Annotated in this window: 173 protein-coding genes, 4 pseudogenes and 1 riboswitch; of the genes and pseudogenes, 84 read left to right on the top strand and 93 right to left on the bottom strand. The window is 73.0% G+C overall.

Annotated features, from left to right (window positions below; genetic code table 11):
• Positions 1-796: 796 nt before the first annotated feature.
• Together ACIRQ9_RS22990 and ACIRQ9_RS22985 are read right to left on the bottom strand one after the other, a co-directional pair.
• The gene (locus tag ACIRQ9_RS22990) at positions 797-1,903 is read right to left on the bottom strand and encodes a hypothetical protein (protein ID WP_404176387.1); all 1,107 of its coding nucleotides are present in this window, start codon (positions 1,901-1,903) and stop codon (positions 797-799) included.
• Between the two features lie 533 nt (positions 1,904-2,436).
• The gene (locus tag ACIRQ9_RS22985) at positions 2,437-2,787 is read right to left on the bottom strand and encodes a putative quinol monooxygenase (RefSeq protein ID WP_404176384.1); all 351 of its coding nucleotides are present in this window, start codon (positions 2,785-2,787) and stop codon (positions 2,437-2,439) included.
• Between the two features lie 165 nt (positions 2,788-2,952).
• On the opposite strand from ACIRQ9_RS22985, the gene ACIRQ9_RS22980 reads away from it, so the two are divergent.
• Entirely contained in the window at positions 2,953-3,327 is a 375-nt protein-coding gene (locus ACIRQ9_RS22980) for a MerR family transcriptional regulator (protein WP_404176381.1), read from the top strand.
• Between the two features lie 180 nt (positions 3,328-3,507).
• Complete coding sequence (locus tag ACIRQ9_RS22975; protein ID WP_404176378.1) at positions 3,508-4,290, top strand: TSUP family transporter; 783 nt, start codon at positions 3,508-3,510, stop codon at positions 4,288-4,290.
• A gap of 83 nt (positions 4,291-4,373) precedes the next feature.
• Here ACIRQ9_RS22975 and ACIRQ9_RS22970 read toward each other — a convergent pair whose 3' ends face one another.
• The 3 genes from ACIRQ9_RS22970 to ACIRQ9_RS22960 all read right to left on the bottom strand — a co-directional run bounded on the left by ACIRQ9_RS22970 (position 4,374) and on the right by ACIRQ9_RS22960 (position 8,327).
• Positions 4,374-4,559, bottom strand: coding sequence for a hypothetical protein (locus ACIRQ9_RS22970; protein WP_404176375.1), 186 nt, complete (start codon positions 4,557-4,559; stop codon positions 4,374-4,376).
• A 113-nt stretch (positions 4,560-4,672) separates the two neighbouring features.
• Positions 4,673-6,844, bottom strand: a complete 2,172-nt coding sequence (locus ACIRQ9_RS22965; RefSeq protein WP_404176372.1) for an FUSC family protein — start codon at positions 6,842-6,844, stop codon at positions 4,673-4,675.
• 361 nt (positions 6,845-7,205) lie between these two features.
• A complete protein-coding gene (locus ACIRQ9_RS22960) occupies positions 7,206-8,327 on the bottom strand; it encodes a hypothetical protein (RefSeq protein WP_404176369.1) in 1,122 nt (373 codons plus the stop codon).
• A 212-nt stretch (positions 8,328-8,539) separates the two neighbouring features.
• Here ACIRQ9_RS22960 and uvrA point away from each other — a divergent pair, with 212 nt between their 5' ends.
• On the top strand, positions 8,540-11,008 hold the full coding sequence (uvrA, locus tag ACIRQ9_RS22955; protein WP_404176366.1) for an excinuclease ABC subunit UvrA: 2,469 nt from the start codon (positions 8,540-8,542) through the stop codon (positions 11,006-11,008).
• A gap of 45 nt (positions 11,009-11,053) precedes the next feature.
• Here uvrA and ACIRQ9_RS22950 read toward each other — a convergent pair whose 3' ends face one another.
• The 4 genes from ACIRQ9_RS22950 to ACIRQ9_RS22935 form a co-directional block, all read right to left on the bottom strand.
• Positions 11,054-11,620, bottom strand: coding sequence for a type 1 glutamine amidotransferase domain-containing protein (locus ACIRQ9_RS22950; protein ID WP_404176362.1), 567 nt, complete (start codon positions 11,618-11,620; stop codon positions 11,054-11,056).
• A 119-nt stretch (positions 11,621-11,739) separates the two neighbouring features.
• A complete protein-coding gene (locus ACIRQ9_RS22945) occupies positions 11,740-12,189 on the bottom strand; it encodes a DUF1931 family protein (protein ID WP_404176359.1) in 450 nt (149 codons plus the stop codon).
• A gap of 202 nt (positions 12,190-12,391) precedes the next feature.
• A complete protein-coding gene (locus ACIRQ9_RS22940; protein ID WP_404176356.1) occupies positions 12,392-13,237 on the bottom strand; it encodes an aldo/keto reductase in 846 nt (281 codons plus the stop codon).
• Positions 13,238-13,337: 100 nt separating this feature from the next.
• Positions 13,338-14,531, bottom strand: coding sequence for an MFS transporter (locus tag ACIRQ9_RS22935; protein WP_404176353.1), 1,194 nt, complete (start codon positions 14,529-14,531; stop codon positions 13,338-13,340).
• Positions 14,532-14,791: 260 nt separating this feature from the next.
• On the opposite strand from ACIRQ9_RS22935, the gene ACIRQ9_RS22930 reads away from it, so the two are divergent.
• Positions 14,792-15,682 carry a LysR family transcriptional regulator gene (locus ACIRQ9_RS22930; RefSeq protein ID WP_404176349.1) on the top strand — a complete coding sequence of 297 codons (891 nt, stop codon included), beginning with the start codon at positions 14,792-14,794 and terminating at the stop codon, positions 15,680-15,682.
• Positions 15,683-15,728: 46 nt separating this feature from the next.
• On the opposite strand, the gene ACIRQ9_RS22925 is transcribed toward ACIRQ9_RS22930, so the two are convergent.
• A complete protein-coding gene (locus tag ACIRQ9_RS22925) occupies positions 15,729-17,504 on the bottom strand; it encodes a PucR family transcriptional regulator (protein ID WP_404176346.1) in 1,776 nt (591 codons plus the stop codon).
• Between the two features lie 296 nt (positions 17,505-17,800).
• Here ACIRQ9_RS22925 and dnaK point away from each other — a divergent pair, with 296 nt between their 5' ends.
• From dnaK to ACIRQ9_RS22880, 9 genes are all read left to right on the top strand, one after another.
• Positions 17,801-19,696: a molecular chaperone DnaK gene (gene dnaK / locus ACIRQ9_RS22920; protein WP_404176343.1), complete on the top strand. Its 1,896-nt coding sequence runs from the start codon at positions 17,801-17,803 to the stop codon at positions 19,694-19,696.
• A gap of 5 nt (positions 19,697-19,701) precedes the next feature.
• Positions 19,702-20,310 (top strand): nucleotide exchange factor GrpE, encoded by a 609-nt coding sequence (locus ACIRQ9_RS22915; protein WP_404176340.1) that lies wholly within the window; start codon positions 19,702-19,704, stop codon positions 20,308-20,310.
• Positions 20,311-20,316: 6 nt separating this feature from the next.
• A complete protein-coding gene (locus tag ACIRQ9_RS22910; RefSeq protein WP_404176337.1) occupies positions 20,317-21,270 on the top strand; it encodes a DnaJ C-terminal domain-containing protein in 954 nt (317 codons plus the stop codon).
• Entirely contained in the window at positions 21,267-21,674 is a 408-nt protein-coding gene (locus ACIRQ9_RS22905; RefSeq protein ID WP_404176334.1) for a chaperone modulator CbpM, read from the top strand. Before ACIRQ9_RS22910 ends, ACIRQ9_RS22905 begins: the two co-directional genes overlap by 4 nt.
• Positions 21,665-24,295 (top strand): ATP-dependent chaperone ClpB, encoded by a 2,631-nt coding sequence (clpB, locus tag ACIRQ9_RS22900; protein ID WP_404176331.1) that lies wholly within the window; start codon positions 21,665-21,667, stop codon positions 24,293-24,295. The genes ACIRQ9_RS22905 and clpB overlap by 10 nt, the downstream gene beginning before the upstream one ends.
• A 5-nt stretch (positions 24,296-24,300) precedes the next feature.
• Positions 24,301-24,747 carry a thioredoxin gene (gene trxA / locus ACIRQ9_RS22895; protein ID WP_404176328.1) on the top strand — a complete coding sequence of 149 codons (447 nt, stop codon included), beginning with the start codon at positions 24,301-24,303 and terminating at the stop codon, positions 24,745-24,747.
• Between the two features lie 5 nt (positions 24,748-24,752).
• Positions 24,753-25,016, top strand: coding sequence for a UBP-type zinc finger domain-containing protein (locus tag ACIRQ9_RS22890; protein WP_404176325.1), 264 nt, complete (start codon positions 24,753-24,755; stop codon positions 25,014-25,016).
• On the top strand, positions 25,016-26,830 hold the full coding sequence (locus ACIRQ9_RS22885; RefSeq protein ID WP_404176322.1) for an FAD-dependent oxidoreductase: 1,815 nt from the start codon (positions 25,016-25,018) through the stop codon (positions 26,828-26,830). The genes ACIRQ9_RS22890 and ACIRQ9_RS22885 overlap by 1 nt, the downstream gene beginning before the upstream one ends.
• 361 nt (positions 26,831-27,191) lie before the next feature.
• A complete protein-coding gene (locus tag ACIRQ9_RS22880; protein ID WP_404176318.1) occupies positions 27,192-28,385 on the top strand; it encodes an alcohol dehydrogenase catalytic domain-containing protein in 1,194 nt (397 codons plus the stop codon).
• Positions 28,386-28,483: 98 nt separating this feature from the next.
• On the opposite strand, the gene ACIRQ9_RS22875 is transcribed toward ACIRQ9_RS22880, so the two are convergent.
• Positions 28,484-29,446 carry a zinc-binding dehydrogenase gene (locus tag ACIRQ9_RS22875; RefSeq protein ID WP_404176315.1) on the bottom strand — a complete coding sequence of 321 codons (963 nt, stop codon included), beginning with the start codon at positions 29,444-29,446 and terminating at the stop codon, positions 28,484-28,486.
• Between the two features lie 161 nt (positions 29,447-29,607).
• Between ACIRQ9_RS22875 and ACIRQ9_RS22870 the strand changes: the two genes are divergently transcribed.
• Both ACIRQ9_RS22870 and ACIRQ9_RS22865 read left to right on the top strand, forming a co-directional pair.
• Positions 29,608-30,252 carry a TetR/AcrR family transcriptional regulator gene (locus ACIRQ9_RS22870; RefSeq protein ID WP_404176312.1) on the top strand — a complete coding sequence of 215 codons (645 nt, stop codon included), beginning with the start codon at positions 29,608-29,610 and terminating at the stop codon, positions 30,250-30,252.
• Positions 30,253-30,544: 292 nt separating this feature from the next.
• The gene (locus ACIRQ9_RS22865) at positions 30,545-31,255 is read left to right on the top strand and encodes a phosphatase PAP2 family protein (RefSeq protein WP_404176308.1); all 711 of its coding nucleotides are present in this window, start codon (positions 30,545-30,547) and stop codon (positions 31,253-31,255) included.
• Between the two features lie 7 nt (positions 31,256-31,262).
• Here ACIRQ9_RS22865 and ACIRQ9_RS22860 read toward each other — a convergent pair whose 3' ends face one another.
• The 26 genes from ACIRQ9_RS22860 to ACIRQ9_RS22735 form a co-directional block, all read right to left on the bottom strand.
• Entirely contained in the window at positions 31,263-32,528 is a 1,266-nt protein-coding gene (locus ACIRQ9_RS22860) for a glutamate-1-semialdehyde 2,1-aminomutase (RefSeq protein ID WP_404176411.1), read from the bottom strand.
• A gap of 85 nt (positions 32,529-32,613) precedes the next feature.
• Complete coding sequence (rfbC, locus tag ACIRQ9_RS22855; protein WP_404176305.1) at positions 32,614-33,156, bottom strand: dTDP-4-dehydrorhamnose 3,5-epimerase; 543 nt, start codon at positions 33,154-33,156, stop codon at positions 32,614-32,616.
• Positions 33,153-34,385 carry a polysaccharide pyruvyl transferase family protein gene (locus tag ACIRQ9_RS22850; protein ID WP_404176303.1) on the bottom strand — a complete coding sequence of 411 codons (1,233 nt, stop codon included), beginning with the start codon at positions 34,383-34,385 and terminating at the stop codon, positions 33,153-33,155. Before ACIRQ9_RS22850 ends, rfbC begins: the two co-directional genes overlap by 4 nt.
• A complete protein-coding gene (locus tag ACIRQ9_RS22845) occupies positions 34,382-35,332 on the bottom strand; it encodes a glycosyltransferase family 2 protein (RefSeq protein ID WP_404176300.1) in 951 nt (316 codons plus the stop codon). Before ACIRQ9_RS22845 ends, ACIRQ9_RS22850 begins: the two co-directional genes overlap by 4 nt.
• Positions 35,329-36,621, bottom strand: coding sequence for a hypothetical protein (locus ACIRQ9_RS22840; RefSeq protein ID WP_404176298.1), 1,293 nt, complete (start codon positions 36,619-36,621; stop codon positions 35,329-35,331). Before ACIRQ9_RS22840 ends, ACIRQ9_RS22845 begins: the two co-directional genes overlap by 4 nt.
• A gap of 5 nt (positions 36,622-36,626) precedes the next feature.
• A complete protein-coding gene (locus ACIRQ9_RS22835; RefSeq protein ID WP_404176408.1) occupies positions 36,627-37,880 on the bottom strand; it encodes a DUF4910 domain-containing protein in 1,254 nt (417 codons plus the stop codon).
• Positions 37,881-37,897: 17 nt separating this feature from the next.
• Entirely contained in the window at positions 37,898-38,923 is a 1,026-nt protein-coding gene (locus ACIRQ9_RS22830; protein ID WP_404176295.1) for an NAD-dependent epimerase/dehydratase family protein, read from the bottom strand.
• A 3-nt stretch (positions 38,924-38,926) separates the two neighbouring features.
• Positions 38,927-39,574 (bottom strand): PIG-L deacetylase family protein, encoded by a 648-nt coding sequence (locus tag ACIRQ9_RS22825; protein WP_404176292.1) that lies wholly within the window; start codon positions 39,572-39,574, stop codon positions 38,927-38,929.
• A complete protein-coding gene (locus ACIRQ9_RS22820; protein ID WP_404176289.1) occupies positions 39,571-40,365 on the bottom strand; it encodes a sugar phosphate nucleotidyltransferase in 795 nt (264 codons plus the stop codon). The genes ACIRQ9_RS22825 and ACIRQ9_RS22820 overlap by 4 nt, the downstream gene beginning before the upstream one ends.
• Complete coding sequence (locus ACIRQ9_RS22815) at positions 40,362-41,597, bottom strand: class I SAM-dependent methyltransferase (protein ID WP_404176286.1); 1,236 nt, start codon at positions 41,595-41,597, stop codon at positions 40,362-40,364. Before ACIRQ9_RS22815 ends, ACIRQ9_RS22820 begins: the two co-directional genes overlap by 4 nt.
• The gene (locus ACIRQ9_RS22810; protein WP_404176283.1) at positions 41,594-42,835 is read right to left on the bottom strand and encodes a glycosyltransferase; all 1,242 of its coding nucleotides are present in this window, start codon (positions 42,833-42,835) and stop codon (positions 41,594-41,596) included. The genes ACIRQ9_RS22815 and ACIRQ9_RS22810 overlap by 4 nt, the downstream gene beginning before the upstream one ends.
• Before the next feature lie 2 nt (positions 42,836-42,837).
• Complete coding sequence (locus ACIRQ9_RS22805) at positions 42,838-44,097, bottom strand: O-antigen ligase domain-containing protein (RefSeq protein ID WP_404176280.1); 1,260 nt, start codon at positions 44,095-44,097, stop codon at positions 42,838-42,840.
• 1 nt (position 44,098) lies between these two features.
• Positions 44,099-45,643: a right-handed parallel beta-helix repeat-containing protein gene (locus ACIRQ9_RS22800; RefSeq protein ID WP_404176277.1), complete on the bottom strand. Its 1,545-nt coding sequence runs from the start codon at positions 45,641-45,643 to the stop codon at positions 44,099-44,101.
• A gap of 9 nt (positions 45,644-45,652) precedes the next feature.
• The gene (locus ACIRQ9_RS22795; RefSeq protein ID WP_404176274.1) at positions 45,653-47,608 is read right to left on the bottom strand and encodes an alginate lyase family protein; all 1,956 of its coding nucleotides are present in this window, start codon (positions 47,606-47,608) and stop codon (positions 45,653-45,655) included.
• Positions 47,605-49,794: a Gfo/Idh/MocA family oxidoreductase gene (locus ACIRQ9_RS22790; protein WP_404176271.1), complete on the bottom strand. Its 2,190-nt coding sequence runs from the start codon at positions 49,792-49,794 to the stop codon at positions 47,605-47,607. Before ACIRQ9_RS22790 ends, ACIRQ9_RS22795 begins: the two co-directional genes overlap by 4 nt.
• An 18-nt stretch (positions 49,795-49,812) precedes the next feature.
• Complete coding sequence (gene asnB, locus ACIRQ9_RS22785; protein ID WP_404176269.1) at positions 49,813-51,747, bottom strand: asparagine synthase (glutamine-hydrolyzing); 1,935 nt, start codon at positions 51,745-51,747, stop codon at positions 49,813-49,815.
• Positions 51,748-51,750: 3 nt separating this feature from the next.
• Positions 51,751-53,271 carry a Wzz/FepE/Etk N-terminal domain-containing protein gene (locus ACIRQ9_RS22780; protein WP_404176266.1) on the bottom strand — a complete coding sequence of 507 codons (1,521 nt, stop codon included), beginning with the start codon at positions 53,269-53,271 and terminating at the stop codon, positions 51,751-51,753.
• A complete protein-coding gene (locus tag ACIRQ9_RS22775; RefSeq protein WP_404176263.1) occupies positions 53,268-54,641 on the bottom strand; it encodes a Wzz/FepE/Etk N-terminal domain-containing protein in 1,374 nt (457 codons plus the stop codon). Before ACIRQ9_RS22775 ends, ACIRQ9_RS22780 begins: the two co-directional genes overlap by 4 nt.
• A complete protein-coding gene (locus ACIRQ9_RS22770; protein ID WP_404176260.1) occupies positions 54,638-55,903 on the bottom strand; it encodes a glycosyltransferase family 4 protein in 1,266 nt (421 codons plus the stop codon). Before ACIRQ9_RS22770 ends, ACIRQ9_RS22775 begins: the two co-directional genes overlap by 4 nt.
• Positions 55,893-57,209, bottom strand: coding sequence for a nucleotide sugar dehydrogenase (locus tag ACIRQ9_RS22765; protein ID WP_404176257.1), 1,317 nt, complete (start codon positions 57,207-57,209; stop codon positions 55,893-55,895). Before ACIRQ9_RS22765 ends, ACIRQ9_RS22770 begins: the two co-directional genes overlap by 11 nt.
• Before the next feature lie 73 nt (positions 57,210-57,282).
• Positions 57,283-58,761, bottom strand: coding sequence for a sugar transferase (locus ACIRQ9_RS22760; protein WP_404176254.1), 1,479 nt, complete (start codon positions 58,759-58,761; stop codon positions 57,283-57,285).
• A 683-nt stretch (positions 58,762-59,444) separates the two neighbouring features.
• Positions 59,445-60,317 carry a TauD/TfdA dioxygenase family protein gene (locus ACIRQ9_RS22755; protein ID WP_404176252.1) on the bottom strand — a complete coding sequence of 291 codons (873 nt, stop codon included), beginning with the start codon at positions 60,315-60,317 and terminating at the stop codon, positions 59,445-59,447.
• A gap of 55 nt (positions 60,318-60,372) precedes the next feature.
• The gene (locus tag ACIRQ9_RS22750) at positions 60,373-69,711 is read right to left on the bottom strand and encodes an amino acid adenylation domain-containing protein (protein WP_404176249.1); all 9,339 of its coding nucleotides are present in this window, start codon (positions 69,709-69,711) and stop codon (positions 60,373-60,375) included.
• Positions 69,708-73,706, bottom strand: coding sequence for an amino acid adenylation domain-containing protein (locus ACIRQ9_RS22745; protein WP_404176246.1), 3,999 nt, complete (start codon positions 73,704-73,706; stop codon positions 69,708-69,710). Before ACIRQ9_RS22745 ends, ACIRQ9_RS22750 begins: the two co-directional genes overlap by 4 nt.
• Before the next feature lie 438 nt (positions 73,707-74,144).
• Positions 74,145-74,507, bottom strand: coding sequence for a signal peptidase I (locus ACIRQ9_RS22740; protein ID WP_404176243.1), 363 nt, complete (start codon positions 74,505-74,507; stop codon positions 74,145-74,147).
• A gap of 120 nt (positions 74,508-74,627) precedes the next feature.
• Complete coding sequence (locus ACIRQ9_RS22735) at positions 74,628-75,839, bottom strand: glycosyltransferase (RefSeq protein ID WP_404176240.1); 1,212 nt, start codon at positions 75,837-75,839, stop codon at positions 74,628-74,630.
• A gap of 245 nt (positions 75,840-76,084) precedes the next feature.
• Here ACIRQ9_RS22735 and ACIRQ9_RS22730 point away from each other — a divergent pair, with 245 nt between their 5' ends.
• Positions 76,085-76,774 (top strand): NTP transferase domain-containing protein, encoded by a 690-nt coding sequence (locus tag ACIRQ9_RS22730; RefSeq protein WP_404176237.1) that lies wholly within the window; start codon positions 76,085-76,087, stop codon positions 76,772-76,774.
• On the opposite strand, the pseudogene ACIRQ9_RS22725 reads toward ACIRQ9_RS22730, so the two are convergent.
• Together ACIRQ9_RS22725 and ACIRQ9_RS22720 are read right to left on the bottom strand one after the other, a co-directional pair.
• A pseudogene (locus ACIRQ9_RS22725) lies at positions 76,749-76,964 on the bottom strand (NAD(P)-dependent oxidoreductase); the annotation flags it as partial. The gene ACIRQ9_RS22730 and the pseudogene ACIRQ9_RS22725 overlap by 26 nt on opposite strands.
• A gap of 116 nt (positions 76,965-77,080) precedes the next feature.
• A complete protein-coding gene (locus tag ACIRQ9_RS22720; protein ID WP_404176234.1) occupies positions 77,081-79,294 on the bottom strand; it encodes an MMPL family transporter in 2,214 nt (737 codons plus the stop codon).
• Between the two features lie 96 nt (positions 79,295-79,390).
• Here ACIRQ9_RS22720 and ACIRQ9_RS22715 point away from each other — a divergent pair, with 96 nt between their 5' ends.
• The 4 genes from ACIRQ9_RS22715 to ACIRQ9_RS22700 all read left to right on the top strand — a co-directional run bounded on the left by ACIRQ9_RS22715 (position 79,391) and on the right by ACIRQ9_RS22700 (position 83,671).
• Positions 79,391-80,014, top strand: coding sequence for a TetR/AcrR family transcriptional regulator (locus tag ACIRQ9_RS22715; RefSeq protein WP_404176231.1), 624 nt, complete (start codon positions 79,391-79,393; stop codon positions 80,012-80,014).
• 243 nt (positions 80,015-80,257) lie between these two features.
• Entirely contained in the window at positions 80,258-81,697 is a 1,440-nt protein-coding gene (locus ACIRQ9_RS22710) for a glutamate decarboxylase (RefSeq protein WP_404176228.1), read from the top strand.
• Between the two features lie 153 nt (positions 81,698-81,850).
• On the top strand, positions 81,851-82,957 hold the full coding sequence (locus ACIRQ9_RS22705; RefSeq protein WP_404176225.1) for an NAD(P)/FAD-dependent oxidoreductase: 1,107 nt from the start codon (positions 81,851-81,853) through the stop codon (positions 82,955-82,957).
• 90 nt (positions 82,958-83,047) lie between these two features.
• A complete protein-coding gene (locus ACIRQ9_RS22700; RefSeq protein WP_404176222.1) occupies positions 83,048-83,671 on the top strand; it encodes a DedA family protein in 624 nt (207 codons plus the stop codon).
• Positions 83,672-83,715: 44 nt separating this feature from the next.
• Here the strand turns inward: ACIRQ9_RS22700 and ACIRQ9_RS22695 are convergent, their stop codons facing one another.
• Together ACIRQ9_RS22695 and ACIRQ9_RS22690 are read right to left on the bottom strand one after the other, a co-directional pair.
• A complete protein-coding gene (locus ACIRQ9_RS22695) occupies positions 83,716-84,168 on the bottom strand; it encodes a MarR family winged helix-turn-helix transcriptional regulator (protein WP_404176219.1) in 453 nt (150 codons plus the stop codon).
• A gap of 127 nt (positions 84,169-84,295) precedes the next feature.
• On the bottom strand, positions 84,296-85,282 hold the full coding sequence (locus ACIRQ9_RS22690) for an Lrp/AsnC family transcriptional regulator (RefSeq protein WP_404176216.1): 987 nt from the start codon (positions 85,280-85,282) through the stop codon (positions 84,296-84,298).
• 188 nt (positions 85,283-85,470) lie between these two features.
• On the opposite strand from ACIRQ9_RS22690, the gene ACIRQ9_RS22685 reads away from it, so the two are divergent.
• On the top strand, positions 85,471-87,066 hold the full coding sequence (locus tag ACIRQ9_RS22685) for an MFS transporter (RefSeq protein ID WP_404176213.1): 1,596 nt from the start codon (positions 85,471-85,473) through the stop codon (positions 87,064-87,066).
• A 5-nt stretch (positions 87,067-87,071) separates the two neighbouring features.
• Here ACIRQ9_RS22685 and ACIRQ9_RS22680 read toward each other — a convergent pair whose 3' ends face one another.
• Positions 87,072-88,403, bottom strand: coding sequence for an enolase C-terminal domain-like protein (locus ACIRQ9_RS22680; protein ID WP_404176210.1), 1,332 nt, complete (start codon positions 88,401-88,403; stop codon positions 87,072-87,074).
• Between the two features lie 257 nt (positions 88,404-88,660).
• Between ACIRQ9_RS22680 and ACIRQ9_RS22675 the strand changes: the two genes are divergently transcribed.
• The gene (locus ACIRQ9_RS22675; protein ID WP_404176207.1) at positions 88,661-89,026 is read left to right on the top strand and encodes a DUF779 domain-containing protein; all 366 of its coding nucleotides are present in this window, start codon (positions 88,661-88,663) and stop codon (positions 89,024-89,026) included.
• 74 nt (positions 89,027-89,100) lie between these two features.
• Positions 89,101-90,342 carry a phosphodiester glycosidase family protein gene (locus ACIRQ9_RS22670; protein WP_404176204.1) on the top strand — a complete coding sequence of 414 codons (1,242 nt, stop codon included), beginning with the start codon at positions 89,101-89,103 and terminating at the stop codon, positions 90,340-90,342.
• 21 nt (positions 90,343-90,363) lie between these two features.
• On the opposite strand, the gene ACIRQ9_RS22665 is transcribed toward ACIRQ9_RS22670, so the two are convergent.
• The 5 genes from ACIRQ9_RS22665 to ACIRQ9_RS22645 form a co-directional block, all read right to left on the bottom strand.
• A complete protein-coding gene (locus ACIRQ9_RS22665; RefSeq protein ID WP_351326497.1) occupies positions 90,364-90,558 on the bottom strand; it encodes a hypothetical protein in 195 nt (64 codons plus the stop codon).
• 386 nt (positions 90,559-90,944) lie between these two features.
• Positions 90,945-92,018, bottom strand: a complete 1,074-nt coding sequence (locus ACIRQ9_RS22660; RefSeq protein WP_404176201.1) for an acyl-CoA dehydrogenase family protein — start codon at positions 92,016-92,018, stop codon at positions 90,945-90,947.
• Positions 92,015-93,196 carry an acyl-CoA dehydrogenase family protein gene (locus ACIRQ9_RS22655; RefSeq protein WP_404176197.1) on the bottom strand — a complete coding sequence of 394 codons (1,182 nt, stop codon included), beginning with the start codon at positions 93,194-93,196 and terminating at the stop codon, positions 92,015-92,017. Before ACIRQ9_RS22655 ends, ACIRQ9_RS22660 begins: the two co-directional genes overlap by 4 nt.
• Complete coding sequence (locus ACIRQ9_RS22650; RefSeq protein ID WP_404176194.1) at positions 93,193-94,161, bottom strand: NADPH:quinone oxidoreductase family protein; 969 nt, start codon at positions 94,159-94,161, stop codon at positions 93,193-93,195. Before ACIRQ9_RS22650 ends, ACIRQ9_RS22655 begins: the two co-directional genes overlap by 4 nt.
• A 91-nt stretch (positions 94,162-94,252) precedes the next feature.
• The gene (locus tag ACIRQ9_RS22645; protein ID WP_404176191.1) at positions 94,253-94,828 is read right to left on the bottom strand and encodes a helix-turn-helix domain-containing protein; all 576 of its coding nucleotides are present in this window, start codon (positions 94,826-94,828) and stop codon (positions 94,253-94,255) included.
• Between the two features lie 54 nt (positions 94,829-94,882).
• Between ACIRQ9_RS22645 and ACIRQ9_RS22640 the strand changes: the two are divergent.
• The 8 genes and pseudogenes from ACIRQ9_RS22640 to ACIRQ9_RS22605 form a co-directional block, all read left to right on the top strand.
• Positions 94,883-95,056 (top strand): annotated as a pseudogene (locus tag ACIRQ9_RS22640) (thioredoxin reductase); the annotation flags it as partial.
• Between the two features lie 29 nt (positions 95,057-95,085).
• Positions 95,086-96,624 carry an ATP-dependent DNA ligase gene (locus tag ACIRQ9_RS22635; protein WP_404176187.1) on the top strand — a complete coding sequence of 513 codons (1,539 nt, stop codon included), beginning with the start codon at positions 95,086-95,088 and terminating at the stop codon, positions 96,622-96,624.
• Positions 96,621-97,088 carry an NUDIX domain-containing protein gene (locus ACIRQ9_RS22630; protein ID WP_404176184.1) on the top strand — a complete coding sequence of 156 codons (468 nt, stop codon included), beginning with the start codon at positions 96,621-96,623 and terminating at the stop codon, positions 97,086-97,088. Before ACIRQ9_RS22635 ends, ACIRQ9_RS22630 begins: the two co-directional genes overlap by 4 nt.
• A 75-nt stretch (positions 97,089-97,163) precedes the next feature.
• Complete coding sequence (locus ACIRQ9_RS22625) at positions 97,164-98,549, top strand: NADP-dependent succinic semialdehyde dehydrogenase (protein ID WP_404176181.1); 1,386 nt, start codon at positions 97,164-97,166, stop codon at positions 98,547-98,549.
• Positions 98,550-98,573: 24 nt separating this feature from the next.
• Complete coding sequence (locus ACIRQ9_RS22620; protein WP_404176179.1) at positions 98,574-98,810, top strand: DUF6213 family protein; 237 nt, start codon at positions 98,574-98,576, stop codon at positions 98,808-98,810.
• 542 nt (positions 98,811-99,352) lie between these two features.
• Positions 99,353-100,414 (top strand): type III polyketide synthase, encoded by a 1,062-nt coding sequence (locus ACIRQ9_RS22615; protein ID WP_404176176.1) that lies wholly within the window; start codon positions 99,353-99,355, stop codon positions 100,412-100,414.
• A 5-nt stretch (positions 100,415-100,419) separates the two neighbouring features.
• A complete protein-coding gene (locus ACIRQ9_RS22610) occupies positions 100,420-101,670 on the top strand; it encodes a cytochrome P450 (protein ID WP_404176173.1) in 1,251 nt (416 codons plus the stop codon).
• A 7-nt stretch (positions 101,671-101,677) separates the two neighbouring features.
• Positions 101,678-102,199 carry a cupin domain-containing protein gene (locus tag ACIRQ9_RS22605; protein WP_404176170.1) on the top strand — a complete coding sequence of 174 codons (522 nt, stop codon included), beginning with the start codon at positions 101,678-101,680 and terminating at the stop codon, positions 102,197-102,199.
• A gap of 88 nt (positions 102,200-102,287) precedes the next feature.
• Here ACIRQ9_RS22605 and ACIRQ9_RS22600 read toward each other — a convergent pair whose 3' ends face one another.
• Positions 102,288-103,514 (bottom strand): acyl-CoA dehydrogenase family protein, encoded by a 1,227-nt coding sequence (locus ACIRQ9_RS22600; RefSeq protein ID WP_404176167.1) that lies wholly within the window; start codon positions 103,512-103,514, stop codon positions 102,288-102,290.
• 172 nt (positions 103,515-103,686) lie between these two features.
• Between ACIRQ9_RS22600 and ACIRQ9_RS22595 the strand changes: the two genes are divergently transcribed.
• Positions 103,687-104,331, top strand: coding sequence for a TetR family transcriptional regulator (locus ACIRQ9_RS22595; protein WP_404176164.1), 645 nt, complete (start codon positions 103,687-103,689; stop codon positions 104,329-104,331).
• A gap of 62 nt (positions 104,332-104,393) precedes the next feature.
• On the opposite strand, the gene def is transcribed toward ACIRQ9_RS22595, so the two are convergent.
• The gene (def, locus tag ACIRQ9_RS22590) at positions 104,394-104,933 is read right to left on the bottom strand and encodes a peptide deformylase (protein WP_404176161.1); all 540 of its coding nucleotides are present in this window, start codon (positions 104,931-104,933) and stop codon (positions 104,394-104,396) included.
• A 150-nt stretch (positions 104,934-105,083) separates the two neighbouring features.
• On the opposite strand from def, the gene ACIRQ9_RS22585 reads away from it, so the two are divergent.
• The 5 genes from ACIRQ9_RS22585 (at position 105,084) to ACIRQ9_RS22565 (ending at position 109,683) form a co-directional block, all read left to right on the top strand.
• Entirely contained in the window at positions 105,084-106,322 is a 1,239-nt protein-coding gene (locus ACIRQ9_RS22585) for a MurT ligase domain-containing protein (protein WP_404176158.1), read from the top strand.
• A gap of 23 nt (positions 106,323-106,345) precedes the next feature.
• A complete protein-coding gene (locus ACIRQ9_RS22580) occupies positions 106,346-107,074 on the top strand; it encodes a type 1 glutamine amidotransferase (RefSeq protein WP_404176155.1) in 729 nt (242 codons plus the stop codon).
• A gap of 180 nt (positions 107,075-107,254) precedes the next feature.
• Positions 107,255-108,280 (top strand): 6-phosphofructokinase, encoded by a 1,026-nt coding sequence (locus ACIRQ9_RS22575; protein WP_404176153.1) that lies wholly within the window; start codon positions 107,255-107,257, stop codon positions 108,278-108,280.
• Positions 108,281-108,460: 180 nt separating this feature from the next.
• Positions 108,461-109,411 carry a cytochrome c oxidase assembly protein gene (locus ACIRQ9_RS22570; protein WP_404176150.1) on the top strand — a complete coding sequence of 317 codons (951 nt, stop codon included), beginning with the start codon at positions 108,461-108,463 and terminating at the stop codon, positions 109,409-109,411.
• A gap of 92 nt (positions 109,412-109,503) precedes the next feature.
• Positions 109,504-109,683 carry a hypothetical protein gene (locus ACIRQ9_RS22565; protein WP_351326529.1) on the top strand — a complete coding sequence of 60 codons (180 nt, stop codon included), beginning with the start codon at positions 109,504-109,506 and terminating at the stop codon, positions 109,681-109,683.
• A gap of 12 nt (positions 109,684-109,695) precedes the next feature.
• Here ACIRQ9_RS22565 and ACIRQ9_RS22560 read toward each other — a convergent pair whose 3' ends face one another.
• The 4 genes from ACIRQ9_RS22560 to ACIRQ9_RS22545 are packed head-to-tail and all read right to left on the bottom strand — an operon-like array spanning position 109,696 to position 113,744.
• Entirely contained in the window at positions 109,696-110,901 is a 1,206-nt protein-coding gene (locus tag ACIRQ9_RS22560; RefSeq protein ID WP_404176147.1) for a sensor histidine kinase, read from the bottom strand.
• The gene (locus tag ACIRQ9_RS22555) at positions 110,898-112,610 is read right to left on the bottom strand and encodes a cation acetate symporter (RefSeq protein WP_404176144.1); all 1,713 of its coding nucleotides are present in this window, start codon (positions 112,608-112,610) and stop codon (positions 110,898-110,900) included. The genes ACIRQ9_RS22560 and ACIRQ9_RS22555 overlap by 4 nt, the downstream gene beginning before the upstream one ends.
• 22 nt (positions 112,611-112,632) lie before the next feature.
• Positions 112,633-112,992, bottom strand: coding sequence for a hypothetical protein (locus ACIRQ9_RS22550; protein WP_404176141.1), 360 nt, complete (start codon positions 112,990-112,992; stop codon positions 112,633-112,635).
• A 2-nt stretch (positions 112,993-112,994) separates the two neighbouring features.
• On the bottom strand, positions 112,995-113,744 hold the full coding sequence (locus tag ACIRQ9_RS22545; RefSeq protein WP_404176138.1) for a LytR/AlgR family response regulator transcription factor: 750 nt from the start codon (positions 113,742-113,744) through the stop codon (positions 112,995-112,997).
• A gap of 120 nt (positions 113,745-113,864) precedes the next feature.
• Between ACIRQ9_RS22545 and ACIRQ9_RS22540 the strand changes: the two genes are divergently transcribed.
• From ACIRQ9_RS22540 to rocD, 3 genes are all read left to right on the top strand, one after another.
• Positions 113,865-114,371, top strand: a complete 507-nt coding sequence (locus tag ACIRQ9_RS22540; RefSeq protein ID WP_351933319.1) for an Lrp/AsnC family transcriptional regulator — start codon at positions 113,865-113,867, stop codon at positions 114,369-114,371.
• 96 nt (positions 114,372-114,467) lie between these two features.
• On the top strand, positions 114,468-115,325 hold the full coding sequence (gene ddaH, locus ACIRQ9_RS22535; protein WP_404176135.1) for a dimethylargininase: 858 nt from the start codon (positions 114,468-114,470) through the stop codon (positions 115,323-115,325).
• Positions 115,326-115,344: 19 nt separating this feature from the next.
• Positions 115,345-116,565 (top strand): ornithine--oxo-acid transaminase, encoded by a 1,221-nt coding sequence (gene rocD / locus ACIRQ9_RS22530; protein WP_404176132.1) that lies wholly within the window; start codon positions 115,345-115,347, stop codon positions 116,563-116,565.
• 43 nt (positions 116,566-116,608) lie between these two features.
• Here rocD and ACIRQ9_RS22525 read toward each other — a convergent pair whose 3' ends face one another.
• Both ACIRQ9_RS22525 and ACIRQ9_RS22520 read right to left on the bottom strand, forming a co-directional pair.
• Positions 116,609-117,202, bottom strand: a complete 594-nt coding sequence (locus ACIRQ9_RS22525; RefSeq protein ID WP_404176129.1) for a DUF305 domain-containing protein — start codon at positions 117,200-117,202, stop codon at positions 116,609-116,611.
• 82 nt (positions 117,203-117,284) lie between these two features.
• Entirely contained in the window at positions 117,285-117,695 is a 411-nt protein-coding gene (locus ACIRQ9_RS22520; protein WP_404176126.1) for a DUF6153 family protein, read from the bottom strand.
• Positions 117,696-117,845: 150 nt separating this feature from the next.
• On the opposite strand from ACIRQ9_RS22520, the gene ACIRQ9_RS22515 reads away from it, so the two are divergent.
• On the top strand, positions 117,846-118,568 hold the full coding sequence (locus tag ACIRQ9_RS22515) for a lysophospholipid acyltransferase family protein (protein WP_404176123.1): 723 nt from the start codon (positions 117,846-117,848) through the stop codon (positions 118,566-118,568).
• Positions 118,569-118,629: 61 nt separating this feature from the next.
• On the opposite strand, the gene ACIRQ9_RS22510 is transcribed toward ACIRQ9_RS22515, so the two are convergent.
• The 8 genes from ACIRQ9_RS22510 to ACIRQ9_RS22475 all read right to left on the bottom strand — a co-directional run bounded on the left by ACIRQ9_RS22510 (position 118,630) and on the right by ACIRQ9_RS22475 (position 125,570).
• Positions 118,630-120,231 (bottom strand): alpha/beta hydrolase, encoded by a 1,602-nt coding sequence (locus ACIRQ9_RS22510; RefSeq protein ID WP_404176120.1) that lies wholly within the window; start codon positions 120,229-120,231, stop codon positions 118,630-118,632.
• Positions 120,232-120,361: 130 nt separating this feature from the next.
• Positions 120,362-121,123: an urease accessory protein UreD gene (locus tag ACIRQ9_RS22505; RefSeq protein WP_404176117.1), complete on the bottom strand. Its 762-nt coding sequence runs from the start codon at positions 121,121-121,123 to the stop codon at positions 120,362-120,364.
• Positions 121,120-121,800 carry an urease accessory protein UreG gene (ureG, locus tag ACIRQ9_RS22500; RefSeq protein WP_404176114.1) on the bottom strand — a complete coding sequence of 227 codons (681 nt, stop codon included), beginning with the start codon at positions 121,798-121,800 and terminating at the stop codon, positions 121,120-121,122. The genes ACIRQ9_RS22505 and ureG overlap by 4 nt, the downstream gene beginning before the upstream one ends.
• Positions 121,801-121,915: 115 nt before the next feature.
• A complete protein-coding gene (locus ACIRQ9_RS22495; protein WP_404176111.1) occupies positions 121,916-122,593 on the bottom strand; it encodes an urease accessory protein UreF in 678 nt (225 codons plus the stop codon).
• Between the two features lie 15 nt (positions 122,594-122,608).
• Positions 122,609-124,330, bottom strand: a complete 1,722-nt coding sequence (locus ACIRQ9_RS22490; protein ID WP_404176108.1) for an urease subunit alpha — start codon at positions 124,328-124,330, stop codon at positions 122,609-122,611.
• Positions 124,323-124,634: an urease subunit beta gene (locus tag ACIRQ9_RS22485; protein WP_404176105.1), complete on the bottom strand. Its 312-nt coding sequence runs from the start codon at positions 124,632-124,634 to the stop codon at positions 124,323-124,325. The genes ACIRQ9_RS22490 and ACIRQ9_RS22485 overlap by 8 nt, the downstream gene beginning before the upstream one ends.
• Before the next feature lie 11 nt (positions 124,635-124,645).
• Positions 124,646-124,948: an urease subunit gamma gene (locus tag ACIRQ9_RS22480; protein ID WP_365285265.1), complete on the bottom strand. Its 303-nt coding sequence runs from the start codon at positions 124,946-124,948 to the stop codon at positions 124,646-124,648.
• 343 nt (positions 124,949-125,291) lie between these two features.
• Positions 125,292-125,570 (bottom strand): type II toxin-antitoxin system Phd/YefM family antitoxin, encoded by a 279-nt coding sequence (locus ACIRQ9_RS22475; RefSeq protein ID WP_404176101.1) that lies wholly within the window; start codon positions 125,568-125,570, stop codon positions 125,292-125,294.
• Positions 125,571-125,721: 151 nt separating this feature from the next.
• Here ACIRQ9_RS22475 and ACIRQ9_RS22470 point away from each other — a divergent pair, with 151 nt between their 5' ends.
• The 3 genes from ACIRQ9_RS22470 (at position 125,722) to ACIRQ9_RS22460 (ending at position 127,693) form a co-directional block, all read left to right on the top strand.
• A complete protein-coding gene (locus tag ACIRQ9_RS22470; protein ID WP_404176098.1) occupies positions 125,722-126,354 on the top strand; it encodes an ATP-dependent Clp protease proteolytic subunit in 633 nt (210 codons plus the stop codon).
• A 7-nt stretch (positions 126,355-126,361) separates the two neighbouring features.
• On the top strand, positions 126,362-126,670 hold the full coding sequence (locus tag ACIRQ9_RS22465; RefSeq protein ID WP_404176095.1) for a hypothetical protein: 309 nt from the start codon (positions 126,362-126,364) through the stop codon (positions 126,668-126,670).
• A gap of 331 nt (positions 126,671-127,001) precedes the next feature.
• Positions 127,002-127,216: riboswitch (cyclic di-AMP (ydaO/yuaA leader) on the top strand.
• Positions 127,217-127,219: 3 nt separating this feature from the next.
• Positions 127,220-127,693, top strand: a complete 474-nt coding sequence (locus tag ACIRQ9_RS22460) for a C40 family peptidase (protein ID WP_404176092.1) — start codon at positions 127,220-127,222, stop codon at positions 127,691-127,693.
• A gap of 33 nt (positions 127,694-127,726) precedes the next feature.
• Here the strand turns inward: ACIRQ9_RS22460 and ACIRQ9_RS22455 are convergent, their stop codons facing one another.
• Complete coding sequence (locus ACIRQ9_RS22455) at positions 127,727-128,185, bottom strand: ATP-binding protein (protein WP_404176088.1); 459 nt, start codon at positions 128,183-128,185, stop codon at positions 127,727-127,729.
• Between the two features lie 212 nt (positions 128,186-128,397).
• Between ACIRQ9_RS22455 and ACIRQ9_RS22450 the strand changes: the two genes are divergently transcribed.
• Both ACIRQ9_RS22450 and ACIRQ9_RS22445 read left to right on the top strand, forming a co-directional pair.
• Positions 128,398-129,258, top strand: a complete 861-nt coding sequence (locus ACIRQ9_RS22450) for a helix-turn-helix domain-containing protein (RefSeq protein WP_404176083.1) — start codon at positions 128,398-128,400, stop codon at positions 129,256-129,258.
• A gap of 9 nt (positions 129,259-129,267) precedes the next feature.
• On the top strand, positions 129,268-129,495 hold the full coding sequence (locus ACIRQ9_RS22445) for a DUF397 domain-containing protein (protein ID WP_404176080.1): 228 nt from the start codon (positions 129,268-129,270) through the stop codon (positions 129,493-129,495).
• Between the two features lie 59 nt (positions 129,496-129,554).
• Here the strand turns inward: ACIRQ9_RS22445 and ACIRQ9_RS22440 are convergent, their stop codons facing one another.
• On the bottom strand, positions 129,555-130,682 hold the full coding sequence (locus ACIRQ9_RS22440; RefSeq protein WP_404176077.1) for an 8-amino-7-oxononanoate synthase: 1,128 nt from the start codon (positions 130,680-130,682) through the stop codon (positions 129,555-129,557).
• 237 nt (positions 130,683-130,919) lie between these two features.
• On the opposite strand from ACIRQ9_RS22440, the gene ACIRQ9_RS22435 reads away from it, so the two are divergent.
• The 5 genes from ACIRQ9_RS22435 to bioD all read left to right on the top strand — a co-directional run bounded on the left by ACIRQ9_RS22435 (position 130,920) and on the right by bioD (position 134,837).
• Positions 130,920-131,075, top strand: a complete 156-nt coding sequence (locus ACIRQ9_RS22435; RefSeq protein ID WP_404176074.1) for a hypothetical protein — start codon at positions 130,920-130,922, stop codon at positions 131,073-131,075.
• Between the two features lie 21 nt (positions 131,076-131,096).
• Complete coding sequence (locus ACIRQ9_RS22430) at positions 131,097-131,435, top strand: hypothetical protein (protein WP_404176071.1); 339 nt, start codon at positions 131,097-131,099, stop codon at positions 131,433-131,435.
• 201 nt (positions 131,436-131,636) lie between these two features.
• Positions 131,637-132,845, top strand: a complete 1,209-nt coding sequence (gene bioB / locus ACIRQ9_RS22425) for a biotin synthase BioB (protein WP_404176068.1) — start codon at positions 131,637-131,639, stop codon at positions 132,843-132,845.
• A complete protein-coding gene (locus ACIRQ9_RS22420; protein ID WP_404176065.1) occupies positions 132,838-134,118 on the top strand; it encodes an adenosylmethionine--8-amino-7-oxononanoate transaminase in 1,281 nt (426 codons plus the stop codon). Before bioB ends, ACIRQ9_RS22420 begins: the two co-directional genes overlap by 8 nt.
• Before the next feature lie 2 nt (positions 134,119-134,120).
• Positions 134,121-134,837 (top strand): dethiobiotin synthase, encoded by a 717-nt coding sequence (bioD, locus tag ACIRQ9_RS22415; RefSeq protein ID WP_404176405.1) that lies wholly within the window; start codon positions 134,121-134,123, stop codon positions 134,835-134,837.
• 190 nt (positions 134,838-135,027) lie between these two features.
• Here the strand turns inward: bioD and ACIRQ9_RS22410 are convergent, their stop codons facing one another.
• Positions 135,028-135,402: a fic family toxin-antitoxin system, toxin component gene (locus ACIRQ9_RS22410; RefSeq protein ID WP_404176062.1), complete on the bottom strand. Its 375-nt coding sequence runs from the start codon at positions 135,400-135,402 to the stop codon at positions 135,028-135,030.
• 4 nt (positions 135,403-135,406) lie between these two features.
• Entirely contained in the window at positions 135,407-135,658 is a 252-nt protein-coding gene (locus ACIRQ9_RS22405) for a toxin-antitoxin system HicB family antitoxin (protein WP_404176058.1), read from the bottom strand.
• A gap of 129 nt (positions 135,659-135,787) precedes the next feature.
• Here ACIRQ9_RS22405 and ACIRQ9_RS22400 point away from each other — a divergent pair, with 129 nt between their 5' ends.
• The 11 genes from ACIRQ9_RS22400 (at position 135,788) to ACIRQ9_RS22350 (ending at position 148,682) form a co-directional block, all read left to right on the top strand.
• Positions 135,788-136,603 carry an ABC transporter ATP-binding protein gene (locus tag ACIRQ9_RS22400; protein WP_404176055.1) on the top strand — a complete coding sequence of 272 codons (816 nt, stop codon included), beginning with the start codon at positions 135,788-135,790 and terminating at the stop codon, positions 136,601-136,603.
• A gap of 4 nt (positions 136,604-136,607) precedes the next feature.
• Positions 136,608-139,175, top strand: coding sequence for an ABC transporter permease (locus ACIRQ9_RS22395; RefSeq protein ID WP_404176052.1), 2,568 nt, complete (start codon positions 136,608-136,610; stop codon positions 139,173-139,175).
• Positions 139,176-139,623: 448 nt separating this feature from the next.
• Entirely contained in the window at positions 139,624-140,934 is a 1,311-nt protein-coding gene (dacB, locus tag ACIRQ9_RS22390; protein WP_404176049.1) for a D-alanyl-D-alanine carboxypeptidase/D-alanyl-D-alanine-endopeptidase, read from the top strand.
• 106 nt (positions 140,935-141,040) lie between these two features.
• Complete coding sequence (locus ACIRQ9_RS22385) at positions 141,041-141,460, top strand: GNAT family N-acetyltransferase (RefSeq protein WP_404176046.1); 420 nt, start codon at positions 141,041-141,043, stop codon at positions 141,458-141,460.
• Between the two features lie 170 nt (positions 141,461-141,630).
• Positions 141,631-142,965 carry a hemolysin family protein gene (locus tag ACIRQ9_RS22380; RefSeq protein WP_404176043.1) on the top strand — a complete coding sequence of 445 codons (1,335 nt, stop codon included), beginning with the start codon at positions 141,631-141,633 and terminating at the stop codon, positions 142,963-142,965.
• Positions 142,962-143,975 carry a hemolysin family protein gene (locus ACIRQ9_RS22375; protein WP_404176040.1) on the top strand — a complete coding sequence of 338 codons (1,014 nt, stop codon included), beginning with the start codon at positions 142,962-142,964 and terminating at the stop codon, positions 143,973-143,975. Before ACIRQ9_RS22380 ends, ACIRQ9_RS22375 begins: the two co-directional genes overlap by 4 nt.
• A gap of 86 nt (positions 143,976-144,061) precedes the next feature.
• Complete coding sequence (locus tag ACIRQ9_RS22370) at positions 144,062-144,844, top strand: SGNH/GDSL hydrolase family protein (RefSeq protein ID WP_404176037.1); 783 nt, start codon at positions 144,062-144,064, stop codon at positions 144,842-144,844.
• Positions 144,845-144,854: 10 nt separating this feature from the next.
• On the top strand, positions 144,855-145,199 hold the full coding sequence (locus tag ACIRQ9_RS22365) for a DUF4326 domain-containing protein (protein ID WP_404176034.1): 345 nt from the start codon (positions 144,855-144,857) through the stop codon (positions 145,197-145,199).
• Positions 145,200-145,272: 73 nt separating this feature from the next.
• Positions 145,273-146,718, top strand: a complete 1,446-nt coding sequence (gene purB / locus ACIRQ9_RS22360; protein WP_404176032.1) for an adenylosuccinate lyase — start codon at positions 145,273-145,275, stop codon at positions 146,716-146,718.
• Positions 146,715-147,272: a G/U mismatch-specific DNA glycosylase gene (mug, locus tag ACIRQ9_RS22355; RefSeq protein ID WP_404176402.1), complete on the top strand. Its 558-nt coding sequence runs from the start codon at positions 146,715-146,717 to the stop codon at positions 147,270-147,272. Before purB ends, mug begins: the two co-directional genes overlap by 4 nt.
• 252 nt (positions 147,273-147,524) lie before the next feature.
• Positions 147,525-148,682, top strand: a complete 1,158-nt coding sequence (locus ACIRQ9_RS22350) for an ROK family transcriptional regulator (protein ID WP_404176029.1) — start codon at positions 147,525-147,527, stop codon at positions 148,680-148,682.
• 66 nt (positions 148,683-148,748) lie between these two features.
• On the opposite strand, the gene ACIRQ9_RS22345 is transcribed toward ACIRQ9_RS22350, so the two are convergent.
• Positions 148,749-149,510 carry a GntR family transcriptional regulator gene (locus ACIRQ9_RS22345; RefSeq protein ID WP_404176026.1) on the bottom strand — a complete coding sequence of 254 codons (762 nt, stop codon included), beginning with the start codon at positions 149,508-149,510 and terminating at the stop codon, positions 148,749-148,751.
• 647 nt (positions 149,511-150,157) lie between these two features.
• Here ACIRQ9_RS22345 and ACIRQ9_RS22340 point away from each other — a divergent pair.
• Positions 150,158-150,988 carry an alpha/beta fold hydrolase gene (locus tag ACIRQ9_RS22340; protein WP_404176023.1) on the top strand — a complete coding sequence of 277 codons (831 nt, stop codon included), beginning with the start codon at positions 150,158-150,160 and terminating at the stop codon, positions 150,986-150,988.
• Positions 150,989-151,195: 207 nt separating this feature from the next.
• On the opposite strand, the pseudogene ACIRQ9_RS22335 reads toward ACIRQ9_RS22340, so the two are convergent.
• Positions 151,196-151,984: pseudogene (locus ACIRQ9_RS22335) on the bottom strand (EamA family transporter); the annotation flags it as partial.
• Between the two features lie 47 nt (positions 151,985-152,031).
• Between ACIRQ9_RS22335 and ACIRQ9_RS22330 the strand changes: the two are divergent.
• The 3 genes and pseudogenes from ACIRQ9_RS22330 to ACIRQ9_RS22320 all read left to right on the top strand — a co-directional run bounded on the left by ACIRQ9_RS22330 (position 152,032) and on the right by ACIRQ9_RS22320 (position 156,516).
• Complete coding sequence (locus ACIRQ9_RS22330; protein WP_404176020.1) at positions 152,032-153,471, top strand: PLP-dependent aminotransferase family protein; 1,440 nt, start codon at positions 152,032-152,034, stop codon at positions 153,469-153,471.
• Between the two features lie 403 nt (positions 153,472-153,874).
• Positions 153,875-154,652: pseudogene (locus ACIRQ9_RS22325) on the top strand (SWIM zinc finger family protein); the annotation flags it as partial.
• Between the two features lie 424 nt (positions 154,653-155,076).
• A complete protein-coding gene (locus ACIRQ9_RS22320; protein WP_404176017.1) occupies positions 155,077-156,516 on the top strand; it encodes a GNAT family N-acetyltransferase in 1,440 nt (479 codons plus the stop codon).
• An 84-nt stretch (positions 156,517-156,600) separates the two neighbouring features.
• Here the strand turns inward: ACIRQ9_RS22320 and ACIRQ9_RS22315 are convergent, their stop codons facing one another.
• On the bottom strand, positions 156,601-157,836 hold the full coding sequence (locus tag ACIRQ9_RS22315) for a trans-sulfuration enzyme family protein (protein ID WP_404176014.1): 1,236 nt from the start codon (positions 157,834-157,836) through the stop codon (positions 156,601-156,603).
• Between the two features lie 59 nt (positions 157,837-157,895).
• Between ACIRQ9_RS22315 and ACIRQ9_RS22310 the strand changes: the two genes are divergently transcribed.
• The 6 genes from ACIRQ9_RS22310 (at position 157,896) to ACIRQ9_RS22285 (ending at position 163,944) form a co-directional block, all read left to right on the top strand.
• The gene (locus ACIRQ9_RS22310; RefSeq protein ID WP_404176011.1) at positions 157,896-158,387 is read left to right on the top strand and encodes an Lrp/AsnC family transcriptional regulator; all 492 of its coding nucleotides are present in this window, start codon (positions 157,896-157,898) and stop codon (positions 158,385-158,387) included.
• A gap of 33 nt (positions 158,388-158,420) precedes the next feature.
• Positions 158,421-160,109, top strand: coding sequence for a DUF885 domain-containing protein (locus tag ACIRQ9_RS22305; RefSeq protein ID WP_404176009.1), 1,689 nt, complete (start codon positions 158,421-158,423; stop codon positions 160,107-160,109).
• A gap of 135 nt (positions 160,110-160,244) precedes the next feature.
• The gene (locus ACIRQ9_RS22300; RefSeq protein WP_404176006.1) at positions 160,245-160,925 is read left to right on the top strand and encodes a hypothetical protein; all 681 of its coding nucleotides are present in this window, start codon (positions 160,245-160,247) and stop codon (positions 160,923-160,925) included.
• Between the two features lie 143 nt (positions 160,926-161,068).
• Positions 161,069-161,296, top strand: a complete 228-nt coding sequence (locus tag ACIRQ9_RS22295; protein ID WP_404176399.1) for a ferredoxin — start codon at positions 161,069-161,071, stop codon at positions 161,294-161,296.
• The gene (locus ACIRQ9_RS22290; protein ID WP_404176004.1) at positions 161,283-162,677 is read left to right on the top strand and encodes an NAD(P)/FAD-dependent oxidoreductase; all 1,395 of its coding nucleotides are present in this window, start codon (positions 161,283-161,285) and stop codon (positions 162,675-162,677) included. Before ACIRQ9_RS22295 ends, ACIRQ9_RS22290 begins: the two co-directional genes overlap by 14 nt.
• Before the next feature lie 34 nt (positions 162,678-162,711).
• Positions 162,712-163,944 (top strand): cytochrome P450, encoded by a 1,233-nt coding sequence (locus ACIRQ9_RS22285; RefSeq protein WP_404176001.1) that lies wholly within the window; start codon positions 162,712-162,714, stop codon positions 163,942-163,944.
• Positions 163,945-163,951: 7 nt separating this feature from the next.
• Here the strand turns inward: ACIRQ9_RS22285 and ACIRQ9_RS22280 are convergent, their stop codons facing one another.
• Positions 163,952-164,467: an immunity 21 family protein gene (locus ACIRQ9_RS22280; protein ID WP_404175998.1), complete on the bottom strand. Its 516-nt coding sequence runs from the start codon at positions 164,465-164,467 to the stop codon at positions 163,952-163,954.
• Between the two features lie 47 nt (positions 164,468-164,514).
• Positions 164,515-164,988, bottom strand: coding sequence for a rhodanese-like domain-containing protein (locus ACIRQ9_RS22275; RefSeq protein WP_404175995.1), 474 nt, complete (start codon positions 164,986-164,988; stop codon positions 164,515-164,517).
• Between the two features lie 135 nt (positions 164,989-165,123).
• On the opposite strand from ACIRQ9_RS22275, the gene ACIRQ9_RS22270 reads away from it, so the two are divergent.
• Positions 165,124-165,570, top strand: a complete 447-nt coding sequence (locus ACIRQ9_RS22270; RefSeq protein ID WP_404175992.1) for an Lrp/AsnC family transcriptional regulator — start codon at positions 165,124-165,126, stop codon at positions 165,568-165,570.
• Here the strand turns inward: ACIRQ9_RS22270 and ACIRQ9_RS22265 are convergent.
• From ACIRQ9_RS22265 to ACIRQ9_RS22245, 5 genes are all read right to left on the bottom strand, one after another.
• Positions 165,567-168,557: an AAA family ATPase gene (locus tag ACIRQ9_RS22265; RefSeq protein WP_404175989.1), complete on the bottom strand. Its 2,991-nt coding sequence runs from the start codon at positions 168,555-168,557 to the stop codon at positions 165,567-165,569. The two genes, ACIRQ9_RS22270 and ACIRQ9_RS22265, sit on opposite strands and share 4 nt — an antisense overlap.
• Before the next feature lie 34 nt (positions 168,558-168,591).
• The gene (locus tag ACIRQ9_RS22260; RefSeq protein WP_404175986.1) at positions 168,592-169,755 is read right to left on the bottom strand and encodes an exonuclease SbcCD subunit D; all 1,164 of its coding nucleotides are present in this window, start codon (positions 169,753-169,755) and stop codon (positions 168,592-168,594) included.
• Positions 169,756-169,862: 107 nt separating this feature from the next.
• Positions 169,863-170,489, bottom strand: coding sequence for a YigZ family protein (locus ACIRQ9_RS22255; protein ID WP_404175983.1), 627 nt, complete (start codon positions 170,487-170,489; stop codon positions 169,863-169,865).
• Positions 170,490-170,537: 48 nt separating this feature from the next.
• The gene (locus tag ACIRQ9_RS22250) at positions 170,538-171,074 is read right to left on the bottom strand and encodes a SixA phosphatase family protein (protein WP_404175980.1); all 537 of its coding nucleotides are present in this window, start codon (positions 171,072-171,074) and stop codon (positions 170,538-170,540) included.
• Positions 171,071-171,802 carry a hypothetical protein gene (locus ACIRQ9_RS22245; RefSeq protein ID WP_404175977.1) on the bottom strand — a complete coding sequence of 244 codons (732 nt, stop codon included), beginning with the start codon at positions 171,800-171,802 and terminating at the stop codon, positions 171,071-171,073. Before ACIRQ9_RS22245 ends, ACIRQ9_RS22250 begins: the two co-directional genes overlap by 4 nt.
• A gap of 177 nt (positions 171,803-171,979) precedes the next feature.
• Here ACIRQ9_RS22245 and ACIRQ9_RS22240 point away from each other — a divergent pair, with 177 nt between their 5' ends.
• The 3 genes from ACIRQ9_RS22240 (at position 171,980) to ACIRQ9_RS22230 (ending at position 175,583) form a co-directional block, all read left to right on the top strand.
• Complete coding sequence (locus ACIRQ9_RS22240; RefSeq protein WP_404175974.1) at positions 171,980-172,393, top strand: CoA-binding protein; 414 nt, start codon at positions 171,980-171,982, stop codon at positions 172,391-172,393.
• A gap of 266 nt (positions 172,394-172,659) precedes the next feature.
• Positions 172,660-174,297: an APC family permease gene (locus tag ACIRQ9_RS22235; RefSeq protein ID WP_404175971.1), complete on the top strand. Its 1,638-nt coding sequence runs from the start codon at positions 172,660-172,662 to the stop codon at positions 174,295-174,297.
• Positions 174,298-174,374: 77 nt separating this feature from the next.
• On the top strand, positions 174,375-175,583 hold the full coding sequence (locus ACIRQ9_RS22230) for a 4-hydroxybenzoate 3-monooxygenase (protein WP_404175968.1): 1,209 nt from the start codon (positions 174,375-174,377) through the stop codon (positions 175,581-175,583).
• Between the two features lie 162 nt (positions 175,584-175,745).
• Here the strand turns inward: ACIRQ9_RS22230 and ACIRQ9_RS22225 are convergent, their stop codons facing one another.
• On the bottom strand, positions 175,746-176,099 hold the full coding sequence (locus ACIRQ9_RS22225) for a metalloregulator ArsR/SmtB family transcription factor (protein WP_365571140.1): 354 nt from the start codon (positions 176,097-176,099) through the stop codon (positions 175,746-175,748).
• A gap of 74 nt (positions 176,100-176,173) precedes the next feature.
• Here ACIRQ9_RS22225 and ACIRQ9_RS22220 point away from each other — a divergent pair, with 74 nt between their 5' ends.
• Positions 176,174-177,352: a cation diffusion facilitator family transporter gene (locus ACIRQ9_RS22220; protein WP_404175965.1), complete on the top strand. Its 1,179-nt coding sequence runs from the start codon at positions 176,174-176,176 to the stop codon at positions 177,350-177,352.
• Here the strand turns inward: ACIRQ9_RS22220 and ACIRQ9_RS22215 are convergent.
• The gene (locus ACIRQ9_RS22215) at positions 177,247-177,801 is read right to left on the bottom strand and encodes a YbaK/EbsC family protein (protein ID WP_404175962.1); all 555 of its coding nucleotides are present in this window, start codon (positions 177,799-177,801) and stop codon (positions 177,247-177,249) included. The genes ACIRQ9_RS22220 and ACIRQ9_RS22215 overlap by 106 nt on opposite strands.
• A 31-nt stretch (positions 177,802-177,832) precedes the next feature.
• Entirely contained in the window at positions 177,833-178,405 is a 573-nt protein-coding gene (locus tag ACIRQ9_RS22210; RefSeq protein ID WP_404175959.1) for an XRE family transcriptional regulator, read from the bottom strand.
• A gap of 115 nt (positions 178,406-178,520) precedes the next feature.
• Between ACIRQ9_RS22210 and ACIRQ9_RS22205 the strand changes: the two genes are divergently transcribed.
• Positions 178,521-179,378, top strand: coding sequence for an EamA family transporter (locus ACIRQ9_RS22205; protein ID WP_404175956.1), 858 nt, complete (start codon positions 178,521-178,523; stop codon positions 179,376-179,378).
• A gap of 1 nt (position 179,379) precedes the next feature.
• On the opposite strand, the gene ACIRQ9_RS22200 is transcribed toward ACIRQ9_RS22205, so the two are convergent.
• A complete protein-coding gene (locus tag ACIRQ9_RS22200) occupies positions 179,380-180,144 on the bottom strand; it encodes an acyltransferase (protein ID WP_404175953.1) in 765 nt (254 codons plus the stop codon).
• A gap of 111 nt (positions 180,145-180,255) precedes the next feature.
• Here ACIRQ9_RS22200 and ACIRQ9_RS22195 point away from each other — a divergent pair, with 111 nt between their 5' ends.
• On the top strand, positions 180,256-180,783 hold the full coding sequence (locus ACIRQ9_RS22195; RefSeq protein ID WP_404175950.1) for a gamma carbonic anhydrase family protein: 528 nt from the start codon (positions 180,256-180,258) through the stop codon (positions 180,781-180,783).
• Between the two features lie 79 nt (positions 180,784-180,862).
• Here the strand turns inward: ACIRQ9_RS22195 and ACIRQ9_RS22190 are convergent, their stop codons facing one another.
• Positions 180,863-181,507 carry a DedA family protein gene (locus tag ACIRQ9_RS22190; RefSeq protein WP_404175947.1) on the bottom strand — a complete coding sequence of 215 codons (645 nt, stop codon included), beginning with the start codon at positions 181,505-181,507 and terminating at the stop codon, positions 180,863-180,865.
• Positions 181,508-181,726: 219 nt separating this feature from the next.
• Here ACIRQ9_RS22190 and ACIRQ9_RS22185 point away from each other — a divergent pair, with 219 nt between their 5' ends.
• Complete coding sequence (locus ACIRQ9_RS22185) at positions 181,727-182,725, top strand: YbhN family protein (protein WP_404175944.1); 999 nt, start codon at positions 181,727-181,729, stop codon at positions 182,723-182,725.
• A gap of 4 nt (positions 182,726-182,729) precedes the next feature.
• Here ACIRQ9_RS22185 and ACIRQ9_RS22180 read toward each other — a convergent pair whose 3' ends face one another.
• The 7 genes from ACIRQ9_RS22180 to ACIRQ9_RS22150 form a co-directional block, all read right to left on the bottom strand.
• Complete coding sequence (locus ACIRQ9_RS22180; RefSeq protein WP_404175941.1) at positions 182,730-183,785, bottom strand: class I SAM-dependent methyltransferase; 1,056 nt, start codon at positions 183,783-183,785, stop codon at positions 182,730-182,732.
• Positions 183,769-184,959, bottom strand: a complete 1,191-nt coding sequence (locus ACIRQ9_RS22175; RefSeq protein WP_404175938.1) for a glycosyltransferase — start codon at positions 184,957-184,959, stop codon at positions 183,769-183,771. Before ACIRQ9_RS22175 ends, ACIRQ9_RS22180 begins: the two co-directional genes overlap by 17 nt.
• A complete protein-coding gene (locus ACIRQ9_RS22170; RefSeq protein ID WP_404175935.1) occupies positions 184,956-185,771 on the bottom strand; it encodes an alpha/beta fold hydrolase in 816 nt (271 codons plus the stop codon). Before ACIRQ9_RS22170 ends, ACIRQ9_RS22175 begins: the two co-directional genes overlap by 4 nt.
• A gap of 3 nt (positions 185,772-185,774) precedes the next feature.
• The gene (locus ACIRQ9_RS22165; protein WP_404175932.1) at positions 185,775-186,092 is read right to left on the bottom strand and encodes an acyl carrier protein; all 318 of its coding nucleotides are present in this window, start codon (positions 186,090-186,092) and stop codon (positions 185,775-185,777) included.
• Entirely contained in the window at positions 186,089-190,693 is a 4,605-nt protein-coding gene (locus ACIRQ9_RS22160) for a beta-ketoacyl synthase N-terminal-like domain-containing protein (protein WP_404175929.1), read from the bottom strand. Before ACIRQ9_RS22160 ends, ACIRQ9_RS22165 begins: the two co-directional genes overlap by 4 nt.
• Before the next feature lies 1 nt (position 190,694).
• Positions 190,695-197,582, bottom strand: a complete 6,888-nt coding sequence (locus ACIRQ9_RS22155) for an SDR family oxidoreductase (protein WP_404175925.1) — start codon at positions 197,580-197,582, stop codon at positions 190,695-190,697.
• A 635-nt stretch (positions 197,583-198,217) separates the two neighbouring features.
• Complete coding sequence (locus ACIRQ9_RS22150; protein WP_404175922.1) at positions 198,218-200,023, bottom strand: ricin-type beta-trefoil lectin domain protein; 1,806 nt, start codon at positions 200,021-200,023, stop codon at positions 198,218-198,220.
• 558 nt (positions 200,024-200,581) lie between these two features.
• Here ACIRQ9_RS22150 and ACIRQ9_RS22145 point away from each other — a divergent pair.
• The gene (locus ACIRQ9_RS22145; protein WP_404175919.1) at positions 200,582-201,493 is read left to right on the top strand and encodes an alpha/beta hydrolase; all 912 of its coding nucleotides are present in this window, start codon (positions 200,582-200,584) and stop codon (positions 201,491-201,493) included.
• Here the strand turns inward: ACIRQ9_RS22145 and ACIRQ9_RS22140 are convergent.
• Positions 201,447-201,884 carry a DUF4442 domain-containing protein gene (locus tag ACIRQ9_RS22140; RefSeq protein WP_404176396.1) on the bottom strand — a complete coding sequence of 146 codons (438 nt, stop codon included), beginning with the start codon at positions 201,882-201,884 and terminating at the stop codon, positions 201,447-201,449. The two genes, ACIRQ9_RS22145 and ACIRQ9_RS22140, sit on opposite strands and share 47 nt — an antisense overlap.
• Positions 201,885-202,041: 157 nt before the next feature.
• Here ACIRQ9_RS22140 and ACIRQ9_RS22135 point away from each other — a divergent pair, with 157 nt between their 5' ends.
• Together ACIRQ9_RS22135 and ACIRQ9_RS22130 are read left to right on the top strand one after the other, a co-directional pair.
• A complete protein-coding gene (locus ACIRQ9_RS22135) occupies positions 202,042-203,040 on the top strand; it encodes a hypothetical protein (protein WP_404175915.1) in 999 nt (332 codons plus the stop codon).
• Between the two features lie 69 nt (positions 203,041-203,109).
• Entirely contained in the window at positions 203,110-204,429 is a 1,320-nt protein-coding gene (locus tag ACIRQ9_RS22130; protein ID WP_404175912.1) for an MFS transporter, read from the top strand.
• On the opposite strand, the gene ACIRQ9_RS22125 is transcribed toward ACIRQ9_RS22130, so the two are convergent.
• Both ACIRQ9_RS22125 and tuf read right to left on the bottom strand, forming a co-directional pair.
• Positions 204,391-205,236: a spermidine synthase gene (locus tag ACIRQ9_RS22125; RefSeq protein WP_404175909.1), complete on the bottom strand. Its 846-nt coding sequence runs from the start codon at positions 205,234-205,236 to the stop codon at positions 204,391-204,393. The genes ACIRQ9_RS22130 and ACIRQ9_RS22125 overlap by 39 nt on opposite strands.
• An 87-nt stretch (positions 205,237-205,323) precedes the next feature.
• Complete coding sequence (tuf, locus tag ACIRQ9_RS22120) at positions 205,324-206,493, bottom strand: elongation factor Tu (protein WP_404175906.1); 1,170 nt, start codon at positions 206,491-206,493, stop codon at positions 205,324-205,326.
• 330 nt (positions 206,494-206,823) lie between these two features.
• Between tuf and ACIRQ9_RS22115 the strand changes: the two genes are divergently transcribed.
• Positions 206,824-207,585 carry a TVP38/TMEM64 family protein gene (locus ACIRQ9_RS22115; RefSeq protein ID WP_404175903.1) on the top strand — a complete coding sequence of 254 codons (762 nt, stop codon included), beginning with the start codon at positions 206,824-206,826 and terminating at the stop codon, positions 207,583-207,585.
• 223 nt (positions 207,586-207,808) lie between these two features.
• On the opposite strand, the gene ACIRQ9_RS22110 is transcribed toward ACIRQ9_RS22115, so the two are convergent.
• The gene (locus tag ACIRQ9_RS22110) at positions 207,809-208,981 is read right to left on the bottom strand and encodes a thiolase family protein (protein WP_404175900.1); all 1,173 of its coding nucleotides are present in this window, start codon (positions 208,979-208,981) and stop codon (positions 207,809-207,811) included.
• Positions 208,982-209,163: the final 182 nt, after the last annotated feature.

Genomic DNA, 209,163 nt, shown 5'->3' with positions numbered 1-209,163 from the left:
TCCGGGGCCTTGCGAAACCCGGGCGGACAGCTTCCGCGCCCGGGCGATCCTGATGGCGATCCGCTCCTTACCTTTCGATTACACAGATACCGCAGGTCCTGCTCACGACCCCTCCGGGGCCGTGTCCTTCTCGTCCAACGGCAGAGCAGTTCATACCTGCTCCGCCCCTCTGACTTCTGGCTACGAAGACGACACTAAGCCTACGACCACCCAATGTCTACTACAGCCACGACAGCTTTCCTCCACGCAAGGTCCCTCCCGTTCTGCCCCAGATACTCCAGGAAGAGTGCCGACTCCAACGGGCGCCCCCGCTTCCCGTACAGCAGTCCTCTTGACTGGCCAGCCGGGCTTGCGCGGCAGGGCGGCAGTCTTCTGCTGCTCGGGACCCTAGGCACCGACACGGCCACCAGCACAACCCGAACAGGGCAATCCTTGGCCCGTTCCGCGCTCGGGGCGGGTGGTGTGCCGGGAAGTCTGGTCGGCGACGTCTCCGTCGCGTCCGGAAGGCTTCCCGTGCCGCTCAGCCCCTCTCACCACCGTGATGACCGGATCGTCGTCCGGTTGCGGGGCGAGGTGTCCGCGCGAAGGGTGCCCCGAGTCCACAGGAGACTTTCGAGAACGTTCGCCCGGGCCCCCGGTGTCATGGAGGTCGACCTCCGCGAGGTCACTTATCTCGCCCCTGGCTTTGTTCATGAGAACGGACAGCAGATGTTCACCACTTCGGGAGACACCGCTGTCCGGCGCTGTTCGATTGCGGAGCAAGTCGGAGACCGGCTACGGCACCTTGGGCAGTCCGCTAGAAGAGGCCAGCGTGCATGTGCTGCGTGAGGTTTTCGTGGATCTCACGCAACCACGAACTGCGGACGGCTGGCAGCCGGACCAGGGTGTGCTGAAACGCGCCAGGATCGGCCCGGAACAAGTACCGGGGACGCGGTGCGGGCGGGTCGTCGCGGAGGACGCCATCGGGCATGCCACCCGACGCGGGAACTGGCAGGTGCGCCTTCGGGAAGGCCAGCCACAGCCACACCCCGAACGGCACAGGCACCGGGTACGCCGTAGTGGCAGGGCCGGCCGGCCTCCAAGTCTCTCCGGTCTGCGGATGGGCCGGCACGAGGACCATGTCAGCGTCCGCGTTGGGAGTGGACTGTCCTGGTCCGGCCAGGACAGCGCGCCGTGCCGGCGGACCCGCGGGCAACAGGGCGTCGAGGGCGCGCTGGAACACTTCCTTGCTCAGACCGTCCGGGACGGTCACCGGCTGGCCCTCCGAGGCCGCTAGCAGGTGAGCAAGTGCCCGGCCGACCGCGGCCTCCCACTGCGGGCTCCACGACCAGAAGTGGTTCGGCCCGAGCCGCGACCCCCATGTGGCGACCGGCTCGAACGGAGGCGTGCACTTCCCTTCCTCCAACAGCTCTGCCCAGGAGAGCGGTGCGGAGTCGGCGCCGTCGACGTGGAGGCGGCGCACGGCGTTGGGGGCAAGCCATACCGCCTGCCAGAGTGAGCAGTCGTCGATTCGGCTCGCCACGGGCAGGCCGCACTCTTCACATGCCATGTTGGGACCGTCTGCTCCGTCGAGGCCGCAACAGTAGCCGCCGGCCCGCTCCGGGATCAGCAGGGTGCCGCGGGCGTCGCCAGGTGCGATGACGATCGAACCAGGGGCGCCGTCGGAGAGCGCGTGGACCGGCACGTAGATGCCGCGGGCCACCGCCTCGTCCGGATGGATCTCCTCCCATCTCCGCCATGGCGGCCCCCAAGGATCCGGGTCCACGGCGAACGTGCCCGATTCCATCAGCACCGGGAGCTGAATCCCGTTCCCGTACTTCTGATGAGCGTGGGCCGGCAGGGCGACCCGGGACAGCGGGTTGGTCAGCTCAGCGCCGCACCCCACACACACGAAAACGAACAAATGCCCTCCGCTAGAAGCAGATGGCATCGTCGCAGCTTCGTGGCAGACAGGCCAACGTGTTTTGGATCCACTGCGGGGGCCGAAGCACAGCCAGGACGTTGAACATCACCGTTCGAACCTCGGCGTACTCTGATGCCTTCCGAGGTGGTGAACATCTGTTGTCCATTCTCGTGGACAAAGCCACGCCCCCGAGGTGCGCGGACTGCTGCTGTCAGCCGCAGATCTCGCCCGCCGTCGCGGAATGCGATTCGTCATCAGCGGTGCCTCTTCCCTCAGCCAACGTGGTCTGGACGAGTTGGGGATGAGACGCTTGGCGGACGTGCTCCCCCCCCCGACTGTTGGGACCACCGGGGTATCGGATCGGGTGCTGTCTGGATGTCGCTGCGGTCGTTGACCGGCGCCCCGCCGCGGCATGCACCGCGGCGGTCGAGCGGTACGCCCACCCCGGCGCCGACGCTGTACCGGCGCCCCATCGCCAAAGGCCTGGCCCCGACTCCGGGTCCGGCCCGGCAGGCGCAGGCCGTACGGCCTGATCACGAGACGGGGTTCAGCCAGTGGGCCTCCAGCTCTGTGTCGACCAGGTCCGCGATGGCTGCGAAGTACTTCTGCATGAACGGCTGCGATACGTGCGCCAGCAGGTGAGCGCCGGAGGACCAGCGCTCGTAGAAGGCGAAGGCGCCCGGTTCGTCGGGTGCGGTGTGCACGACGTACTGCTCGCATCCGGCCTCCTCGCGAGTGGGTCCGATGACCGCCTGGATCTCGCCCAGCAGGCGGCTCTCCTCACCCGCCCTGGCCCGCGCGTATCCGTAGACCGCGACGGGTGTGGCCGAGGCGAGGATGTCGGCGGGGATGAGGCCGTCGGTCACGGTGTTCTCAGTGTTCATGGGTTCCTGCTTCGTCATGGTGGGTTCTACCGGCGTTGATGGCCCGGCTGCCCGGAGTGTAGAAGTTGACGTTGACGTCAAAGGCAAGTCCGTGGTCGACGAGCCGCAGGATTTCCTCAGGAAGGTTCGGGACCCGGCGACGGCCTGGACGGAAGGAGAGACAGGATGCGCATCGGCGAGGTGGCGGCTGCAGCGGGGGTGAGCACACGTGCGCTGCGCTATTACGAGCAGCAGCGACTCATCACGTCGAGCCGCAGCGCAGGCGGGCAGCGCCTCTACGGCCCGGATGCCGTGCAGCGGGTGCGGTGGATCCAGGCTCTCTACGCCGCGGGGCTCAGTAGCCAGACGATCGCGGAGTTCCTGCCGTGCGCACGCACGGGGGTGGTCACCCCGGAGATGGTCGCCCGGCTCCGCTCGGAGCGGGCGCGCATCGACCATCACATGCGGGAGCTCGCCGCCACCCGAGCCCAGCTGGATGCCGTTCTCGTGGCCGCCTGCGAGCCCGGCGCGGCACGGCCGGCCGACGAGGACGGGACCTGAACCCCCATCACCCGCGGGCCCTCGCCCCGCGACCTTGATCTCCTGCGCCTTCGGACAGCAGTTGTCCACCCCCTTCGGCGGACGGTTGGATCGGGGCGGGGTCGATGGTCATCAGAACAGCAGGCACCGGAGCCGGAACTTCAACCCGCTCCGGGGGCCGATCGCCGGAGGGGGACTGTTGTGGACTGGTCCATGGGGCTGCTCGGTTGCGCCACGGGGCTGTTGATATCCCTGGCCACGGCCCCCGTTGGCGTCTCCGGAGCGGTCTTCCTGCTGCCGGTGCAGGTCAGCGTGCTGGGCGTGCCGAGCCCGGCGGTGACACCGACGAACCTGCTCTACAACGTGGTGGCCGGCCCCGGTGCTCTCTTCCGCTACTGGCGGGCCGGGCGCCTCGACGGGCCCCTGCCCCGTCTGCTGATCGCCGGGACGCTGCCCGGCGTCGTCCTGGGCGCCCTGATCCGGGTCTTCGCCGTACCCGGGGCGCGCGTCTTCCGCCTGCTCGTCGCGGCGCTCCTGGTGCCCCTCGGTCTGTGGCTCGGGCAGCGGACCGTACGCCCGGGACGATCGCGTGATCCACGGCCGCTCTCGCCACGCGCCACCCGAACGCTGGCGCTCCTCGTCGGTGTCGTCGGGGGCATCTACGGGATCGGGGGTGGCTCCCTGCTGGGCCCTGTCCTCGTCGGCCGCGGCACCCCGGTCGCCACCGTCGCACCCGCCGCGCTCGCCGCCACTTTCGTGACCTCCGTGGTCGGCGCGTCCAGCTACGCGCTGCTCTCCCTGACCACCGCGGGCGACATCGCCCCCGACTGGCTCCTCGGCCTGTCCTGCGGGGCCGGCGGGCTCCTCGGCGGATACCTCGGCGTTCACCTCCAGCCCCGCCTGCCGGAGGCCGCCCTGCGCCTGCTGCTGGCCGCCCTGGCGACCGGCGTCGGTGCGCTCTACGCAGTGCAGGTACTGGGCTGAGCACAAGGTGATCAAGGCGTCCGCGGCGCACGCGGGTCCCGTCGGAACGCGTTGCGGGGCGACGGCCTCGTCCGGCGATCGGATCAGATGCTGTCGAGGATCCTCTCGTGGTCCCGCTCCCCTTCGCGTGTCTGGATGCCGGCGGCGAGGAGCTTGTGTGCCAGTTCGACCACCGCCGCGTCGGCCGTGGCCATCAGAGCGGCGTTCTCGACCGCGTACGCCGCGCGGGTAGACGGCGGCTCCACGGCGTTGACGGTCTCCGTGATCACGGCGATCACATTCGGCCGCAGGCCGGCGATGCGCCGGGCAGTGCGTCGGGATCGGTGAGGTAGCGCAGGTCGCCGTGGAGCTGTGGGACAGGCGGCGCGGCCGGCCGGCTTCGTCACCCGCCCCGGTTGGCCGGTCCTGATCCGTCGTCCGCCGCGGCGGCGGCCCGCACCCGCCGCTCCTCGCGAGCAGAACCGACGTCCCTTTCCAGGGGGGTGCGGCTCACGGCCGTCGCGAGGTCCTCCAAGGACCGTTTCTGAAGTTCCGCCTCGCGCCGCACCACCGGGCTCTCCCTTCCGGCGGTGTCCTCCCACGCACGGAGCGCCTCCTCCACGCGTCCCCACTCCGGATTCCTGTGTTCGCGGACGTCGGCTGCCGCCCGCGCGGTGTCCGCCTCCAGAGCTTCGGCGAACCGCTCCGCCTCGGAGACGTCATGACCGCCGTCCCGCGGGACGTGGCTCTCCATGAGCATCGCCGCCCTGCCGAACCCCTTGAGCGCCTCCTGCGCCTCGTGCGCCTCACGCGACGTCAGCCCCCTGGGGCGGACCGGTTCCCGCCTCGCCCGGTCGTACGCCTCCTGCCAGGCGGCACGTGCCTCCCTGCTCGCCAGCAGTGCCCTGCGCATGTCGGCCTGACGCTCCCGGGTCGGTTCGGCGTAATGGCGCAGCACCGAGGCCGCGTAGCGGCCGTTGGCCGCGAGCCAGTCCGCGAGCCGGCCCGGCAGCCGGGGTGTCTCCCACGCGGGGAACACCACGTACGCCAGCATGGCCAGCGCCCCGCCGAGCAGGGTGAGCACCATCCTGTCCGGGACCGTCTGCTCCCATGCCTGGCCCCCCATGCCGAGGAGAAAGACGACGTACGCGGCGGTGAAGCACTGGGAGTAGGCGTAGCCGGTACGGTTGAGCATGTACGACAGGCCCGCCGAGACCACCGCCAGCGCGCCGGACAGATGAGCGTCCGGGCCCAGTACCCGCACCATCCCGGTGGCGAGCGCGACCCCCGCCAGGGTCCCGGCGAGACGGGCCACCGCACGTGCGTACGTCTGGTGGAAATCCGGCCGCATCACCATCACCGAGGTGAGGGGCGCCCAATAGCCGTGGCCCAGTGGAAGCCGGGCGGCGATCACGTAGCCGAGCGTCGCCACCGCCGCCAGGCGGACGGCGTGCCGGAACACCGGCGAGTCCCGGTGGAGTTCACGGCGGACCGCCTGGACTACGACCGGCACCAGCCGCAGCATGGTAGGGCGCACCAGGAACTGGCCGCCGGCGAGACCGGAGGGCGTGGACGCCCTTTCGCGTGCGCAGCCACTCCCGGCGATCTCCAGGGCCTCGCCGAGCAGGTCCACCAGCCGCTCGGCGGTTTGCCGCGCGGAGCCCTCCAGTACCTCGTGCTCACCGCCGACGCACAGGACGTCCGTTTTGTCGGGCGGCACTTCGGCGGGCGTGCCGCGGCGGACCGAACGGGCGGCCGTGTCCAGGACATCGGCGGCCGCGTCGAGCAGCTCCCTCGCCCGGTCCCGCCCAGGTCCCTCCGCCGGGGCGCCCACGTCCGGGTCGGCGAGCGCGGCGACGACCGGCCGAATGCGCTCGGCGAGTCCACGAGGGCCGTGCAGGATGGGGGGACGGGTGCGGGCCTGTGACGGCGTTACGGCGGCCGCGTTCCGGGCCGTCATCAACGGCTCCGGGTCGAACGAGGCGGTCGGGTCATGGCGCAACCGGCGAGCGTAGTCCGCCACGGCGGCCAGGGCGTCGGCGAGCGCGTCACGATGCGCTCCCCAACGCCGGATCGGGAACAGCAGGATCAGCACGGCCTGCACCACGCCCCCGAGCGCGATGACCCCGGCGTGCTCCAGGGCGCGCCCGACGCTCGTGGGCAGGGTGATGGTCACCAGCATGCTGCCCACGGTCGTCGCTGCGACGATCCCGGCGGTCGATCCGACGGCCCACGCCATACCCGCGGCAAAGGCCCATACGGCCAGCAGCGGCAGGAACGTCACGAGTCGCCCCGCCGCCAGGTAGCCCACGAAGGTGCCGAGCGCCAGTCCCGCGCCCGCGCCGAGCGCGATCACCTTGCGTGGACGCCAGGTGCGCTGGAAGGTGGCGCCGCCCGCGGAGTAGGCTCCCAGGGCGGCGGACGCCGCGTACGCGGGCGAGACCAGCCACAGCGTCGGCGCGACGACGATCGCCACCCCGGCGGCCGCGCGCAGCGCGACCAGGGGCTCCAGCCGCGTCTCCTCGATGGTGAGCCCGGATCGCGCGACCTCCCCGAGGGCCCGCAGCCATGTCACGGATGCGAGCCTAGCCGGAACACCCGTCCGGATCGCGTCGGCCGCGCCGCCGCTTGCATCCCGACGGAAGTTCTCGCCGACCGGGGAGGACGGCAACCGTGTCCGTGACTTCAGGAGCGGGTTCGGAGCCGGGCCCGTCGAGTGGTGCCGGGCGGGCCGCCCGGGGGACGCGTCCGCCATCCGTCCAGGCGGGCCGGGACGCGGGCGGTCGCCTCTGGTTCGGGTCCGGCCGCAGAGCAGGCGAAACGCCGTCAGGCAGCCGCGGTGGAAGGCTGAACAGAGCGCCGACCGGACCGGTCCGCGGCAACCGGGCGGACGGCGGTCCTCAGGGCTGCTCGGGATGCAGGACCACCCTCTACATCTAGTCCCCCTGGTTCTGCCGCAACGTGCTGAGACGCTCCTGTTCGCGCTTGGAGTAGGCGGCAGCCCTGATCGCCTCGTCGCTCTCCAGGCCCGATCCCAGCGCGCCGCCCACCGTGGCGACCGAAGCGACAAACCACGACAACGTCCAGTAGCCCGAGGCGTGCAGCTGCATTCGCGTGATGGAGGCGAACACCCGTTCGTTCAGGATGAAGAGCGCCCAGACCATGTTGATGACCACCAGACCCCCGTAGCAGACGATCACCCCGATGCCCACGGTCACGATCGTCGAGGCGTTGTAGAGAGCCGCCCTGTTGTGCGCCTCGGGCGAATCCTCGTCCGTTCGATGCCACAGGCCCGCGTCCACGATCAGCCAGCCGATCATGAGGGCGATGGACCCGACCGTGGCGATCACCAGGCGTGGCGTGCCGAGGGCGAAGGCGAGAGTCCAGATGGTGGAGTTCACCGTGGCGACCGCTCCGGTGGCGAGTGCGGCCGCAAGGGCTTTCGACAGGCCCGGCACCAGGCGCCACGGCCGGTTGGCGCGCACCATGCCGCCGAGGACCCTCAGGTAACCGCGTGGCCCGCTGACGACGTACCGCAGGTCGACGATCTCGTCCTCACCGATCTCACCGGGACGGACCGGCGTGAGGCAGCCGGCGAAGGGCCCTCGCCGCGGCGGACCTCCCTGACGTCCCTGTGCTCCGGCGGTCCGCGGGGCCGCCAGGCTGAGCACGGCGTCTTCCACGGCCTGCCGGGCCCTCGTCTGCAGCCGGAGGCCCCCCAGCGCGGGAAGGGACAGCAGAGCAAGGCCGTGTTCGTGACTCAGATCCATCACGAGCTTGCGCCTGTGCGAGTGCAGCGGAAGGTCGGTGAGGGCCACGACGACGTCCCAGTTCCCCTCACGTCCCCGGCCGATGATCCGGCGCTTCACCGTGCGCAGGTCCTCGGTCCCTGCGGTGAAGGGCTCACTGATCACTTCGACGTCGAATCGTCGTCCCAGGCCTGACCTGCGAGCGAGCCGATCGGGAAGCATCGTGGCCATGCGCTGGGCGATCTCCGTCGGCGCATCCGGATCCGCCAGCAGGGCCACGACCGTAACCTCCTGAGACGGCACCCGCATGGCTCCCTGTCGCCGGCTCTTCCGTGACCCCCCGTGGCCACAGGATGCCCCCGAGGTAACGCCGCCGCGACCGTGACACGCTGGCCCCTGACCACAGGTGCGCAGTCCGGCCCTGTGAGCTCCCCTTGCCGGGATTTCGCCGGGCGCTCGTGAAGAGGGCCCGGGTGGGCGCCTGTCGCGCGGTTTGTGGCGCGATCGGGTAACCAGGAACGGTGACCAATGACGCGACCGACCCCTTCGTGCGTGTCCGGGGTGCCGCCGAGAACAACCTGCGGAACGTCGATGTCGACGTTCCGCGGGACACGATGGTCGCCTTCACCGGCGTCTCCGGTTCGGGCAAGTCCTCGCTCGCGTTCGGCACTCTCTACGCGGAGGCCCAGCGCCGCTACTTCGAGTCCGTGGCACCGTACGCCCGAAGGCTGTTGCAGCAGGTCGGCGCGCCGCACGTGCAGGAAATCACCGGCCTGCCTCCCGCCGTGGCCCTGCAGCAGCGGCGCGGGGCGCCCAGTTCCCGCTCGACGGTCGGCACCCTCACCACGCTGTCGAATCTGCTGCGCATGCTGTACTCCCGGGCCGGCACCTATCCACCCCGGACGGCACGGCTGGAAGCCGAGTCCTTCTCCCCCAACACTCCGGCCGGCGCCTGCCCCGAGTGCCATGGGCTGGGCGTCGTGCACGACGTCGCCGAGGACCTGCTCGTCCCGGACCCCTCGCTGACCATCCGCGAGGGTGCGATCGCCGCCTGGCCGGGGGCCTGGCAGGGCGCCAACCTGCGCAGTGTCGTGAACGGCCTGGGCATCGACATCGACCGGCCATGGCGCAGGCTCAGGAAGAAGGACCGCGACTGGCTGCTGTACACGGACGAGCAGCCCTCCGTGTACATCGAGCCGGAGGAGGACCGGATCGACTACGGGTATCAGGGGAAGTTCTGGAGCGCCCGCAAACACGTCATGCACGTCCTCGCCGACTCCAAGAGCGAGAAGATGCGCGAACGGGCGCTGCGCTTCGTCAGGAGCGTGCCCTGCCCCGCCTGCCACGGAAGCGGACTGCGGCCCGAGGCGCTCGCCGTGACCTTCGCCGGACGTTCCATCGCCGAGATCAACGCGATGCCGCTCACCGAGGTCGTGGCGCTGCTGCGGCCCGTCGCCGGACGGTCCGATGCCGAGGCCACGACACCGACCGCCCGGTCCGGCGAGAGCACCGAGGTCGCGGTCCGGATCTGCGGCGACCTGGTCGCGCGGATCGACGTACTGCTCGACCTGGGCCTCGGATACCTCAGCCTCGGGCGGCGCTCGACGACCCTGTCGCCGGGCGAGGCGCAGCGCCTGCGGATCGCCACCCAGCTGCGCTCAGGGCTGTTCGGCGTCGTCTACGTCCTCGACGAGCCCTCCGCGGGTCTGCACCCGGCCGACGCGGAACCGCTGATGGACGTGCTGGACCGTCTCAAGGCAGCGGGCAACTCGCTGTTCGTCGTGGAACACGACATGGACGTCGTACGGCGGGCGGACTGGGTGGTCGACATCGGCCCCGGTGCGGGCGAGGGCGGCGGACGCGTGCTGTACAGCGGCCCGGTCGCCGGTCTTGAGGCGGTCGAGGAGTCGGCCACGAGCCGGTACCTGTTCGGGCGCGCCGAGCCGGTCGAGCACCGCCCGCGCACCCCGCACGGCTGGCTGCGCCTGCGCGGCGTCTCCCGCAACAACCTGCACGACGTCTCCGTCGACGTACCGCTGTGCGTACTGACGGCGGTGACGGGCGTGTCCGGTTCCGGCAAATCGACGCTGGTGACACAGGTGCTCGCCGAGGTCGTCCGCGGCCACCTCGGACTCGCGCCCGAGGAACCCGACGAGGCGCACCTGGACGTCGACGTCCAGGACGCCTCCGGGGTCGAGTCCTTCGACCGGCTGGTCCGCGTCGACCAACGGCCCATCGGCCGGACACCTCGGTCCAACCTGGCCACATACACCGGGATGTTCGACGCGGTCCGCAAGCTGTACGCGGCGACGGACGAAGCAAGGGCACGCGGCTACTCCGCCGGACGCTTCTCCTTCAACGTGCCCGAAGGACGGTGCGAAACCTGCCAGGGCGAAGGATTCGTCGCCGTGGAACTGCTGTTCCTGCCCGGCACCTACGCGCCGTGCCCGACCTGCGACGGCGCCCGGTACAACGCCGAGACGCTGGAGGTGACCTACCGCGGCAAGAACATCGCGGACGTACTGGCGCTGTCCGTCGACGCCGCCGCCGAGTTCCTGTCCGCCGTCCCGGCCGCCTCCCGCAGCCTGGAGACGTTGCGCGAGGTGGGACTGGGATACCTGCGGCTGGGCCAACCCGCGACGGAACTCAGCGGAGGTGAGGCGCAACGCATCAAACTCGCCACCGAACTGCAGCGAGCGCGCCGCGGGCACGCGCTCTACCTGCTCGACGAGCCGACGGCCGGCCTGCACCCCGCGGACATCGCGCTCCTGCTGCGGCAGCTGCACCGGCTCGTCGACGCCGGCAACACCGTCGTCCTCGTCGAACACGACCTGGACACGATCGCCACCGCCGACTGGGTCATCGACCTCGGACCCGGCGGCGGCGACGCGGGCGGCAAGGTCGTCGCGGCGGGTCCGCCGGCCAAGGTGGCACGGGCCGGCCGAAGCGCCACCGCGCCCTACCTCGCGGCCCGGCTCGCGCACTCCTGACGGACACCGCTCGCAGGGCGCCCCGTCCGGGCCCACCCCGCCGGGTCAGCCGGGGACGGCGTGGTGATGCGCGCCGGCGAACAGCTCCACGAGAGCGGCGCAGAAGGCGGGCAGGTCGGCCGGGCTGCGGCTGGTGACCAGCTGCCGGTCGACCACTACCTCTTGGTCGACGACCTCCGCGCCGGCATTGCGCAGGTCGGTGCGGATGCTGGGCCAGGACGTCAGACGGCGGCCGCGCACGGCGTCGGCTTCCGCAAGGGTCCAGGGGCCGTGACAGATGGCTGCGACCGGTTTGCCACTGGCCAGGAAGTCCTTGACGAACCGCACCGCGTCGCGGTCCATGCGCAGTTGGTCGGGGTTCACGGTGCCGCCCGGCAGGAGCAACGCGTCGTAGTCGTCGACCGAGGCGTCGGCGACCAGGCGGTCCACCGGGAAGGTCCCGGCCGCGTCGAGGTCGAACTGGCGGGCCTGGATCTCGCCGGGGTGGAGCGAGACGATCTCGGTCGTCGCCCCTCCTCCCAGCAGCGCGCCGCGCGGCTGATCGAGTTCCACGCGCTCGACGCCGTCGGTTGCCAGAATCCCCACCCGCATCCCCTGGAGTTGCTGTGTCATGGTGCGGTTCCCTTCCCGAGTAACTGGTTGCGGAACGCGGGCCGTAACGTCCGGCGTCTTCGGCGCGCCGCGAGCCTCGTAAGGACATGTCGGTCCCGCGCCACGCCAGGGCGCGACCGCTACAGCAGCCGGTCGAACACCGCCGTGACGCCCTCCCAGTGACTGGTCTGCGGGTTCTTCACGTCCGGATACATGATCTTGAACGTCTCGGCGAGGGCGACGCTGAGACCGCCGATGATCTCGGGGTAGCGCTCCTCGGTCTCCTGGGTAGGGGTCCGGTCGAGGGGTGGGTGTGTGGCCAGTTGCTCCAGAATCGGCTTCAGGTCGACCTCTTCGTCGAGCCGCCGGAACCGGTGGATGCTCTCCTGCAGGCCCTTGGTGATCGGCAGATCCCAGGGTTCGACGGTATCCCTCCCGTTGGCCTTGGCCGACGCCTGGCTGACGACCAGCAGGTCGTAGAGCTTGGCGTCGACGAAACCGCCGTACCGCTTCAGGTCGTTGCGGTCCACGTCGAGGCCCGCGGCGGCACGAAAGAACCTCTCGAACTTCGACACACCCATCACGGTCATGCCTCTCGCCTCCTCACCGGGAACGGACGACGTCGTTCCCTCCCACCCGGCGCCATCGGCTGCTACCCGTTCGAGATTCGCAGAGCCCCCTGCCGGGCGCCTCCGTATCCCAGGCCGAAACAGGCGACTCTCTCTTCCCCTGGCAGAGCAGCGTGCGTGGCGCGGGCGTCCCCGGGGTCGGCAGGCCGTCGAGCCGACGCTTTCAGAGCATCTCCAGGGGCGTGGGCCCACTGGGCGGCGGAAACCCCTTGTCGAGCGCGACGAGCGCCTCCGCGGGAAGGCGGAGGTCCACCGCGCCGCGGTTCTCCCGAACGTGGTCGGGTGATCCGGACCGCGGGATCGCGGCCACCCCCTGTTCCAGAACCCAGGCGAGTGCCACCTGGGCCGGCGTGGCCCCGAGGGCACGGGCCACGGCATCCAGGGTCTCGACCTGCAGGATCCGCCCCTGCTCGACAGGGGAGTAGGCCATGACCGCCACCCCGGCCCGGCGGCACCAGGGGAGCAGATCCCACTCGACGCCGCGCCGGGAGAGGTTGTACAGCACCTGGTCGACGGCTACGGCGTCGCCGCCCGGGAGGGTGGTCAGCTCGGCCAGGTCGGCGACGTCCAGGTTGCTCACGCCCCAGTAACGGATCTTCTCCGCCTCCATCAGATCGGTGAATCCCGCCAGGGTCTCTTCGAGCGGCCACCGTCCGCGCCAGTGCAGCAGGTAGAGGTCCAGGCGTTCGGTACGGAGCCGCCGCAGGCTGCCCTCGCAGGCGGCGACGGTGCCTTTCCGGCCGGCGTGGCCGGGCAGCACCTTGCTGACGAGGAAGACCTCTTCCCGGCGTCCTCGCAGGGCCTCCCCCACGAGTTCCTCGGCTGCGCCGTCGCCGTACATCTCCGCGGTGTCCACGACGGTCATGCCCAGGTCCACGCCCAGGCGCAGCGCGGCGATCTCCTGTTCACGCCGCGCCGGATTCTCGCCCAGGTACCAGGTGCCCTGCCCGAGCGCGGGGATCTCCTCACCCGAGCGGAGGGTGATCGTTCTGGCTGATTGCACAGACATCCGTAGCCTCCTGTTCGCCGCAACTACGTGTCACGGGTGCCATCCCCGAGTACCCAGGTTGCGCCTCCCGGACGACGGGCGTCGCGTGCGCCGCCGGGTGTCAGGAGGGGCGGTCGGACCGCGCCGAGACCTTGCCGGGACGGGGTGCGCGGTCACGCAACGCGACGACGACCGACACGACGGCGCCGCAGGAGAGGACAGCCGCGAAACCGATCATCGCGGTCTGCACGGTGACATGCCGCAGGGCGATGCTGAACAGGACGGACGGCAGACCCATTCCCAGGTACGCGACGACGAAGAACACCGCGAGGACTCCGGCGCGGGAAGCGGGTGCGGCCACGGAGACGGCACGTTCGACGCCTCCCTTGAACAGCAGGCCGGAGCCGGCTCCCGACAGGGACACGGCAACGAGGTAGAGCCAGAGCACCGGGTGGTACAGAGCGACGGCGCACAGGACCAGGCCGGCCGGGAAAACCCCCGCCCCCACGGCCAGGACCCTGGGCAGTGGGAGGCGGCCCAGCACCAGTTGGGCCGCAGCCGCGGAACCGAACATGAGGAAGGCCGCCAGGCCGGCCACGAGGTGCGAGTCGGTGTGCAGGGTGCCGTGGAGCACGCTCGCCCCCAGCGAGGAGATCAGGCCGAGGATCGCGAAGGCGAAGGCGCCGAGGGAGCCGGCCGCGCCGAACGTCCGACGGCCGCCGGGGCGCAGGGCGAACCTGAGGGGCGGTTCGGCGGCGGGCAGTTCCAGGTCCACCGTCTCCGGGGTGGACAGGACCAGCGCCAGGCACACCACCATGGCGAGCGTGAAGATCGCCTGGGCGGTGATCAGGGGCGCGGGAAGCCACTCGGCGGCTGCGCCGGCGATGAGGGGCCCTGCGGCGAGGCCGCCGAGGTTGGCCGCGGTGGCCACGATGCCGGGCAGCGCCGAACCCGTCCGATCCGGACGGGCCTCGTGATGGAGGTCGTGCAGGTACGTCGTCGCGGTCGAGGCCATCAGCCCCAGTGCGGCACCGTTCAGAATCCTGCCCACGATCAGCCCTGGCAGGTCCCGCCACAGCATCAGGACGACCGCCGCGGCGATGCCGACCAGCAGCGCCGGGACGATGACGCGGCGCCGGCCGAGCCGGTCCGACAGGTGCCCCAGCCCGAGGAAGGCGGCCGCCGCGCCCACGACCATCGAGGCGTAGGCCACCGTGACCGTGGTCGCGCCGAAGTGGTCCCGGGCTTCGTACAGCGGCCACAGCGGGGTCGGCGCGGTGCCGAAGGCCATCAGCACGGTGAAGGCCACCGCCACGAACCAGAAGCCGGTCGCGTGCGAGGCACGACGTCCGGCTGGGGCGCGGGGCGACAGCCCGGTGGAAGCGGGTGCTTGGACGGGGTGGCTCGGGTCGCCGGGAGCGTCGGCTGTGACACGACTCAGCGGCGTCGGTGCGGCTGGCAGGGGTACCCCTCCTCGGGCAGAGAGCGATGGTGTCTTCCATCCTCTTCACCAGGCACGATCAATGCCAACGAATGTTTGTGCTGAGGTTGAGCAAAGTGAGAGATACTTCTCCTGTGGAGCTACGTCAGCTGGAGCAGTTCATCGCGGTCGCCGAGGAGCTGAGTTTCACGCGTGCCGCCCGTCGGCTGCACGTGGTGCAATCGGGGGTGTCCGCCGCCATCCGCTCCCTGGAGCGCGAACTCGGCTCCGCGCTGTTCGAGCGCACGTCGCAGCAGGTCCGGCTCACCGGAGCGGGCGCCGCGCTGCTGCCGGAGGCTCGGGCCACCCTGCACGCCGCCCAAGCGGCAAGGGACGCCGTGCGCGAGGCGCAGGACACGCTGCGCGGCACGGTGAACGTGGGTGCCATGGCCTCGGTCGAGGTGGTGGATCTGCCTGCGCTCCTCGGGCAGCTGCACACGCGGCATCCGGCGATCGACGTCCGGCTGCGGCCGGCGACGACCGGCTCGGCGGGACTGGCGCACGCACTGCTCAGCGGGGACCTGGACGTGGCCTTCCTGTCGCTGCCCGAGCACAGGCCTGCCGGGATCGACGCACGAGAGCTGGCCACCGTGCCGCTCGTCCCGGTGGTGAGCGCCGCCCATCCGCTCGCACAGCGGGAAAGAGTCGCACTGGCGGACCTCGCGGGGGAGCCATTCGTGGACTTCCCGCCGGGCTACGGAAACCGCGAGGTGGTCGACCGGGCGTTCGCGGCGGCGGGCGTCGCGCGCCGGGTGGCACTGGAAGTGCCCGACATCGCCATGGGGGCGGACATGGTCCGACACGGTCTGGGCGTCGCCTTCTTGCCCCCGTTCGCCGTCGCCCGCACCTCCGGCCTGCACGCCCTGGACGTCCACGGCACCGTGCTCCGCTGGAGGATGCACCTCGGCACCTCGTCGACCCGGCGGCCCAGCTCGGCCCTGGGGGCGCTGCTCGACCTGGTCGACCTTCACGTCATCGCCCTGTGACGCCGGAGCCACGGCCCTGCCGTCCGCGGTGGGAGTCGCGAGGGCCTCAGCAGGGTCCGCCCAGCACGATCTTCCACACTCGAGTCGCCACCTGGAGGTTCAGCCGGTCCTCGACGTCCGTCAGGTCCTTGCCGCTGATGTCGCGGATACGCTGGAGCCGGTAGCGCAGCGTACTGCGGTGGATCGCGAGGGAGTCGGCCGTCTCGTCGTAGTTGCCGCCGCAGTCGAAGTACCGGTTCAGGGTCTCCACCATGGCCGCGTGGTGCCGGGCGTCGTAGTCGATGAGCTGCCCGAGCCAGTCATGGACGAATGTCTCGAGCTCCTGGAAATCGCTGCCGGGCCCCAGGACACGGTAGAGGCCGAGTTCGTCGAAGAACGTCGCGCCGTAGCACTCCCGGGAGTGGCGGCGAACCTCCAGGGCGCGCTGCGCCTCCTGGTAGCGGTGGGGGATGTCGTTCACGGCCTCGCACGGGGCGCTGACCCCGATCGTTCCGGACCGTGTTCCGGTCTCCCTGGCGAGCGCCTCGTACAACGCGCGGGCATGCGGCCGGTCGCCGGTGATCAGGACGACGTGGTCGGAGCGGCGGGTCAGCAGGGAGCGCATGCCCACCGCGACGGCAGCCCGGCTCACCGTCTGTGCGAAGCAGTCATCGGCGACCTGGTTGGACCACTGGACCACGACGACGTAGTGGCTGCCGTGCAGGTCGTGTCCGACTGCCTCGGACCGGGCGTAGGCACTCGGCTCGTCCGTGCCTGCCAGGAGGTCGTCGGCCAGCTCGCGGTGCAGCCTCAGCTCGACGTCGGCCAGATCGCGCAGGTGCGTCAGTTCCAGGGCGAGGGATGCGGCGGCGCGTTCCAGAGCGAGCACGGCGTGCTCGTCGGCCTCGTCCGTTGGGTCGACCAGGGCCAGCACGCCGAGGATGTCGCCGTGCCGGCGGACCACGGTGGTCAGCCGGTCCTTTATCCGCACCGGGCCGGCCTGACAGGCGACGGCTCGCAGCATGTCGTCCTGACGCACGGGGTCGGGATCGGGATAGGGGTCGGGGCGGCTGGGGCCGGTCCAGGATCTCAGCCGACCGAAACGGTCCTCGACCAGCGCGGGAAGTCCGGTAAGCCCGTACAGGGCGCGGGTGACGGCTTCCTCGCCGTCGCTCGACGCACCCACGTCGGCCATGAGCGCGTAGACGGCCCGCTGATAGCGGAACTCGGCCATGACGGCGATCAACTGTCCCTGGAGCGCTGTGCGCTCTCCCCTCAGCCGGCACAGCTCCAGCGCGTCCTCGCGTTGGCGGCGGCGCGCGAAGGCCACGGACAGTGCGGCCGCGGTGTGCCCCACGAGCACGGCGAGCAAGGAGCGCTCGGCCTCGGACGGCCGGAAACGGGACGTCACCACGAGGTAGCCGCGGAGTCCCTCGAGTCCGCGGAGCGCCAGAGCCCGGCCCCAGGGGCTGCCAGGCACACTCACGGGGCCGTCCCGCCCCGCCAGCTCCCGCACCCTCCGGCCCACGGCCGAGGCGTGCGTCTTCCGGCTCCTCGGGCTGGGCACGAGGCCGCCGCCGACCTCGAGGTATCCGGCCTCGGCGCGATACGGCCCCGCGGCGGCTATGTGGTCCATGGCCAGTCGCAGGATCTCGTCCTCGTCCAGGGTGTCGAACAGGGCGCGGGAGAGCACCAACAGATCGCGGGAGTGGTGATCAGCCGACGGGTGAGCCGGTGGGCGGAGCTGGGTGCGCGCGGACGCGCGGTGCCGTCGGGCACCGCCTCGACTGCCCTCCAGGAACGGACCGCGATGGTAAGGGCTGCGCGTCCAGCTGCCGGCCATGGGATCACTCCGTTCTCCCCGATTCTCTAGGGAGGCGATTCGTACGCCGAGTACCCGGCCCAGGGCGAAATAAACGATATGTCGTACATATTCTTCTCGTACTCCTGGGGCGACGAGGTCCGGGCATTCCTGACTCGCCAGGCGCAGGACCGGAGCCAACCGATTCGTCACGCTGGGAGGTGCCGGAGACCCCGCGTTCGTACCCGTGGGAGACCGGCGAGTCCCACCTCTGCTTGTCTGCTTGACAAACGCAATCCGGAGAGTCGACGCAGGCCCTGCACCGGGAGGAGTTCCTCATGGCCAAGGCAGTGGGCATCGACCTGGGTACCACAAACTCGGTGATCGCCGTGTGGGAGGGCGGAGAGCCGTCCGTCGTACCCAACAGCGAGGGCAACCGCACGACACCGTCCGTGGTGGCCTTCACCGACACCGGGGAACGTCTGGTGGGCCAGCTCGCCCGACGCCAGGCGATCCTCAACCCCAAGGGCACCATCTACTCGGCCAAGCGGTTCATCGGCCGGCACTTCGACGAGATCTCCGAGGAAGCCAGGGCGGTGGCGTACGACGTCGTCGAGGGCGACGGCGGAGCGGCCCGCTTCAAGGTGCGCGACAAGCTGTACGCGCCCGAGGAGATCAGCGCACAGGTGCTGCGCAAACTCGCCGACGACGCGTCCAAGCAACTGGGCGAGCGAGTCACGGAGGCGGTCATCACGGTGCCCGCCTACTTCAACGACGCTCAGCGCACCGCCACCAAGGACGCCGGACGGATCGCCGGGCTGGAGGTGCTGCGCATCATCAACGAGCCGACGGCGGCCGCACTCGCGTACGGCATGGACAAAAAGGAGCACGAGACCGTCCTCGTCTTCGACCTGGGCGGCGGCACCTTCGACGTGAGCATCCTCGACGTCGGCGACGGCGTGGTGGAGGTGCGCTCCACCGCCGGTGACAGCCACCTGGGCGGCGACGACTTCGACCGGCGTCTGGTGGACCACCTCGCCGACGGCTTCCAGAAGGCGAACGGCATCGACCTGCGCAAGGACCCGCAGGCGCTGCAACGACTCTTCGAGGCGGCGGAGAAGGCCAAGACCGAGCTCAGTTCCGTCACGCAGACGCAGGTGAGCCTGCCCTTCATCACCGCCGACGCCTCGGGCCCCAAGCACCTCACCGAGTCCATCATGCGGTCCACTTTCGAGCAGATCACCAGCGACCTGGTGGAGCGCTGCCTGGGACCGGTGCAGCAGGCGATGGCCGACGCGAAGGTAGGCGAGAGCGACATCGACGAGGTCATCCTCGTCGGCGGTTCCACCCGTATCCCCGCCGTCCAGGCTCTGGTACGCCGGCTTACCGGCGGCAAGGAACCCAACATGAGCGTCAACCCCGACGAGGTCGTGGCCCTGGGCGCCGCGATCCAGGCGGGCGTGCTCAAGGGCGAGGTCAAGGACGTCCTGCTGCTCGACGTCACCCCGCTGTCGCTGGGAGTGGAGACGCGCGGCGGAGTGATGACGAAGATCATCGAGCGGAACACCACCATCCCCGCGCGCCGCAGCGAGACCTTCTCCACCGCCGAGGACAACCAGCCGGCCGTCGACATCGTCGTCCTCCAGGGCGAGCGCGAACTGGCCGCCGACAACCGTGTGCTGGGCCGGTTCCAGCTCACCGACATCCGGCCGGCCCCTCGGGGCGAACCGCAGATCGAGGTCACCTTCGACGTCGACGCCAACGGCATCCTCGACGTCAAGGCCCGCGACCAGGACACCGGCAAGGAACAGGGCATCACCATCAGCGAGAGCTCCAACCTGGACCGCGGTGAGGTCGAACGCATGGTCCAGGAGGCCGAGCACAACCGGGGCCAGGACCAGGCACTGCGCGAGGCAGTCGACGCACGCAACGAACTCGACGCCGTCGCGTACCAGGTCGAGAAGCGCCTGGCCGAACTGGGCGACGCGGCGCCGGCGCACGAGAAGGCACGCGCCGAGATGCTCGTGTCCGACGCCCGGGCGGCGGTCAAGGAGGAGGCGGGCGTGGAGCGCACGCGGCCTCTGGCCTCCGAACTGCAGCAGGTGCTCGCCGGTCTGGCGGCCCACCAGGGCGCCGCCGCGACGGGCGACGCTCCCGACCAGGTCACCGCCACCGGCGGCCCCGCCAGCGGCGGTGCCGATGATGTCATCGACGCCGAGTTCGACAAGGGCTGAGCGCCATGCCCATCCACCCCCAGGAACCCGAGCGGGCCGCGTCGGATCCGGGCGGAGGGATCCCCGAGGGCGCCGGACCTGCTCCTCGCAGGGATCTGCCCCAACCGGACCCGCCCCCGTCCGAAGCGGCGAACGGCGAACCGGGACCCGATGCCGCCGGCCGCGCGTCCGCCGAGGACGAGTACACGACCGCGCTCCAGGAACTGGAGGACCGCTGGCGGCGCGCACTCGCCGACCTCGACAACCTTCGCAAGCGTCACGCCAGGGAACTGGAGCGCGAACGGGCGGCCGAGCGGTCCCGCACGGCGGCCGCCTTCCTGCCCGTCGTCGACAACCTCGAACTCGCCCTGACCCACGCCGGCGCCGACCCGGGCGCGATCGTGGAGGGCGTCCGAGCCGTACGCGACCAGGCGGTGAACGTCCTCGAACTGCTCGGCTACCCGCGGCACGCGGAGACCGGCGTCCCCTTCGACCCGGCCCGGCACGAGGTGGTCGGCGTCGTCCAGGACCCCGACGCCCCGCCGGGAACGGTCGTCGAGGTGCTGCGCCCGGGCTACGGGGACGGCGAGCGCCAGCTCAGGCCCGCCGCCGTGACCGTGGCGAAGCGGGAGTGACCGGACATGGCACGGGACTTCTACGAGGTGCTGGGCGTCTCGCGGACCGCGAGCCAGGACGAGATCCAGCAGGCGTATCGCAAACTCGCCCGCAGGTACCACCCGGACGTCAACAAGGACCCCGGGGCGGAGGAGCGTTTCAAGGACCTCAACGAGGCGTACAGCGTCCTGTCCGATCCCAAGACCCGAGCCCGCTACGACCGCTTCGGCGAGGACTTCCGCAAGGTCCCGGAGGACTTCGACGAACGGGTCGGGGCGGGAGCGGGCGGCGGCTTCCGCGGTCGGAGGACCGCGGGCGGTGGAGGTCCGCGCGTCCGGTACGCCACCGGCTTCGGCGACGACTTCGGCGCGGAGGGCATCGACTTCGAGGACCTGTTCGGCTCGATGTTCGGAGCAGGCGCCGCCCGAGGCGGCGTCCCCGGAGCGGACCAGGAGGCCGAACTGCCGCTCACCGTCGAGGAGGCGTTCCGAGGCGGACGTCGTACCGTCACACTCGCCGGCCCCACCGGGCAGCCACGGCGGTACGAGGTCGACGTGCCGCCGGGCGTCACCGACGGGCAGCGCATCCGGCTGGCGGGCGAGGGCGGCCAGGGCAGTGGTGACGCGACCGCGGGCGACCTCTACCTGCGGGTGCGCATCCAGCCCCACCCCCGGTTCCGGCTGGACGGCCGTGACGTGCACGTCCAGGTCCCGGTAGCCCCGTGGGAGGCGGCCCTTGGTGCGACCGTGCCGGTGCCCACACCCGGCGGCGGCACGGCGAAGGTCACGGTGCCCCCGGGTTCCTCCAGCGGCCGGCGGCTGCGGCTGCGCGGCGAGGGCATGCCGAACCGGCGGGGCGCAGACGGTGACCTGTACGCCGAAATCCGCATCATGGTGCCTCCCACCGTCAGCGACCGGGAGCGCGAACTGTTCGAGGAGCTCGCCGCCGCTTCCTCGTTCGATCCCAGGAGGACGCGATGAACGACCGACGCGCGGGAGCCAGAGGCATCGGTCAGGCCGGCGTGGCCGCCCGTCCGGTACGAACGGGCGCCGACATCACCGCCTCGACGGCCGTCCGGTACGCACTCGTCCCCGTCCCCAGGCTCTCCCTGCCCGTCGTGGCCCTTCGCTCGGGACTCCACCCCGATCTGATCCGCCGGTTCGTCGCCCTCGGCCTGGTCGACGCCGAACGCGACTCCGCGGGGCGACTGGTGTTCGACCCCACGGCCCCGGCGCTGCTCGCCCGTGTCCAGCGGCTGCGCACCGGACTCTGCCTCAACTACGCATCCATCGGCCTGGTGCTCGACCTGCTCGACCGCATCAGTCTGCTCGAAGCCGCCCTGCGCGGCCGCGGCACGAGGAGTGAAACACCCCCATGGACATGAACCGTCTCACCCAGAAGTCCCAGCAAGCCCTCCAGGAGGCCCAGAGCACGGCCGTCGGCATGGGGCAGACCGAGGTCGACGGGGAACACCTGCTGCTCGCGCTTCTCGATCAGGAGGACGGTCTGATCCCACGGTTGCTGCTCCAGGCCGGCGCCCGGCCGCAGGAACTGCGCGAGGCCGTGCGGGAGGACCTCTCCCGCCGCCCGAAGGTCACCGGCCCCGGCGCGGCACCCGGCCAGGTCTTCGTCACCCAGCGCCTGTCCCGGCTGCTCGACGCCGCCGAGCGCGAGGCCAAACGCCTCAAGGACGAGTACGTGTCCGTGGAGCACCTGCTGCTCGCCCTGGCCGAGGAGGGCTCCGCGACCACCGCCGGACGCCTGCTCAAGGAGCACGGCGTGACCCGGGATTCGTTCCTGAGCGCGCTCACCCAGGTCCGCGGCAACCAGCGGGTCACCTCCGCCAACCCCGAAGTGGCCTACGAGGCTCTGGAGAAGTACGGCCGCGACCTGGTCCTGGAGGCCCGGTCCGGTCGGTTGGACCCGGTCATCGGCCGTGACGCGGAGATCCGCCGCGTGACCCAGATCCTCAGCCGCAAGACCAAGAACAACCCCGTCCTCATCGGCGATCCCGGCGTCGGCAAGACGGCCATCGTCGAGGGCCTGGCCCAGCGCATCGTTCGCGGCGACGTCCCCGAGGGCCTGCGCGACAAGACGGTGTTCGCTCTCGACATGGGCTCCCTGGTCGCCGGCGCCAAGTACCGCGGCGAGTTCGAGGAACGCCTCAAGGCCGTGCTGTCCGAGGTGAAGGCCGCCCAGGGGCACATCCTGCTCTTCGTCGACGAACTCCACACCGTCGTCGGTGCCGGCGCCGCCGAAGGGGCCATGGACGCGGGCAACATGCTCAAGCCGATGCTCGCCCGCGGCGAACTCCACATGATCGGCGCCACGACCCTCGACGAGTACCGCAAGCACATCGAGAAGGACGCCGCCCTCGAACGCCGTTTCCAGCAGGTGCTGGTCGACGAGCCGAGCGTGGAGGACACCATCTCCATCCTGCGCGGACTGCGCGAACGCCTGGAGGTCTTCCACGGCGTGAAGATCCAGGACACCGCGCTGGTCTCCGCGGCCACCCTCAGCCACCGCTACATCACCGACCGGTTCCTGCCGGACAAGGCCATCGACCTCGTCGACGAGGCGTGCGCCCGGCTGCGCACCGAGATCGACTCGATGCCCGCCGAACTGGACGAACTCACCCGCCGCGTCACCCGCCTGGAGATCGAGGAGGCGGCCCTGTCCAAGGAGACCGACTCCGCCAGCAAGACCCGCCTGGAGGAACTGCGCAGGGAACTGGCCGACCTGCGCAGCGAGGCCGACGCAAAACGCGCCCAGTGGGAGGCCGAACGGCAGGCCATCCGCCGCGTGCAGGAGCTGCGCCAGGAACTGGAGCAGGTCCGCCACGAGGCGGAGGAGGCCGAACGCGCCTACGACCTCAACCGGGCCGCCGAATTGCGCTACGGCCGCCTTCAGGACCTGGAGCGCCGGCTCGCCGCGGAGGAGGAGCAACTGGCCGCCAAGCAAGGGGAGAACCGGCTGCTGCGGGAGGTCGTCACCGAGGAGGAGATCGCCGAGATCGTCGCCGCCTGGACCGGCATCCCCGTCGCCCGTCTCCAGGAGGGCGAACGCGAGAAGCTGCTGCGCCTCGACGAGATCCTGCGCGAGCGCGTCATCGGCCAGGACGAGGCCGTCAAGCTCGTCGCCGACGCCGTCATCCGCGCCCGCTCCGGCATCCGCGACCCGCGCCGCCCCATCGGCTCGTTCATCTTCCTCGGCCCCACCGGCGTCGGGAAGACCGAGCTGGCCAAGACACTCGCGGCGGCCCTGTTCGACTCCGAGGACAACATGGTCCGCCTCGACATGAGCGAGTACCAGGAGCGGCACACCGTCAGCCGGCTCGTGGGCGCCCCGCCCGGATACATCGGTTACGAGGAAGGCGGCCAGCTCACCGAGGCCGTACGCCGCAAGCCGTACTCGGTCGTGCTGTTCGACGAGATCGAGAAGGCGCACACCGATGTCTTCAACACCCTGCTGCAGGTCCTCGACGACGGCCGCATCACCGACTCCCAGGGCCGCACCGTCGACTTCCGCAACACCGTGATCATCATGACGTCCAACATCGGCTCCGAGCACCTCCTCGACGGCGCCACCGCCGAAGGCGAGATCAAGCCGGACGCCCGCGCCCTGGTGATGGGCGAGCTGCGCGGTCACTTCCGCCCGGAGTTCCTCAACCGGGTCGACGACATCGTGCTGTTCAAGCCGCTCGGCGAGCGGCAGATCGAGCGGATCGTGGAGCTGCAGTTCGACGAGCTGCGCCGCCGGCTCGCCGAACGCCGCATCACCGTCGAACTCACCGACGCGGCCCGGGAGGCGATCGCCCACCAGGGCTACGACCCGGTGTACGGGGCCCGGCCGCTGCGCCGCTACATCACCCACGAGGTCGAGACGATGGTCGGGCGCGCCCTGCTGCGCGGTGACGTCCAGGACGGCGCGACGGTCCGCGTCGACGCCGAGCACGGAGAGCTGGTGGTCACCTACGACCAGCCCGGGGACGTGAAGGGAGCGTGAACGGCATGAGCACCATGCAGGCGACGACCGTCAGTTGTCCCCACTGCGGGCGCACCAACCGGGTGCCCGCGGCCGCGGAGGGCCGCCCCAAGTGCGGCCACTGCAAGCAGCCCCTACCGTGGACGGTGGAGGCGGGCGACGACGACTTCGCCGAGGTCGCCGAGCAGGCCGACATCCCCGTCGTGGTCGACCTGTGGGCCACCTGGTGCGGTCCCTGCCGCATGGTCAGCCCCGCGCTGGAGAAGGTCGCCACCGACCTGGCCGGCCGCATCAAACTCGTCAAGGTCGACGTCGACAAGAACCCGCGGCTGTCGCGGCGTTTCGAGGTCCAGGCCGTACCGACACTGCTGATTCTCGACCGGGGCGAGACGATCGCCCGGCAGGCGGGGGCGGCGCCCGCCCCCGCTCTGCGCCAGTGGGTGGAACAGTCGCTCACCGCCCGGAAAGGGTGATCCGGATGACCCTGTACACAGATCCCCATCTCACGCTTGTCCGGCCGGTCCAGCCGCTGACCCCGGAAGGGTGTCAGGAGTGTCTGATGCTCGGCTCCCCGTGGGTCCACCTGAGGCTCTGCCTGACCTGCGGGCACGTCGGCTGCTGCGACTCCTCGCCGAACAAGCACGCGCGCAAGCACGCGGCTGCCGTCGCCCATCCGATCGTGCAGTCCTTCCAGCCCGGCGAGGACTGGCGCTGGTGCTACGTTGACGAGGCGTTCGTCTGATGTCCGGCGACCAGTCGCTGCCGGGCGGAGAACCGGTGCCGGAGAAAGCGGACGAGACCGCCGTCGGGGAGACCCCGGACATCTACGGCGCGTACCCGCGCCTCACGGAGGACCAGACAGCACGTCTGGCGGCGCACGGGCAACGCCGGACCACGGCTCCGAACGACGTGCTGATCCGGGAGGGCGAGCGCTGCGAGACGTTCTTCGTCGTCCTCAGCGGTACCGTCGCCGTCGTCGAGGACCACGGCACCCCCGAGGAGCGTGTGCTGCGCGTGCACGGCCCTGGTCGCTTCATCGGCGAACTCGGCCTGCTCTACGGACAAGTGGCCTTCTACACCGCTGTCGCCAGGGAGGCGGGCGAGGTCCTCCTCGTCCCCCTGGACGAGTTGCGCCACCTGGTGTCCCAGGACGCCACCATCGCGGACGTCGTGCTGCGCGCCTGTCTGTGCCGTCGCGCGCTGCTCGTCGGACAGGGCGCCGGCTTCCGCATCATCGGCTCGCGCTACTCCCCCGACACCAGACGGCTGCGCGAGTTCGCCGTCCGCAACCGACTGCCGCACCGCTGGATCGACCTGGAGACCGACAAGGAGGCCGAGGACCTGCTGCGCCGCTTCGGCGTCGACCCGGCGCAGACACCGCTCGTCATCTGGCGGGACACCACCCTGTTGCGCAACCCCAGCAACGCGGAACTGGCCCGGCTCATCGGCCTGCCGTCCCTGCCCGCCGGAAACCGTCACGGCGACGTCCTCATCGTCGGCTCCGGACCCGCCGGCCTCGCTGCCGCGGTGTACGCCGCCTCCGAGGGTCTGAGCACGACGGTGGTGGAGGCGATGGCCACCGGAGGCCAGGCCGGCACGTCCTCCCGCATCGAGAATCTGCTCGGCTTCCCGTCCGGCATCTCCGGCGCCGAACTCACCGAACGCGCCGTGCTCCAGGCCGAAAAATTCGGCGCCAGGATCAGCCTTCCCCTGGAGGCGACCGGTCTGCGTCCCAAGGACGAGGACCACTACGTGGTGGCCTTCGCCGACGGCAGCGAGATCGCCGCCCGCGCCGTCGTACTGGCCACGGGCGCCCGTTACCGGCGGCTCCAGGTGCCCGGCATCGAACGCCTGGAGGGCACCAGCGTCCACTACTCGGCGACCCTCTACGAGGCCCAGCGGTGCCGCACCGACCCGGTGGCCGTCGTCGGGGGAGGCAACTCGGCGGGCCAGGCGGTGCTGTTCCTCGCCGAGCACGCCCCGAAGGTACACCTGCTGGTCAGAGGAGCCAGTCTCGACGCCAGCATGTCCCGCTACCTGATCGACCAGGTCGAGCGCCATCCGCGGGTGGAGGTCATGCTGCACACCGAAGTCACCGAGGTCATCGGCGAGGAAGTGCTGGAGGAGATCGACGTGGTCGACAACCGCACGGGCGGGCACCGCCGGCTCTCGGTAAGGGGCCTGTTCGTGTTCACCGGCGCCGACCCCCATACCGACTGGCTCGCCGGCGTCATCGCCCTCGACTCCCGCGGCTTCGTCCTCACCGGCCCGGAGGCTCAGGAAGCCTGCGCCCACCCCGACACGTGGGACGCCCACGGGCACCCCTGCGCCACCCTGGAGACCAGCCTGCCCGGTGTCTTCGCGGTAGGGGACGTCCGCAGCGGCTCGGTGAAACGGGTGGCCTCGGCGGCCGGTGAGGGCGCGATGGCCATCCACTTCGTCCACCGGCACCTGGGGCACTCGGCCGTACCCGGCTCCACGGGCACGCCAGCTGTGGCGGGCCACTCGGACGTCTCCCCCCACGTACGGCACAAGGAGTCCGCATGGTTCGCATGACGAATGGCGGACGGATCGCGGAGTCGGCATGGAGCCGAGGGAGTCCTGACCCGCTGGACGGCCTGGGGCTGTGTCGCTGCTCCCCCTCCGCGGCCCGGGGCCCGCCGCCCGCTCGCCGCTGCGTCGGTCGCCCCTCGAAGCCGGCAACCCGCGGACCTTTCAGGCAGGAAGACAGACGCGCTCGGCCAGGAGAATCGCACGCAGCATCCAGGCGACGGCACACGGGCACAGGAGGTCCGATCCCAACAGGCAGACGTCAACTGACAGCCGTACGTTGGGAAAGCCGAAGCCACATAGCCACCTTAAATGATCGCCGGCACCTCCACGGCAGAGTCGCCCTGGATCAGCAGAGGAGATCGTCATGGCAAGCAAGAACCGCGCCGTCGTCTTCCACAACCCGAAAGAGATGCGCGTCGAATCACTCGACTTCCCGAAGCTTCAGATGCCGAACGGGAAAGAGGCTCCGCACGGAGTCATTCTCAGGATCGTCGCCACCAACATCTGCGGCAGCGACCTGCACATCTACCGCGGATCCTTCCCTGTGCCCCAGGGCATGGTGATGGGGCACGAGATGACCGGGGAGGTCATCGAGGTGGGCCCCGACGTCGAGTTCCTCAGCGAGGGCGACCTCGTCTCGGTCCCGTTCAACGTCGCCTGCGGCCGATGCCGCAACTGCAAGGCACGCCGCACCGACGTCTGCGAGACCACGAACCCCAAGGTGTCCTGCGGAGCGTACGGCTTCAACCTGGGCGACTGGACCGGCGGCCAGGCCGAGTATCTGTTCGTCCCGTACGCCGACTTCCAGCTCCTGCGCTTCCCTGACAAGGACCAGGCCATGGCGAAGATCCGTGACCTGGCGCTGCTCTCGGACATCCTGCCCACCGCGTTCCACGGGCTCATGGAGGCCGATGCCAAGCCGGGCTCGACCGTGTACATCGCCGGCGCCGGCCCGGTCGGCCGCTGCGGCGCAGCGGCGGCGCGCCTCCTCGGGGCGTCCTGCATCATCGTCGGCGACTACAGCACGGACCGTCTGGAGCTGGTGAAGAAGAACGGCTGCGAGACGATCGACCTGAGGCAGGACGCGGCACTCACCGACCAGATCGAGGCCATCCTGGGAGAGCCCAGGGTCGACTGCGCAGTCGACTACGTCGGCACCGAGGCACACGGCATCGGCCGTGAGGGCGGGGACATGGACCCGGCCTACGCCATCAACCAGGTGGTCGACGCCACCCGGGCGGGCGGAGCCACCGGAGTCATAGGCGTCTACGGCCCCGACCCGCTCGCGAAATCGAAGGCCGAGCAAGAGGGAACGTACCCGATCGACTTCGGCAAGGCATGGATCAAGTCGCCGCGGATCTCCGCAGGACAGGCACCGATCATGCACTACAACCGCGAACTGATGATGGCCATCCTGTGGGACCGGATGCCCTACTTGAGCTCCATGCTCAACACGACGGTGATCAGCCTCGACGACGCCCCCGAGGCCTACGCGACCTTCGACACGGGAGTCCCCGAGAAGTTCATCATCAACCCCAACGGCCTCATTCCCGCCTGAGGCCCGCCCTACCCGGAACGCAGAACCCGCAGTCCCCGTTCGGAGAGACTGCGGGTTCGCGACAGTCGGTTCGCATCCGAACACGGTCCCGGCCCGGCTCAGGGCGCCAGCACGACTCTGCCGAACACCTTCCCCGCGTCCATGTCACGGTGGGCCAGCACCACGTGGTCCAGCGGCATCACCGCGTGCACGACGGTGCGCAGGTCCCCGTGCGCAGCATCGGCGAAGTGGGACGACCGCACGGCCTGCCGGTCGGGGCCGGGCACGGTGTCAGAGCTGAATGTGGCGAACGACAACGACTTGCGGAAGGCGTCCATCAGCCGCATGCCGAAGTCCGCGGGCGGCTGCCCACCGACCACACCGACAGCCACGTACCGCCCGTTGGGGGTCAACTTGTCGAGGAATGCGGGAAGTTGGGGACCCCCCACGACGTCGACCACCACGTCGAAGCCCGCCGGTGCGTCCGGGCCGCCCTCGCCGGAGCGGTCAAGGACAAGGGTCGCGCCCAGGTCCCGCAGACGGGCGCCACGCTCCGCCGACGAGGTGGTGACGGCCACCGCGCTCGCGCCACCCCTGGCTGCGAGCTGGACCGCCGTAATGCCGATGCTGCCCGCCGCACCGCGTACGAGCACCGTCTCGCCGGACGTGAAACGCGCCCGGTCCAGGGCGAAGTGGGCGACCACGCCGGAGCCGCCGAGGGTCACCGCGTCAGCGCAGGTCAGGCCGTCGGGCAGCACAACGACATCAGCGATCAGGGCGACGGCCTGCTCGGCGTACCCACCGGACAGGCCAGTGAACGCCCACACCCGCCGCCCGATCCAGGAGGCGTCCACGCCTCCTCCCACCGCGGTGACCTTTCCCGCGACCTCGCTGCCGAGGATGTGGCCCTCCCGGAAACCGTAGGCGGCAAGCGTTCCGCGGCGGATCACGGCGTCCACGCCGCCTACCCCGATCGCCTCCGTGGCGATCCGCACCTGCCCCGGGGCGGGATCGGGCACGGGCACATCGACGATCTCCAGGCCATCGGGGGCTCCGAACGTCCTGATCACGACGGCTTTCATCGCGGCTCCTCGGGTCGGTGGAAGGACGGATCACTGCTGGGCCGCGGGCGCCGAGCCGTTCCCCACGGCCGGCACATCACCGGCGACGTACCGGGCGGGGCGGCAGCACCGCCATCGGACCGTAACGGACGCCCCCGTCCGTTTGGCTAAAGTGAGAGACGATGACCAGCCGTTTGCCTCGGACCGTGCGCTCCGACACCCGCGACAACCGGGCCCGCATCCTGGACGCCGCCCGCGCGGTCTTCGGCGAAGAGGGCCTGAGCGCCCCCATGCGCGAGGTCGCCCGGCACGCAGGCGTCGGCCCCGCCACGCTGTACCGGCACTTCCCGGCCAAACAGGCACTGATCGTGGAGACCTTCACCGAACAGCGGCGAGCCTGCCGTGCCGCCGTCCGCGATGCCCTTACGGACCCTGACTCGTGGCACGGATTCCGGAGCCTGATCGAGCGGATCTGCGCACTGCACGCGCAAAGTCGCGGATTCGCCGACGCCTTCATGACGGCCTTCCCCGAGGCCATGGACTTCGCCGCCGACCAGGAGCAGACTCTGCGCGCAGTCGGAGAACTGGCCCGCCGCGCCCAGGAGACCGGCCAGTTGCGCCCCGGCTTCGTCGTCGACGACCTGACCCTCATGCTCATGGCCCACCGGGGCCTCCAGAGCCTGCCGCGTGCCGACCGGGCCACGGCCTCCCGCCGCTTCGCCGCCTACGTGATCGAAGCGTTCCGCGCCGCCCCGGAGACCGTGGCGCCGACGCCGCTGCAGCAACCACCCCGCCCGCAGCGCACAGACTCGCCCGGCACGCCGTAGATTCCGTCACGCGGGGATTCCCGTCCGCCGCTGACAGTGACAAGCCGTACGGACGTGTATCCGGCGTGATCATCTCCGACGGGCACAAGATTCGCAGCCGGCGCGTCACCCCTGTGACGGCCCAGCAGCAGCGCCGGATCCCCGCGGCCCGACTCCAGCCGGACCTCCTCTTGATCCTGCGTTCGGATTTCCCCAAGTCGCCTACGTGGCCGTCTTCTTGGCCGTCCGGACCGGTCGCGGGCGGTTAGGGTGACAGAGAGGCCGGGGGGCGGACACACAACGGGGGGCTCGCGTGGATCGCCTGGCAGGAGCGGATCCCGAGGCCGGCCGGGCCCGGTCCGCGGCGCGTGCGGTGCTGCCGCCCGCGCTGCGCGCGCGGCTCGGGGCGGTCGCGGTGCTCGCCGCGCTGGTGGTCGTCGTCCTCGGTGTCCTGTTCGCCGGTCACGGCGAGCCCGGCAGGGTGGACCGGTGGCTGGTCGCGCCGACGGCGGACAGCGTGCGGGGGCCGTGGCGGCACGTCGCGCTGGCCCTGGACTTCCTGGGCGAACCCGTGGGGTCGGTGCTGCTCGTCGTGGCCTGTGGGGCGGTCTGTCTGCTGCGCCGACGCCTGCGGGCCGCGGTGCTGGTCGTGGCCGGCGTCGGCGTGACCGTGGGCGCGACGACACTGCTCAAGCAGGTGGTGGGACGCACCATCCACGGCGCGGGCAACCTGTCCTACCCGAGCGGGCACACCGCCTTCCTCACCACGCTCGCCGTGATGGCGACGCTGCCCGCGGCCGACCGGCCCGGCGTCGGCAGGGCGGCCGGCACCGCACTCGTGCTGGCCGCCTCGCTGGCCGCCGGGGCGGCCATGGGCTGGGCCGAGGTCGCCCTGGGCGCGCACTATCCGACCGACGCCCTCGGCGGGTGGTGCACCGCGCTGGCGGTGACACCGGCGACGGCGTGGCTGGTCGACCGTCTGGCCGACCGGACGGCCGTCACGGGCGGCGGACGCCTCCGCTGACGTCACCTCACGCCAGGCGGCGGAACACCGGCTTCACCGCCCGTCCGGCCACCCAGGGGGTGGGATCGGCGGCCTCCAGCGCCTTCCGGTACACCGCGCAGGCCTCGGCCACCACCTCGACGGTGCGGTCGATGTCCGTGTCGTCCAGGGCGCTGCTCACCACGAACGACGGGGCGAGCACGCCGCCCGCGAGGAGTCGGCGCAGGAAGAGGGTGCGGTACTGCTGCGAGGGCCGCAGGTTCTCGTCGAGGGTGGCGAAGACCAGGTTGCTGGCCCGGCCCCGGACCACGACGTGATCGCCGACGCCCATGGCCGCCGCGGCGTCGCGGACACCGGCGGCCAGCCGCTCGCCGAGGGCGTGCAGCCGCGCGGTGATCCCCTCCTCGACGTAGACCGTCTGGACGGCCATCGCGGCCGCCAGGGAGTGGGTCTCGGCACCGTGCGTGGTGGACAGCAGGAACACCCGGTCACCGGAGTCACGCAGTCCGCCCCGTTCCATCAGGCCGCGTCGGCCGGCCAGGGCGGAGACGGCGAACCCGTTGCCGAGCGCCTTGCCGAAGGTGGAGAGGTCGGGGACGACGCCGTACAGGCCCTGGGCGCCCGCCTCGGACCAGCGGAAGCCGGTGATCATCTCGTCGAAGATCAGTACGCAGCCGTGCCGGTCGGCCAGTTCGCGCAGGCCGGCGAGGTAGCCGGGCGGTGGCTCGGTCTGGGTGGCGGGTTCCAGGATCAGGCAGGCGACCTCGTCCGGGTACCGGGTCAGCAGTTCCTCGGTGGCGGCCAGGTCGCCGTACGGGAAGGACACGGTGAGTTCCGTGGTGGCCGCCGGAATGCCGGCGGACATCGGGGTGGTGCCGATGAACCAGTCGTCGACGGAGAAGAAGGGATGGTCGGCGCAGAGGGCCACGCGCGGGCGCCCGGTGACGGCACGGGCCAGGCGGACCGCGGCGGTGGTGGCGTCGGACCCGTTCTTCGCGAACTTCACCATCTCGGCCGTCGGCACGGTGGCCAGGAAGCGCTCCGCCGCCTCGACCTCCACGATGGACGGCCGGACGAAGTTGCTGCCGCGGTCCAGTTCCCGCCGGGCCGCCTCGACCACGCGCGGGTGGGCGTGGCCGAGGCTGACCGAGCGCAGGCCGGACCCGTACTCGATGTAGCGGTTGCCGTCGACGTCCCACACGTGGGCTCCGCGGCCGTGGCTGATGACCGGTGCCAGGTTCTCGGGGTACTGGTCGTCGCCCTTTGCGTAGGTGTGCGCGCCCCCGGGGATCATGGCGTGCAGCCGCTCGTTGGCCTTGCGCGAGCGGGGAAGGAGGGTTTCTCGGATGTCTTCGATGGGCACGCCGACCTCGGCTTTCCTAGTGCTGCGAGACCTTGGCGAGGCTCGGTGCCTCCCGGTCCCGTGGGGACATCGATGTGACCGGCAGCGGCCACGGAATGGCGAGCTCCGGGTCGTCGAAGGCGATCGTCACGTCCTCGGCCGGATCGTGCGGACGGTCGATCCGGTACGAGGTGTCCGCGGTCTCCGTCAGTGCCTGGAAGCCGTGCGCGCATCCGGCGGGGATGTACACGGTGGCCTGGGTCTCGCCGGACAGTTCGAAGAAGGCCCGGTTCCGGTAGGTGGGCGAGTTCGGCCGCAGGTCCACGACGACGTCGAAGATCCTGCCGTACGAGCACCGCACCAGCTTGGCCTCGCCGGCGCCGGCGCGCAGGTGCAGGCCGCGCAGCACGCCCCGGACCGACCGGGACACGCTGTCCTGCACGAAGGCGTCCGGGTCCAGTCCCACCGAACGGATCACGTCGGCGTCGAAGGTGCGGCAGAAGAAGCCGCGTTCGTCGGCGTACGGGGTCGGCTCGAACAGGTACGCGCCGGCGATCTCCGGGACCTCGGTCGCTCTCATCGGGACTCCTGCCGGGCGTGGGTGCGGTCGGCGGCCGGGAAGACGGCCGCGGCCAGGGCGGTGAACTGGTGGTCGAGCTGCCGGGCCGCGTCGAGGTTCCGCTCGACGAGGTTCCGCCGCAGCTCGGGCGACGCCTTCTCCAGCGCCCGGAACTGCTCCAGCAGCCGGTCGGCGTCGACCTCGCGGGCCGGGTGGCAGTACGCGCCGAGGCCCATCCGGGCCATGAGGGCGTCGCTCTTGGCCGCGTAGCTGAGGGCGAGCACCGGTGTTGCGGTCTTCAGCGCGCAGATCAGGTTGTGGTAGCGGACGGCCACCACGGTGTCGGCGGCCGCCATCTCCTTCATCAGGTCGGCCAGCGAGGCCGGTTCGGCGGCGGTGACCAGCGGCGAGTCGACCGCGTCGAGGATCGCGGCGACCACCGTCGCGTCGCACCGGTCGCCGGTGAGCAGCCGGACCGGTCTGCCCTCCTCGGCCAGGGTGCGGACGAAGCGGATCGTGCCGTCGAGGTAGCGCTCGTAGATCTCGTCGGCGCGGGCGCGGTCGTCGTTGCCGCCGTGGAAGTCCATGACGCCCACGCACACCGGGCCCGGCTCGCCGGAGGGCTCGCTCGCCGGTGGTGCCGGCAGGGCGAACGCCAGGTCCGGGTAGACCTCGTCGCGGGCGGTGTCCACGCCCATCGCGCGCATGGCGTCGCGGGACTGGGTGTCCCGGTAGGAGCGGTAGGCGGCCAGCCGTGCGGACCAGCGCACCAGGGCCCGGGTGGGCCGGTTGCCGATCTCGGCGGCGCCGACGCTGACCAGCGCGACCCTGGTGCCGAGGAGCCGGCCGCTCGCGCAGAGCAGGAACAGCGCGTAGGGGAAGCCCCACGGGCGCAGCGGCAGGGTGGCCTCCAGGACGCCCATGCCGGGCACGATGACCACGTCGTGGCGGCGTACCCAGGAGGCGGTGCGGAAGACGTCGACGAGTTTGCCGAGCCCCTTCGCCGCGATCGCGCCCGCGCGTGACGCGGTCCGGTACTCCGCGCGGTTCCAGTGCAGGCGGGTGGCGGGGATCCCGAACCGGGCCGTCACCGCCTCGGGTCCGCCGCACAGCGCGTCCACCACGGCGTCGGGGTGCTCGGCGCGCAGGTGTCCGAGGACGGCTTCGAGCGAGCCGTCGTTGCCGAGGTTGCCGGAGCCGAGCAGGCCGAACAGCCCGACGCGCACCGGCGTTCCGGCCGGGGACGTCATGCCGGCCTCCTGCCCTCGCGGCCGGCGACGAGGGCGTCGACGGAGACCGTGAGCAGGGCCGGGTCGACCGGGGCGCGGTCCTCGACCCGCTCGCCGGCGCCCGGCCTGACCCGGCTGGTCAGCCAGGCGGTGAGGTGGCGGTAGCAGGCGCGCCGGTCGGCCGCGGACAGGGGTGCCCGCCGGATCGCCGAGGCGAAGCCCCAGACGTACTCGGCGAGCAGCCGGGGCGTCGGGTGCAGCGGCCCGGCCCGGCGCGGGTCCAGGTTGACGCACCGGGAGCGCTTGGAGGGGTTGGCCCGCTCGGCGCGGGTGGGATGGTCGCGGCGGAAGTACAGCAGTTCCGGCACCTGGTGGAAGGGGCCGTGCAGGGTGATCTCGGCGACGTAGGTGCGGTCCGCGTGGTGGTAGCTGTCCATCGGTTTCACCCGGCGCAGCACGTCGGTCCGCATCACCCCGTAGAAGTCGTCGCCGCCCGGCTCGAACAGCAGACTGCGAAAGCGCTCCGGCGCGTTCGGCGAGTCGGTGGCGAGCGTGTACTCGTAGGGGACCGTGACCTGGCCGTCGCCGTCGATGACCGCCTGCCCGGTGTGCGCGAGGATCACGTCCGGCCGCTCGTCCAGCGCGTCCACGCAGCGGCGCAGCAGGTCGCGGCCGTAGAGGTCGTCGTGCGAGGCCCACTTGAACAGCTCGCCGCGGGCCTCGGCGAGCACCCGGTTGTGGTTCGGCGTCGCACCGATGTTCCGGGGCAGCCGCAGGTACCGGATGCGGGAGTCCTGGGCGGCGTACTTGCGGCAGACGGACTCGGTCCCGTCGGTCGAGGCGTTGTCGGAGACGACCAGTTCGAAGTCCTCGTAGGTCTGGCCGAGCAGGGCGTCGAACGACTCGGCCAGGTACTCCTCGCCGTTGTACACGGGCAGGCCGATGCTCAGCCTGGGTCGGGCGGTCATGAGGTCCTCACTTCGGGAATGGATGGGTCGTGGTGCTCGCGCAGGGCGGAGCGCAGCTGGAGCCACCACACGGCCGAGCCGCCGAGGGTCGCGGCGGCGACGCCCCAGGCCGAGCCGGCCGTGCCGCCGGCGGCCGCGCCGCCGAGACCGCCGCCGACGTAGCAGGCGGACGCGAACAGCTGGCAGCGCAGGCTGCGCCGAGCCGCGCCGAGCGCGCGCAGTCCGGCCGCCGCGCCGGTGCCGAGGCCCGCTCCGGCGACGCTGAGGGTGATCTGCACGATGAGGTGCGAGGAGGAGTGCCAGACGTCGCCGAGCGCCAGCGCGCCGAGCCGGCCGGGCGTCAGCAGCAGCGCGGAGCCCCAGAGCAGCGCTCCGGCGGCCTGCCCGCCGCCCAGGAGGAGGCAGAACCTGCCCAGTTGGTGCGGGGCCCGCCGCAGCACGCGTGCCGCCTCGGGGACGGTGACCAGGGAGAGTCCCATGAGGACGGCGAGGAACGGGCCCATCAGGAGTTCGGCGCCGCGCACCGCGCCCACCGCGCCGACGCCGACGATGACGCCGAGCCCGTACGCCCGTACCTGGCTGGCGCCGCTGAGGCTGACGTTCTCGACCAGGTAGCGGTAGCCGAGGTCGCGTTGTTCGCGCAGCCAGCCGCGTGCCTGCGCCGTCCGGGGCCGGATGCCGGACTGGAGGCAGCCGTAGCCGGCCGCCACCGTGGCGGAGGCGCCCCAGGCGAGCACGAAGGCGGCCACGCTGTCCACGTGGGCGGCCACCACCAGGGCCGGGACCAGCGCGATGCCCCACACGACGTCGTTGAGGAACGCCTTGCGGCCGGTGCCCGCGGCGAAGAACGCGAACCGCCAGGCGTCCTGGAGCAGCAGTCCCGGCAGCATGATGCCGAGGGCGGCGAAGGCGGGTCCGACGCGGCCGCCGAGGCCGAACCCGGCCGCCAGGCAGACCACGCCGAGGACCGAGCCGACGCCGAGCGCGGTGCCCGTCGAACGGGCGGTCGCGCCGCGCCAGGACGCCTCCGGCACGCCGCTGAAGCGCACCACGAGCGGGTCGGTGGCCAGGCCGCGGGAGACGTTGAGCACCACGCCGTAGGTCACCCAGGCCAGGCTGAACACGCCGAACGCGGTGACCCCCAGCGAGCGGGCCACGTAGATGCCCACCGCGAAGTTGCTGATGCTGGAGGCGGCCTGGTCGGCCAGTCCCCAGGACAGCCGGCCGACCAGGGCCCGCCTGGCGGACCCGGCCGGTGCCCTCGTCGTCTTCTCCCCCTCGGTGGTCATCCGCGTCATTCCTTGATCAGTCCGGCGTCGAGCAGCGCGCCGGCCGCTCCGGCGACGGTGTCGAACGGGAGCCCGGACCGCTCGGCGACGTCCAGCAGATCGTGTTCGCCGTCGGAGAGGCTGAGCACCCAGAGCATGGCCATCTGGGCCTGCTGGGTGTCGCTGCGGCCACCGAGCGCGCCGTAGAGTCCGCGCCGGCCGAGCTGGGGTTCGCCGTAGGGGCTGAGGTTGACGTACCGCCGGTTGCGGTCGAGGACGGCGAACGCCTCCCGGCAGAGGGCGAGGGTGTCCGCCATGGCCGCCGGGGAGACGAAGTCCAGGTTGTCCGCGGAGGTGTGGTACTCGGGGTAGCCGGCGTACGGGGTGCGGGTGAGCGAGCCGACGCCCAGGTTGAAGCCGGGTGAGCAGAACTGCCGCTCGTCGTAGCCGTACGGGGTGAACTCGTTGACGCGGTGCGGGCGTTCGGAGGCGGTCAGGACGTGCCGCAGCACCCGGTCGATCTCCGCGTCGCCACGCCTGCTCTGCTTGTACGTCACCTGCCCCGGGTCACCGGCGCAGGCCAGCACCAGACCGTGCTTGACGTGGTCCACCCGGTCCGCGTTGCGGGCCAGCCAGGTGATCGCCCCGATGGTGCCGGGTGCGAACAGGAACCGGTAGGTGTAGTGGGTCCGCTGCTCCGCCAGCGCGCGGGCCAGGCAGGTCGCCACCGCGATGCCGGCGAGGTTGTCGTTGGCCAGCGACGGGTGGCAGACGTGGCAGGAGACGATGACCTCGTCGGGGACCTGTCCGGGAACCACGTACTCGGCGTAGGTGAGGTGGCCGTCGGCGAGGGTGGAGTCGACGCGGACCTCGTACTCGCCGTCCGGCAGCGCGTCCAGGGTCTCCTGCGCCAGGCAGAAGCCCCAGTCCGGCTTGTAGTAGCTGGTGCGGTACGGCACCCAGGTCGGGTGGTCCGGCAGCGTGTGCAGGTGGGCGCGCAGTTCGGCGAGGGGCATGGTGGCCGACACCGGCACGCTGTAGCCGAGCACGTGCAGACTGGACGCGGCGAAGTCGACGACCCGCCGGCCGGTGGCGTCGGCGATGTACGCGTCCCGGATGTTCCACTCCTGCGGCACCGTCCAGTCGAGCACCTGCGTCCCGGTGGGCACCTCGTGCACCTGGAGCGGGATGTACTCCCCGACGATGTCGAGGGTGGCGCGCACACCGTCGCCGGTGATGCTCCGGCAGAGCGGGTACATCCGCTCCACCAGGGCGTACATCTCGTTGCCGACCTCGGTCACCGGCGCCGCCTGAGGGTGTCGTCGACGGTGCCCGCGTCGGTCGCCGCGCGCAGCACGGCGAGCCGGGTGAAGCGCTGCTCGAAGTCCTCCCGGGTCAGGCCGAACGTGCGGTAGGCGTCGGCGAGTTCGAGCGCGCCGCGCTGTACCGTCCAGGCGCACTCGAAGCCGGGGACCGCGGCGCGGAACCGGGAGAAGTCCACCCGGTAGGACCGCGGGTCGGCGCCGTTCTCGCCGGTGATGACCACCTTGGAGCCGGTCACCGCGTCGGCGACCTGCTCGGCGATCTCGGCGACGGTGACGTTGTTGACCTCGCTGCCGATGTTGAACGCCCGGTCGTGCACGGCCTCGCGCGGCGCGGTCAGCGCGGCGGTGAAGGCCTGCGCGATGTCGGCGGCGTGCACCAGCGGGCGCCAGGGCGTGCCGTCGGAGAGCACGAGGACCTCGCCGGACAGCAGGGCGTGTCCGACCAGGTTGTTGAGGACGATGTCGGCGCGCAGCCGGGGCGAGTGGCCGAAGGCGGTGGCGTTGCGCATGTACACCGGGGTGAAGTCGCCGTCGGCCAGGGCGTGCAGGTCGTCCTCCACCCGGACCTTGGACTCGGCGTACGGCGTCACCGGGCGCAGCGGGGCGTCCTCGGCGACCAGGTCGTCACCGCCGGCCGCGCCGTAGACCGAGCACGTGGAGGCGTACAGGAAGCGCTGCACGCCGGCGTCGCGGGCCAGGCGGGCGAGGCGGACGGACGCGTGGTGGTTGATGTCGTAGGTGAGTTCGGGCGCCAGCGAGCCGAGCGGGTCGTTGGAGAGCGCGGCCAGGTGGATCACGGCGTCCACTCCGGCCACGTGGTCGGCCGTGACGTCGCGCAGGTCGACCTGGTGGCCCTGCGGGTCCTCGGGGCGCGGGCCGAGGACGCAGTCGGCGAACAGGCCTGCGTCCAGGCCGACGACGTCGTGCCCGGCGGCCTTCAGGACCGGGGCCATCACGGTGCCCAGATAGCCCTGGTGTCCGGTCAGTAGTACGCGCAAGGTTCAACCCCCCAGGTTGAGCGTGAGTTTGGCGACGGCGAACGCCTCGGCGTAGCGGGCGTGGCATTCGATGCCGCGGATCCGGGCGAGGCCGAGGAAGGCCTCCCGGTCGTACCAGGGCCGGTGGCGCTGCGAGGGGTAGTGCTCCTGCAGCAGCCGCACCTTGTGTTCGGCGGTCTCCGGCGTGAGCGGCTGGTAGGCCGCGGGCCGGCCGAGGTCGCCGTCCCACTTGACGATCTCGTAGCCGAGCACGAGATGGTCCCGGAACGCGGTGGTCATGAGCCGGGCCAGGCCGCGGTGGTCCTGGTGGGCGTCGTCGGTGCGCGGGGCGAGGACCAGCTCGGGGTCGGTGCGCTCGCGCAGTTCCTCGACCGCGGACTTGGCCTCCTCCCAGTGCGCCGGGAAGCGGCCGTCGGGCAGTTTGTGCACGGTCAGCCGCAGGTCGGCGCCGGGGCAGAACGCGGTGAGCGCGGCCTGCTCCTCCTGCTCGCGCTCGCTGCCGCCGCCCGACAGCACGAGGGCGTCGACGCGGACACCGGGGTGTTCCTGACAGAGCGTCAGCAGCGTGCCGCCGGCGCCGATGGCGATGTCGTCGCAGTGCGCGCCCACCGCGACGATCCGGTCCAGGGGCCCGGCACCGAGCCGGATCACGCTCCGGCTCCGGCGGTGTCCCGCTCCCAGACGGCCCACGGGCGGTCGCCCCTGGCGTAGGCCTCGTCGAGCGCGGCCCGTTCCTTCACGGTGTCGGTCGGCTTCCAGAAGCCGCGGTGCTGGTGCGCCACCAGCCTGCCCTGCTTGGCGAGTTGGGCGCAGCCGTCGGCGACCAGGTCACCGCCCTCCGGTATGTGGTCGAAGATCTCCTGGCGGAGCACGAAGTAGCCGCCGTTCTCCCACAGCAGCAGTTCGCTCACCGCGGTGATGCCGCCCACCAGACCGTCCTCGCCGAGTTCGACGCAGTGGAAGGAGGACTGCGGCGGCACCACCATCATCGACGCCCCGGCGTCCCGCGCGGCGAACCGGTCGATCATCTCGGTCAGCGGGGCGTCGGTGAGCACGTCGGCGTAGTTGGCGAGGAACATCTCGTCGCCGTCCAGGTGGTGCCGCACCCGGCGCAGCCGCTCGCCGATGGGTGACTCGATGCCGGTCTGCGCGAACGTGATCGTCCAGTCGGCGATGTCGGTGGACAGCAGCTCGGTCCGTCCGCCGCGCAGGACGAAGTCGTTGGACGTCGTCTCCTCGTAGTGGAGGAAGAAGTCCTTGATGTGGTGGGCGCCGTAGCCGAGGCACAGGATGAACTCGGTGTGCCCGAAGGACGCGTAGTAGCGCATGACGTGCCAGATCAGCGGTCGCGGGCCGACCATCGCCATCGGCTTGGGCACGTCGTCGGAGACGCCGCTGCGCATCCGCATCCCGTAACCGCCGCAGAACAGGACGACCTTCACGACTTCACCTCGACAATGCTCAGTTCGGGGATGGGGAAGACGAGCCGGCCGCCCCACTCGTGCACGAAGGACAGCTGCTCGACGAGTTCGGCCCGCAGGTTCCACGGCAGGACGAGGACGAAGTCCGGCTTGTCGGCGGCTATCCGCTCGGGCGCCAGGATCGGGACACGGGTCCCGGGAGTGAACCTGCCGTGCTTGTACGGGTTGCGGTCGACGGTGTAGGCGAGCAGGTCGGGACGGATGCCGCAGTGGTTGAGCAGGGTGTTGCCCTTGCCGGGGGCGCCGTAGCCGACGACCGTCTGGCCGCGCTCGGCCGCATCGACGAGGAAGCGCAGCAGGTCCCGGCGGACCTTGGCCACCCGGGCGGAGAACTCGGTGTACCCGGCGAGTTCCCGCAGTCCGGCGGCCTCCTCCCGGGCGAGGACGTCGGCCACCCGTCCCGTCGGCTCGCCGGCCGCCTCGGCGGGACGGGCCCACAGGCGGATCGAGCCGCCGTGCGTGGGCAGCAGCTCGACGTCCACGAGGGCGAGTCCACCGCTGGCCAGGGCGCGGATCGCGGAGGCGACCGTGTAGTACTGGAAGTGCTCGTGGTAGATCGTGTCGTACTGGTTCTCCTCGATCAGGGTCAGCAGGTGCTGGACCTCGATGGAGACCCAGCCGTCGTCGGCGACCAGCGCGCGCAGGCCCTGGGTGAAGCCGACCACGTCGGGGATGTGCGCGTACACGTTGTTGGCCACGACCAGGTCGGCCGGCCCGTGCTCGGCGCGGACGGCCGCACCGGTCCGCGGGGAGAGGAACTCGGTGAGCGTGGGTACGCCCGCCTCCCGTGCCGCGGCGCCGACGTTCACCGACGGTTCGATGCCGAGGCAGCGGATCCCCCGGTCCACCACGTGCCGCAGCAGGTAGCCGTCGTTGCTCGCCACCTCGACCACGAAGGCGTCGGGGCCGAGCGCCAGCCGCTCGGCGGCGCCGGCGACGAAGGTGCGCGCGTGCTCCACCCAGGAGGTGGAGTACGAGGAGAAGTAGGCGTACTCCTTGAACGTCTCCTCCGGTGTGATCAGCGGAGGGATCTGCGCGAGCCAGCAGTCGGTGCAGACCCGCAGGTGCAGCGGGTACGCGGGCTCCGGATCGTCCAGTTGGTCCGCGGCGAGGAAGCTCTCGCACGGTGGTGTCGCCCCCAGGTCCACCACGCTGGTCATCGCTTCCGAGCCGCAGAGTCGGCATCGTGTCATCTGCTGTCCCCATCCCCCCTGCCCGCGCGGGTCTCCCCGTCGCGAGCCTGTGCCGACCGCCCCGCGATCGCGGTGCGGTACTCCTCCACCAGGCGTGCCAGGCCGACGGCCGGGCTGAAGCCCTGCTCGTAGCGGCGGCGGGCCGCCCGGCCCATCTCCCGGTTGCGTTCCGGCGCGGTCGCGATCCGGCGTACGCGGGACGCGAGCGAGGCCGCGTCGCCGGGCCGGTGCAGCAGCCCGGTGACTTCGTCCTCGACGAGTTCGACGAAGGCGCCGTGGCCGGCGGCGACGGTCGGGACCCCGGCCGCCATCGCCTCGACCACGACCAGGCCGAACGCCTCCAGCCAGGTCGACGGGGCCACCACGGCGACCGACCGTGCGACGGCCTTGCGGCACTCCGCCGTGTCCAGCAGGCCGACGTAGCGCACGTCGTCACGGTCCGCCGCCCAGGCGGCCACCTCCGGTTCCAGCGGTCCGGTGCCGGCGATCACCAGGGGTACGCCCACGCCGCCGGCCGCCGTGATCTCGTCCCACGCGGCCATCAGCAGCCGGACGCCCTTGGCCTCCGCGAGCCGCCCCAGGTAGAGCAGGTGCTCGCCGTCGCCCTCCCGGCACGAGCCCGGGTCGGGCACGAAGTTGTGCTTCACGGTCAGCCGGTCGGCGGGCATGCCGGAGCGCACCAGGACGTCGCGCTGGGCCGCGGAGATGCACAGGAACCGTTCCACGCCGGTCCACCACCGGCGCCGGTTGGCCGACAGGCTGACCGCGAGCGGCACGGTGGCCAGGCGCGAGCCGCGGTAGCAGCCGTGCCGGACGGCGGGCAGCGGTGCGCCGCCGACGCACTCGGTGCAGGGCCGGCCGTCCCGCTGCAGGGTGCCGGGCGGGCAGACCTGCGTGTAGTTGTGCAGGGTGGCGACGGCGGGCACCCCGGCGTCGGCGCACGCGGCGAGGACCGCGGGCGACAGCAGCGGGAAGACGTTGTGGACGTGCACCACGTCGGGCCGGTCGGCGCGCAGCCGGGCGGTCAGTTCGGTGCGGACGGCCGGGTTCCAGGGCACGAGGAGCGGCACCGCGACCTTGCCGAGCAGGGACCGGCGGCCGATGTCGTCGCTGCGCCGTTCGAACACCTCGACCCGGTGGCCCGCCGCGCGCAGCAGCTCCACCTCCTGGTCGACGACCTTGTTCTCACCGCTCGGCTGCGCCGAGCCGTAGCGGTTGTGCACCACGAGGACACGCATGCTCAGGACGCCTCCGGTCGGTGGTCGGGCCGTCGGGGAACACCGGGCGCCGCCGCTGCGGGTGCCGCCAGCAGCGAGGCGGCCAGCGCCAGGTGCAGCAGGTAGGGCGAGGCGTCCCCGAGACCGGCCTCGGTGTACGAGGCGACCGCGCAGTAGCTGATCAGGAAGATCGCGCAGGCGCGCTGCAGCGACGGCGGGCGCAGCAGCGCGACGGCGCCCAGCACGATGATGATCACCGCGACGAGGGTCACGCCCGCCAGGCCCTGCTCGTTGTAGACGGCCAGCCAGCTGTTGTCGATCGGCAGCCCGCCGAACGACTTGTCGCCCAGGCCCACGCCGAGGACCTTCTCCGAGGTCGACCGGGGTGCGGACAGCAGGGCGTCCCAGACCTTGGCCCGGCCGGTGAGGCTGGAGAAGTTCTCCTTGCTCTGTCCGCGCAGGAACCACGTCTGCAGGGCGGAGGCGAACCCGACCCCGGCGACCGCGCCGCAGACCACCGCCCAGGTGAAGAACCGGCGGGCTGCCGCGCTGGTCAGGACGAGCGAGCCGATCGCCAGCGCCAGCCCGACGAACAGGCCGAGCGTGGCCGTGCGGGTGTGGGTCAGCGCGAGCAGCACCAGGGACGGCACGATGACCACCGCGGCGCTGGTCCCGTCGGTCCTGCGGCCGAGGACGAGCAGCACGGTGAGTCCGATGATCACCGCCGCGTACTGGCCGATCTGCGGCGGGGTGAGCGGCCACAGCGCGCCGACCAGGCGTCCGCCGTAGAGGTCGGGCAGTGCCGCGCCGGGTGAGACGACCAGGCCGGCGGCGACCGAGCCGAGCACCGCGAAGTACGCCCGGACGTGGTACCGGACGAACGTCGGACTGCCGTCCCACCAGCGGCTGAGCAGCCACAGCGTGCCGATGAAGAGGGCCAGCCGGAAGCAGCGGAACAGCGCGCCGAAGCCGGACTCCAGGTTCGCGCTGGAGATCACGCTGGTCACGAGCAACAGGGTGAGCAGGAGCAGGTAGGCGCTGGGCCGCACGCGCACCCGGGGGTTGACCACGAGCGCCAGCGCGAACGCGGCGACCAGGGCGCCCATGGTGACCATCTGGATGAGGGAGCGCGGCAGCGGGACGATGGTCTTCGCCCCGGCCGAGCCGAGCGTGTTGAGGACCAGCAGCCCCCAGACGACCCCGACGGTCCTCGGGGTGCCGGCGGCGCGTCCGGTGCCGGTCTCCGTCGTCGTCCGCGGCCGGGTGTTCGTCCGTTCGTCCATCTCAGTCACCGGCCCCTGGGTCGAGGGTGCTGCCCGCGTCCTGCCGGTAGTCCGGGCCCTGCCAGTCGTCGAAGTCGAGCACCCGGCTCGGGTCGTAGGCGACGAACTTCCACGGCCCGACGTAGACGTTGCGGTGCCACCGGTTGTGCTGCCTGTACGTGATCGCCTCCGCCACCTTCTCGCCCTTGTACGGGGACCAGTCCGGATAGGTGCCGTAGTTGGACAGCACCGCCATCCGGTCGCACATCTGCGTGCAGTCGACGACGGACTTGTCGAGCTCGAAGCGGTTGTCGTGGATGTCCACGCGCTGGGTCTTCCAGCGGCAGTCGCCGTACAGCGGCGCCTTGGCGATCGACGGCGCCGCACAGCGGCGGGTGTCCTTCACCAGCAGGGTGCAGTCGCCGGAGGAGGTGTTGGCCGGGCTGTTGCAGAAGCGGTCGGCGTTCTCCCACAGGGTGATCCCGGACCAGTTGTCCTCCAGGACGTTCCGGTAGATCTCGATGCGGTCGGTGCGGGCCCGGATCCGCGGTTCGCCGCCGGACTCGGACAGGTAGACGGCCGCGTAGGGGAAGGTGTCGCCGCGGTCGGCGTACCTGCGGCCCTCGGTCCAGTTGTTCCGCCGGATCGTGTTGTCCCGGACGATCGCGTTGTAGCTGGTCTCGTAGATCAGCGCGGGGCCGTCGTTGGACTCCAGGACGTTGTCCTCGACGAGGAAGTCGTTGTTGTCGGTGTCCGCCCACAGGCCCGCTCCGTGGTTGCCGTGCACCCAGTTGCCGCGGATGTCGGCGCCGTCGACGGCCCAGAACTTGATGCCTCCGGTGCAGCCGCAGCCCTGCTGCCTGCGCTCCCAGTCGTCGGTGTTGTTGCCCGTGATCTCGTTGTCCTCGACCACCAGGCCGGTGATGCCGCCGCCGCCCTTGTAGGCGTTCATGCCGTACTGCCCGTTGTCGCGCAGACAGTTGGCGCGGACCCGCTGGCGGTCACCGGCCATCAGTGCGGCCCCGGAGTTGTCCTGGACCGTGGAGTGCTCGATCACCCACCCGTCGGCGGAGTCGTGGTTGACCACGCCCTCGTCCCGCGGTGCGACGAACCGCTGCACGGTCAGGTAGCGGATGGTGACGTCCCGGGCGGTGCCCGCGAACGCGTACTGGTTCTTCTTCCCGCCGTCCAGGACCGCGCCCGGCGCACCGAGGTAGCTGTCCCCGGTCTTCGGGATCACCTGGGCGTAGCGGTCCGGGTCGAGCCGGTGCCGGCCCGGCCGGAGCCAGAACGTGGTGTGCGGCGGGCTGCTCTTGGTCTTCGCGGCCAGGTCGCCGACCTTCGCGGGGTCGACGGTCACGGCGCCGGCCGGTGGCTTGGCGGGGCCGGCCGCGGGGTGCGCGCACACCCGGGCCACGGCCCGGGCCGCGGACGTGGACGTGGACGGCGCGGCGGTCGGCCGAGCCGCGGGGGCGTCCGGCGTGCCGTCGCAGCCGGTCGCCGTCAGCAGGGCCAGTGCCGTCAGCGGTGCCGCCGTCCACACCCAGTGCCGCCTCGTGTTCCTCACCTGCTCCCCCTAGCCGCCGAACCCGAGCACGGTGGTGAACGCGGACGTGCCGTCGGCGGTGCCGGTGCCGACCAGCGTCGTGGCGGGCTCCTTGCGCCCGAATCCCGCGGAGTACCAGCCGAGCGGCGGATCGGTCTCGCCGCGGTGCGCCCGCCAGGACAGCTCCGCCGGCAGGTCGAGGACCGCGGAACGCCCCTCGCCGTCCCGGATCCAGGTGAGCGCCGCCCGGTTACCCACCAGGTCGGCGGCGATCGCCGGGCCGAGGTGGAAGGCGAGCCGCACGGTGCGGCGCGGGCCGCGCACCTCGTCGACCACCGTCAGCTTCCGGCTCGCGGCCGTCAGCTCCACCCGGCGGCGGTGCACGGACCCCTGGTAGCCGTCGTGCTCGGCGCACCAGCGCGGGTCCGCGCCGTCCGGGTCCGCGGCCAGGACGCGGGTGCGGGCGTGCCGGGTCCACAGGAACGGGCCGCCGGACACGGACTGGTCGGCGCCGTCCAGTTCCAGCGTGTTGTGGCCGAGGGTCGACCGGAAGTAGCGCCGCCACTCCGGCTGGCCGTGGTAGCAGTACGTCCCCGGGTCGGCGAGCACGTCGACGCCGTCGTGCCGGACCTCGAGGGACAGCGCGTCCGCGTGAGCGTGCGCGGCGATGGACAGGAAGCCGTGCGGACCGCCGTCGCAGCGGCACCAGATGCCTCCCGGCCCGCGCAGCACGGCGAGCCCCGCGTCGGCGAAGTGCGCCGGGCGGCGGGCCGGGCGGGAGACGGTCCGCGCGGTGCCGTCCGCCGGGTACGGGCGCACGAGCGCGGCGAGCAGCGGGGTGCGCACATCGGTGCCGGGCGCCTCGGGCCACCAGTCCAGGCGGCCAAACACGGCGGCGCCGGTGGCCAGCAGGGAACCCCAGCGGTCGGTGTCCGGTCCGTCCACGATCAGACCGTGGCCGTCGTCCGCGTCGCCCTGGCGCGGCGGCCGCAGCCGGTCGTCCACGACGGCCGCGAGCGCGTCGGTCATCCGCAGCAGCACCAGCCGGACGGTGGCGGGGACGGGCACGGCCGCGGCATCGGCCTCGGCCAGCGCGGCCAGGCCGAGTTCCAGGACCAGTCCGTGGTACTCGGTGGCCAGTTCGCGGTTGAGGCCGGAGCCGAAGGTGTTGGCGCGCAGGTGCCGGTCGAGCGACCGCAGCGCGTCGGCCCGCCAGCGTCCCGAGGAGGGGAACCAGCCGAACGCGCAGGCCGCCGCGAGCTGCCCGGCGGCCTCGGCGATGACGTGGTTGTTCGCCGAGGAGCCGCGGCTCGGGAAGGCGGCCAGCCAGCGCTGGTGGTGCCAGATCTGGTCCAGCGCCACCGGGTTGTCCTCGAACAGATCGGCCGCGCCCGGCCAGTCGTCGAGCAGCCGGCGGACCCACACCCAGGACAGCAGCCGGATGCCCAGCTCGATGCCGCTGACCCAGTGCACGCCGCGCAGCGGCGGGTTCACCGCCCACCACGACCGCAGGTGCTCGGCCACCCGCTCGGCGTACCGCTCGTTCCCGGTGACCGCGTAGGCGGCGGCGAGCACGGTGAGGTACTGGTGCCGGGACGGTTCCCAGATCTGCTTGATGTCCCCGACGGTGTCCTCGTCGCGGTACGGCACGTCGAAGGCGTAGCCACCCGGCGCCCGGCGCCCGGTCTTCGGGTCGCGCCACCAGTCCGGGTCGGTGAGGTCGTCGCGGACCACCCCGAAGTACTCGGCCCGCCCGGACATCAGCCGGTCGGCCTCGGCGACGAGGCGCTTGGCGGCGTCCGGCGGCACCGCCGCGAGCGTCCCGGCGGGCAGGACGGCGGTGAACCGGGCGCCGGTCACCTCCGGGCGGTCCGGCCGGGCGGACCGCCACCGCCGTCTGCGGAGCGTGTCGCCGGCCCGGCCGGTGATCTCCCGCGGCCCCATCCGGGACAGGCGTCGCAGGTACCAGCCCGCGCTCATGGTCATCGGGCCCGCTCCAGCGTCACGGGAGCGCCCGCGGCCAGGGCGCCGCGCACCGCGAGGGTGGCCGCCGTGGTGGCGGCCAGCGACTCCAGCGGCACCGGCATCGGACCGCCGGTCCGAACGGCCTTGACGAACGCGGCCAGTTCGGCGTTCTGGCCCTTGTCGCGGGCCTTCGGCAGCCGTGAACTGACCCAGCGCTTACGGCCGTACACCGAGGCGCGGACGAAGTCGTCGAGTCTGAGCACCTTGCCGTCGGCGACGAGGTCCAGCGTCTCCTTGGGGAAGCCGGGCGCGCCGGTGGTGACGTAGCTGATGGTGGCGGTGGATCCGTCCGGGTAGCGGAGGACGACCTGGAGGTCCTCGTTGCCGGTCGGGGCGACCGCGTACACCGAGACCGGGTCGGCGTCGAGCAGCCAGCTCGCGGTGTCCACGAAGTGCCCGCCCTCGCCCTCGAACCGGGAGCCCTCGGTGCCCTGGCGGAGGTACCAGCTGCCGTGCTGCAACCGGCCGGCGTTGACCAGGTAGCGCAGGCTCGCCGGCTCCGTGCGGGTGCCGAGGCGCTGCTTGGCCTCGGTCAGCAGCGGTGCGAACCGGCGGTTGAAGCCCACCTGGAGGCGGTCGTTGCCGGATTCCTCCACCGCCGCGAGCACGGACGCCAGTTCGTCCTGGGTGAGGGCCAGGGGCTTCTCCACGAACACGGTCTTGCCCGCCAGCAGTGCCCTGCGGGTGAGTTCGGCGTGCGAGCTGTGCCGGGTGACGACGAACACGGCGTCCACGGAGTCGTCGCCGAGCACGGCGTCGAGGTCGGTGGTGGCGTGGGCGAAGCCGAACTTCCGCTGTGCGTTGGCCGCGGAGAGCGCCGTCGTGGTGACGACGGTCGACAGCTCGACACCCTCGCGCCGCGCCAGGTGCGGCAGCAGCATCGACGTCGCGTAGTTCCCGGCACCGACGAACGCGAGCCGCACCGCAGCCGTGGCGGGCCGGGCCGGCGCGGAGGCGGGTCCGGCGTGGCGCACCGCGGGCACGGTCACCGACGGGGCGGGTGTCTGCCGTGTCTCGGCGGCCGCCTCGGGATAGCGGAACAGGACGGCCACGGCCTTCAGTTCGCCGTCCTTCAGGCGCCGGTACGTCTCGACGGCGTCCTCGAAGTCGGCGACGTGGGAGACCAGGGGCTCCACGTCGACGCTGCCGCGGGCGACGAGGCCGAGGAAGCACGCGAGGTTGCGGCGCTCGGTCCAGCGGACGTAGCCGATCGGGTAGTCGCGTCCCTCCAGTTCGTACTCCGGGTCGTAGCGTCCGGGGCCGTAGGACCGTGAGAACCGGACGTCGAGTTCCTTCTCGTAGTACGCGTTCCAGGGCAGGTCCAGGCGGCACTTGCCGATGTCGACGACCCGGCCGCGGTCCCGGCAGAGCCGGGCCGCCAGCTCGACGGGCTGGTTGCTGCCGCCGCCGGCCGCCAGGTACACCTGGTCCACGCCGTGTCCGTCGGTGAGTTCGGCGACCGCGGCCTCCACGGCCGCCGAGGAGGGGTCGCCGCAGGCCGCCGCCCCCAGGCGCGCGGCGAGGTCGCAGCGCGCCGGGTCGGGGTCGGCGCCGACGACGCGGACCCCGGAGGCGGTCAGGAGCTGGACCACCAGCTGTCCGATCAGGCCGAGGCCGATGACCAGCGCCACCTCGCCCAGTTGGGGCGCGCCCTGGCGGACACCTTGCAGCGCGATCGATCCGACGGTGCCGAAGGCAGCGTGGCGCGGCGCGAGACCGTCCGGCACCGGCGTGTAGAGGTTCTTCGGCACCCAGTTCAGCTCGGCGTGCAGCGCGTGCTCGTTGCCCGCGCAGGCCACGAGGTCGCCGGCCTTGACGTCGTCGACGCCCGCGCCGACCTGCTCGACCACGCCGCACAGCGAGTAGCCGAGCGGTGTGTAGGAGTCCAGCTTGCCCATCACCTTGCGGTAGGTGGCGGGCACTCCGTTGGTGGCGACGCTCTGCATGACCTTGGCCACCTGGTCCGGCCGTGAACGGGCCTTGCCCAGCATCGACATGCCGGCCTCGGACACCTTCATCAGCTCGGTGCCGGTGGAGATCAGCGAGTAGGCGCTGCGGACCAGCACACCGCCCGGCTTGCACCCCGGCTCCGGCACGTCGAGCACCGCCAGCTCGCCGCTCTTGTAGTTCTGCACTACCTGCTTCACCCGAACTCCTCCGAATTCCTAAGCCGTCGTACGAGTGCGCCGGCCGGACCCAGAGGTCGCGTCGCGGTACCAGTACTCGAGAGTCAGTACGTGCCACAGATGCTTGGAGTAGTCCCGCTGCCCGGCGGCGTCCTCGGCGACCAGCCGGGCCAGCGCGTCGCGGCGCAGGAACCCGGACTTCACGAGCAGGCCGTCCTCGACCACCTCGCGCACCAGCGGCGCCAGGTCACGGCTCATCCAGGCCCGCAGCGGGGCGCTGAACAGGCCCTTGGGCCGGTACACGATCTCCCGCGGCAGGATCGAGGTGGCCGCCTCCTTGAGGACCGCCTTGCCCTGGCGTCCGACGATCTTGCGGTCGCCGGGCACGGCGAAGGCCGCCCTGACCACCTCGACGTCCACGTACGGCACGCGTACCTCGGTCGAGGCCGCCATGCTGGAGCGGTCCGTGTACGTGAGGTTGAGGCCCGGCAGGAACATCCGGGCGTCGGTGAGGCACATCCGGTTGACGAAGTCGTCGAGGTCGTTGTCCGCGTAGACGTCCGCGTGCTCGGTCAGCACGTCCTCGACCGTCCCGGCCAGGTCCGGGTTCAGGAGCGCGAGCAGTTCGTCCTGGTCGTACATGGTGTAGCTGCGCCGGAAGGCGGTCTCCTCCGGCAGGCCGGCGAAGGACAGGAACCGCTTGGCGAAGCGCACCGACCGGTACCCGCGGCGGCTGGTGGCGACCGGCAGCCGGTCCACCGCCCCGGACAGCCCGCGCCGCAGGGGCCGCGGCACGCGCTGGTAGCGCACGGCGATGAGGTTGGCCAGGTGCTTGCGGTAGCCGGCGAACAGCTCGTCCGCGCCCATCCCGGAGAGCATCACCTTCACGCCGGCCTCGCGTGCGGCCCTGCAGATCAGGTAGGTGTTGATCGCCGCGGGGTCGCCGATGGGCTCGTCGAGGTGGTACGTCATCCGCGGCAGCAGGTCCAGGACGTCCGGCGCGATCTCGATCTCGTGCAGGTCGACGCCGAACCGGGCGGCCACCTGCCGGGCGTAGCGCAGGTCGTCCGGCATCGCCTCGAACCGGGCGTCCTCGGCGCGGAACCCGATCGTGTAGGCGGAGATCCCCGGCCGGTGGCGGGCCGCCAGGGCGGTCAGCCAGCTGGAGTCGAGGCCGCCGGAGAGGAAGGTCGCCACGGGCACGTCGGACAGCAGGTGGCGCCGGGTCGACTCCTCGACGACGGCGGCCAGGTCCGGCTGCTCGCCCGAGCGGGCCCGCTCCGCGCCCTCGGCGGCGACGTCCTTCAGGTTCCAGAACCGGCCGCGCTCCACCCGGCCGTCGGGGCGGCACCTCAGCCAGGTGCCCGGCGGCAGCTTCTCCGCCTCGCGGAACGCGCAGCGCGAGTCCGGCACCCAGTAGTACAGCAGTGAGGCCACCAGAGCCGCGTGGTCCACCTCCAGCGTGCCTCCGGTGGCGGCGGCCAGCGCCTTGAGCTCGGAGGCGAACACCAGGCCCCCGCCGCGCCGGAGCAGGAACAGCGGCTTGATGCCGAGCTGGTCGCGGGCGAGCACCAGGTCGCCGGTGCGCTCGTCGAAGACGCCGAACGCGAACATGCCGCGCAGCCGGGGCAGGCAGTCCGTGCCCCAGCGCCGCCAGGCCTCCAGCAGCACCTCGGTGTCGGAGGTGCCGCGGAAGCGCACGCCGGCGGCCGTCAGCTCGGCGCGCAGCTCGGGCGCGTTGTACAGCTCGCCGTTGTAGGTGAGGACCAGGCCGTCCGAGACCATCGGCTGGGCGCCGGTGTCGGAGAGGTCGATGATGGCCAGCCGTCGGTGTCCGAGGTGGACCTCGGCGTCGCCGACGGGGTGGCTGTAGCGGCCGGCCCCGTCGGGTCCGCGGTGGGCGAGGGTGTCGGTGAGCCGGTCGGTCACGGCCTTGCCTTCGGGCCACCGGTAGGTACCTGCGATGCCGCACATGTGCTACCGGACCTCCTGGTCGTTGTCCGGGACGCGGGCGGCCCACACCGGCTGCCGGTCCGTGCGCCGCCGGCCGGTGCCGGGCTGCCGTCCGGACGGCTCGCTCCGGCCGCGCAGCGCGGTCTGCAGTCCGTCCCACAGGGTGCCGTCGGTGCGGTCCCGCGGGTCGGGGTCGATCAGGACCACGCCGATCACCGGGATGCGCTGGTCGGCGAGTTGCCGTGCCACGGTGTGCAGCCACGCGGCGCTGCCGTGTCCGGCGCGCACCACGAGCACCGTCTGGGTGCCGAGGTGGCGCAAGTCCGTCCACGCCGTGCCGGGTGCCACGGAGCCGACGCCGATCCTGCGTTCCTGGGACGGCACGGCCGCGGCCCGCTCGGCGCCGACCACGGCCGGGTCCCCCGGCTTCTGGCGGCGGCCCGCCAGCAGCGGGCGGGGCAGGCCGTCGACGACGGTGACGGGCCCCTCGGCCGCCATCGCCCGGGCGAGATCGAGGGCGAGGACGCTCGCGCCGCGCGCGCAGCCCAGTTCCAGCAGCGACACCGGTTCGGCGGACCCGCGGGTGGTGCGGGCCAGGCTCGCGGTGAGCCGTTCGCGGGTGGCCCGGGTGCGCCGGCGCTGCCACGGCCTCCCCTTCCGGCGGGGCAGCTCCGCGATGACGGAGGCGCCGAGGTTCGCCGCGATGTCCCGGCGCAGCACGGGGCGGTCCGCGACCACCGTGCCGACCGCGGCCAGGGCGAGGCCCAGGAAGAGTCCGAGGACCAGCCCGATCACGGCGTCGGTGACCAGGGCCTTGGGCAGGGAGTGCCGCAGCGCGCGCGGGTCGTCGACGATCTGCGTGCCGGCGACGACCTGGGGCGTGCCGGTCCGCGCGTCGGCGGCGCGTTCGTCGAAGTCGGCTATGCGCGAGTTGAGTTCGGCGCGGCGGGCGAAGAGCGACTCCAGGCCCGCGGACGCCTTCGGGTCGCTGCCCGCGGACTGGTTGCCGATCTCCTTGTTGACCTGGGCGAGTTCGTCCCGCATGCGGTCGCGCTGGTCGAGCAGGGCCTGGGCCTGGGCCTGGGCGGTGTCGCGCATCCTCTGCACGTGGTCGGTGACGAACGCGTCGGCAAGCGCCTTGGCGCGGGCCACCGCCTGGGCGTCGCTGTCGCCGCTCACGGTGATCTGCAGCAGGTTGTTGGTCAGGCCGGTGCCCCGGTAGTCCTTCATGAAGTCCTCGGGCCGGTCCGGGGACTTGAGGGTCTTCAGGGCCTTGCCGGCGATCTGGGTGGTCTGCAGCAGCTGGACGTCGGTGCGGATCAGCGTGCCGGTGTCGTTGGGCTGGTCCTCGGCGTGGGCGACCAGCACCGTGGTCACCGCGGTCGGTGACGGCGGCATCAGGACCGCCAGCGCCGAGCCGGCCAGCAGGCCGAGCAGGGCCAGGCCACCCCACAGGCGGCGGCGCCTGCGTACGGACACCACCAGCGCCTGCAGGTCCAGCAGCGGAGCCGCGGCCGACGGCTCCGGTGTCGTGCTCGTCGTCACGCTGAACCTCCTGTGGCCTTGCCGGGGACCGCGAGCGCGAGGGTGGCGTCGTCCGGCGGGTGGTGGCCGGCGGGCCGGGTGCCGCGGGCGCGGACCGGGTCGGCGAGGACGACGCCGTGCACCTCGTGCCTGCCGTCGGCGCAGGCCTCGGCGATGCCGGCGAGTTCCTCGGCGGTCCAGCAGCCCGCGCTGAGGACGACCAGCGCACCGGACTCGGTGTCGCGGTCCGGCACGATCGGCCGGGCCGCGGAGACCTCCACCACGCGCAGCCGCGGATCGCTCCCGGCCTCGGCGGCGAGCTGTCCCGCGGCCCGGCGGGCGATCTCGTCGCCGTCCGGTACGACCAGCAGCAGGGCGCGTGGCGCGGGCAGTTGCTCCCGGAGGCGGGCGCACACCCGCCGGTAGCGGATCCGGCGGGCGGCCTCGTCGTCGGACCAGCGCGGGGCGGGCAGGTCCCACCGGGTGTCGACGCCGAGGAGCCGGCGGACCAGGCGCGGCCGGCCGTCGCCGTCCGTCCGGTGCGCGCCGCGGCGCTCGCCGGGGACGTCGACGGTGCCGAGCAGGGGCGAGCCGAGGGCCGCGGCGATCTCCGGTTCGGTGCGCAGCCTGCGGTTCATCCGGGCGGCGGCGAGGTGGCCGACGACCGCGAACAGGAGGAACAGCAGTGCTCCGGCGACGACGAGCTGGATCCGGGTCGGCGGCGCCTCGCCGGTCGGCCGGGCCGCCGCGCCCATCACGACCATGCCGGCCTTGTTGCTCGCCGGGTCGGCCTCGTCGAGCTTCGTCATGGCCTCCTCCAGCGAGGTGCTCAGCTTCTCCAGTTCCGTGCGGGCCTGTACGCCCTCCACGGTCTGTCCCGGATCGGCCGCGCCGGCCAGCTCGGTGATACGGCGGTTGGTCTCCTCGACCTGCTTGCGCAGCGCCTCGGCCTCCGTGGCCGCCGCGGAGTCGGTGTTGCCGCCCGCGATCCGCGAGGCGAACTTGACGAACTGCTGGGCGACCTGGTCGGAGAGCTGCTGGGCGCGCCTCGGGGTGTCGGCCGTGCCCGAGATCTTGACGATGTTGCCGTCGGCGGCCGCCGCGGTCACCTGGTCGCGCAGCTCGGCGGCGCTGACGTCCTTCCAGCCGAGCGCGGCGGACGCGCGGTCGACCACCGTCGAACTGGTCGCTATGTCGACCTGGGTGAGCAGTTCGCGTTCCTCCCACTGACCGGGCAGCAGGACGGACGCCGACGTCGTGTACCGCGGCGGGAACACCACCGAGGCGCCGTAGCCGACCAGTGCTCCCAGGACGGTGAGCACGGTGAGAAACCGCCAGCGGCGGCGGAAGATCCGCCCGATGGTGACCAGACGTATGGTGTCCTCGCTCAACTGCGCTGCCTCTTCCCTGTCCGAACCTGTTCACGCGCCGCGACCGGGGTGTGGTCACGGCAGGCAGCGGCGTAGGCGGCGAGCAGCGACACCTGCGAGTTCCGCCAGGAGAGCGGTCCGCCGACCCGCTCCTGGCCGATCTTGCCCATCCGGGCTCGTTTCTCGGGGTCGTCGAGGAGCAGCGCGATGAGCCGGGCGAACTCGGCCTCTTCGTCGGCGGGCGCGTAGACGGCGGCCTCACCGGCGGAGACGCGGGCTTCCTTCAGGTCGAAGGAGACGATCGGCCGGCCCATGGCCATGTACTCCAGGACCTTGTTCATCGTCGAGACGTCGTTGAGCGGATTGCGCGGGTCGGGCGAGAGGCAGACGTCGGCGGTGGACAGGTGGCGCACCAGGTCGGCGTCCGGGATGCGGCCGGTGAACTCCACCTGGTCGTCGAGTCCGAGCCGGCCCGCCAGCTCCACCATCGCGTCGAAGGCGTCGCCCGAGCCGACGAACACCGCGTGCCAGTCGGTCCTGCCGAGCCCGTCGCGGAGTTCGGCGAGGGCCCGCAGGGCGTAGTCGACGCCGTCCTGGGGGCCCATGACGCCCAGGTAGCACAGCAGATGGGGCTTGCCGCGCTTCAGCTCCGGCTCCGGCGGAACCGGCTGGAAGCGTTCGACGGCGGGCGCGCTGCGCACCACGAAGACGTCCTCAGGGCGCTTGCCGCCGCGGGTCACCGCGACGTCGCGGTAGCTCTCGTTGGTGGCGAGGACGATGTCGGCGGCCCGGTAGGTCCGCCTCTCCAGCGCGCACACGGCACGGTAGAGCAGGTCCTTGCCGCGGCCGAACCGGGAGAGGTACAGCTCGGGCACCAGGTCGTGCTGGTCGAAGACGAACCGTGCGCCGCGCCGCTTCAGCCACAGCGCGGGCAGGAAGAGGAGGTCCGGCGGGTTGCACGCGTGGACCACGTCGACGGGGCCGACCCTGCGGGCCAGCCGTGCCGTGTGCCAGAGCGCCGAGCCGTACTCCTTGAGGTAGCCGGCCGGTCCTCCGGTGGCGGCGCGCAGCGGGTAGCGGTGGATCCGCACCCCGTCGATCTCCGTCTCCGGTTCGGTGTCGCGCTTGCTGCCCTGCGGACAGATGACGTCCACCGTCCAGCCCGCGTCGCGCAGGGTCGTGCACTCCTGCCACACCCGCCGGTCGAAGGGCACCGACAGGTTCTCCACGAGGATCAGCGCGCGCCGGCCGGAGCCGGCGCCGCCCGTTGCGTCACCAGGCAAGGCCCATGTACCCCGGTTCGGTCCGGCGCGTCTCGGCGTCGGGAAGGCGGATGAGGTCGACGATCACCGGGCCCTCGCCGTGGGGCAGCGCCGCCAGCACGGCCGGGTCCCTGGTGCCGACCAGGCACACCTCGGCGTGTTCGAGCACCTCGTCGACGGAGTCGGCGAGCAGCTGCGCGAGGTGCGGCAGCCGGGTCTCGATGTACTCGCGGTTCGCGCCGATCAGCCGGGAGAGGCTCACGTTGGCGTCGTAGATCTTGATGTCGTAGCCCTTGCCGAAGAGCCGTTCGGCGAGTTCGACGAGCGGGCTCTCGCGCAGGTCGTCGGTGCCGGGCTTGAAGGACAGCCCGAACAGGCCGACCCGGCGCTTGCCGGCGCGCTCGACCAGGTCCACCGCGCGCTGCAGGTGGTCGGCGTTGGAGGTCAGCACGTGGGCGAGGATGGGCACCGAGACGTCGGCGCGCTGAGCCGCGTGGACCAGGCTGCGCAGGTCCTTGGGCAGGCAGGAGCCGCCGAAGGCGAAGCCGGGCCGCAGGTAGGCGGGGCTGATGTTGAGCTTGCGGTCGGCCAGGAAGACGTCCATCACCTGGTGCGAGTCGACGCCGAGCGCCTGGCAGACCGCGCCCAGTTCGTTGGCGAAGCCGATCTTGAGGCCGTGGAAGGCGTTGTCCGCGTACTTGATGGCCTCGGCCGTCGGGACCGGCACCCGGAACACCTCGCCGGGCAGGCCCTCGTACAGCCCCAGCACCGCGTCGCCGCTGGCCCGGTCGAGCTCGCCGACGACGGTCTTCGGCGGGTCGAGGAAGTCCCGGACGCTGGTGCCCTCGCGCAGGAACTCCGGGTTGACCGCGACCCCGAAGTCCACCCCGGCGGTGCCGCCGACGGTCTTCTCCAGGATCGGCACCAGCAGGTTCAGGCAGGTGCCCGGGAGCATGGTGCTGCGGAAGACGACGGTGTGCCGGCCGCCGCGTTCGGCCAGTGCGGCGCCGATCTCCTCGGTGACCCGCTCCAGGTACGTGGTGCACAGGCTGCCGTTGGGTTCCGAGGGTGTGCCCACGCAGACCAGCGACACCTCGCTGTTCATGATCGCGTCGCGGACGTCACGGGTGGCGCGCAGCGCTCCGCTCCGCACGACCTCGGCGAGGAGTTCGCCGATACGTTCCTCCACCACCGGGGCCTTGGCGTCGTTGACCAGGTCGACCTTGACCTGGTTGACGTCCACCCCGATGACCTCGTGCCCCATGCCGGCCAGGCACGCGGCTGACACGCAGCCCACGTAACCGAGCCCGAAGACGCTGACTCTCATGACCCGTCTCTCCCCCCAGGCAGGCCCTTGTGGCCTGCGGTCCGCACATCGGCCTGACGACGTCCGCGGCTCATCAGTAGGCCCCCTGCCCGTGGAGCACCGCGCGCATCGTCTTCCACAAGATCACCGTGTCGAGGGCGAGCGACCAGTCCTCCACGTAGCGCAGGTCGAGGCGGACCGCCTCCTCCCACGGCAGGTCGCTGCGCCCGCTGATCTGCCACAGGCCGGTGAGACCGGGCTTGACCAGCAGCCGGCGCCGGATGTCGGGGCCGTAGGCGGCGCACTCCTCCGGCAGCGGCGGTCGCGGTCCCACGAGCGACATCGCTCCGGTGAGGACGTTGAAGAGCTGCGGGAGTTCGTCGATGGAGTACCGGCGCAGCACCGCGCCGACCCGGGTCACCCGTGGGTCCCGGCGGAGTTTGAACAGCAGCCCCGCGCCCTCGTTGCGGTCGGCCAGCTCGGCGCGCGCCTTGTGCGCCCCGGTGACCATGGTGCGGAACTTGAGGATCGTGAACTCCCGGCCGCCCTTGCCGACCCGGCGCTGGCGGTAGAAGGCGCCGCCCCGGCTGTCCGCCAGCACGAGCAGCGCGACGACCACCATCAGCGGCGCGAACAGCATCAGCAGCAGCGCCGCGCCCACCCGGTCGACGACTTCCTTGATCGCCCTGCGGCCTCCGGTGAACGTCGGGAGGCTGACCCGCAGCAGCGGGATCCCGAGCACCGCGTCGACGTGCAGCCGTGGTCCGGCCACCTCCATCAGCACCGGTGCCACGACCATCTCGGCGTCGCTGCCTTCGAGGTTCCAGGCCAGCCGTTGTAACCGCTCCGGCGTCCAGTGCGGGTCGGGCGTGACCGCGACGACCCGGTAGCCGTCGTGGCGCACGTGCTTGGCGACGTCCGTCAGCCGGCCGACGACCGGCACTCCGTCCAGCTCGTCGCCCTCGGTCCCGCGGCCGTCCGTCGTGCACACCGCCTCCACCCGCCAGCCGATGTGCGGGTACTTGCGGGTCCGGGTGATCAGGTCGCCCACGGTGGCCGGGCTGCCCGCGGCCAGCACCGGTCTCAGGCAGCGGCCGTCCTTGCGCCGGCTGTGCAGGCAGAGACGGAGCACGTACCGCGCGGTCATGGTGACGAGCCCGATCGCGGGGATCGCCACGAAGATCCAGAGCTTGATGTTGCGTGAGGTCAGCGCGATCCCGCCGAGCGCCAGGACGACGGTCGCCGCGAACAGCGCGCGTCCCAGCCGCCGGAACTCCTCGGCGCCCTGGCCGAGGACGGCGGGCGCCCACGACCGGCCCACCACGAGTGCCGCCAGCACCAGCAGTTCGGTGCCGAAGGCCAGAATCCCCCATTTCTCATGCCAGTTGGCCGCGTCCCGGGCCCCGAAGAACTCCCCGATCCCCGCCACCACGAAGGCGGTGGCCACGGTGTCGCTGATGATCACGGTACGTCGGTACCGCTGTTCCCACTCGATCGCCGGCCTGCTGAATCCCCCGTTCGCCAGACGCTCGCGCGCCGGCGGAAAAGGGCCGACTAGTCCCCCCTGCCGCACAGAAACCCCCCGGTCCCCAGTGGTTCGACATGGTGCCCTGACACGGTTCCTCCCCCCGGGAGGCCCCCGCCTCCCGCACGCATCCGCCCCGGGATGCCCCCCGGCTTCCCGCGCCGCGCTGTTCCTCCCGCGGACGGCCCCCGCCCTCCGCGTACGACATCCCGGCTACTTCAGCGCTTTTCGACGAACCCGCCCATGGCGCGACGGACTTGCATACGGTCAGATCACCGGGTGCTCCCCGCACCCGACGTACTGATCAGGACACCGGAGTTGATCACCCCCACGTCCGGCCGCAGAGTCTCGGCTTGTGGCCGTCTGCATCGCCGGACCCATAGATCATCATTTGTCGCCTAGTGTCCCAGCATGCGAAGCACGGTCAATCTAGACCATCAAGAGCCGTCTGAAGAGAGGGCCGTGTGGAATTTGTGCTCAAGATTTGAAACTGGGTCAACAGGCGGACGGCGGGCGTCAGTTGCCCCCGCGAGCGAGGACACGCCGTGTGACCTCGGACGACGCACGCTCCTGGGGCGGCCGGAATCGGCCGCCCCAGGGAGTGTCGGTTCTGCCGACCAAGTCGCATTCAGGGCAAGTTCGGCGCATTGTTGACCGAATCGTCGCCGTCGGCCGTATGCTCGCGACCGCGGACGTCCGTCGCGGGGGCGTCCCGTGGGACGGGCGTGCCGTCAGCCCTTGACGGGACCGCCGTCGATGGCGACGCGCTGCCCGTAGCGGGCGAAGGGGTAGTAGTCGTACGTCGCGTGGTGCTGGACGCACCGGTTGTCCCAGAAGACGAGGGTGCCCGGGGTCCAGCGGACCCGGCAGTGCAGGACCGGCCGGCAGGCGATCATGTCGAAGAGCATGTCGAGCAGGGCCCGGCTCTCCTGGGCGGAGAGCTGCGGGACGCGGCTGGTGTAGGCCCTGTTGACGTAGAGCAGCCTGCGGTCGGTCTCGGGGTGCCGGGCGACGAGCGGGTGCTCGCTCTTCGGGATGACGTAGTCCGCCGGCGGGGTGTATCCGGCCAGCGCCTGGGCGCCGTCGTGCACGGCGGTGAGCGGGTCCAGCAGGGAGCGCATCGCCGGGGAGAGCATCTCGTAGGCCAGGTGCATGTTGGCGAAGAGGGTGTCGCCGCCGCAGCCCGGCTCGGGGATCTCGGTGATGTAGAGCATCGACCCCAGGGACGGTTCGGCGTCGGCGGTGCCGTCGGCGTGCCAGCCGTTGCCCGCCACGTCCGCCGCGGCCGACGTCGTGCGGATCTCCAGGACGCACGGGTCGCCCTCGGGCGGCGGCGGGTTCACGGGCCGCAGCTCACCGAAGGCGCCGGCGAAGCGCTTGTGGTCCTCGGTGGTGATCGTCTGGTCGCGGAAGACCAGGACGTGGTGGTCGAGGAACGCCGTGCGGATCTCGTCCAGTTGCTCCGCCGAGAGCTCCTTCGACAGGTCGACGCCCGAGACCTCCGCGCCCAGCACGGGGGTGATCCGGTCGACCGTGAGCGTGCGGTAGGGGCGCGCGGGACGCGTGGTCACCGCTTCCAGCGCGTCGCGTTCGTATGACTCCATGGCGTCCTCCAGAAGGGGTGGGGTTGCGGGCCGGGGTGCGGCGGTCCGGCGATGGTCACGTGGTCGACGGCGGGGCGGCCCGGCCGCCGGTCGCCGCCGGCCGCGCCAGCGCGGCCGTGATGGCCCCGGCCACCGTGCGCACCTGCGGTGCCGCGACCATGCCGTAGTGATCGGTGGGCAGGGACCGGCGTACCGCGGAAGGGGGCAGCACGGCGCTCCACTGCCGGTCCGTCTCCCCTGGGTCACCGGCCGCGGGCAGCCCCGCCGTGGGCCGTCCGGCGAGCCACAGGTGGGTGGGCACGGAGGCGAGCGGCCGTACCCGGTGCTCGCCCAGGCTGCGCAGGTTCGCCCGGCAGCAGCGGGCCAGCCGCTCCGCGTACGCCTGGGCGTGCTCCGCCTCCACCGAGGAGGCACCGGCGCCGAGTTCGGCGGCGAACACCTTCTCCAGGTGGGTCTCGTCGTAGCCGGCGACCAGCGCGTCGGCCCGCGGCGGGGGCGGGTCCAGCAGGTGGAGCGTCGCGGGCGGCCGTCCGTCCGACTCCGCCAGGGCGGCCATCTCCATCGCGACCCGCGCGCCGAAGGACCATCCGGCCAGGTGGAGCCGGTGACCGGTGCCGTCGAAGCGGTCGCGGAGAGCCGTGTCGTAGTGGCGGGCCCGTTCGGCCAGCGACCAGGCGGGCGTCGCGGCGTCGCGGAGTGCAGGATCGGCGATGAGGCACACGGTCGGCGCCGGCCCGAGTTCCGCCACCAGGGACCGGTAGGCCTGGATGTCGCCGCCCACCGGATGGACCAGGCACAGGACGTCCCGGCCGGTTCCCTCCTGCCAGACGTCGAGGACCACCGGGGTGGCGGCGGTCCCGGCTTCGGCGGGCTCCGCGGCGAGGGCGGCCTCGATGTGCTTGAGGATCTCGGTGAGGCTGACGCGGTGGCTGAAGGAGCCCAGGTCGAACTCGATCCCGTAGTCCTCCTCGATCGTGGCGATCAGGCTGATCAGGGTCAGCGAGTCGGCGCCGAGGTCGTACAGCGAGTCGTCCGGGTCCAGGGCGTCCACGCCCAGCAGGTCCTGGATCACGCGGGCCATGGCGTCCGCCCGTCCCCCGGCCCCGTCCGGTTCCCGGACGCCCTGCGCGCCGTCCGACCGGTGCGCGGGCCCGGACCGCGGGACGGCCTGCTGCGGCGGGCCGCCGGCGGCGGGGGCGTAGAAGGCTCGGGAGGCCTCCAGGTCGGTGGTGGAGACCAGGAGCTGGGGCAGTTGCAGGGCCAGGGCCTGGGCGAAGACCGCCTTGCCGTCCTCGACGGTCAGACCGACCGCCAGGTGGGCCCGGTGGCGGCTGTCCGCGTCCGCGACGCGGGTCGCCATCCCCGTCTCGCTCCAGATGTCCCAGTCGATGCCGATCCGGACGGTCGTCTCCGTCGTACCGGCGCGGTGGTGGGCGAAGGCGTCGAGGAGCGCCGCGCCGGCCGCGTAGTCGCTCTGGCCGATGCCGCCGAGCACGCCGGACATCGAGGAGCAGTAGACCGCGAGCGCCGGGCGGAAGGTCTCGATCAGGCGCTCCACCACGAGTGCGCCCCGCTCCCGGGACCTGGCGGCGTCGCGCATGGCGGTGGCGTCGCGCCGGACGAGCAGTTGGCCGAATCCGAGACCGGCCGCGTGGATCACCCCGTCCAGCCGTGCGGTGTGCGCGGCGACGGCCGCCGCCACCTCGTCCGCGGACAGCGCCGCAAGGTCCGCCGGGACGAGTCCGACGCGGTCGGCCCAGCGGTCCAGGTCCGCGGGCAGGCGCGGGTTCCTCGACAGCAGCAGGACCCGGCCGCCGGTGTGCTCCAGCAGCCAGGCGGCGACGGCGGAACCTATGCCGCCGGTGCCGCCCAGCACCAGGTGCACCGTGTCCGCGCCCTGCGGGACCAGGGGTTCCGTGCCGGACGGCACCGGCACCGGCGTGGTGCCCGGCCGCCACCAGAAGCCCTCCCGCAGCGCGAGCTGCCGGGGCGGGACGGGGCCGCCGGCGTGTGCGGCCCGGCGGGCGTCGGCGACGGCCGCGGCCACCTGTCCGGCCCAGCGGGCGAGGTCGCCGTCGGGCAGGTCCAGCCAGTGGCCGTGCAGGGCGGTCTCCTGGGGCGCGACCTCCACCGGCCCTGCCAGCAGCGCCAGTTCGGGCCTGCCGACGGTGCCGGCCACCGGCCGGGCGTCGTACGACAGCCACCACACGCGCGGCGTCCCGGTCCGCCCGGACAGCGCCCGCGCGAGTGCGGCGGTGGTGTCCAGGCAGGAGTGGCGGGCGTCCGCGAGCGTGCCGGGTCCGACCTCTCCCGTCACCTCCAGGGGCAGCGCGTGGATCCACTCAGCGTCGGCCAGGACGTCGTCCGGGCCGGCCGCCGACAGCGCGTCGAGGAGCAGGCTCAGCGAGGCCGGGTCGGCCGGGTCGGCGTCGAAGACGTCGGGTCCCCTGCGGGCGAAGGCGCTCGCCGGGTGCACCCGTACGACCCGGGCGGCCATGGCTTCGAACGGCTGGAGGGCGGTGCGGGGCGTGGTCTCGGAGGCCACGACCACCACGAGGGGCGCGCGGTCCCGCGGCCCGGCGCCGGCCACGGCCGCGGCGCGGCGCAGCCGGACCCAGTGCGGCTGATGCAGCCAGTCGGCACGGGCCAGCCGGCGGGGGTGGCGGGCCGCGGCCTCGGAGGCGCGCTCGAAGTCGTAGTCCGCGAGCGCGAAGGACGGGGGCGGGAAGTCCCAGGGTGCCGGGGCGGGGCCGTGCTCCCAGACGACGGTCCTTCCGGCGGTCCACGCCGCGGCGAGCTCGTCGGCCGTGCGGCCGGCGGCGGGCACCGGCACGGCGTCCGGGTCCGCGCTCCCGTGCGGGACCTCTCCCGCGGCGACCGCGCGCAGCCAGCGTTCGGCGGCGGCCGCGTCCGCGACGGGAGCCGCGGCCCGCAGCCGCCGGGCAGGCCGGCCGGCCTGCAGGTGGCGCAGCACGGAGTCGAAGTGGCCGGGCCTGAGCCGGAGATGGTCGGCTATCCGGGCCGCGTCCGCGGCGAGGGCGTCCGCGCTGGAGGCGGACAGCACCAGGCACATCGGCACCGCGCCGGTCCCGGCGGTACCGGCGGCGCCCGCGCCGGTGTCCTGTTCCACGACGACGTGGGCGTTGGTGCCGCCGATCCCGAAACTGCTCACCGCGGCCACCCGTTCACGTCCGGCGGGCCAGGGCACGGCCTCGACGGGGATGTGGAAGGGGGTCGGGTCGGGGCCGATCTCCGGGTTGAAGGCACGGAAGTTGAGGTGCGGCGGGACGGTCCCGTGGTGCACGGCGAGGACGGCCCGCACGAGGCCCACCACGCCCGCGGCGGCGCCCATGTGGCCGAGCTGGCTCTTGACGGAGCCGAGCGCGCACCGGCCGGACTCGCCGACGTCGAACGCCTGCCGGAGCGCGGCGACTTCGATCGGGTCGCCGAGCCGGGTTCCGGTGCCGTGCGCCTCCACGTAGCCGACGTCGGCGCCCGTGCGTCCGGCGCGGGCCAGGGCGGTGCGGATCACCTCGCGCTGTCCGGCGAGCGACGGCGCGGTGTAACTCATCTTCGCCGAGCCGTCGTTGTTGATCGCGGAGCCCGTCACGAGCCCGTAGACGGTGTCGCCGTCGCGCCGCGCCCTGCGCAGCGTCTTGAGCACCACGACGCCGACGCCGCTGGCGCCGACCGTCCCGGTCGCGTCGTCACTGAAGGGGCGGCAGTCGCCGTCCGCGGAGAAGATGTGCTGCGGCCGGTAGCGGTAGCCGCCGGTCAGGCCCGGGTCGACGAGCACTCCCCCGGCGAGCATCGCGTCGGCCTCGCCCTGGCGGAGCAGTCCGGCCGCCAGGTGCACGGCGACCAGCGAACTGGAGCACGCCGTCTGGGCGCTGAGGGCGGGACCGGTCAGCCCGAGGTGGTAGGCCGCCTTGGTGGCCAAGAAGTCCTTCTCGTGGTGCAGGGCCAGCTCGAAGCCGTCGGGCAGCCGGCCGGGGTCCGCCTCGCGCAGCAGGGACTGGAAGTACGTGCTCTCCCCGGCGCCGGCCACCAGGCCCACGCGCCCGGCCGACGTGTCCGCGATCCCGGCGTGTGCCAGTGCCTGCGCGCAGGCCATCAGCAGGTGCCGCTGCTGCGGGTCCATCAGGCGCGCTTCCTGCGGGCTGATGCCGAAGTGGCCCGGGTCGAAGCCGAGCATCGAGTCGAGCGTGCTGTGGGCGCCGACGACGCCCTCCGGGGCGTCGACGCGGCGGATGCCGGTGCCGCCGGAGACCACCAGGTCCCAGAAGGCCGCGAGGTCAGGGGCGCCGGGCACGCGCACCGCCATCCCGACGACGGCGATCGGCTCGCCGGGCTCCGGGACACCGTCGTCCGCCGCGGCCGGCACCGCGGGTGTCCGCGGGCCGGGGTCGGTGTCGGTGTCGGCGGCGAGGTGGCGGGCCAGGGCGCGGACCGTGACGTGCTCGAACAGGTCTGCGACGCCGAAGCGCAGGCCGAGTGCCGTGGTGCAGCGCAGGTGGAAGCGCATGAGGTCGAGGCTGGAGGCACCCGCCTCGAAGAAGGTCCGGTCCGGTTCGATCGTCCGTCCGGTGACCTCCTCGAAGGCCGCGGCGAGCCGCTCCTCCGCGGCCGTTCCTCCGCTGCGGGCGCGGGCCGCACGGGGTATCTCCTCGCCCGCCGCCCGCAGCGCCGCCTGCCGGTCCAGCTTGCCGCTGGGGGTGCGGGGCAGCGCGGGCAGTCTGCGGAAGCGGTCCACCCGGACGTAGGAGGGCAGCGACGCCGACAGGTGCGCGCTCAGGTCGTCGGCGGACGGTGCCTCGCCGCGGATCTCCAGACAGGCCGTCAGCCGGTCGCCGTCCCGGGCGACGACGGCGTTGACGACCCCCGGGTGGCGCAGCAGGACCGCCTCGACGGAGCCGAGTTCCAGCCGGTGCCCGCTGATCTTGATCTGCTGGTCGTCACGGCCCGCGTAGTGCAGCAGTCCCGCGTCGTCGAACCACGCCCGGTCGCCGCTGCGGTAGAACGGACCGGCACCGGGCACCTCGACGAAACGGGCCTCGTTCAGGGCGGGTTCGCCGAGGTAGCAGCGGGTCACCATGGTGCCGCCGATGAGCAGTTCGCCGGTGCACCGGGGCGGCACCGGGTCGCCCTCGGCGTCCACGACCCGCAGGTCGGCGCCGGCCACCGGGCGTCCGACGGCGGGCCGTTCGGGCCACTGCCAGGGGTCGCCCTCCAGGCACAGGGCGCTGACCACGTGTGTCTCGGTGGGGCCGTAGTGGTTGAACAGGCGGGCGCCGGGCAGTCCGGCGAACCAGCGCCGGATGCTGTCGGTGCACACCAGCTGCTCGCCCGCGGTGACGACCTCGCGCAGCCGGGCGGGGTACCGGCCGAGACGGACCGCGTACTCGGCGAGCAGGTGCAGGGCCACGTAGGGCATGAAGATCCGCTCGGTGCCCGTGGACTCCAGTCGGTCCAGGAGCGTGGGGACGTCCGTGCGCCATTCGGGGCGTACGAGCTGGAGGCTGCCGCCGGTGCACAGCGTCCCGAAGATCTCCTGGAAGGACACGTCGAAGGCCAGCATGGAGAACTGCTGGGTGACCGCGGGGGCGCCCAGGCCGCCGGGGCCGGACTGCCAGCGGATCAGGTCGCACAGCGTGCGGTCGGAGATCTGGACGCCCTTGGGCACTCCGGTGGAGCCCGAGGTGAACAGCGTGTACAGGGGCCGGGCGCCGTCGTGCGCGGGTCCGCCGTACGGCGCGCCCGCAGGACCGTCGCCGGCGTCCGTGTGCGGTGCCGGGTCGACCGGGGCGACGAGGTGCCGTGCCACGCCGTCGGGGAGCAGCGCGTCCGGGACCGGTGTGCCGTCGCGCGCGACCAGGACGCACAGCGGGTCGACCCGGTCCAGGACGCGGCGCAGCGTTTCGACCGGGTAGGAGGGGTCGAGCGGGACGGCGGTGACGTTCAGCCGCGCCAGCGCCAGCAGGGCCACCACGTGCTCGGCGGACGGGTCCAGGTACAGGGCCGCTCGGCAGGGGCCGCCGTCGGCCGGGATCGGGTAGCGGCCGGCCAGTTCGGCGGCGAGGGCCGCGGCGCGGGCGTCGAGTGTCGCGTACGTCAGGGTGCGTCCGTCGGCCGTGTGCACGGCGGGGGCGTCCGGGGTGCGGGCGACCTGTCGTGCGAAGCCCTCGGCGACGGTGCCGAAGCCCGGTTCAGGTGCGGGCCCGCGCCCGTGCTCCGGCAGGGACTGCCGGTACGGCGCGACCAGTTCCCGCACGGTGGTGGTGCCGCCGGAGGCGAGCGCGTCCACGCCTCGCCGGAAGAGTTCGGCCATCGCGTCGACGGCCTCGCCGGTGAACCGGTCCTCGGCGTACTCCCACAGCAGATCCAGGCCGTCGGGGTGCTCGACGACGGAGACGGTCATCGGGCACTTGGCCTCCGGCGCGGCCCACCACAGCGGGCGCTGCTCGCAGCCGGGCAGCCGCAGCGCCCCGAAGTCGGTGTTCTCCAGGACGAACAGGAGGTCGAACGGGGTGCCGTCGCCGCCGGTCCGCCGGCCGGTCAGGACGTCCGCGAGCGCCACGTCCTGGCGGCGCAGCACCTGCCCGGTGGCGGTCTGCGCGCGGGCGAGGTGGGCGCGCAGGTCCGCGCCGGGCGCCACCTCCAGCGGGAGCAGCACGGTGTTCGCCATCATGCCCACGCTGTCCTCGAACTCGCGTACCGGACGGTTGGCGACCGGGGCGGCGACACGTGGGCGGACCAGGCCGGTCACGCCGTACAGGCTCCAGGAGAACACGCTCAGCAGCAGTTGGAAGCGGGTCAGCCCGAACTCGGCGCAGAGCCGGTCGATCCGGGCGCGGCGCACCACGTCGAGGGAGGTGTGCAGCAGACGCGCCCGCGGCGCGGGTCCGGCGTCCTGGTCGGGCAGGGGTTCCTGCGGCTCCTCCAGGGCGTCGTAGTGGGCGAGGAGTTCGTCGCGCTGCGTCCGGTAGGCCGCGCTCTCGAACCAGCCGGACTGCCAGGCGGCGAAGTCGAGCGGGGTGGGAGCGGGGGCCGGCGCGTCCGGGTCGGTGCCGGGGTCGGCGGTCCCGGCGTAGGCGGCGGACAGGTCCCGCAGCAGGATGCCCAGCGACCAGCCGTCGACGGCGATGTGGTGCAGGTGCAGCAGCAGGGTGCCGCCGCCGTCCCTGGGCAGCCAGCAGGCCCGGAGCATGCGGGGGACGGCGAGGTCGAAGGGCTCGCCGAAGAACGTCTCGGCGAAGTGTCGCGCCTCTTCCTCGGTCCAGGCGCTCCGCGGGTCGGGCTCGTGCCAGGGGTCGTACGGGTCGCCGGTCGTCTGGCGGAGCCCGTGCCGCTCGGAGGTGAAGGCGGTCCGCAGGGCCGCGTGGCGTGTCACCAGGGTCCGCAGCGCCCGCCGCAGGGCGGCGGCGTCGACGGGGCCGTCGACGCGGAAGGCCTGGTGGACGGAGTACGCCCGGGAGTCCGGCGTGCGGCGCTGCAGGAGCCACAGCCGCTGCTGCTCGCTGGTGGCGGGCGCCGAACGGGCGCCGGCCACCACCGGTGCCGGGCAGGCGTCCGACTCGCCGGGGCCGGCCGTGGCGACGGCCTTGGCTACGGCGGCCAGGTCGCCGTGGAGCACGGTCGTCTGCGCGAGTTCGCGGCCGAACCGCTGCCGTACGGCGAACCGGAACCGCAGCGCCTTCAGCGAGTCGCCGCCGCAGGCGATCCACCGGTCGCGGGGTCCGAGTCCGGTGGTGCCCAGGATCTCCTCGGCCAGCTCGACGACCGCGCGCTCCGTGTCCGTGGGGGCGGGTCCGCCGGAGTCGGCAGGCCGCCAGGGCAGGCCGGCCCCCCGCAGCAGCGCGGCCTGGTCGACCTTGCCGTTGGCGTTGAGCGGCAGCTCCGCCACGAGATGGATCTGGTGCGGGCGCATGTAGACGGGCAGCCGGGCCGCGAGATGGCCGTCGAACTCCTCGTAGGACAGCTCCTGTCGCAGGACGACGAACGCCAGCAGTTCGTTGGGGCCGTCCTGGCCCGCGCGGCGCGTGCACACGTGGGCGCGCCGGACCGCTGGGTGGGCGAGGACCTGCCGTTCCACCTCGCCCGGTTCGATCCTGAAGCCACGGACCTTGACCTGCCGGTCGGTCCGCCCGACGTACTCCAACCGGCCCTCGTCGTCGGCCCGTACGAGGTCTCCGGTGCGGTAGTACCGCTCCCGTCCGCCGTCGAGCCAGCCGAGGCGCACGAACCGCCGCCCGGTCTCCTCGGGGAGGTTGCGGTACCCGCGCGCCAGTCCGTCCCCGCTGAGCAGGAGTTCGGCGACCTCCCCGGGTGCGGCGACCCGTTCCCGGTCCGGTACGACGAGGACGGCACCGGTCCGCGGCAGGGGGCGGCCGATGGGCACGACCTCGCCGTCGAAGTCCCGTGGGATCGGATGGCACAGAGCGAAGGTGCTGGACTCCGTCGGCCCGTAGATGTTGAACAGACGGGTGTCGCTGCCGGCGTTGTCGCGGTACCAGCGCCGCATCACACGCGGGTCGAGCTGCTCTCCGCCCACCAGGACCTCACCGGCCGCGGCGAAGCAGTCCGGTACGGCGGTGACCGTCGCGTTGAAGAGCGCGGTGGTGATGAAGACGGTGTCCACGCGCTCGCGGCGCAGCGCCGCGGCGAGCCGTTCGGGGTCCTGCACGTCCTCGTCGCGCAGGACGACGCAGCAGCCGCCGGTCAGCAGGGGTGCCCAGACCTCGAAGCTCAGGGCGTCGAACGCCGGGTTCGCCAGGCACGCGTAGCGCAGGCCGGGCTCGACCCGCAGGTAGCCGGGGCGGGCCAGCCGGATGATTCCGGCGTCGCGGACCTCGACGCCCTTGGGCCGTCCGGTCGTTCCCGACGTGTAGAAGAGGAAGGACACCTCCCCGGGAGCGGACGGCGGTCCCGCGGCGGCCTCGGCGGACGGGTGTCCGGGCAGCAGGGTGTGCGCGGCGAACGCCTGGACTCCGTCCGGGAGTTGGGGGGCGCTCTCGGACGTCTCGTGCACCAGGGCGGTCGCTTCGGAGTCCCGCAGGACGAAGTGGCGGCGCTCGGCGGGGCTCTGGGTGTCCAGCGGCACCACGTGCGCGCCGAGACGCAGAATGCCCAGCATCACGCAGACCAGCTGCCAGGAGCGCGGCAGGGCCACCGCCACCGCCTGTCCGGCAGCCACGCCCCGGCGGCCCAGTGCCTCGGCCACGGCCGCCGCCGTGTGGTCGAGCGTCGCGTAGTCGAGCCGTACGTCGCCGTCGGCGACGGCGTCCGCGTGCGGGGTGCGCAGGGCCCGGCGGTGGATCGCGAGGGCGATCCCCGCGGCGTCGTCCAGGTCGTCGGCGTGGACGGCGGGGGAAGTTTCGACGCGCGGTTCCATCATGCCTCCGACCTGCCGGTGGATGTCGTGCGGCCGGCCCCGGTCCCGTCCGGGGCGGCGGCCTGCCGCTCCAGTTCGGCGGCCAGGACGGCGGCGACGCGCGGCAGTTCGTCGCTCTCCAGCATGTCCCAGTGGCCGCAGGCCACCGGCTCGACCGTGAAGTCGCCGCCGACGCGCTGCCGCCAGAACGCGCGCAGCCGGCCGGCCGCTTCCTCGCCGTCCTCGCCGTCCTCGTCCTCGACCGCCGTGGCCTGCATCAGCACGACGCGGGCCGGCGAATCGGGCACGGCGTAGTCGCGTGCCGTCTCGCGATGGTGGTTGTAGACGGCCAGGTACCGGGCCACCTGGTCGTCGTCGATGCCCGGGTACATGCCGTTGAAGCGCACGAGTTTCTCCCGGAACTCCGCCATGCCGACGGGGACGAGCGCGGCCTGCTGCTCCGCGTCCTGCGCCCCGTGGGTGTCGAGCAGGACCACGCTCACCCGGCGGTGCCCGGCCGCGACCAGCAGGCGGCCCATCTCGTAGGCGATCAGGCCGCCGTAGGAGAGGCCGCACAGGACCAGGGTCTCGTCCGGGCGGGGGCCGACGAGCCGCAGGTACGCGCGGGCCATCGCCTCCACTCCGGGCAGGGTGGACTCGCCCGGGTCGATGCCGGGCGCCTGGAGTCCCAGCACGCCGACGTCGTCGGGCAGCAGCGTGGCGAGCGGCAGGTAGCAGAACGCGGTGCCGCCGGCCGGGTGCACGCACACCACGCGCCGGTCGCCGTCGCCCGCCCGGAACTCCACCAGGCTGCCGGGTCCGGCGGCCGCCGTGCTCCGCGGGCCGTTGCCGCGCACCCGCTCGGCGAGCGCCTCGATGGTCGGGTGGATCATGACCTCCCGGACCGGCAGGGTCACGCCCAGCCGTTCCTGGACGGCGGACACCATCTTGATCGCCGAGATGGACGTGCCGCCGAGTTCGAAGAAGTTGTCACCGATGCCGATCTCTGGGTGCAGCAGCACCTGCCGCCAGATCCGGTAGAGCGCCATCTCGACGTGGTCGCGGGGCGCGGCCGTGTTGACCCGGCCCGAGCGGGACGCGGCCGCGGCGCGCAGCACCTCGGTCCGGTCCACCTTGCCGCTGCGGTTCAGCGGCAGGCGCTCGAACTCGGCGACCACGCCGGGGATCATGTAGTCCGGCAGGCGGTCCTTGAGGGCCGTGCGCCACTCGTACGCCGTCCGCGCGGCCTGCGGGTCGCATCCCACGCCGGCCACCAGGTGGGGGCCGCCCGGGGTGTCGCGGTCGGCGAGCACCACGGCCTCCCGGACGCCGGGCACCGCCAGCAGCGCGGCCTCGACCTCGCCGGGTTCGATGCGGAAGCCGCGCAGCTTGAGCTGGTCGTCGGCGCGGCCCGCGTACTCGGCGTTGCCGTCCGGCAGCCAGCGGGCCAGGTCGCCGGTGCGGTAGACGCGTTCGCCGGGCAGGAACGGGTCGGGCAGGAAGCGCTCGTCGGTGAGGTCGGGCCGGTTCAGGTATCCGCGGGCCAGGCTCGCCCCGCCGAGGTAGACCTCGCCGGGCACTCCCACCGGGACCGGGCGCATGCGGGCGTCGAGCAGGTAGAGGCGGGTGCCGCGCAGCGGCCGTCCGATGGGGCACGAGCGGTCGCGGGGCCGCGGGTCGGTGTAGGCGGTGGAGTAGAGCGTGGCCTCGGTCGGGCCGTAGCCGAAGCAGATGCGCAGGCCGGGCAGCAGCTCGCGCATCCGGTGCAGGGCGCGTTCGGGCAGGGACTCGACTCCGGTGAGAAGCCGGCGCAGGCTCAGTCCGGCCAGTCGCGCGGCCGGGTCCTCGTCGATCCACAGGATGTAGGACGGAGGCAGGAAGGCCTGGGTGACCTCGTGTTCGCGCAGCCAGTCCATCAGCGCCGCGGGGTCGCCGCGCAGTTCGTCGGGGACCATGTGGAGCACCGCGCCGGTGGTCAGCGGCAGGAGCAGTTCGTGCACCGACGCGTCGAAGCCGATGCTCGACCAGGCCGAGGAGGCCTCGCCGGGGGTGTCTCCCATCAGCTCGTGCCAGTGGTCGAAGAGGTTGATCACGCTGGCGTGGGTGACCGCCACGCCCTTGGGGCGGCCGGTCGATCCCGAGGTGTAGATGACGTAGGCGAGCCGGGTGGGGTCCGTGCCGGTGTCCGGCGCCTCGTCGCGGGTCCCTTCGGTTTCGACCTTCGCCAGGTCCGCCCACAGCGGGCGGTCCTCGCCCGAGGGGTCCGGCCGGTCGGTCAGGACGAGGAGCGGGGCGGCGTCGGCGACCATGGCGGTGAGCCGTTCGGAAGGCTGGTCGGGGTCGAGCGGCAGGTAGGCGGCTCCGGCCTTGAGGATGCCGAGGACGCCGACGACGAGTTCGGCGGTGCGCCCGGCGTGCAGGCCCACCACGGTGTCGGGTCCGGCGCCGCGGGCGAGCAGCGCGTCGGCGAGCCGGTTGGCGCGGCGGTCCAGCGCCGCGTAGTCCAGTTCGGTGTCCTCGGCCACCACGGCGGTCTGCCGGGGCCGTTCGCGCACCTGCGCCGCGAACCGCTCCAGCAGACCGGGCGGCTCGGTCGCGGCCACGGCGGGCCCGGTGCTGAAGGTGGCGAGGAGGTCGCGTCGCGCGTCGTCGTCCAGCAGCGTCAGGTCGGCGATCTCGGCCTGGGGCCGTTCGGTCATGAGGCGCAGCACGCGCAGGAACTGGCGGATGTACCGCTCGACGGTCGCCCGGTCGAAGAGCGCCACCGCGTAGTCGATCTCCCCGGTGAGCTGCCGGCCCTCGTCGGCCAGCGCCAGGACCAGGTCGAACTTCGCGGGGACATGGGCCGCGTCCTGTCGCAGTTCGACGTTCAGGCCGGGGAGTTCGAGTTCCCCGCGCATGGAGGGCACCCAGGCGAACATGGTCTGGAACAGGGCCGTGAAGGCCGGGCTCCGGGGCGGGTTGACGACTTCCACGACCCGCTCGAAGGGCAGGTCGACGTGGCGGAGGGCGTCGCGGATCCGCTGGTTCACCTGGTGCAGGGCGTCGCCGACGGTGGGCGAGCCGGACAGGTCGGCGCGCAGGGCGAGGGTGTTGACGAAGAAGCCGATCAGGTTCTCGACGTCGCCGCGCCGGCGGTTGGAGGTGGGGGCGCCGACCACGATGTCGTCCTGGCCGGAGAGCAGGGAGAGCAGCACCGACCAGCCGGTGAGGACGGTGGCGTACAGCGAGACATCGTTGTCCGCGGCGAGTTCACGCAGCGCCCGCGTCAGCTCCTCGTCCACCGTCACGGGCACCCGGTCGCCGCGGAAGACCTGTTCGGGCGGGCGGGGGCGGTCGGTGGGCAGCGGGACGACGGCCGGGGCGCCGGCCAGCGCGGTGGCCCAGTAGCGGGCGTGGGCGTCGGGCTCCTCCCCGGACATCCAGTCCCACTGCCAGCGGGTGTAGTCGCTGTACTGCCAGGTCAGTTCCGGCAGTTCCGCGTCCTGTCCCCGCTGGAGCGCGGCGTAGACGAGGCCCAGTTCGCGCAGCAGCAGAGAACGGGACCAGCCGTCGAAGATGATGTGATGTGCCGTCAGGATCAGTACGTGGTGGTCCGGTTCGAGTGCGACCAGGCAGCCGCGGACCATGGGTTCGGCACCCAGGCGGAAGGGGGTGCCTTCCGTCTCCCGGCGGATCAGGGCGAACCGTTCGGCCGCGTCCGGCCGTCCCGTCAGGTCCTCGAAGGTCACCGGGAACGCGGTGTCCGGCGGATCGACGACCTGGAGGGCCGTCCCGCCGGAGGGCACCAGCCGGGTGCGCAGGGCCTCGTGCCGGGCCGTGAGCAGATGGAGAGCCCGGATGAGCAGGTCACGGTCCAGCGGCCCCCGGATGTCGAAGGGCATCGGCTCGTTGTAGGCGGCACTGGCGTCTCCGTCCATGCGCGCCATGACCCACAGTCGCTCCTGCGCCAGGGAGAGCGGCGCGGGCGGTGTTCCGTTGTCCGAGTGATGGGTGACGGTGATTCGTGGGGAAGACACGGATTACCCTTCACGAGAAGAGAACGCGGGCATGTGTCGCCCTTGCTCCCGAAGGATCAATGGTTCACGCACTTCGGTGCGCACTCGGGCCCGGCACGGCCGTGTTCGGTCATTCGGCATGCCGTCCGGAATTCGTATACAATTCGGCGGGCCGCATCGCGGCGACCCGGACCGAATTAATCATGGATTCAGCGGCGTTTCATGCGGCCTGCCGCCGCCTTTCCTGTGCCGGAACTCCATGAATTGATCGGCTACGTGCGGAGGAGTGATCGAGGAGGTGTCCGTTTTCTCCGGCCACCCCGGTGGTGGCTCATTTCCGCCGATGTTATGTGGGTGTCGATTAAACGGTCAACAGTGACCGACGCCACAACTTTCACGGGCGAAAAAGGCGTCACCCTTCGGTTTAGAAAATTTTTGGGCGGGACTGTGGCTTTTCACCTACGGTGCGGCGTATCCCGACACGGAGGGCCAGCGCACGGTCAGCACCACGGAGTCCCGCTCGGCGGTCCACGAGTGATCCACTCCCGCGTTCCAGACGACGTAGTCGCCCTGTTCCTCCAGCAGGACGCTCCGGCCGGGGAACTCCACCCGGAAGCGGCCCGAGACGAGCACCAGCAGGGCCGTCCGCACCTCGCCCCGCACCCACTGCACCCGTCGCTCGCCCTGCGGATGGACGCCCCATTTGACCTCGACGGCGTCGCTGTGCCGGGGATCGCCGTGCTCCTTGAAGTGCCCGAGCAGCCACCCCCGGTCCACCGCCGCGTCCTTGCCCGCGTTGCCCACGTACACGCCGTCGTCCATGCGCCCGCACGCTAGCAGCCGGCCGGCGCGAGCCAGGCGCCCCGGCCGGGGTTGCCGGGAGCCCCGGCCGGCCGCCGTTCCCCCCGGCAGGGGCTCCCGTTCGCCCTGACCGGCCCGGGGCTACCGCAGCGCCTCGGCCAGCAGGCGCGCCGCCGCCTCCGCTCCGTCGGTGCGGATCCGGTCCCCCAGGGCCTTCGCCCGCGCCCGGGTCCGCGGCGACAGGGCCGTCCTGAACGCGTCGGCCAGCGAGTCCGCGGTCGGGGGCGGACCGTCGAGAGCCGCGCCGACGCCGAGGTCGGCCACCCGGCGCGCCCAGTACGGGTTGTCCGACAGCTGGAGCGGTATCACCACCTGCGGTGTGCCCGCCCGGGCGGCCGTCGACGTCGTTCCCGCGCCGCCGTGGTGCACCACGGCGGCCACCCTGCCGAACAGGCGTTGGTGGTTGGCCTCGCCGACGGCGAAGCAGTCGTCCCGCTCGTCGCCCGCGTCCAGTTCCGCCCAGCCGCGCGAGACGAGCACCCGGTGTCCCTGTGCGCGGATCGCCTCGACGGCCAGGCGGCCGATGCCCGGCGACGGCCGCATGCTCCCGAAGCCCACGTAGACCGGCGGCGCGCCCGCGTCGAGGAAGGCCGTCAGGTCGGCCGGGAGCGGACGGTCGTCCGGCAGGTACCACGCGCCCGTCTGGACGACGTCGAGACCCGGGGTCCGCGGCCACGCTCCGAGGACCGGGTCCGCCGCCAGCCACGGCCGGTCGGTGAGGACGTGGCCGCGGACGTCGTCCACCGGTGGCAGGCCGAGCGCCGCCCTGCGGTCGTTGAGCGCCTGGCCGAACTGCGCGTTCACGTTCCGGGCGTCCCGTTCCCACAGCGCCCGGTTGCTCTCCGCCCCCGGGTCCGGCTCCGGCCAGCCCGGCCGCGGCGGCGGCGCGTGGTGCGGCGAGGGCAGGTGGACCGCCGCATAGCTCACGTACACGTAGCGGACGCCCGCCGCCTCCGCCGCCGACCGCGCGGCGATCTGCGCCAGGCCGGCCGCCACCACCGCGTCGCATCCCTCGACGGCCGCCGGGAACGCGTCGAACTGCGCGCCGACCATCTCCGTCCGGTACCGGGCCAGGTCCGCCGCCGACGGCAGCGCCGCCCCGCGCATCACCTCCCGCACCGGCGGCCCGACCGGGACCGGCCGCACCCCGACGCCCGTGAGCCGGGCGGCGAACTCCTCGTCCGGCGGCACGCACATCCGCACCTCGGCGCCGAGCGCCCGCAACCGCACCGCGAGGGCCACCAGCGGTTCGACGTCGCCGCGCGTCCCGTATGTGGACAACAGCACCCGCATTCCGCATTCTCCTTCGTCGTGTCTTCCACGCGTTTCGGCCCGTTTCCGCCCGGAATTCGGGCGCTGCCATTCACGCGGCGCACCGGCCGCCACGGTATGCGGCCGTGGTACGGATCGGTCAACCCAATGTTTCTCCGATAAGCGCCGTGCGCAGTGTGTAAGGGAACGCCGGCATGCCTCGACGAGGCGCGCGAGGTCCGCGATCGACAATTCCACCGGAGAGCTGCTCGATGCATAGTTCGTCCGTGCCCATACCCGATGTCTCGGTCATCTTGCCCTGCGCCGGAATCGGCTCGCGTTTCGGAGCGCCCTACCCCAAGGAGCTGCACTGTCTGGCTCCCGGGGTCACCGTGCTGGACCGCAGCCTGGAATCCGTCGTAGAACTGGTCAAAAGCGGACTTCACGTCCGTCTCGTGGTGGTGTTCGGGAAGCACAAACTCGACACGGTGCGTCATCTCGCGCGCTATGCGGAGATCTTCCACATGGTGTTCGTCTTCCAGGACGAGTCGTTCGGACCCGGTCTCGACGGAGCCATCCGGTCCGCCCTGCCGATGACGCGGGGCCCGGTGGCGCTCGTCCTCCCTGACATCGTTGTTACGGGGCCGGACACGGCCGGCCAACTCCTCGCCGCGGTCCGGCACACCGAGGCGGCGGGCTGGAGTGTGGTGGCCACCGAGGAGCGCGACCCCGAGACGCTGCGGCAGATGGGGGCGCTCGCGGTGACCGAGGCTGACGGTGTCCTCACGGTCGGGGCGGCCGCCGACAAACCGGCGGACCCCTCGGGCTACAACGCGTTCTGGGGCATGGTGGCGGCCGGCGAGGCCGAGGCGCACCGACTGCCCGACGTCGTCGGCGCGGGGGCGGCCAGTCCGCTGGCCGGTGCGGTCGCCCTGATGGTGGACGGAATCGTCAACTACAACACTCCGTCGGGCTGATTCCCGCCGTCGGTGTCAGCCGCCGCACGGGGTCGCCCGCCAGGAAGGCGGCGATGTCCTCCACCGCCTGCGTGTGGAAGGTGCGGTAGTTGCCCTCGGTGACGTACCCCAGATGCGGAGTGACGAGGACATTGGGCAGGGAGCGCAGCGGGTCGCCCGGGGCGAGCGGCTCGGTCTCGAAGACGTCGAGCCGGCTCCGCCGGAGCAGCAGGGCGGAGCCGGGCCGGGTGCGCGCCTCGGCGCGGGGTGCCGGGCCGGGCCGGGCCCGGCCGGCGGCTCGTCGTCGTCGGCCGGGCCCGGGACCGGTCAGCCGGCGGCCGGCTCAGGCTCCCTGCGCTCCGGCTTGACCGGGGCGGGACCCGGCAGCTTGGCGCCCTCGATGTCCACGTCCGGGGTGATGCGGTCGAGCGCGCCGGGCAGGCCCCAGGCGCGGCGGCCCAGCAGGGCCATGACCGCCGGGACCAGCGTCATGCGGACCACGAACGCGTCGACCAGGACGCCGAACGCCAGGGCGAAACCGATGGACTTGATGATCGGGTCGTGGTTGAAGACGAAGCCGCCGAAGACCGCGACCATGATCAGGGCGGCGGCGCTCACCACCCGGCCGCTGCGGGCCACCCCCCGCGTGACCGCCTCGGCCGCGTCCCCGGTGTGCTCGTGGTGCTCCCGCATCCGGCTGACGAGGAACACCTCGTAGTCCATGGCCAGTCCGAAGAGCACGCCGATGAGCAGGACCGGCAGGAAGCTGGTGACCGGCCCGGCGGAGGGGATGTCGAGCACGCCGTTGAGATGGCCTTCCTGGAAGACCCACACGGTGGCGCCCAGCGAGGCGGCGACCGACAGCAGGAAGCCGAGGGCGGCCTTGACCGGGACCAGCAGGGACCGGAAGGCGATGGTCAGCAGCAGGAGCGCCAGGATCACGATGATGGCGACGAACAGCGGCAGCGCGTCGGACAGTTTGCCCGCGACGTCGATCGCGGCGGCCGTCGTGCCCGCGATGTAGAGGGTGCCGCCGGCCTTGCGGACGGTGGTCGCGTTCTCGCGCAGCCGGTGCACGAGGTCGGTGGTCGCCTGCGCGTCCGGGCCGGTCCTCGGGACCACGGCGACGACGGCGAGGGTGGCGTCGGCGTTGGTGACCGGCGGGGCGACGACCGCCACTCCGCGGTCGCTCGCCAGGGACCTGCTCAGCGACGTGACGGTGGCCGTGCGGTCGGCGGCCGGGATCCGGTCCAGGTCGACCACGGCGGTCAGGGTGGCGTTGAAGCCGGGCCCGAAGCCTTCCGTCAGCAGGTCGTAGCTCTTGTGCTGGGTGCTGTCGACGGGCTGCGAGGCGTTGCTGGGCAGGCCGAGGCGCAGGTCGCGGGCGGGCACGGCGAGCGCGAGCAGGCCGAGGGTGCCGGCGAGGAGGACCAGCAGCGGCCTGCGGGTGACGGCCCGGCCCCACGCCAAGCCCCAGGAGCCGGCGGCGCGTTCGCGTCGCGGGCGGGCGTCGGCGGGCGCGGGGCGGTGGGCGCGGGGCCGCAGCCGTTCACCGAACAGGCTGAGGGCGGCGGGCACCAGGCTGACGGCGACGAGCACGGCGAGCAGCACGGTCGCGGCCGCGGCCAGGCCCATGACGGTCAGGAACGGGATACCGGTGACCGCCAGCGCGGCCAGCGCGATGATCACGGTGGCGCCGGCGAAGACGACCGCGCCGCCGGCCGTGGCCACGGCCCGGGCGATCGAGTCCGCCATGTCCTGGTCGGGGTCGGCGAGTTGCTCGCGGTGGCGGGAGATGATGAACAGGGCGTAGTCGATGCCCACGGCCAGGCCGATCATCAGGGCGAGCACGGTGGCGGTGCTGGTCATCTCGACCCAGCGCGAGACGAACTGCACGCCGAGGACGCCGACGGCGACGCCCACCAGGGCGGTCAGCAGCGGCAGTCCGGCGGCGACGAGCGAGCCGAGCGCCAGGGCCAGCACGGCGAAGGCGACGACCACGCCGACCACTTCGGCCGGTCCGCCGACCTCCGTCTTGACGTCCATGGCCGAGCCGCCGAACTCGACGGTGAGGCCGGCGTGACGGGCCTTGGTCATCGCGCGGTCCAGGGCGTCCTTGGACGACTGCGGCACGTCGCTGGCCTGCTGCCGGAAGCGGACGTCGGCGTAGCCGATGCGCAGGTCCGCGGCGACCGTCCTGGTCCTGATCGGGTCGGAGACGTCCAGGACGCCGGGTATCCGGGCGGCCTCCTTGAGGCTCGCCTCCAGGGCCGCCCGGGTCCGGGGCGCGGTGAGCCGGCCGCCCTCGGGGGCCGCGAAGACCACCCGGGCCACGCCGCCGGAGGCCTGCGGGAACTCCTTCTTCAGCAGCTCCTGGGCCTGCTGCGACTCGATCCCGGGCACCGAGAACTCGGTGGTCGCCTTGCCGTGCAGTGCGATCCCGAGACCACCGACGACGGCGAGCAGCAGCACCCAGACCGCGATGACCCGGCCGCGACGGCGTACCGCCCATCGCCCCCAGGTGTACAGGCGTGACGCCATGTTCCTCTTCCCTCTCCCTCGACCACTCGGCCGGTAACAACGTACGGCATTTTTACAGTTGACTGTAAATACGCGTCCGATGGTAAAGTGCTGCTCATGACGAGCGAGGGTCTGCGCGAGCGCTCCAAGGCGCGCCGCCGGGAAGCGATCCTCAGAGCCGCCTACCGGCTGTTCGCCGACCGCGGCTTCGAGGCGACGACGATCGCCGACATCGCCGAGGCCGCGGAGGTCTCGCCGCGCACGGTCACGCTGTACTTCCCGTCCAAGCTGGAGCTGGCGACCTCGCGTTTCGACGCGTTCACCGACCGGCTGGGCACGGCCGTGAGGGACCGCGCGGCGGGTCATTCGATCGTGGACTCGCTGGAGGACTGGCTGCGGGCCGAGGCCGCCGACCACAGCGAGCTGGACGACCTCCACGACCGCATGCTCGAACTCAATCCGCAGGTCAAGGCGGTCGCCAACACCCGGCTGACGGAGGTCATCCAGGAGGGCACGCGCATCCTCGCCGAGGAGCGCGGCGAGACGCCGGACGACTTCGGCCCGCGCATGGCGGCCGCGGCGGCGGCCGCCGTCGTGTGCGAGGTGATGTGCCAGACCCCCCGGGAGCACGACATCGAGACGGCGATGGCCTTCCTGCGGGCCGGACTCGCCGCCCTGCCCGCACCCCGGCCCGCGGCGCATCCGGGGCGCCCGGACCCGTCCGCCGGACCACGCCGGTGAGGTGCGCGCCACCCGCCTCGGCCTGATCCGCCGGACGGGTCCGGCACGGGCGGTGCGCGGACGAGCGCGTTCGGCCTGTCGGGGCATGCGGCCGGGCCCCCCAGTATGTGGATGGGAAAATCCAGTTCATCAGTCCGCAAACCGGTCGCTGGATCGGTGTAATCGGCACAGATGCCGCACCGAAAAGAGATCTAGCTTCGGAGTGCACGGGGCCGTACGGACAAGAAAGGCATCGAGTCACTCATGCCCATCCCGCATACCGACGTCATGACCGCACCCGAGTTCGACACCCTCATCGTCTCCCCCGCGACCGAACCCGAACCCGAACCGGAACCCGACCGCCCGGCCGTCGCCGGGCTGCCGCCGCTCGACGACCATCTGCTCCTGCCCGTCGACGAGTTGCCCGCGCACGCCTCCTCGCCCGACCAGGTCGGCCGCCGGGTCCGCGACGAGCTCATGCTCGACGGCAACGCCCGGCTCAACCTCGCCACCTTCGTGACCACGTGGATGGAGCCGCAGGCACGGCAGTTGATGGCGGAGACCGCGGAGAAGAACCTCGCGGACCGCGCGGAGTACCCGCAGATCACCGCCATGGAGGGGCGCTGCGTACGGATGCTCGCCCGGCTGTGGCACGCGCCGTACCCGGAGCAGGTCCGGGGCTGCTCCACCACCGGCTCCAGCGAGGCGGCCATGCTCGGCGGCCTCGCGCTCAAGCGCCGCTGGCAGGACCGCCGGCGCGCGCAGGGCAAGGACACCGCGCGCCCGAACATCGTGATGGGCGCCAACGTCCAGGTGTGCTGGAAGAAGTTCGCCAACTACTTCGAGGTGGAGCCGCGTTACGTCCCGATGGAACCGGGCCGCTACCACCTCACGCCGGACACGCTCACCGCCTACTGCGACGACAACACGATCGGCGTCGTCACCGTCCTCGGGTCCACCTTCGACGGCTCCTACGAGCCCGTCTCGGACATCTGCCTGGCCCTGGACGGATACCAGGCCGCCACCGGCACCGACATCCCCGTGCACGTCGACGGCGCCTCCGGCGCGATGGTGGCCCCCTTCCTCGACCCGGGGCTGCTCTGGGACTTCCAGCTCGAACGCGTCGCCTCCATCAACACCTCGGGGCACAAGTACGGGCACGTCTTCCCGGGCCTGGGCTGGGCGTTGTGGCGCAACGCCGAGGCCCTCCCCGACGACCTGGTCTTCGAGGTCGACTACCTCGGCGGCTGCTCCCCCAGCTTCACCCTCAACTTCTCCCGCCCGGGCGCCCATGTCGTCGCGCAGTACTACAGCTTCCTGCGCTACGGCTTCGAGGGGCTGCGCAACCTGGCGGCCCAGAACCGCACGACGGCCCGCGCGCTCGCCGCGCGCATCCAGGGCATCACGCCCTACGAACTGGTCACCGACGGCTCCGAACTGCCTGCCTTCGCCTTCCGGCTCGCGCCCGGCACCGAGGGCCTGACGGTCTTCGACATCTCGCAGGCGATGCGCGCCCGCGGCTGGCACCTGCCCGCGTACACGTTCCCGGCGCCCTGCCAGGACGTCTCCGTGCTGCGCCTCGTCGTACGCACCGGATTCACCGCCGAGTTGGCGGCCATGTTCATCGCCGACCTGACCGAGGTCACCGGACGGCTGTACGAGTGGCGGACGGCGACGGCACCCGCTCCGGCCGCCGCGCCCTGACCGCGGCCCGCGACGCGGGGCGGACACCGCCGGACAGCCGGACCGCACCGGCCCCGGGCGTCTTCGCAGCACCCTCACAGAACCCGCCCTGCGCTTGATGTTTCAAATGTTAGGCTCGCCGCCATTCCCCCCACCTGGCACAGGAGAATCACCGTGCGGGACGGCAACATAGTGGTGATCGGCGGCGGTTACGCGGGCGTGCGGCTGGCGAGGAGACTGGACGCCGCGGCGCACGTCACCCTCGTGGACCGCAAGGAGGTCTTCTTCCACCGCATCGCCTCCCTGCGCGCGGGTGTCCGCCCGGAGTGGACGGGCGCCCCGTTCATCCCGTACGACAGGCTGCTGACGCACGGCCGTCTGGTGGTGGGCAAGGCGGTCCGCATCGACACCGCGGAGCGCCGGGTCACCCTCGCCACGGGCGACCGGCTGCCCTACGACGTCCTGGTCGTGGCCACCGGAGCCGACTACCCCGAGCCGGCCCGCTTCGTCGGCACCACCCCCGACGAGGCCGCGAAGGCCTTCGCCGAGCACCAGCACGGCATCGCCGCCGCCGGCCACATCCTGGTCGTCGGCGGCGGTCCGTCCGGCGTCGAGCTCAGTGCCGAGATCCGGCTGGCCCGGCCGGACGCGCGGGTCACCCTCGCGCACTCCGGGCGGGAGCTGCTGCACTCCACCGGCAGCGCCCGTGCCGGACGCCGGGCCAGAACCTGGCTGACCGCCCACGACGTGACCGTCCGCCTGGACTCGTTCATGTCACCAGGCGCCGACTTCGGCACCTATCGCGACACCCACGGCGGGATCGTCGCCGCCGACCTCTCCTTCTGGGCGACCGGCACCACCCCCAACACGCTCTGGCTGCGTCTGGCCGGGCACGGCGACTGGCTGACCGGGACGGGACACGTCAAGGTCGACCGGACGCTGCGGGTCGAGGGCCGGCCGGACGTGTTCGCGGTCGGCGACGTGAACGACGTCACCGAACTGAAGGTCACCCCGGCCGCGCTCGCCCAGGCCGAGGTCGCGGCCCACAACATCCTCTCCTACCTGCGCGGTTCCGGGCGGCACGGCAACAAGCTGCGGACCTACCGGGCCGTCCGGCGCACCCCGCTGATCGTGCCCTTCGGGCCGGCCGACGGCGTGACCGTGCTGCCGGTGCCGCTCGGCGAGAGCGCGGTCCTCGGCACCCGGGCCACCACCATGGCCAAGGCGAAGACCCTCATGACCCCGTACATGAGACGCCAGCTCGGGTACCCCTCGGCCTGACGCTCCCCGATGGCGCGGCGCGGCGCCCCGGCCCCCGGCACGTGACACTTGAGGGAAGCGACCGGCGTACGGGACGGGGAGGTGCCGAGGGTGATCGCCGTCAATCCGACGGACAGTGCCTCGTTGCTCGCCGCCTTCGGGGCGCTGGCCGTGCTGGTGGTGATCTTCGCCGAGTCGGCGCTGCTGGTCGTCGGCTTCTTCCTGCCGGGCGACACCCTGCTCTTCCCGGCCGGTGTGCTGTGCGCGGCGACCGCGGACCGGGGTCCCCGTCTGGAGCTGTGGCAGGTGCTGGTGTGCGCGGCCGTCGGTGCCGTGGCGGGCGGCCAGGTGGGTTATCTGATCGGACGGCACGGCGGCCGTCCGCTGCTGGCCCGCACCTCCAGCCGGCGGGTGAAGTCCGGCGCGGCCCGCGCGGAGCGTCTGCTGGCCCGCTACGGATACGGCAAGGCACTGGTCATCGGCCGTTTCGTGCCGTTGCTGCGGACGGTGCTGCACCCGGCCGCCGGGGCACTGGGGGTGCCCGTGCGGCCATTCACGCTGTGGCAGACGGTCGGCGGTCTGCTCTGGTCGCAGACCTTCGTCCTCGCCGGGTTCGCGCTGGGCTCGTCCGTCTCGCACATCGACCGCTATCTGCTGCCGCTGGTCGGCGTGATCGTCGTCCTGTCCCTGCTGCCCGCACTGGCCGAGGCCCGCCGGGCCCGGCGCGGGCGGTGACCGGCTCGGGGTCGCCGCTTCGGCGGGGGCCCGGACCCGGGAACTCAGTCGAGTTTGTCCGCCACCGCTTCGAACTGGCGCGCCATGGCCGCCACCGACCTGCCGTCGAGCAGGTCCACGACCCGCTTGCGGGCGCTCGCCAGATGCACCGGGTAGGCGTCCTGGACGCGCCGGAGTCCCTCCGGGGTGAGGGTCGCCACGTTGCCCCGCGCGTCTCCTTCGTAGCGCCGCTTGACCACCTGGCCGCGGTTCTGCAGCGCGTCCACGACCCGGGTGATGCGGCTCGCGGACAGGGCGGTGGCCGAGGCGAGGTCGGTCATCCGCAGCTCGCGGTTCTCGGCCTCGGAGAGGTTCATCAGGACGACGTACTCGGTGAGCGTGAGCCCCGTGGACCGCAGCAGGTCGTCGTCCAGCGAGCGCGGCAGCGCGACGGTCACGCGGAGCAGGGCACGCCAGAGGCGCTCTTCGTGGTCGGTCAGTGGCTCCTCGTCGCTCATCGCGGCAGAATAGCGTGCTCAAGCAAGGAGTCTCAATGCCGGACGGCACGTCGCCGCCGGTGTCCGGTCGGACATCCTACCCGGCCGCGGCCCCGGAGCGAGACCCGTCGGCGGTCCTCCCGGTGGCCTACGGCGGTACCAGCCGGCCCCGGGAGATGAGGGACGCCGCCTTCTTGAGGTGGTGGACGCTGATGCTGACGGCGTAGGCGTCGATGCCCGGCGTGGCGGCGATCCGGGTGGTCAGGAAGCGGTAGAAGTCCTCGGGGTCGCGGGCGATGACGGAGACCATCAGGTTGTGCTCCCCGCTGATGGCGCCGACGAAGGGGACCTCGGCGTAGCCCGCGGCCTCCGCACCGACCCGTTCGAGCTCGGCGGGCGGCACCCGCAGCCAGAGGATGGCGTGCAGCCAGTGGCCCAGCCGCTCCGGCAGGAGTTCGACCTCGTACTCCAGGGTGCCGGAGGCCTCCAGCGCCTCCAGCCGCCTCGCGACCCGGGACAGGGACCAGCCGGTGAGTTCGGCGAGCCGGGTGTGGGTGGTCCGGCCGTCCTGGGCCAGGGCCTCCAGCAACGGCGCGTCCTCGTCGGTGGGCGGGAGCGGGGGTCCGGCGGTGGGCGGCGGCCGCTCCGAGGTGAGCCTGCCGACCTGTTCGGGGTCCAGGTTCTCGCCGTAGCCCGTCCAGCCCGCGGTGCCGGGCGCGTCGTAGTTGTGGATGATCAGGTCGACGCTGACGTCCAGCACCGAGGCGGACCTCGGCAGCTGCCGGAGCAGCACGTCCTCGCCGGGCATGTCGAGCGGGGCGCGGATGACGCAGATGATCTCCGAGCCGCCGGACGCCAGATGGGCCCAGGAGATGTCGGGCCGGCGGGCGAGGGCCTCGGCGAGCGGGGCGACGCGGTCGGGACGGCAGCGGATGCGGGCGACCCACTCCGCGGCGCCGTGCACGCGCCGGCTGACCAGTCCCACCACCCGGAGCGCGCCACTGCGCCGCAATGCCTGGTAGCGGCGGGCGGCGGTCTGTTCGGAGACGCCCGCGACCTCTCCGATCCGGCGGAAGGACAGCCGGGGCGCGCACTGCAACGCACGGAGGATCTTCCTGTCCACGTCGTCGACCATGGTGGAAGTGTGGCATGGGCCCGCGCACATCTGGAGGATTCTGCTGCCGGAGCCGCGGTTGCTTGGTGGTTGTGCGCGCGGGACCGGATGCTGTGGCGGCGGGTCTCCCACCGGACGCCCGTACGACACAGGCCGCCGGTCCGCCGGGGCCTCGACCGCGGCGCGGCGCGCCGCGAAGGAGTATCTCCGTGAACGTCACGACACCGGCGAGCCCGCCGGTCGAGCGGCGGGCGGCCACGATCGTCATGGCCTGCCTGGGCGTCTTCGTCGCCTACCTTCCCGTCACCACCGTCGCCGTGAGCCTGCCCGCGCTCCAGGCGGCGCTGAACGCGTCGACGGCCCAACTGTCCTGGGTGCAGGACGCGTTCGTGCTGCCGATGGCCGCGTTCATCCTCACCGCGGGCGTCTTCGGTGACGTCCACGGACGCAAGAAGGTCTTCCAGGCCGGTCTGCTCTGCTCCGCCGCCGGGGCGGTCACCGCCCTGTGCGCGCACTCCGTCGAGGTGGTCTGGGCCGGTCAGGCGCTGGCCGGTGCCGGTGCGGCCGCGCTGCTGCCGACCACGCTGGCGCTGATCAGCCACGTGGTGCCCGACCACCGGGAGCGCGGCAAGTACATCGGCATATGGGCGACCTGCCTGATGGGGGCCCTGGCGATCGGCCCGGTGATCGCCGGTGTGGTCGTCGCGCACTTCTCCTGGCGCTGGATCTACCTGCCGTCGGTCCCGGTGGCGCTGCTCGCCGTCGCCGTCGCCGCCCGGCAGCTGACCGACTCCCGGGCCCCGCACGGCCGGCGGCTCGACTGGCCCGGCCAGCTCACCGCCACGCTCGCGATCACCGCCCTGGTCTACGGCGTGATCGAGGGCGGCGCGGGCTCGTTCACGGACGCCGGGGTGATGGTGGCGCTGTTCACCGCGGTGGCCGCCGGTGCCGCCTTCGTCCTGGTGGAACGGCGCAGCGACAGCCCGATGCTGGACCTGAGCCTGTTCCGCAGCCCCGCCTTCACCGCCACCACCCTGGTGGCGATGATCAGCTTCCTGGCGCTGATCGGGTTCTTCTTCGTCCTCAGCCTCTACTTCGGCATGGTGCAGCGGTTGGACACCCTGCAGGCCTGCTGGCGGCTGCTGATGGTGACCGGCGCGGCGCTGCTGGTCGGCGGCCCGGCGGGACGGCTGATGCACCGGATCTCCGCGCGCTGGATGATCACCGGCGGTCTGCTGCTGGTCGCCGGGGCGCAGTTCGCGCTGACCACGCTGGCCGCCGACACCTCCTTCGCGTCGGCCGCCTGGCGGCTCGTCCTGCTGGGCCTGGGCATGGGCCTGGTCATGACCCCGATGACGGCGACCGCGGTGGCCTCCGTGCCGTACCACCTGGCCGGCATGGCGGCCGCGGGCAACAACGCGTTCCGGCAGGTCGGCGGCGCCCTCGGGCCCGCCGTCCTGGGCGCCCTGCTCACCACCCGGGCCGTGGACGCGCTGCCCGGTCACCTGACCGGCGCCGGAGTCACCGGCGCGGCGCAGGACCGGGTCGTCTCGGTCGCGCGGGCGGACGGTCTCGGCGCGGTCGCCGGCCTGGACCTGGGCCCGCGGACCGGCCAGGCGCTGGGCGCGCTGGGCGAATCCTTCCTGGACGGGATGCGGCTGTGCCTGATCACGGCGGGCAGCCTCACCCTGCTGGCCGCCGTGGTCGCGGCGGTCCTGCTGCGCACCCCGCGGGAGCGGCCGGCGACGCTCCGGGCGGCGGGACAGCCCGCCGAGGAGAAGGAGCCGGCGGTCCGGGGAGCCTGACGGCCTCAGCGCACCAGGCAGGGCCGCTTGGCGTCGAAGGTCCAGCCGTCCACGAGGTACCGCATCCCGGCCGCGTCGTCGCGGCCCGCGCCGAGGCCGAGTTCCTCGTGGCGGGCGTGGGCCGCGAGCAGCCGGTCCATGTCGAGCCGGACGCCGAGGCCGGGGGCGTCGGTGACGGCCACCTCACCGTCGACGATCCGGGGCGGTGCGACGGTGAGGCGCTCCCGGCCCTCCTGCCAGATCCAGTGCGTGTCCAGCGCGTTGTAGTCGCCGGGGACCGCGGCGCCGCAGTGCGCCATCATGGCCAGCGAGATGTCGAAGTGGTTGTTGGAGTGGCATCCCCAGGTCAGTCCGGTCGCGTGGCAGAGCTGGGCCACCCGCACCGAGCCGCTCAGGGTCCAGAAGTGCGGGTCCGCGAGCGGGATGGAGACCGACTGCAGGGCCAGGGCGTGGGTGAGCTGCCGCCAGTCGGTGGCGATCATGTTGGTGGCGGTGGGCAGGCCGGTGGCCCGGCGGAACTCGGCGAGGATCTCGCGCCCGGAGTAGCCGTCCTCGGCCCCGCAGGGGTCCTCGGCGTAGGCGAGGGTGCCCAGCAGCGGCCGGCACAGCTCGACGGCCTCCCGCAGGGACCAGGCGCCGTTGGGGTCGAGGGTGATCCTGGCCTCGGGGAAACGCCGCTTCAGCGCCCGGACCGCCTCGACCTCCTCGGCACCGGCGAGGACCCCGCCCTTGAGCTTGAAGTCCCGGAAGCCGTAGCGGTCGTAGGCCGCCTCCGCCTGCCGGACGATCGCCTCCGGAGTCAGGGCCTCCTCGTGCCGGACGCGGTGCCAGGGCACGTCGGCGTCGGGTTCGCCGAGGTAGTCGAGGTCGGTGCGGCCCGCGTCGCCGACGTGGAAGAGGTAGCCGAGGACGCGCACCGAGTCGCGCTGCTTGCCGTCGCCGAGCAGGGCGGCGACCGGCACCTCCAGGTGCTGGCCGAGCAGGTCGAGGAGGGCGGACTCGACGGCGGTGACGGCGTGCACGGTCGTCCGCAGGTCGAAGGTCTGTTCACCGCGGCCGCCGGCGTCCCGGCCGCCGAACGCCTCCCCGATCGCCCGCAGCACCCGCTTGTGGTCGCCCAGGCGCGCGCCGACGACCAACGGCTCCGCGTCCCGCAGCGTCCGGGTGATCGCCTCCCCGCCCGGCACCTCGCCGAGCCCGGTCCTGCCCTCGGAGTCCTCGACGACCAGGACGTTGCGGGTGAAGTAGGGGGCGTGGGCGCCGGAGAGGTTGAGCAGCATGGAGTCCCGGCCGGCCACCGGGTACACGGAGAAGCGGGTGACGACGGGCTGGCTCATGGGCGGAACGTCCTTACACGGAAGAAACGACATCTACATATGGAGATGTAGATTAAGGATGCGGACGCACCCGGGTCAATGGGCCCACAGGGCCGCCCGCTCGGCGGCCTTCTCCGCGGCGCTCCCGGCCCGTGCCGCCCGCCCGGCTCCGTGCCGCCGCGGCTCCGCGCGCCGGGACGTCAACGACCGCTTATGGACCGGCCGGTGACGAGGGGTGAGACTGGGGGGACCCGACACCCCGCCCCAGGAGGGTGACCATGGACGACCAGGCAGCGCCTCCGCGCGTCGAGCTCACCCCGCAGGCGGCCGAGCTGGTGCGCCGGCTCCGCGCCCAGCATGGCCCGCTGATGTTCCACCAGTCCGGCGGCTGCTGTGACGGCAGCGCGCCGATGTGCTACCCCGACGGCGAGTTCCGCACCGGCGGCTCGGACGTGCTGCTGGCCGAGCTGGCGGTGGACGGCGTCGAGGAGCCGGTCACCTTCTGGATGTCCCGCAGCCAGTACGACGTGTGGAGCCACACCCGGCTGATCGTGGACGTGGTGCCCGGACGCGGTAGCGGATTCTCGCTGGAGGCACCCGAGGGGGTGCGTTTTCTCACCCGTTCTCGCGTAGTCGACGTCTGACCGCCCTGCCGGTCACTCCGGTCTGCTGCACTTCCCTGAGTCCCGCGTTACTCGACGAGACATCAGGGGGTGCGGTGACGCATCGTCAGAGACGACTTGCGGCGACCGGCCGAACTCTGTTCACCATTCTCACGACCTCCGGCGTCCTGGCCGGCGCCGCCCTCGCGGGGGCGGCACCGGCGGGCGCCGCGACCGGCACCGGGCGGATCGCGTCCGGCGTCGACTACCGGGAGTTCGACCTCTCGGCGGCCAGGGGCACCGTCCACGCGCATCTGCTGACCGTCGACCTGACCGATCCGCACGTCCACGTGGACCTCCTCACCCCGGGTGCGGTGGCCGCCCGGTCGCAGGTGTCCGCGATGGCCGACGCGGCGGGCGCGGTCGCGGGCGTGAACGGCGACTTCTTCGACATCTCCGAGACCCAGCACCCGGGGGTGGCCGCGACCGGCGCGAGCGTCGGCCCGGCGATCGCCCACGGCCGGGTGCTCAAGGCCGCGGTGCCGACGGCCCAGCGGTTCGGCCCGTCGTTGCCGCCCGGCGCCGACACCACCGACGTCCTCGGCGTCGGCGTGGACCGCAGGGCCCGGCTGGACCGGCTGACGCTGGCCGGGACCGTCGGCACCCCCGGCGGGAACCTCGCGCTGCGCGGGCTCAACCAGTACGCGCTGGCGCAGAACTCCGTCGGCGCCTACACCGCCGCGTGGGGTCCGGCCTCCCGCAAGCGCGCCACCTGCGGTTCGGACACCGACCGGGCGGCCGGGTGCAGCACGGACACCTACGAGGTGCGGATCCGCGGCGGCAGGGTCGTCGCCACCGCCACGGCGCCGGGCAGCGGCCCGATCGCCGCCGACACGACCGTCCTGCTGGGCCGGGAGGCCGGCGCGGACCGGCTGCGTCGGCTCACCAAGGGCCAACGGGTCACGTTCCGCGGGCGGTTGGTGGCCTCGGCCACCAGGATCCCGTACCGCTTCGCGGTCGGCGGCTACCCGGTGCTGCGCGGCGGCCGGCCGGCGGCCGGGCTCGACGACGCCACCGCGGCCGTCCGTACGGCCGCGGGCCTCACGAGCGGCGGGCGACGGCTCCTGCTGCTCGCGCTGGACGGCGCGAAGCCCTACCGCGGCGGGCTGACCATCGCCGAAGTGGCGCGGGAGATGCGGGCGTTGGGGGCCTCCGATGCGTTCAGCCTGGACGGCGGCGGCTCCTCGACACTGGTCGCCCGCACCCAGCGCGGCCGGACCGTGCGCGTTCTCAACCACCCGACCGTGAGCCCGGAACGGCCCGTGGCGAACGGGATCGGCGTCTTCTCGACACCGTGACCGCGGGCCGCGTCCGGCGGCTCACGGACGCAGGCTGCTCACCATGTCCGCCGTCGCGGTGAGCCCACTGCTGATGGTGGGCGCCATGCTGGTGCTGGCCAGGTAGAAGCCGAGCAGCATGCAGACCAGGGCGTGCGAGATCTTCAGCCCGCCCTGGCGCATGAAGAGCACGGCCAGCAACAGGAGCAGCAGCACCACAGAGATGGAAACGGCCATCGCGAACCTCCTCCGCCACGCCCGTCCCAGGGCGTTCGGCCGCAAGTGTGGCGTAGCGGAGGGGAGGCCCGTGCGGTCGACACGTCCCCCGATCGGGTGGTGTCACGACACCCGACGGGCGGGCGGACCGGCGAGCAGCCTGTGCGGACGGCCGAGCGGCGCGACCCGCCCGTGCCCGAGCCGCCGAGCCGCGCGAGCCGCCCGTGCCCGAGCCGGGCCGGCCGCTGGCTCGGGTGCCTGCCGGACCGGCGCGCGGGCACGTGCGAGGCACGGGGCTCCCATGCGGGGCCCGCGGTCTCGTGCCAGGCCCGCGAACCCGAGGGGCCCCGGCCAGCGGCCCGGGATCACGGGGCCGGGATCACCGGGCCGGGATCACGGGGCCGGGATCACGGGGCCCGGAGGTCGACCAGTTCGGCCAGCGCCTCGCGGTGCGCGCCCGCCGTACCGAAGGCGATCGAATCCGCCTTGGCGCGCTTGAGATACAGGTGGACCGGATGTTCCCAGGTCATCCCGATGCCCGCGTGCAACTGGAGCGCCTCCTCCGCGGCGTGCACGGCGACCGGCCCCGCGTAGGCCTGCGCGACGGCCACCAGCACGTCGGCGTCCTCGCCCCGGGCCAGCGCGTCGGCGGCCCCGCGTGCCGCGGCCCGCAGGTTCACCACCTCCAGCCACAGCTGCGCCAGCCGGTGCTTGAGCGCCTGGAACCCGCCCACCGGCCGGTTGAACTGCTTGCGCTCCTTGAGGTACCGCACGGTCTCGGTCAACGCCCACTCGGCGAGCCCGAACTGCTCGGAGGCCAGCAGCCCGGCCCCGGCCCGCAGGGCGCGGCGTACGGCGGGTCCGGCGTCGCCCACCCGGCGCCCGGGGGCGCCGTCGAGGGTGACCGCGGCGAGCGGCCGGGTCAGGTCGAAGGACACCTGCGGAGCGATCCGCGTCTCGGCCGCCCGGACCGCGTACAGGCCGCCGTCGTCGCCGGGCACCAGCAGGACGTCCGCGGCGACCGCGTCGGCGATCCCGGTCAACTCGCCGTGCAAAAGCCCCGCTTCGACACGTACGGTCCTGAAGTCGGCGTCCGGGGCGGCATGCAGGCCCACGGCCAGCGCGCCGATCGTCCGGCCCGAGGCCAGCTGCCCGAGCAACTCCTCGTCGCCGCAGGCCAGCAGCGCCTCCGTGGCCACCACCGCGCTGCTCAGGTACGGCACCGGTGCCACCGCTCGTCCCAGCTCCTCCAGGACGACGGCGACCTCCCGGTGCGAGGCGCCCTGGCCGCCCATGTCCTCCGGAACCAGCAGACCGGCCAGGCCCATGCCCTCGGCGAGCGCCTTCCAGGCGGCCAGGTCGTGCGGGGCGTCCGACTCGGTGCGGGCGATGACGCCCGCCGCGTCACAGTGGTCGGCCAGCAGGTCACGCACCGCGGCCCGCAACGCCTCTTCCTCCTCCGAGTACAGCAGGTCGGTCATCGGGCGAGGTCCTTCCAGGCGACGTCCTTGTCGGTGCGCGGCTCGCTGGGCAGCCCCAGCACGCGCTCGGCGACGATGTTCAGCAGGACCTCGCTGGTCCCGCCCTCGATGCTGTTGCCCTTGGCGCGCAGGTACCGGTAGCCGGTGTCACGGCCGACAAAGTCCACCATCTCCGGCCGGCGCAGGGTCCAGTCGTCGTACAACAGACCCTCCTCACCGCGGAGTTCGACCTCCAGGCCGCTGATCTCCTGGTTGAGGCGGGCGAAGGCGAGCTTCATGCCGGCGCCCTCGGGGCCGGGCTGCCCGGCGACCAGCTGCTGGCGCAGCCGTTCGGCGGTGAGCCGGGCGACCTCGGTCTCGACCCACAGCTTCAGCATCCGCTGGTGCAGGTCGTGGGTGCGCAGTTCGGGCCGTTCACGCCAGGTGCGCGCGACCGGGCCGATCATGCCGCCCTCGCGGGGCAGCCGCATGCCGCCGATGGCGACGCGCTCGTTGTTCAGCGTGGTCTGCGCGACCCGCCAGCCGTCGCCGGCCTCCCCGAGGCGCCGGGAGTCCGGGATGCGGACGTCGGTGAGGAAGACCTCGTTGAACTCGGCCTCGCCGGTGATCTGCCGTAGCGGCCGGACGTCCACGCCCGGGTCGGTCATGTCGCAGACGAAGTAGGTGATGCCCGCGTGCTTGGGCACGTTCGGGTCGGTGCGGGCGATCAGGATGGCCCAGCGGGCGTTGTGGGCGCCGGAGGTCCACACCTTCTGCCCGTTGACGATCCAGTCCTCGCCCTCGCGAACCGCGCGGGTGCCGAGTGCGGCCAGGTCGGAGCCTGCGCCGGGCTCGCTGAACAGCTGGCACCACACCTCCTCGCCGGTCCACAGCGGGCGCAGAAAGCGCTGCTTCTGCTCCTGCGTGCCGTACTTGAGGATGGTCGGCGCGGCCATGCCGAGTCCGATGCCGTTGCGGCGCGCGTCGTTGTCGGGGGCGCCGGCGGCCTCCAGTTCGGCGTCCACGACGGCCTGGAGGGAGCGCGGGGCGCCGAGTCCGCCGAGGCCCTGCGGGTAGTGCACCCAGGCGAGTCCGGCGTCGAAGCGGGCCCTGAGGAAGTCCAGCCGGTCCGTCGTGGCGGGCGGGAAGGCCGCGAGCAACTCCGCCGTACGGCGGGTGAGTTCGGCGGTGTCGGTCATGCCGTGGCTCCGTTCGGTACGACGGTGACCCGGCCGGTGGTGACCCCGTCGCCGACCCGCTGCACGGCGTCCGCGGCCCCGGCGAGCGGGACCCGCTCGCTGACCAGCGGCTTGACGACGCCGCTCGCGGCCAGCTCGGTGAGCCGCTGGTGGCAGTCCAGGATCAGTTTGGGGTTCTTGGCGGCGTACAGGCCCCAGTGCAGGCCGAGGATCGAGTAGTTCTTGACCAGGGCGTGGTTGAGCGCGGGGCTCGGGATGGTGCCGCTGGCGAAGCCGACGACCACGATCCGGCCCTCGAAGGCGACGGTCTTGGCCGACTGGGTGTACGCCTCGCCGCCGACCGGGTCGTAGATCACGTCGGCGCCCCGGCCGCCGGTGGCCTCCTTGACGGCGCCGACCACGTCCTCGGCGTGCCGGTCGACGACGACGTCACAGCCCAGTTCGCGGGCCACGGCCGCCTTGCCCGCGCCGCCCACCACGCCGATCACGGTGGCTCCGGCGGCCTTGCCGAGCTGTACGGCGGCGCTGCCGACCCCGCCGGCCGCGGCGTGCACGAGCAGCGTCTCGCCGGCCTGGAGACCGGCCCTGCGGTGCAGTCCGAACCAGCCCGTCTGGTAGCCGATGTGCAGGGCGGCGGCCTCGGCGTCGTCGAGCGCGTCGGGCGCGGGCAGCAGGGCGGCGGCGTCCGCGACCGCGTACTCGGCGAGACCGCCGTACGGCAGCGCGGGGTTGGCGATCACCCGGCGCCCGTCCTGCGTCTCGCCGCAGATCTCCACGCCGGGGGTGAACGGCAGCGGCGGGCGCACCTGGTACTGGCCCCGGCACATCAGCACGTCGGGGAAGTTGATGTTGGCGGCACGCACCTTGAGCAGGACCTGGCCGTCGCCGGGCGTGGGCCGCTCCGTCTCCTGGAGCCGCATCACCTCGCTCGGCTCGCCGTTCTCGTGCACTTGCCATGCCTGCATGCGGTGCCTCCACAGACTGCTTCGTCGGGGTCCATCGCATACTAAGCGGTCGCTTGCCGATGAGGGAACAGCCGGCCGCACGGCGGACGGGTCAGGCCGCGCTTCTCGGCCGGGCCCGCACGTGCATCCGCTCCCCCTGCGGCCCGAACAGGCTGAGGAACTCCACCGGCCCCTCCCCCGTCGACCCGAACCAGTGCGGCACCCGGGTGTCGAACTCCGCCGCCTCCCCGGCCGCCAGGACGACGTCGTGGTCGCCGAGCACCAGCCGCAGCCTCCCGGAGAGCACGTACAGCCACTCGTACCCCTCGTGGGTGCGCGGCTCGGGATCGAGCTTCCGCCGGGGCTCGACCACCTTGAAGGCCTGCAGACCGCCGGGCTGCCGGGTCAGCGGCCAGAACGTGCGGCCGTACCGCTCCATCGGCTTGGCCCGCACCCGGGGATCACCGACCGGCGGGGCGCCGACCAGCTCGTCCAGCGGCACTTGGTGGGCCTGCGCGATCGGCAGCAGCAGCTCCAGGCTGGGCTTGCGCAGCCCCGCCTCCAGCCGGGAGAGGGTGCTGACCGAGATGCCGGTGGTCTCGGAGAGGGCGGCGAGGGTGACCTCCCGCTCCTTGCGGAGCCTGCGCAGCCGGGGGCCCACACCCGCGAGAACGTCGTCGGTAGTCATGAACGTATTGCATTTTCGGCAAAGAGGTTTGTCAATCCGGCCAGGAGTGCGCGCTACCCGGTGATCGACGGGCGGGGCCTGACGACCGTGCCGGGACTGTGGGCGGCCGGGAACGCGAGCGGCTTCGCCGAGCAGATGGTCGACGCGGCCGGCCGGGGCCACCGGGCCGGTGCGGCGATCAACGGCGAGCTGCTCTTCGCCGACCTGGACGCCACCGTGCGGGTGTAGCCGGGGGCCGCCCGTTGCACCATGGCTGCATGCTGCTGAGCCGGCTCGCCGAAGTGTCCCGGGAGGTCGCCGCCACGGCGGCCAGGTCCCGCAAGACCGCACTGCTCGCCGACCTCTTCCGGGAGACGGCCCCGGACGACGTGCCGGTCGTCATCCCCTACCTGGCCGGCCGCCTTCCGCAGGGCCGCCTCGGCGTCGGCTGGAAGGTGCTGAGCCGCCCGGTCCCGCCGGCCGCCGCGCCCGCCCTCACCGTCCGCGAGGTCGACGCCCGGCTGACCGAGCTGGGCAAGGTGGCCGGGCCGGGTTCGCAGGCCGAGCGCACCCGCCTCGTGGGCGCGCTGATGGGCGCGGCGACCGCCGACGAGCAGCGCTTCCTGCTGGGGCTGATCACCGGCGAGGTCCGCCAGGGCGCCCTGGACGCGGTGGCCGTCGAGGGGCTGGCGCAGGCGACCGGCGCGGACGCGGCCGACGTGCGCCGGGCGGTGATGCTCGCCGGTTCGCTCCAGACGGTGGCCGGGGCGCTGCTCGCGGACGGGCCGCCGGCCCTCGCCCGCTTCCGGCTCACCGTCGGCCGCCCGGTGCTGCCGATGCTGGCGCACACCGCCTCCTCGGTCGCCGAGGCGGTCGGCAAACTGGGCACGTGCGCGGTCGAGGAGAAGCTCGACGGCATCCGGGTCCAGGTCCACCGGGACGGCGGCGCGGTACGCGTCTACACCCGCACACTGGACGACATCACCGACCGTCTGCCCGAAGTCACCTCCGCCGCGCTGGAGTTGCCGGGCGACCGGTTCATCCTGGACGGCGAGGTGATCTCCTTCGACGCGGCGGGCCGGCCCCGGTCCTTCCAGGAGACGGCGGGCCGGGTCGGCTCCCGGACGGACGTGGCGAAGGCCGCCCGCGAGGTCCCGGTCTCCCCGGTCTTCTTCGACGTGCTCTCGGCCGGCGGCCACGACCTCCTCGACCTTCCCTTCGCCGACCGGCACACCGAGCTGGCCCGGCTGGTCCCGGAGCCGATGCGGGTGCGCCGGGCGCTGGTCTCCTCTCCGGGGGACACCGCGGCCGCCGAGGAGTTCCTCGCCGCCACCCTGGGACGCGGCCACGAGGGCGTGGTCGTCAAGGCCCTGGACGCCCCGTACAGCGCGGGCCGCCGGGGCGCCTCCTGGCTGAAGGTCAAGCCGGTGCACACCCTCGACCTGGTCGTCCTGGCCGCCGAGTGGGGACACGGCCGGCGCACCGGCAGGCTCTCCAACCTCCACCTCGGCGCCCGCACCCAGGACGGCGGGTTCGCCATGCTCGGCAAGACCTTCAAGGGCATGACCGACGCGATGCTGGAGTGGCAGACCGCCCGGCTGAAGGACCTGGAGGTCTCCGACGACGGCGGGGTGGTGACCGTACGCCCCTCGCTCGTCGTCGAGATCGCCTACGACGGCCTGCAGAGGTCATCCCGCTACCCGGCCGGCGTCACCCTGCGGTTCGCCCGGGTCGTCCGCTACCGCGAGGACAAACGGCCCGAGGAGGCCGATACGGTGGAGACCCTGCTGGCCGCCCATCCGGAGGTACGGCGTTGACGGAACCGAAGCGAAGCGCCGGACTGCTGTTGTTCCGGCACACCGACCACGGCGTCGAGGTACTCCTCGGCCATATGGGCGGCCCCTTCTTCGCGAAGAAGGACGCGGGCGCGTGGAGCGTCCCCAAGGGCGAGTACAAGCCGGGCGAGACCCCCTGGGAGGCGGCCCGCCGGGAGTTCCAGGAGGAGCTGGGCCTGCCGCCGCCGGACGGCGAGGCGCTCGCCCTCGGCGAGGTCCGGCAGACCAACGGCAAGATCGTGACGGTGTGGGCCGTCGAGGCGGACCTGGATCCGGCCGCGGCGGTCTTCGGCACCTTCACGATGGAGTGGCCGCCGCGCTCGGGCCGGATCCAGGAGTTCCCGGAGCTGGACCGGGTGGCCTGGCTCTCCCCCGACCGGGCCCGTGAGGTGATCATCAAGGCGCAGGCCGCGTTTCTCGACCGGCTGGCGGAGCACACGGACTGAACAGGCGCGCATGCGTTGCGGTCCACCGGGCCGCGCGCGAAGGTCGAAGCAAACCCGCTCCCAGGGAGGTCAGCCATGCCCATCGCGACGGTGAACCCGGCGACAGGCGAGACGCTCGAGACGTTCGAGGCCATGGACGAGGACGAAATCGAACGCCGGCTCGAACTCGCCGAGGCGACGTTCCGTACGTACCGCACGAGCAGCTTCGCCGAGCGGGCCCGCCTGCTGCACCGGGCCGCCGACCTGCTGGACGCGGACCAGGACGCCGTCGCCCGCACGATGACCACCGAGATGGGCAAGCCGCTCGCGCAGGCCCGCGCGGAGGCCGGGAAGTGCGCGAAGGCGATGCGCTGGTACGCCGACCACGCGGAGGAACTGCTGGCCGACGAGGAGCCGGCGGAGACGGACGTGAAGGACTCGGGCGCGTCCCGGGTACGGGTGCGCTACCGCCCGATCGGGCCGGTGCTGGCCGTGATGCCGTGGAACTTCCCGCTCTGGCAGGTGGTCCGGTTCGCCGCGCCGGCACTGATGGCAGGCAACGTCGGTCTGCTCAAGCACGCGTCGAACGTGCCGCAGACCGCGCTGTACCTGGAGGATCTCTTCCACCGGGCGGGCTTCCCCCCGGGCTGCTTCCAGACCCTGCTGATCGGCTCCGGCGCGGTCGACGAGATCCTGCGCGACGAGCGGGTGCGGGCGGCCACGCTCACCGGCAGCGAACCCGCGGGCCGCGCGGTCGCCGCCACCGCCGGCGAGATGATCAAGAAGACGGTGCTGGAACTGGGCGGCAGCGACCCCTACGTGGTGATGCCGTCGGCGGACATCGACCGCGCGGCGCGGACCGCGGTCACCGCGCGGGTCCAGAACAACGGCCAGTCGTGCATCGCCGCGAAGCGCTTCATCGTGCACACGGACGTCTACGACGCCTTCGCCGAGCGGTTCGTGGCGGGCATGGCGGCGCTGCGCACGGGCGACCCGATGGACGAGAGTACGGACGTGGGACCGCTCGCCAGCGAGCAGGGGCGGGCCGACCTGGAGGAACTTGTCGACGACGCCAGGCGGTCGGGAGCGCGGGTGCTGTGCGGCGGGCAGCGGCCGGAGGGTCCCGGCTGGTTCTATCCGCCGACCGTGCTGACCGGCATCCACCGCGACATGCGCATCCACCGGGAGGAGGCGTTCGGGCCGGTGGCCACGCTCTACCGGGCCGGCGACCTGGACGAGGCGATCCTCATCGCCAACGACTCGCCCTTCGGGCTCAGTTCGAACGTGTGGACGCGGGACGAGGCCGAGATGGACCGGTTCGTCCGCGACCTGCAGGCGGGCGGTGTGTTCGTCAACGGCATGACCGCGTCCCACCCGGCGTTCCCCTTCGGCGGCGTGAAGCGGTCCGGGTACGGGCGTGAGCTGTCCGGGCACGGAATCCGGGAGTTCTGCAACATCACCACCGTTTGGCAGGGTGCGTGAGGGTCGCGCGGCTACGATCCGGGTGTGAACCGGGAAGTGACTCTGCCTCTGATCGTCGACCACCGCGGAACCCTCCAGGTGGCCGCGGCCGACGTGAGTAAGTTGCTGCGGACCATGGGCGGACGGTGGGTGCGGCTGGTGGAGGCCGGGGAGAGCGGGCTGGACGAGGACACGGTGGCCGCGCTGACCATCGAACTGGCGAAGCTCGCCGACCGGATCGACGTGGCCTGCATCGCCCACAGCAGCGGCCGGCAGGGGTAGTTCGGCGTCCCGCGCGGCGGCTCGCGAGGCCGCGCGGGACCGCCGGGACGCCGTCCGCAGGACCGGCGCCGGGGACGAGCCATGAGACGTACGCGTCCGGCCCCTCCCCCGCCCGTTCACCGTCCCCGGCGAGCAGGGAGGGAACCCGGCGGCGGCCGGCCCCCCTGCGGCCGCTGAGCCAGATGCAGGAACACACGGCGGACCGCGCGCTTCACGCGGTGTTTTCGAGGCCCGGCGCCGCGAAGGTCCCCCGGCTCGCCGGGCCGCCCGTCACGAGCGGGACCCACGAACCCGCGGCCTGCTCCGGAGATGGCCCTGACCTGGTCCTTCTCCGTGTTTCGGCGGCCGTGACGGGCATCGCGAGCCCTCCGTCCCGATAGCTCTGCGCCGATCCGGCCCTGACACCGGGTCACCGGTTCGGAGTAGTCCGGCGCGAGATCGTCGCCCTCTCGGGTGATCGTGAGAAAACCACCTCCTGAGGTGAACCACCTCTCTGACCGGTCGGGCAAAACCCACCGGAAGGCTGAAAGCAGGCACGGTTCATGGCGACTTTGTGCAAACCCTCAGTGTCGGTCCCGGAGTACGTGATCACGATGGAGGAGACGCTGGATCTGGCGCGCTCCCACCATGAGAACCACCCGCAGCTGCCGCTGGCGCTGAGACTGATCGAGAACACGGGCGTTCGCACCCGGCACATCGTGCAGCCGATCGAGGAGACCCTCAAGCACCCCGGCTTCGAGGAGCGCAACAAGCTCTACGAGGTCGAGGCCAAGTCGCGGGTCCCCGCAGTCATCCAGCGAGCGCTCGACGACGCCGAGCTGCTCACCAGCGACATCGACGTGATCATCTACGTCTCGTGCACGGGCTTCATGATGCCCTCGCTCACCGCGTGGCTGATCAACGAGATGGACTTCGACTCCACCACCCGCCAGATCCCGATCGCCCAGCTCGGCTGCGCGGCGGGCGGAGCGGCGATCAACCGTGCGCACGACTTCTGCACGGCGTACCCGAACGCCAACGCGCTCATCGTGGCCTGCGAGTTCTGCTCGCTGTGCTACCAGCCGACCGACCTCGGCGTCGGATCGCTCCTCTCCAACGGCCTGTTCGGCGACGGCATCGCCGCCGCCGTGGTCCGCGGCCAGGGCGGCACCGGCGTCGAGCTCGAACGCAACGGCTCGTACCTGATCCCCAAGACCGAAGAGTGGATCATGTACGACGTCCGGGCCACCGGCTTCCACTTCCTGCTGGACAAGCGGGTGCCGGCGACCATGGAGCCGCTGGCGCCGGCCCTCCAGGACCTGGCGGGGCTGCACGGCTGGAACGCGTCCGACCTGGACTTCTACATCGTCCACGCCGGCGGGCCGCGAATACTGGACGACCTGAGCAAGTTCCTCAAGGTCGATCCGCACGCGTTCCGGTTCAGCCGTTCCACGCTCACCGAGTACGGCAACATCGCGAGCGCCGTCGTCCTGGACGCGCTGCGCCGGATGTTCGAGGAGGGCGGCGCGGAGAACCAGGCGCGCGGTCTGCTCGCCGGCTTCGGTCCCGGCATCACCGCGGAGATGTCGCTGGGCCGCTGGCGGCGTTCGGGCGAAGAGGCCTGACGGCGATGACCGTCACCGAACCGCTCGACCCCGCCGAGGGGGCCGCCGGCGCGGCCCCCGGCGCGGCCGCCTGCCCGGTCCGGCACTGGGAAGTGCCGGACCTGGCGGGGGTCGACTTCGACCCCACCCTGGCGGAGCTGATGCGAGAGGGTCCGCTCACCCGGATCCGCCTGCCCAACGGCGAGGGCTGGGCGTGGCTGGTCACCCGGTACGAGGACGTGCGGGCGGTGGCCAACGACCTGCGCTTCAGCCGTGAGGCGGTGATGGAGCAGCCGGTCACCCGGCTCGCCCCGCACTTCATCCCGGACCGTGGCGCGGTCGGTTTCCTCGATCCGCCCGACCACACCCGGCTGCGCCGAGCGGTCGCCCCCGCGCTCACCTCCAAGGGCGTGGAGCGGGTCCGGGACAAGGCCCGCGTGATGCTGGACCAGTTGGTGGACGGACTCGTCCGGCAGGGCCCGCCCGCCGACCTCACGGCGACGGTCCTGAGCCCCTTCCCCATCGCGGTGATCTGCGAGGTGATGGGCGTTCCGGCCGCCGACCGGCACACCATGCACATCTGGACCCAGCTGATCCTGTCCTCCAGCCACGGCAAGGAGGTCAGCGAGAAGGCCAAGCGTGAGATGCGCGCCTACTTCGCCGACCTCATCGCCCTGCGGGTGGACAGTACGGGCGAGGACGTGACCTCGCTGCTGGGCGCGGCCGTGGGCCGCCGGGAGGTCACGCTGGAGGAGGCCGTCGGCCTCTCCGTCCTCCTGCAGATCGGCGGCGAGGCGGTGACCAACAACAGCGGGCAGATGTTCTACCTGCTGCTGACCCGGCCCGACCTGCTCGACCGGCTGCGCACCGAGCCGGAGATCCGCCCGCGGGCGATCGACGAGCTGCTGCGCTGGATACCGCACCGCAGCGCGGTCGGACTGTCCCGGATCGCCCTGGAGGACGTGGACATCAAGGGCGTGCGGATCCGGGCGGGAGACGCCGTCTACGTCTCCTACCTGGCCGCCAACCGCGATCCCGACGTCTTCCCTGACCCCGGGACGATCGACTTCACTCGCAGTCCCAACCCGCACCTCGCGTTCGGGTTCGGCCCGCACTACTGCCCCGGCGGACAACTCGGCAGGCTGGAGGAGGAACTCCTCGTGGACGCACTGGTCGACCGGCTCCCCGGGCTGCGGCTTGCCGTGGCCGCGGACCAGGTGCCCTTCAGGAAGGGCGCGTTGATCCGCGGGCCCGAAACCCTCCCGGTGGCGTGGTGAGGTGCCCATGACCACGAGCGAGGGACTTCTCGTACCACCGGGACACGGACGCGTCGTCCACACGCCGGCCCAGCGCGTCACCTTCAAGGTGACGGGCACGCACTCGCGGATGGCCTCCACCTTCGAGGTGGAGGTGCCGCCGGGCTTCGACGTGGGCGCCCATGTGCACACCCGCAGCGAGGAACTGTTCTACGTCCTCGAAGGCGAGCTGGACGTACTCGCCTTCGAGCCCCGCATCCGCACTCCCGACAACTGGCAGAAGTGGGAGTCGAGTTCGGGCACGAAAGTGGTGCGGGCGACGCCGGGCACGCTGATCGCGGTGCCTCCCGGCTGCCCGCACGCCTTCGCCAATCCGACGGACACCCCGGCGCGGATGTTCTTCCAGGCGTCCCCGCCGCCCGAGCACGAGCGCTACTTCGAGGAGCTGCTGGAGATCCTGAACAGCGCGGGTCCGCCGGACCACGAGGCGATCGAGGCACTCCGCAAGCGCTACGACATCGAGCAGCTCACACCCCTGAAACACCGCTGACCGCGCCCGCCCCTCCGGGGGCGCGGGGGAACCGCGCGACCGGCCGCCGACGGCCGCCGGTCCGCAGCGCACCGCGCCCCCGGCCGCGCTAGCGGATGGGCATCCCCGACAGGGTGCGGGCGATCACCAGCCGCTGCACCTCGCTCGTCCCTTCGAAGATCGTGTAGATCGCGGCGTCGCGGTGCATCCGCTCCACCGGGTACTCCCGCGTGTAGCCGTTGCCGCCCAGGATCTGGATGGCCTGGGCGGTGACCTTCTTCGCGGTCTCGCTGGCGAACAGCTTCGACATCGAGCCCTCGGCGGCGGTGAACGGCTTCCCGTTGACCGCCATCCAGGACGCGCGCCACACCAGCAGCCGGGCGGCGTCGATGGACGTGCGCATGTCCGCGAGCTGGAAGGCGATCCCCTGGTTGTCGATGATCGGCCGCCCGAACTGCTCGCGGGTCCTCGCGTAGTCGAGCGCGACCTCGTAGGCGGCGCGGGCCGTGCCGACGGCCATCGCGCCGACGGCGGGACGCGAGGCCTCGAACGTGGCCATCGCCGCGTTCTTGACCCGCTCGCCGCCCGACTTCGCCCGCTCGCGGGCACGGGCGAGGCGCTCGTCCAGCTTCTCCTTGCCGCCGAGCAGGCAGGAGCCCGGCACCCGGGCGTCGTCCAGGACGACCTCGGCGGTGTGCGAGGCGCGGATGCCGTGCTTCTTGAACTTCTGGCCCTGGCTGAGACCGGGCGTCCCCGGCGGGATGATGAAGGACGCGTGGCCCTTGGAGCCCAGCTCCGGGTCGACCACCGCGACGACGACGTGGACGTTGGCGATGCCGCCGTTGGTCGCCCAGGTCTTCGTGCCGTTGATCACCCACTCGTCCTTGGCCTCGTCGTAGACGGCCCGGGTGCGCATGGAGGCCACGTCGGAGCCGGCGTCGGGCTCGGAGGAGCAGAACGCGGCGACCTTGACGTCGTCGGGGTCGCCGTACATCTGCGGGATCCAGGTGCCGATCTGCTCCTCGGTGCCGTTGGCGAGGACGCCGACGGCGGCCAGACCCGTGCCCACGATGGACAGGGCGATGCCCGCGTCGCCCCAGAACAGCTCCTCCATGGCCATGGGGATGCCGAGACCGGTGGCGTCGAAGTACTGCTGGGCGTAGAAGTCGAGGGAGTAGATGCCTACCTTCGCGGCTTCCTGGATGACCGGCCAGGGAGTCTCCTCACGCTCGTCCCATTCGGCGGCCGCGGGGCGGATGACGTCGGCGGCGAAGCCGTGCAGCCAGTCCCTGACCTCCTTCTGTTCGTCGTTGAGCTCCATGGTGAACTCGGCCATGACCCCTCCAGCGGCGGCGCATAATGTGTTACTAGCGGTAACCGAAGTCTGTTACTCGTCGGTAGGAAAAGTCAACTCCCAAGGTCACCTCGGCAGCCAGTTCGAGATGGGTCGGCTGTCAGGTGTTAGTTTGCGCAGGCGTCACCGAAACAGCACGGGGTGGGGAGAGCCAATGGACACCACACAGCGGACCGAACAGCAGCGATCCGCCGACCGCCGGCGGCGGGAGCTGTTGGAGGCGGCCGACCGGGTGGTGCTGCGCGACGGCCCGCAGGCCTCCATGAACGCCATCGCGGCGGAGGCAGGCATCACCAAACCGATCCTCTACCGCCACTTCGGCGACAAGAGCGGACTCTACGCGGCCCTGGCCACGCGGCACACCGACGCGCTGCTGAACTCGCTGCGGGCCGCGCTGGACGCCCCCGCGGAGCGCCGCGAGCGGGTCGAGGCGACCCTGGACACCTACCTCGCTGCGATCGAGGCACGGCCCCAGGTCTACCGGTTCCTGATGCATCCCGCGGAGGGCAGCACGGGCTCCGACCAGGGATTCGACGTCGGCAAACATTCGGCCCCGCTGTTGCGGCGGATGGGTGAGGAACTGGCGCAGGTCATCGAGGAACGGCTGGATCTGGGCCCCGGGAGCCAGCAGCTGGCCCGCGTGTGGGGCCACGGCATCGTCGGCATGATGCACGCGGCCGGTGACTGGTGGCTGGGAGAACGGCCCTGCACCCGTGCGGAACTGGTGAAGAGTCTGGCCGACCTGCTGTGGGGCCGGCTGGCGGCCGCGGGCGACAAGGTGGGCGGGCCGGGGTTCTGAGGGACCGGGTTCCGGCCGAACGCCGGCGGGAGCCCGGCGCGCCCGCACGGCGGCCGGTCCGCTCACCGGTGCCAAGGAGCCCTGGCCACCTGCCGCATGAGCCTGCGCCCGCGCAGGCCCGTCACCCGGTCCGCGTACACACGGCCCTCCAGGTGGTCCGTCTCGTGCTGCAGGCACCTCGCGAAGAAGCCCGTGCCGTCGATCGTGACGGGCTCCCCCGTGGCCGTGAAGCCCTCCACCACCGCGTGGTCGTACCGCTGCGTGCCCGCCTCCAGGCCCGGCAGGGACAGGCAGCCCTCCGGGCCGCGGACCGTCACGCCGTCCGCCGTCACCAGGCGGGGATTCACCACATGGCCCAGATGCCGTACGTCCTCGTCGTCCGGACAGTCGAAGACGAACACCCGCAGCGACTCCCCCACCTGGTTGGCCGCCAGGCCCACGCCCTCCGACGCGTACATCGTCGCGAACAAGTCCTCCACCAGACCGGAGAGTTCGGGGCCAAAGCCGGTGACGTCCGCGCAGCGGGCGTGCAGCACGGGGTCGCCGAACAGGGTGAGGGGCCGGACCCGCCCGCGGACGCCCGGAATGGAACCTTGTCGCATGACCGCAAGGGTACGGTTCGAATCAGCCCCCGCCCGCCGCGCGGCGAGGGCCGGAATTCGGGTGTGCGAATAGATCTCGATAGGCTGAGGTGCACACCACGTTGCCGGATGGCTGATGCGCGGCGCGCAGCCAAGGAGGATCGAGAACTGATGGCAGGCAACTCGGACCCGCTCACGCCGCGGGCCAAGATCGCCGTGACCGCCGGCAAGGCGGTCGCAGCGGCGTCCCGTGCCGCGGGGCGCGGCAGCGGATCCGTGATCGGCGGCCGGGTCGCACTCAAACTCGACCCCGACCTTCTCGCCCGGCTCGCCCAGAACCTGGACGTCACGCTCGTCTCGGCGACCAACGGCAAGACGACGACCACCCGGCTCATCGCCGAGGCGCTCAAGGCCGCGGGACCGGTCGTCTCCAACGCGCTCGGCGCCAACATGCCCGCCGGCATCACCTCGGCGCTGGCCGGCGGCTCCGAGGCCAAGTTCGGCGTGATCGAGGTCGACGAGAAGTACCTCGCCGGTGTGGCCCGGGACACCGACCCGAAGTGCATCGCGCTGCTCAACCTCTCCCGCGACCAGCTGGACCGCGCCGCCGAGACCCGCATGCTCGCCGAGAACTGGCGGGAGGGCCTGGCCGGCTCGAAGGCGGTCATCGTGGCGAACTGCGACGACCCGCTGGTGGTGTGGGCCGCGTCCTCGTCCCCCAACGTGGTCTGGGTCGCCGCCGGGCAGATGTGGAAGGACGACGCCTGGTCCTGCCCGTCCTGCGGCGGCGTGATGCAGCGCCCGGGCGACGACTGGTTCTGCGGCGAGTGCGGGTTCCGGCGGCCGACCCCGAGCTGGGTGCTCTCCGGGGACCACGTCCTCGACCCGCACGGCTCGGCCTGGCCGATCCACCTCCAGCTGCCCGGACGCGCCAACAAGGCCAACGCGGCCTCCTCGGCCGCCGTCGCCGCCGTCTTCGGGGTGCCGCCGCAGGTCGCCCTGGAGCGCATGTACCAGGTGCAGGCCGTCGCCGGACGATACGACGTCGTCCAGTTCCAGGGCCGTGACCTGCGGCTGCTGCTCGCGAAGAACCCGGCCGGCTGGCTGGAGACGTTCTCGCTGATCGACCCGCCGCCGACCCCGGTGATCCTGTCCGTGAACGCGCGCGGCGCCGACGGCACCGACACCTCCTGGCTGTGGGACGTGGACTACACCCGCCTCACCGGTCACCCGATCTTCGTGCTCGGCGACCGCAAGCTCGACCTCGCGGTACGGCTGGAGGTCGCCAACCAGCACTTCCAGGTCTGCGACTCCCTCGACCAGGCCGTGCAGATGTGCCCGCCGGGCCGCATCGAGGTCATCGCGAACTACACCGCGTTCCAGGATCTGCGCCGCCGCGTCGGCAACTGACTGACCCCGAAGGACGATCATTGATGAGCGACAACCAACTGCGGCTGGTGTGGATCTACCCGGACCTGCTCAGCACCTACGGCGACCAGGGCAACGCGCTCGTCGTGGAGCGCCGGGCGCGGCAGCGCGGTCTCGACGTGGCCCGGCTGGACGTCCGCAGCGACCAGCCGATCCCGACCTCGGGAGACATCTACCTGATCGGCGGCGGCGAGGACCGTCCGCAGCGGCTCGCCGCCGAGCGGCTGCGCCGTGACGGACACCTGTACCGGGCCGTGGAGAACGGCGCGATCGTGTTCTCGGTGTGCGCCGGCTACCAGATCCTCGGCCACGAGTTCGTCAACGACCTCGGGCAGCGGGAGCCGGGCCTCGGCCTGCTCGACGTGACGACCGTGCGCGGCACCGGCGAGCGGTGTGTCGGTGACGTCCTCGGCGACATCGACCCGCGGCTCGGGCTGCCCCCGCTGACCGGCTTCGAGAACCACCAGGGCGTCACCCAGCTCGGCCCCACCGCCCGCCCGCTCGCCCGGGTCCGGCTGGGCAAGGGCAACGGCACCGGGGACGGCACCGAGGGCGCGTACAACGACACCGTCTTCGGCACGTACATGCACGGCCCCGTGCTCGCCCGCAACCCGCTCATCGCCGACCTGCTGCTGAAGCTGGCGCTCGACGTCAACGCGCTGCCGCCGATCGACGACCGGTGGTACGAGGCACTGCGCTCCGAGCGCATCGCGTCCGCCGAGCAGCCCGCCTGAGCCGGACCGGAGACGTGGCGTCCGGGCCCGCCTGACGAGGTGTCCGCTCACATGTGCGGGCGCGTCCAGCAGGCGGACGCCCGGTACGGCCCGACCCCCTCCCGCCGGTAGGGTGACGGCGATGTCAGCCGGACAGCGTGGTCCGGTCCTCGGCCCACGTGAAGAAGGTTGTTTCGGGCTATGCGCATTGGTGTCCTCACGTCCGGCGGCGACTGCCCCGGCCTGAACGCCGTCATCCGGTCCGTCGTGCACCGTGCCGTCGTCGACCACGGCGACGAGGTCATCGGCTTCCGGGACGGCTGGAAGGGCCTCCTGGAATGCGACTATCTCAAGCTCGACCTCGACGCCGTGGCCGGCATCCTGGCCCGCGGCGGCACCATCCTCGGCTCCTCCCGGGTCCAGCCCTCGCACCTGCGGGACGGCGTGGAGCGGGCCAGGGGCCACGTCGCCGAACTCGGTCTCGACGCGGTCATCCCGATCGGCGGTGAGGGCACGCTGAAGGCGGCCCGGCTGATGTCCGACGCCGGCCTGCCGATCGTGGGCGTGCCGAAGACGATCGACAACGACATCGCCGTCACCGACGTCACCTTCGGCTTCGACACCGCCGTGGGCGTGGCGACCGACGCCCTCGACCGGCTGAAGACCACCGCCGAGTCCCACCAGCGGGTCCTCGTCGTCGAGGTCATGGGGCGGCACACCGGCTGGATCGCGCTGCACTCCGGCATGGCGGCCGGCGCCCACGCCATCGTCGTCCCGGAGCGGCCCTTCGACATCGAGGAGCTGGCCCGGCGGGTCGGCGAGCGGTTCGAGGCCGGCAAGCGGTTCGCGATCGTCGTCGCGGCGGAGGGCGCCAAGCCGAGGGCGGGCACGATGGCCTTCGACGAGGGCGGCAAGGACATCTACGGCCACGAGCGGTTCGCCGGGATCGCCCGGCAGCTCTCCGTCGAGCTGGAGCAGCGGCTCGGCAAGGAGGCGCGGCCGGTCATCCTCGGACACGTACAGCGGGGCGGGACGCCGACGCCGTACGACCGGGTGCTGGCGACGCGGTTCGGGTGGCACGCCGTGGAGGCCGTGCACCGCGGGGAGTTCGGCCACATGACCGCGCTCCGGGGGACGGACATCGCCATGGTGCCGCTCGCCGAGGCGGTGGAGACGCTGAAGACGGTTCCCGCGCAGCGGTACGAGGAGGCGGAGACGGTCCTCTAGGGACCGCGCCTCGGCAGGGTGCGGTCCGTCCGCCGGGTGCGGGTCGCCCGTGGTCGCGCGCGCAGTTCCCCGCGCCCCTGAGCCGGCTGTCCAGCCCCCCGCTCACAGGTGCGTTCCGGGGCGGTTCTAATGTGGGGTCGGCAGTAAACGTACAACCCCCCACGAATCAGGAGCCGGCGGATGGATCACAGCGGGCACGGCATGACCATGGACTTGCCGCCGTTCACGCTGGGGCGGGGCCTTGAGTGGTCGGCGGATCCCTTCTTCCTCGTGGCCTGTGTCGCGGGGCTCGCCCTGTACGGCTGGGGCGTGGTGCGGCTGCGGCGGCGCGGGGACGCGTGGTCCGTCGGGCGCACGGTGTCGTTCGTCGTCGGAGTGCTCACCGTCATGCTGGTGATGTGCACCGGGCTGAACGACTACGGAATGGTCATGTTCAGCGTGCACATGGTGCAGCACATGGTCATCAGCATGCTGTCGCCGATCCTGATCCTGCTGGGTGCCCCGGTGACCCTCGCGCTGCGCGCGCTGCCCGTCGCCGGGAAGGGACGCAAGGGGCCGCGCGAACTGCTGCTGGCGCTGCTGCACAGCCGCTACATGCGGATCATCACCCATCCCGCCTTCACGATCCCGCTGTTCATCGCGAGCCTCTACGCGCTCTACTTCACCCCGCTGTTCGACTTCCTGATGGGGTCGAGGGCCGGCCACATCGCGATGATGGTGCACTTCCTCGCCGTCGGCGTGGTCTTCTTCTGGCCGATCATCGGCGTCGACCCGGGTCCGCACCGGCCCGGGTACCTGATGCGGATGCTGGAGCTGTTCGCGGGCATGCCGTTCCACGCGTTCTTCGGTATCGCGCTGATGATGGCCTCGGAGCCCATGGTCTCGACGTTCGAGAACCCGCCGGCCTCGCTCGGCATCGACGCGCTGTCCGACCAGACCGCGGCCGGCGGCATCGCCTGGGCCTTCAGCGAGGTCCCCTCCGTGCTGGTGCTCATCGCCCTGCTGTTCCAGTGGTACGGCTCCGAGCAGCGCCAGGCCCGGCGCTCGGACCGTGCCGCGGACCGGGACGGCGACAAGGAGCTGGAGGCCTACAACGCGTACCTGGCCTCGCTCAACGCCCGCGAGACCTGAGCGGTGGCGCACACCGTTCTCGCCCGCCCCGTCCCGCCCGGAGCCGAACCGGGGCACCATGGAGGGAGTCGGACCACGAGGAGGGTGTCGCGATGCCCGGTTCTGCGAACGGCTCGAACGGTTCCACCAAGGCGATGGGCGTCCTCACCGTGGGCGGGCTGGTGGTCGTCACGGCCTACACGGTGGCGCTCGGCAGCAACGGCTGGCTCTGGTTCGGGTGGGTGGTGCTGGGCCTGCTGACGCTCGCGATGGTGGTCACCCAGAGCGGCTGACGGCCGCGCGGCTCACTCCGGGGTGAGGCGGGCCGCCGGGTGCACGCCGGGCTGGTACTTGGGCAGCCGTGCGGTGATCCTCATGCCCGCGCCGGGCGCTGTCTCGATGACCAGGCCGTGGTCGTCGCCGTAGACCTGGCGGAGCCGGTCGTCGACGTTGGACAGTCCGATGCCGCCGGACGGACTGGTCTCGCCGGCGAGGATGCGGCGCAGCAGACCGGGGTCCATGCCGGTGCCGTCGTCCTCGATGACGACCAGGGCCTCGGCGCCCTCGTCCTGCGCGGTGATCTGGATGCGGCAGGTCCCGGTCTTGCCCTCCAGGCCGTGTTTGACGGCGTTCTCGACCAGGGGCTGGAGGCAGAGGAAGGGCAGGGTGACCGGAAGCACCTCGGGGGCGATCTGGAGGGTGACGGTGAGGCGGTCGCCGAAGCGGGCCCGGACCAGCGCCAGGTAGTGGTCGATGGCGTGCAGCTCGTCGGCGAGCGTGGTGAAGTCGCCGTGCCTGCGGAACGAGTAGCGGGTGAAGTCGGCGAACTCCAGCAGGAGCTCACGGGCCCGCTCGGGGTCGGTGCGCACGAACGAGGCGATCACCGCGAGCGAGTTGAAGATGAAGTGCGGGGAGATCTGGGCGCGCAGGGCGCGGATCTCGGCCTCGATGAGCCGGGTGCGGGAGCGGTCCAGGTCGGCCAGCTCCAGCTGGACGCTCACCCAGCGGGCGACCTCGCCCGCGGCGCGGACCAGTACGGCGGACTCGCGCGGGGCGCAGGCGATCAGGGCGCCGTGGACGCGGTCGTCGACGGTGAGGGGCGCGACCACCGCCCAGCGGACCGGGCAGTCGGGGTACTCGCAGTGCAGGCGGAAGGCCTCGCCGCGGCCGGACTCCAGCGGTCCGAAGAGGCGTTCCGTGATCTCGGTGCGGTGGTGGTCGCCGACCCCGTCCCAGACCAGAAGGCGCTCGTGGTCGGTGAGGCACAGGGCGTCGGTGCCGAGCAGGGTGCGCAGCCGGCGGGCGGACCGGCGGGCGGTCTCCTCGGTCAGGCCCGCACGCAGCGGGGGCGCGGCCAGGGAGGCGGTGTGCAGGGTCTCGAAGGTGGCGTGCTCGACGGGGGTGCCGAGGCCGCCGAGGCTCTCGGGGCGAGCGGTGCGCCGGCCCAGCCAGAAGCCGGCGGCCAGCAGCGGGAGCACGGCCACCAGGAGTCCAGCGAGGAACCCGGTCACGCCTTCACCTCCGCGCGCAGTTCCTCGGGGAGGTGGAAGCGGGCCAGGATCGCGGCCGTGCCCGCCGGGACCCGGCCCGGCGTCGCCAGTGACACCAGGACCATGGTGAGGAAGCCGAGCGGCACCGACCACAGGGCGGGCCAGGCGAGCAGGGCGTGCAGCTCCCCGGCGCCGGGGAGGTCCGCCATCGTCGCGGCCACCGCGCAGAACGCCGAGCCGCCCCCGACCAGCATCCCGGCGGCGGCGCCGGGCGGGGTCAGCCGCCGCCACCAGATGCCGAGGACCAGCAGCGGGCAGAAGGAGGAGGCGGACACCGCGAAGGCGAGGCCCACGGCGTCCGCGGCCGGCAGCCCGCCGACGACCACGCTGGCGGCCAGCGGCACGGCCATGGCCAGCACGGTCCCGAGCCTGAAGTGCCGGACACCGCGCGACGGCAGGACGTCCTGGGTGAGGACGCCGGCGACCGCCATGGTCAGGCCGGAGGCGGTGGACAGGAAGGCGGCGAAGGCGCCGCCCGCCACCAGCGCGCCGAGGAGGTCGCCGCCGAGGCCGCCGACGAGCCGGCCGGGCAGTAACAGCACGGCCGCGTCGGCGTTGCCGGTGAGGGTGAGTTCGGGGGTGTAGAGCCGGCCGAGGGCGCCGTAGACGGGCGGCAGCAGGTAGAAGAGGCCGATCAGGGCGAGCACGGCGACCGTGGTGCGGCGGGCGGCGACGCCGTGCGGGCTGGTGTAGAAGCGGACGACGACGTGCGGCAGCCCCATGGTGCCGAGGAAGGTGGCGAGGATCAGCCCGTACGTGGCGTACAGCGGGCGTTCCTCGCGGCTCTCGGCGAGCGAGGAGGACATGCCGCCGTTGGTGCCCCGGTCGGTGGCGGGGACCCGGGTGCCCTCGGCGAAGGTCAGCCGGGTGCCGGCGGTGATGCGGTGGGTGCCCTCGGGGAGGGTGACCGGGGTCTCCCGGCGCGGGCGGCCGTCGACGGTGCCGGTGACGGTGACCGTGAGGGGCCGGTCGAGCTTGAGGTCGAGGGTGTCCTGGACGGCGACGGTGCGCCGGTCGCGGAAGGCGGCCGGTTCGTCGAAGGCGTGGGTGGGGGCGCCGGCGTCCTGCCAGGCGAGGACCAGGAAGAGGGCCGGGACCAGCAGGGCGGTGAGTTTCAGCCAGTACTGGAAGGCCTGTACGAAGGTGATGCTGCGCATGCCGCCGGCGGCGACGGTGGCGACCACGACGACGGCCACGATCAGTCCGCCGAGTGCGTCCGGGGCGCCGGTGAGCACCGCGAGGGTCAGCCCGGCGCCCTGGAGCTGGGGCAGCAGGTAGAGCCAGCCGACGCCGACGACGAAGGCTCCGGCCAGCCGTCGCACGGGCTGCGAGGCGAGCCGGGCCTCGGCGAAGTCGGGGAGGGTGTAGGCGCCGGAGCGGCGCAGCGGTGCGGCGACGAAGAGCAGCAGGACCAGGTAGCCGGCGGTGTAGCCGACCGGGTACCAGAGCATGTCCGGGCCCTGCACCAGGACGAGTCCGGCGATGCCCAGGAAGGAGGCGGCGGAGAGGTACTCGCCGCTGATCGCCGCCGCGTTGAGGCGGGGTCCGACGGTGCGGGAGGCGACGTAGAAGTCGGACGTGGTGCGGGATATGCGCAGGCCGAAGGCGCCGACCAGGACGGTCGCGACGACCACGAGGGCGACGGCCGGGACGGCGTAACCGGAGTTCATCCGGCCTCGCCGCGAGGGGGGTTCACCGGTCCTCGACGAGCCGGACGAAGTCCTTCTCGTTGCGCTCGGCGCGCCGCACGTACCAGCGGGCCAGCAGGATCAGCGGCGCGTACAGGCAGAAGCCGAGCACCAGCCACTCGAGCCGGCGGGCCTGCGGGGCGGCCGCGAAGACCAGCGGGAGCGGGCCGACGAGCAGGACGAGGACCGCGAACACGACGAGGGCGACGCGGAGTTGGGAGCGCATGAGGGAGCGGACGTAGGTGTGGCCGAGGGTGGTCTGTTCGTCGATCTCGGTGCGCGGCCGGTAGTAGCCGGGGCTGCGGCGGCTGCGCCGGGGCGGGCCGGTGACGGTGACCCGGCGTTCGGCGGGGTCGGTGGGCATCGTCAGACCCTCCTCATCAGCAGGTCCCGCAGTTCGCGGGTGTGGCGCCGGCTGACCTGGAGTTCCTCGCCGCCGACCAGGACGCTCACGGTGCCGGCGTCCAGGCGGAGTTCGCCGATGTGCCGGAGGGCGACCAGGTGGCGGCGGTGGATGCGGACGAAGCCGCGGGAGCGCCAGCGGTCCTCCAGGGTGGAGAGCGGGATGCGCACGAGGTGGCTGCCGCGCTCGGTGTGCAGGCGGGCGTAGTCGCCCTGGGCCTCGACGTGGGTGATGTCGTCGACGGCCACGAACCGTGTGACACCGCCGAGTTCGACGGGCAGCTGGTCAGGGTCGGGTTCGTGCACGGGTATCCGCGGTGCGGCGCCGCGCAGTTCGGCGACCCGGCGTACCGCCTCCCCGAGGCGTTCCTTGCGCACCGGCTTCAGGACGTAGTCGACCGCCTTGAGGTCGAAGGCCCGTACCGCGAAGTCCTCGTGGGCGGTGACGAACACGACCAGCGGGGGCCGGGCGAAGCCGGTGAGCAGCCGGGCCATCTCCAGTCCGTCGAGACCGGGCATCTGGACGTCCAGGAAGACCACGTCGACGGCCTCGGGACCGTGCGGCCCGGACTCCAGGGCGCGGGTGATGCGGCGCAGCGCCTCGGTGGCGTCGCCCGCGCCCTCGACGCTGCCGATGCGCGGATCGGCGTTCAGCAGATAGAGGAGCTCCTCCAGGGAGGGGCGTTCGTCGTCGACGGCGAGGGCGCGCAGCATGAACGGAGTGTAGGCGGCGGACCGGGGCGCTGGACATGTACCGGACGTGGCCGTCCGGGTCCGGGGAGCCTCCGCGGGTGGCGGTCCTGAAGTGCCGCGGGCCGTGGATACAGTGCGGTCATGAACAGCGGCACCGCCCCCTTCGACGATCTCGACCGGAAGATCACCACCGCGCTGATGGCGAACGCGCGGACCAGTTTCGCCGAGATCGGCGCGGCCGTCGGACTCTCCGCGACGGCCGTGAAGCGGCGGGTCGACCGGCTCCGCGAGACCGGCGTGATCACGGGCTTCACGGCCACCGTGACGCCGTCGGCGCTCGGCTGGCGCACCGAGGCGTACGTCGAGGTGTACTGCGAGGGCGCGGCCCCGCCCCGGCGGCTCGCGGAGGTGGTCCGCAACCATCCGGAGATCACCGCGGCCATGACGGTGACCGGCGGCGCGGACGCCCTGCTGCACGTCCGCGCCCGGGACGTGGACCACTTCGAGGAGGTCCTGGAGCGCATCCGGGTGGAGCCGTTCATCCGGAAGACGATCAGTGTGATGGTGCTGTCGCACCTGCTCCCGGAGAGTCCGGAGGCCGGCGCGACCCACGCGGCACCCCAGGCGCCCGGGGGCGGACCGGGATAAACGCACCGATGCTGCGTTCGCATGATCGAAGACGCAGCATTCCTGCGCAGACACGCAACATCCATTGCTTGTCCACCGTATCCGACGCTTTCTACCGTGGTCTCAACCCTCGTCGACACCGCACGAAAGCGGAGGAACACCTCTGTGGCCGAAACCCGTGTGCCGCGCGTCCGGCGCTTCCTCGTCTGCGAACCCAGACACTTCGCCGTGCAGTACGCGATCAATCCCTGGATGAACCCCGGCACCAGGGTCGACGTCGACCTCGCCCACGAGCAGTGGACCGCGCTCATCAGCGCCTACCGCGCCCACGGCCACACGGTCGACCACCTGGAGCCGGTCGCCGGCCTGCCCGACATGGTCTTCGCCGCGAACTCCGCGGTCGTCGTCGGCGGCCGGGTCTTCGGCTCGCTGTTCCACGCGCCCGAGCGGCGTCCCGAGTCCTCCCACTACGACCTCTGGTTCAAGACCGCCGGCTACGACGTGCACCGGCCGGGCTCGGTGGTGGAGGGCGAGGGCGACCTGGTCTGGACGGGCCGCTACCTGCTCGCCGGCACCGGCTTCCGCACCTCCCGGGAGGCGCACCGCGAGGCGCAGGAGTTCTTCGGCCACCCGGTGATCAGCCTGACCCTGGTGGACCCGTACTTCTACCACCTGGACACCGCGCTCTTCGTCCTGGACGACGAGAACGTCTGCTACTACCCCGAGGCCTTCTCCAGCGGCAGCCGCGAGGTGCTCGGCCGGCTCTACCCGGACGCGGTCCTCGCCACCCGCGACGACGCCATGGCCTGGGGACTGAACTCCGTCTCCGACGGCCACCGGGTCTTCATCGCGCCGCAGGCCGAGGTGCTGGCCTCCCGGCTCGCCGACCAGGGCTACGAACCGGTCCCCGTCGACCTGTCGGAGTTCCACAAGGCAGGCGGCGGCATCAAATGCTGCACCCAGGAAATCCGCTGAGGTCCCAGGAGAGTCATCGATGACCGCACCCGCGCACGCCCGTACCTCCGCCGAGCTGATCGAGGCCGAGGAGCCGGTCCTCGCGCACAACTACCACCCGCTGCCCGTGGTCGTCGCCCACGCCGAGGGCGCGTGGGTGGAGGACGTCGAGGGCCGCCGCTACCTCGACATGCTGGCCGGATACTCGGCGCTCAACTTCGGCCACCGCCACCCGGCCCTGATCGAGGCCGCCCACCGCCAGCTGGACCGCCTGACCCTGACCTCCCGGGCCTTCCACAACGACCGCCTCGCCGGGTTCGCGGAGCGGCTGGCCGCGCTGACCGGCATGGACATGGTGCTGCCGATGAACACCGGCGCCGAGGCGGTGGAGAGCGGCATCAAGGTGGCCCGCAAGTGGGCCTACGACGTGAAGGGCGTCCCGGCCGACCGGGCCACGATCGTCGTGGCGGCGGACAACTTCCACGGCCGTACGACGACGATCGTCAGCTTCTCCACCGACGAGACCGCACGTGCGGGCTTCGGCCCGTTCACGCCGGGCTTCCGGATCGTGCCGTACAACGACCTGGCCGCGCTGGAGGCGGCGGTCGACGAGACGACGGCCGCCGTGCTGATCGAGCCGATCCAGGGCGAGGCCGGGGTCGTGATCCCCGACGACGGCTACCTGACCGGGGTCCGGGAGCTGACCCGGCGGGCCGGCTGCCTGTTCGTGGCCGACGAGATCCAGTCCGGCCTCGGCCGCACCGGCCGTACGCTCGCCGTCGACCACGAGGGCGTCGTCCCGGACGTCGTACTGCTCGGCAAGGCGCTGGGCGGCGGGATCGTGCCGGTGTCGGCGGTGGTGGCCCGGCGCGAGGTGATGAGTGTGCTGCGGCCGGGCGAGCACGGCTCGACGTTCGGCGGCAACCCGCTCGCCGCCGCGGTCGGCACGGCGGTGGTCGAGCTGCTGGAGGGCGGTGAATTCCAGCGCAGGGCGGCCGAGTTGGGCGTGGTGCTGCGGGACGGCCTGACGGAGCTGGTCGGCAAGGGCGTGCTCGGGTTCCGCTCCCGCGGGCTGTGGGCGGGCGTCGACGTGGACCCGGCGATCGGCACCGGGCGGGAGATCAGCGAACGCCTGATGCGTGAGGGCGTCCTGGTCAAGGACACGCACGGTTCGACGATCCGGCTGGCTCCCCCGCTGACCGTCACCGCGGAGGAACTGCGGTCGGCGCTGGGCGCGCTGGAAAAGGTGCTGGCGGCCTGAGCCGGTGCGGCCGCGCCGTCGGGCGCGGCCGCACCCCGCCCGGTCAGCCCTTGCCGAGGAGCCGGTTCATCTCCTTGATCTCGGCGTTCTGGCCGGTGGCGATGGCACGGGCCAGTTCGGTCGCCGGCCGGTAGGCGCCGGCGGCGCGTTCGGTGGCGGCCATCTCGACGGCCCCCCGGTGGTGTTCGGCCATCATGGTCAGGAACTTGGTGTCGAAGTCCGGCCCTTCGGCCTTCCTCAGCGCGGTCATGTCCGCGTCGTCCGTCATCCCCGTCATCGCGCCGGTCGTACCGGCGTGGCCGCCGTGGTCCATGCCGGCCATCGGCACGTCCTCGCCCCAGGCCCTGAGCCAGCCGGACAGGGTGCCGATCTCCGGGTCCTGGGCCTTCTCGATCCGGGCGGCGAGGTCCTTCACCCGCGCCGAGGAGGCCCGGCCGACGGCCAGTTCCGCCATCTCCAGGGCCTGCCGGTGGTGCGGGATCATGCGCTGGGCGAAGGTCACGTCCTGCGCGTTGTGCGCGCCGGCGGCCGGGCCGCCGTGCGGGGCGGCGTCGCCGTCGCCGCCGCCGCAGGCGGTGAGGGCGAGGGCGGCGATCGCGGTCAGCGCGGCGCGGCCGCGGGTACGAAGGGTGGTCATGTTCGGTCTCCTGCGTCGGGTGTGAAGGGACACGTCCGAGCACGGCCGCGGCGCGGTGCGCGCACGGCCGGCCCGGGTCCCTCTAGATCCGCAGGAGCTGGAGTTCGGCCAGATCGGGGGGCGCGCGGGCGCCGTCCGGCGGCGTGGCCGGGCGGGAGCCGGCCGAACGGGCCGTCATGGGGCAGGACACCGGGTCCGGGGCCGGCGCGGGCAGCGCCGGTCCGCCGGTCACCGCGCCAGAGGCGCACGTCACGTCGGCGTGGTGGGTGGGGTGGCGGCCGTGGCAGCCGTCGTCGCCGGAGCAGTCGTCGGGGGCGGTGACCGTCGCGGCGGTCTCCATGACCCGGTCATGGCCGCGGTGCCCGCCGGGAACCAGGCCGCCGCCGGGTGCCAGCGCGTGCATGGCGAGCAGACCGGCCATCAGACCCAGCACGAGCAGGGCTCGCCACCGCCGGTGCGGCGGAAGCGGGGCGGGCTGCTCGGTGGGACGCATCGGGGTCATTCTAGGCGCGCGCCGGGCCGGACCGGGGCGGACACGTCGCCGGCGCTGTCACGGGACCGGCACGGTACGACGGCTGTGCTATTCATACCGGGCCCGGCAGACTTCGGCTTGGGTACGACCAGTTGGAGTGAAGGGCGAGCCATGTTCTACCACCTGCTCAAGTACGTCCTCCTGGGGCCGCTGCTACGGCTGGCGTTCCGGCCCCGGATCGAGGGGCTGGAACACGTGCCCGACTCGGGCCCGGCGATCGTCGCCGGCAACCATCTCTCGTTCGCCGACCACTTCCTGATGCCGGCCGTCCTCAAGCGGCGCATCACCTTCCTCGCCAAGGCCGAGTACTTCACCGGTCCGGGCGTACGGGGCCGGCTGACCGCGTTCTTCTTCCGCAGCGCCGGGCAGATCCCGGTGGACCGGTCCGGCAAGGAGGCCGGGCAGGCGGCGATCAGGGAGGGGCTCGGGGTGCTGGGCAGGGACGAACTGCTGGGCATCTATCCGGAGGGGACGCGCTCGCACGACGGCCGGCTCTACAAGGGCAAGGTCGGGGTGGCGGTGATGGCGCTGCGGGCCGGGGTGCCGGTGATCCCCTGCGCGATGATCGGCACCTTCGAGGCGCAGCCGCCCGGCAAGGTCATCCCGAACATCCACCCGGTGGTGATCCGGTTCGGTGAGCCGCTGGAGTTCTCCCGCTACGCCGGGATGGAGAACGAGAAGGCCGTGCTGCGCGCGGTCACCGACGAGATCATGTACGCCATCCTGAGCCTGTCGGAGCAGGAGTACGTCGACGAGTACGCGGCCGTGGTCAAGGCCGGGCAGGCGGCTCAGGGGACCAAGGAGCGCAGGTTCCCGCGGGCGCCGCTGAGTTGACCGGCACGGCACAGGGGCGGCGGGAGTGTTCCCGCCGCCCCTGTGCGCCTTGTCGGCCCGCTTACGGCTGCGGCGTGGCGTGCGGCGTGCAGGTGACGTCCGCGCGGTCCACCTTCCCGGTCAGCAGGTAGGTGTCGACGCGGCTGTTGATGCACGGGTTGACCAGGCCGGTCACACCGTGCGAGCCGGCGCCCTGCTCGGTGATCAGGCGGGAGCCCTTGAAGCGCTTGTGCAGTTCGACGGCGCCCGGGTACGGGGTGGCGGCGTCACGGGTGGACTGCACGATCAGCACGGTCGGCAGACCCTTGTGGGTGGTGACGTGCACCGGGGTCCGCTGCTTGACCGGCCAGGTGGCGCAGGGCAGGTTCAGCCATGCATTGGCCCAGGTCATGAACGGGTACCGCTTGTTGAGCGCGGTGTTGTCGCGGTCCCACTTCGTCCAGCTGGTGGGCCACTTGGCGTCGGTGCACTCGACGGCCGTGTAGACGGCGTTGCCGTTCTCCGCGGTGATGTTGCCCGCGGTGTCGGTCAGGTCCGGCGCCGCGGCGTCGATCAGGGCCTGGGTGTCACCCGCGACGTACTTGGCGAACACGGTCGCGACCGGGACCCAGGACGAGTCGTAGTACGGCGCGCTCTGGAAGAAGCCGATCAGCTCGGCCGGTCCGACGACCCCGCCGATCGGGTGCGCCTTGGCGGTGGCGCGCAGCTTCAGCCAGTTCGCCTGGACGGCGGCGCGGGTGGTGCCCAGGTGGAAGGAGGCGTCGTGCGCGGCGACCCAGTCCTCCCAGTCCTTCCAGCGGCCCTCGAAGGCGATGTCCTGGTCCAGGTTGGCCTGGTACCAGATCTTCTCGCGCGCCGGGTCGACGACGCTGTCCACGATCATCCGGCGGACGTGGCCGGGGAACAGCGTCCCGTACACGGCACCGAGGTAGGTGCCGTAGGAGACGCCGAGGTAGTTGAGCTTCTTCTCGCCGAGCGCGGCCCGGATGACGTCCAGGTCACGGGCGGTGTTGGTGGTGGTCATCTGCTGGAGCATCGCCCGGCCGGTGCGCTCGGCGCAGCCGTCCGCGTACTCCCGGGCGAGCTTGCGCTGGGCCCTCTTGTCGGCCTCGGTGTCCGGCACCGGGTCGGCCTTGGGCGCCTTCACGAACTCCTGCGGGTCGATGCAGGAGATGGGCGCCGAGTGGCCGACGCCGCGCGGGTCGAAGCCCACGAAGTCGTAGGCCTTGGAGGCGTTCACCCACAACGGGTTCTTGGTGGTGACGCGCAGCGGGAAGCGCATGCCCGAGCCACCGGGGCCACCGGGGTTGTAGACGAGCGCGCCCTGGCGCTCCGCCTTCGTCCCGGTGTTGGCTATGCGGTCGACGGCCAGCTTGATCTGTTTGCCGTAGGGCTTGGCGTAGTCGAGCGGAACGCTGACCCAGCCGCACTGGACCGGCTTCGTCAGGGCCCATTCGGCCGGGCAGTCGGCCCAGTCGATGCCGGCCTTGGCGGCGTGTGCGGCGGCGACGGCCGCGCCCCACTGTTCGCGGTCCTGTCCGTGCCGGACCTCGGCGCCGGACGCGGGGGCGGCGAGCGCACCGGTGATCAGGCTCGCGGTGACGAGCACGCCGGCCGCGCCGGACGCGAGTGTCCGGCTCCTCGATCTGAAGTTGTCCCTCAAGTGGGCCCCTCCCCGTACATAGTGACGAATGGTCAGGGGGGATCCTTCCGGCTGTGCGCCACCTGAGAACAGGGTAAGGGAGCCGTCTTTACCAATCCGATAACCGGACGATCACGTCCCGCTGAGCGGGTCACGCACCGAGGTGGTCCATGGCCCGGTCCAACAGGCGCCGCAGCAGCAGCGCGTCGCCCGCCACCGCGGTCACCAGAGCCGCGGGCCCTGGCAGCGGAGTGAGCACCGCGTTCTCCCCGAGCATCCGCGCCGTCACCGGCTCGCGCGCGAACTCCGGTCGTACGACCACCAGTTGTCCCACCGCCCGGTGTCCCGCCAGGACGGCCGGGCCGTCCCAGCCGCCGGGCGCCCCGGGTCCGCAGGCCAACTCCTGGTCCAGCACCGGCCTTTTGGCGACGTGCACCGTGAGCCGGCTGGTGAGCCGCCCCGGCTCCTCCCCCGCCCGTCCGAGCACCTGTTCCTCGCGCAGCACAAGCCGGCCGGCCGGACCGACGTCGACCCGCGTGGAGACGTGCAGGTCGCTGCCCTTCACCGAGATCAACGGCTCCGGGAGCCAGCGCAGTTCGGCGCCGTCGGCGACATCGAGCCGCACGCCGTAGCGGGCCTCGCCCTTCGTCTGTCCCGGCAGGGCGATCGTCGCCGCGGCCGAACCCACGGACAACCGGGCCCCGTCCTCCACGCGGGCGTCGATGCCGAACCCGTCCCCGCCGAGCGGCCCGCTCATCGCGCCGACGACCATCACCCGGGCCTCGGCGCCGGCCGACCGGGTCCGGCGCAGCGCGAGCGGTCCCTCTCCCTCCAGTACGGGCAGCGCGGTGCCCCCGCGGCCGTCGGGCCTGGCGACGATCCGCGCCAGAGCGTGCACCCCGGTGACGCTCATGCCGTCCACGCGGCGAGCCGTTCCCGCACCCACCGGGCCACGTCGGCCACACCGGTCCCGCCGCGCAACGACTGGAAGACGACCGGCAGGTCGGCCCGCTGCGCCTTGGCGTCCGCGGCCATCCGCGCGAGGTCGGACCCCACGTACGGCGCCAGGTCGGTCTTGTTGACGATCAGCAGGTCGGCGGTGGTGACACCGGGCCCGCCCTTGCGCGGGATGTCGTCGCCCCCGGCCACGTCGATCACGAAGATCTGCGCGTCCACCAGCCCCTTGGAGAAGGTGGCCGTGAGGTTGTCGCCGCCGGACTCGACGAGGACGAGGTCGAGCGGCCCGGTCTCGTCCTCCAGGTCCTCCACGGCTTCGAGGTTGGCGGAGATGTCGTCCCGGATGGCGGTGTGCGGGCAGGCCCCCGTCTCGACGGCGGCGATCCGCTCGGGCGGCAGGACGGCCTCCCGCAGCAGGAACTCGGCGTCCTCACGGGTGTAGATGTCGTTGGTGACGACGGCGAGGGACAATTCGTCGCGCAGGGCCCGGCACAGGGCGGCGACGGTGGCGGTCTTGCCGGACCCCACGGGCCCGCCGAGCCCGATCCGCAGGGCCCGCCGTGATCCGTCGGGACGGCGCGCGTCCGCGCCGACGGCGGCGGGGCCGTGGTGGTGATCGTGGTCGAGATGCATGTGCGGCTCCCTTGGATACGTGGTCTTCTCGATGGCCCGTTCGGCGGCCCGCGGTGCCGGGCCGTGCCCGCGAGGCCTGTTCCGCGGCCGGACGGCAGGAGTTCGCGGACACGCCCTACGAAGCGAACAGCCGCACCGCCCAGGCGGCGTGCCACTCGGCTCCGATCTCCAGCAACGGCGCGGAAGAGGCGGGCAGCGCGTCCGTCCCGCCTCCCGCGGCCGCCTCGCGCGCGGCCTCCACCGCCCGGTCGGCCGTCCGGTCCACCTCGGGTGCCAGCCGGGCCAGCACGCCGGTGGCCTCGAACGGGTCCAGGCTCAGCAGGCGCACGACCGCCGTGGCCGGTCCGCTCACGCATTCGTAGGCAGCGCAGTGGGCCGCGTCCTCGGCCGACAGCCCGGCGGCCCGGGCCACCGTCCCCAGCACTACCGGCTGATGGGCCCCCTTGGGGAACTCCGCCGCCAGGGCGTCGAGTTCGGCGGCCGGCCAGGCGGCACGCCCGGCCCGCAGCAGCTGCCGTCCGAGTCGGCGAGCGGCGTTGCGGAGCGCGGGCGACGGCGTCCGCGCGTCCGCCGCCGCGTCCAGCTCCCGTGCCGGGCAGCCGAGTACGGCGGCCGCGGCGAGCGCGCCCGCCACCAGCCCCGCCGTGTGCAGCCGACCACGGCAGAACTCCTCCAGACTCGCCGCTCCGGTGATCCGGCCGGCCTTGACGGCCGCCTCCGCGCCACCGGAGTGCGCATGGCCTCCGGCCGGGAAGCGGCCGTCGGCCAGGACCAGCAACGCTGCCCGAGACATCGCAGACACCGGCCCTCAGAAGAGGAAGTAGCGCTGGGCCATGGGCAGTTCGGCGGCCGGTGTCGCCTCGACCAGCTCGCCGTCGATGAACACGGCGAAGCTGTCGGGGTCGACCCGCACCTGCGGACGCGCGTCGTTCTCGCGCATGTCCGCCTTGGTCACGCCGCGCGTCGAGTCGATGGCCACGAACCGCTTGCCGAGCTGCAGCCGTTCCGGCAGCCCGTCCTCGATGGCCGACGGGGCGACGAAGTTGAAGGAGTTGGCGGCCGGTGCCCGCCCGATCGCCCCGTACATGGGGCGCGGCAGGATCGGCTGGGGTGTCGGGATCGAGGCGTTGGCGTCCCCCATCTGCGCGTAGGCGATCTGGCCGCCCTTGAGCACGAGGTGCGGCTTGACCCCGAAGAACGCGGGCTCCCACAGCACCAGGTCGGCGAGTTTGCCGCTCTCCACGGACCCGATCTCACGGGCGAGCCCCTGGGCGAGTGCCGGGTTGATCGTGTACTTGGCGACATAGCGCCGTACCCGGTGGTTGTCGGCCCGTCCGTCGCCCGCCAGCGCGCCGCGCCGTCGCTTCATCACGTGCGCGGTCTGCCAGGTCCGCAGGATCACCTCGCCGACGCGTCCCATGGCCTGCGCGTCGGAGGAGATGATGGAGATCGCGCCGAGGTCGTGCAGGATGTCCTCGGCGCCGATGGTCGAGGGCCGGATCCGGGACTCGGCGAACGCCAGGTCCTCCGGGACCGCCGGATTCAGGTGGTGGCACACCATCAGCATGTCGAGGTGTTCCTCGGCGGTGTTCACGGTGTACGGCCGGGTCGGATTCGTCGAGCTGGGCAGGACGTGCGGCTCGGAGACGACCGTCATGATGTCCGGTGCGTGCCCGCCCCCGGCGCCCTCGGTGTGGTACGCGTGGATGCCGCGTCCGCCGATGGCCGCGAGGGTGTCGCCGACGAACCCGGCCTCGTTCAGCGTGTCGGTGTGGATGGCCACCTGGATGCCGGTGCGGTCGGCGACGGTGAGGGCCGCGTCGATGACGGCCGGGGTGGATCCCCAGTCCTCGTGCAGCTTCAGCCCGAGGGCCCCGCCGCGGATCTGGGAGAGCATCGCCTCGTGCGAGACGGTGTTGCCCTTGCCGAGGAAGCCGATGTTGAGCGGGTACTGCTCCATCGCCTCCAGCATCCGCGCGAGGTGCCACGGTCCCGGGGTCACGGTGGTGGCCTTGGACCCTTCGGCCGGTCCGGTGCCGCCGCCGACGAGCGTGGTGATTCCCGCGGCCAGCGCCTCGTCGGCGATCTGCGGGCAGATGAAATGGACGTGCGCGTCGATGCCGCCGGCGGTCAGGATCCGTCCGTTGCCGGCGATGACCTCCGTCTCGGGGCCTATCACCAGCTCCGGGTGGACCCCGTCCATGGTGTCGGGGTTGCCCGCCTTGCCGATGCCGGTGATCCGGCCGTCGCGGATGCCGACGTCGGCCTTGACGACGCCCCAGTGGTCGATGATCACCGCTCCGGTGACGATCGTGTCGGGGGTGCCCTCCGCCCGGGTGGCGCGCGACTGGCCCATGGACTCGCGGATGACCTTGCCGCCGCCGAAGACGGCCTCGTCGCCGGCGAGCCCGGGCCCTCCGCAGCGGTCCTCCTCGATCTCCACGAGCAGGTCGGTGTCGGCGAGCCGGATCCGGTCGCCGGTGGTCGGTCCGAACAGGTCGGCGTAGGCGGCGCGGGAGATCTCAGGCATCGAGGGCACCTCCGGTCTCCCCGCGCAGCCCGGGAACGACCCGGGCCCCGGCGAGGGGGACCAGTCCGACGTCGACGGGGATGCCGGGCTCGAAGCGGACCGCGGTCCCCGCGGCGATGTTCAGCCGCTTCCCGCGCGCGGCGCCCCGGTCGAACTCCAGTCCGGGGTTGGCCTCCGCGAAGTGGTAGTGGGAGCCCACCTGGACGGGCCGGTCGGCGGTGTTGAGGACGGTCATCCGGGTGACGTCACGGCCCTCGTTGTACACGACGGGTTCCTCGGCGAAGAGGATCTCTCCGGGGATCATCGGCGGCCCCCTCAGACGATCGGGTCGTGGACGGTGACCAGCTTCGTGCCGTCCGGGAAGGTCGCCTCGACCTGGACGTCGTGGATCATCTCGGGGATGCCCTCCATGACGTCGTCCCTGGTGAGGAGCTTGCGTCCGGACGCCATGAGTTCGGCGACGGTACGGCCGTCCCGTGCGCCTTCGAGGATGTGCGACGTGATGAGAGCGATCGTCTCGGGGTGGTTCAGCCGCAGTCCGCGGGCCCGGCGCTTCTCGGCCACGTCGGCCGCCACGTGGATCAGCAGCCTCTCTTGTTCGTGCGGGGTCAGTTGCACGTCCCACCTCACAGTCCTCGCTCCGGACCGTGCGGGGTCCGGTTGCCGCAGCCACCGCGACAGATCGGGCGGAGCCGATCCGGACAGGAAAACCCCTGGTGGCGTGGATCGGCAGGCTAGTTTGCCGGAGTTTCGAGGACGTTAACCGGACCTTGATCATCCGATGACCGGCGCATGGGGGCGCGTACCGGCGCACGGCGCGGTCTGCGCCGAACGGGTCCTGCCGCTTCCCACCGCCCCCTTCAGGCCCGTACGGGTGACCGGGGGCCGCGCCGGGCGCCGGGCGCACAGGCGTCGACCCTCCGCGGAGGGTCCGGAGGAGGGCCGGTGGCATGACGGGGGTTCAGGATCCGGCGGCGCCCCGGTGCTCGGCCGTGATGCCGAAGCTGCCCCGCCCCGGGCGTACGGCGGCGGCCTCGCCGACCGTGGAGACCGCGCTGGCGACCTGGTCGTCGGCGGCTTCCGACAGCCCGTCGAGGCGTTCGAGGTCGGCGGCGGAGACGAGCGCGACCAAGGGCTTGCCGTGCCGCGTCACGACCACGCGCTCACCGCCGTACACCACCCGGTTGATCAGGTCGGCGAGCTCGGCCCTGGCTTGCGTCACCGGAATCTCGTAGGACATGCCCTCAGCTTACGGCGGACCTCCGACACCACATCTTGTTCGGCTTCAGCGGAATCCCGGTCCGGCCCCCTTTCAGAGTTCTGTACATCCTGTACGTTTCTCATCGAGACTTCGGATGCTGAGACAGCTCAGCCGCGAGGAGGGGTACGTCATGACCCGACCGTCCGCCCGCCACGTCCTGCCCGAGTTCACCGAACGCACCGGCGCCGGGCAGCGCACCCTGGACCCGTACGCCAAGCTGCTGGAGGAACGGATCGTCCTCCTCGGCACGCCCGTCGACGAGATCTCGGCCAACGACGTGGCGGCGCAGTTCATGTACCTGGAACACGCGGCCCCGGACCGGGACATCTCGCTGTACATCAACTCTCCCGGCGGCTCGTTCAGCGCGATGACCGCGATCTACGACACCCTCCGGTACGTCACCTGCGACGTGGAGACGATCTGCCTGGGACAGGCCGGGGCCTCCGCCGCGGTGCTGCTCGCGGCCGGCACCCCGGGCAAGCGGTTGGCGCTGCCGGGCGCGCGCGTCGTGCTCCAGCAGCCGTCGCTGCCGGAGCCGGTGCAGGGCCGGCCGAGTGATCTCGTCATCCAGGCGGCGGAGTTGGAGCGGACGCGCGCGCTCCTGGAGGAGATGCTCGTCCGGCACACCGGAAGGACACCGGACCGGGTGCGCCGGGATCTGGAGCGGGATCTGGTACTGGACGCCCAGGAGGCGCTGGCGTACGGGCTGGTGGACCGGATCGTGCCGGGCCGCAGGCGCTCGCCCGGCCAGGACGCGGGGTGAGCGGGCGATGCTGCCGCCCGAGCTGCCGCCGCTGCCCGCGCTGACCCGCGCCGAGGGCGAGCTGATCGACCGTTACCTGGCCGTGGTCGACCTGCTGGGCCGTATCAACCCGGCGCAGAACGAGGACACCTACCGCGGGCTGCGCGCCGCGCAGGCGCTGGTGCGCGCGGCGGCCGAGCTGCGCGACGCCCTCGCCCTGATGCACCGGCGGGGCGAGACGGAGCTCCATGGGGACACGCTCGCACGGGCCCTGCGGGTGCTCGACGGCGAGCGCCGGACCGCGCGCGTCGCACTCCCGCCCGACTGCGTACGGTGAGACCCGCCGTCGTCCGGTGCGACGCGTCCACCCGCCGGTGGGGCCGGAGTTGAAACGACCCAGTGGGGTTACGGCTGTTCGGCCGAGTGTGGCGTGGTTTTACCTGACCGCCGAGCCCGCTCAAGATGCGCGCACTCAGGGGCACGCGGAGGGCTTCGGCGCAGGTCCGGGGCTACGTACGGCAGTTGGCTGCTATTCGAACACACCCCTGTCCACCCGAACGGGTGGGTGGTGAGTAACCCCACAAATCCCCGATTCCGTTGGGATTTTCGGACACGCGTAAGTGAAGATCCCTGTCTGACGACAAGCCCCCGCCACAGCGGCGGGGCGATCCGTGCGGACGCCGAGTCCTGCCGCCGCCCGGATGACCGGTCGACGGAAGTGGATCGGCAGGAGTGGAGGACCCGAGCACGACGGGTCGCCGGCACGGTCGCACCATCGACCGGGCCGCGCAGCCCTAGGGGTGAAGCCGTGGCGACACGGCCGGGCAACTTCGCCAGCCCGAATCCGACAGGTCATCCTTCACAGGCGGCTGACGAAGGGTTGCGCATGACTGCGCTCAATCGTGTCCCGTCGCTGATGGCGCGGGCCGGCACGGCCTCGGCGCTCACCATTGCCGCCGTGGGCGGCTCCATCGTGATCCCGGGCGTCGCTGCGGACGCCTCGGCCGCCACGATAGCGACCAGGGCTCTTCAGGTCGCGGCCTCGAAGAAGGGCTCGCCCTACAGCTGGGGTGCCACCGGACCGAACCGGTTCGACTGCTCAGGGCTGACGCTGTACTCGTTCAAGAAGGCGGGCAAGAAGCTCCCGCGAACGGCGGCCCAGCAGTACAACAAGACCCGTCACGTCTCGGCCGGCAGCCGCAGGGCCGGAGACCTGGTCTTCTTCCATTCGGGTTCCAGCGTGTACCACGTCGGCATCTACGCCGGGAAGGGACGGATCTGGCACGCCCCGAAGACCGGGGACGTGGTGAAGCTGCAGAAGATCTGGACGCGCAGCGTCTGGTACGGCCGGGTCAGCTGAACCGGGCGGCGGCCGGCCGGCGGGAACTCGGGGCTACGGTTCCTGTTGGCCGGCCGCGGTGACCGTACCGGCCGGGACCGCCCAGGGCAGCTCGATGAAGACGGTCTTGCCGCCTTCCCGGGTGGGGCGCACCCGGAGCTTGCCGCCGCACTCCGCGGTGAGCCAGCGGATGATCACCATGCCGCGCCCGTTGTCCTGCTGGACCGCGGCCGGGAGTCTCTTCGGGAACCGCGGGTGGCTGTCGGTGACGCCGATGCGCAGGTGTTCGTCCCGGTCGAGGACGAGGTCCACCGTGAAGGTCGGGGACTGCCCGAGGGTGTGCTGGACCGCGTTGGTGGCCAGTTCGGAGACGATGAGGCGGATGGTGTCCGCGGTCTCCGTACCCGGCGGCAGACCCCACTCCGCGAGAGTGCCCAGCGCGTAGGAGCGGGCCACGGACACCGAGGCGGGATCGCTCGGCAGAGTGATGGATGCTTCCAGGTGGTCTGCCATGGCGACGTCGTCCCTTTCCCACGGGACCGTGGTCCGACACGGTGCGGATGGTTCGAGTACGGTCCCGGACTGGTGCTTCTTCGCCAGACTGCCATTGCCAGGACGGTCAGGGGAGCGATCCACCAAGATATGCATATATCTGTCGCTCGATGCGGTGAACTCTGCGACCCCAGAGCGTATTCGGGCGGTCTGGAAGGAGTAGGGAGTAGCCCATGCAGAACGGTCCCGCGGTGCGCCGCCGGAAACTGGGCGCCGAGTTGCGCTCGCTGCGCACCGGTGCCGGCCTCACGAGCGGCGAGGCCGCCCGTCTGGTGGGCTGGCACCAGTCGAAAGTGAGCCGGATCGAGACCGGCGCCAGCGGTGTGAAACCGGCCGATGTGCGGTTACTCCTGGACGCCTACGGCGTGGTCGAGGGGCAACTGCGCGAGTTACTGCTGGTGTTGGCGGGGTCGGAGGACACTGCGGGGCGGCACCACTGGTGGCATGCCTATCGCGGCGTACTGCCGCCCACCTACCGGGATTTCATCAGTCTGGAGTCACAGGCCGGCGCGATGCGCACGCTGGAGACCTCGGTCGTGCCGGGGCTGCTGCAGACCCCCGAGTACGCGCGCGCCGTGACCAGGGCGGCCGTGGACGGGCTCGACGACGAGGCGCTGGACGCCCTCGTGGAAGTGCGGCTGGCCAGGCAGGACGTGCTGCGCAACCGTCCGCCGCTGGAGCTGAGCGCGGTCCTCGACGAGGCGGTGCTGCGCCGGGAGGTCGGCGGCCCGGGCGTGATGGCGCGGCAGCTGGAACGGCTGCTGGAGGCGGCCCGGTTGCCCCAGGTACGGCTGCAGGTGCTGCCATTCTCGGCCGGAGCCCATGTCGGCATCACCGGGCCTTTCGTAATCTTCTCATTTCCGAGCACTTCTGATCTGGATGTTGTTGTTCTCGACCAGTTGACGAGTAGCCTCTACCTCGAACGGAAAGAAGACCTCCAGACCTACACGGAGGCCTTCAACACCCTTCAGATCCACGCCCTTTCGCCCGAGGACTCGTTGGATTACATCGCCGGGATAGGTGACGGCGCGTAAGGAGGCACCATGAATGCACTGCCTCGGAACGTACCTTCAAGTACTGATCTGCACGGACTGCGGTGGCTGCGCAGCAGCTACAGCACCGGAGCGAACAACTGCGTGGAGACGGCACGGCCGCACTCCGGTCGGCTGACCGGACTGCTCGCCGTGCGCGACTCCAAGGACCCGGCAGGACCCGCGCTGCTCTTCTCCCCCGGGAGCTGGGCGGGTTTCGTGTCGGCGCTCACCTGCTGATCGGTACGTGACCGACTCCGTATCCGCATTCGGTCAGGACCCGGCCGTGTCACGCCGACTCATGGTCGTGTCTCACCGATCACCTGTACAGCGCGTTCGATCTCGGCCCCGGAGAGGTCCGCACGGGCGGTCAGCCTGAGCCGCGACACGCCGTCCGGCACGGACGGCGGGCGGAAACAGCCCACGGCCAGGCCTGCCGCACGGCAGGCGGCCGCCCACCGCACGGCCCCCTCCGGGGACGGGGCCCGCACGGAGACCACCGCGGCGTCCGGACGCACCGCTTCCAGACCCGCGGCGGTCAGCCGTGCGTGCAGTTCGGCGGCGACGGCACGGGCCCGCTCCGCGCGTTCGGGCTCCCGGCGCAGCAACCGCAGCGCCGCCAGCGCCGCGCCCGCCGCGGCCGGTGCAAGACCGGTGTCGAAGATGAAGGTCCGGGCCGCGTTCACCAGGTGGTCGACGACCCGTGCCGGGCCGAGCACGGCCCCGCCCTGGCTGCCGAGCGACTTGGACAGGGTCACCGTGACCACCACGTCGTCGGCGCCGGCGAGCCCGGCCGCCTGCGGCGCGCCCCGCCCGCCGTCCCCGAGCACGCCCAGCCCGTGCGCGTCGTCCACGAGCAGCCCGGCACCGCGTTCCCGGCACGCCTCGGCCAGCGCGGCCAGCGGCGCCGCGTCGCCGTCCACCGAGAACACCGTGTCGCAGACGACGACCGCGGGCCCCTCGTGCGTCCCGAGCGCCTTGCGGACGGCGTCCGGGGCCGCGTGCCCGACGACCTGGGTGGTACCCCGGGCCAGCCGGCAACCGTCGATCAGGGAGGCGTGGTTGAGGGCATCGGAGACGATCAGGGAGCCGTGCGGGCCGAGGGTGGTGACGGCGGCGAGGTTGGCGGCGTAGCCGGAGGAGAAGACCAGGGCCGCCTCGAACCCGCAGAAATCGGCCAGCTCGCGCTCCAGCTCGGTGTGGAGTTCGGTGGTGCCGGTGACCAGCCGGGAGCCGGTGGAGCCGCCGCCCCAGGTCCGGGCCGCGACCGCCGCGCCCTCGGTCACCTCGGGGTGGTGGGCGAGGCCCAGGTAGTCGTTGCTCGCCAGGTCCAGCAGCGGGGAGTCGGCGGGGCGGGGGCGCAGGGTCCGAACCAGTCCGGCGCGGCGGCGCAGTTCCGCCTGTTCGTCGATCCAGCCGAACGCCATGGCTCCTCCGGTGATTTTGTGGGCAGTGAACAGACCCTAGCGGGACCATCAGCCACCACTGTGTGGCAATACCCACAGCCGGTTATGTCCAGCAGGGAAATCGTCCAGGTCAGAGGCTGTATCACGCCCTTCGTAAGGGATCGTGATCGTCCCTCACGCGGACCGGCCGCACGCCCAGGCGGCGCCCCGCGAGTCAGCGGCTGCTGCGGCGCGACCGCACGAGGCACGCCGCGGAGCGTGCTGGACACCAGCAAGGCACCGGTGGCGTTCGACAGCGACGAATACGGCAACGCCCGCAGGGGCCGCGTCCACGCCAAGTACCGGGGCCCCAACTGGGGAACCGGAATCGGCGGGGTCGCGATCACCATCGTGGCGAACAAGCGCTGGACCTAACGGATCGGCTCCTACGGCTCGGTGACCTACGCCCTCGCGGCAGCGGTCCTCGGCATCCTGGCCGTCGTCTTCCCGCCCGCCGCGCCCGTACTCGGCGTACTGGCAGCACTGATCACCATCATCGGGGCCGGCATCCGTTTCGTCGCCCAGAACGCGTCCGCACGCGGACAATCAGCGAACTACGAGCGCGAGTTCCGCGTGCGTCCGCCGTTCGCTCGAGATCTGGTCGTGCGCCTCGCGGTCCCCTACGGCCGCACGGTGGGGGATGCCGAGAGCTCCAAGAACAAGCCCGCACCCCGTCACGCACGGCGCTTGGGTGATCAGCCTACTCGGGGGTGTTGTAGGAATCCTCCATACTGATCCACTGGCCTGTGCGTGTCGCACACGGCTCTCGCCAAACGGGCGACGGGATCCGGATTCGGGTCTCTGACCTGGTCTTCCATGCTCTCTGTGGACCCTGTGTACGGGGGTGGTCCTGTTGCATATCCCACACGTCGAACTGACAGGGTTGTGCAAACTCTCCTTGGCCAGGAGCGGCCCCGTAGTACAGGATCGGCTCTCATGGACCTGCTGAACACGCTGGTGGACAAGGGGCTTCGGCGCGAGCTGCCGACCCGCGAGGAAGCACTCGCCGTACTGGCGACCTCCGACGACGACGTGCTCGATGTGGTGGCCGCGGCCGGCAAGGTGCGCCGGCACTGGTTCGGCCGGCGCGTGAAACTCAACTACCTGGTCAACCTCAAGTCCGGTCTGTGTCCTGAGGACTGCTCCTACTGCTCGCAGCGCCTCGGGTCCTCGACCGGGATCCTCAAGTACAGCTGGCTCAAGCCCGACGAGGCCTCCAAGGCGGCCGCCGCCGGCCTGGCCGGCGGCGCCAAGCGGGTCTGCCTGGTGGCGAGCGGACGCGGCCCGACGGACCGGGACGTCGACCGGGTCGCCGGCACCATCAAGGCCATCAAGGAGCAGAACGAAGGCGTCGAGGTGTGCGCCTGCCTCGGGCTGCTCTCCGACGGCCAGGCCGAGCGGCTGCGCGCGGCGGGCGCGGACGCCTACAACCACAACCTCAACACGTCCGAGGGGACGTACGGGGACATCACGACCACGCACACGTACGCCGATCGGGTGGACACGGTCACCAAGGCGCACGCGGCCGGTCTGTCGGCCTGCTCCGGTCTGATCGCCGGTATGGGTGAAACCGACGAGGACCTGGTGGACGTGGTCTTCTCGCTGCGCGAGCTGGACCCGGACTCGGTGCCGGTCAATTTCCTGATCCCGGTCGAGGGCACCCCGCTGGCCAAGGAGTGGAACCTCACCCCCCAGCGCTGTCTGCGGATCCTGGCGATGGTGCGGTTCGTCTGCCCGGACGTCGAGGTGCGGATCGCGGGCGGCCGAGAGGTCCACCTGCGCACCATGCAGCCGCTGGCGCTGAACCTGGCCAACTCGATCTTCCTCGGCGACTACCTCACCACCGAGGGGCAGGCCGGTCAGGCGGACCTGGAGATGATCGCGGACGCCGGGTTCGTGGTCGAGGGCGCCGACGAGGTGACGCTGCCGCAGCACCGGGCCGACGTCGCGGCCGGAGGCTGCGGGTCGCACGCGGAGGCCGGCTGCGGGTCGCACGGGGAGGCCGGCTGCGGGTCGGGGGTCTGCGGCTCCCACGAGGAGGCGGCCGCGCTCGCGGAAGCCACCTCGCTCGCCAACGAGCCGCGCACCGACCTGGTCGCCGTCCGCCGCAGGGGCGCCGGAACGGATCTCGCGCCCAATGCCTGACCTGAGCGTCCCCGAGCTGCTGGAGCTGGACCGACGGCACGTCTGGCATCCGTACGGACCGATGCCGGGCCGGGCCGAACCGCTCGTCGTGGAGTCGGCGAGCGGGGTCCGGCTGCGGCTCGCGGACGGCTCGGGCGAGTTGGTCGACGGCATGTCGTCCTGGTGGTCGGCGATCCACGGCTACAACCATCCGGTGCTCAACGAGGCCGCGCGCGACCAGCTCGGCCGGATGAGCCACGTGATGTTCGGCGGGCTCACGCACGAGCCGGCGGTACGCCTGTCGAAGCTCCTTGTCGACTTGTCGCCGGAGGGGCTCGAACACGTCTTCCTCGCCGACTCCGGGTCGGTGTCGGTCGAGGTCGCGGTCAAGATGTGCCTGCAGTACTGGCGTTCCCTCGGCCGCCCCGCGAAGCAGCGCCTGCTGACCTGGCGCGGCGGCTACCACGGCGACACCTGGCAGCCGATGTCGGTGTGCGACCCCGAGGGCGGGATGCACGAGCTCTGGTCCGGGCTGCTGCCCGGCCAGGTCTTCGCGGACGCGCCCCCGGCCGAGTACGACGCCTCGTACGCCGACCGGCTCCGCTCCCTGATCGAGCGGCACGCGGACGAACTGGCCGCGGTGATCGTGGAGCCGGTGGTGCAGGGCGCGGGCGGGATGCGGTTCCACTCCCCCACGTACCTGCGGGTGCTGCGCGAGGCCTGCGACGCGCACGACGTGCTGCTGGTGTTCGACGAGATCGCGACCGGGTTCGGCCGCACGGGAGCGCTGTTCGCGGCGGACCACGCGGCCGTCACCCCGGACGTGATGTGCGTGGGCAAGGCGCTGACCGGTGGTTACCTGACGATGGCGGCGACCCTGTGCACGTCCCGGGTGGCCGACGGCATCTCGCGGGGCGAGGTGCCGGTGCTGGCCCACGGCCCCACGTTCATGGGCAACCCGCTGGCCGCCGCCGTGGCCTGTGCCTCCCTCGGGCTGCTGCTCGGCCGGGACTGGCGGGCGGAGGTCAAGCGGATCGAGTCGGGACTGCGGGACGGCCTGGCGCCCGCCCGGGAGATCCCCGGTGTCCGGGACGTCCGGGTGCTCGGCGCCATCGGGGTCGTCCAGCTCGACCACGAGGTGGACATGAAGGCGGCCACGGCCGCCGCCGTACGCGAGGGCGTGTGGCTGCGGCCGTTCCGCGACCTGGTCTACACGATGCCGCCGTACGTCACGGGCGACGCGGACCTGGCACGGATCGCGCGCGCGGTGTGCGCCGCCGCGCAGGAGGGATGAGCATGCCGATCCTGATCATCACCGGGACGGGCACCGAGGTCGGCAAGACGGTCACCACCGCCGCCGTCGCCGCCGCGGCGCTCGCGGCGGGGCGTTCGGTGGCGGTCCTGAAGGCCGCGCAGACCGGTGTACGACCGGACGAACGCGGTGACGCCGACGAGGTCGCGCGGCTCGCGGGCGCGGTGACGACGGCCGAACTCGCCCGTTTCCCGGAGCCTTTGGCGCCCGGTACGGCGGCGCGGCGGGCCGGTATGGCGCCGGTGAGCCCGCACGAGGTGGCCCAGGCCGCGGTCAAGCTGGCCGGCGAGCACGAACTGGTGCTGGTCGAGGGGGCCGGCGGGCTGCTCGTGCGGTTCGACGCGGCGGGCGGGACGCTCGCGGACGCGGCGCGGTTGCTGAACGCGCCGGTGCTGGTGGTGGCGTCGGCCGGGCTCGGCACGCTCAACACCACCGAGCTGACGGCGCGTGAGCTGCGCGCTCGCGAGCTGGAGTTGCTGGGTGTGGTGATCGGAAGCTGGCCCGAGTCCCCGGATCTGGCGTCGCGTTGCAACGTCACCGACCTGCCGGAGGTCGCGGGTGCGCCGCTGCTCGGCGCGCTGCCCGCCGGGGCGGGGGCGCTGGCGCCCGCGGAGTTCCGATCGGCGGCGCCGGGATGGCTGTCGGCGCGGCTGGACGGTGGCTGGGATGCGGAGGCGTTCCGGATGCGCGAGGCGCGCTGAGCGCCGAGCGCCGGCCGCGGGGGGCGGTCGTCCGGGGGGGGCGGTTGTCGGTCGGCTGCGGAGCCGTCTGGGCTGGTTGCGCAGTTCCCCGCGCCCCTTGGGGGGGGGCGGTGGGCGGACGCTGCTGTGGGGAGGCGTTTGTGGGGTGGGTTTCGTGCGTGGGGTGGCCGGGGCCTGAAGTCGGTGCCGTTCACAGACTCCAGCCGCGCAGTTCCTCCGCGATGTCGGACACGGTGGCCTCGCCGGACTTCACCAACCGGGCCAGGTCACGGACCTGTTCGGGCGAGGTGGCGATCTTGAGGCCGCTGGCGACCAGGTAGGCGTAGGCGACCGAGGACGCGAAGAGGGCGTTGGAGCGCTCCAGCGCCGGGATGTGGATGAGGAGTTGCAGCAGGGCGGCGGCGCGGGCCTGCGGGGTGTCGTAGACGGGGATGTCGAATATCTCGGCCCGGTGCCTGGCGACGGCCGCGATCAGCGCACCCCAGTCGGTGACCTGGGGGTCACCCGGGGTCTTCTGTTCGGCGAGCATGAGGAGCCAGGCGAGGTCGATGGTCAGGTCGCTCAAGGGATCAGTGAAGGCCTTCGGTCTTGTCAGACGGGTCGGGGCCCGGTGCCTCGCCGAACTCCTCCGCGAAGACGGACTCGTACTGCTTCATGAAGTCGGCGGCGGCCTCGACGAACGTGCGGCCCGCCTCACCTGTGTCCTGCATGACCAGTTCCTCTATGTAGCGGTTGACGCTCATGCCGCGCGCGAGGGCGCGTTCACGGGCCGCTCTGGCGGTGCCCTCGTCCACGCGCACGTTCAGCTGGGTCTTCGCCATACCTTGACGCTAGCGCGGTTGCGCTAGCAGCGGCAAGCGCGCATCGGAATCGAAAAGTGATACCGCCTGTGCGCGGGGTCACACTACGCTCGACGCCGACGAACAGCCCGCGCGAGCGAGGAGGCAGTCTTGGCCACACCTGCTGCTCAGGCACCGGCCGCCGAGGGGACAGCCGCCCGGGCCCGGGGGCTGACCAAGGCGTACGGGTCGGGTGAGACGGCCGTGCTCGCACTGGACTCGGTGGACGTGGACATCGCACGCGGCCGGTTCACCGCGGTCATGGGCCCCTCCGGCTCCGGCAAGTCCACGCTGATGCACTGTCTGGCCGGTCTGGACACGGTGTCGGCCGGCCAGGTCTGGCTCGGCGGCACCGAGATAACGGGGTTGCGGGAGCGCGAGCTGACGCGGCTGCGCCGGGACCGGATCGGGTTCATGTTCCAGTCGTTCAACCTGATCCCGACGCTGAACGCGGCCGAGAACATCACCCTGCCCATGGACATCGCGGGCAGGAAGCCCGACACGAAGTGGCTCGACGAGGTCATCGACACGCTGGGGCTGCGGGACCGGCTCAGGCACCGGCCCGCGCAGCTGTCCGGCGGGCAGCAGCAACGGGTGGCCTGCGCGCGGGCCCTGGCCTCCCGGCCGGAGCTGATCTTCGCCGACGAACCCACCGGCAACCTGGACTCGCGGGCCGGCCTGGAGGTGTTGGACTTCCTGCGGGAGGCGGTGGACCGGCTCGGCCAGACGGTCGTCATGGTGACCCACGACCCGGGCGCCGCCGCCCGCTCCGACCTGGTGCTCTTCCTCGCGGACGGCCGGATGGTGGACCGGATGGAGGGGCCGACGGCGGAGGCCGTGCTGGAACGCATGCGCCGCTTCCCCGGCGGACCCCAGGCCCCGGATCCCGACGAGGACGACGGGGCCGCGGGGCCCGAGGAGGACTGACCCGGTGCTCAGGGCAACCCTGCGGAGCTTCCTGGCCCATAAGGGACGGCTGCTGCTGTCCGCGCTGGCCATCGTCCTGTCCGTGGCGTTCGTCGCGGGCAGCCTGATCTTCTCCGACACCGTCACCCGCACCTTCGACCGGCTGTTCGCCTCCACCTCCGCCGACGTGACGGTGGAGCCGAAGCAGGACCTCAAGTCGTCGGTGCCGACCGGCGCCGTACAGACCGTGCCGGCCGCGCTCGGAGACGCGGTCGCGAAGGTCGACGGGGTCGCGGGCAGCCACGCGGACGTGTCCGTGCAGAACGTCGTGGTGGTCGACCGCCACAACAAGTCGGTCGGCCCGACCACCGGCGCCCCGACCATCGCCACGGACTGGTACCGCACCCACCGCAGTCCCGTGAAGCTCACCTCGGGGCACGCCCCGCACGGCGCCGGTCAGGCGCTGCTCGACGCGGACACCGCGGGAAAGAAGCACGTGCGCGTCGGCGACACGCTCACCGTGCAGGCCCAGCCCGGCACCTTCCAGGTCGAGGTCGTCGGCATCGCCACCTTCACCACCACCAACCCGGGCGCGGCCCTGGTCTATCTCGACCCGGCGGTGGCCGCGAAGGAACTCCTCGGCTCCGCCGACCGGGCCACCAGCATCTCGGTGGACGCCGCGCCAGGTGTAACGAACGCCGTGTTGAAGCGGCGGATCGGCGCGGCGATCGGCACCGGGACCTACGACCTGAAGACCGCCGACGAGCAGGCGAAGTCCTCCGCCGCGGATCTCGGCGGCTTCCTCGACGTCATCAAGTACGTGATGCTCGGGTTCGCCGGCATCGCCACGCTCGTGGGCGTGTTCCTGATAGTGAACACGTTCTCGATGCTGATCGCCCAACGCACCCGCGAACTGGGTCTGTTGCGGGCGCTGGGCGCCGACCGCCGTCAGGTGCGGCGGTCCGTGCTCACCGAGGCGGTGCTGCTCGGGCTGGTCGGATCGACGCTCGGGCTGGGCGCCGGTATCGGGCTGGCGCTCGGGCTGATCAAGCTGATGAGCGCGTTCGGGATGAACCTCAGGACCACCGAGATGGTGGTCGGGTGGGGCACACCCGTCGCCGCCTACGTGGTGGGCGTCGGGGTCACCTTCGTGGCCGCCTATCTGCCCGCCCGGCGCGCGGCCACGGTGTCGCCGATGGCGGCGCTCGCGGACGCCGAGATCGCCGGAGTGGGCAGGCCGCTGCGGACACGGGCGGTCGTGGGCGCGGTCGTCGGGGCGCTCGGTGCGGCGGCCCTCGCGGGCTGTGCGGCGGCGACGAAGACCGCCTCGGCCGCCTCGTTCCTCGGCCTCGGCGTGGTGCTGACGTTGCTCGCGACGGTCGTCGCAGGCCCGCTGCTGGTGCGCCCGGTGATCCGGGTGCTGGGCGCGGCCTTCCCGGCGCTCTTCGGCCCGGTCGGCCGGATGAGCCAGCGCAACGCCCTGCGCAACCCGCGCCGTACCGGCGCCACCGCCGCCGCGCTCATGGTGGGTCTGGCCCTGGTCGGCGGAATGTCCGTGGCCAGCGCCTCCATGTCCAGGTCCTTCGACCAGCAGATCGACAGGACGCTGGGCGCCGACTTCGTCGTCCAGAACGGCAACTTCGCGCCGTTCACCCAGCAGGTCACCGACGAGGTGCGCGGCACCGACGGCGTCGGGCTCGTGGTACGGCAGCGGTTCGCGCCGGTGGCGGTGCGGCTGCCGGACGGCAAGCGGGTCACCACGACCGCCGCCGGGTACGACCCACAGGTCGACGAGGTCGCGCACGTCGCCTACAAGGGCGGCGGCACCGCGGCCGCGCTGGCCGACGGCGGCATCGGCATGGACGCCACCTTCGCCGCGGACCACGGGGTGCGTCTCGGCAGCGTGCTGCCCGTCGAGTTCCAGGGCGGCAAGAGAGCCGAGATGACGGTGGGCGCCCTCACCGACCAGGACAGCGGCAGCGGATTCGGCACCCAGGGCGGGCTGTTCTTCGGTATCGCCACCGTGCAGAAGTACGTGCCGGGCGGCCAGGACTCCTCGCTGTACGTCAACCACGCGCCGGGCACGAGCGTGGACCGGCTCCGCGCGAACCTGGAGAAGACCCTCGCGCCGTTCCCGCAGGTGCAGGTCCGCGACCAGGCCGACTACAAGAAACTGGTCCACGACCAGATCTCCGTGCTGCTCTACCTCGTGTACGCGCTGCTGGGCCTCGCGATCGTGATCGCCGTGCTCGGCGTGGTCAACACCCTGGCGCTGTCGGTCGTGGAGCGCACCCGGGAGATCGGGCTGCTGCGCGCGATCGGGCTGGGCCGGCGGCAGCTGCGCCGGATGATCCGGCTGGAGTCCGTGGTGATCGCGGTGTTCGGCGCGGTGCTGGGGCTCGCGCTCGGCCTGGTATGGGGTGTGTGCACCCAGCAGGTGCTGGCGCTGCAGGGCATGAAGGCGCTGGCGATCCCGTGGGGCACGATCGTCGCGGTGGTGATCGGCTCGGCGGTGGTGGGCATCGTGGCGGCGCTGCTCCCGGCCCTGCGCGCCTCGCGGATGAACGTGCTCGCGGCCATCGCGCACGAGTGACTCCGGCCGGCCGCCGCCGAGAAGGCTCCGTGCCGCGTGCGTGCCGGTTCGGCCTCGGCCCGCTCACGTCCGGGTCGGGCGCCGAGCGGGGCGCGAAATGCCGGCGCGCCGAGGACCTCGGCCACGGCGTGCCGCCCGTCCCCGGCCACCTGGGGATGCCGACACCCTTCCCGGCGCCGGCCGCGGTGGCCGCGGCCACCGAACGGCGGTGCCTTGGCGCCTTCGTCCTCGACTGTCGTACCAGACCGTGCTGGAGCCGTGCCTGGAGGCCTTGGTGCGGAACCTGGCCGGGCGACGGAGTCTGACGATCCGTCACCGTCGTCGCTCGGCCAGGTTCCGCACGCCGCAACAGGCGCATGGGTAACCTCAGTTGCGGCCGCCACTGGCCCTTCACCGAGCCGTGGATCCGCCGCACCGTCCACCTCCCACACGCGCACCGAGGTCCCCCATGCCGAACTCCCCCTCCGCCGACCGCACGAGTGCACGCCGCCGCAGGAGCAGACCGGTCGCTCCGCTGCTCCGGCGTGCCGCCGCCGTCGCGGTGACCGCTCCCGTCGCCGGGACGATCCTCTTCGCCACGTCCGCGTTCGCCGCGCCCGCCGTGCTCGACCCCGCCGAGCAGACGATCGCGGACCACCTCGACACCCGCGTCCAGGACACCCGCCTGGGCGGCACGCTGAGCGGTGTCGTGATCGACGCCGAGACCAGGACGGCCGTCTGGGGCCATGGCGCGACGACGGCGCTGATGCCCGCGTCCAACGCCAAGCTGGCCACCTCGACCGCCGCGCTGACGGTCCTCGGCCCCGACCACCGCTTCACCACGAAGGTCCTCTACGGCAACGGCACCGTGACGCTGGTCGGCGGCGCGGACCGCACCCTGACCTCCGCCGACCTCGACGCGCTGGCCAAGACGGTCGTCGCGAGCCTGAAGAGCGCGCACGTGACCTCGGTGAAGGTGCGGGTCGACGACAGCCTCTTCCCGGCGCCCACCCTCGCCGTCGGCTGGAACGACGGCTACTACCCCGACTCCGTCGCCCCGGTCCGGGCGCTGGTGGTCGACGGCCACCAGGTCACGGACACCTCGCTGGACGCCGGCCAGGTCTTCGCGAAGCTCCTCGCCCAGCGCGGCGTCACCGTCAGCGGGAGCGTCGCCCGCGGCACCGCCGGGACCGGAGCCGCCACGCTGGCACAGCACCGGTCCGGAGCGCTGTCGGCCATCGTGGAGCACATGCTCAAGGTGAGCGACAACGACATCGCCGAGACCCTGCTGCGCGCGACCGCGCTTGCCGCGGGGCGCCCGGCCACCTTCGAGGACGGCACGGCGGTGGTGCGCCAGATCCTCGCCCAGTACGGCGTGTCGCCGGCCGGACTGGAGATCCACGACGGCAGCGGCCTGTCCCGCGCCGACCGCATCCCGGCGCAGACCATCGCCGACATCCTCGACGTGGCCGACGACCCCGCCAACGGCCCCACGCTGAAGTACATCGTGGACGGGCTGCCCGTGGCAGGCGAGGCGGGTGCGACGCTGGGTCCCGAGTGGGGCCGGTTCGACACCGCCGACTCCCAGTGCGCCGTCGGAAAGGTGAGCGCCAAGACGGGCACCCTGACCGGCGCGATCGCCCTGAGCGGACTGACGAAGGCCGCGGACGGACGCTGGAAGATCTTCTCCTTCATCGAGAACGACTCCCCCGCCGACCCGGCCGCCACCAAGGACGCCCTCGACGGCCTCGCCGCCACGGTCAACGGCTGCTGGGCGTAGGGCACACGCGTCCGGTCCGCGGACCCGCCCCGGTCCGCGGGCCCGCCCGGTCCACCGGGCGGGAAACTCGTTCGCCAGGCGGGCGGCCCGCTGCTTGGCTCCTGCCATGAGCGATCTCCACATCCGCCGCGCCACCCTCTGCGACGTCGACGCCGTGCTGCGGTTCTGGCGCGAGGCCGCGGAGGGCACGAGCGTCAGCGACGACCACGACGGGGTGGCCGGGCTCATCGCCCGGGACCCGGAAGCCCTGCTCCTGGCCATGCGGGACGGTGTGCTCGCCGGAACCGTCATCGCGGGCTTCGACGGCTGGCGCTGCTCCGCCTACCGGCTCGCCGTGCACCCGGGCCACCGCAGGCAAGGTGTCGCCACGGCCCTGCTGCGGGCCGCCGAGCAGCGCTTCGCCGCCCTCGGCGGGCGGCGTGTCGACGCCATGGTCCTGGAGGCCAACGAACAGGCCCACCACGCCTGGGCCGCCACCGGCTACCGTCGTCAGGACCACTGGCGGCGCTGGGTCAAGCCGCTCTAGCGATCTTTACCACCACCCTACTTTGCCTGTCCTTTACTATTGAGGAGTCGTCCCGTTCCTCGATGAAAGGTGTGTGAGCGTCCGCCCATGGGCGAGCCTCCCAGTCCTGTTTCCCCGCGATGCCGCGCGGTGCCGTCCCCCCTGTCCGATCATGGGACGGAGGTGACCCGATGACCGAAGTACTCCTCCTGCTGGTGGCGATCCTGCTCTCGCTCGCCTGCGGTGCCTTCGTCGCCGCCGAGTTCTCGCTGACCACGGTCGGACGCGGCGAACTGGAGCGTGCCGCGGCCCGCGGCGAGCGGGGCGCGGCGGGCGCCCTGAAGGCCGTACGGCAGCTGACGTTCCAGCTCTCCGGCGCGCAGCTCGGCATCACGGTCACCAACCTGGTGGTCGGCATGCTCGCCGAGCCGTCCATCGCCAAGCTGCTGGCCGGTCCGCTGGAGGCGGTGGGCATCGGACGGTCGGCGGCGAGTTCGCTCGCGCTGGTGATCGGCACCGCGCTGTCCACGGTGTTCCTGATGGTCGTCGGCGAGCTGGTGCCCAAGAACTGGGCGATCTCCTCGCCGCTTCCCGTCGCCAAACGGGTGGGCAACGCCCAGCGCTGGTTCAGCGCGGCCTTCCGCCCGTTCATCACGCACCTCAACAACACCGCGAACCGGGTGGTGCGGCGGTTCGGCGTGGAGCCCGCCGAGGAGCTGGCCTCCGCGCGCGGCCCCCAGGAGCTGGCCGCGCTGGCCCGGCACTCCGCCAAGGAGGGCTCGCTGGAGGCGGACACCGCCGAACTGTTCGTGCGCACCCTGAACCTCGCCGATCTCACCGCGGAGAACGTGATGACCCCGCGCGTCCAGGTCGTCGCCCTGGAGGTCCGGGCCACCTGCGAGGACGTGGCGAACGCGACCCGCGCCACCGGACTGTCCCGCTTCCCGGTCTACCGGGAGAGCCTGGACTCGGTGGTGGGCACCGCCCACATCAAGGACATCCTGGCCCTGCCGGTGGCGGAGCGGTCCCGGGTGCGGGTCGCCCAGGTGATGCGCGAGCCCCTGCTGGTCCCCGAGTCCCTCACCGTCGACCGCCTCCTGGACCGTCTCGGCGGGCGGCGCACCATGGCCGTCGTCATCGACGAGTACGGCGGTACGGCCGGGGTCGCCACCCTGGAGGACATCGTCGAGGAGGTCGTCGGCGAGGTCCGTGACGAGCACGACCCCCACGAGACGCCCGACCTCGCCCCCGCGGGCGCCGACGACCAGGGCCGCGCGCTCTACTCGGCGGACGGCGCGGCCAGGATGGACCAGCTCGCGCGCGTCGGCCTGAGGGTGCCCGACGGGCCGTACGAGACGCTGGCCGGCCTGGTCGCCGCCGAGCTCGGGCGGATTCCCGAGACCGGGGACAGGGTCGAGGTCGCCGGCTGGCGGCTGGACGTGGTGGACGCGTCGGGGCGGCGGGCGGCCCGGGTGCTGCTGCACGCGCCGCTCGCCGCCGAGCAGGAGCAGGAGGGGCACCGGTGACCGGTCTACAACTGCTGATCGGGTTCGCGACGCTGGTCGTCAACGCCTTCTTCGTGGGCGCCGAGTTCGCGCTGATCTCGGTGCGCCGTTCCCAGATCGAGCCGTACGCCGAGGCGGGCGACCGGCGGGCCAGGAGCGTGCTGTGGGGACTGGAGCACGTGTCGGCGCTGCTGGCCGCCGCCCAGCTCGGCATCACCCTGTGCACGCTGGTGCTGGGCGTGGTGGCCGAGCCGGCCATCGCGCACCTGCTGGAGCCCGTCTTCCACGCGGTCGGCGTGCCCACGAGCGCGGGCCACGTGGTGTCCTTCGTGATCGCGCTGACGCTGGCGACCTATCTGCACATGCTGCTCGGCGAGATGGTGCCGAAGAACGTGGCGCTCGCCGAGCCGGTGCGCAGCGCCCTGCTCCTCGGGCCGCCGCTGGTCGCGCTCTCCCGGGCGCTGCGTCCGGTGATCTTCACGGTCAACGCGTTCGCCAACACGCTGCTCAGACTGCTCCGCGTGGAGACCAAGGACGAGGTCTCGGCGACCTTCACGGACACCGAGCTGGCCGAGATCGTCAAGGACGCCAGCGAGGCCGGCCTGATCGACGACCGGGCGCAGGAGCGACTGCGCGACGCCCTGGAGCTGGGCCGGCGGCCGGTGCGGGACGTGGTCGTACCGCTGGAACGTGTCGTCTACGCGCGCGTGGGCGTCACCCCGGAGGAGCTGGAGCGGCTGTCGGCCGAGTCCGGGTTCTCCCGGTTCCCGGTGGTCGACGAGGGGCGGCGGATCGTCGGGTACCTGCACATCAAGGACGCGCTGGACGCCTCGCCCCGCGACGAGGCGTTCCGGCTGCGGGACATGCGGCCCATCGCACGGGTGCGCGAGGACACCCGGCTGGACGACGTGCTGACCGCGATGCGCGGCAGCCGCACCCATCTCGCGGGCGTCCTCGGCGACGACGGACGGATGGCCGGTCTCGTCACGATGGAGGACGTGCTGCGGGAGCTGTTCGGGCAGCACGCCTAGGCCGCGGACCCGGCCCCGGGCCGGGTCCGCTCCCGGGGGAGGGACCGACCGGCGGGTATGCGCCTCGGGATACCATTTCCGTCGCCATGCAGAAGAACCCTGTGCTTCCCGCACACTCCAGTCTGGTCGCGATCGGCGACTCGTTCACCGAGGGCATGTCCGACCTGAAGGCCGACGGCTCCTACCGGGGCTGGGCCGACGTCCTCGCCGGACGGATGGCCGCCCGCACCCCCGGCTTCCAGTACGCGAACCTCGCGGTGCGCGGGAAGCTGATCGGGCAGATCGTCGAGGAGCAGGTCGACGTGGCGGCGGCCATGCGGCCCGACGTGATCACGCTGGTCGGCGGCCTCAACGACACGCTGCGCCCCAAGTGCGACATGGACCGGGTGCGGGACCTGCTGACACAGGCCGTGGAGCGGCTGGCGCCGGCCTGCGAACAGCTCGTGCTGATGCGCAGCCCAGGCCGCCAGGGCCCGGTCCTGGACCGGTTCCGGCCGCGGATGGAGGAGCTGTTCGCCTGCATCGACGCGCTCGCCGAGCGGCACGGCGCCCTCGTCGTCGACCTGTACGGCGCCCCCTCGCTGGCCGACCCGCGGATGTGGGACGTGGACCGGCTGCACCTGACGGCCGAGGGGCATCGCAGGGTCGCCGAGGCGGTCTGGCAGGCCCTCGGCCACGAGCCCGAGGACACCGAGTGGCGTACGCCGATGCCGCTCACCCCGCCGCCCGGCTGGACCGCGCGGCGGGCCGCGGACGTCCGCTTCACCCGGCAGCACCTGCTGCCGTGGATAGGACGCCGGCTGACCGGCCGCTCCTCGGGCGACGGCCGCGCGCCGAAGCGGCCGGAGCTGCTGCCGTACGAGGCGTAGCGTCGGTCCCGTGCCCACACGCGTGATCAATGTCCGGGGCCGGATCCACGAGTTCGGCCCCCGGCTGGAGGACGCCCCGGCGGACGTCGTGTACGTCGGCCGCCGGTGGACCCTGGGCGGCTGGGACCTGCCCCGCCACCCGCTGTCCAACCCCTTCGCCTACGACACCCCGAAGAAGAGACGGGACGGCACCCGGGCCGAGGTCATGGCGATGTACCGGGCGTACCTGCTGGAGCGCCCCGAACTGCTGGAACAGGTCGCGCTGCTGCGCGGGAAGGCGCTGGCCTGCTGGTGCGCGCCCGAGCTGTGCCACGCGCACGTACTGGCGGAACTGGCCGACCTGCCGCAGCCCTGACCCGGCTCTCGTAGCTTCGCACGAGCGGACCTGCTGCGCTGGCCTGCACGAATCGCCAGTAGAATCCGTACACGTGACTTCTGCCGCTCCCGCCAAGCCCCGCATCCCGAACGTCCTCGCCGGACGTTACGCCTCCGCCCAGCTCGCCACGCTCTGGTCGCCCGAGCAGAAGGTGAAGCTGGAGCGGCAGCTCTGGCTCGCCGTGCTGCGGGCCCAGAAGGACCTCGGGATCGAGGTGCCGGACGCGGCGATCGCCGACTACGAGCGGGTCCTGGACACCGTCGACCTGGCCTCCATCGCCGAGCGCGAGAAGGTCACGCGGCACGACGTGAAGGCGCGGATCGAGGAGTTCAACGACCTCGCCGGGCACGAGCACGTCCACAAGGGCATGACCTCCCGCGACCTGACGGAGAACGTCGAGCAGTTGCAGATCCGGCTCTCGCTGGAGCTGGTGCGCGACCGCACGGTGGCGGTCCTGGCGCGGCTCGGCAAGCTGGCCGGCGAGCACGCGGAGCTGGTCATGGCCGGACGCTCGCACAACGTGGCCGCGCAGGCCACCACCCTCGGCAAGCGTTTCGCGACCGCCGCCGACGAGCTGCTGGTGGCGTACGGCCGCGTCGAGGAACTGCTGGCCCGCTACCCGCTGCGCGGCATCAAGGGCCCGGTCGGCACCGCCCAGGACATGCTGGACCTGCTGGGCGGGGACGCGGCGAAGCTGGCCGAGCTGGAGGACCGGATCGCCGGGCACCTGGGCTTCTCGCAGGCGTTCACGTCGGTCGGCCAGGTCTACCCGCGCTCGTTGGACTACGAGGTCGTGACCGCGCTGGTGCAGCTGGCGGCGGCGCCGTCGTCGCTGGCCAAGACGATCCGGCTGATGGCCGGGCACGAGCTGGTCACCGAGGGCTTCAAGCCGGGCCAGGTCGGCTCCTCGGCGATGCCGCACAAGATGAACACGCGGTCCTGCGAGCGCGTCAACGGCCTGATGGTCGTCCTGCGCGGCTACGCGTCGATGACCGGCGAGCTGGCGGGCGACCAGTGGAACGAGGGCGACGTGTCCTGCTCGGTGGTGCGCCGAGTCGCGCTGCCCGACGCGTTCTTCGCGCTCGACGGCCTGCTGGAGACGTTCCTGACGGTCCTCGACGAGTTCGGCGCCTTCCCCGCCGTCGTCGCGCGCGAACTGGACCGCTACCTCCCCTTCCTCGCCACCACCAAGGTGCTGATGGGCGCGGTGCGGGCGGGCGTCGGCCGGGAGGTCGCGCACGAGGCGATCAAGGAGAACGCCGTCGCCACCGCCCTGGCCATGCGCGAGCAGGGCGCCGAACGCAACGACCTGCTCGACAAGCTGGCCGCCGACGAGCGGCTGCCGCTCGACCGTGCCCAGCTCGCGGCCCTGATGGCCGACAAGCTCTCCTTCACGGGCGCGGCCGCCGACCAGGTCGCGGTCGTCGCCGGCCGGATCGAGGAGATCCTCAAGCAGCACCCCGAGGCCGCCGCGTACGCCCCCGGGGCGATCCTCTGACCCGCTTCTCGGCGGCGGAACTGGAGGCCGCCCGCGACCGTCTCGTACCCGACGTGATCGCGGACGGCCTGCACGTCCTGTTCTGCGGCATCAACCCCGGCCTGATGACGGCGGCCACGGGCCACCACTTCGCCCGTCCCGGCAACCGCTTCTGGCCGGTGCTGCACCTGTCCGGGTTCACCCCGAGGCTGCTCAGGCCCGCGGAGCAGGGTGAGCTGCTGTCGTACGGGCTGGGCATCACGAACGTGGTGGCGCGGGCCACCGCGCGCGCCGACGAGCTGACGGCCGCGGAGTACACCGAGGGCGGCCGGCTGCTGACGGCGAAGGTGACGCGGACCCGGCCGAGGTGGCTGGCGGTGGTGGGCGTCACCGCCTACCGGGCCGCGTTCGGCGACCGCACGGCCCGGGTGGGGCCGCAGGAGCGGCTGATCGGGGACACCAGGGTGTGGGTGCTGCCCAACCCCAGCGGACTCAACGCGCACTGGACGGCGGCGACGATGGCCGAGGAGTTCGGACGGCTGCGAGAGGCCGCGGAGCACCGCTCCGAGGACTGACCTCCGGGCAGCCGTCCGGCCGCCCGGCTGCCCTCCGGCGCGCCTTCTCCCCCGGCCGTCGCTCACCTCTCCGGGGCCCCACGAACGGCACCTCGTCGGCGATCACGGCGCACGGGTCCCGGTTCGTCAGGTCACGCCGATCGCACTTTGATCGCACATCCTCCGCAGATCCGCTGCGCCGGGCACTCGCCGGGGTCGTCGTTACCGAAGTACGATCCGGCCAACACGCACGGCTAGCTGGGAGGACGGACGTTGGCGGGGCTGACCGGCGGTGATCCGTCGCTGCTGCGGAGGATCAATTCGGCCGTGGTGCTGCACGCGTTGCGTGCCACGGACTGCGCGACCCTGACGGAGATCACGCGGGTGACCGGGCTGTCCCGGCCGACCGTCGAGGGGGTCGTCGAGGGGCTCATCGAGGCCGGTCTGGTCATCGAGAAGGCGGCCGAGGAGGGGGCCACCCGGCGGCAGGGGCGGCCCGCGCGGCGGTTCCGGTTCCGGGCCGAGGCCGGGCACCTGCTGGGCCTGGAGATCGGTCCGCACCGCGTCGCCGCGCTGCTGTCCGACCTGGACGGCAGGGTGCTGGGCGCGCAGGCCAAGGACGTGGACGAGACGGCCGACGCGGACGAGCGGCTGGAGCGACTGCGCACCGCGGTCGCCGAGCTGCTGCGGCGGGCCGGGGTGGCGCGCAGTTCGCTGCGGGCCGTCGGGGTCGGCACGCCGGGCATCGTCGAGGCCGACGGCCGGGTGCGGCTGGGCACGGCGCTGCCCGAGTGGACGGGACTGCGACTCGGCGAGCGGCTCAGCCGGTCCTTCAAGTGCCCGGTGCTGGTGGAGAACGACGCCAACGCGGCGGCCGTGGCCGAGCACTGGAAGGGCGCCGCGACCGACTCCGACGACATGGTGATGGTGATGGCCGGGCTCAGTCCGGGCGCCGGTTCGCTGATCGGCGGACGGCTGCACCGGGGCTACGGCGGGGCGGCCGGCGAGATCGGCGCGCTGCACCTGCTGGGCCGCGAGGTGACCCCGGAGACGCTGCTGTCCACCACCGACGAGCCGCTGCATCCGCTGGACGAACAGGCGGTGGCCGAGGTGTTCGCGCTGGCCAGGAAGGGGGACGCGCGGGCCCGGGCGGCGGAGGAGCGGTTCATCCAGCGGCTGGTCCACGACGTGGCCGCGCTGGTCCTCGCCCTCGATCCGGAGCTGGTGGTGATAGGCGGCTGGGCGGCGGGACTCGACGGCGTCCTGGAGCCGCTGCGCCGCGAACTCGCCCGCTACTGTCTGCGCCCGCCGCGGGTCGCCCTGTCCATGCTCGGCGAGGCGGCGGTGGCGACCGGCGCGCTGCGGCTCGCCCTCGACCACGTGGAGGAGCAACTGTTCGCGGTGGACGGGACGGTCACCGCGCGCCGCTGAGCGGCCCCGCGGACGACGCGACGCGCCCCGGAGGAGTCCGGGGCGCGTCGCGTCGCTGCGTGGTGGCTAGGAGGCCTGCCGCTCGGGTCCGTGGTGGATCTCCACACTGCCGGAGTCGCCGAAGGTCAGCCGGCAGGTGTCGGCGCGGTACGTGGCGACGGAGAGCGCGGCGGTGCGGCCGCCTGCGAGGAAGCGGGTGGTGACGACGAGGACCGGGGCGCCCGGAAGGCGGTCCAGCTCCTTGGCGTCGTCGGCGCGGGCCGAGCCCAGCTCGACCGCGCTGTCCCGGCCCTCCAGCTTCAGGTGCTGCAGCTCGCGCAGCACCGCACGCGCGCGTGCCGAGCCGGACGGCGCGTCGATCGCCGTCAGGTCGGGGACCGAGGACGCCGGGATGTGGAGCAGTTCGGCGGCGACGGGCTGGCCGTGGGAGACGCGGGAGCGACGCACGATGTGCACGGGCTCCTCCGCGCCGGTCTCCAGGGCGGCGGCGACACCGGCGGGCGGCACCGCGAGGACGCAGTCGACCGGCTGCCAGGCGTCGTCCGGGGCGCCGGGCCAGGCGTGCTGGTCGTTGCCGACGGCCACGCCGACGCGCGGGGGCGCCACCGTCGTACCGACGCCGCGGCGGCGCTGCAGACGCCCCTCCAGTTCGAGCTGTTCGAGGGCCTGTCGGAGGGTGGCGCGGGCCACGCCGAAGCGGGCGGCGAGGTCGCGCTCGTTGGGCAGGATCTCGCCGACCGAGAACTCCGAGTCAAGTGCCTCACTGAGCACGGTCCTGAGATGCCAGTACTTCGGTTCCGGCACCGATTCCAGCTGCGTGGTCCCCACCCTGTCCTCCGCAATCGCCGTGGTCCGGCGGCGTTTTAGCGCCCTTGTTTATTAAAGGTTGTTGTACTTATCTGCGACCATAAGGCGGCGCACACCCTTGGTCAAGACCAATCCTCGAACCTGTGGGCACTCCATAGAAAGCGGTGCCACGCAGCGTTCACGAGGCGTTCGCACGGGTGCGTTTTCGTGACATGACGGCAAAGCTCCCGCAGCACGGCGGGACGCGTGGGACCACGGGGGCGGAAGGGGTGCGAGGGGCAGCCGTCCGTCGGGGTCCGCGCCTGCCGCCGGGGCTCCGCCCGCCCGTTCCCGCGCGTCCGAGGAAACGTTCCCGCGCAAGCGGCGAAACGTTCCCGCACGTCCAGAGAAACGTTCCCCCGCGTCCGGGCGGCCCGTTCCCCCGCGCCCGGCTGCACGCTCACGCCCGCCCGGCGACACGCTCTCGCGCGTCCGGGCGGAATCGCCCCGCCCGCCGGGGGCCCGTCCCAGAATGATCCCGGACGGCCGCCGCACCCGGCGCACGCGCGCGCCCGCGTCCGCCGCCTTCCGGCCCGCCCGCGACACGCCGCCCCCGAGGACTACCCGTCAGTAGCAATTGCTGACAAGCTGTCTACGGCGTCAGCCGATGTCACAGACGAGGAGCCCCCATGTCCGCCACCGTCTCCGTCGAAGTCCCGGCCGCGCAGGGCCGTCGGGACGTGACCGTCTCCTACGCGCGCGTGGGCCGAGGCGAGCCGCTGGTCCTGATCCACGGCATAGGGCATCACCGACAGGCGTGGGACCCGGTGGTCGACATCCTCGCGACGGAGCGGGACGTGATCGCCGTGGACCTGCCCGGATTCGGCGCCTCCCCCGGCCTGCCGGCGGGCCTCACCTACGACCTGCCCACCACCAACACCGTGCTCGCGGCCGTCTTCGAGGCGCTGGAGCTGGACCGGCCCCACGTGGCCGGCAACTCGCTCGGCGGGCTGCTGGCCCTGGAACTGGGCCGCGAGAAGCTCGTACGGTCCGTCACCGCCCTGTCCCCCGCCGGATTCTGGACCCAGGCCGAACGGCGTTACGCCTTCGGTGTGCTCATCGCCATGCGGCGCATCGCGGAGCGGCTGCCGCTCCCGCTGGTCGAGCGGCTGTCCCGGACGGCCGCCGGACGGACGGCCCTGACCAGCACCATCTACGCCCGCCCGGGTCGCCGTTCACCCGAGGCCGTGGTCGCCGAGACGCTCGCGCTCGCGCGGGCCACCGGGTTCGCCGAGACCCTGCGGGCGGGCACCGCCGTCCAGTTCACCGACGACGTGCCGGGCCTGCCGGTCACCGTCGGCTGGGGCACCCGGGACATGCTGCTGGTGCGCCGTCAGGGCGTGCGGGCCAAGCAGATCATCCCCAAGGCCCGCCTGGTCCGGCTGCCCGGCTGCGGCCACTGCCCGATGAACGACGATCCGGCCCTGGTCGCGCGGGTCATCCTCGACGGCAGCCGCTGAGCCCCGCCGCCGCCCGGCCGCGGAGGTTCCGGCGGCGGCCCCGGACACCGGGCTCGCGCCGGGCCGCACCGCGACCCCCGTCGCCCGACGCGCCGCGGTGACGGTGCCCCCGCGGCGGCGGCCGAGGCGGGGCAGTGCCCCTGAGCCCACGGCGACCCCCGCGCCGACCAGCGCGCCGCCCACGGCCTGCGCGGGGCCGTAGCCGCCCGTTCCGACGAGCGGGGCGGTGGCGACGGCGGTGAGCGGGACGAGGCCGGTGAGGAGCGTCGCGCGCTCGGTGCCGATGCGCTGCACGCCCATGTACCAGCAGACGAAACCGATCACGGTGACGACCGCGGCCTGCCACACCAGTGCGGCGGCCTCCGTGGCGTCGGGCCGGCGCAGCCACGCCCCGCCGTCGAGCAAGGCGGCGGCCACCGCCGCCTCGACCGCCGCGACCGCGCACACGGCGGCGGTCAGCAGGCGCGGTCCGAGCGGCCTCAGCACCGGCCCCGCGAGCACCGCGAACCCGACCTCACCGGCCAGCGCGCACGCCGAGCAGGCGATCCCGCCCAGGTCCGTCCGCCCCCAGCCCTGGACGGCGAAGGCGCCGACGGCGACCAGCAGCGCCCCCTGGAGAGCCCGCCGCCGCGGTGCCCGCCGCTCCAGGAGCGGGACCAGGACCGCGACCACCACCGGCGCGCAGCCCACGAAGACGCCGGGTACGGCCGGTTCCGCGGTCCGTTCGGCGGCGAGGACCGCCAGGTTGAAGCCCACCATCCCGACGGCGGCGAGCAGCGCCAGCCGCAGCCACCCGCGCGCCCCCAGTCCGCGCAGCCGGGCCGCCGCGCGCGGGCCGACGAACGGCACCAGCAGCAGACAGGCCAGCCCGTAGCGCAGGAACTGGCCGCCCGCGTACGGGTAGCGGCCCAGCACGCTGTTGGCGGTGAAGGAGGCTCCGACGAGCACGTAGGCGAACGCCGTCAGGAGGGCGCCGCGCGTGGTGGTGACGTTCATGAGGACGACGTTAGGAATCCGGGCGGCCCGGATTAAGGTCCACTTCCATGACGTCATCGGGGACCAATCCGGACGGCCTGCCGGGCTCCGCCGCCTGGGAGTTGCTGCTGCCGGCCGCGTCGGCACCGGCACGCGCGCGCGGCCGCTTCCTCCAGGCGGCCCTGCGCGAGGCGATCCGTGCGGGACGGCTCGGGCCCGGCACCCGGCTGCCGCCGAGCCGCGAGCTGGCCAAGGATCTCGGGGTGTCGCGCGGTCTGGTCACCGAGGCGTACGAGCAGCTGACGGCGGAGGGCTACCTGCGCAGCGGCCGGGGCGCGGGCACCTGGGTGGGCGGCGCCGTACGGTCGGCACCGGCACGCGCGCGCGACCTGGCGCCGCGGCCGCCGGGCGCGCGGGTGGACTTCGTGCCGGGCTCACCGGATCTGGCCCTGTTCCCGCGCACCGCGTGGGCCGCCGCGCAGCGCGAGGTGCTGGCGGACCTCCCGCACCGCGACCTCGGCTACCCGGATCCGCGCGGGCTGCCCCGGCTGCGCTCGGCCCTCGCCGAACTGCTGGCCCGCCGCCGCGGCGTGGTCGCCGACCCGGAGCGGATCGTGGTCGTCTCCGGGGTGGCGCAGGCGACGACGCTGCTGGGACACGTGCTGTACGCGCGCGGGGAGCGCGAGATCGGGGTGGAGGACCCCGGCAGTCCGCAGCACGAGGGCCAGTACGCGGCGGCGGGGCTGCGCACGGTGCCGCTGCCCCTGGACGCCGAGGGCCTGGCTCCGGGCCCGTTGCGCGACTCCGGGGTGCGCGCCGTGACGACGACACCCGCCCACCAGTACCCGACCGGCATCGCCTACTCCGCGCACCGCCGGACCCGGCTGCTTGACTGGGCCCGTGCGGCGGACGGCCTGCTGCTGGAGGACGACTACGACGGCGACTTCCGCTACGACCGCGCCCCGGTCGGCGCGCTCCAGGGCCTGGACCCGGAACGCGTCGCGTACATGGGCTCGGTCAGCAAGTCCCTCGCCCCCGGGCTGCGCCTCGGCTGGCTGCTGGTGCCGGAGCACCTGGCGGACGAGGTCGTCGAGCGCAAGCGGACCATGGACCTGGGGCATCCCTCGCTCGACCAGGCGGTGTTCGCCCGGTTCCTGGAGCGGGGCGACTACGACCGCCAGCTGCGCCGCTGCCAGCGCGCCTACCGGGAACGCCGGGACGTCCTGGTGGACGCGCTGGCCCAACACCTCCCGCACGCGCGTGTGTCGGGGATCGCGGCGGGCCTGCACGCGATCGCCGAACTGCCCGCGTCCTGCGGGCCGGAGAGCCGGTTCCTGGCCCGGATGGCGGCGGCCGGGGTCGCGGTGCGCGGACTGGGCGCGTGCACGCGCACGCGGGCCGACGACTCCGTCGTACGGCTGGTGCTGGGGTACGCGCACCTGTCGCCGGCGCGGATCCGGGAAGGGGTCCGGGCGATGGCGGAGGCGGTCGACGGGCACGCCGGGTGACCTCGCGGGGCCACGCCGTAGTTCGCTTCCGGTTCCCCCGACCGCCTCGAACGTCTCCCCCGTCGAGGGCCACCAGTTCGTCGGTGAGGTCGACACCGACGGCGGCAGCGGCAGCGGCAGCGGCAGCGGCAGCGGCAGCGGCAGCGGCAGCGGCAGCGGCGAGCTGACGGTCCGTCCGCGTGAGTACGACGGCGCCGTGCGCACCCAGACGGACCTCGCGGCCGGGCCCGATCGGCCGGTGGCTCCCGTACGCTTTGCCCAGGGCCGTGCACCGGCGTCATCCCCCGGCGCACGGCCCTGCCGCCCGCCGCGCACCAGCTCCCGCGGGGTCCGAACTCCCGCGAGAACGCGGTGATCCCGCAGCTCGGAGCGGATTGTCAGTGGTCGCCTCTACGGTTTTTCCATGACGCGATCTTCACAGGCCGTGGCCTCTCGCCAACCCTCCGTGCTTCGCTCCACCCCAGGTGGACGCCATCTGGGACGGGAGACGTCCCGGGGTGCGACACCGGCCGGGGTCGAGGACCATCCGCGGTTCTTCGCGGGCTTCCTGACCTCGTCTCAGGTGGCGGCCGCCGGGCTGCTCGCGGTGGCCGACGTCGCCGCCGCGCGGTATTACCAGCCGCGGCTGCGCGCCTCGCTGGACCCGGTGGTGACGGGCAACGGCGACCGGCTGCGCTTCGAGTCCTTCTCGGGCCGCGGCGGGGTGTACGCCCGGCTGGACGTGCTCGGTGCGGGGCTGGACGGCGGCGAGGTCGGACACGGCACGACGAGCGTCGACGTCAACAACCCGCTGCGGGAGGCGCTTTCGCGGCTCGGCAGCGACGATCCGCTGCATCTGCGGGTCGGGCCCGAGGAGCTTGCGGTGACCACGCTCGAAGGCCCGGTGGTGGAGAAGAAGGTGCCGCTGCCGGACCGCCGGCTGCGCGGCTTCGCGGAGGCGCGGGTCATAGCGGCCGGCGTCGGCCTGCGGGCCGAGCTGCCCGCGGCCGAGGCGGTGCGGTTCCTGCGCTCGCTGCCCCGCGCCGGCACCGGCCGCCGGGGTTCGGCCGGGCCCCGCTGGGTGGTGCCGGCCGGCCGCGGGCTGCGGCCGACGACCCGCCCGGTACCGGGCGCGGTCTGCCTGCCGGGACCGAAGCGGTTGGTCCGGCGCGGAGCGGTGAAGCCGCTGCGGCTGGCCGAGTCCGCGCGGACTGCGGCGGCCACCGGCGCCAACACGACGATATGGGAGATGCTCCGGCACACCCTTCCCGTGCTGCTCGCCGATCCGCCGGCCGCGGGCACACCGGGCACGGCCCGCCGGCTCGGGGAGCCGCTCCCGGTGGCCGCGGGGTGCGCCGAGCGGTGCGGCGCGCGCGGCGCCGTGCCGCATCTGTCGCGGGCCGCGGCGCGGCGCGGTCCGTCCCGTCTGGCGGTCCGGGCCCGTCGGCTGCGTGACGCTCTGGACATGGAGGCGGTCGCCTGACGGGGATCAGAATCGGTCATTTCCAGGACTCGCCAACAGTAAAATTCGTCGCAAAAACAACATAAGCACGCTTTACCCATCGGTCACAGAGCGTTCGTGATCACGCAACACCCTTCCTTCACAGTGGATGCATGAATCGAGACATGTCTGACGTGAGGCGCACACGGGACGGACGCCCCGTGCACCACTGGCGACGGGACGTCGTCGAACTCGCCGCCCTGTTCACGGCCGTCGCGGTCGCGGACGGGGTGGCCAACCTGGTCGGGCACGGTCCCGACGGCCCGGCGCTGCTGGTGATCTCGGCCCTGGTGCTGGCGGCGACGGCCGGCTTCCACGTGTGGTGGGCCAGGCGACCGGGTCACGCACCCCCGGTGCACCGGAGCGATACCGGCGCCCGGCCCGCGGTCCCCACGACGCGACAGGCCGGGCCCGGTCCGCAGGCTCCGGCGGTCGAGGAGGCGGACAGCACGCTGTGGCGGCTGCGCACGACGGTGCGGGACGAACCCGGATCGCTGGCGGTGCTGTGCGCGGCGCTCGCCGAGCACGCGGTCGACATCCTGAACCTGCAGACGCATCCGCTGGGCGACGGCACGGTCGACGAGTTCCTGCTGCGGGCCCCGGGACCGCTGACGGCCGGCGAGATCACCCGGGCGGTGGCGCTGGCCGGGGGCCGGGACACCTGGATCGAGCGGGCCGACGCGCACGACCTCGTGGACGCCCCGACCAGGGTGCTGGGCCTGGCGACCCGGACCGCCCTGGACGCGGCGGAACTTCCGCTGGCCCTCCGGCAGTTGTTGGGACGGTGCACGATCCGCTCGCTCCCCGCCCATCCGGTCGGCGGGGCCCGGCGCCCCGAGGCGGTTCCCGTCGAAGGGGTGCTGGAGGACACGGTGATGCGGCTGCGCGCACCGGAGGGTGGAGTGATCACCGTGGAGCGGCCCTATCTGCCGTTCACCCCGACCGAGTTCGCGCGGGCCCGAGCGCTCGTGGAACTTGACGCCCGGCTCGGGCCGCGCGTCCCGCACGGTCACGACGTGCTCACCCTGCCCGAGGGCCGGGAGATCACCGTGCGCCGGGCCGACACCAGTGACGTGGAGGCCGCGAAGGCCATGCACGAGCGCTGCTCCGCACGGACCCTGGGGCTGCGCTACCACGGCCCGGTCGGGGACGCGGACCGCTACCTGAACCACCTGCTCAGCCCGCGCTTCGGCCGGACGCTGGCCGTGCAGACCGCCTCGGGCCGGATCGTCGGCCTCGGGCACCTGCTGTGGGACGGGGACGAGACGGAGGTAGCGCTGCTCGTCGAGGACGACTGGCAGCGGCGCGGCATCGGCGGCGAACTGCTGCGCAGGCTGGTGGGCATGGCCGCCGAGGCGGGCTGCGAGAGCGTGTACGCGGTGACGCAGGCGTCCAACACCGCGATGGTGGCGGCCATGCGGGGACTGGACCTGCCGCTGGACTACCAGATCGAGGAGGGGACGCTGGTCGTCACGGCCCGGCTGGCGGCGCAGCCGGGCAACGCCGTGACGGCCATGGGGCGGCTGTCCGGCACGGGCGAGCCGGGCAGGACCGAAGCGCCGTAGGGCTCCGGGCCGTACCGCCGTCGCGGGTGCGCGCGACCGGCCGCACCCGCGCGGCGGGGCCGCGCCTCGCCGCGGTCCCCTGCCTCAAGCGGGCCCGGCCCCGTACCCCCGGCGGGCCCGGCCCAGCGCCCGGTCCAGGTCGGACCAGAGGTCCTCGACGTCCTCCAGGCCCACCGACAGGCGCAGCAGCCTGTCGCTCACTCCGGCGCCCCGGCGGTCGTCGGCGTCGACGATGCGGTGGCTGATGGACGCCGGGTGCTGGATGAGGGTGTCGACGCTGCCGAGGCTGACGGCCGGAGTGACCAGGTCCACCCGGGAGACGACCTCGTGCGGGTCGCCGTGCACCTCGAAGGCGATCATCGCGCCGCCCAGCCGCGGGTAGCGGACGCGGGAGACGCGCGGGTCGGCGGCGAGCCGGCGGGCGAGTTCCGCGGCGGTGGCGGAGGCGGCCCGGACCCGTACCGGCAGCGTGGACAGTCCGCGCAGCAGCAGGTAGCCGGCCAGCGGATGCAGCACACCGCCGGTAGCGAAACGTATCTTCCTGAGCTGCCCGGCGAACTCCTCGTCGCAGGCGACCACACCGGCGAGGACGTCGCCGTGGCCGCCGAGGTACTTGGTGGCGCTGTGCAGCACCAGCCGGGCGCCGTGCTCGGCGGGGCGCTGGAGCACCGGCGTGGCGAAGGTGTTGTCGGCGAGCAGCGGAACCGTGCCGCAGGCGTGGGCGACGGCCCGCAGGTCGAGTTCGGCCAGCGTCGGGTTGGCCGGGGACTCGACCAGCACGAGACCGGTGTCCGGGCGCAGCGCGTCGGTGATGCCGGCCGGGTCGGTCCAGGTGACCTCGGTGCCCAGCAGACCGGCGGTGAGGAGGTGGTCGCTGCATCCGTACAGGGGCCGTACGGCGACGACGTGGCGCAGGCCGGCCGCGGTGCGGGCGAGCAGCACGGCGCTCAGCGCCGCCATGCCGCTGGCGAAGGCCACGGCCGACTCGGTGCCCTCCAGGCGGGCCAGGGCGGTCTCGAAACGGGCGACCGTGGGGTTGCCGAGCCGCCCGTAGACCGGCGGTCCCGCCGGGTCGGCGCCGTCGGTGGCGAAGGCGTCGATGCGGGCGGCCTCGGCACGGCTGTCGTAGGACGGATAGGTGGTGGACAGGTCGATCGGCGGGGCGTGCAGGCCTTGCCGGGCGAGGTCGTCGCGGCCGGCGTGCACGGCTTCGGTGGCCAGGGCGCGCGGGGCGCCGGACCGCGGCGCGGCACCGTCGCGGAGGTGCACCGGGTCGTCGTGGGCGCTCACTGAGTCGTCGTGGGTGCTCGTCGAGTCCATGCCCGAAGGGTGAACATCGAGCGGGATACCGGAGACGAACACCGTGTTACGTTCGCCGTATGGCCGAATCTGTCGTACTGGATCCGGTCGATCTGCAGCTGCTTCGGCTGCTGCAGAACGACGCCCGGACCACCTACCGCGATCTCGCCGCCCGGGTCGGCGTGGCGCCGTCGACCTGCCTGGACCGGGTGACCCGCCTGCGCCGCTCGGGAGTGATCCTCGGACACCGGCTGGAGCTGGACCCCGCCAAGCTCGGGCGCGGCCTGGAGGCGCTGCTGTCGGTGCAGGTGCGGCCGCACCGGCGGGAGTTGGTGGGGCCGTTCGTGGAGCGGATCAGGGCGCTGCCGGAGTCGCGGACGGTGTTCCATCTGACCGGCCCCGACGACTACCTGGTGCACGTCGCGGTGTCCGACATGACAGATCTTCAGCGGCTGGTCCTCGACGAGTTCACGTCCCAGCGCGAGGTGGCCCGGGTGGAGACCCGGCTGATCTTCCAGCAGTGGGAGTGCGGGCCGCTGCTCCCGCCTACGCCCTCGGCTCAAACCCCGTGACGGGCGGCGGCCCGTCGTACGAGGATGGACCGCATGTCACAGACCAAGAGCCCGCTGCCCCGTCAGGTCGCCGACACCTTCGTCGACGAGCTCATCGCCCTCGATCCGATCACCGGTACGTTCCTCGGCGTCAAAGAGAGTTCGAGCCGGCTCCCCGACACCTCGCCGGCCGGTGGCGAGGCGCTCGCCCGGCTCCAGCGGGACACGCTCGCCCGGCTCGACGAGGCCGAGCGGCAGCCCGGCGCGGACAGTGACATCGAGCGTCGCTGCGCACGTCTGCTGCGCGAGCGGCTGACCGCCTCCCTCGCCGTGCACGAGGCGGACGAGAGCCTGCGGTCGGTCAGCAACCTCAGCTCGGCCGCGCACGCGGTGCGCCAGGTGTTCACCGTGACCCCCACGGCCACCGAGGAGGACTGGGCGGCCGTCGCCGAGCGGCTGCGCGCCGTGCCGGCCGCGCTGGAGGGCTACCGGCAGTCCCTGGAACTCGGCCTGGAGCGGAAGCTGCACGCGGGTCCGCGTGCCACCGCCACCTTCGTGGGGCAGCTCGACGAATGGGCCGGCACGGGCGACGGCCGCGGCTGGTTCCAGCAGTTCGCCGCCTCCGGTCCCGAGACGCTGCGGGGCGGCCTGGACGAGGCGGCCCGTTCGGCCGACGCGGCCGTGCTGGCGCTGCACGACTGGATGCGGGACGTGTACGCGCCGGCAATCGAGGGCGCCCCGGACGTGGTGGGCCGCGAGCGGTACGCCCGCTGGGTGCGCTACTTCAACGGCACCGACCTCGACCTGGACGAGGCGTACGCGTACGGCTGGTCCGAGTACCACCGGCTGCTCGCCGAGATGCGGACCGAAGCCGAGAAGATCCTGCCCGGCGCGGCCACGCCGTGGGTGGCGCTGGCGCACCTGGACGAGCAGGGCACCCACGTCGAGGGCGTCGACGAGGTCCGCGGCTGGCTTCAGTCCGTGATGGACGAGGCCATGGACGAACTGGACGGCACCCACTTCGACCTGGCCGAGCGGGTCCGCCGCGTCGAGTCGAGGATCGCTCCTCCGGGAAGCGCGGCGGCGCCGTACTACACCCCGCCGTCGGACGACTTCTCGCGCCCCGGCTGCACCTGGCTGCCGACGATGGGCCAGACCCGGTTCCCGGTCTACGACCTGGTGTCGACCTGGTACCACGAGGGCGTGCCCGGTCACCACCTCCAGCTGGCCCAGTGGAAGCACGTCGCCGGGGACCTCTCCCGCTACCAGGCCAGCGTGGGCATGGTCAGTGCCAACGCCGAGGGCTGGGCGCTGTACGCGGAGCGGCTCATGGACGAACTGGGCTTCCTCACCGACCCGGAGCGCCGGCTCGGCTACCTGGACGCGCAGATGATGCGCGCCGCCCGCGTCATCATCGACATCGGCATGCACCTGGAGCTGGCGATCCCGGACGACTCCCCGTTCCACCCCGGCGAGCGCTGGACGCCCGAGCTGGCGCAGGAGTTCTTCGGCGCGCACAGCAGCCGTCCGGCGGACTTCGTGGAGAGCGAGCTGACCCGCTACCTGTCCATGCCGGGGCAGGCCATCGGCTACAAGCTGGGCGAGCGGGCCTGGCTGACGGGCCGGGAGCAGGCCCGCGAGCGCAGCGGTGACGCCTTCGACCTCAAGGCCTGGCACATGGCGGCCCTGTCCCAGGGCTCGCTGGGACTGGACGACCTGGTGGACGAACTGTCGCGGCTCTGACGGCGGCGGCCCGCGCCCCGGCGGCGGTCGCCGCCGGGGCGCGGCGGTCTGCCGTTCGGGGGTGCTCCGGTGGCGGTGGCCGCCGGCAGGGGGCTTTCTGGTGCCGGGGGCCACCGGACAGGAAGCGAGCCGCGCATGCAGACCTCCACGACCTCACGGCGGGAGCCGTTGCAGACCCCGCGCGCCGCCGGCGTGGCCGGGATCGTGTTCGCGCTGCTGCTCGCCGCCGCCATCGTGCTGATCCGGCTCGGCATTCCCCAGGGCGCCGACACGGTCTCCTACCAGGCGCCGGACCCCAGCCGGCGCAGCGCCGTCAAGTGGGCCCTGCTGCTGGTGCCGTTCGCCGGGATCTTCTTCCTGTGGTTCGTCGGCGCCGTCCGCTCGCACGTCGGCGAGGCGGAGGACCGGTTCGTGGCCACCGTGTACTTCGGCAGCGCCGTGGTCTTCACGGCCACCATGTTCTCCGCCGCCGCGGTGGCCTCGGCCCTGCTCGCCACCTCCCATCCGGCGGGCACCTCACCGTCCAGGCCCACCTGGGACCTCGGCCAGCACCTCGCCTACACGCTGATGATCGAGTACGCGATGCGGATGGCGGCCGTCTTCGTCTGTTCCACGTCGGTGATCGGGCACCGGCTGGGCATCATGCCGCGCTGGCTGACGCTGCTCGGCTTCCTGACCGCGCTGGTGCTGCTGTTCGTGTCGGCGAGCGTGCCCTGGTCGGAGCTGGTGTTCCCGGCCTGGTCGCTGCTGCTCAGCGTGTACATCCTGATGGAGAGCTTCCGCCGCTCCGCCGCCGCCCCCGACCCGGCGCCCTGAGCGCTCACCCGTTCGGAACGCCCCGGCGCGCGGCGCCGGGTGCGGGCTCCCATGCTGGCGTGCGGGGAGTTCACCGCCGTCCGAGACTGAAAGCACGGACGGGTGGACGCACGACACCCGGCCACCAAAAGGGCGGAGCCATGATGCGCCTTGTCGTCGATCTCAACAGATGTCAGGGATACGCGCAGTGCGCGTTCCTCGCCCCGGACGTCTTCACCATGCACGGCGAGGAATCCCTCGTCTACAGCCCGCACGCCGACGAGGACCAGCGCGAGCGGGTGGCCCGTGCCGTCGCCGCCTGCCCCGTGCAGGCGATCACCGCCGACGGTCTGGACGGCGCCGTGGGAGGGACTTCCGATGGCGCCCGCTGACTACCTGGACTGGCTCCGGCGCGAAGGCCGGATCGTGATCGTCGGCGCCTCGCTGGCCGGGCTGCGCGGCGCCGAGACGCTGCGCGCCGAGGGCTTCACCGGCGAACTCACCATGATCGGGGACGAGCCGTACGAGCCGTACGACCGGCCGCCGCTGTCCAAGGCGGTGCTGCTCGGCAAGGCGTCCCCGAACCACACCGAGTTGCCCCGCCGCCGGGAGATCGACGCGAAGTGGCGGCTGGGGGTGGCGGCGACCGGGCTCGACCTGGAGGCCAAGCGGGTACGGCTGGCCGACGGTGACGAGGTCGAGTACGACCGTCTGCTGATCGCGACCGGAGTGAGCGCCCGGCCCTGGCCCAAGGAGGACGAGGCCCGCCTGGAGGGCGTGTTCACCCTGCGCACCCGGGACGACGCGGCAGCGCTGCTGCGGCGCCTGAAGGCGGGGCCGCGCCGGGTGTTCGTGATCGGTGCCGGGTTCACCGGTTCGGAGATCGCCTCGGCCTGCCGGGAGCACGGCATCGACGTCACCGTGGCGGAACGCGCGGGCGCGCCGCTGGTCGGCGCGCTGGGCGGGGTGATCGGGGCGGTCGCGGCCGACCTGCACCGCGAGAACGGGGTGGACCTGCGCACCGGGGTCATGGTCACCGCGCTGGAGGGCGATTCGGCCGGCCGGGTGCGCGCCGTCCACCTGTCCGACGAGAGCGTGGTCGAGGCGGACATCGTGATCGTGTCGCTCGGCGCGACCCGCAACACCGGCTGGCTGACCGGGTCCGGTCTCGGCGCGGGCCCCCGGGGCATCGCCTGCGACGCGGGCTGCCGTGCCTTCGACTTCCGGGGCATCGTCACCGACGACGTCTTCGTCGCCGGTGACGTCGCCAGGTCCCCGCACGCGCTGTTCGGCTACCAGTTCCTCTCCCTGGAGCACTGGGGCAACGCGGTCGCGCAGGCGGAGACCGCCGCGCACAACATGATCAGCCCGAGCGCGGAGCGCCGGCCGCACCTGTGGGTCCCGGCTTTCTGGTCGTCGCAGTTCCGGGTGAACATCAAGTCCGTCGGGGTACCGCCGATGGGCGAGCAGATCATGATCACGCAGGGTTCGCTGGCCGAACGCCGGTTCGTCGGGGTGTACGGCTACAAGGGCCGCACGATCGCCGCGGTGAGCTTCGACGACACGCGGTGGCTGGAGTTCTACCAGCGGCAGATCGAGAAGGGCGCGCCGTTCCCGGTGGACTTCCCGACCGTGAACCGGCGGCCCGAGGGCCGGGTGCCGGTCGACGCCGACTTCCCGGACCCCGCGCTGCCGACGCACGGCCCGATGGTGACCCTCAGCGGTTACTCGCCGACCGACCAGCAGCTGGTCTTCCACCCCGCCCGCCACTGACCGTGCCCCGGCCCCGACGCTGCAAGGACCTGCCATGACGACGCAGACCTCGATGTTGCGCCAGATCACCGATTTCGCGAACCGCGCCAACCCGTACCCCGTGTACGAGGAACTCCGCAAGACGCCGGTGCTGCACGAGGAGGACGACGGCCCGTACATCATCAGCTCCTACCACGACATCGAGGCGCTGCTGCACGATCCGCGGATCAGCTCCGACGAGTCCAACGTGACCGTCGGCGGGCACGACGACCTGTCCGGGCCGGAGGCGACGGGCCTGCCGCCGAGCTTCATCCGGCTCGACCCGCCGGAGCACGACCGGCTCCGCAGGATCGCCAACGGCTCCTTCGGCCCCCCGCACCGGCCGCACCGGATCGACGACATGCGGGGCCAGCTGGAGGAGATCGTCACCGGTCTGATCGACGGGGTCGGGGAGGCGCGGGAGTTCGACCTCGTCGACCAGATCGCCTACCCCTTCCCGGTCACCGCGATCTGCCGGGTCCTCGGGGTGCCGCGCGAGGACGAGCCCCGCTTCCGGGCCTGGGTCGACCCGATCGTCGCGGGCCTGGACCCCGACAGCCGTACGGCCGCGGAGTCCCAGCGGACCGCGCAGGAGGCCCGGCTGCAGCTGGGCATGTACCTGAACGGGCTGGTGGAGCAGCGCGTCAAGGAGCCCCGTGACGACATGCTCTCCGACCTGGTGCACAGCAGTGGCCCCGACGGAGCCATGACGACGATGGAGGTGCTGAGCACGGCGGTGCTGCTGCTCATCGCCGGGCACGAGACGACCGTCAACCTGATCACCAACGGCATGCTCACGCTGCTGCGGCACCCGGAGGTCCTGGAGCGGCTGCGCCACGACCCGGGTCTGTCGGTGCGGATCGTGGAGGAGCTGCTGCGCTACGAGCCGCCGGTGCAGCTCGTACCGCAGCGCACCTGCATCGCGGACATCGAGGTGCGCGGGGTGACCATTCCGAAGGGCTCGCGGATCTGGCTCGTCCTGGCCGCGGGCAACCGGGATCCGGAGCGGTTCACCGACCCCGACCGCTTCGACCCGGACCGCCAGGACATCCAGCACCTCGGCTTCGGCAGCGGCATCCACAGCTGCTTCGGCGCCCCACTGGCCCGCCTGGAGGCCCAGCTCGCGCTGTCCCAGCTGGCCGCGCGGCTCGACAACCCGCGGCTCGTCGAGGACCCGCCTCCGTACCGGCCGAACGCGGTGCTGCGCGGTCCGCGCCACCTCAACATCGCGATCGACGGTCTGAGGTGACGAGCTGTCAGGCCCCGACCCTGCGCAACCGCACCAGGCCCACCCAGGTCTCCGGGCCGGGCCTGGTGTAGGCCGCGTGCACCTCGTAGGTGCCGGCCTCCAGCGGGACCCGCAGGTGATCGCCGCCCTCGGCCTCGCCGCCCGGCCAGGCGGAGTCGAACAGGACGACCGGGCCCGGCACCTGCCAGCGGATCCCGTTCTCCCACACGGCGCTGTCGAGCGCGGCGGGGACCTGGGCGAGCAGCTCGTCCTCGGAGTTGGCGGCGGACCAGCGGACGAACATGCCGTGGTCCGGCAGGAACGACGTCGAGGCGGGTTCGTCGCCGAGGACCAGGGCCGCGCTGTCGCCGACCGGGAGCAGTCCGACGTAGCCGTCGACCTCGCAGGCCCGGTCGTAGTCGGTGGCCAGTTCCTCGCTGTCGGCTCCGGCCCAGAACGGCAGGACCGTCTCCGGGACCGCCACGAGCGGGCCGCCGCCCGACTCCACCCACTCCACCGCGCCTGGATCCGCATAACGAGTCATGGGGGTGAACCTACACGTAGCGCGACCAGGCCTGTTGGCCTCGGGAATCAGCAGCCGCAGTCGCCCTCGACCGGCGCGGTCAGCGGGTCGGGGTCCCGGCGCGCGGAGCCCTGCCAGGTCTCGAACTCGAAGCCCTCACGCGCCCAGTACTCGAATCCGCCGAGCAACTCCTTCACCTGGTAGCCGAGTTCGGCGAGCGCGAGCGCGGCGCGGGCCGCGCCGTCGCAGCCGGGGCCCCAGCAGTACGTCACCACGGGCACGTCCTTGTCGAGGAGCAGGGGCGCCTGCTCGGGGATCAGCGCGGTGGGCAGGTGGACGGCGCCGGGGATGTGCCCCTGGTCCCAGGACTCGGTGGAGCGGGAGTCCAGGACGACGAAGCCGGGGGCGCCGTCCGCGGCCAGCGCGGCGGCCACGTCGGAGACGTCGGCGTGCAGCGCGAGGCTCGCGCGGAAGTGGGCGGCGGCCGCGGCGGGCGCGGCCGGGGCGACGCGCAGGACGGGGTTCGTGGTGGTGACGGTCATCTGGGGGCCTTTCCCTGGGCGCCGGTACGGCGGTTGTCCACGACCGGAAATCTATGGCCGGTGACCGACCGCACTGAAGGTGCGATCCCCGGCCCTCTCCTTGTCCGGCCGTGGAATCCCTGGTATCCATCGCGCATGACCACGTTTTCCCCGGACGCCACCGACTGGCGCATCCTCGAAGCCCTCCAGCGCGACGGCCGGGCCAGCTTCGCCGAGCTGGCGCGGGCCGTCGCCATGTCCCCGAGCGCGGTGACCGAGCGGGTGCGGCGGCTGGAGGAGGCCGGCGTGATCCAGGGGTACGCCGCCGTGGTGGACCCGGAACGGCTCGGCCTGCCGGTCCTCGCCTTCGTCCGGCTGCGCTACCCGAACGGCAACTACCGGCCCTTCCACGACCTGGTCGCCGGCACGCCCGAGATCCTGGAGGCGCATCACGTCACCGGGGACGACTGCTTCGTCATCAAGGTCACCGCCCGCTCGATGCGCCACCTGGAGGAGATCACCGGCAGGATCGGCACCCTGGGCTCGGTGACGACGAGCGTCGTCTACTCCTCGCCCCTCCCCCGGCGCGCGATCAGCATCTAGACGCCGCGCAGCCGCAGCGCCGAGCCCGATCTGCCCTTGGTCACCTCCAGTTGGGCGTGGATGCGGCGGCGCAGGTCCGGGACGTGGCTGACGATGCCCACGCTGCGGTCGCGTTCGCGCAGCGAGTCGAGGACGTCGAGGACCTCGTCCAGGGTCTGGTCGTCGAGGCTGCCGAAGCCCTCGTCGATGAAGAGGGTGTCGAGCCGGACGCCGCCGGCCTCGTCGGTGACGACGTCGGCGAGGCCGAGGGCGAGCGCGAGGGAGGCGAAGAAGGTCTCGCCGCCGGAGAGCGTGGCGGTGTCCCGCTCGCGTCCGGTCCAGGCGTCGACGACGTGCAGCCCGAGCCCGCTGCGCCCGCGCCCGCTGCGGTCGTCGGAGTGGACGAGGGTGTAGCGGCCGGAGGACATGCGGTGCAGGCGGACGGTCGCGGCGGCGGCGACCTGTTCCAGCCGGGCCGCCAGGACGTACGACTCCAGCCGCATCCGGCGCTCGTTGTCGGCGGAGGTGCCGGCGGTGAGGGCGGCCAGCCGGGCGACCCGCTCGTACTCCTCGCGCAGGGGTCCGAGGCGGCGGACGTCCTCGGCCGCGCGGGCGGAGAGCCGGTCGAGTTCGGCGCAGCAGCGGTCGGCCAGGTCCCGGCCGGAGACGGCCTCGCGCAGCCGCCGTGCGGCCGTGGCCGCGTCCCGTTCCGCCGCCTCGGTGTCGGCGGGCGGCCGTCCGGCGGCGGCCGTGGTGTCGGCCTCCGCGAGGACCGCGCGTACCGCCGCCTCCTCCGACTGCCAGTCGTCCAGGCGGCGTTGGAGTTCCCGGTGGGCCCTGTCGTCGAGGAGGGCGGCGGCCGCGTCCCGCGGGGTGTCGAAGCCGGCCCGGAAGGCGGCGTCGGCGAGGCGGGCGTCGGCGTCCTTCAGGTGCCCGGCGGTGTCGGCGGCGGCGCGGACGGCGTCCGCGGCGTCGGCGAGCAGCGCCGTCTGCCGCTCCAGGTGCGCGGCCCGCGCGGCGACGCTTTCCGCGCCGCCCCTGGCCTTGGTCAACTCCTCCTCCAGGAGCGCCCGTTCGGCGTCTAGGCCGTCCCGCCGGGTGAGCCGGGCGGCGGCCCTGACCTCGGCCTGCTGCCGGCCCGCGAGCCGGCGCTCGCGCTCCTGCTCGGCGAGCCGCAGCTCCTCGTGCGCGGCGTGCAGGTCGGCGGCGGCACGCCGGGCCCGGGTGTACTCCTGCTCCAGCTCGTCCAGTTGGGCGGCGAGCCGGCCGGTGGGCAGGTCGTCGGCCGCCGCGGTGGCGGCGGCCAGCGCCTCGCGGGCGGTGCCGAGCCTGCGCTCGTCCTCGGCTCGCCGTTCGTCGGCGCGCTGGTAGGCGGCGAGCGCCCGCTCCTCCGCCTCGCGGTCGACGTGCCCGGCGACCTTGCGCGCGGGAGCGGGGTGTTCGGTGGCACCGCAGACCGCGCAGGGCGCGCCGTCGGTGAGGTCGGCGGCCAGCTCGGCGGCGATGCCGGCCAGCCGCTGTTCCTTGAGGTCGAGCCAGTGGGTGCGCGCGTCGGCGGCCCGGCGTGCGGAGTCCAGGGCGCTGCGCTGGACCTCGTCCGTGTCCCGGCCCAGTTCGTCGCGCAGGCGCGCGGCCGCCAGCTGCCGGCGGGCGGGGTCGCGCTGGACGGCCAGTTGCTCAGCGCGGGTCGCGGCCTCCTGCGCGGAGTCGATCCGGGCCGCCAGGCCCGCGCGTACGGCGTCCCAGTCGGCGAGCCAGCCCACGGCCTCGCGCAGGGCGTCCTCGTCGTCCCGTTCCTGCCGGTCCAGGCGGCCGCGTTCGGCCTCGACCTCGGCGAGCCGGCGCTCGGCCCGGCGCGCGGACTCCAGTCCGCCGAGTTCCTCGGCGGCGCGGCGGGCCGCGGTGGCGAGCCCGGCCGCTCCGGTCTGCGCGAAGGTGTCCGGGAGCGGCGCACGCGCGTGTGCCTCGGCGGCTGCCGCCTCGCGGTGCCGGGCCCCGGCGGCGTCCCGCAGGTCCAGCGCCGGTGCCACCGCGGCCGCCTGCCGCGCCCGCTCCATCCTGGCCTGTGCGGCGCGGCGGTCCCCGGCGCGTTCCTCCAGCCGTGCGGCCCGCTCCCGAGCCTCGGTGAACCGGTGCTGCAAGCGGGCCAGTTCGCGGGTGTCGGCCAGGGCGCGGTCGGCGGTGAACTGTGCGGACTCGGCCGTGGTGAGGCGGCAGTGAGCGAGGGTGAGGCGTTCGCGGGCGGTGCTGCGGGCGACGGCGGCGGCGGTGAGGACTGCCTCGGCGAGTCCGGGCTCGCCGGGTGCCAGTTCCGGGAGTTCCATCGCGTCGCCGGCTTCCTGGTGCATGCGGTGCGCGGCGGCCAGCAGGGCCGCGTCGCCCTCCCGCACCCGGGCCTCGGTGGCCTTGCGGCGTTCGGCGAGGCGCTTCTCGACGTCGGCGAAGCGCTGGGTGTCGAAGAGGCGGCCGAGCAGTTGGCCGCGGGCGCCGGCGTCGGCGCGCAGGAAGCGGGCGAAGTCGCCCTGGGGCAGCAGGACGACCTGGCAGAACTGCTCGCGGCTCATGCCGAGCAGGCCGGCGATCTCCTCGCCGATCTCCTGGTGGGAGCGGCTGAGGTCCTTCCAGGCGCCGCCCGTGGCGTCGTACTCGCGCAGCCAGGTCTGGGCCTTGTCGAGGGTGGTGCCGTGGCCGCGTTTCTTCGGGCGTTCCCAGGGCGGCTGCCGGGTGATCTCCAGCCGGCGTCCGCCGACGGTGAGTTCGAGGCGGACCCCGGTGCGGGTGGCGGGATCGGCGTGGTCGCTGCGCAGGGAGGTGCCCTGGCCGCTCTGCCGGGCGCCGGGGACGGTGCCGTACAGCGCGTAGCAGACGGCGTCCAGGACGGAGGTCTTCCCGGCGCCGGTCGGGCCGTGCAGCAGGAAGAGGCCCGCGGCCGAGAGCGCGTCGAAGTCGACGCTCTGCGTGGCGCCGAAGGGCCCGAAGGCCGTGATGTCGAGCCGGTGGAGCCTCACCGGGCGGCCTCCGTGGTCCGTCGTGCGTCGGTGGTCACCGCGCCGCCTCGCGCACCGCCAGGTGGGCGTGGACGGCGTCGAAGGCCTCGCCGAGGACGGTCAGTTCCCGCTGGTCGGGGCCGGCGCCGCGGACGTGGGCGACGAAGTCCTCGGCGATCTGGCGGTCGCTGCGGCCGGCCAGCCGGCGGGCGTAGGTCACGTCGGGGTCGCCGGGGGCGCGGTCGGGGGCGAAGACCAGGCTGAGGGTGTGCGGGAAGCGGTCGGTCAGGCGAGCCATCGGGTCGGCGGGCCGGACCGGGTCGGTCAGGGTGGCCTCGACCCAGGCGGACTCGTGGCGGGTCAGGGCCGGGTCGGCGAGCAGGTCGTCGAGCGTGCCGCGGAGGCGGGCCAGCGGGCGCGGTACCGGGCAGTCGAGGCGCTCGGCGGTGACGGTGCCGTCGGCGTCGAGGTCGACGAGCCACATGCTCTTGCGGTGGCCGGCCTCGGAGAAGGAGTACGCCAGCGGGGAGCCGGAGTAGCGGACGCGCCCGGTGAGGGTCTGGCAGCCGTGCAGATGGCCGAGCGCGACGTAGTCGACGCCGTCGAAGACCCCGGCCGGGACGGCGGCCACTCCGCCGACGGTGATGTCCCGTTCGCTGTCGCTGGCCTCGCCTCCGGTGACGAAGGCGTGGGCGAGGACGACGGACCGCGTGCCGGGCGCGCGGGCGGCGAGGTCGGCGCGGACCCGGTCCATGGCGGCGGCCAGCACCGCCTCGTGCCCCGCCTTGTCGACGGCGAACTCGTCCTTCACCAGGGCCGGTTCGAGGTACGGCAGGCCGTAGAAGGCGACGTCGCCGAAGGCGTCGGCGAGCACGACGGGCGTGCCGCAGGCCGAGGGTTCGGTCCGCAGGTGGATGCCGGCGCGGTCGATGAGACCGGCGCCGACGCCCAGCCTGCGGGCCGAGTCGTGGTTCCCGGAGATCATCACCGTGGGCACGCCCAGGCCGGCGAGCCGGTGCAGGGCGTCGTCGAACAGCTCGACGGCGGCGAGCGGCGGGACCGCGCGGTCGTACACGTCTCCCGACACGACCACGGCGTCGACGGCGTGCGCGCGCACGGTCTCCACCAGGTGGCCGATGAACTCGGCCTGGGCGCCGAGCATGTTCACCCGGTGGAACGCCCGGCCGAGGTGCCAGTCGGAAGTGTGCAGGAGTCTCATGATCCCCGAGGGTAACGGCCGGGTCTGACATCGCGGGCGGTTGCTCCCGTATCAGCCCTTCATGGGCCGAATGAAGAAAGGGAGTTTTGTCCGGTCGGTCCGGATCGTCACGCGTCCCCGTAGGCCTCCCCGCCCAGTTCGAGGCGGGCCGTGCCCGCGGTGGCGTCGGCGAGCCAGCCGCGAAACGTGTCCACGTCGGCGTCCGGCAGCCCGATCTCGATGGCGACCGCCTCTCCGTAGCGGACGTCGCGGACCTCGCGGCCGGTGGCGCGCAGGTCGTTCTGGACCTTCCCGGCCCGCTGGTGGTCGACGGTCACGGTGGCCAGCCTGAAGCGCCGCCGGGTGATCGCGCCGACGCTGTCCAGGGCCTCCCCGACCGCGCCGCCGTACGCCCTGATGAGTCCGCCGGCGCCGAGCTTGACCCCGCCGTAGTAGCGGGTGACGACGGCGACGACGTACCGCATGTCGCGGCGCAGCAGCATCTGGAGCATGGGGACGCCCGCGGTGCCGCCCGGTTCGCCGTCGTCACTGGCCTTCTGGGTGGCGGCGTCGGCGCCGATGACGTAGGCCCAGCAGTTGTGGCTGGCGTCGGCGTGCTCCTTGCGGACGCGGGCGACGAAGTCCTGGGCCTCCCGCTCGGTGGCCGCCGGGGCGAGGGCGCACAGGAAGCGGGAGCGGTTGACCTCGGTCTCGTGGGTGCCCGCGCGGGCGACTGTGCGGTACTCGTCCTGCATCCGCCCAGCCTATGCGGACCCGCGCACACGGTTCGCGCGAGGTGGCGCTCAGCCGCGTCCGCCCCTCGGCACGATCACCTCGGTCAGCAGCGCCGTCCCCGGCTCCAGGGCCGTCCACGCCCGCCCGTGCCAGGCCAGGACCGCGATCGCCGACGTCGGGAACTTCTCGCGGACCCGCTCCAGGGTGTCGTCGAGGCCGTCCCCGGCCAGTTCCAGGACCAGCTGTTCCAGTCCCGGGTTGTGCCCGACCAGCAGCAGCGTCTCCACCTCGGGCGGGACCTCGCGCACGACCTCCAGGAGCGCGGGCACCCCGGCCGCGTACACCCGCCCGTCCAGGCGCACCGGCGGCGGTGTGCCCCACTGGCCGGAGACCAGCTCCCAGGTCTGCCGGGTGCGTACCGCGGTGGAGCAGACCACGAGGTCGGGCAGGCAGTCGGAGTCCGCGAGGGCACGGCCGGCGGCCGGGGCGTCGCGGCGGCCGCGGGCCGCGAGCGGGCGCAGCGGGTCGGGCACCCCCTCGGGCCAGGCCGACTTGGCGTGCCGCAGGACGACCAGCCGGCGCAGCGGCCCGGCGCCACCTGTCACGGGGCGCTCCCGACGTCGCGCGTGAGGTCGAGGGCGAGCAGCCGGTCGGCGTAGGCGCAGGTCTCGAAGCGGGCGCCGTCCGGGATCTCGGGCCGGGCCGCCGCCCAGCGCAGGACGCCGAGCACGCCGGGCACGTCGAGGTCGTCCTCCCAGGCGTCCCGCAGCCGTCCCCGGACCGCGTCGGGCACCGGCCGCGAGGGACTGCGCGCCCACCGGGCCACGTCCCGCCGGAGCCGTCCGAGGCCGCGGCCGGCCGCGTCCACGGCACCGGCGCCCAGGTGGACGGCCGTGCCGCGCGGCGCGTCGAGCAGCGCGAGCCGGAGCGCGGCGGGGTCGGCGAGCCCGTTGAGGACGCCCGCGTCGGGGCCGCTCGCGGGAGCGACGGCGAGCGTCGGCCCGGTGCCGGGCACGGACGTGCCCTGCGCCGCCACGTGGACGACCTGGGCCTCGCCCAGTCCTGAGGCGAGGTCGCGGCCGTCCTCCAGCGGGCGGATGCCGAGGGTGGTGGCGGCGGCGTGCAGTTCGGCCTGCTGGTGGCCGGCGGTGAGCAGGGGCAGGACCGGGGTGCCGCCGACCTCCAGGGCGCGCAGCAGCAGGTCGGTGGCGAGCAGGACCCGCAGCGCCGTCAGGTCGTACCCGTGGACATGGGCCTCGACCCGGGTCAGGGCGCGGCGGGCGGGGGCGGCGGGGACGGTCTCACCGGTGGTGGCGTCGAGGATGCGGAGCACGGGCTGAGCGTAGGCGCGCGGAGGGCCGTACGCAGGCACCTTGCGCCGATTCCGGTCACCGTGGCGGGACATGCGGGACATGTGGCGCCTTCTGCCGCTGTCTCCGGCGGGGAATGGGGGTCCGGGCGGCCGCTGTTGGCGACGACGGACGTTACCCCCGGACCGAGGAGGCCGACGATGTACGGCGACGACGCGACGATCCGCAGGATCCTGACCGAGACCGGCGACACCTGGGCGGTGGTCGGCCTGTCCGCCAACCGGAGCCGCGCGGCGTACGGGGTGGCGCTGGTGCTGCAGCGGTTCGGCAAGCGGGTCGTGCCGGTCCACCCGAAGGCGGAGACGGTGCACGGGGAGCAGGGCTACGCCTCGCTCGCCGACATCCCCTTCGACGTGGACGTGGTCGACGTCTTCGTCAACGGCGAGCTGGCCGGTGCCGTCGCGGACGAGGCGGTGGCCAAGGGGGCGAAGGCGGTGTGGTTCCAGCTCGGGGTGGTCGACGAGGCGGCCTACGAGCGGGTGCGGGCCACGGGCCGGGACATGGTCATGGACCGCTGCCCGGCCATCGAAATTCCCCGGTTGAATCGCGGCTGACGGCTGACCGGCCGGATGACCGGATCCGGGAACAACCGGCAGGATTTGAGGAAGATCTGAGACTCCTGTCTTACCTTCTTCTCACTTATGACAGTTGAATACGGACATTCTGTGACCCTCGCTGACCTGTGCAAAGGCTGTGGCCAAGACAGGAAAGATCGAGGGTCAAGTTTTGGGAAACAGTCTTCAGTCCGAGCGGCGCACGCCCCTAACTTGTGGCCCCTTGCTCATTAAATCTGCGTTCAGAAACTGAGAGGCCACTTGACATGGTGAGTGTCGAGAAAGCCGCCACGGGGGACACGACTCCTTCGGGCGGCCTGAGGCGGGACGTCGGGCTGATCGGTCTGATGTGGGCCTCCGTGGGGTCGATCATCGGCTCCGGCTGGCTGTACGGGGCCCAGAAGGCGGTCGTGCAGGCCGGTCCCGCGGCGACCATCTCGTGGGTGGTCGGCGCGATTGCGATCGTCCTGCTGGCCCTGGTCCACGCCGAGCTGGGCGGCATGTTCCCGGTGGCGGGCGGCACGGCCCGGTACCCGCACTACGCCTTCGGCGGACTGGCCGGCATGTCCTTCGGCTGGTTCTCCTGGCTGCAGGCGGCGACCGTGGCGCCGATCGAGGTCGAGGCCATGGTCGGTTACGCCGGTCACTGGAAGTGGGCGCGGCACCTGGAGCACGCCGACGGCACCCTGACGGCGAGCGGCCTGCTCGTGGCCGTGTTCCTGATGGCCCTGTTCGTCGGGGTCAACTTCTTCGGCGTCCGGGTGCTCGCGCACACCAACAGCGCCGCGACCTGGTGGAAGATCGCCGTGCCGCTGGCGGCGATCTTCATCATCGCCGTCGGCAACTTCCACCCGGCCAACTTCCACTCCGAGGGCTTCGCGCCCATGGGCGCCAAGGGCGTCCTCGCGGCGATCAGCACCAGCGGCATCATCTTCGCCCTGCTCGGCTTCGAGCAGGCCATCCAGCTGGCCGGCGAGAGCCGCAACCCCAAGCGGGACCTGCCGCGCGCCACGCTCGGCTCGGTGGCCATCGGCGCCGTCATCTACGTGCTGCTGCAGGTCGTCTTCATCGCCGCACTGCCGCACAGCACCTTCGCGCACGGCTGGGCGCACCTCCACTACCCGGGCGACAGGGGTCCGTGGGCCGGTCTCGCGACCCTGGTGGGCCTCGGCTGGCTGGCGTGGGTGCTCTACCTCGACGCGATCATCTCCCCCGGCGGCACCGGCCTGATCTACACCACCGCCACCTCCCGGGTCTCCTTCGGCCTGGCGAAGAACGGCTACGCGCCGAAGATCTTCAGCCGGACCGACTCCCGCGGTGTGCCGTGGTTCGGTCTCATCATGTCGTTCGTGACCGGCGTGATCTGCTTCCTGCCGTTCCCGAGCTGGCAGGAACTGGTCAGCTTCATCACCTCGGCGAGCGTGCTGATGTACGCCGGCGCTCCGCTCGCGTACGGCGTCTTCGCCGACCGGCTGCCGCACTTCGAGCGGCCCTACCGGCTGCCCTTCGGCAAGCTGGTCTCCCCGCTGTCCTTCGTCGTCGCCAACCTGATCATCTACTGGTCGGGCTGGGGCACCCTGTGGCGGCTCGGCATCGCGATCGTGCTCGGCTACGCACTGCTCGGCGGGTACGGCGTCTACGCCCACGGCAAGGGCCTGCCCGACGCGCCGCGGCTGGACTTCAAGGCCGCCCAGTGGCTGCCCGTCTACCTCGTCGGCATGGGCGTCATCTCGTGGCAGGGCGGCTTCGGCGGCCAGGGCCACATCGCCCTGTGGTGGGACATCCTGGTGATCGCCGTCTTCTCGGTCGTCATCTACTACTGGGCCAAGGCGACCGCCTCCCCGGCCGAGGACATCGAGCGCAGCATCGACGAGGTCGTGGTCACGGACGCCCCGGCGCACTGAGCCGTCCCGACCGTTCAGGTGTCCTGTCAGCCGGGGCGGCCCCGCCCAGGCTGACAGGACATCGTCATAATGAGACGGTGATCCCCCACTCACCTTCCGAAGAACGCCGTACGGTCGTCGTCCTCGGCGCCGGGCCGGCCGGGCTGACCGTCGGCAACATCCTGCGGGCCGCCGCCGTCGACTGCGTGGTCCTGGAGACCGAGAGCAGAGAGTTCACAGAGAACCGGCCCAGAGCCGGGGTGATCGAGGAGTGGGCGGTCCGGGGCCTTCAGGAGCGCGGGCTCGCCGACGGGCTGCTCGCCCGGGCGCAGGTGCACAGCGCGTGCGAGTTCCGGTTCGACGGCGAGCGCTTCCGGTTCGACTACGCCGCGCTGACGGGCCGTCACCACTACATCTACCCGCAGCCGTTGCTGGTGACCGATCTGGTCCGCGAGTACGCGGACGTGCGCGGCGGCGACATCAGGTTCGGGGTGCGCGACGTCCGGCTGCACGACGTCGAGTCGGACCGGCCCACGGTGTCCTACACCGACCCCGCGACCGGCCGTCGGCACGTCCTGCACTGCGCGTTCGTGGCGGGCTGCGACGGGGCGCGCGGGGTGAGCCGGGACGCGGTGCCCGACGCGCGGACCCGGATCTCCCGGCAGGACTACGGCGTCGGCTGGCTGGCGCTCCTCGCGCAGGCCCCGTCGTCCTCGGACTGCGTGCTGTTCGGCATCCATCCGAACGGCTTCGCCGGACACATGGCGCGCGGCCCCGAGGTCACCCGCTACTACCTCCAGTGCCCGCCGGGCGACGACCCGGAGAACTGGCCGCACGAGCGGGTGTGGACCGAACTGCGCGAGCGGCTGGCAGCCGAGGGGGCGCCGCCGCTCAACGAGGGGCCACTGGTGGAGAAGCGCGTGCTGGACATGCACAACTACGTGGTCGAGCCGATGGTGTTCGGCCGCCTCTTCCTGGCGGGCGACGCCGGGCACCTGACCGCGCCGATCGCCGCCAAGGGCATGAACCTCGCGCTGCACGACGCCTTCCTGCTGGGCGACGCGCTCGCCGCGCACCTCACCGAGGACGACGACTCGGGCCTGGACGGCTACTCCCACGCCTCCCTGCGACGGGTCTGGGACTACCAGGAGTTCTCCGGGTTCCTGTCCGGCATCTACCACGGCACCGCCTACGGCGATCCGTTCCTGGCGGGCACCAGCCTGGCCCGGCTGCGCAGGCTGTTCACCTCGACCGCGGCGGCGACGGCCTTCGCCGAGCAGTACCTCGGCGCGGCCGCCGCCTTCTGACCGTCCCGCGCCGGACGGCCTCCAGCCGTCCGGCGCCGCTCGCGAGAAGCGCCGTTCCGATGCGGACGTGCGGGACGACCGGGGCCGTGGCGAGGTGCATTCCGGCCGGGGCGCGGCCCAGGCGGCCGGCGGCGGACGAGGCGCCTGTCCTGCCGGCGCGGTTCAGCTCCCCGCGTCGGCGGCCGTCTCGGTGAGGCGGTGGTCCGCCACCTTCAGCGCCTCGTCGACCAGCCTGCGCACATGACCGTGGCGCAGCGAGTACACCACCCGCCGCCCCTCCTTGCGCGTGCCCACCAGCCCGGCGAGCCGCAGCCGGGCCAGATGCTGGCTGACGGCCGGCCGCGCGGCGCCGCACACCTCGGTGAGCGTGGTGACGTCGGCCTCCCCGGACGCCAGGGCGTGCAGCAGCGTCAGCCGGGTGCGGTCGCCGAGCAGGGCGAGCAGGTCGGCGGCGAGCGCGAACTGCTCCTCGCCCGGACTGCGCGGATGCGCATGGTGCGCAGGTGATAGGTGCATGCGTGCGCTCATACGCACATAATGGCGTCGAGGGCGTCGCCTGTCCACGCCCGCGCACCGGAGAGGGGAGCCGCATGAGCGACCGGCACCACCACGAGCACGATCGCGTCCACGACGGGCCCGGCGGACACGCGCACGGCCATCCGCACCCGCGCTCCGCGCCGGGCGGCCTCCGGCACCGCCTCGGCCATCTCCTCACCCCCCACTCCCACGAGACGGCCGACAAGCTGGACCCGGCGCTGGAGGCCTCGGCGCGCGGCCTGCGGGCGCTGTGGGTCTCGCTGGCCGTGCTCGGGGTGACGGCGGCCGCGCAGGCGGCGGTCGTGGTGCTGTCCGGCTCCGTGGCCCTGCTCGGCGACACCGTGCACAACGCGGCCGACGCGCTGACCGCGGTACCGCTGGGGATCGCCTTCGTGCTCGGGCGGCGCGCGGCGAACCGCCGCTTCACCTACGGCTACGGGCGGGCCGAGGACCTGGCGGGGATCGCGATCGTGCTGACCATCACCGCGTCGGCCGCGTTCGCCGCCTGGACGGCGGTCGAGCGGCTGCTGGATCCGCGGCCGGTCGCGCACCTCCCGGCGGTCGCGCTGGCCGCGCTGGCGGGCTTCGCGGGCAACGAGTGGGTGGCGCGGTACCGGATCAGGGTGGGCCGGTCGATCGGGTCGGCGGCCCTGGTGGCCGACGGACTGCACGCACGCACCGACGGATTCACCTCGCTGGCGGTGCTGCTGGGAGCGGGCGGCTCGGCCCTGGGCTGGCAACTCGCCGATCCGCTGGTCGGGTTGGTGATCACGGCGGCGATCGCGCTGGTGCTGCGGGACGCGGCCCGCGAGGTGTTCGGGCGGGTGATGGACGCCGTGGACCCGGAGTTGACGGACCGGGCGGAGCGGGCGCTGGCCGAGGTGCCGGGGGTGCGGGCGGTGGGCGAGCTGCGGCTGCGGTGGATCGGGCACCGGCTGCGGGCCGAGGTGGCGGTGGTGGTCGACGGCGAGGCGACCGTGCGTCAGGCGCACGCGGTGGCGGTCGCGGCGGAACACGCCCTGCTGCACGCCGTGCCCCGGCTCACCGCCGCCCTGGTGCACGCCGATCCGGCGCCCGCTCCGGGCGAGCGGGACCCGCACCTGGAGCTGGCCCACCACACCGAGGGTCAGCCGCCCAGTCCCTCCAGCACGACCGCGCCCGGCAGTTCGGCGAACGCCTTGCCGGGGACCAGGAGTTTGCCGCGCCGGCGGCCGCTGCCGACCAGGACGTAGGGCAGGTCGACCACGGCCGGGTCCACGAGCAGCGGCCAATCGCGCGGGAGTCCGATCGGCGTGATGCCGCCGTACTCCATGCCGGTCTCCCCGGTCGCCAGGTCCATCGGGGCGAACGAGGCCTTGCGGGCGCCGAGATGACGTCGTACGACCCCGTTGACGTCGGCCCTGGTGGTGGAGAGGACCAGGCAGGCGGCGAGCGTCGTCCCGCCGCCGCGCTTGCCCGCCACCACCACGCAGTTGGCCGACCGCTCCAGCAGGTCACGCCCGTAGTGCTCGACGAAGACGGCGGTGTCCGCCCACTGCGGGTCCGTCTCGACGTAGAGGATCTGCTCGGCGGACACGGAGCCGCTCCAGTGCCGCACGGCGTCGGCGACCGGCGCGACGAGGTCGTCGAGACAGCCGGGGGCGGGGACGGCGGTCTCGAAGTCTCCGATGGGTGCGCGCATGCCCGCACCGTAACAGCCGGGCCGGGGCGGCTCAGGACACGGGCGGGACGGAGACCGTCATGACCATCTCCATCGGCACGTCCCCGGTGTTGCCGTACACATGGGCCGTGCCGGCCTCGAAGGAGGCGCTGGCGCCGGTCGGCACGCGGTACTCGACGCCGTCGACGGTGAGGGTCAGCTCGCCAGCGGTGACGTGGACGATCTCCACGGTGCCCGCGGGGTGGGGTTCCGAGGGGCTGCTCTCGCCCGGCATCAGCCGCCAGTCCCACATCTCCAGCGGGCCGGGCGCCTCGGTGCCCGCGAGCAGACGGTTGTAGCTGCCGGCGTCGGTGTGCCAGAGGCGGACGGCCTTGTCGACCGGGACGATCTGGACGCTCGGCCCCTGTTCGTAGTCGAGCAGGGTGGTGATGCTGATGCCGAGCGCGTCGCCGATCTTGACGACGGTGCCGATGCTCGGGTTGGTGCGGGCCTGCTCGATCTGGATGAGCATGCCGCGGCTGACCCCGGCCCGGGCCGCGAGCACGTCGAGGGTGAAGCCGCGCACCGAGCGCCAGTGCTTGACGTTGCGGGCCAGGGACTGGGTCAGCAGGTCGAGGTCCGACACGTTCCGTCCATCGTCGTGTGCATCGAGGTCCAATATTCTGAATGACAGAGTTTAACCGGGTGAACTACGGTGGGGTGTACCTGATCGTTCACCGAACTGTACTGCGAGGCGGGCCGTGACAGCATTCTTCGCCCTGACCACCAGCCTCCTGTGGGGGCTGGCCGACTTCGGCGGCGGGCTGCTCACACGACGCGCCCCGGCGCTCACGGTGGTCGTCGTCTCGCAGGGCATCGCGGCGGCGGTCCTCGGCGTGATCGTGGTCGCCACCGGCGGCTGGAGCGAGGCCGGGCCGCGGCTCTGGTTCGCGTGCGCCGCCGGCCTGGTCGGGCCGGTCGCGCTGTTCTCCTTCTACAAGGCGCTCGCGCTCGGCCCCATGGGCGTGGTCTCCCCGCTGGCCACGCTGAGCGTCGCCGTCCCGGTCGGCGTCGGACTGATCCTCGGCGAGCGGCCGGGGCTGCTGCAGTTCGCGGGGATCGCGGTCGCCGTCACCGGGGTCGTCCTGGCCGGCGGCCCGCAGGTGCGCGGCGCGCCGGTCCAGCGGCGCACGATCCTACTCACGCTGGTCGCGGCCGGCGGTTTCGGCACGGTGTTCGCACTGATCACGGAGGCGTCCACCACGGTCACCGGCCTCTTCCTGGCCCTCTTCGTGCAGCGCCTGACCAGTGTCACGACCGGCGGCGCGGCCCTGTGGCTGTCGGTGCGGCGGGGCACTCCCGCGCTGCCGGACGGCGGTCTCGCGCGGTCCACGCTGCCGGCCCTCGGTTTCGTCGGTCTGGCCGACGTCGCCGCCAACGGCACCTACTCGGTGGCCGCCCAGCACGGCCCGGTCACCGTCGCCGCGGTGCTCGCCTCGCTCTATCCGGTGGTCACCGCGCTCGCGGCCCGCGGCTTCCTCAGCGAGCGTCTGCGGGCCGTCCAGGCGGCGGGCGCGGGCCTCGCGCTGGTCGGCACGCTGCTGCTCGCCACCGGCTGACTCAGTTCTCGCTCTCCAGCGCCGCCAGCCGCGCCACGCCCTCCTCGTCCAGCTCCGCCAGCGCGCGCAGCTGATCCGGGGTCATGCCCTCCGGTATCGGCACCGGCGCCGGGGTGCGCAGCGGCGGCTGCCAGCCGGTCTCGGCGGTCCAGCGGCGGACCACCCGGGCCGGCGCGCCCGCCACCACGGCGTGGTCGGGCACCGTGCCCCGGACCACCGCGCCGGCGGCCACCACCACGTTCCGGCCGATCCGCGCACCCGGCAGGATCACCGCGCCGGTGCCGATCCAGCAGCCCGGGCCGATCTCCACCGGCTCCATCCGGGGCCACTGCCGGCCGATGGGCTCGTGCGGGTCGTCGTAGGAGTGGTTGGTGGAGGTGACGTACACGTACGGGCCGAAGTAGCAGTCGCTGCCGATGGTGACGGTCGTGTCCGCGATGACGTGGCTGCCGCGGCCCAGGACCACGCCGTCGCCGATGCGCAGGATCGGCTCGGGGCCGAGCTCCAGGTCGGGCATCAGGCCTGCGGTGAGGGTGACCTGTTCACCGACGATGCAGTGCGAACCGAGGTGGATCCACGGTTCGCCGAAGACCGTGCCCAGCGGGAAGGCCAGGCGGGTGGCCTCGCCGATGGCGCCGAACCGGAACCGGCCGGGGTGGTCGGCCGTGACCGAACCGGTGCGCTGGACCCAGGCCCAGCCCGCGTGCACCGCTCGCTGGGCGAGGCGGTGGCACCAGGACGAGAACGTGTTCTTGGGCTTCGGCACGGGGTCACGCTACGCGCAGGGCGCCACCGGCAAGAGGGCGGGCCGCTGTGATCTTCGCCCCAGGCCGTCGGCTAGGTTGCCGTGGACGTCGAGGACGAACGGGAGAGCGTGATGACGCGGAAGGCACTGATCGTGGGGATCGGCGGGCGCGAGCCGGTGATCGGGGACGACGTCTTCGTGGCGCCGACCGCCTCGGTGATCGGGGACGTGACGCTCGAGCCCGGGGCGAGCGTCTGGTACGGCGCGGTGGTGCGCGGGGACGTCGAGAAGATCACCGTGGGGGCGCAGGCCAACGTGCAGGACAACGTGACGCTCCACGCCGACCCGGGGTTCCCGGTGAACGTCGGGGAGCGGGTGTCCATCGGGCACAACGCGGTGGTGCACGGGGCGACGGTCGAGGACGACTGCCTCATCGGGATGGGGGCGACCGTGCTGAACGGGGCCGTGATCGGCGCGGGCTCGCTGGTCGCGGCGCAGGCACTGGTGCCGCAGGGCATGGTGGTGCCGCCGGGGTCGCTGGTGGCCGGGGTGCCGGCGAAGGTGAAGCGGAGCCTGTCGGAGGAGGAGCTTCAGGGGGTGACCCTCAACGGGACCCTGTACGCGGAGCTGGCGCGGGCGCATCGCGAGGTGCACGCGTAGGCCTCTCGACGGGCGCGGCCGGATTCCCGTCCGCCGCGCCCCGCGGGGGCACACCGGCACGGCCCGCGCCCGCGGGCCGTCACTCCCCGGCGCCCACCGGTTCGGCTTCCTTCTCGGCGACCTGGGCCTTCTGGGCCCTGCGCCGCACGATCAGCATCGACGCGAGGCCCACCAGCACCGCCGCCGCCAGGCCCACGTACGAGAACCGCTTCAGCCAGTCCTCCGCGACGATGCCGACGTAGTAGACGACGGCCGTGGTGCCGCCCGCCCAGCAGATGCCGCCGAGGAGGTTCGCCGTCAGGAACTTCCAGTACGGCATGTGCAGGACGCCCGCGAGCGGGCCCGCGAAGATGCGCAGGAGGGCGATGAAGCGGCCGAAGAAGACCGCCCACATGCCCCACTTCTCGAAGGAGCGCTCGGCGGTGGCCACATGGCCCTCGCCGAAGTGTCTCGGGAACTTCCGGCCCAGCCAGGCCAGCAGCGGGCGGCCGCCCTTGCGGCCTATCGCGTAGCCGACGGAGTCGCCGATCACCGCGCCGGCGGTGGCGCAGGCACCGAGGACGAACGGGTCGATGCCCGAGTGCTGCGAGGACATGAGCGCGGCCGAGACCAGCACGATCTCGCCCGGCAGCGGGATGCCCAGGCTCTCCAGCCCGATGACCAGCGCCACCACTGCGTAGACGGCGACCGCCGGCACCGAGTCGAGCCATTCCTGGACGTGCACCGCGGGTTCCTCCCCTGTCGTGTGCCGGGTATACCCCTGGAAGGCTACCGGGTCGCACGGGTGGGGCCGGGCCCGTGGCACCGGCCCGCCCCCCGGCCTTCGGCTTTCCGACATCCGGGTGTCATACGGGACGGGAAGGCTCCGACCGGTCCCGCACGCCTGCGGTCCCGCTCGCCTGCGGCCCCCCACCGCGGCCCGCCGTGGAAGGACAACGTCCCCGTGTCCTCACTGTCCTCGCTGTCGTCAGTGTCCTCGTCCTGCCCCGACGCCCCCGTGCGCACCCTGCCGGCGCCGTGGGCGGGGAGCCGTCCGCTCCGGCTCGTCGTGTGCCTGTCCCCGCTGCTGGTCGCCGCGGTCTGGGGGCTGACCAACCGGTCCCTGCTGAACGAGGGCGTCGCCCGGCTCGCCCGCGCCGAACCCCTGTGGCTGCTGGCCGCCGGCGGTCTCACCTGCCTGACCTGGGTGCTGGCCGCGTGCATACGCCAGGGTGCCGTGCCCGACCCGCTGCCGCCGGGGCTGCTGCTGGCCTCGCAGTTCGCCGCCGGAGCGGCCAATCACGCGCTGCCCGCCGGACTGGGCGCCCATGCCGTCACCGTCCGTTTCCTGCGCACCCAGGGTGTGCCCCTGCAGCGGGCCACCTCCTCGATCGCGCTGTACTCGGTGGCCAAGTCGGGTGCGAAGACGGCCGTGCTGATCGGCTTCCTGCTGTCGTCCTCCGCCTGGCGGCGGCTGGGCGACCTGATCCCGGAGGGCGTGGTGCTGGTCCCGGTCGCGGCCGTGCTCACCCTGGTGGGCGTGGCGACCGCGGTGGTACGACCACTGCGGCGGCCGGTCACCCGGCTGGTGCGGGCCGCGCTCACCGATGCCCGCGCGGTGCACGCCCGGCCCTGCCGGGCGGTGGCCCTGTGGGGCGGGGCCGCCGCGCTGCCGGTGGTGCAGGCGAGCGCGCTGGCCTGCACCGGGGAGGCGCTCGGGCTCGGGCTGCCGTGGGGCACGGTCGTCTTCGCGTTCCTGGCGGGTGGCACGGCGGGGGGTGCCGTACCGGTGCCGGGCGGGGTCGCGGTGGACGCGGCCCTCGTGATCACGCTGGCCGCGTTCGGGGCTCCGGTCGCGGTGGCCACGGCGACCGTGATCGGCTACCGGATGGTGACCGACTGGGTACCGCTGCTGCCGGGCGCCCTGGTGCTGTCCGCGATGATCCGCGCCAAGGCCCTGTGAGGGCTCAGTCGCGGCGGGCCACGATCCGGTAGGCGTTGGACAGGCGCAGCCGGTGCGCGAGGGGCCGTACGGCGAAGCGGTCCGCGAGCGTGCCGGCGACGAGGGCCGGGATCCCGGCGAGGAGCAGCGCGGCGCGAGCCGTCCTGCGCGGGGCGCCCGGCGGCCGGGGCAGCCAGGGCGCGTCCTCACGCGGGGCGGCGTGGTCCAGGGCGAGCCAGACGGCGGCCAGCAGGTCGACCGGGTCGTGCGCCTCGGCGTGCTGTTCGGCCACCACCGTGAAGCCCAGCTCGGTGAGGCGGGCGCGGAGGTTGGCGACCGGGACGAAGTGCAGGTGCTGGGGCTGGAGCCAGGGCAGCCACCAGCGGCCGAGCAGCCGGGCGTAGCGGCTCTGCGGGTCGGGGACCTCGATCAGGAGGTGGCCGCCGGGTCGTACCGTCCGGTGGGCGGCGCGGAGTTCGTCGTCGGGGTCGGTGCTGTGCTCCAGGTAGTGGAACATGCTGACCACGTCGTAGGCGGCGGTGAGGTCGGGGGCCAGTTCGGGGAAGGCGCCGCGGTAGGCACGCTCCACGCGGCCCTCCCGGGCGGCCAGTTCGACGCCGTCGGTGAAGTCGAGGCCGTCGAACGCGGTGCCGGGCAGCACCTCGCGGGCTGCCGCGCAGAAGTGGCCGTGGCCGGTGCCGACGTCGAGCCAGTTCTTGGGGGTGGCGTCGTGCGGGAGCATGGCTGCGGCGCGGCCCCGGTACATCTTGGTACGGCCGCCGAAGGTGCCGCTCATCCGCTGTTCGCCGAGGCCGTCGTAGAAGTCGCGGTAGTAGAACTCCAGGCCCGTCTCGTTCAGGCGCGGGTTCTGGAAGGTGTGGCCGCACTCCTGGCAGCGGTCCAGGAGGAAGCGGCCGGGCTTGTGCTGGAGCAGGTCGGTGGTGCGCAGCCGGGTGGTCAGCCGGCCGGAGCCGCACCAGGGGCAGTCGGTGCGCCGGGGTGCGAAGAAGCGGTCGACGCCGTCGGCCAGGTCCCGCTGGTAGGCGGAGCGCAACGCGTCGATCTCACTCTGCTTGCTCATCGGGTCTCCTGAGGTGCGAATCGGCTGCCAGGGCTTCCAGGTGGGTCGCGGCGACCGGTGCACCGCCCGCCGCTCGGAACGCGGCGCGGATCCGGGCGGCCGCGGTGCGCGGGCCCGGCTCGTACAGGACGGTGTCGAGGGCCTCGCCCAGCCGCTGGGCGGTGACCCGGCCGAACCTGACCCGGACGCCGGCGCCGGCGTCCACGACCTGCCCGGCGATCACCGGCTGGTCGTCCCGGATGGGGGCGACGACCAGCGGGACGCCGTGCCACAGGGCCTCGCACACGGTGTTGTGCCCGGCGTGGCAGATCACCGCGTCGACGCGCTCCAGCAGCGGGAGCTGGGGCAGCGAGGGCAGGATCAGGACGTCCTTGTCGTCGGTCGCGGGCGGCAGGGTGCCTCCGGGGTCGGCCACCAACGCCTGCACCCGGTGCGCCCGTTCGCGGATGGCGGCGACGCACTCGGCGAGGAACCGGCCGCCGGCGCCGGCGTTGGCGGTGCCGAGCGAGACGAGCACCCGCTCGCGGCCCGGGTCCAGCCAGTCCCAGGGAAAGCCGTCGGCCACCGGCCGTTCGGTGATCGACGGCCCGACGTGACGGATCGTCGGTCGGGTGTCCGTGCCCGCCAGTTCGGGGGTGGTGAAGGCCAGTGTGAGACGCGGTGAGAAGCGCGGGTCGGCCGTGCCCGCCGGATCGCCGATGTCCTCCCGCAGCTCCGCGAGCCTGGCCCGGAGCCACTCGGCGACCTTGGGGATGCCGTCGTAGGCGCCGCCGAACTCGGCGGAGGTGGTCGCCGAGGTCGCCCAGGGCAGTCCCAGCCGTTCGGCCACCAGGGCGCCGGCGAAGGCCTGCTGGTCGGCGACGACGGCATCGGGGCGGAAGTCGTCGACGGCGGCCCGGACGCCGGGGGCCATCGCCCGCGCGAGCGGCACCAGGAACCACTCCCACAGGAACTTCAGCGCCTCCGCGCCGCGCAGGTCGGCGGGCCGCTCGCCTGCGGACACGCCCGCGCACGGGTACACCCGCGCCCGCGGCCCCGCCAGCCGGCCCAGCAGAGCGGGATCGGGGCAGACCCAGGCCACCCGGTGCCCGCGCGCCTCCAGTTCGGCGGCGACGCCGACGGCCGGGTTGATGTGGCCGACCAGGGGCGGTACGACGAGGAGGAAGCCGCTCACCGGACGCCGGCCGCGCGCGCTCCGCTGACCGAGTGGATCAGCTCCATGATGTGTCCGCCGACCGTGCCGGCCGCCTCGACCAGCACGGAGTGCTCGTGCCCCGGCAGCACCACCGAACGGTAGTCGGCCAGCAGCGCCTCCTTCAGCGGGACCACGTCCACCAGGTCCGAGTCGCCGCCGTACACGCCGAGGACCGGGCAGCGCACGGCGCTGATCTGATCGTCGGTGAGCACCCGGCTGGCGGGGATGTCCCGGCCGAGGCTGGTCTCGCGGGCGAGCCGGGCCGCGCCCCTGGCCAGGCGGGCGGTGTTGTGGCCGCGGTTCGCGGTGATCCACGCGATGGCGTCCGGCTCGTTGTGGGCGAGTTCGGTGACGACCCGGCGCAGGATCCCGCCGAGTTTGTCCGCCCAGGCCGCGGTGGCGGGCTCGGACTCGATGAGGGTGAGGCTGGCGGCGCGTCCGGGGTGGCGGGCCGCGTAGCCGAAGGCGATGGTGCCGCCGTAGGAGTTGCCGACGAGGTGCACCGGGCCGGTGATCGACAGCCGGTCGAGCAGCGCCTCCAGGTCGTCGATGTTGTGGTCGAGGGTGTATCCGCCGGGCGGCCGGGCGCTGCGGCCGTGCCCGCGCAGGTCGTACATGACCACGTCCAGTCCGGAAGCGGCGAAGGCGGGTGCCACGGTGAAGTAGTAGCTGGCCAGGCTGTCGGTGAGCAGCCCGTGGACCAGGACCACGGTGGCGACCGGGGTGCGGCCCTGTGCCGGGCCCATGCGCTGGACGTGCAGCCGGACGTCTCCGGTGTCGACGATCGCCATGGCTCAGCCCGCCTCCGTGGCCTTCAGGCTCCACACGACGAACTCCACCAGCCGGCCGACGGTCAGCCCGATGATCTCGTCGAACTCCATCCCGGCCAGGAACTCGGCGAAGTTGACCCGTTTCCCGTACCGCTCCTCCAGGAGTCCGGCGAGGGTGACCAGGTCGATGCTCTCCAGCTCCAGGTCGCGGTTGAAGGTGGTGTCCATGCCGATCTCGGCGTCGTCGTCGCCGTACTCCTCCAGGAGGGTGCGGAGCATCCCGGTGAGGTCGGCGAGTACCGCCCGCTCGTCGGCGCGGACTTCGGGCTCGGTCGGGTTCATCGCGGGTCCTCCTGTGGGTCTGCGGCTGCCGGTCCGGTCGTCCAGGCCACGACGTAGTCGCGGCCCGGCAGTGCGGGGGGATTGCGGACCGGCGCGCAGTGCACCGGGTAGGCGCGTTCGAGCCGGCCCGCCACCAGGAGCCGGCTTCCGTCGGGTGCCGCCTCCAGGACGGCGAAGTCCCGTGGCCGACCGTCGAATCCGGTGCCCTCCGCCTTGGCGACGGCCTCCTTGGCGGCCCAGAACCGGGTGAACCACCGTGCGGTGGAGCCGCCGGGGCCGGATAGCTCGTGCAGCAGGCGCAGTTCGTCCGCGCCCAGGGCGGCCGCCAGCGCGGCCGGGTCGCGTTCGGTGACCTCCTCGAGGTCGATGCCGGGGCCGGGTCCTGGCCGGTGCGGCCGTACGATCGCCACGGCGGCCTCGGCCCGGTGGGCGAGCGAGACGTCCAGCGCGGGCAGCGTGCGGCCGTGCACGCCGGTCACGTACGGGCGGCCCGAGTCGTCGTTGTGGACGCGGAGTTCGGCCGGGAAGACCGGTCCCTCGCCGTGCTCCCAGAGCCACTGCCGGACGGCGTCCTTGGCGGCGATCCGGCCGAGCAGCCACTGTCGGCGGCCGCGGGGCGCGTGCTCCGCGTACCGCGAACGCTCCGGCCCGCCCAGCGAGTTGCGCATGATCAGTTCACGGGAGGCGAGGTCGGGCCAGCGTTCGTGGACGAGCACCCAGCCGCCCGGCCGTGCCTCGGAGAGGGTGTTGCGGTCGGGGAAGCGCTCGACCGGGCGGGTGTGCGGGTCGTTGTCGAAGCGCCGGTCCTGCCAGCCCCGGATCAGGGCCCACACCCGGTCCCCGGCGGTCAGTTGCACGTCGGCCTCGAGCACGGTGTCGGTGAGCGAGGTGATCCGCACCTGGCAGCCGACCTCGGTGCCGGGCTCGGGGTGCGGGCCGAAGAAGCGCATCTCCCGCATGCCCACGGGGAAGACGACGGTCCGCTCGGTGCGGGTGGCCATGATCCAGTAGCCGAGGATCTGGCCCACGTTGTCGAGCAGGGCCCCCGGGGCGGCGGGGGTGGTGATCACTCCGCGGATGTGCCGGTCGCCGATCGCGGTGAGTTCAGTGACGCCCTGGTAGGCCGGGCCGTGGAACATCCAGCGGTCGGCGTAGAGCTGGGCCGCGGTGTGGCCGGGGGTGTGTTCGGGAACCGGCGGCGGGACGGCTTCGGGCGGGCGCACGTGGTCCGGGGCCAGTTCGACGACCGCGCGGGCGGTGGGGCCGAAGGCGGCGGCGACCCGGCCGGGGCCCACGGGGGTGACGGTGACGAGGACGTCGACGGCCGGTGTGGCGGTGAGCCAGCGGTCGAAGCGGGCCCCGTGCACGGCCACCGCGCGCAGCCCGGTGGCCTCCTCCGCGGCGTCCATCAGGTGCCGGACGATGGTGGTGGCCGGGACGACCGGCCAGCGGTCCTCGATGTCGGGCCAGCCCGCGCGCTGCGGGTGGAAGCAGTGGTCGAGCAGGTGCGGCATGGTGTCCGGGGAGACCCGGACGGTGGTGGTGCGGGTCCCGGGCGCGGGTGCCGCGGGCGGCGCGGAGCCGGCCGCGGGACGGGGCGGAACCGGTGGGGCCGCGGGGACGCGCGGCCCGGTCGGCGGACGCGGATCCGTTGGGGGCGCGGGCGCGGACGGGACCGGTGTCCTTCGGGCGGTGAGGACGGCGGCCGCGGTGTCCGCGGTGTCGCGCAGCAGCGCGCTGAGTTCGGCGGCGGCCGGGAGGGCGGCGGCCAGGTCGTCGAGCGCGGACGGGCCGGCGGCCGCACCGGGCGCGGGCGCGGCGGGCCGTCCCAGCTCGGCGCGGAGCCGGTGCAGCACCGGGCCGTCCAGGGAGACCAGAGCGCCGCCCAGGTCGAGGCGGACGGGCGGACGGCCCGGTACGGGCGCACTCGTGCCGCGGGGGGCGCGAGCACCGGCGCCGGCCGGCGGCAGGGCCGGTGCGACGGTCGCGCCCGCCGTCCAGAGCGCGGTCGCCACCCGCCGGAGCTGGGCGAGTCCGGAGCGGTGCGGGGAGTTGGCGGCGACGGCCAGGTGGTCGCGGTCGCCGAGGGTGTCGGTGACCAGGGAGGCCAGCCGGCCGGGACCGGTCTGCACGAAGACGCGGTGCCCCGCCGCGTACAGGGCCTCGACCAGCTGCCGGAACCTGACCGGCTCCAGCAGGTGCCGGACGAACAGGTCGCGCACCTCCGCCTCGGCCCGAGGGAAGGGCGCGGCGGTGGTGGCGGACCACACCGGGACGGTCGGCCTGTGCAGCCGGAAGCGCTCGGCGGCCTCCTTGATGGGCGCCAGGTACGGCTCCAGCATCGGCGTGTGGAACCCGGACCGGAACGGCAGCACCTGGCACAGCACACCGTCGGCGCGGAAGGCGCGGACGAGGTCCGCCACCGTCCGGTCGGGGCCGCAGACCGTCGACTGGCCGGGCGCGTTGTCGTGCGAGAGGACGATCCCGGAGTCCGCCCACTCGTCGTCCAGGGCGGCCAGCACCCGGGCGGCCGGGGCGCCGACGGCGGCGAAGGCGAGGCCCGGCACGGTGACCGCGTCGGGGTCGAACCCGGCCATGAACGCGTCCACCTCGTCGCCGGAGTAGAGGCCGGCGGCCGCCATCGCCGTCCACTCGCCGACGCTGTGCCCGGCGACCGCGTCCGGGACCACGCCCATCCTGCGCAGCGCGGCGTCCAGGAGCCGCCCCACGTCGACGACGCCGAATCCATGCCGGCCCACGTCACCGACCCGTACGTCCCGTCGGGCGGGTCCGGTGACGGCGGGGAGGCCGAAATGCACGGCGATGTCGTCGACGCGGGGAGTGAACTCGCCTTCCAGGCCCGGGAAGACGAAGGCCAGCCTGCCGGTGTCCAGGAGCGGCGCCGGCCGGTACCAGAGGTCGTTGCGGCCCTGCCAGGCGCGGTCCCTGCCGACGGCGCGGCGGGCCAGCGCGAGACGTTTGGCGGTGGGGTCGACGATGCCGAGACGGGCCGGGCCGGCCTGCGGGTGGGCACGGCCGGGGTCCAGGCCCGCGACGAGAACGGCGGAGTCGTCGGCGGCGAGCGCGGCGGCGAGCCGTCCGGGGGTGCGGGCGGCGAGGAGCAGGACCCGCTCGGGTTCGGTGACCGTGACGGCGGGCGGAGCGGCGGACCGGCGTGCGCCGGGGGCCTCCTCCAGCACCACGTGGGCGTTGATCCCGCCGAACCCGAAGGCGTTCACCCCGGCCCGGCGCACCGGCCCCTCCGGGCCGGCCGGCCAGGGCTCGGCCCGGTCCAGGGTGCGGAAGCGGGTGCCGGCGAGGGCCGGGTGCGGGTCGTCGCAGTGCAGGGTGGGCAGCAGGGTCGCGTGGTGCAGGGCGAGGGCGGCCTTGACCAGACCCGCGATGCCGGCGGCCGGCATGGTGTGGCCGATCATCGACTTCACCGAGCCCAGCACCGCCCGTTCACTGCGGTCGCCGGGCGGTCCGAACACCTCTGCGAGCGTGGTGAGTTCGGCCCCGTCCCCGGCCGGGGTCGCGGTTCCGTGGGCCTCCAGGAGCCCGACGGAGCGCGGGGCGGCCGGGTCGAGTCCGGCGGCCCGCCAGGCCTGCCGTACGGCGTGCGCCTGACCGCCCGGGTCGGGGTTGACGAGTCCGGCGGTACGGCCGTCGCTGGCCACGCCCGTGCCCCGGATCACGGCGTAGACGCGGTCGCCGTCGCGTTCGGCGTCGGCGAGGCGCTTGAGGACGACGACGCCGGTGCCCTCGCCGATGAGGATGCCGTCGGCCTCGCGGTGGAAGGGGCGGATGCGCTGGCTCGGGGAGAGCGCGCGCAGTTGGGAGAAGACGCTCCACAGGGTGATGTCGTGGCAGTGGTGCACTCCCCCGGCGAGCATCAGGTCGCAGCGTCCGGCGGTGAGTTCGGTGACCGCCTGGTCGACGGCGACCAGTGAGGACGCGCAGGCCGCGTCGACGGTGTAGGCGGGGCCGCGCAAATCCAGGCGGTTGGCGATCCGGGAGGCGGCGAGGTTGGGCACCAGGCCGATCGCGGACTCCGGGCTGGCGGGCCCGAGCCGCTCGGTGAACGCCTCCCGCACCCGTGCCAGTTGGCCGGTCGTGAGGCCGGGCACCAGCTCACCGAGGGTGCGCACCAGTTGCCCGGCCGTGCGGACCCGCTGGTCGAGGCGGACCAGGCCGGGCGTGAGGTAGCCGCCGCGGCCCAGGACCACGCCGACGCGGTGCCGGTCGGGCAGCCGGTCCTGGCCGCCGGCGTCGGCGATCGCGGCGGCGGCCACGTCGAGGGCGATCAGCTGGTCGGGCTCGGTGCCGTCGACGGAGTTCGGCATGATGCCGTACCGGGTGACCTCGACCTCGGCGAGGCCGTCCACGAAGCCCCCGCGACGGCAGTACACCTGGTCGGGGACGGCGGGCCCGGCGGCCGAGCCGGGCCGGTAGTAGTCAGCGTCCCAGCGGCCCTCGGGCACGTCGCCGATCGCGTCCACGCCGTCCCGCAGGTTCCTCCAGTACGCGTCGAGGCCGGCGGCGCCGGGCAGCAGCACCGCCATGCCCACGATCGCGACCGGCGTCTGGCGGTGGTCGCTCATGTCACCAGCCCGACGCGGTGTAGACGACGGCCCGGACGGACTCCGGTCCGTAGGCGAGTTCGCGCAGCAGCGCGGCCGCGCCCTCCTCGGGGTCGATCAGCCGGACCCCGCGCCGGGCGTACTCACGCCCCAGTTCCGGGCTGACCATGCCGGTGTGCCCGCCGGTCGGCGCCCACGGCCCCCAGTGGACGGTCAGCGCCCGCCTGCCGGTGCGGTCGGCCCAGTCGGCGCCGAGGCTCTCCAGCGCGTCGTTGGCGGCGGCGTAGTCGGCCTGGCCCCGGTTGCCGAGGACGGCGGAGACGCTGCCGAACAGCACCGCGAATCCGGGTCCGTCGGGCAGTTCGTCCAGGGCGGCGAGCAGGGTGGCGGCGCCGTTCGTCTTGGTGCCGTGGACCCGCCGGAAGGACTCCGGGGTCTTCTCGGCGATCAGCCGGTCCTCGATCACCCCGGCCGCGAAGACGACGCCGTCCAGGCGGCCGTGGTCGGCGTGGATCTCCTTGACGGCCTGGAGTACCGCGTCCCGGTCGCGGACGTCGACGGCGCGGTAGCGCGCCTGGCTGCCGAGGGCGGTGAGTTCGCCGAGGGTGGCGGTGATCTCCCGCTGGGCGAGGATCAGTTCGGCCTCGCGGTTGACCTCGGCGGGGCCGCGGCCTCCTCGGGCGGCGAGGGCCGCGCGGAGTGCGGCCGGGGTACGGGCGGCGGCGGTGTCCCGGCCCTCGGGACCGGTGGGTGCGGGGGTGCGGCCGATCAGCTCGACGCGGCAGCGGCAGGCGGCGGCGAGGCCGGCGGCGAACGTGGCGGTGATGCCCCGGGCCCCGCCGGCCAGCAGCACCACGGAGTCCCGGTCGAGGCCGAGGGCGGCGGCCTCGGCGGCGCCGGGCCCGGCGGGTCCCGCGCCGGTGCTGCCGAGCGGGCCGAGCGGTACCTCGGTCAGTTCGAGGCCCTGCCGTCCCGCGGCGGTGCGCAGGACGACGGGGGCCGGTGCGGGCAGGAGCAGTTCGGCGAGCAGCGCGTCGGCGACGGCGGCCGGTGCGGTGTCCGCGAGGGACACGACCCGGGCGACGGTGTCCGGGTACTCCCGGGCGACGGTGCGGAACAGGCCGTGCAGTCCCGCGGAGCGGGCCGCGTCCTCGCCTTCGGCGGGCCGGGGGGCCAGCAGCCAGCGCGGGCCACGGGCCAGGGCCGCCCGCAGCACGGGGTACGCGTCGGGCAGCACGGGTCCGTCGCCGCCGGGCAGCGCGCCCAGGTACAGGACGCCGTCGACGGGTCCTTCGGCCTCGTCGAGCAGGTGGCCGGGGCCGCCGGTCACGCACTCGGCGCCGTGCCCGGACAGCAGCCGCGCCAGTCGGTCGCCGTACCCGGCGGGCTTGCCGCCCTCGCCCAGGACGACGAACCGCCTGCCGGAGAGGACGGCGGCCGGATCGGTCCCGGGGTCCGGTTCCGGCAGGTCGACGGGACGCATCTCGAACCGTCCGGGCGCCTCGCCCGCAGGGATGTCCTCGTCCCGGCCGGTCGGGTGGGCGGACGCGGACGTGCGGGGCTCCGGCGCGGCGGCGGTCGGGTCGGGCGCGGCGGCGGTCGGGTCCGTGCCGCTCCCGGTGGTCGCCGCGGCCGTCTCCTGCCTGCGTCCCCCGGTGCCGGTCCGGGCCCGGAGCCAGCCGGTGACGGCGGCGGCCGTCCGCGCCTTGGCCAGTTCCTCCAGCTCGGCGTCGTCCAGGGTCGCCGCGCCGCCCGCGATGCCGAGCCGCTTCGCCAGTTCGCCGGCGATCTCGGCCCGTTTGATGGAGTCGATGCTGAGGTCCGCCTCCAGGTCGAGGTCGGGCTCGATCATGTCGACGGGGTAGCCGGTGCGCTCGCTGATGATCTCCAGGACGACCCGTTCGACGTCGGTCTCCGGGGCCGCGGGCTCCGGCTCGGGCGGCAGGGTCGCGGCGGGCGTGGGCGCGGACGGGAGTGCGGGGACCGGGACGGGGGCGAGCGCGGGCCGCGGCGGCGATGCCGGCGCGGCGGGCACCGTTCCCGGTGCTCCTGCGAAGTAGGTGAGCAGGACGTCGCGCTGGGCGGCGATCATCTCCCGGCTGGTGCGCAGGAATTCGGAGATCAGCGCGTCCCGGTCGGCCGGGTCGCCGTGCGGCTGGTTGGTCGTCACAGTCGTCTCCACGACTCGTCGGGCCGGTGCGAGGGCGCCGGGCAGGAGGTCTCCGGTGGCGGTGCGCACGAGCTGTCCGTCGACGGTCCAGCCGGGGCGTGCGGGCGCCGGGGTGCGGACGGCGTCGACGGCGTCCCGGCCGCGCAGCAGCCAGGCGGTGCGCACGGGTGCCCCGGCCGCGGCCAGCCGGGCGAGCGCGTCGAGCCAGCCGCGCAGTCCGCTGTCGGCGCGGGGTTCGCAGGCCACGGTGGTGTGCGGCCGGTCGCCGAGGATCTGCCCGACGAGCCGGGTGAGCACGGTGCCGGGTCCGGCCTCGACGAAGACCCGCGCCCCGGCCTCGTACATCGCCTCGATCTGGGCGGCGAAGGCGACGGGTGAGCCGATCTGGGCGGCGAGTTCGGCGCGTACGGCGTCGGGGTCCGCCGGGTAGGGGGCCGCGGTGCGGTTGGACCACACCGGGAACTCGGCGGGCCGTACGGCTGCCCGGGCGAGGGCCGCCGCGAACCGGGGTGCGGCGCCGGCGACGACCGGGCTGTGGAAGGCGCAGGCGACCGGGATCCGCTTGGCGCCGAGCCCGTTCGCGCGCAACCGCGCGACGGCTTCGGTCACTTCCCCGGTGGGGCCGGAGATGACGCTCTGCTTGGGCGAGTTGTGGTTGGCGACCACGACCGAGTCCGGGATCCCGGCGGTGCGCAGCGCGCGCTCGACGTCGTCGGCGGCGCCGGACACGGCGGCCATGGTGCCCGGTTCGTCGCCCGCGGCGGCCAGGATCGCGGCGGCGCGTTCGGTGCTCAGCGCCAGGAGGGTCTCGGGAGCGAGGGCGCCGGCCGCGGCGAGGGCGACGAGTTCGCCGTAGCTGTGTCCGGCGGCCATGTCGGGGCGGACTCCGGCCGCCGTCAGCAGGGCGTGCGCGGCGAGGCCGGTGATGCCGAGGGCGGGCTGGGCGGCCCGAGTGTCGGTGAGGGCGGCCCGCCGTCGGTCCCGGGCGGCGTCGTCGAAGGCGGCGGGCGGGTACAGGGGCCCGGCGTGGGCGTGGCCGAGCCGGAGGTAGTGCCGCAGTTCGGGGAGGGCCACCAGGAGGTCGGCGAGCATGCCGGGGCGCTGGCTGCCCTGGCCGGGGAAGAGGAAGGCGACCTTGGCCGCGGTGTCCGTCGGCGCACCGGCCAGGTGGACGCCGGCGGCCGGGCCGGGTTCGCCCGCGAGGACCTGCCGCAGCTGTCCGGTCAGCTCCCGCGGGTCGCGGGCCACCACCGCGGCCCGTACCGGCTCGTGGGAGGCGTCCGCGCGGCGGGCGGCGGCGAGTGCCAGGTCGCGCAGCCGCCAGGAGCCCGTCTCGGCGGCCCGCAGGATCTCCTCGACGCCCCGGTGCGCGGCCTCGTCGTCCCGGCCGCGGAACAGGAACAGCTCGGCGGGCCACAGGTCCAGGGCCTGCTCCGGCGGCACACCGCCGTCGTGGGCGGCCAGCACCACGTGGAAGTTGGTGCCGCCGAAGCCGAACGCGCTGACCCCGGCGAGCCGTTCGGACGCCGGAGCGGACCACGGCCGGGCCTCGGTGTGGAAGGCGAACGGGCTGTCCTCTTCCCGCCACGCCGGGTTGGGCCGGTCCAGGTGCAGGGTGGGCGGTTTGACGCCGGTGTGCAGGGCGAGGGTGGCCTTGATCAGTCCGGCGAGTCCCGCGGCGCACTTGGTGTGCCCGATCTGGGACTTGACCGAGCCGAGCGCGCAGCCGCCGCTCTCCGCGCCCGCCTCCGTGAACACCTCGCTGAGGATGGTGAGTTCGGTGCGGTCGCCGACGACGGTCCCGGTGCCGTGCGCCTCCACCAGTCCGACCCGTGCCGGGGACACGCCCGCGTTGCGGTAGGCGCGCAGCAGCGCGGCCCGCTGTCCCTCGGGGCGCGGGGCGGTCAGGCCCAGGGAGCGGCCGTCGCTCGATGAGCCGAGTCCCTTGATCACGCCGTAGACGCGGTCGCCGTCGCGTTCGGCGTCGGCGAGACGCTTGAGGACGACGCAGGCGACGCCCTCGCCGAGCGCGATGCCGTCGGCCGAGGCGTCGAAGGCGCGGGAGCGGCCGGTCGGCGAGAGGGCGTGCACGGAGGAGAAGAGGACGTAGTCGTTGATGCCGTTGTGCAGGTCGGCGCCGCCGCACAGGACGACGTCGCTGGTGCCGGCGGTGAGTTCCTTGCAGGCGACGTCGACGGCGGCCAGCGAGGAGGCGCAGGCGGCGTCCACCGTGTAGTTGGCGCCGCCGAGGTCGAGGCGGTTGGCGATCCGCCCGGAGATGACGTTGGCGAGCATGCCGGGGAAGGAGTCCTCGGTGAGCTGGGGCAGTTGGGCGTCGAGGCCGTCGGGGACCCTGCCGTAGTAGGAGGGCAGTACGGCGCGCAGGGTGGCCGCGTTGGAGAGGTCGCTGCCGGCCTCGGCGCCGAAGACCACGGAGGTGCGGGAGCGGTCGAACTCCTTTCCGCGGGCGCCGTATCCGGCGTCGTCCAGGGCGCGCCGGGCGGCCTCGAGGGCGAGCAGCTGGACGGGTTCGATGTGGCCGAGTGAGGCGGGCGGGATGCCGTAGCCCAGCGGGTCGAACGGGATGGGGGGCAGGAAGCCGCCCCACTTGGAGGTGGTGCTGCCGTCGGCGTGGTGGACGGCCGGGTCCCAGCGCTCGGCCGGGACCTCGGTGACCGCGTCGTGTCCGGCGACCACGTGCGCCCAGAAGGTGGCGAGGTCGGGGGCCTGCGGGAACATCCCGGCCATGCCGACGATCGCGATGTCGAGGGGGGCGGGTGCGGGCGGTTCCTGGCGCGGCTCGCCGGCCGGCCGCCGGGCCAGGCGGTCGGCGGCGCCGTCGGTGACGGCGTGGTGCAGGGCGGCCAGGGTGGTTCTCGCCGAGCGCAGCACGGCGACCTCGCCGGCCATGAACATTCCCTCGTTGAGCTGGCGTTGCTCGTCGACCGGCGTCAGCTCGCCGTCGGCGGAGCGGTCGACGCCCTTGCTGGCGACGCGCAGCCGGCCGACGTTGAGCCGTTCCAGTTCCTCCCACAGCCGCCGGTCCGCCACGCCGTTCGCCCGAAGTTCGGCTTCGCGCCTGTGGTAGCCGAGGGTGAAGGGGCTGGGGACGCAGCGGGTGGCGTGGCCGGGCGCGGTCTCCAGGAGCGCGGTCGAGGCGGCCGCCATGACCTGGCGCTGGAACAGGGGCCGGATGGCGCCCCGGTCCACCGCCTCCTCGGTGAAGAGGTAGGCGGTGCCCATGAGCAGGCCGACGGCCGCGCCCCGGGCGGTCAGCGGGGCGGCGAGCGCGGCGACCATCGCGGCGGAGCGTTCGTCGTGGATGCCGCCGGCGAAGAACACCTCCAGGTCCTCGGCCTGCGGGAAGTCCTCCAGGACGGCGAGCTGGGCCTCCCAGAGCGGAAAGCTGGCGCGCGGTCCGACGTGGCCGCCGCACTCGGAGCCCTCGAACACGAACCTGCGGGCGCCGGCCTCCAGGAACTGCCGCAGCAGGCCGGGCGAGGGCACGTGCAGGTAGGTGCTGATCCCGGCCCGTTCCAGCGCCTCGGCCTGGGCGGGGCGGCCGCCCGCGATGATCGCGTGGCTGGGCCGCAGCTCCCGTACGGCGTCGAGCTGGGCGTTCCTGAGGTCCTCGGGGGCGAAGCCGAGCACGCCGACGCCCCAGGGCCGGCCGTCCAGTGCGGCCCTGGCCTCGGTGAGCAGTTCCCTCGTGCGCGCGCCGTCGGCGAGGGCGAGGGCCAGGAAGGGCAGTGCTCCGTCGGCGGCGACGGCCGCGGCGAAGGCGGCCCGGTCGCTGACCCGGGTCATCGGGCCCTGGGCGACGGGCAGCCGGGTGCCGAGGGCGCGGCTCATGGCGGAGGTGCCGGGCCGTAACGCGTCCGCCGCGACGGCGCTGTCCTGCCGGATCGCCGCCGTCAACTCCTTTATGGTGCGCCGTACATCGCCCCACCGGTCGGCGAACCGGGCGGCGAGGAAGCCGTCCTGTCCCACCGGCAGCAGCTGGGTGCGCGGGTCCTCGGCGCCCAGCAGCGCGGCGACCGCGTCCGGGTCGTCGGCGGGCGGGCGCACGGCGTCCGGGCCGCGCCGGTGCAGGACCCGGTGACCGGCCACGACAGTCGTCTCGGAGCCGTCCAGGGAGCGCAGTACGGCCGCGGTGGCCTCGGGCAGCCGGGACTCGGCGAGCAGGGCCAGCTGGCTGTCCAGGACGACTCCCGCCGCCCCGCCGGCCACCGCGGCCGCCGCGGTCCGCGGTCCGATGCCGCCGCAGGCCCACACCGGGACGGTCAGCTCCGGTGCTCCGAGGAGCTGTTGGAGCAGGACGAAGGTGCTGAGTCCGCCCACCCGGCCGCCGCTCTCGGCGCCCCGGGCGATCAGTCCGTGGGCCCCGGCCTGGACCGCCCTGCGCGCGCCGGCCAGGTCGGTCACCTCGGCCAGCACCCGGCTCCACGTGTCGATCCGGCCGGCCGTCCAGGGTGCGTCGGCGGCCAGGACCACGGTGTCGGGCGCCTCGTCGAGGTCGTCCGGGGTGAGTGCGCAGCGCGGGCCGACCCGCACGCCGTAGGGGCCGGGCGCCTCGTGTCTCAGCCGGGTGAGGGCCTCCCTGGTTCTTCGGTCTCCGCGGCCCAGGTCCAGGACACCGATTCCGCCGGCGGCACAGACCGCCGCGGCCAGCCGGTGGTCGGGTTCTCCGAAAGGGGTGACGCACATGATCAGATCGACGGCACGCACAGGGGACGTCATGATGCTCCGAATAATCGGGAGGACAGCACGGTGGGGGATGTGTGCGGCGGAAAGCTCGGGGTGAGGCCCACGGAAACTAGCGAGTTCATTACTCGCGGGTCAATAACGGCACGGCCCTATCATGCCCGGGGGCATTGATTCGGCCAGTCGGGGAAATTCACCGCAAGTGCCGAAAATCCGAGCATTCCACTGCGCCGAAACGGCCCCGGAACCGGCCGAGCAGCGGTGTCACACCACCACAAGACCGTCAAAGCACCCGGGTCATTCACGCGCTACTCACCCCGGCGCAACACCCCGTGCGGGCGCGCCCAGCTCTGTAAATTCGGGATGACTTCGGTCCGCTGGCTCGATCGTGGCACAGCGGAAACGTGCGGCGCCCGGCCCTGCGCGAAGCCTGCACCAACCCTGACCCAAGCCTGACAAAAACCTGTCGCCAAAGGTATTGCTTCAGGTGAAACGCACGACGGGGAAAATCCTTGTAAACCCTTGAAGTAAAGCGGCCGGAGAGCGTTCGCCCGCCGACCGCTCATTGACATTCGTTCAGTTTTTCAAGCAGGTGACCGGGCACCGGCGCACAGCCCGAGGCCACCCGACGAGGCACCCACCCGGACCGTGCGCGGCCCGCCGCCCGCCCGTCAGCCGAGCAGACCCGCCGCTCCGCCCAGAACGCCGGTCACCGCGGCCGGGACCGACTCCAGCACGTCGCCGGCCGTCGAGGTGAGCGTCGCGACGGGTACGGCCCGCTCCGGCGTGCCGGACGGCACGACCGGACCGGCGCCGTGCGAGCCGACCTGCGCGACCCGGGTGCGGTTCGGCTCCTGCGCGGTCTCCGGCGCCGTCGGCGGAGCCGACGCGTCCGGCGGGGACGCGGAGTCGGGCGGAGCCTCGCCCTCCTCCGGTCCGGCGGGCGCCGCGTGCGGGACGGCGGGCGCACCCGGTGCGCCGCCGGACGCCAGCTCCCAGCGCTGCCGAAACGTTCCGTCACGCGAGGACACGGTCACCTTCGTACCGTCCACGGTCAGCGCGAGGCCCTTGTCCCAGCGCAGCAGGAGTTCGCCGCGCACGGTCAGGTCGTACGCCACCTCGCCCGGGTGCACCAGGCAGCCGGAGACCACGACGGTGCCGGCACCCGGATCGGCGGCGAGGCAGAGACCGGGGTCGAGGACGCTGCGCAGCATGCCGTCGTCCTGGTACGACCACTGCTGGGAACCGGCGTCCGCGCACCGGCCGAGCCCGAGGCCCGCCCCCTCCCGAGGCCGTCCGCCCCGCACGTCCAGACAGAGCCCGGAGTCGAGGCTGCGCAGTCGGCCGCGGGCGATCTCGACCGGCTCGCCCACGGAGGCCGGGGAAGGGGAGGTGGCGGTGGCCGGTGCGCGGTCGGGGCCGGGCTCGGTGGCGCCTGGGCCATGGGCGCCCCAGGCGGTGGTGCCGGGACGCGGGACACCGTTGTCGTCGGACCAGCTCTTGGCCACGAGCACGGTGGCGAGCAGCACGAGGGAGACCAGGCCGGCCCCGGCCAGCAGGGCCTTGCGCCGGCCACCTTCGGACGCCGTGCGGTGCCGTCCGCCGGGCGGCGCCGCGGACGCGGGGCCGGTGCGGGGCTGCCAGGGCCCGGCGGTGCCGCGGCCGGGCCGTGCGTCGAGATAGCGGCGGGCACCCCAGCCGAGCACGGCCTCGGCGAGCAGCACCTCCAGACCGCCGTCGAAGTGGCTGAGCTGCTCGGCGGCGTGCCGGCAGAACCGGCAGACCGTCAGGTGCTGCCGCACATCGGGGAGCAGGGCACCGCCCCGGCGCAAGGGGACGTCGAGGAGGCGGTGGTAGAAACGGCATTCGTCCGAAGGCGCGAGTTCCCGGTGGGCGCGCACCAGGCCGGCCCTGAATTGTTCTCGGGCCTGGCCGAGGGCGGCTGTCGCGGTGGCCGCGTCGACGCCCGACAGACCAGCGGGTATGTTTATCGGCTCGGCTTCGACCTCGGTGTGCCACAGGAGGCATTGAGAGGCCGCGGGAAGTGCCCGGAAAGCGCGTTCCGCGAGCTGCCGCCTTTCCGGGGTGCCCGGTTTCGCGGCGCTGAGCCCGCGGCCTCCGGTGGTCCTGCGCAGTTCCGGTACGACGACGGAAATGGCTTCGTCGGCGGCCCAGGCGCGGACCGTGTCCCGTACGGCCACCAGGAGCCGCGGACGCAGGGCGCCGCCGGCCGTCGCGCCGAGCACCCGTTCGAAGGCGGCACCGGCGACCAGTTGCGCGGCGGGGGTGGCGGATGCGAGGCAGACGACGGCGTAGTCGCAGGTGGCGCGCCAGTGCCGGGTGAGCAGCAGGGCGACGGCGTGATGCCTGGCCGCGGGGGTCCCGGCGAGCTGGGCGAGGAGATCGCGGTCGGACTCCCCGGTACTCGCACCGGGGCGGGGCGGGAAGGGCGGGCGTGGGGGGTAAGGGGATTGCACTGGACCATTTCCTTCCGAGCCGCAGGACGGCATGCGAAACGGCGCCCTGACGGAATGCGGTGCCTATTGGTGCGTACCTTTTGGAGCCCCTAGGGGCCGGGCTGACGGCCGTGCCGGTCTCCGGACCCTCCCGCGGGGAGGCTCACCTTCGCACACCGGTCTCTCAGGAAACAAGAACTCGTGGTGACTCGGGTTCAGAGTTCGGTGAATTCAGATGAGTTACCGCCGGTATCCGCATACCCATTGCATTCCGCGGGCCCGCGGGGCCGACTTGTGCGCGTCGTGGACCCGACGGCACACGAAATCTCCAACTCGCCGGAGCCCGCGGCCACCGCTGCGGGACGGCCCCTCCCACAGCCGTCCGACACGTCGCTCCCGGCCCTCTCTCATCCCGGCGCGCCGGCATGGCCCGCATGACCGCCCCCAACCCCTCCCCCGCCCGCCTCCGCCCGTCCGGTCCGCAAGGCCGTCGTGCCGGCCGCCGGACTCGGCACCAGGTTCCTGCCCGCGACCAAGGCGCGCGTTCCCTCCGGTGAAGCTGGAACGAGGAGGCTTCCGATGGCGTCCACCGCACGACGGCGGAATCTCTCGACGACTCTCACGGCCGTGGCGATCGCCCTCACCGGCACGCTGTCCGCGGCCCCCGCGCCCGGCGGGCAGGCGGCCGAGCAGCGGACGAAACCCACGATCGTCCTCGTGCACGGCGCGTGGGCGGACGCGTCGAGCTGGAACGGCGAGGTCTCGCTCCTGCGCCGCGCCGGCTACACGGTGCGGGCTATCGACAACCCGCTGCAGAACCTGACGACCGACGCGCAGACGGTCCAGGACTTCCTCAAGACCGTCAAGGGCCCGATCGTGCCGGTGGGGCACTCCTACGGCGGCTCGGTGATCACCAACGCGGCTCAGGGCGTCGGCAACGTCAAGGCACTCGTCCACGTCGACGCCGCCGCGCCCGCGGTCGGCGAGACCACGGCGCGGCTGAGCGGCCCGACGTCGGTGCTGACCAAGGGGTCGCCGGCCGACCTGCACGACGCGGTGCCGTACGCGAACGCGCCGTCCAAGGCGTCCGCGCTGTGCCTGAAGGAGGACGTGTTCGTCACCAAGTTCGCGAGCGGCGTCCGCCACGACCAGGCGGTCGGCCTGTGGGCCACCCAGCGCGCCGCGACCACGGTGGCCTTCAACACCCCCTCCACGTACGCGGTGTGGAAGACGATCCCGTCCTGGTACCTCATCAGCACCGGCGACCAGATCATCACGCCCGACCCGGAGAAGTCGATGGCGCGCCGGGTCCAAGGTGACGCTCTACAAGGGCGGTTCGCACCTCACGCTGGTGTCGGACCCGGCGGCCGTGACGAAGGTGATCCAGTCCGCGGCCTCCTCCGTGCGCTGAGGCGGCGGAGCACCGGGAGGAGTGGCCGGGCGCTCAGCCGTTGGGGCGCAGGGTCCAGACGACCGTCATCTCGCCGGTGACCGCGCCGTCCTCGCGGGTGATGGCGACGGCGACCGGGAACTCGGGGCGCCTGCCCTCGTCGAGTTCGGCCACGACGTCGGCGATCGGGCGGCCCAGGGTCGCGGTCGCCGTGACCGGTCCGAGAGCCACCTTCTTGTAGGCGATCTCGGCGCTGACGGCGAGCGGCACGGCCCGCGAGAGCTGGTCGCCGAAGGCCGCGAGGACGATCGCGCCGCTCGCGGACTCGGCGAGGGTGAACATCGCGCCCGCGTGCGGCCCGCCGATGTGGTTGTGGAAGTCGCCCTGGTCCGGGAGGGCCAGCACGGCGCGCTCCGCGGTCGTCTCCAGGTACTCCAGGTTGAGGGTCCGCACCATCGGGACCGTGGCGGCGAGCATCTCGCCGATCGACATCTGGTCTGTGCTCATGACGGTCATGTTACTCACGGGTAGCAGGTCTGCACAGGGCCGGTGCGGTGTTCACCGCCACGGTCGCCGCCACCAGGCCCGGCGGGCGTCCACCGGGACCGAGGGGGTCCCCGGGAACCTGGCGGCACTAGGGTTACGAGCCATGTGGCCAGAACAGCAGCCGCCAGGGGGCGAGCAACACCCGCAGAGCAACCCGTACCAGCAGCCGGGTTACCAGCAGCCGAATCCTTACCAGCAGCCCGGCTACCAGCAGTACCCGCCGCCGGGCGGGTACGGGCAGCAGCCGCAGTGGGGGCAGCCGGGACAGGCCGGCGGGCCGCAGCCACCGCAGGGCGGGGGCGGCGGCAGCCGGACGAAGCTGGTCGCGATCATCGCGGCCGCGGCGGTCGTGGTGGCGGCCGGAGTGACCGGCTTCCTGGTGCTCGGCGGCAAGAAGGACGACACCGCGGACGGCGGCAAGGACCGCCAGGCGTCCCGGTCGCCCGCGCCGTCGCCGACCGTCTCCGCCTCGTCGGACGACAACCCGCGCGGCGAGGAGACCGAGAAGCCGACCGTCGCGGGCTGGAAGACCGTCGTGAACCCGAAGTGGGGAACGGCCTTCGACGTGCCGGCCGACTGGGAGGTGCTGACCCCGGGGACGTCCATCGGCTTCGAGGACAAGGACGGCAAGCCGATCATCACGATGTCGGGTGCCGCCCAGTACAAGTCGAAGTGGTGCACGAGCGACGACGACAAGGACGGCAGGACCGAGGACACCTCCCTCGCGGGGGTCGGCACCAGGGGCGAGAGCGGCGCCAAGAGCGGCGCCGACGCGGCCGTCCACGAGGTCCCCCGGTGGGTGTACGGCGGCTACACGCAGCCGGACAAGAAGAGCCTCGACTACGACAAGAAGGCCACCGCCTACACCACCGCCTCCGGCCTCAAGGGCGCGTACGCCTGGTCGCGTTCGTCCGATACGCCGCAGAAGGGCACGTGCGCGAGCGACGGCAAGGCGATCACGTTCGGTTTCGAGAACTCGGCCGGGGACCTGGTGTCCTGGGACTTCTACGGCGCCAAGGGCGTCAAGGACGAGGTCCCGACGGCGACGATCATGAAGATCCTCAGCACGGTCCGGCTGCACGGCACGCCGACCGGGGGCTGACCCGGCCGGGGGGCCGGACGCCCGCCGACCGGTTTGGCACGCCGGACCCGCGGCAGGGATAGTCGGGCGGTGACCTCCACCTCCGACACCCGCGGCACCTCCGGCACTCCCGCCCGCCTGCGCAGACCCGGCTGGGCCGGCCGCAACTACAGCCTGCTGACCGCGGCGGCGGTCGTGACGAGCCTGGGTGCCAACGGCTCGCTGATCGCCGCCGCGTTCGCGGTCCTGGACGCGGGTGGCGACGGCGGTGACGTCGGTCTGGTGGCCGCCGCGAGGACCCTGCCGCTGGTGCTGTTCCTGCTCGTCGGCGGCGCGGTGGCGGACCGCTTCCCCCGCCACCGGGTGATGGTCGCGGCCAACGCCCTGAACTTCCTCTCCCAGGGCACCTTCGCCGTCCTGGTGCTCGCGGGCGACCCCAGGCTCTGGCAGATGATGCTGCTCACCGCGCTGGGCGGCACCGGCCAGGCGTTCTTCAGCCCGGCCGCCGAGGGCATGCTGATGTCCTCGGTCAGCGGCGAGCAGGCGGGTCGCGCCTTCGCCGTGTTCCGGATCGCGATGCAGGGCGCCGCGCTCGGCGGCGCGGCACTCGGCGGCGCCCTGGTCGCGGCGGTGGGTCCGGGCTGGGTGCTGGCGGTGGACGCGGCCGCCTTCGCCGTCGCCGCGGCGCTGCGCTCGTTCCTCGACGTCAGCCATGTCCCGCCGCGCGTCCCCGGCGAGGGACTGGTGGCCGACCTGCGGGAGGGCTGGCGGGAGGTCAAGGGCCGCCCCTGGCTGTGGGGCATCGTCGTCCAGTTCTCGATCGCGAACGCGGTGGTGGGCGCCGCCGACGCGGTCTACGGCCCGCTCGTCGCCCGCGACAGCCTCGGCGGGCCGGCGCCGTGGGGCCTGGCGCTCGGCGCGTTCGGCGCGGGCACGGTGGGCGGCGCCCTGCTGATGACCCGTTGGAAGCCCCGCAGGCCGCTGTTCGCCGGCACCCTGTGCATCTTCCCGCTGGCCCTGCCCTCGGCGGCGCTCGCGGTGCCCGTCCCGGTGGCGGTCCTCTACGCGGTGATGTTCGTCTCCGGCGCCACGGTCGAGGTCTTCGGCGTCTCCTGGATGACCGTGCTGCACCAGGAGATACCCGAGGACAAGCTCTCCCGCGTCTCGGCGTACGACTGGTTCGGCTCCGTCTCCCTGCTGCCGCTGGCGACCGCGCTGGCGGGCCCGGCGGAGGACGCCTTCGGCCGGAGCCCGGCGCTGTGGGGCTGCGCGGGACTGGTCGTCGCGGTCACCGCCGCGGCGCTGCTGGTGCCGGACGTCCGCAACCTGACCCGGCGCACGGTCCCGGTCGCAGCCGGGCCGGCCCGCCCGTCAGCCGATGCCGAACGCTCCGCCGGGGGGCTCGGGTGAGGGCACGGCGTCCGCGTCGGCGACGGGTGCCGCACCGCCGATGAACCGCCGCAGCGCGGCACCGTGCTCGACGCGCGCCGGGAACGCGTCGGCGGCGGTGCGGCGGGCCGGGCCGGACAGGTCGACAGGCCGGTGCGAGGCGACGAGGACGGCGTTGCCGAACCGGCGCCCGCGCAGCACGCCGGGTTCCGCGATGACCGCCAGCTCCTCGAACACGGCCGCGAACGTGGCGAGTTGGGAACGCAGGAAGTCGAAGGGCGCGGAGTCCGCGAGGTTCGCCAGGTAGACGCCGTCGTCCCGCAGCACCCGCTGGGCCTGCCGCGCGTAGCCCAGCGAGGTCAGGTGCGCGGGGATCCGGGATCCGCCGAAGACGTCGGCGATCAGCACGTCGGCCGAGTCCCCGGCAGCGCTCTCCAGCCAGCCCCGGGCGTCGGCGGCGTGCAGGGCGATCCCGGCCCGGTCCGGCAGCGGCAGATGCTCGGTGACCAGGTCCAGCAGCCCCCGGTCGGCGTCCACGACGTCCTGCCGGGAGCCCGGCCGGGTCGCCGCCACGTACCGGGGCAGGGCCAGGGCTCCCCCGCCGAGGTGCAGCACGTCCAGGGGCGCCCCGGCCGCCGCCACGGCGTCGAGCACGAATCCCAGACGCCGGGCGTACTCGAACTCCAGGTGCGTCGGCGCGTCGAGATCGACGTACGACTGGGGCGCCCCGTCGACGGTCAGCAGCCACGCCCGTGCCCGGTCGACGTCGGGCATGAGCTTCGCGGTGCCGTGGTCGGTGACCCGGACGACGGGTATGGCTTCGTTCACGCCTCCATTGTGCGATGCGCGGATTTGCCCAGGGGCACGGGGAAGACCGGCCCCGCACCGGCCGGCCGTCGCCCGCTCGCGGCGACCTCACTCCACGGCGGTCACCGTCCCGGCGCCCACGGTCCGGCCGCCCTCACGGATCGCGAAGCCGAGCCCCGCCTCCAGCGGCACCTCCCGTCCCAGCTCCACCGTCATCTCCACCGTGTCACCGGGCCGGGCGACCGCCGCCGCGCCGAGGTCGACGACGCCGACCACGTCCGCGGTACGGATGTAGAACTGCGGACGGTATCCCGTCGAGACCGGGGTGGTACGGCCTCCCTCGCGGCCCGAGAGCACGTACACCCGCGCCGTGAACCGCCGCGCCGGCGTCACGCTGCCCGGCGCGGCCACCACGTGCCCGCGCCGCACCGCGTCCCGTGCCACCCCGCGCAGCAGCAGCGCCACGTTGTCCCCGGCCTGCGCCTCGTCCATCGGCCTGCCGAAGGTCTCCAGGCCGGTGACGACGGTCTCCACGCCGGCGCCGAGCACCTCGATCCGGTCGCCGACCCGTACGGTGCCCCGCTCGACGGCACCGGTCACGACGGTCCCGCGCCCGGTGATGGTGAGGACGTTCTCCACCGGCAGCAGGAACGGCGCGTCCAGATACCGCTCCGGCATCGGCACGTAGGTGTCCACCGCGTCGAGCAGCGCCTCGACGGCCGCCGTCCAGCGCGGGTCGCCCTCCAGCGCCTTGAGTCCGGAGACCCGTACGACGGGCACCGCGTCGCCGCCGTACCCCTGCGCCGTGAGCAGGTCCCGGACCTCCAGCTCCACGAGGTCGGTGAGCTCCTCGTCACCCGCGTCGGCCTTGTTCAGCGCGACCACGATGTGGTCGACGCCCACCTGCCGGGCGAGCAGCACGTGTTCGGCGGTCTGCGGCATGATCCCGTCGAGCGCGGAGACCACCAGGATCGCGCCGTCCAGCTGGGCGGCACCGGTGACCATGTTCTTGACGTAGTCGGCATGACCCGGCATGTCCACGTGGGCGTAATGCCGGGTGTCGGTCTCGTACTCGACGTGCGCGATGTTGATGGTGATGCCGCGGGCGGCCTCCTCCGGGGCCCGGTCGATGCGGTGGAACGGCACGAAGGTGCCGGAGCCGCGGTCGGCGAGGACCTTGGTGATGGCGGCGGTCAGGGTCGTCTTGCCGTGGTCGACGTGGCCCATCGTGCCGATGTTGAGGTGCGGTTTGGTGCGGACGTATGCCGTCTTGGGCATGGCTCTACCTCGAAGCCTGAACTGCGGTGGGGCGTCTCTTCGATGCGGGACGCGGGGACCCCGGCGGACCGCCGACCCTCCCCCTGCGGGGTCCGCCGGACGTTCCGGGGAGGGTCAGCTTCGGGCGCCGTCGACGGCCGGGAGAGCGGGCACGGCAGCCTTCGGCGCATCCGCGGCTGCGGATGCTGCGAGGAGGAAGGCGTACCGGAACATGACGCAGATCATTGCCGACGCGTCACCGCACGTCGAACGGTTTTCCGTGGCACCGGTTTCGCCCGAGGGACAGGATGCGTACGGCGATCACACATCTGCTTCGGCTAGGGTCACTGAATGCTCGATGCCAACCGCTCTGGCACCGCCACGGCCGTTCCCCCGGCCGCCGCCGAGGAGCTGACCATTGCCGTGTCCGGTCCGGTGAGTTTCGCCGCGCGCTGCACGCGCGTGCTGCTGTCGCCGTGGTCCCGGCTGTCCCTGCTGGTCGCCCTGCTGGCGGCGGCCGGCGCGTCGGTGCTGCTGTTCGAACCGCAGAAGCTGCTGACGCAGGGCTGGCCGCCCCAGGTCGAGGGCACCACCGCGGTGGTCGTCTTCGCCGTGACGTACGGCCTGGTCACGGTGGCGTTCGTCCCGAGACCGTTTCTGAACCTGGCCGCCGGCGCGCTGTTCGGCTCGGCGCTCGGGATGGGCGCGGCGATGGCGGGCACCCTGCTCGGGGCGTGGATCTCCTTCGCGCTCGGCCGGCTGCTCGGCCAGGACGCGCTGCGCCCGCTGCTGCGCGGCCGGCTGCTGAACGCGGCGGACAACCAGTTCAGCGAGCACGGCTTCCGTTCGATGCTGGCGGTACGGCTCTTCCCCGGTGTCCCGTTCTGGGCCGCGAACTACGCGGCGTCCGTATCCCGCATGCGCTACGCGCCGTACCTGCTGGCGACCGGGCTCGGTTCGATCCCGAACGTCGCCGCGTACGTGGTGGCCGGGGCGCGTGCCTCGACGCCGACGTCCCCGGTCTTCCTGATCTCCGTCGCCGCCATCGTCGTCCCGGCGGTGGCGGGCGCGGTGGTGGCCTGGCGCAAGCGCCACCACCTGCGCGCCAAGTAGGCCGCGCCCCGGCGGGGGCGCGGGGAACGGCGCGACGGGCCACGACGAGGCGGCATCCGCACGACGGCGGGGCTCGTCCCGAGTGGCGCCCGGTCGCAGGGCGTGTGCGGCGGATCATGCCGCGGACGCGGAGGCTGCCCCACCCTCCCCCGGAGGGGACCCCCCGCGGCGCCGCGGAGGCACCGTCGACTTCCCCCGGCTCCGGCCTGATCCGCCGGAGGCCCTACCGCACCGCCTCCAGGATCATCGCGTTGGCCAGCCCGCCCGCCTCGCACATGGTCTGGAGCCCGTAGCGGGCGCCGCGCTCGCGCATCGCGTGCACCAGTGTCGTGGTCAGCCGGGTCCCGCTCGCCCCGAGCGGATGCCCGAGCGCGATGGCCCCGCCGTGCACGTTGACCTTGTCCAGGTCCGCGCCGGTCTCCTGCCGCCAGGCCAGCACCACGCTGGAGAAGGCCTCGTTCACCTCGAAGAGGTCGATGTCGCCGAGGCCGAGACCGGCCTTGCGGAGCACCTTCTCGGTGGCCGGGACCACGCCGGTCAGCATCAGCAGCGGGTCTGAGCCGGTCACGGCGAACGCGTGCAGACGGGCCAGCGGCCGCAGCCCGAGCCGCTCGGCGGTCTCGCCTGCCATGATCAGCACGGCGGAGGCGCCGTCGTTGACCGGGCTGGCGTTGCCCGCCGTGACGCTCCAGTCGATCTGCGGGAAGCGCTCGGCGAAGCCGGGGTCGTAGTAGGCGGGCTTGAGGCCGGCGAGGACCTCGGCGGTGGTGCCCGGCCGTACCGACTCGTCCCGGCCCACGCCCTCCAGCGGTGCCACCTCGGCGTCGAAGAGGCCCGCCTCCCAGGCGGCCGCCGCCTTCCGGTGCGAGGAGACGGCGAACGCGTCCATCTCGGCCCGGCTGATCGACCACTTCGCCGCGATGAGTTCGGCGCTGATGCCCTGCGGGACCAGGCCCTCCGGGTAGCGGGCGGCGACCCCGGGGCCGAAGGGATCCTTGCCGGGCGGCACGTTGGACCACATCGGCACCCGGCTCATCGACTCGACGCCGCAGGCCACCACGATGTCGTAGGCGCCGGACATGACCCCCTGCGCCGCGAAGTGCACGGCCTGCTGGGAGGAGCCGCACTGCCGGTCGACGGTGGTCGCGGGGACGGTCTCCGGGAAGCCCGCGGCCAGCACGGCGTACCGGGTGGTGTTCATGGCCTGCTCGCCGACCTGGTCGACGGTGCCGCCGATCACGTCGTCGATCAGGGCCGGGTCGACGCCGGCGCGCTCGACGAGGGTGCGCAGCGTGTGCGCGAGGAGTTCGACGGGGTGGACGTGGGCCAGGGACCCGTTCGGCTTGCCCTTCCCGACGGGGGTGCGTACGGCTTCGACGATGACTGCGTCACGCATCAGGGACCTCGATCGCGCGTCTCGACTACTGGTGAGTAGGAAATCCGAACTCACCATAACTCGGTGGGTAGGAAAATCCAACCGTCATCGGGCCGGACCTCGACGGCGGCCCGCGCGCACGCCGCGGGGCGGGGGGGGGGGGGGGGGCCCGCCCCCCCCCCCCCCCCCCCCCCCCCCCCCCC

It is taken from the genome of Streptomyces sp. NPDC101237, from assembly GCF_044767465.1.
In the GTDB taxonomy this organism is placed as follows: Bacteria; Actinomycetota; Actinomycetes; order Streptomycetales; family Streptomycetaceae; genus Streptomyces; species Streptomyces gramineus.
Note: the sequence above shows the minus strand (reverse complement) of the source record. Positions and strands in the feature narration are given on the sequence as shown.

What these genes read in the sequence shown, in the direction of transcription:
- ACIRQ9_RS22985 (WP_404176384.1), bottom strand. Translation starts at nt 2,787, where the DNA reads ATGAACACTGAGAACACCGTGACCGACGGCCTCATCCCCGCCGACATC.
- ACIRQ9_RS22980 (WP_404176381.1), top strand. Translation starts at nt 2,953, where the DNA reads ATGCGCATCGGCGAGGTGGCGGCTGCAGCGGGGGTGAGCACACGTGCG.
- ACIRQ9_RS22960 (WP_404176369.1), bottom strand. Translation starts at nt 8,327, where the DNA reads ATGCGGGTGCCGTCTCAGGAGGTTACGGTCGTGGCCCTGCTGGCGGAT.
- ACIRQ9_RS22950 (WP_404176362.1), bottom strand. Translation starts at nt 11,620, where the DNA reads ATGACACAGCAACTCCAGGGGATGCGGGTGGGGATTCTGGCAACCGAC.
- ACIRQ9_RS22945 (WP_404176359.1), bottom strand. Translation starts at nt 12,189, where the DNA reads ATGACCGTGATGGGTGTGTCGAAGTTCGAGAGGTTCTTTCGTGCCGCC.
- ACIRQ9_RS22940 (WP_404176356.1), bottom strand. Translation starts at nt 13,237, where the DNA reads ATGTCTGTGCAATCAGCCAGAACGATCACCCTCCGCTCGGGTGAGGAG.
- ACIRQ9_RS22925 (WP_404176346.1), bottom strand. Translation starts at nt 17,504, where the DNA reads ATGGCCGGCAGCTGGACGCGCAGCCCTTACCATCGCGGTCCGTTCCTG.
- dnaK (WP_404176343.1), top strand. Translation starts at nt 17,801, where the DNA reads ATGGCCAAGGCAGTGGGCATCGACCTGGGTACCACAAACTCGGTGATC.
- ACIRQ9_RS22915 (WP_404176340.1), top strand. Translation starts at nt 19,702, where the DNA reads ATGCCCATCCACCCCCAGGAACCCGAGCGGGCCGCGTCGGATCCGGGC.
- ACIRQ9_RS22910 (WP_404176337.1), top strand. Translation starts at nt 20,317, where the DNA reads ATGGCACGGGACTTCTACGAGGTGCTGGGCGTCTCGCGGACCGCGAGC.
- ACIRQ9_RS22905 (WP_404176334.1), top strand. Translation starts at nt 21,267, where the DNA reads ATGAACGACCGACGCGCGGGAGCCAGAGGCATCGGTCAGGCCGGCGTG.
- clpB (WP_404176331.1), top strand. Translation starts at nt 21,665, where the DNA reads ATGGACATGAACCGTCTCACCCAGAAGTCCCAGCAAGCCCTCCAGGAG.
- trxA (WP_404176328.1), top strand. Translation starts at nt 24,301, where the DNA reads ATGAGCACCATGCAGGCGACGACCGTCAGTTGTCCCCACTGCGGGCGC.
- ACIRQ9_RS22890 (WP_404176325.1), top strand. Translation starts at nt 24,753, where the DNA reads ATGACCCTGTACACAGATCCCCATCTCACGCTTGTCCGGCCGGTCCAG.
- ACIRQ9_RS22885 (WP_404176322.1), top strand. Translation starts at nt 25,016, where the DNA reads ATGTCCGGCGACCAGTCGCTGCCGGGCGGAGAACCGGTGCCGGAGAAA.
- ACIRQ9_RS22880 (WP_404176318.1), top strand. Translation starts at nt 27,192, where the DNA reads ATGGCAAGCAAGAACCGCGCCGTCGTCTTCCACAACCCGAAAGAGATG.
- ACIRQ9_RS22875 (WP_404176315.1), bottom strand. Translation starts at nt 29,446, where the DNA reads ATGAAAGCCGTCGTGATCAGGACGTTCGGAGCCCCCGATGGCCTGGAG.
- ACIRQ9_RS22870 (WP_404176312.1), top strand. Translation starts at nt 29,608, where the DNA reads ATGACCAGCCGTTTGCCTCGGACCGTGCGCTCCGACACCCGCGACAAC.
- ACIRQ9_RS22860 (WP_404176411.1), bottom strand. Translation starts at nt 32,528, where the DNA reads ATGATCCCCGGGGGCGCGCACACCTACGCAAAGGGCGACGACCAGTAC.
- rfbC (WP_404176305.1), bottom strand. Translation starts at nt 33,156, where the DNA reads ATGAGAGCGACCGAGGTCCCGGAGATCGCCGGCGCGTACCTGTTCGAG.
- ACIRQ9_RS22850 (WP_404176303.1), bottom strand. Translation starts at nt 34,385, where the DNA reads ATGACGTCCCCGGCCGGAACGCCGGTGCGCGTCGGGCTGTTCGGCCTG.
- ACIRQ9_RS22845 (WP_404176300.1), bottom strand. Translation starts at nt 35,332, where the DNA reads ATGACCGCCCGACCCAGGCTGAGCATCGGCCTGCCCGTGTACAACGGC.
- ACIRQ9_RS22840 (WP_404176298.1), bottom strand. Translation starts at nt 36,621, where the DNA reads ATGACCACCGAGGGGGAGAAGACGACGAGGGCACCGGCCGGGTCCGCC.
- ACIRQ9_RS22835 (WP_404176408.1), bottom strand. Translation starts at nt 37,880, where the DNA reads ATGTACGCCCTGGTGGAGCGGATGTACCCGCTCTGCCGGAGCATCACC.
- ACIRQ9_RS22815 (WP_404176286.1), bottom strand. Translation starts at nt 41,597, where the DNA reads ATGACACGATGCCGACTCTGCGGCTCGGAAGCGATGACCAGCGTGGTG.
- ACIRQ9_RS22810 (WP_404176283.1), bottom strand. Translation starts at nt 42,835, where the DNA reads ATGCGTGTCCTCGTGGTGCACAACCGCTACGGCTCGGCGCAGCCGAGC.
- ACIRQ9_RS22805 (WP_404176280.1), bottom strand. Translation starts at nt 44,097, where the DNA reads ATGGACGAACGGACGAACACCCGGCCGCGGACGACGACGGAGACCGGC.
- ACIRQ9_RS22795 (WP_404176274.1), bottom strand. Translation starts at nt 47,608, where the DNA reads ATGACCATGAGCGCGGGCTGGTACCTGCGACGCCTGTCCCGGATGGGG.
- asnB (WP_404176269.1), bottom strand. Translation starts at nt 51,747, where the DNA reads ATGTGCGGCATCGCAGGTACCTACCGGTGGCCCGAAGGCAAGGCCGTG.
- ACIRQ9_RS22765 (WP_404176257.1), bottom strand. Translation starts at nt 57,209, where the DNA reads ATGAGAGTCAGCGTCTTCGGGCTCGGTTACGTGGGCTGCGTGTCAGCC.
- ACIRQ9_RS22755 (WP_404176252.1), bottom strand. Translation starts at nt 60,317, where the DNA reads ATGGAGTCATACGAACGCGACGCGCTGGAAGCGGTGACCACGCGTCCC.
- ACIRQ9_RS22750 (WP_404176249.1), bottom strand. Translation starts at nt 69,711, where the DNA reads ATGATGGAACCGCGCGTCGAAACTTCCCCCGCCGTCCACGCCGACGAC.
- ACIRQ9_RS22740 (WP_404176243.1), bottom strand. Translation starts at nt 74,507, where the DNA reads ATGGACGACGGCGTGTACGTGGGCAACGCGGGCAAGGACGCGGCGGTG.
- ACIRQ9_RS22735 (WP_404176240.1), bottom strand. Translation starts at nt 75,839, where the DNA reads ATGCGGGTGCTGTTGTCCACATACGGGACGCGCGGCGACGTCGAACCG.
- ACIRQ9_RS22720 (WP_404176234.1), bottom strand. Translation starts at nt 79,294, where the DNA reads ATGGCGTCACGCCTGTACACCTGGGGGCGATGGGCGGTACGCCGTCGC.
- ACIRQ9_RS22715 (WP_404176231.1), top strand. Translation starts at nt 79,391, where the DNA reads ATGACGAGCGAGGGTCTGCGCGAGCGCTCCAAGGCGCGCCGCCGGGAA.
- ACIRQ9_RS22710 (WP_404176228.1), top strand. Translation starts at nt 80,258, where the DNA reads ATGCCCATCCCGCATACCGACGTCATGACCGCACCCGAGTTCGACACC.
- ACIRQ9_RS22695 (WP_404176219.1), bottom strand. Translation starts at nt 84,168, where the DNA reads ATGAGCGACGAGGAGCCACTGACCGACCACGAAGAGCGCCTCTGGCGT.
- ACIRQ9_RS22690 (WP_404176216.1), bottom strand. Translation starts at nt 85,282, where the DNA reads ATGGTCGACGACGTGGACAGGAAGATCCTCCGTGCGTTGCAGTGCGCG.
- ACIRQ9_RS22680 (WP_404176210.1), bottom strand. Translation starts at nt 88,403, where the DNA reads ATGAGCCAGCCCGTCGTCACCCGCTTCTCCGTGTACCCGGTGGCCGGC.
- ACIRQ9_RS22675 (WP_404176207.1), top strand. Translation starts at nt 88,661, where the DNA reads ATGGACGACCAGGCAGCGCCTCCGCGCGTCGAGCTCACCCCGCAGGCG.
- ACIRQ9_RS22665 (WP_351326497.1), bottom strand. Translation starts at nt 90,558, where the DNA reads ATGGCCGTTTCCATCTCTGTGGTGCTGCTGCTCCTGTTGCTGGCCGTG.
- ACIRQ9_RS22660 (WP_404176201.1), bottom strand. Translation starts at nt 92,018, where the DNA reads ATGACCGACCTGCTGTACTCGGAGGAGGAAGAGGCGTTGCGGGCCGCG.
- ACIRQ9_RS22655 (WP_404176197.1), bottom strand. Translation starts at nt 93,196, where the DNA reads ATGACCGACACCGCCGAACTCACCCGCCGTACGGCGGAGTTGCTCGCG.
- ACIRQ9_RS22650 (WP_404176194.1), bottom strand. Translation starts at nt 94,161, where the DNA reads ATGCAGGCATGGCAAGTGCACGAGAACGGCGAGCCGAGCGAGGTGATG.
- ACIRQ9_RS22645 (WP_404176191.1), bottom strand. Translation starts at nt 94,828, where the DNA reads ATGACTACCGACGACGTTCTCGCGGGTGTGGGCCCCCGGCTGCGCAGG.
- ACIRQ9_RS22635 (WP_404176187.1), top strand. Translation starts at nt 95,086, where the DNA reads ATGCTGCTGAGCCGGCTCGCCGAAGTGTCCCGGGAGGTCGCCGCCACG.
- ACIRQ9_RS22625 (WP_404176181.1), top strand. Translation starts at nt 97,164, where the DNA reads ATGCCCATCGCGACGGTGAACCCGGCGACAGGCGAGACGCTCGAGACG.
- ACIRQ9_RS22615 (WP_404176176.1), top strand. Translation starts at nt 99,353, where the DNA reads ATGGCGACTTTGTGCAAACCCTCAGTGTCGGTCCCGGAGTACGTGATC.
- ACIRQ9_RS22610 (WP_404176173.1), top strand. Translation starts at nt 100,420, where the DNA reads ATGACCGTCACCGAACCGCTCGACCCCGCCGAGGGGGCCGCCGGCGCG.
- ACIRQ9_RS22605 (WP_404176170.1), top strand. Translation starts at nt 101,678, where the DNA reads ATGACCACGAGCGAGGGACTTCTCGTACCACCGGGACACGGACGCGTC.
- ACIRQ9_RS22600 (WP_404176167.1), bottom strand. Translation starts at nt 103,514, where the DNA reads ATGGCCGAGTTCACCATGGAGCTCAACGACGAACAGAAGGAGGTCAGG.
- ACIRQ9_RS22595 (WP_404176164.1), top strand. Translation starts at nt 103,687, where the DNA reads ATGGACACCACACAGCGGACCGAACAGCAGCGATCCGCCGACCGCCGG.
- def (WP_404176161.1), bottom strand. Translation starts at nt 104,933, where the DNA reads ATGCGACAAGGTTCCATTCCGGGCGTCCGCGGGCGGGTCCGGCCCCTC.
- ACIRQ9_RS22585 (WP_404176158.1), top strand. Translation starts at nt 105,084, where the DNA reads ATGGCAGGCAACTCGGACCCGCTCACGCCGCGGGCCAAGATCGCCGTG.
- ACIRQ9_RS22580 (WP_404176155.1), top strand. Translation starts at nt 106,346, where the DNA reads ATGAGCGACAACCAACTGCGGCTGGTGTGGATCTACCCGGACCTGCTC.
- ACIRQ9_RS22575 (WP_404176153.1), top strand. Translation starts at nt 107,255, where the DNA reads ATGCGCATTGGTGTCCTCACGTCCGGCGGCGACTGCCCCGGCCTGAAC.
- ACIRQ9_RS22570 (WP_404176150.1), top strand. Translation starts at nt 108,461, where the DNA reads ATGGATCACAGCGGGCACGGCATGACCATGGACTTGCCGCCGTTCACG.
- ACIRQ9_RS22565 (WP_351326529.1), top strand. Translation starts at nt 109,504, where the DNA reads ATGCCCGGTTCTGCGAACGGCTCGAACGGTTCCACCAAGGCGATGGGC.
- ACIRQ9_RS22555 (WP_404176144.1), bottom strand. Translation starts at nt 112,610, where the DNA reads ATGAACTCCGGTTACGCCGTCCCGGCCGTCGCCCTCGTGGTCGTCGCG.
- ACIRQ9_RS22550 (WP_404176141.1), bottom strand. Translation starts at nt 112,992, where the DNA reads ATGCCCACCGACCCCGCCGAACGCCGGGTCACCGTCACCGGCCCGCCC.
- ACIRQ9_RS22545 (WP_404176138.1), bottom strand. Translation starts at nt 113,744, where the DNA reads ATGCTGCGCGCCCTCGCCGTCGACGACGAACGCCCCTCCCTGGAGGAG.
- ACIRQ9_RS22540 (WP_351933319.1), top strand. Translation starts at nt 113,865, where the DNA reads ATGAACAGCGGCACCGCCCCCTTCGACGATCTCGACCGGAAGATCACC.
- rocD (WP_404176132.1), top strand. Translation starts at nt 115,345, where the DNA reads ATGACCGCACCCGCGCACGCCCGTACCTCCGCCGAGCTGATCGAGGCC.
- ACIRQ9_RS22525 (WP_404176129.1), bottom strand. Translation starts at nt 117,202, where the DNA reads ATGACCACCCTTCGTACCCGCGGCCGCGCCGCGCTGACCGCGATCGCC.
- ACIRQ9_RS22520 (WP_404176126.1), bottom strand. Translation starts at nt 117,695, where the DNA reads ATGCGTCCCACCGAGCAGCCCGCCCCGCTTCCGCCGCACCGGCGGTGG.
- ACIRQ9_RS22515 (WP_404176123.1), top strand. Translation starts at nt 117,846, where the DNA reads ATGTTCTACCACCTGCTCAAGTACGTCCTCCTGGGGCCGCTGCTACGG.
- ACIRQ9_RS22505 (WP_404176117.1), bottom strand. Translation starts at nt 121,123, where the DNA reads ATGAGCGTCACCGGGGTGCACGCTCTGGCGCGGATCGTCGCCAGGCCC.
- ureG (WP_404176114.1), bottom strand. Translation starts at nt 121,800, where the DNA reads ATGCATCTCGACCACGATCACCACCACGGCCCCGCCGCCGTCGGCGCG.
- ACIRQ9_RS22495 (WP_404176111.1), bottom strand. Translation starts at nt 122,593, where the DNA reads ATGTCTCGGGCAGCGTTGCTGGTCCTGGCCGACGGCCGCTTCCCGGCC.
- ACIRQ9_RS22490 (WP_404176108.1), bottom strand. Translation starts at nt 124,330, where the DNA reads ATGCCTGAGATCTCCCGCGCCGCCTACGCCGACCTGTTCGGACCGACC.
- ACIRQ9_RS22485 (WP_404176105.1), bottom strand. Translation starts at nt 124,634, where the DNA reads ATGATCCCCGGAGAGATCCTCTTCGCCGAGGAACCCGTCGTGTACAAC.
- ACIRQ9_RS22475 (WP_404176101.1), bottom strand. Translation starts at nt 125,570, where the DNA reads ATGTCCTACGAGATTCCGGTGACGCAAGCCAGGGCCGAGCTCGCCGAC.
- ACIRQ9_RS22470 (WP_404176098.1), top strand. Translation starts at nt 125,722, where the DNA reads ATGACCCGACCGTCCGCCCGCCACGTCCTGCCCGAGTTCACCGAACGC.
- ACIRQ9_RS22465 (WP_404176095.1), top strand. Translation starts at nt 126,362, where the DNA reads ATGCTGCCGCCCGAGCTGCCGCCGCTGCCCGCGCTGACCCGCGCCGAG.
- ACIRQ9_RS22460 (WP_404176092.1), top strand. Translation starts at nt 127,220, where the DNA reads ATGACTGCGCTCAATCGTGTCCCGTCGCTGATGGCGCGGGCCGGCACG.
- ACIRQ9_RS22455 (WP_404176088.1), bottom strand. Translation starts at nt 128,185, where the DNA reads ATGGCAGACCACCTGGAAGCATCCATCACTCTGCCGAGCGATCCCGCC.
- ACIRQ9_RS22450 (WP_404176083.1), top strand. Translation starts at nt 128,398, where the DNA reads ATGCAGAACGGTCCCGCGGTGCGCCGCCGGAAACTGGGCGCCGAGTTG.
- ACIRQ9_RS22445 (WP_404176080.1), top strand. Translation starts at nt 129,268, where the DNA reads ATGAATGCACTGCCTCGGAACGTACCTTCAAGTACTGATCTGCACGGA.
- ACIRQ9_RS22440 (WP_404176077.1), bottom strand. Translation starts at nt 130,682, where the DNA reads ATGGCGTTCGGCTGGATCGACGAACAGGCGGAACTGCGCCGCCGCGCC.
- bioB (WP_404176068.1), top strand. Translation starts at nt 131,637, where the DNA reads ATGGACCTGCTGAACACGCTGGTGGACAAGGGGCTTCGGCGCGAGCTG.
- ACIRQ9_RS22420 (WP_404176065.1), top strand. Translation starts at nt 132,838, where the DNA reads ATGCCTGACCTGAGCGTCCCCGAGCTGCTGGAGCTGGACCGACGGCAC.
- bioD (WP_404176405.1), top strand. Translation starts at nt 134,121, where the DNA reads ATGCCGATCCTGATCATCACCGGGACGGGCACCGAGGTCGGCAAGACG.
- ACIRQ9_RS22405 (WP_404176058.1), bottom strand. Translation starts at nt 135,658, where the DNA reads ATGGCGAAGACCCAGCTGAACGTGCGCGTGGACGAGGGCACCGCCAGA.
- dacB (WP_404176049.1), top strand. Translation starts at nt 139,624, where the DNA reads ATGCCGAACTCCCCCTCCGCCGACCGCACGAGTGCACGCCGCCGCAGG.
- ACIRQ9_RS22385 (WP_404176046.1), top strand. Translation starts at nt 141,041, where the DNA reads ATGAGCGATCTCCACATCCGCCGCGCCACCCTCTGCGACGTCGACGCC.
- ACIRQ9_RS22380 (WP_404176043.1), top strand. Translation starts at nt 141,631, where the DNA reads ATGACCGAAGTACTCCTCCTGCTGGTGGCGATCCTGCTCTCGCTCGCC.
- ACIRQ9_RS22370 (WP_404176037.1), top strand. Translation starts at nt 144,062, where the DNA reads ATGCAGAAGAACCCTGTGCTTCCCGCACACTCCAGTCTGGTCGCGATC.
- ACIRQ9_RS22340 (WP_404176023.1), top strand. Translation starts at nt 150,158, where the DNA reads ATGTCCGCCACCGTCTCCGTCGAAGTCCCGGCCGCGCAGGGCCGTCGG.
- ACIRQ9_RS22330 (WP_404176020.1), top strand. Translation starts at nt 152,032, where the DNA reads ATGACGTCATCGGGGACCAATCCGGACGGCCTGCCGGGCTCCGCCGCC.
- ACIRQ9_RS22320 (WP_404176017.1), top strand. Translation starts at nt 155,077, where the DNA reads ATGTCTGACGTGAGGCGCACACGGGACGGACGCCCCGTGCACCACTGG.
- ACIRQ9_RS22315 (WP_404176014.1), bottom strand. Translation starts at nt 157,836, where the DNA reads ATGGACTCGACGAGCACCCACGACGACTCAGTGAGCGCCCACGACGAC.
- ACIRQ9_RS22310 (WP_404176011.1), top strand. Translation starts at nt 157,896, where the DNA reads ATGGCCGAATCTGTCGTACTGGATCCGGTCGATCTGCAGCTGCTTCGG.
- ACIRQ9_RS22305 (WP_404176009.1), top strand. Translation starts at nt 158,421, where the DNA reads ATGTCACAGACCAAGAGCCCGCTGCCCCGTCAGGTCGCCGACACCTTC.
- ACIRQ9_RS22300 (WP_404176006.1), top strand. Translation starts at nt 160,245, where the DNA reads ATGCAGACCTCCACGACCTCACGGCGGGAGCCGTTGCAGACCCCGCGC.
- ACIRQ9_RS22295 (WP_404176399.1), top strand. Translation starts at nt 161,069, where the DNA reads ATGCGCCTTGTCGTCGATCTCAACAGATGTCAGGGATACGCGCAGTGC.
- ACIRQ9_RS22290 (WP_404176004.1), top strand. Translation starts at nt 161,283, where the DNA reads ATGGCGCCCGCTGACTACCTGGACTGGCTCCGGCGCGAAGGCCGGATC.
- ACIRQ9_RS22285 (WP_404176001.1), top strand. Translation starts at nt 162,712, where the DNA reads ATGACGACGCAGACCTCGATGTTGCGCCAGATCACCGATTTCGCGAAC.
- ACIRQ9_RS22280 (WP_404175998.1), bottom strand. Translation starts at nt 164,467, where the DNA reads ATGACTCGTTATGCGGATCCAGGCGCGGTGGAGTGGGTGGAGTCGGGC.
- ACIRQ9_RS22275 (WP_404175995.1), bottom strand. Translation starts at nt 164,988, where the DNA reads ATGACCGTCACCACCACGAACCCCGTCCTGCGCGTCGCCCCGGCCGCG.
- ACIRQ9_RS22270 (WP_404175992.1), top strand. Translation starts at nt 165,124, where the DNA reads ATGACCACGTTTTCCCCGGACGCCACCGACTGGCGCATCCTCGAAGCC.
- ACIRQ9_RS22260 (WP_404175986.1), bottom strand. Translation starts at nt 169,755, where the DNA reads ATGAGACTCCTGCACACTTCCGACTGGCACCTCGGCCGGGCGTTCCAC.
- ACIRQ9_RS22255 (WP_404175983.1), bottom strand. Translation starts at nt 170,489, where the DNA reads ATGCAGGACGAGTACCGCACAGTCGCCCGCGCGGGCACCCACGAGACC.
- ACIRQ9_RS22240 (WP_404175974.1), top strand. Translation starts at nt 171,980, where the DNA reads ATGTACGGCGACGACGCGACGATCCGCAGGATCCTGACCGAGACCGGC.
- ACIRQ9_RS22235 (WP_404175971.1), top strand. Translation starts at nt 172,660, where the DNA reads ATGGTGAGTGTCGAGAAAGCCGCCACGGGGGACACGACTCCTTCGGGC.
- ACIRQ9_RS22225 (WP_365571140.1), bottom strand. Translation starts at nt 176,099, where the DNA reads ATGCACCTATCACCTGCGCACCATGCGCATCCGCGCAGTCCGGGCGAG.
- ACIRQ9_RS22220 (WP_404175965.1), top strand. Translation starts at nt 176,174, where the DNA reads ATGAGCGACCGGCACCACCACGAGCACGATCGCGTCCACGACGGGCCC.
- ACIRQ9_RS22215 (WP_404175962.1), bottom strand. Translation starts at nt 177,801, where the DNA reads ATGCGCGCACCCATCGGAGACTTCGAGACCGCCGTCCCCGCCCCCGGC.
- ACIRQ9_RS22195 (WP_404175950.1), top strand. Translation starts at nt 180,256, where the DNA reads ATGACGCGGAAGGCACTGATCGTGGGGATCGGCGGGCGCGAGCCGGTG.
- ACIRQ9_RS22180 (WP_404175941.1), bottom strand. Translation starts at nt 183,785, where the DNA reads ATGAGCAAGCAGAGTGAGATCGACGCGTTGCGCTCCGCCTACCAGCGG.
- ACIRQ9_RS22170 (WP_404175935.1), bottom strand. Translation starts at nt 185,771, where the DNA reads ATGGCGATCGTCGACACCGGAGACGTCCGGCTGCACGTCCAGCGCATG.
- ACIRQ9_RS22165 (WP_404175932.1), bottom strand. Translation starts at nt 186,092, where the DNA reads ATGAACCCGACCGAGCCCGAAGTCCGCGCCGACGAGCGGGCGGTACTC.
- ACIRQ9_RS22160 (WP_404175929.1), bottom strand. Translation starts at nt 190,693, where the DNA reads ATGAGCGACCACCGCCAGACGCCGGTCGCGATCGTGGGCATGGCGGTG.
- ACIRQ9_RS22155 (WP_404175925.1), bottom strand. Translation starts at nt 197,582, where the DNA reads ATGACGTCCCCTGTGCGTGCCGTCGATCTGATCATGTGCGTCACCCCT.
- ACIRQ9_RS22145 (WP_404175919.1), top strand. Translation starts at nt 200,582, where the DNA reads ATGGCGTCCACCGCACGACGGCGGAATCTCTCGACGACTCTCACGGCC.
- ACIRQ9_RS22140 (WP_404176396.1), bottom strand. Translation starts at nt 201,884, where the DNA reads ATGTCGATCGGCGAGATGCTCGCCGCCACGGTCCCGATGGTGCGGACC.
- ACIRQ9_RS22135 (WP_404175915.1), top strand. Translation starts at nt 202,042, where the DNA reads ATGTGGCCAGAACAGCAGCCGCCAGGGGGCGAGCAACACCCGCAGAGC.
- tuf (WP_404175906.1), bottom strand. Translation starts at nt 206,493, where the DNA reads ATGCCCAAGACGGCATACGTCCGCACCAAACCGCACCTCAACATCGGC.
- ACIRQ9_RS22115 (WP_404175903.1), top strand. Translation starts at nt 206,824, where the DNA reads ATGCTCGATGCCAACCGCTCTGGCACCGCCACGGCCGTTCCCCCGGCC.
- ACIRQ9_RS22110 (WP_404175900.1), bottom strand. Translation starts at nt 208,981, where the DNA reads ATGCGTGACGCAGTCATCGTCGAAGCCGTACGCACCCCCGTCGGGAAG.